This is a genomic window from Pseudomonas sp. NY15463, assembly GCF_048068415.1.
GTDB classification, from domain to species: Bacteria; Pseudomonadota; Gammaproteobacteria; order Pseudomonadales; family Pseudomonadaceae; genus Aquipseudomonas; species Aquipseudomonas mosselii_C.
On record NZ_JBLUQD010000007.1, the window covers coordinates 56,739 to 284,931 of the forward strand.

Annotated in this window: 195 protein-coding genes, 1 tRNA gene, 1 other RNA gene and 2 pseudogenes (2 of these 199 only partly in view); 87 read left to right on the top strand and 112 right to left on the bottom strand. The window is 62.5% G+C overall.

Annotated features, from left to right (window positions below; all coding sequences use genetic code 11):
- On the bottom strand, positions 1 to 1,042 hold the 5' portion of the coding sequence (gene kdpA / locus ACNFIC_RS18170) for a potassium-transporting ATPase subunit KdpA (protein WP_416781561.1). Its footprint begins 653 nt before the window's first position; 1,042 of the gene's 1,695 nt are visible here — the first part of the coding sequence; its start codon is at positions 1,040 to 1,042; its stop codon lies beyond the left edge, outside the window.
- A 9-nt stretch (positions 1,043 to 1,051) separates the two neighbouring features.
- Positions 1,052 to 1,141 (bottom strand): K(+)-transporting ATPase subunit F, encoded by a 90-nt coding sequence (gene kdpF, locus ACNFIC_RS18175; RefSeq protein WP_138220114.1) that lies wholly within the window; start codon positions 1,139 to 1,141, stop codon positions 1,052 to 1,054.
- Positions 1,142 to 1,587: 446 nt separating this feature from the next.
- Here kdpF and ACNFIC_RS18180 point away from each other — a divergent pair, with 446 nt between their 5' ends.
- The 6 genes from ACNFIC_RS18180 to ACNFIC_RS18205 all read left to right on the top strand — a co-directional run bounded on the left by ACNFIC_RS18180 (position 1,588) and on the right by ACNFIC_RS18205 (position 4,634).
- Positions 1,588 to 1,830: a hypothetical protein gene (locus ACNFIC_RS18180; protein WP_416781562.1), complete on the top strand. Its 243-nt coding sequence runs from the start codon at positions 1,588 to 1,590 to the stop codon at positions 1,828 to 1,830.
- A 29-nt stretch (positions 1,831 to 1,859) separates the two neighbouring features.
- Entirely contained in the window at positions 1,860 to 2,129 is a 270-nt protein-coding gene (locus ACNFIC_RS18185; protein WP_416781563.1) for a DUF3077 domain-containing protein, read from the top strand.
- A 495-nt stretch (positions 2,130 to 2,624) separates the two neighbouring features.
- A complete protein-coding gene (locus ACNFIC_RS18190; RefSeq protein ID WP_416781564.1) occupies positions 2,625 to 2,867 on the top strand; it encodes a hypothetical protein in 243 nt (80 codons plus the stop codon).
- A 29-nt stretch (positions 2,868 to 2,896) separates the two neighbouring features.
- Positions 2,897 to 3,166 carry a DUF3077 domain-containing protein gene (locus ACNFIC_RS18195; protein ID WP_416781565.1) on the top strand — a complete coding sequence of 90 codons (270 nt, stop codon included), beginning with the start codon at positions 2,897 to 2,899 and terminating at the stop codon, positions 3,164 to 3,166.
- Between the two features lie 224 nt (positions 3,167 to 3,390).
- Complete coding sequence (locus ACNFIC_RS18200) at positions 3,391 to 3,783, top strand: hypothetical protein (RefSeq protein ID WP_416781566.1); 393 nt, start codon at positions 3,391 to 3,393, stop codon at positions 3,781 to 3,783.
- Positions 3,784 to 3,947: 164 nt separating this feature from the next.
- Positions 3,948 to 4,634, top strand: a complete 687-nt coding sequence (locus tag ACNFIC_RS18205; RefSeq protein ID WP_416781567.1) for a hypothetical protein — start codon at positions 3,948 to 3,950, stop codon at positions 4,632 to 4,634.
- Between the two features lie 259 nt (positions 4,635 to 4,893).
- Here the strand turns inward: ACNFIC_RS18205 and umuC are convergent.
- Together umuC and ACNFIC_RS18215 are read right to left on the bottom strand one after the other, a co-directional pair.
- A pseudogene (umuC, locus tag ACNFIC_RS18210) lies at positions 4,894 to 6,172 on the bottom strand (translesion error-prone DNA polymerase V subunit UmuC).
- Positions 6,162 to 6,590 carry a LexA family protein gene (locus ACNFIC_RS18215; RefSeq protein WP_416781568.1) on the bottom strand — a complete coding sequence of 143 codons (429 nt, stop codon included), beginning with the start codon at positions 6,588 to 6,590 and terminating at the stop codon, positions 6,162 to 6,164. Before ACNFIC_RS18215 ends, umuC begins: the two are co-directional and overlap by 11 nt.
- Before the next feature lie 105 nt (positions 6,591 to 6,695).
- Between ACNFIC_RS18215 and ACNFIC_RS18220 the strand changes: the two genes are divergently transcribed.
- From ACNFIC_RS18220 to ACNFIC_RS18230, 3 genes are all read left to right on the top strand, one after another.
- Positions 6,696 to 7,388 (top strand): SOS response-associated peptidase family protein, encoded by a 693-nt coding sequence (locus ACNFIC_RS18220; RefSeq protein WP_416781681.1) that lies wholly within the window; start codon positions 6,696 to 6,698, stop codon positions 7,386 to 7,388.
- A 345-nt stretch (positions 7,389 to 7,733) separates the two neighbouring features.
- Positions 7,734 to 8,243 carry a hypothetical protein gene (locus ACNFIC_RS18225; protein WP_416781569.1) on the top strand — a complete coding sequence of 170 codons (510 nt, stop codon included), beginning with the start codon at positions 7,734 to 7,736 and terminating at the stop codon, positions 8,241 to 8,243.
- Positions 8,244 to 8,513: 270 nt separating this feature from the next.
- Positions 8,514 to 9,053 (top strand): hypothetical protein, encoded by a 540-nt coding sequence (locus ACNFIC_RS18230; RefSeq protein ID WP_416781570.1) that lies wholly within the window; start codon positions 8,514 to 8,516, stop codon positions 9,051 to 9,053.
- Between the two features lie 155 nt (positions 9,054 to 9,208).
- Here the strand turns inward: ACNFIC_RS18230 and ACNFIC_RS18235 are convergent, their stop codons facing one another.
- Positions 9,209 to 9,724, bottom strand: coding sequence for a hypothetical protein (locus ACNFIC_RS18235; RefSeq protein ID WP_416781571.1), 516 nt, complete (start codon positions 9,722 to 9,724; stop codon positions 9,209 to 9,211).
- Between the two features lie 564 nt (positions 9,725 to 10,288).
- Between ACNFIC_RS18235 and dusA the strand changes: the two genes are divergently transcribed.
- From dusA to ACNFIC_RS18250, 3 genes are all read left to right on the top strand, one after another.
- Positions 10,289 to 11,299, top strand: coding sequence for a tRNA dihydrouridine(20/20a) synthase DusA (gene dusA / locus ACNFIC_RS18240; RefSeq protein WP_416781572.1), 1,011 nt, complete (start codon positions 10,289 to 10,291; stop codon positions 11,297 to 11,299).
- A 149-nt stretch (positions 11,300 to 11,448) separates the two neighbouring features.
- Positions 11,449 to 12,375 carry a transaldolase gene (gene tal, locus ACNFIC_RS18245; protein WP_138220123.1) on the top strand — a complete coding sequence of 309 codons (927 nt, stop codon included), beginning with the start codon at positions 11,449 to 11,451 and terminating at the stop codon, positions 12,373 to 12,375.
- A 173-nt stretch (positions 12,376 to 12,548) separates the two neighbouring features.
- Positions 12,549 to 14,411, top strand: coding sequence for an alkaline phosphatase D family protein (locus tag ACNFIC_RS18250; protein WP_416781573.1), 1,863 nt, complete (start codon positions 12,549 to 12,551; stop codon positions 14,409 to 14,411).
- 110 nt (positions 14,412 to 14,521) lie between these two features.
- Here ACNFIC_RS18250 and rssC read toward each other — a convergent pair whose 3' ends face one another.
- On the bottom strand, positions 14,522 to 15,004 hold the full coding sequence (gene rssC / locus ACNFIC_RS18255; protein ID WP_138220125.1) for an anti-sigma factor antagonist RssC: 483 nt from the start codon (positions 15,002 to 15,004) through the stop codon (positions 14,522 to 14,524).
- Positions 15,001 to 16,185 carry a two-component system response regulator RssB gene (gene rssB / locus ACNFIC_RS18260; protein ID WP_416781682.1) on the bottom strand — a complete coding sequence of 395 codons (1,185 nt, stop codon included), beginning with the start codon at positions 16,183 to 16,185 and terminating at the stop codon, positions 15,001 to 15,003. Before rssB ends, rssC begins: the two co-directional genes overlap by 4 nt.
- 270 nt (positions 16,186 to 16,455) lie before the next feature.
- Between rssB and ACNFIC_RS18265 the strand changes: the two genes are divergently transcribed.
- Positions 16,456 to 16,749, top strand: coding sequence for a PilZ domain-containing protein (locus ACNFIC_RS18265; protein ID WP_138220126.1), 294 nt, complete (start codon positions 16,456 to 16,458; stop codon positions 16,747 to 16,749).
- A gap of 115 nt (positions 16,750 to 16,864) precedes the next feature.
- Here the strand turns inward: ACNFIC_RS18265 and ACNFIC_RS18270 are convergent, their stop codons facing one another.
- Positions 16,865 to 17,572, bottom strand: coding sequence for a VacJ family lipoprotein (locus ACNFIC_RS18270; RefSeq protein ID WP_138220127.1), 708 nt, complete (start codon positions 17,570 to 17,572; stop codon positions 16,865 to 16,867).
- A gap of 188 nt (positions 17,573 to 17,760) precedes the next feature.
- On the opposite strand from ACNFIC_RS18270, the gene ACNFIC_RS18275 reads away from it, so the two are divergent.
- Both ACNFIC_RS18275 and ACNFIC_RS18280 read left to right on the top strand, forming a co-directional pair.
- Positions 17,761 to 18,288, top strand: a complete 528-nt coding sequence (locus tag ACNFIC_RS18275) for a phosphonoacetaldehyde phosphonohydrolase-related protein (protein WP_416781574.1) — start codon at positions 17,761 to 17,763, stop codon at positions 18,286 to 18,288.
- Positions 18,289 to 18,413: 125 nt separating this feature from the next.
- Positions 18,414 to 18,677 carry a DUF4404 family protein gene (locus tag ACNFIC_RS18280; RefSeq protein WP_138220129.1) on the top strand — a complete coding sequence of 88 codons (264 nt, stop codon included), beginning with the start codon at positions 18,414 to 18,416 and terminating at the stop codon, positions 18,675 to 18,677.
- A 44-nt stretch (positions 18,678 to 18,721) separates the two neighbouring features.
- On the opposite strand, the gene queF is transcribed toward ACNFIC_RS18280, so the two are convergent.
- Entirely contained in the window at positions 18,722 to 19,552 is an 831-nt protein-coding gene (gene queF, locus ACNFIC_RS18285; protein WP_138220130.1) for an NADPH-dependent 7-cyano-7-deazaguanine reductase QueF, read from the bottom strand.
- A 68-nt stretch (positions 19,553 to 19,620) separates the two neighbouring features.
- Entirely contained in the window at positions 19,621 to 20,133 is a 513-nt protein-coding gene (locus ACNFIC_RS18290; RefSeq protein WP_138220131.1) for a cupredoxin domain-containing protein, read from the bottom strand.
- Between the two features lie 164 nt (positions 20,134 to 20,297).
- Here ACNFIC_RS18290 and ACNFIC_RS18295 point away from each other — a divergent pair, with 164 nt between their 5' ends.
- Positions 20,298 to 20,978, top strand: coding sequence for a heavy metal response regulator transcription factor (locus ACNFIC_RS18295; RefSeq protein ID WP_138220132.1), 681 nt, complete (start codon positions 20,298 to 20,300; stop codon positions 20,976 to 20,978).
- A complete protein-coding gene (locus ACNFIC_RS18300) occupies positions 20,975 to 22,309 on the top strand; it encodes a heavy metal sensor histidine kinase (RefSeq protein ID WP_416781683.1) in 1,335 nt (444 codons plus the stop codon). The genes ACNFIC_RS18295 and ACNFIC_RS18300 overlap by 4 nt, the downstream gene beginning before the upstream one ends.
- A gap of 73 nt (positions 22,310 to 22,382) precedes the next feature.
- Here the strand turns inward: ACNFIC_RS18300 and ACNFIC_RS18305 are convergent, their stop codons facing one another.
- The 3 genes from ACNFIC_RS18305 to ACNFIC_RS18315 all read right to left on the bottom strand — a co-directional run bounded on the left by ACNFIC_RS18305 (position 22,383) and on the right by ACNFIC_RS18315 (position 25,631).
- Positions 22,383 to 23,627: a lipoprotein-releasing ABC transporter permease subunit gene (locus tag ACNFIC_RS18305; RefSeq protein WP_138220133.1), complete on the bottom strand. Its 1,245-nt coding sequence runs from the start codon at positions 23,625 to 23,627 to the stop codon at positions 22,383 to 22,385.
- Between the two features lie 62 nt (positions 23,628 to 23,689).
- Positions 23,690 to 24,373, bottom strand: a complete 684-nt coding sequence (gene lolD / locus ACNFIC_RS18310) for a lipoprotein-releasing ABC transporter ATP-binding protein LolD (protein ID WP_171030965.1) — start codon at positions 24,371 to 24,373, stop codon at positions 23,690 to 23,692.
- A 7-nt stretch (positions 24,374 to 24,380) separates the two neighbouring features.
- The gene (locus tag ACNFIC_RS18315) at positions 24,381 to 25,631 is read right to left on the bottom strand and encodes a lipoprotein-releasing ABC transporter permease subunit (protein WP_416781575.1); all 1,251 of its coding nucleotides are present in this window, start codon (positions 25,629 to 25,631) and stop codon (positions 24,381 to 24,383) included.
- Between the two features lie 93 nt (positions 25,632 to 25,724).
- On the opposite strand from ACNFIC_RS18315, the gene ACNFIC_RS18320 reads away from it, so the two are divergent.
- Positions 25,725 to 26,309, top strand: coding sequence for a PilZ domain-containing protein (locus ACNFIC_RS18320; RefSeq protein ID WP_416781576.1), 585 nt, complete (start codon positions 25,725 to 25,727; stop codon positions 26,307 to 26,309).
- A gap of 30 nt (positions 26,310 to 26,339) precedes the next feature.
- Positions 26,340 to 27,056, top strand: a complete 717-nt coding sequence (locus ACNFIC_RS18325) for a glycerophosphodiester phosphodiesterase (RefSeq protein ID WP_138220137.1) — start codon at positions 26,340 to 26,342, stop codon at positions 27,054 to 27,056.
- A gap of 48 nt (positions 27,057 to 27,104) precedes the next feature.
- Here the strand turns inward: ACNFIC_RS18325 and sthA are convergent, their stop codons facing one another.
- Together sthA and ACNFIC_RS18335 are read right to left on the bottom strand one after the other, a co-directional pair.
- Positions 27,105 to 28,499, bottom strand: a complete 1,395-nt coding sequence (gene sthA / locus ACNFIC_RS18330; protein ID WP_138220138.1) for a Si-specific NAD(P)(+) transhydrogenase — start codon at positions 28,497 to 28,499, stop codon at positions 27,105 to 27,107.
- Between the two features lie 477 nt (positions 28,500 to 28,976).
- Positions 28,977 to 30,440: a glyceraldehyde-3-phosphate dehydrogenase gene (locus ACNFIC_RS18335; RefSeq protein WP_138220139.1), complete on the bottom strand. Its 1,464-nt coding sequence runs from the start codon at positions 30,438 to 30,440 to the stop codon at positions 28,977 to 28,979.
- Between the two features lie 167 nt (positions 30,441 to 30,607).
- Here ACNFIC_RS18335 and mfd point away from each other — a divergent pair, with 167 nt between their 5' ends.
- From mfd to ACNFIC_RS18350, 3 genes are read left to right on the top strand one after another with little or no spacing between them, the layout of a single operon-like run.
- Entirely contained in the window at positions 30,608 to 34,057 is a 3,450-nt protein-coding gene (mfd, locus tag ACNFIC_RS18340) for a transcription-repair coupling factor (protein WP_416781577.1), read from the top strand.
- 9 nt (positions 34,058 to 34,066) lie between these two features.
- Positions 34,067 to 34,639 (top strand): CsiV family protein, encoded by a 573-nt coding sequence (locus tag ACNFIC_RS18345; protein ID WP_138220141.1) that lies wholly within the window; start codon positions 34,067 to 34,069, stop codon positions 34,637 to 34,639.
- A gap of 1 nt (position 34,640) precedes the next feature.
- Positions 34,641 to 37,949, top strand: coding sequence for an SNF2-related protein (locus ACNFIC_RS18350; protein WP_416781578.1), 3,309 nt, complete (start codon positions 34,641 to 34,643; stop codon positions 37,947 to 37,949).
- Positions 37,950 to 37,982: 33 nt separating this feature from the next.
- Here the strand turns inward: ACNFIC_RS18350 and ACNFIC_RS18355 are convergent, their stop codons facing one another.
- The 3 genes from ACNFIC_RS18355 to ACNFIC_RS18365 all read right to left on the bottom strand — a co-directional run bounded on the left by ACNFIC_RS18355 (position 37,983) and on the right by ACNFIC_RS18365 (position 41,753).
- A complete protein-coding gene (locus ACNFIC_RS18355; protein ID WP_138220143.1) occupies positions 37,983 to 39,623 on the bottom strand; it encodes a methyl-accepting chemotaxis protein in 1,641 nt (546 codons plus the stop codon).
- A gap of 166 nt (positions 39,624 to 39,789) precedes the next feature.
- Positions 39,790 to 40,788, bottom strand: coding sequence for a beta-N-acetylhexosaminidase (gene nagZ / locus ACNFIC_RS18360; RefSeq protein ID WP_416781685.1), 999 nt, complete (start codon positions 40,786 to 40,788; stop codon positions 39,790 to 39,792).
- Between the two features lie 260 nt (positions 40,789 to 41,048).
- Positions 41,049 to 41,753: a TetR/AcrR family transcriptional regulator gene (locus ACNFIC_RS18365; RefSeq protein WP_138220145.1), complete on the bottom strand. Its 705-nt coding sequence runs from the start codon at positions 41,751 to 41,753 to the stop codon at positions 41,049 to 41,051.
- Between the two features lie 265 nt (positions 41,754 to 42,018).
- On the opposite strand from ACNFIC_RS18365, the gene lexA reads away from it, so the two are divergent.
- Positions 42,019 to 42,627, top strand: coding sequence for a transcriptional repressor LexA (gene lexA / locus ACNFIC_RS18370; protein ID WP_416781579.1), 609 nt, complete (start codon positions 42,019 to 42,021; stop codon positions 42,625 to 42,627).
- 13 nt (positions 42,628 to 42,640) lie between these two features.
- The gene (gene sulA, locus ACNFIC_RS18375; RefSeq protein WP_138220147.1) at positions 42,641 to 43,117 is read left to right on the top strand and encodes an SOS-induced cell division inhibitor SulA; all 477 of its coding nucleotides are present in this window, start codon (positions 42,641 to 42,643) and stop codon (positions 43,115 to 43,117) included.
- Between the two features lie 47 nt (positions 43,118 to 43,164).
- Here sulA and ACNFIC_RS18380 read toward each other — a convergent pair whose 3' ends face one another.
- From ACNFIC_RS18380 to ACNFIC_RS18410, 7 genes are all read right to left on the bottom strand, one after another.
- A complete protein-coding gene (locus ACNFIC_RS18380; protein ID WP_138220148.1) occupies positions 43,165 to 43,398 on the bottom strand; it encodes a hypothetical protein in 234 nt (77 codons plus the stop codon).
- A 51-nt stretch (positions 43,399 to 43,449) separates the two neighbouring features.
- Complete coding sequence (locus ACNFIC_RS18385; RefSeq protein WP_416781580.1) at positions 43,450 to 43,971, bottom strand: DUF6586 family protein; 522 nt, start codon at positions 43,969 to 43,971, stop codon at positions 43,450 to 43,452.
- Between the two features lie 127 nt (positions 43,972 to 44,098).
- Entirely contained in the window at positions 44,099 to 46,708 is a 2,610-nt protein-coding gene (gene topA, locus ACNFIC_RS18390; RefSeq protein WP_138220150.1) for a type I DNA topoisomerase, read from the bottom strand.
- 100 nt (positions 46,709 to 46,808) lie between these two features.
- A complete protein-coding gene (locus ACNFIC_RS18395) occupies positions 46,809 to 47,060 on the bottom strand; it encodes a DUF1653 domain-containing protein (RefSeq protein WP_138220151.1) in 252 nt (83 codons plus the stop codon).
- Between the two features lie 79 nt (positions 47,061 to 47,139).
- Positions 47,140 to 48,315, bottom strand: a complete 1,176-nt coding sequence (gene fadA / locus ACNFIC_RS18400) for an acetyl-CoA C-acyltransferase FadA (RefSeq protein WP_138220152.1) — start codon at positions 48,313 to 48,315, stop codon at positions 47,140 to 47,142.
- A 31-nt stretch (positions 48,316 to 48,346) separates the two neighbouring features.
- Positions 48,347 to 50,494, bottom strand: coding sequence for a fatty acid oxidation complex subunit alpha FadB (gene fadB, locus ACNFIC_RS18405; protein ID WP_138220153.1), 2,148 nt, complete (start codon positions 50,492 to 50,494; stop codon positions 48,347 to 48,349).
- A 564-nt stretch (positions 50,495 to 51,058) separates the two neighbouring features.
- Complete coding sequence (locus ACNFIC_RS18410; RefSeq protein WP_138220154.1) at positions 51,059 to 51,496, bottom strand: hypothetical protein; 438 nt, start codon at positions 51,494 to 51,496, stop codon at positions 51,059 to 51,061.
- Between the two features lie 109 nt (positions 51,497 to 51,605).
- Between ACNFIC_RS18410 and ACNFIC_RS18415 the strand changes: the two genes are divergently transcribed.
- On the top strand, positions 51,606 to 52,046 hold the full coding sequence (locus tag ACNFIC_RS18415) for a universal stress protein (protein ID WP_138220155.1): 441 nt from the start codon (positions 51,606 to 51,608) through the stop codon (positions 52,044 to 52,046).
- Positions 52,047 to 52,165: 119 nt separating this feature from the next.
- Here the strand turns inward: ACNFIC_RS18415 and ACNFIC_RS18420 are convergent, their stop codons facing one another.
- Positions 52,166 to 54,097 carry an ATP-binding cassette domain-containing protein gene (locus tag ACNFIC_RS18420; RefSeq protein ID WP_138220156.1) on the bottom strand — a complete coding sequence of 644 codons (1,932 nt, stop codon included), beginning with the start codon at positions 54,095 to 54,097 and terminating at the stop codon, positions 52,166 to 52,168.
- Between the two features lie 204 nt (positions 54,098 to 54,301).
- Here ACNFIC_RS18420 and ACNFIC_RS18425 point away from each other — a divergent pair, with 204 nt between their 5' ends.
- Positions 54,302 to 56,230: a transglycosylase SLT domain-containing protein gene (locus ACNFIC_RS18425; protein WP_138220157.1), complete on the top strand. Its 1,929-nt coding sequence runs from the start codon at positions 54,302 to 54,304 to the stop codon at positions 56,228 to 56,230.
- A 54-nt stretch (positions 56,231 to 56,284) separates the two neighbouring features.
- Here ACNFIC_RS18425 and ACNFIC_RS18430 read toward each other — a convergent pair whose 3' ends face one another.
- The gene (locus ACNFIC_RS18430; protein WP_138220158.1) at positions 56,285 to 57,088 is read right to left on the bottom strand and encodes an MOSC domain-containing protein; all 804 of its coding nucleotides are present in this window, start codon (positions 57,086 to 57,088) and stop codon (positions 56,285 to 56,287) included.
- A gap of 57 nt (positions 57,089 to 57,145) precedes the next feature.
- Positions 57,146 to 58,081, bottom strand: coding sequence for a chemotaxis protein CheV (locus ACNFIC_RS18435; RefSeq protein ID WP_138220159.1), 936 nt, complete (start codon positions 58,079 to 58,081; stop codon positions 57,146 to 57,148).
- Between the two features lie 350 nt (positions 58,082 to 58,431).
- On the opposite strand from ACNFIC_RS18435, the gene ACNFIC_RS18440 reads away from it, so the two are divergent.
- From ACNFIC_RS18440 to ACNFIC_RS18450, 3 genes are all read left to right on the top strand, one after another.
- Positions 58,432 to 58,938: a histidine kinase gene (locus ACNFIC_RS18440; protein WP_205884551.1), complete on the top strand. Its 507-nt coding sequence runs from the start codon at positions 58,432 to 58,434 to the stop codon at positions 58,936 to 58,938.
- Between the two features lie 361 nt (positions 58,939 to 59,299).
- A complete protein-coding gene (locus tag ACNFIC_RS18445) occupies positions 59,300 to 60,196 on the top strand; it encodes a sensor histidine kinase (RefSeq protein ID WP_138220160.1) in 897 nt (298 codons plus the stop codon).
- Complete coding sequence (locus ACNFIC_RS18450; protein ID WP_138220161.1) at positions 60,186 to 60,845, top strand: response regulator; 660 nt, start codon at positions 60,186 to 60,188, stop codon at positions 60,843 to 60,845. Before ACNFIC_RS18445 ends, ACNFIC_RS18450 begins: the two co-directional genes overlap by 11 nt.
- Here ACNFIC_RS18450 and yegS read toward each other — a convergent pair.
- Positions 60,829 to 61,716, bottom strand: a complete 888-nt coding sequence (gene yegS / locus ACNFIC_RS18455) for a lipid kinase YegS (RefSeq protein WP_138220162.1) — start codon at positions 61,714 to 61,716, stop codon at positions 60,829 to 60,831. The two genes, ACNFIC_RS18450 and yegS, sit on opposite strands and share 17 nt — an antisense overlap.
- A gap of 270 nt (positions 61,717 to 61,986) precedes the next feature.
- Between yegS and ACNFIC_RS18460 the strand changes: the two genes are divergently transcribed.
- Positions 61,987 to 63,222, top strand: coding sequence for a glycosyltransferase family 4 protein (locus tag ACNFIC_RS18460; protein ID WP_138220163.1), 1,236 nt, complete (start codon positions 61,987 to 61,989; stop codon positions 63,220 to 63,222).
- On the opposite strand, the gene glp is transcribed toward ACNFIC_RS18460, so the two are convergent.
- A complete protein-coding gene (gene glp, locus ACNFIC_RS18465) occupies positions 63,211 to 64,398 on the bottom strand; it encodes a gephyrin-like molybdotransferase Glp (RefSeq protein ID WP_416781686.1) in 1,188 nt (395 codons plus the stop codon). The two genes, ACNFIC_RS18460 and glp, sit on opposite strands and share 12 nt — an antisense overlap.
- 22 nt (positions 64,399 to 64,420) lie before the next feature.
- Complete coding sequence (gene moaB / locus ACNFIC_RS18470; RefSeq protein WP_138220165.1) at positions 64,421 to 64,960, bottom strand: molybdenum cofactor biosynthesis protein B; 540 nt, start codon at positions 64,958 to 64,960, stop codon at positions 64,421 to 64,423.
- Positions 64,961 to 65,139: 179 nt separating this feature from the next.
- Here moaB and ACNFIC_RS18475 point away from each other — a divergent pair, with 179 nt between their 5' ends.
- Positions 65,140 to 65,361 carry a YgdI/YgdR family lipoprotein gene (locus ACNFIC_RS18475; RefSeq protein ID WP_138220166.1) on the top strand — a complete coding sequence of 74 codons (222 nt, stop codon included), beginning with the start codon at positions 65,140 to 65,142 and terminating at the stop codon, positions 65,359 to 65,361.
- Positions 65,362 to 65,443: 82 nt separating this feature from the next.
- Positions 65,444 to 65,520: transfer RNA gene (locus ACNFIC_RS18480), tRNA-Pro, on the top strand.
- A 236-nt stretch (positions 65,521 to 65,756) separates the two neighbouring features.
- On the opposite strand, the gene ACNFIC_RS18485 is transcribed toward ACNFIC_RS18480, so the two are convergent.
- The 8 genes from ACNFIC_RS18485 to ACNFIC_RS18520 form a co-directional block, all read right to left on the bottom strand.
- Complete coding sequence (locus ACNFIC_RS18485) at positions 65,757 to 66,809, bottom strand: AI-2E family transporter (RefSeq protein ID WP_416781581.1); 1,053 nt, start codon at positions 66,807 to 66,809, stop codon at positions 65,757 to 65,759.
- An 11-nt stretch (positions 66,810 to 66,820) separates the two neighbouring features.
- Complete coding sequence (locus ACNFIC_RS18490; RefSeq protein ID WP_138220168.1) at positions 66,821 to 67,612, bottom strand: DUF4892 domain-containing protein; 792 nt, start codon at positions 67,610 to 67,612, stop codon at positions 66,821 to 66,823.
- Positions 67,613 to 67,713: 101 nt separating this feature from the next.
- Complete coding sequence (locus ACNFIC_RS18495) at positions 67,714 to 68,568, bottom strand: alpha/beta hydrolase (RefSeq protein ID WP_138220169.1); 855 nt, start codon at positions 68,566 to 68,568, stop codon at positions 67,714 to 67,716.
- A complete protein-coding gene (locus ACNFIC_RS18500; protein WP_138220170.1) occupies positions 68,565 to 69,353 on the bottom strand; it encodes an alpha/beta fold hydrolase in 789 nt (262 codons plus the stop codon). The genes ACNFIC_RS18495 and ACNFIC_RS18500 overlap by 4 nt, the downstream gene beginning before the upstream one ends.
- A 93-nt stretch (positions 69,354 to 69,446) precedes the next feature.
- Positions 69,447 to 69,824, bottom strand: a complete 378-nt coding sequence (locus ACNFIC_RS18505; RefSeq protein WP_138220171.1) for a hypothetical protein — start codon at positions 69,822 to 69,824, stop codon at positions 69,447 to 69,449.
- 97 nt (positions 69,825 to 69,921) lie between these two features.
- Entirely contained in the window at positions 69,922 to 70,380 is a 459-nt protein-coding gene (gene sixA, locus ACNFIC_RS18510) for a phosphohistidine phosphatase SixA (RefSeq protein ID WP_416781582.1), read from the bottom strand.
- Positions 70,377 to 70,724 carry a DUF4389 domain-containing protein gene (locus tag ACNFIC_RS18515; RefSeq protein WP_138220173.1) on the bottom strand — a complete coding sequence of 116 codons (348 nt, stop codon included), beginning with the start codon at positions 70,722 to 70,724 and terminating at the stop codon, positions 70,377 to 70,379. The genes sixA and ACNFIC_RS18515 overlap by 4 nt, the downstream gene beginning before the upstream one ends.
- 16 nt (positions 70,725 to 70,740) lie before the next feature.
- A complete protein-coding gene (locus ACNFIC_RS18520; protein ID WP_138220174.1) occupies positions 70,741 to 71,766 on the bottom strand; it encodes an NAD(P)H-dependent glycerol-3-phosphate dehydrogenase in 1,026 nt (341 codons plus the stop codon).
- Positions 71,767 to 71,921: 155 nt separating this feature from the next.
- Here ACNFIC_RS18520 and ACNFIC_RS18525 point away from each other — a divergent pair, with 155 nt between their 5' ends.
- From ACNFIC_RS18525 to fabB, 5 genes are all read left to right on the top strand, one after another.
- Complete coding sequence (locus tag ACNFIC_RS18525; protein ID WP_416781583.1) at positions 71,922 to 74,075, top strand: TonB-dependent receptor plug domain-containing protein; 2,154 nt, start codon at positions 71,922 to 71,924, stop codon at positions 74,073 to 74,075.
- Positions 74,075 to 74,965, top strand: coding sequence for an ABC transporter substrate-binding protein (locus ACNFIC_RS18530; protein ID WP_416781584.1), 891 nt, complete (start codon positions 74,075 to 74,077; stop codon positions 74,963 to 74,965). The genes ACNFIC_RS18525 and ACNFIC_RS18530 overlap by 1 nt, the downstream gene beginning before the upstream one ends.
- The gene (locus ACNFIC_RS18535; RefSeq protein ID WP_138220176.1) at positions 74,962 to 76,887 is read left to right on the top strand and encodes an ATP-binding protein; all 1,926 of its coding nucleotides are present in this window, start codon (positions 74,962 to 74,964) and stop codon (positions 76,885 to 76,887) included. Before ACNFIC_RS18530 ends, ACNFIC_RS18535 begins: the two co-directional genes overlap by 4 nt.
- 206 nt (positions 76,888 to 77,093) lie before the next feature.
- Positions 77,094 to 77,609, top strand: coding sequence for a 3-hydroxyacyl-[acyl-carrier-protein] dehydratase FabA (fabA, locus tag ACNFIC_RS18540; protein WP_138220177.1), 516 nt, complete (start codon positions 77,094 to 77,096; stop codon positions 77,607 to 77,609).
- Between the two features lie 11 nt (positions 77,610 to 77,620).
- Positions 77,621 to 78,841 carry a beta-ketoacyl-ACP synthase I gene (fabB, locus tag ACNFIC_RS18545; protein ID WP_138220178.1) on the top strand — a complete coding sequence of 407 codons (1,221 nt, stop codon included), beginning with the start codon at positions 77,621 to 77,623 and terminating at the stop codon, positions 78,839 to 78,841.
- A gap of 87 nt (positions 78,842 to 78,928) precedes the next feature.
- On the opposite strand, the gene ACNFIC_RS18550 is transcribed toward fabB, so the two are convergent.
- The 3 genes and pseudogenes from ACNFIC_RS18550 to ACNFIC_RS18560 form a co-directional block, all read right to left on the bottom strand.
- Positions 78,929 to 79,792: a methyl-accepting chemotaxis protein gene (locus ACNFIC_RS18550; protein WP_416781687.1), complete on the bottom strand. Its 864-nt coding sequence runs from the start codon at positions 79,790 to 79,792 to the stop codon at positions 78,929 to 78,931.
- Positions 79,784 to 80,590: pseudogene (locus ACNFIC_RS18555) on the bottom strand (MCP four helix bundle domain-containing protein); the annotation flags it as partial. The gene ACNFIC_RS18550 and the pseudogene ACNFIC_RS18555, both read right to left, overlap by 9 nt.
- 57 nt (positions 80,591 to 80,647) lie before the next feature.
- Positions 80,648 to 81,664, bottom strand: coding sequence for an amidohydrolase family protein (locus ACNFIC_RS18560; protein ID WP_416781688.1), 1,017 nt, complete (start codon positions 81,662 to 81,664; stop codon positions 80,648 to 80,650).
- A gap of 114 nt (positions 81,665 to 81,778) precedes the next feature.
- On the opposite strand from ACNFIC_RS18560, the gene ACNFIC_RS18565 reads away from it, so the two are divergent.
- Positions 81,779 to 82,642: a pirin family protein gene (locus ACNFIC_RS18565; RefSeq protein ID WP_416781585.1), complete on the top strand. Its 864-nt coding sequence runs from the start codon at positions 81,779 to 81,781 to the stop codon at positions 82,640 to 82,642.
- A 77-nt stretch (positions 82,643 to 82,719) separates the two neighbouring features.
- On the opposite strand, the gene ACNFIC_RS18570 is transcribed toward ACNFIC_RS18565, so the two are convergent.
- The 4 genes from ACNFIC_RS18570 to ACNFIC_RS18585 form a co-directional block, all read right to left on the bottom strand.
- Positions 82,720 to 83,445: a dienelactone hydrolase family protein gene (locus tag ACNFIC_RS18570; RefSeq protein ID WP_138220181.1), complete on the bottom strand. Its 726-nt coding sequence runs from the start codon at positions 83,443 to 83,445 to the stop codon at positions 82,720 to 82,722.
- 62 nt (positions 83,446 to 83,507) lie between these two features.
- Positions 83,508 to 85,412 (bottom strand): molecular chaperone HtpG, encoded by a 1,905-nt coding sequence (gene htpG, locus ACNFIC_RS18575; RefSeq protein ID WP_138220182.1) that lies wholly within the window; start codon positions 85,410 to 85,412, stop codon positions 83,508 to 83,510.
- 94 nt (positions 85,413 to 85,506) lie between these two features.
- Positions 85,507 to 85,965 carry a PaaI family thioesterase gene (locus ACNFIC_RS18580; protein WP_138220183.1) on the bottom strand — a complete coding sequence of 153 codons (459 nt, stop codon included), beginning with the start codon at positions 85,963 to 85,965 and terminating at the stop codon, positions 85,507 to 85,509.
- On the bottom strand, positions 85,962 to 86,438 hold the full coding sequence (locus ACNFIC_RS18585; RefSeq protein ID WP_138220184.1) for a PaaI family thioesterase: 477 nt from the start codon (positions 86,436 to 86,438) through the stop codon (positions 85,962 to 85,964). Before ACNFIC_RS18585 ends, ACNFIC_RS18580 begins: the two co-directional genes overlap by 4 nt.
- Positions 86,439 to 86,576: 138 nt before the next feature.
- Here ACNFIC_RS18585 and ACNFIC_RS18590 point away from each other — a divergent pair, with 138 nt between their 5' ends.
- Complete coding sequence (locus tag ACNFIC_RS18590; RefSeq protein ID WP_138220185.1) at positions 86,577 to 86,861, top strand: hypothetical protein; 285 nt, start codon at positions 86,577 to 86,579, stop codon at positions 86,859 to 86,861.
- A gap of 67 nt (positions 86,862 to 86,928) precedes the next feature.
- Here ACNFIC_RS18590 and ACNFIC_RS18595 read toward each other — a convergent pair whose 3' ends face one another.
- The 11 genes from ACNFIC_RS18595 to sdhC form a co-directional block, all read right to left on the bottom strand.
- Positions 86,929 to 87,678 (bottom strand): DUF599 domain-containing protein, encoded by a 750-nt coding sequence (locus ACNFIC_RS18595; RefSeq protein ID WP_416781586.1) that lies wholly within the window; start codon positions 87,676 to 87,678, stop codon positions 86,929 to 86,931.
- Positions 87,679 to 87,892: 214 nt separating this feature from the next.
- On the bottom strand, positions 87,893 to 89,206 hold the full coding sequence (brnQ, locus tag ACNFIC_RS18600) for a branched-chain amino acid transport system II carrier protein (protein ID WP_138220187.1): 1,314 nt from the start codon (positions 89,204 to 89,206) through the stop codon (positions 87,893 to 87,895).
- Positions 89,207 to 89,584: 378 nt separating this feature from the next.
- On the bottom strand, positions 89,585 to 90,469 hold the full coding sequence (sucD, locus tag ACNFIC_RS18605) for a succinate--CoA ligase subunit alpha (protein WP_016393102.1): 885 nt from the start codon (positions 90,467 to 90,469) through the stop codon (positions 89,585 to 89,587).
- A complete protein-coding gene (sucC, locus tag ACNFIC_RS18610) occupies positions 90,469 to 91,635 on the bottom strand; it encodes an ADP-forming succinate--CoA ligase subunit beta (RefSeq protein ID WP_011534748.1) in 1,167 nt (388 codons plus the stop codon). The genes sucD and sucC overlap by 1 nt, the downstream gene beginning before the upstream one ends.
- A gap of 172 nt (positions 91,636 to 91,807) precedes the next feature.
- Complete coding sequence (lpdA, locus tag ACNFIC_RS18615) at positions 91,808 to 93,244, bottom strand: dihydrolipoyl dehydrogenase (protein WP_012273351.1); 1,437 nt, start codon at positions 93,242 to 93,244, stop codon at positions 91,808 to 91,810.
- A gap of 95 nt (positions 93,245 to 93,339) precedes the next feature.
- Entirely contained in the window at positions 93,340 to 94,560 is a 1,221-nt protein-coding gene (gene odhB / locus ACNFIC_RS18620) for a 2-oxoglutarate dehydrogenase complex dihydrolipoyllysine-residue succinyltransferase (RefSeq protein WP_138220188.1), read from the bottom strand.
- A 42-nt stretch (positions 94,561 to 94,602) separates the two neighbouring features.
- Complete coding sequence (locus ACNFIC_RS18625) at positions 94,603 to 97,434, bottom strand: 2-oxoglutarate dehydrogenase E1 component (RefSeq protein ID WP_138220189.1); 2,832 nt, start codon at positions 97,432 to 97,434, stop codon at positions 94,603 to 94,605.
- A 244-nt stretch (positions 97,435 to 97,678) separates the two neighbouring features.
- A complete protein-coding gene (locus ACNFIC_RS18630) occupies positions 97,679 to 98,383 on the bottom strand; it encodes a succinate dehydrogenase iron-sulfur subunit (protein WP_138220190.1) in 705 nt (234 codons plus the stop codon).
- Positions 98,384 to 98,394: 11 nt separating this feature from the next.
- Positions 98,395 to 100,167: a succinate dehydrogenase flavoprotein subunit gene (gene sdhA / locus ACNFIC_RS18635; RefSeq protein ID WP_138220191.1), complete on the bottom strand. Its 1,773-nt coding sequence runs from the start codon at positions 100,165 to 100,167 to the stop codon at positions 98,395 to 98,397.
- Positions 100,168 to 100,170: 3 nt separating this feature from the next.
- Entirely contained in the window at positions 100,171 to 100,539 is a 369-nt protein-coding gene (gene sdhD / locus ACNFIC_RS18640) for a succinate dehydrogenase, hydrophobic membrane anchor protein (protein WP_138220192.1), read from the bottom strand.
- Positions 100,533 to 100,907 carry a succinate dehydrogenase, cytochrome b556 subunit gene (gene sdhC / locus ACNFIC_RS18645; protein ID WP_138220317.1) on the bottom strand — a complete coding sequence of 125 codons (375 nt, stop codon included), beginning with the start codon at positions 100,905 to 100,907 and terminating at the stop codon, positions 100,533 to 100,535. Before sdhC ends, sdhD begins: the two co-directional genes overlap by 7 nt.
- Before the next feature lie 363 nt (positions 100,908 to 101,270).
- On the opposite strand from sdhC, the gene gltA reads away from it, so the two are divergent.
- Entirely contained in the window at positions 101,271 to 102,560 is a 1,290-nt protein-coding gene (gene gltA, locus ACNFIC_RS18650; RefSeq protein WP_416781587.1) for a citrate synthase, read from the top strand.
- A 104-nt stretch (positions 102,561 to 102,664) separates the two neighbouring features.
- Here the strand turns inward: gltA and ACNFIC_RS18655 are convergent, their stop codons facing one another.
- The 13 genes from ACNFIC_RS18655 to ACNFIC_RS18715 form a co-directional block, all read right to left on the bottom strand.
- Entirely contained in the window at positions 102,665 to 104,239 is a 1,575-nt protein-coding gene (locus ACNFIC_RS18655) for a (2,3-dihydroxybenzoyl)adenylate synthase (RefSeq protein WP_416781588.1), read from the bottom strand.
- Complete coding sequence (locus tag ACNFIC_RS18660) at positions 104,236 to 105,501, bottom strand: hypothetical protein (protein WP_416781589.1); 1,266 nt, start codon at positions 105,499 to 105,501, stop codon at positions 104,236 to 104,238. The genes ACNFIC_RS18655 and ACNFIC_RS18660 overlap by 4 nt, the downstream gene beginning before the upstream one ends.
- On the bottom strand, positions 105,498 to 106,694 hold the full coding sequence (locus ACNFIC_RS18665; protein ID WP_416781590.1) for a beta-ketoacyl-[acyl-carrier-protein] synthase family protein: 1,197 nt from the start codon (positions 106,692 to 106,694) through the stop codon (positions 105,498 to 105,500). The genes ACNFIC_RS18660 and ACNFIC_RS18665 overlap by 4 nt, the downstream gene beginning before the upstream one ends.
- Positions 106,695 to 106,707: 13 nt before the next feature.
- Positions 106,708 to 108,498 carry a non-ribosomal peptide synthetase gene (locus ACNFIC_RS18670; protein WP_416781591.1) on the bottom strand — a complete coding sequence of 597 codons (1,791 nt, stop codon included), beginning with the start codon at positions 108,496 to 108,498 and terminating at the stop codon, positions 106,708 to 106,710.
- 26 nt (positions 108,499 to 108,524) lie between these two features.
- Positions 108,525 to 109,370 carry a metal-dependent hydrolase gene (locus ACNFIC_RS18675; RefSeq protein ID WP_416781592.1) on the bottom strand — a complete coding sequence of 282 codons (846 nt, stop codon included), beginning with the start codon at positions 109,368 to 109,370 and terminating at the stop codon, positions 108,525 to 108,527.
- A gap of 34 nt (positions 109,371 to 109,404) precedes the next feature.
- Positions 109,405 to 110,814, bottom strand: a complete 1,410-nt coding sequence (locus ACNFIC_RS18680) for an isochorismate synthase (RefSeq protein WP_416781593.1) — start codon at positions 110,812 to 110,814, stop codon at positions 109,405 to 109,407.
- On the bottom strand, positions 110,811 to 111,119 hold the full coding sequence (locus ACNFIC_RS18685; RefSeq protein ID WP_167272854.1) for an isochorismate lyase: 309 nt from the start codon (positions 111,117 to 111,119) through the stop codon (positions 110,811 to 110,813). Before ACNFIC_RS18685 ends, ACNFIC_RS18680 begins: the two co-directional genes overlap by 4 nt.
- Positions 111,120 to 111,185: 66 nt before the next feature.
- Positions 111,186 to 112,178, bottom strand: coding sequence for a Rieske 2Fe-2S domain-containing protein (locus tag ACNFIC_RS18690; RefSeq protein ID WP_416781594.1), 993 nt, complete (start codon positions 112,176 to 112,178; stop codon positions 111,186 to 111,188).
- 7 nt (positions 112,179 to 112,185) lie between these two features.
- Positions 112,186 to 113,169, bottom strand: a complete 984-nt coding sequence (locus ACNFIC_RS18695; RefSeq protein WP_416781595.1) for a beta-ketoacyl synthase N-terminal-like domain-containing protein — start codon at positions 113,167 to 113,169, stop codon at positions 112,186 to 112,188.
- Positions 113,166 to 113,618, bottom strand: a complete 453-nt coding sequence (locus ACNFIC_RS18700) for a 3-hydroxyacyl-ACP dehydratase FabZ family protein (protein WP_416781596.1) — start codon at positions 113,616 to 113,618, stop codon at positions 113,166 to 113,168. The genes ACNFIC_RS18695 and ACNFIC_RS18700 overlap by 4 nt, the downstream gene beginning before the upstream one ends.
- Positions 113,615 to 113,917: a phosphopantetheine-binding protein gene (locus ACNFIC_RS18705; protein WP_416781597.1), complete on the bottom strand. Its 303-nt coding sequence runs from the start codon at positions 113,915 to 113,917 to the stop codon at positions 113,615 to 113,617. Before ACNFIC_RS18705 ends, ACNFIC_RS18700 begins: the two co-directional genes overlap by 4 nt.
- Before the next feature lie 21 nt (positions 113,918 to 113,938).
- The gene (locus ACNFIC_RS18710; protein WP_416781598.1) at positions 113,939 to 114,706 is read right to left on the bottom strand and encodes an alpha/beta hydrolase; all 768 of its coding nucleotides are present in this window, start codon (positions 114,704 to 114,706) and stop codon (positions 113,939 to 113,941) included.
- Complete coding sequence (locus ACNFIC_RS18715; protein WP_416781599.1) at positions 114,699 to 114,947, bottom strand: acyl carrier protein; 249 nt, start codon at positions 114,945 to 114,947, stop codon at positions 114,699 to 114,701. Before ACNFIC_RS18715 ends, ACNFIC_RS18710 begins: the two co-directional genes overlap by 8 nt.
- Before the next feature lie 545 nt (positions 114,948 to 115,492).
- Here ACNFIC_RS18715 and ACNFIC_RS18720 point away from each other — a divergent pair.
- Both ACNFIC_RS18720 and asnB read left to right on the top strand, forming a co-directional pair.
- On the top strand, positions 115,493 to 116,491 hold the full coding sequence (locus ACNFIC_RS18720; protein WP_416781600.1) for a Rieske 2Fe-2S domain-containing protein: 999 nt from the start codon (positions 115,493 to 115,495) through the stop codon (positions 116,489 to 116,491).
- Between the two features lie 43 nt (positions 116,492 to 116,534).
- Entirely contained in the window at positions 116,535 to 118,523 is a 1,989-nt protein-coding gene (asnB, locus tag ACNFIC_RS18725) for an asparagine synthase (glutamine-hydrolyzing) (RefSeq protein ID WP_416781601.1), read from the top strand.
- Positions 118,524 to 118,541: 18 nt separating this feature from the next.
- On the opposite strand, the gene ACNFIC_RS18730 is transcribed toward asnB, so the two are convergent.
- From ACNFIC_RS18730 to ACNFIC_RS18770, 9 genes are all read right to left on the bottom strand, one after another.
- Positions 118,542 to 119,147 carry an START domain-containing protein gene (locus tag ACNFIC_RS18730; RefSeq protein ID WP_416781602.1) on the bottom strand — a complete coding sequence of 202 codons (606 nt, stop codon included), beginning with the start codon at positions 119,145 to 119,147 and terminating at the stop codon, positions 118,542 to 118,544.
- 33 nt (positions 119,148 to 119,180) lie between these two features.
- Entirely contained in the window at positions 119,181 to 119,435 is a 255-nt protein-coding gene (locus tag ACNFIC_RS18735; protein WP_138220194.1) for a YkgJ family cysteine cluster protein, read from the bottom strand.
- Between the two features lie 107 nt (positions 119,436 to 119,542).
- Entirely contained in the window at positions 119,543 to 120,016 is a 474-nt protein-coding gene (locus ACNFIC_RS18740) for a hypothetical protein (RefSeq protein WP_416781603.1), read from the bottom strand.
- A 61-nt stretch (positions 120,017 to 120,077) separates the two neighbouring features.
- A complete protein-coding gene (locus ACNFIC_RS18745; RefSeq protein ID WP_138220196.1) occupies positions 120,078 to 121,520 on the bottom strand; it encodes a PLP-dependent aminotransferase family protein in 1,443 nt (480 codons plus the stop codon).
- 209 nt (positions 121,521 to 121,729) lie between these two features.
- Positions 121,730 to 122,539 (bottom strand): OmpA family protein, encoded by an 810-nt coding sequence (locus ACNFIC_RS18750; protein WP_138220197.1) that lies wholly within the window; start codon positions 122,537 to 122,539, stop codon positions 121,730 to 121,732.
- Positions 122,536 to 122,856: a DUF4398 domain-containing protein gene (locus ACNFIC_RS18755; protein WP_138220319.1), complete on the bottom strand. Its 321-nt coding sequence runs from the start codon at positions 122,854 to 122,856 to the stop codon at positions 122,536 to 122,538. The genes ACNFIC_RS18750 and ACNFIC_RS18755 overlap by 4 nt, the downstream gene beginning before the upstream one ends.
- A gap of 518 nt (positions 122,857 to 123,374) precedes the next feature.
- A complete protein-coding gene (locus tag ACNFIC_RS18760) occupies positions 123,375 to 124,184 on the bottom strand; it encodes a substrate-binding periplasmic protein (protein WP_138220198.1) in 810 nt (269 codons plus the stop codon).
- 88 nt (positions 124,185 to 124,272) lie between these two features.
- Positions 124,273 to 125,202: an electron transfer flavoprotein subunit alpha/FixB family protein gene (locus ACNFIC_RS18765; RefSeq protein ID WP_138220199.1), complete on the bottom strand. Its 930-nt coding sequence runs from the start codon at positions 125,200 to 125,202 to the stop codon at positions 124,273 to 124,275.
- On the bottom strand, positions 125,203 to 125,952 hold the full coding sequence (locus tag ACNFIC_RS18770; RefSeq protein WP_416781604.1) for an electron transfer flavoprotein subunit beta/FixA family protein: 750 nt from the start codon (positions 125,950 to 125,952) through the stop codon (positions 125,203 to 125,205).
- A gap of 529 nt (positions 125,953 to 126,481) precedes the next feature.
- On the opposite strand from ACNFIC_RS18770, the gene ACNFIC_RS18775 reads away from it, so the two are divergent.
- A complete protein-coding gene (locus ACNFIC_RS18775) occupies positions 126,482 to 128,164 on the top strand; it encodes an electron transfer flavoprotein-ubiquinone oxidoreductase (RefSeq protein WP_138220201.1) in 1,683 nt (560 codons plus the stop codon).
- A gap of 134 nt (positions 128,165 to 128,298) precedes the next feature.
- Here ACNFIC_RS18775 and ACNFIC_RS18780 read toward each other — a convergent pair whose 3' ends face one another.
- The 3 genes from ACNFIC_RS18780 to ACNFIC_RS18790 form a co-directional block, all read right to left on the bottom strand.
- Positions 128,299 to 129,624, bottom strand: coding sequence for an MFS transporter (locus ACNFIC_RS18780; protein ID WP_138220202.1), 1,326 nt, complete (start codon positions 129,622 to 129,624; stop codon positions 128,299 to 128,301).
- A gap of 67 nt (positions 129,625 to 129,691) precedes the next feature.
- The gene (locus ACNFIC_RS18785; protein ID WP_138220203.1) at positions 129,692 to 130,177 is read right to left on the bottom strand and encodes a histidine kinase; all 486 of its coding nucleotides are present in this window, start codon (positions 130,175 to 130,177) and stop codon (positions 129,692 to 129,694) included.
- Positions 130,178 to 130,343: 166 nt separating this feature from the next.
- Positions 130,344 to 130,820 carry a sigma-70 family RNA polymerase sigma factor gene (locus tag ACNFIC_RS18790; protein WP_138220204.1) on the bottom strand — a complete coding sequence of 159 codons (477 nt, stop codon included), beginning with the start codon at positions 130,818 to 130,820 and terminating at the stop codon, positions 130,344 to 130,346.
- Positions 130,821 to 131,035: 215 nt separating this feature from the next.
- Here ACNFIC_RS18790 and ACNFIC_RS18795 point away from each other — a divergent pair, with 215 nt between their 5' ends.
- Genes ACNFIC_RS18795 through ACNFIC_RS18805 form a run of 3 tightly spaced genes read left to right on the top strand, consistent with a single transcriptional unit; the run spans position 131,036 to position 135,602 of the window.
- The gene (locus tag ACNFIC_RS18795; protein WP_416781605.1) at positions 131,036 to 132,214 is read left to right on the top strand and encodes an efflux RND transporter periplasmic adaptor subunit; all 1,179 of its coding nucleotides are present in this window, start codon (positions 131,036 to 131,038) and stop codon (positions 132,212 to 132,214) included.
- A gap of 1 nt (position 132,215) precedes the next feature.
- A complete protein-coding gene (locus ACNFIC_RS18800; RefSeq protein WP_416781606.1) occupies positions 132,216 to 134,180 on the top strand; it encodes a MacB family efflux pump subunit in 1,965 nt (654 codons plus the stop codon).
- Between the two features lie 3 nt (positions 134,181 to 134,183).
- On the top strand, positions 134,184 to 135,602 hold the full coding sequence (locus ACNFIC_RS18805; protein WP_416781607.1) for an efflux transporter outer membrane subunit: 1,419 nt from the start codon (positions 134,184 to 134,186) through the stop codon (positions 135,600 to 135,602).
- A gap of 316 nt (positions 135,603 to 135,918) precedes the next feature.
- Here the strand turns inward: ACNFIC_RS18805 and ACNFIC_RS18810 are convergent, their stop codons facing one another.
- Positions 135,919 to 137,541, bottom strand: coding sequence for a twin-arginine translocation signal domain-containing protein (locus ACNFIC_RS18810; RefSeq protein ID WP_416781608.1), 1,623 nt, complete (start codon positions 137,539 to 137,541; stop codon positions 135,919 to 135,921).
- A gap of 146 nt (positions 137,542 to 137,687) precedes the next feature.
- Between ACNFIC_RS18810 and ACNFIC_RS18815 the strand changes: the two genes are divergently transcribed.
- On the top strand, positions 137,688 to 138,626 hold the full coding sequence (locus ACNFIC_RS18815) for a siderophore-interacting protein (RefSeq protein ID WP_416781609.1): 939 nt from the start codon (positions 137,688 to 137,690) through the stop codon (positions 138,624 to 138,626).
- 43 nt (positions 138,627 to 138,669) lie between these two features.
- Here the strand turns inward: ACNFIC_RS18815 and ACNFIC_RS18820 are convergent, their stop codons facing one another.
- From ACNFIC_RS18820 to ACNFIC_RS18830, 3 genes are all read right to left on the bottom strand, one after another.
- The gene (locus ACNFIC_RS18820; protein WP_416781610.1) at positions 138,670 to 140,073 is read right to left on the bottom strand and encodes an aspartate aminotransferase family protein; all 1,404 of its coding nucleotides are present in this window, start codon (positions 140,071 to 140,073) and stop codon (positions 138,670 to 138,672) included.
- A gap of 167 nt (positions 140,074 to 140,240) precedes the next feature.
- The gene (locus ACNFIC_RS18825; protein WP_138220211.1) at positions 140,241 to 141,563 is read right to left on the bottom strand and encodes an ATP-binding protein; all 1,323 of its coding nucleotides are present in this window, start codon (positions 141,561 to 141,563) and stop codon (positions 140,241 to 140,243) included.
- Positions 141,560 to 142,240 (bottom strand): response regulator, encoded by a 681-nt coding sequence (locus ACNFIC_RS18830; protein ID WP_416781611.1) that lies wholly within the window; start codon positions 142,238 to 142,240, stop codon positions 141,560 to 141,562. Before ACNFIC_RS18830 ends, ACNFIC_RS18825 begins: the two co-directional genes overlap by 4 nt.
- Positions 142,241 to 142,413: 173 nt before the next feature.
- Here ACNFIC_RS18830 and dsbD point away from each other — a divergent pair, with 173 nt between their 5' ends.
- From dsbD to dsbG, 3 genes are read left to right on the top strand one after another with little or no spacing between them, the layout of a single operon-like run.
- On the top strand, positions 142,414 to 144,120 hold the full coding sequence (gene dsbD / locus ACNFIC_RS18835; RefSeq protein ID WP_416781612.1) for a protein-disulfide reductase DsbD: 1,707 nt from the start codon (positions 142,414 to 142,416) through the stop codon (positions 144,118 to 144,120).
- Positions 144,120 to 144,950, top strand: coding sequence for a prolipoprotein diacylglyceryl transferase family protein (locus ACNFIC_RS18840; RefSeq protein WP_416781613.1), 831 nt, complete (start codon positions 144,120 to 144,122; stop codon positions 144,948 to 144,950). The genes dsbD and ACNFIC_RS18840 overlap by 1 nt, the downstream gene beginning before the upstream one ends.
- A gap of 1 nt (position 144,951) precedes the next feature.
- Positions 144,952 to 145,710, top strand: coding sequence for a thiol:disulfide interchange protein DsbG (gene dsbG, locus ACNFIC_RS18845; protein ID WP_416781614.1), 759 nt, complete (start codon positions 144,952 to 144,954; stop codon positions 145,708 to 145,710).
- Between the two features lie 10 nt (positions 145,711 to 145,720).
- On the opposite strand, the gene ACNFIC_RS18850 is transcribed toward dsbG, so the two are convergent.
- The 5 genes from ACNFIC_RS18850 to ACNFIC_RS18870 form a co-directional block, all read right to left on the bottom strand.
- Positions 145,721 to 145,888 (bottom strand): hypothetical protein, encoded by a 168-nt coding sequence (locus tag ACNFIC_RS18850; protein ID WP_416781615.1) that lies wholly within the window; start codon positions 145,886 to 145,888, stop codon positions 145,721 to 145,723.
- Positions 145,889 to 145,906: 18 nt separating this feature from the next.
- Complete coding sequence (locus tag ACNFIC_RS18855) at positions 145,907 to 146,095, bottom strand: hypothetical protein (protein WP_416781616.1); 189 nt, start codon at positions 146,093 to 146,095, stop codon at positions 145,907 to 145,909.
- A 207-nt stretch (positions 146,096 to 146,302) separates the two neighbouring features.
- Positions 146,303 to 146,635, bottom strand: a complete 333-nt coding sequence (locus ACNFIC_RS18860; RefSeq protein WP_416781617.1) for a hypothetical protein — start codon at positions 146,633 to 146,635, stop codon at positions 146,303 to 146,305.
- A complete protein-coding gene (locus ACNFIC_RS18865; protein WP_416781618.1) occupies positions 146,632 to 151,218 on the bottom strand; it encodes an RHS repeat-associated core domain-containing protein in 4,587 nt (1,528 codons plus the stop codon). The genes ACNFIC_RS18860 and ACNFIC_RS18865 overlap by 4 nt, the downstream gene beginning before the upstream one ends.
- Positions 151,219 to 151,552: 334 nt before the next feature.
- Positions 151,553 to 164,500 carry a non-ribosomal peptide synthetase gene (locus ACNFIC_RS18870; RefSeq protein ID WP_416781619.1) on the bottom strand — a complete coding sequence of 4,316 codons (12,948 nt, stop codon included), beginning with the start codon at positions 164,498 to 164,500 and terminating at the stop codon, positions 151,553 to 151,555.
- A gap of 317 nt (positions 164,501 to 164,817) precedes the next feature.
- Here ACNFIC_RS18870 and ACNFIC_RS18875 point away from each other — a divergent pair, with 317 nt between their 5' ends.
- Positions 164,818 to 165,348: an RNA polymerase factor sigma-70 gene (locus ACNFIC_RS18875; protein ID WP_138220220.1), complete on the top strand. Its 531-nt coding sequence runs from the start codon at positions 164,818 to 164,820 to the stop codon at positions 165,346 to 165,348.
- 112 nt (positions 165,349 to 165,460) lie between these two features.
- Here ACNFIC_RS18875 and ACNFIC_RS18880 read toward each other — a convergent pair whose 3' ends face one another.
- Both ACNFIC_RS18880 and ACNFIC_RS18885 read right to left on the bottom strand, forming a co-directional pair.
- Entirely contained in the window at positions 165,461 to 166,474 is a 1,014-nt protein-coding gene (locus tag ACNFIC_RS18880; protein WP_138220221.1) for a GNAT family N-acetyltransferase, read from the bottom strand.
- Between the two features lie 65 nt (positions 166,475 to 166,539).
- The gene (locus ACNFIC_RS18885) at positions 166,540 to 167,316 is read right to left on the bottom strand and encodes a substrate-binding periplasmic protein (RefSeq protein WP_138220320.1); all 777 of its coding nucleotides are present in this window, start codon (positions 167,314 to 167,316) and stop codon (positions 166,540 to 166,542) included.
- A gap of 201 nt (positions 167,317 to 167,517) precedes the next feature.
- Between ACNFIC_RS18885 and ACNFIC_RS18890 the strand changes: the two genes are divergently transcribed.
- The gene (locus tag ACNFIC_RS18890; protein WP_138220222.1) at positions 167,518 to 168,069 is read left to right on the top strand and encodes an exonuclease domain-containing protein; all 552 of its coding nucleotides are present in this window, start codon (positions 167,518 to 167,520) and stop codon (positions 168,067 to 168,069) included.
- Positions 168,070 to 168,141: 72 nt separating this feature from the next.
- Complete coding sequence (locus tag ACNFIC_RS18895) at positions 168,142 to 168,426, top strand: pyrimidine/purine nucleoside phosphorylase (RefSeq protein ID WP_138220223.1); 285 nt, start codon at positions 168,142 to 168,144, stop codon at positions 168,424 to 168,426.
- A 199-nt stretch (positions 168,427 to 168,625) separates the two neighbouring features.
- Here the strand turns inward: ACNFIC_RS18895 and ACNFIC_RS18900 are convergent, their stop codons facing one another.
- Positions 168,626 to 169,318 carry an alpha/beta family hydrolase gene (locus ACNFIC_RS18900; RefSeq protein WP_138220224.1) on the bottom strand — a complete coding sequence of 231 codons (693 nt, stop codon included), beginning with the start codon at positions 169,316 to 169,318 and terminating at the stop codon, positions 168,626 to 168,628.
- A gap of 49 nt (positions 169,319 to 169,367) precedes the next feature.
- Between ACNFIC_RS18900 and ccoN (ACNFIC_RS18905) the strand changes: the two genes are divergently transcribed.
- The 16 genes from ccoN (ACNFIC_RS18905) to ACNFIC_RS18980 all read left to right on the top strand — a co-directional run bounded on the left by ccoN (ACNFIC_RS18905) (position 169,368) and on the right by ACNFIC_RS18980 (position 184,963).
- Positions 169,368 to 170,792 (top strand): cytochrome-c oxidase, cbb3-type subunit I, encoded by a 1,425-nt coding sequence (gene ccoN / locus ACNFIC_RS18905; protein WP_138220225.1) that lies wholly within the window; start codon positions 169,368 to 169,370, stop codon positions 170,790 to 170,792.
- 12 nt (positions 170,793 to 170,804) lie between these two features.
- On the top strand, positions 170,805 to 171,413 hold the full coding sequence (gene ccoO, locus ACNFIC_RS18910; protein ID WP_138220226.1) for a cytochrome-c oxidase, cbb3-type subunit II: 609 nt from the start codon (positions 170,805 to 170,807) through the stop codon (positions 171,411 to 171,413).
- Between the two features lie 5 nt (positions 171,414 to 171,418).
- Positions 171,419 to 171,610 carry a cbb3-type cytochrome oxidase subunit 3 gene (locus tag ACNFIC_RS18915; RefSeq protein WP_138220227.1) on the top strand — a complete coding sequence of 64 codons (192 nt, stop codon included), beginning with the start codon at positions 171,419 to 171,421 and terminating at the stop codon, positions 171,608 to 171,610.
- Complete coding sequence (gene ccoP, locus ACNFIC_RS18920; protein ID WP_138220228.1) at positions 171,607 to 172,548, top strand: cytochrome-c oxidase, cbb3-type subunit III; 942 nt, start codon at positions 171,607 to 171,609, stop codon at positions 172,546 to 172,548. Before ACNFIC_RS18915 ends, ccoP (ACNFIC_RS18920) begins: the two co-directional genes overlap by 4 nt.
- 397 nt (positions 172,549 to 172,945) lie before the next feature.
- On the top strand, positions 172,946 to 174,388 hold the full coding sequence (gene ccoN / locus ACNFIC_RS18925) for a cytochrome-c oxidase, cbb3-type subunit I (RefSeq protein ID WP_138220229.1): 1,443 nt from the start codon (positions 172,946 to 172,948) through the stop codon (positions 174,386 to 174,388).
- The gene (gene ccoO / locus ACNFIC_RS18930) at positions 174,388 to 174,996 is read left to right on the top strand and encodes a cytochrome-c oxidase, cbb3-type subunit II (RefSeq protein WP_138220230.1); all 609 of its coding nucleotides are present in this window, start codon (positions 174,388 to 174,390) and stop codon (positions 174,994 to 174,996) included. Before ccoN (ACNFIC_RS18925) ends, ccoO (ACNFIC_RS18930) begins: the two co-directional genes overlap by 1 nt.
- Positions 174,997 to 175,001: 5 nt before the next feature.
- Positions 175,002 to 175,196 (top strand): cbb3-type cytochrome oxidase subunit 3, encoded by a 195-nt coding sequence (locus tag ACNFIC_RS18935; RefSeq protein ID WP_138220231.1) that lies wholly within the window; start codon positions 175,002 to 175,004, stop codon positions 175,194 to 175,196.
- The gene (gene ccoP, locus ACNFIC_RS18940; protein ID WP_138220232.1) at positions 175,193 to 176,173 is read left to right on the top strand and encodes a cytochrome-c oxidase, cbb3-type subunit III; all 981 of its coding nucleotides are present in this window, start codon (positions 175,193 to 175,195) and stop codon (positions 176,171 to 176,173) included. The genes ACNFIC_RS18935 and ccoP (ACNFIC_RS18940) overlap by 4 nt, the downstream gene beginning before the upstream one ends.
- A gap of 320 nt (positions 176,174 to 176,493) precedes the next feature.
- Positions 176,494 to 177,909: a cytochrome c oxidase accessory protein CcoG gene (gene ccoG, locus ACNFIC_RS18945; protein WP_416781620.1), complete on the top strand. Its 1,416-nt coding sequence runs from the start codon at positions 176,494 to 176,496 to the stop codon at positions 177,907 to 177,909.
- A gap of 17 nt (positions 177,910 to 177,926) precedes the next feature.
- Positions 177,927 to 178,454 carry a FixH family protein gene (locus ACNFIC_RS18950; RefSeq protein WP_138220234.1) on the top strand — a complete coding sequence of 176 codons (528 nt, stop codon included), beginning with the start codon at positions 177,927 to 177,929 and terminating at the stop codon, positions 178,452 to 178,454.
- A 103-nt stretch (positions 178,455 to 178,557) separates the two neighbouring features.
- Positions 178,558 to 181,029, top strand: coding sequence for a heavy metal translocating P-type ATPase (locus ACNFIC_RS18955; protein WP_416781621.1), 2,472 nt, complete (start codon positions 178,558 to 178,560; stop codon positions 181,027 to 181,029).
- A complete protein-coding gene (gene ccoS / locus ACNFIC_RS18960; protein ID WP_138220236.1) occupies positions 181,011 to 181,223 on the top strand; it encodes a cbb3-type cytochrome oxidase assembly protein CcoS in 213 nt (70 codons plus the stop codon). Before ACNFIC_RS18955 ends, ccoS begins: the two co-directional genes overlap by 19 nt.
- Positions 181,216 to 181,899 carry a sulfite exporter TauE/SafE family protein gene (locus ACNFIC_RS18965; RefSeq protein ID WP_138220237.1) on the top strand — a complete coding sequence of 228 codons (684 nt, stop codon included), beginning with the start codon at positions 181,216 to 181,218 and terminating at the stop codon, positions 181,897 to 181,899. Before ccoS ends, ACNFIC_RS18965 begins: the two co-directional genes overlap by 8 nt.
- A gap of 158 nt (positions 181,900 to 182,057) precedes the next feature.
- Positions 182,058 to 183,440: an oxygen-independent coproporphyrinogen III oxidase gene (gene hemN / locus ACNFIC_RS18970; protein WP_138220238.1), complete on the top strand. Its 1,383-nt coding sequence runs from the start codon at positions 182,058 to 182,060 to the stop codon at positions 183,438 to 183,440.
- A gap of 186 nt (positions 183,441 to 183,626) precedes the next feature.
- Positions 183,627 to 184,361: a Crp/Fnr family transcriptional regulator FnrA gene (fnrA, locus tag ACNFIC_RS18975; RefSeq protein ID WP_138220239.1), complete on the top strand. Its 735-nt coding sequence runs from the start codon at positions 183,627 to 183,629 to the stop codon at positions 184,359 to 184,361.
- 53 nt (positions 184,362 to 184,414) lie between these two features.
- Positions 184,415 to 184,963, top strand: coding sequence for an adenine phosphoribosyltransferase (locus tag ACNFIC_RS18980; RefSeq protein ID WP_038705708.1), 549 nt, complete (start codon positions 184,415 to 184,417; stop codon positions 184,961 to 184,963).
- 87 nt (positions 184,964 to 185,050) lie between these two features.
- Here ACNFIC_RS18980 and recR read toward each other — a convergent pair whose 3' ends face one another.
- The 3 genes from recR to dnaX all read right to left on the bottom strand — a co-directional run bounded on the left by recR (position 185,051) and on the right by dnaX (position 188,331).
- Positions 185,051 to 185,653: a recombination mediator RecR gene (gene recR / locus ACNFIC_RS18985; RefSeq protein WP_138220240.1), complete on the bottom strand. Its 603-nt coding sequence runs from the start codon at positions 185,651 to 185,653 to the stop codon at positions 185,051 to 185,053.
- A gap of 219 nt (positions 185,654 to 185,872) precedes the next feature.
- Positions 185,873 to 186,208, bottom strand: coding sequence for a YbaB/EbfC family nucleoid-associated protein (locus ACNFIC_RS18990; protein ID WP_016488349.1), 336 nt, complete (start codon positions 186,206 to 186,208; stop codon positions 185,873 to 185,875).
- Positions 186,209 to 186,273: 65 nt separating this feature from the next.
- Positions 186,274 to 188,331 (bottom strand): DNA polymerase III subunit gamma/tau, encoded by a 2,058-nt coding sequence (gene dnaX, locus ACNFIC_RS18995; protein WP_416781622.1) that lies wholly within the window; start codon positions 188,329 to 188,331, stop codon positions 186,274 to 186,276.
- A 132-nt stretch (positions 188,332 to 188,463) separates the two neighbouring features.
- On the opposite strand from dnaX, the gene ACNFIC_RS19000 reads away from it, so the two are divergent.
- Entirely contained in the window at positions 188,464 to 189,201 is a 738-nt protein-coding gene (locus ACNFIC_RS19000; RefSeq protein WP_416781623.1) for a substrate-binding periplasmic protein, read from the top strand.
- 268 nt (positions 189,202 to 189,469) lie between these two features.
- On the opposite strand, the gene ACNFIC_RS19005 is transcribed toward ACNFIC_RS19000, so the two are convergent.
- The 9 genes from ACNFIC_RS19005 to ACNFIC_RS19045 all read right to left on the bottom strand — a co-directional run bounded on the left by ACNFIC_RS19005 (position 189,470) and on the right by ACNFIC_RS19045 (position 202,155).
- On the bottom strand, positions 189,470 to 191,413 hold the full coding sequence (locus ACNFIC_RS19005) for a hypothetical protein (protein WP_416781624.1): 1,944 nt from the start codon (positions 191,411 to 191,413) through the stop codon (positions 189,470 to 189,472).
- A gap of 21 nt (positions 191,414 to 191,434) precedes the next feature.
- Complete coding sequence (locus ACNFIC_RS19010) at positions 191,435 to 191,857, bottom strand: hypothetical protein (protein WP_240791757.1); 423 nt, start codon at positions 191,855 to 191,857, stop codon at positions 191,435 to 191,437.
- 119 nt (positions 191,858 to 191,976) lie between these two features.
- Positions 191,977 to 192,570 carry a hypothetical protein gene (locus ACNFIC_RS19015; RefSeq protein WP_416781690.1) on the bottom strand — a complete coding sequence of 198 codons (594 nt, stop codon included), beginning with the start codon at positions 192,568 to 192,570 and terminating at the stop codon, positions 191,977 to 191,979.
- Positions 192,571 to 192,583: 13 nt separating this feature from the next.
- Complete coding sequence (locus ACNFIC_RS19020; protein ID WP_416781625.1) at positions 192,584 to 193,630, bottom strand: N-acetylmuramidase family protein; 1,047 nt, start codon at positions 193,628 to 193,630, stop codon at positions 192,584 to 192,586.
- A gap of 258 nt (positions 193,631 to 193,888) precedes the next feature.
- Positions 193,889 to 193,985, bottom strand: an RNA gene (gene ffs, locus ACNFIC_RS19025) — signal recognition particle sRNA small type.
- Between the two features lie 320 nt (positions 193,986 to 194,305).
- Positions 194,306 to 196,660, bottom strand: coding sequence for an NAD-dependent DNA ligase LigA (gene ligA / locus ACNFIC_RS19030; RefSeq protein WP_416781626.1), 2,355 nt, complete (start codon positions 196,658 to 196,660; stop codon positions 194,306 to 194,308).
- Between the two features lie 268 nt (positions 196,661 to 196,928).
- Positions 196,929 to 197,810 (bottom strand): cell division protein ZipA, encoded by an 882-nt coding sequence (zipA, locus tag ACNFIC_RS19035; RefSeq protein ID WP_416781627.1) that lies wholly within the window; start codon positions 197,808 to 197,810, stop codon positions 196,929 to 196,931.
- 193 nt (positions 197,811 to 198,003) lie between these two features.
- The gene (gene smc, locus ACNFIC_RS19040; RefSeq protein ID WP_416781628.1) at positions 198,004 to 201,492 is read right to left on the bottom strand and encodes a chromosome segregation protein SMC; all 3,489 of its coding nucleotides are present in this window, start codon (positions 201,490 to 201,492) and stop codon (positions 198,004 to 198,006) included.
- Positions 201,493 to 201,495: 3 nt separating this feature from the next.
- Entirely contained in the window at positions 201,496 to 202,155 is a 660-nt protein-coding gene (locus ACNFIC_RS19045; protein ID WP_138220252.1) for a GntR family transcriptional regulator, read from the bottom strand.
- A gap of 259 nt (positions 202,156 to 202,414) precedes the next feature.
- Between ACNFIC_RS19045 and xdhA the strand changes: the two genes are divergently transcribed.
- The 4 genes from xdhA to guaD all read left to right on the top strand — a co-directional run bounded on the left by xdhA (position 202,415) and on the right by guaD (position 208,551).
- Positions 202,415 to 203,869 carry a xanthine dehydrogenase small subunit gene (xdhA, locus tag ACNFIC_RS19050; RefSeq protein ID WP_138220253.1) on the top strand — a complete coding sequence of 485 codons (1,455 nt, stop codon included), beginning with the start codon at positions 202,415 to 202,417 and terminating at the stop codon, positions 203,867 to 203,869.
- Entirely contained in the window at positions 203,862 to 206,261 is a 2,400-nt protein-coding gene (gene xdhB, locus ACNFIC_RS19055) for a xanthine dehydrogenase molybdopterin binding subunit (protein ID WP_138220254.1), read from the top strand. The genes xdhA and xdhB overlap by 8 nt, the downstream gene beginning before the upstream one ends.
- 129 nt (positions 206,262 to 206,390) lie before the next feature.
- Positions 206,391 to 207,236 carry a xanthine dehydrogenase accessory protein XdhC gene (gene xdhC / locus ACNFIC_RS19060; protein ID WP_416781629.1) on the top strand — a complete coding sequence of 282 codons (846 nt, stop codon included), beginning with the start codon at positions 206,391 to 206,393 and terminating at the stop codon, positions 207,234 to 207,236.
- 10 nt (positions 207,237 to 207,246) lie between these two features.
- Entirely contained in the window at positions 207,247 to 208,551 is a 1,305-nt protein-coding gene (gene guaD / locus ACNFIC_RS19065; protein ID WP_138220256.1) for a guanine deaminase, read from the top strand.
- A gap of 51 nt (positions 208,552 to 208,602) precedes the next feature.
- Here guaD and ACNFIC_RS19070 read toward each other — a convergent pair whose 3' ends face one another.
- Positions 208,603 to 209,358 (bottom strand): GntR family transcriptional regulator, encoded by a 756-nt coding sequence (locus ACNFIC_RS19070; RefSeq protein WP_138220257.1) that lies wholly within the window; start codon positions 209,356 to 209,358, stop codon positions 208,603 to 208,605.
- Between the two features lie 354 nt (positions 209,359 to 209,712).
- On the opposite strand from ACNFIC_RS19070, the gene ACNFIC_RS19075 reads away from it, so the two are divergent.
- Positions 209,713 to 211,062: an NCS2 family permease gene (locus ACNFIC_RS19075; protein ID WP_138220258.1), complete on the top strand. Its 1,350-nt coding sequence runs from the start codon at positions 209,713 to 209,715 to the stop codon at positions 211,060 to 211,062.
- A 112-nt stretch (positions 211,063 to 211,174) separates the two neighbouring features.
- Here ACNFIC_RS19075 and ACNFIC_RS19080 read toward each other — a convergent pair whose 3' ends face one another.
- Positions 211,175 to 211,942: an RHS repeat-associated core domain-containing protein gene (locus ACNFIC_RS19080; protein ID WP_416781630.1), complete on the bottom strand. Its 768-nt coding sequence runs from the start codon at positions 211,940 to 211,942 to the stop codon at positions 211,175 to 211,177.
- 181 nt (positions 211,943 to 212,123) lie between these two features.
- Positions 212,124 to 212,477, bottom strand: coding sequence for a hydroxyisourate hydrolase (gene uraH / locus ACNFIC_RS19085; protein WP_138220260.1), 354 nt, complete (start codon positions 212,475 to 212,477; stop codon positions 212,124 to 212,126).
- 386 nt (positions 212,478 to 212,863) lie between these two features.
- Between uraH and puuE the strand changes: the two genes are divergently transcribed.
- From puuE to ACNFIC_RS19120, 7 genes are all read left to right on the top strand, one after another.
- The gene (gene puuE, locus ACNFIC_RS19090; protein ID WP_138220261.1) at positions 212,864 to 213,790 is read left to right on the top strand and encodes an allantoinase PuuE; all 927 of its coding nucleotides are present in this window, start codon (positions 212,864 to 212,866) and stop codon (positions 213,788 to 213,790) included.
- On the top strand, positions 213,790 to 214,305 hold the full coding sequence (gene uraD / locus ACNFIC_RS19095) for a 2-oxo-4-hydroxy-4-carboxy-5-ureidoimidazoline decarboxylase (protein WP_416781631.1): 516 nt from the start codon (positions 213,790 to 213,792) through the stop codon (positions 214,303 to 214,305). The genes puuE and uraD overlap by 1 nt, the downstream gene beginning before the upstream one ends.
- 107 nt (positions 214,306 to 214,412) lie before the next feature.
- Positions 214,413 to 214,916: an ureidoglycolate lyase gene (locus ACNFIC_RS19100; protein ID WP_138220263.1), complete on the top strand. Its 504-nt coding sequence runs from the start codon at positions 214,413 to 214,415 to the stop codon at positions 214,914 to 214,916.
- Between the two features lie 188 nt (positions 214,917 to 215,104).
- Positions 215,105 to 216,433 (top strand): urate hydroxylase PuuD, encoded by a 1,329-nt coding sequence (locus tag ACNFIC_RS19105; RefSeq protein ID WP_416781632.1) that lies wholly within the window; start codon positions 215,105 to 215,107, stop codon positions 216,431 to 216,433.
- Between the two features lie 150 nt (positions 216,434 to 216,583).
- The gene (locus ACNFIC_RS19110) at positions 216,584 to 217,939 is read left to right on the top strand and encodes a nucleobase:cation symporter-2 family protein (protein ID WP_138220265.1); all 1,356 of its coding nucleotides are present in this window, start codon (positions 216,584 to 216,586) and stop codon (positions 217,937 to 217,939) included.
- A gap of 134 nt (positions 217,940 to 218,073) precedes the next feature.
- Positions 218,074 to 218,859, top strand: a complete 786-nt coding sequence (locus tag ACNFIC_RS19115; protein WP_138220266.1) for an outer membrane protein OmpK — start codon at positions 218,074 to 218,076, stop codon at positions 218,857 to 218,859.
- 351 nt (positions 218,860 to 219,210) lie between these two features.
- Positions 219,211 to 219,993, top strand: a complete 783-nt coding sequence (locus ACNFIC_RS19120) for an outer membrane protein OmpK (protein WP_416781633.1) — start codon at positions 219,211 to 219,213, stop codon at positions 219,991 to 219,993.
- A gap of 65 nt (positions 219,994 to 220,058) precedes the next feature.
- Here the strand turns inward: ACNFIC_RS19120 and ACNFIC_RS19125 are convergent, their stop codons facing one another.
- Positions 220,059 to 220,349, bottom strand: a complete 291-nt coding sequence (locus ACNFIC_RS19125) for a hypothetical protein (RefSeq protein WP_416781634.1) — start codon at positions 220,347 to 220,349, stop codon at positions 220,059 to 220,061.
- Positions 220,350 to 220,522: 173 nt separating this feature from the next.
- Between ACNFIC_RS19125 and ACNFIC_RS19130 the strand changes: the two genes are divergently transcribed.
- Complete coding sequence (locus ACNFIC_RS19130) at positions 220,523 to 222,466, top strand: LTA synthase family protein (protein ID WP_416781635.1); 1,944 nt, start codon at positions 220,523 to 220,525, stop codon at positions 222,464 to 222,466.
- A 33-nt stretch (positions 222,467 to 222,499) separates the two neighbouring features.
- Here the strand turns inward: ACNFIC_RS19130 and ACNFIC_RS19135 are convergent, their stop codons facing one another.
- The gene (locus tag ACNFIC_RS19135; RefSeq protein ID WP_416781636.1) at positions 222,500 to 223,414 is read right to left on the bottom strand and encodes a DUF808 domain-containing protein; all 915 of its coding nucleotides are present in this window, start codon (positions 223,412 to 223,414) and stop codon (positions 222,500 to 222,502) included.
- A gap of 133 nt (positions 223,415 to 223,547) precedes the next feature.
- On the opposite strand from ACNFIC_RS19135, the gene ACNFIC_RS19140 reads away from it, so the two are divergent.
- Positions 223,548 to 224,159, top strand: coding sequence for a TetR/AcrR family transcriptional regulator (locus tag ACNFIC_RS19140; protein WP_138220270.1), 612 nt, complete (start codon positions 223,548 to 223,550; stop codon positions 224,157 to 224,159).
- An 87-nt stretch (positions 224,160 to 224,246) separates the two neighbouring features.
- Here the strand turns inward: ACNFIC_RS19140 and ACNFIC_RS19145 are convergent, their stop codons facing one another.
- Positions 224,247 to 224,687, bottom strand: coding sequence for a GlcG/HbpS family heme-binding protein (locus tag ACNFIC_RS19145; protein ID WP_138220271.1), 441 nt, complete (start codon positions 224,685 to 224,687; stop codon positions 224,247 to 224,249).
- Positions 224,688 to 224,943: 256 nt separating this feature from the next.
- Here ACNFIC_RS19145 and gcl point away from each other — a divergent pair, with 256 nt between their 5' ends.
- The 3 genes from gcl to ACNFIC_RS19160 form a co-directional block, all read left to right on the top strand.
- Positions 224,944 to 226,719: a glyoxylate carboligase gene (gene gcl / locus ACNFIC_RS19150; RefSeq protein WP_138220272.1), complete on the top strand. Its 1,776-nt coding sequence runs from the start codon at positions 224,944 to 224,946 to the stop codon at positions 226,717 to 226,719.
- 53 nt (positions 226,720 to 226,772) lie between these two features.
- Complete coding sequence (gene hyi, locus ACNFIC_RS19155) at positions 226,773 to 227,555, top strand: hydroxypyruvate isomerase (RefSeq protein WP_138220273.1); 783 nt, start codon at positions 226,773 to 226,775, stop codon at positions 227,553 to 227,555.
- Positions 227,556 to 227,739: 184 nt separating this feature from the next.
- On the top strand, positions 227,740 to 228,193 hold the 5' portion of the coding sequence (locus ACNFIC_RS19160) for a 2-hydroxy-3-oxopropionate reductase (RefSeq protein WP_138220274.1). 440 nt of this gene lie beyond the right edge of the window; the window shows 454 of its 894 coding nt (coding positions 1-454); its start codon is at positions 227,740 to 227,742; its stop codon lies off the right edge, out of view.

The following is a 228,193-nucleotide window of genomic DNA, read 5'->3' on the forward strand; positions in this document are numbered from 1 at the left end:
TGGAGGCCGCCGTGGTGGTCACCGTCCAGAGCACCGAAGCGGTGGTGCCGAAGCGGCTTTCCTTGCCTTCGAGAGGTGCTTCATGCTGCACCTGGGCGCCGTCAAGCATCGGGTTGGGCTGGTATTCCGACCACAGCGCGACGCTACCGCCGATCACGAACAGCGCCAGCATGCAGGCGATGATCGCGCGGCTCTGGCGCAAATCCTTGACGTAGTGGCCGAAGGTGAACACCAGAGCCACCGGGATCAGGATGATCGAGACCACTTCGAACAGGTTGCTCCAGGCCGTTGGGTTTTCGAACGGGTGCGCCGAGTTGACGCCGAAGAAACCACCGCCATTGGTGCCGAGCTGCTTGATGGCGATCTGGCTGGCGGCTGGGCCCAGGGGGATGGTCTGCTCGGTGCCTTGCAGGGTGACCGCGTGGGCGTAGTCGCTGAAGGTCTGCGGCACGCCCTGCCACACCAGCAGCAGTGCCAGCAGCAGGCACAGCGGCAGCAGGCCATAAAGGGTGGCGCGCGTCAGGTCGACCCAGAAGTTGCCAAGGTTGCTGGTCGAGCGCCGGGTGATGCCCCGGCACAGCGCCACCAGCACCGCCAAGCCAGTGGCCGCGCTGACGAAGTTCTGCACGGTCAGCCCGAGCATCTGGCTCAGGTAGCTCAGCGAGGCTTCGCCGCTGTAGGCCTGCCAGTTGGTGTTGGTCACGAAGCTGACAGCGGTGTTGAGCGCCAGCGACCATTCCTGGCCCGGCAGGTGTTGCGGGTTGAGCGGCAGGCTGCCTTGCAGCAACAGCACGGCGAACAGCAGCCCGAAACCGGCCAAGTTGAAGGCCAGCAGCGCCAGGGCGTATTGCTTCCAGTTGTGTTGCCGGTCAGCGCGCACACCCGCCACGCGGTAGCAGGTGCGCTCTACCGGGCCAAGGACCGGCGACAGCCAGGTGCGCTGGCCCTCCATCACCTTGTAGTAGAAACGCCCAAGCCACGGCGCTGGCAACAGCACGAGTGCGAAGAACGCCAGCAGCAACAGGTAGTCGTAACTGTGCATGGCGGCCCCTTAGCTGCGATCGGCGCGCAGCAGCGCGACCAGCAGGTAAATCGCCAATGCCACGGCCAACAGCAGTGACAGTTCGTCGAGCATGTACATGAGGAAGTCTCCCGTAATGCGGCTTGCTGGCCGCTTTGGGAGGATTGTCCGAGGGGTGGGCGTAAAGGGGCGAGATCAGGGCGGTGGGTGGGGGATAAAGAAAGCGTAAAGATTCAGGCGGGGGTGTTTGGGTAGTGAGGTGCGGCAACAATCAGATTTAAGCCCTTTCTTGTAGTCCGTTTCCCAAATATCCTCCTACCGCCGTTTTTCCGTTGCAGCCGCCTGGGTCGGTATCTAGTCTCGGCGTGTCGTTGCATATCAACGACACAGCTTTGACAGGCTGCGACGAAAAAATCGTATACGGCTCACCTCTATGGCGGCTGTACGTGCGGGCACGCTTGCGTGCGCCGGAATTTTACGATTTTCGCCGGTCTGTCAACCCACGTACAGCTGCCACCCTTCTGTTTGACAGCAGGCAGGTGGCGGCGCTAAGGAGGAAAATCGTGATGTTGAAGATCGTCCCCGACCCACCGCATGACTGCCACTCTCTGGAAGATACCCTCATCCAGGCCACAGAGTACGCCATGTGCGCACAAGCCGTGGTACATCAGGCTGTCCAGATCGCCCCCAAGTCTCCCGCTACGGCGCTGATGCTGACCTCGGCCGATGAGCTAGGTGCGCTGCGCTCATTGCTTGAGTCGGCGCTGATTCAGTTGCAGTTCTTCAAGGCACCGCAGACGCAGCATTGAGGCATCGAACCGTTCAGGGAGATTGGACAATGACCACTGATGACACCACACCGAACACCACGGTCGGCAAGACAAAGTTTTACCAGGGCGAAGGCCATAGCGAGCCACTGTTCTGCATCGAGCCGGGGATTCCTTGCAAGCATGCGCGCGAGCAAGCCTCCGAGTTGATGGGGTGCGTACGCGAGATGACGTTGGCCGGGGTGCTGGATAAGAACGAGCAACTGGTTTGGGCTGCGCATTATTTGACGGCGATGGCTAAGGCGTTGATGGATGATGCGGAGCTGGGGATGCGGCGTTGAGGGGTTGGCTGGCGGTGTTTGACGCTTTGCAGGCTTGATCAGCAGCCAACTGATTTACAACGGACCGTGGGAGCGGGCTTGCCCGTTCCCACGCACCATGATCTATCTGACAGGGACGTAACTTGAATAGGGGGACCCGAGCCGGTCTGAGGCCAAGAAGGTTTCCAATTCATTCATGATGGATTGGGGTGTGCCAACAATCAGACTTAAGCCCTTCCTTGTAGTCCATTTCCCAAATATCCTCCTACCGCCGTTTTTCCGTTGCAGCCGCCTGGGTCGGTATCTAGTCTCGGCGTGTCGTTGCATATCAACGACACAGCTTTGACAGGCTGCGACGGTAATCACGGGTACGGTTCGCCTTCATGGTGGCTGTACGTGTGGGCACGCTTGCGTGCGCCGGAACTTGTGTGATTCCGCCGGTCTGTCAACCCACGTACAGCCGCCACCCTTCTGTTTGACAGCAGGCGGGGGGCAGCATCATTCAGGAATCATACGATGCTCAAGATCGTCCCCGACCCGCCCCATGACTGCCACTCCCTGGAAGACACCCTCATCCAGGCCACCGAGTACGCCATGTGTGCGCAAGCCGTGGTGCATCAGGCTGTCCAGATCGGCCCCAAGTCTCCCGCCACGGCACTGATGCTGACCTCGAGCCATGAACTAGGTGCGCTGCGTTCATTGCTTGAGTCAGCGCTGATTCAGTTGCAGTTCTTCAAGGCGCCGCAGACGCGACATTGAGGCTTCGAGCCGTTCAGGGAGATTGGACAATGACCACCGATGACACCACACCGAACACCACCGTCGGCAAGACCAAGTTTTACCAGGGCGAAGGTCATAGCGAACCACTGTTCTGCATTGAGCCGGGTATTCCTTGCCAACATGCGCGCGAGCAAGCTTCTGAGTTGATGGGGTGCGTACGCGAGATGACGTTGGCCGGGGTGCTGGATAAGAACGAGCAGCTGGTTTGGGCTGCGCATTATCTGACGGCGATGGCTAAGGCGTTGATGGATGATGCGGAGCTGGGGATGCGGCGTTGAGGGCTTACTCGACGGCATTTTCGGCATTGCAGGTTTGGTCAGCGCCATAGCCCAAGCCTGATTCGCAAGGGACTGGGGAGCGGGCTTGCACGCGATAGATGGCACCGGCTGCGCCGGTATCGCGGGCAAGCCCGCTCCCACGCACCATGCCACTGACAATCCACGTACCAATTTTGTACCGAACAACCTCTAACGCATGCGTGCCTGCGAACCGCGAGCCCTTCATGAAATGGCGGCTAAGTGATATCGTCGACCAATCTCATTTTGGGAGCACAGAAGTGGCCGGCGAAGTGAAGGTACTTAAAAAGCTTTTCGAGGTTGGTTACCTTGATGACGAGGATGCCAAAGTGCGTGGGATTGCCAAGCGGGCGATCGCGCACGGCTACAACACCCTGACCGAACCGCAGAAGCATGTCCTAAGCTCGTGGCTCACCAGGCAGTGCGATGGACATACGGACCCAGCGGGCGAGCTTCATGAATGCCACGTGATTCTCGAGGGCGAGGCGCTCGCAAACGCGCTTGAAAACGAAGGCTATTATGGTCGTGGTATGTGCCAAAGCTGCATTGACGAAGTTGAAGAATACGATCGTCAGTGGGACAAGATGAATGATGAATAACGCGACTAGGGCTGCCTTAGTGCAACCGATGTCGACACTCCACCTTGGCCCAGATTCACCTTAACGGAAGGCAGTACAAGCTCAAGCTTCGACTGATGCACTTTCATACGCGTCTTGAGCTCCCCTCCGAGTCGCCCATCTAATGTGAATATACAAGGACCGACATGGCAGCGCATTTAGACGAAGCTGAAAAACAGATTCTTGGAGCCCTTCTCGTTGACTTCTCTGAGCGTGGATTTGACTCATCAGTGTTTCGCAGGAGCTACGAAGGCCCTAAAATCTCAGATCTGATTAACGCAATCTGCACTAGCGACGATATTTCTACAGTAGACTTTGACCTCGCACTGAAAGATCTTGAAAAAAAGAGACTAATAAGAACTGGCCCTTACAAGGCATATGAGAATAGGCCGGGCAGCGGAGTCATGGTTGTCGGCGGCTACAGCCTCAGGGAGTATGCTGGGCTTACTGAGCAAGGCTACAGGGCAGCCAAACAGTCGCCGAATCGCCCGAACAAGTCTCAGCGAATCGTTAACAACGTTCATATCTCGGGCGGAAACTTCAACAACATGCAACTTGCTGCCGGAGAAGTAATATCCCAGAAATTAGAAACCAACTCGCTAACTGAATCTGGCACCCTACACGAACTCATAAAAATCCTTGAAACACATGGCACAGTTGTGACACGAGAGCAACAAGCAGATCTTGAATCCGTGATAATTCATGCCAATGACGGGGATGGTAAAACTGCAAAATCATTACTTGAAAAAGTATGCGGCCCAGCATGGCAGGGGCTGCAACCAGTAATGTGGCCTATTGTGGGCGATCTCATTAAAAAAAGCCTGGGCATTTAGCAAAAACCACTAAGAAAATCAAGCCAAAACTTCTTAGCGACTGGTCTAAATACACCCTAACTAAGCGCAGGCAGAGCCCAACAACCTCCGTGGCACACCCCGATTGTGCTGGAATATCAACGACAAAAGGCCCTCAAACCCCTGATATAAGGGCTTGAGGGCCTTTTAGCATCACGATAGCACTTGATCAAAATGGCATTGGTTGGCATGGAATGGCATACGGTTTGCCCCATTTTTGCCCCACCCTAGCACCTGCCCATTACCGCGAACTGACCTTCCACAGCTGATCAATCCGCGTCGTATACGACTGGCTCATCATGTCGCGCCGCATCCCCCAATCGGGGGTGCGGGGGGACGCTGCCCGCCCTCACCGTTCCCCTGCCATACCTGTCATTGATCTGATCCAGCATCGACATCAACCGGTCCGACGCCGCTTGCTGCGAAGCGGCGAACAGGTCGTCAGTGAACTCACCAGGCTGGCGAAGATCAAGCAACAACACCTCGGCCTTGCTGTAACGGTAGCCAGCCTCGAAAACCCGCTCGACCGCCTCAGTCGCTGCCCGAGTGAGTAACAGCGTGTCGTTGGTTGGATACGGCAACTCCAATAGCGCCCCCTGGGCGTGATGCAACTCGTTGGGGTTGAACATGCCCGTGCGGATACTCACCCGTATACGCTTGCAGACCGCCCCTTGGGCACGCAGCTTTTCCGCCGCTCGCCCCGCGTACGTGGCCACCGCCTGCTTGATCGGCGTCAGTTCCGTCAGGCGCCTGCCAAACATGCGGCTACAGCAGATCTCCTGCTTGGGCGGATCAGGCTCGTCCAGTTCAAGACACGGCGTGCCGGCGAGCTCTCGAGCGGTCTTCTCGATCACCACACTGAACTTGTCGCGCAGCATGCGCGGATCAGCCTTCGCCAGGTCCATGGCCGTTTTGATGCCCATACTCTCTAGGTGGGCGGTCATCTTCCGGCCAATCCCCCAGACCTCTTTGACCTCGGTGTTGCGCAACACCCAGTCGCGCTCGAACGGCCGGGTAATATCCACGACCCCACCAGTGACCTGTTGCAAGCGCTTGGCCGTGTGGTTGGCCAGCTTCGCCAAGGTTTTGGTGCGTGCGATACCTACACCCACCGGGATGCCTGTGCAGCGCAGCACCCTGGCGCGAAGGTCGCGGCCGAATTGGGTCAAATTCTCCCTCACGCCTGTGAGCTCAGCGAAACATTCGTCAATCGAATAGACCTCGCTGGCGGGCACCATCGACTCGATCAGCGACATGACCCGCTGGCTCATGTCGCCGTACAGCGCGTAATTGGACGAGAACGCGACGACGCCATGCCGCTGCAGCTTCTCCCGGGCCTGAAAGTAGGGTTCACCCATCTTCACGTAGGGCTTGGCATCGTAAGAGCGGGCGATCACACAGCCGCCGTTCTTGCTCAACACCACGATGGGGGTCTTGGCCAGGTCGGGGCGAAACACGCGCTCGCAGCTGGCGTAGAACGCATTGCAGTCGATCAACGCGAACACCGGCTCATTGGGCATGATCGCGCACGCTGTAGCGGACCACACCCCAGATGACCAAGTCGTCGCCTTCCATAATATGACGCGGCGGATACGCAGGATTCTCCGATTGCAGGATCACCATCCCGTTACGCCGGTACAGCCGTTTGCAGACCGGTTCGGCGTTGATTGCCGCGATCACGATATCGCCATGCTCCGCCTCGTTGCTGCGGTCAACGATGAGCAGATCGCCGGAAAAAATACCGGCACCTTGCATACTGTCGCCGTCCACCTGCACCAGATACACATGCGGCGCACGCAGCTCAAACAGCTCGTCAAGCGAGATGTGGCGCTCCAAATGATCCGCAGCAGGCGAAGGGAACCCAGCAGGCACGCGGAACGAATAGACGGGCATTAGCGCGGGACCGCCGATCGGCTTACCTAAAACGGTGATGGTCATATCAGATAAATCCGAACGAAACTGTATATAAATACAGTAAGCCGTCAGACGATTCCTACATCAACGGGCGGCCACCCGATACCCGACAAACGAGCGACATGAATGATGTGTGGACGGTATTCGATCTACGAGAGCATGGACCACTACCTGAGGCAACTGGCCTTGGATTTGGTGGTGATCAATGGGTATGACCATGAGCGGATCAACCGCTACAACGTCGCCCCCTCTACCCGCGTGGAAGTGATACGCCCCGTGCCGGGAGGATTGAGCGTTGATCGAGTGAAGTGGGGATGGGCGCCAGCGTGGGCCAAAGGCAAGCGACCCGACCCAATCAATGCGCGGGCCGAGACACTGATGACAGGCAAGTTCTTCAAAGCGCTTTGGCCGAATGGCCGGGTCTTGGCGCCGGCGAATGGCTGGTTTGAGTGGATCCCCGATCCTGAAGATCCAAAGCGCAAACAGCCCTACTACATTCACGCCACGGATCACGCCCCGTTGTTTTTCGCAGCGCTGACCGAGGTCCACCTGGGTCTGGAGCCAAACACGCGCGATGGTTTCGTGATCATTACCGCAGCAGCTGACCAAGGACTGATCGATATTCACGATCGCAAGCCTTTGGTACTCAGCCCCGCACGGGCACGGGAATGGATCAACCCGCAAACCTCGGTCGCGCGAGCCGCAGAAATCGTTGAAACCGGTTGTCGGCCGGCTAGCGACTTCAAGTGGCACGCGGTGAGCAAAAAGGTAGGGGATGTGCGTAACCAAGGCGAAGACTTGGTGCGTCCGCGGGATGAGTAATGGGCTATCGCACTTTGCAGTAGAAGCACCGGCTGCGCCCGTATCGCTGGCGAGCCCGCTCCCACGCACCATTTGCTGCTCGAAAGGAGCGCAACCCGAATCGGGGTATGTGAGCAGGCCTAAGACTCAGAAGGTTCGTGGTGTACCCATGATGAGTTGGACCAATCTTCACAGACACCCTTATTTTCAAGGCCTTCAGCATGATAAGCGCGGCTTTATATCAGTACTGCCAACGGAAAGTCACTCTGCTCATTTGAAATTTGCCTCGATGCTGGCTTATTGCTATGGTCTGCGCCTTCCTGGGCTAGCAAGACGATCTAGCCCGTGCCTGACATGGAAATCAGTATGCTCAACCTAACTTCAGTCATTGTATATCTGTGGATCCACTTCTTCAAAATTCGCCCAAAGACCACAGTGCTTGCCACCATCGCCCTTTTTGCAGTAATTACAGTCATCATCATTACTGCATTACGCATTGACGAAGAGAAGAGAAATCAAAAACTAATGGGGAGCGACAACTATCAAACCCAGATCAACCAGTTGAATGCCACCGAAAAGAACATTCAAGATCTTCTAGCCTTTGTTAAGTCACAGAAAAATTCGCTTCGCGAAACGGAAGAGACGTTATTGACACTAAAGTCCGAGCAAGAGAAACTCAGACCTCTAGTCGAAACAGATCGAGCAACAGTGGAAGCGGTGCTAAGAGCTCAAGAAGAGCGAGCCGGCACTAATATCTGGAAGGAGCGGCTGATTGGTTTTTTGTTAGGAGTATTTGGCTCTATTGTTGCATCCATCATCTGGATGATCGCACTAATACTCCTCAAGAAGCACACGAAACTTTTTAAATCAGATTGATTTGAGAGGCGCTCCTCTTTCCCCACCGGGGCAACCTAGGTGCGCATGAAGTGAAACACGGCGCCTCCAGCGACGACTTAAATCTAGCGCTCATGAGATGGAAATTGGGCCAAAGCGCTCGGCTAAGTGACGCTTGCCCCATCTTCGGAAATATCAGAGCGCTCATAACTCGCAAGCCTTTACCGCATGAGAAACCAAGTGCTAGGCATCCACTCGGCCTGCCTCTTCAACGCACTAGATGATAAAAAACAGAAAGGAATGATTTAGCACATGAGAGCCAGAAAATTTAAACAGGACACGTTAAAATTTCTGACAACGCTCCCAACAGAATTACTTCTAGGTATATTCATGGGCACAATTCCAATTTTGTGGTTTAGCAATAGCCCGGAAACGTTGCGCGAGATGGTCTCCGGGCTATTGGCTATCGAGCAACTAGTTCACTACTACTCTTGCGCCGCCATAATCTACTTAATGGCAACGGTGATCAAGTACTACACCCGCTTCAGATCCGACGAAAACACCCGAAGAATAAATTACACATACGTAATCGTTTCTGACGTTGGGCTCGGCATTCAGTCAATACTGCGGGCTGGCGGAGGCGTGGCGCTTGGCATAATCGCATCACCCCAAGATATAACCTTCACCACCACCCTAACCAACCTAACGCTCTTACAGATCGCCGCGTCTGCCTTGCTAGTGAGCGGTGCGATCTCCATGTCTAGAAATGAAGTAGCCAAACGTTCTGAGCGAGGAACTTACGACAATCCTTTAAAAATGGATATCAGATACCCTAAAATCACTAGCCTGTAGCAGCTAAACGCTTGAGCCAGGCGGTGACTGAGTACATTTTACAGGAGCCGCGATCCACGCACCAATATAGAACCATGACAAGTGAATTGCGCCAAGACAAGCCGTCAGGCTCAGTCTGGCGCAAGAATCGTAGCAATAAACGCGCATGAAAAAACTTACTGTTTGGAGAGCAATTCTGACGGACAACTCCAGCTTCTAACGTTTCTCTCTTCGCCCAACGAGATTACCTCCAGACAGCCACTGAAGGGTGGTTCTTTATCCTTAGGGGTTTCCAGATAAGTGACTGGCGCCGGAGCATTGTCGATTTGCTCCTGGCATTTTTGTGCATCGGCAAGATACGCATTAAAAGCCTCTTCTGGTTTTTGCGTGCGGATATTACCTGCCACGACAGACCAGTATTGCCCGGCGCTGTAGCCTACATTACGGCAATGAGACAGCGGAGAGACCACGCTACCAAATACATCACCTTCCGCTCTAAGCTCCGACATCTTTTTAAACTGCGCGACCAGACCTGAACCTACCGGCAGAGATTTTAGGCTCTTGATTTCGCCAACATAACCGGTGGTTTTCAAAAGGAAGGCTATAGCATCCCCTCGCTGCGCCTGATACTGGCTGATTTCCTTGGCGTTGTCACCGGCTACCTTGTAAGCGTGGCCGTCACAAGCAGCCAAGAGCTAAGCCACCAGCAATGCAGATGCAGCCGAACAAACAACGTGTTTAAACTCTCTCATATTCCATTCCATTTTTTGTAATCCCTAACTACAACTTCAACACATTTGACGCGCGCATCGTACAGTACTCAAACGGCAAACCAAATAGCACCGGCTGCGCCCATATTGCGGGCAAGCCCACTCTCACAGATAAAATTTTAACTAATTGGCTCATAAGGAGATTCGTGGAAGCGGGCTTGCCCGCGAACACCGGCAAAGCCGGTGCCACCCACCGCGCCGCCTGATTCGCGGGAAAGCCCGCTCCCACAGGGTGTGCGCGCACCTGCAGGATCAGTTCTCTGCGCGACAGGGAGCGCGGTTCGAACTGGCACACGTGAGCCGGCAGGTGCCTTTCCTGATAAACTACTGCCCTTTTCATGGCCTGGCTCAACCGACCTCATGTGCGGGAGCCGGGCCATCGTATTCATGGCTGTGCTACACGACCACCCGCGCTGCTGATTTGTAGCAACACCCTCGACACATACGCAAAATCAGCAGCCAGCAGCACCCAACGAGAGACTCGAAATGCAACCGATCCAGGCAGAAAACCCCAAGAACTTCGGCGATAACGTAGTCAGGAGGTTTTCCGTTGCACCTATGATGGACTGGACCGATCGTCATTGTCGCTTCTTCCTGCGCCTGCTCTCAAAAAACGCCCTGCTCTACACCGAAATGGTCACCACCGGTGCCCTGCTGCACAACGACGCCAACCGTTTCCTGCGTCACGACATATCCGAGCACCCGCTGGCCCTGCAACTGGGCGGCAGTGTGCCGGCGGACCTGGCGGCCTGCGCCAAGCTGGCCGAGCAGGCGGGCTATGACGAGGTCAACCTCAATGTCGGCTGCCCCAGTGACCGGGTGCAGAACAACATGATCGGCGCTTGCCTGATGGGCCATCCGGCGCTGGTGGCCGATTGCGTCAAGGCCATGCAGGATGCGGTGAGCATTCCGGTGACGGTCAAGCACCGCATCGGCATCAATGGCCGCGACAGCTATGCCGAGCTGTGCGATTTCGTCGGTCAGGTGCGCGACGCGGGGTGCCGCAGCTTCACCGTGCATGCGCGCATCGCCATCCTCGAAGGGTTGTCGCCCAAGGAAAACCGCGAGATTCCGCCGCTGCGCTACGACATAGCCGCGCAGCTCAAGGCCGATTTCCCGGCGCTGGAACTGGTGCTCAACGGCGGGATCAAGACCCTCGAAGAATGCCACACCCACCTGCAAACCTTCGACGGGGTGATGCTGGGGCGCGAGGCGTACCACAACCCGTACCTGCTGGCGCAGGTGGACCAGCAGCTGTTCGGCAGCCAGGCGCCGGTGGTGAGCCGCAGCGAAGCGATGGAAAAACTGCGTCCGTATATCGTTGCGCACATGCAGAGCGGGGGCGCGATCCATCACATCACCCGGCATATCCTGGGCCTTGGCCAAGGCTTCCCGGGCGCGCGCAAATTCCGCCAGTTGCTCTCGGCCGACATTCACAAGACCGACGCGCCGCTGGCGGTGCTGGACCAGGCCGCCGAGCTGCTGCAAGGGCGCTGAGGGAACCTGCGCCAGGGTTGCGACTCGAAGGCTTGTCGTGCAGTGGCCCCGGCGTCCGGGGCGGCTGCGCAACCCGGCACCAGGCCGGCCCTTGAGTGGCCGCCGGGGCTCGGGTAATGTCGAGCCATTGCACAGGACAGAGCACGCCCATGACCTCCAAGCTGGAACAACTCAAACAGTTCACCACCGTGGTCGCCGACACCGGGGACCTGGACGCCATCACCCGGCTCAAGCCGGTGGACGCCACCACCAACCCGTCGCTGCTGCTCAAGGCTGCCGCCATCCCCGGTTACGCCGATTTGCTCAAGCAGGTCAAAAGCGATGCCAAGGGCAATATCGACCTGGCCTGCGACAAGTTCGCGGTGGCCGTGGGGGCGGGCATTCTCAAGGTGATTCCAGGGCGTATCTCCACCGAAGTGGATGCCCGGTTGTCGTTCGATGAGCCGGCGCTGCTGAAAAAGGCCCAACAGCTGATTGCGCTGTACGAAGCGGCGGGCATACAGCGCGATCGCGTACTGATCAAGCTGGCCTCCACCTGGGAAGGCATCCGCGCCGCCGAGAAACTCGAAAAGCAAGGCATCCAGACCAACCTGACCCTGCTGTTCTCCTTCGCCCAGGCCCAGGCCTGCGCCGATGCCGGGGTGTTCCTGATCTCGCCGTTCGTAGGGCGCATCTACGACTGGTACAAGAAAAGCACCGGCAAAGAGTATGTCGGCGCCGAGGATCCGGGCGTGCAGTCGGTGACCCGCATCTACGACTACTACAAGACCAACGGTTACGACACCGTGGTCATGGGCGCGAGTTTCCGCAACATCGGCCAGATCGAGCAACTGGCCGGCTGCGACCGCCTGACCATCAGCCCTGAGCTGCTGCAACAACTGTCCGACGATCAGGGCGAGCTGCCGCGTATCCTCAAGCCAGGCAATACTGGCGAAGCCAAGCAGCACCTGAGCGAGAGCCAGTTCCGCTGGGCGATGAACGAGGATGCCATGGGCACCGAGAAACTGGCCGAAGGTATCCGCCAATTCGCGCGCGACCAGGAAAAACTGGAGAATCTGATGGCTGACAAGGCCTGAAACATATTCCGGTTGATCGACGGGTGGGGAATGCCGAGCATTCTTCGCCCGTTTTTCGTTGGGGTGGCGAGTAACGCGGATCGCGGGGCACACCCGCCCCTACGGCTCAACCGCTGTGAATGCGGGCCTGCCCCGCGATAACGCTTTCGACCTTCCCCCAAGCCGAGCCTTAGATGTCCCCTGCCGCCCCACTCCCCCTCGTCCTCGCAGGCCCGGTCCTGCGCCGCCTCGAACCCCAGCGCCTAGCAATCTGGCTGGTTGGCTCGCAGCCCTTGCAGCCCGCGTTTTGGCTCGACTGCCCCGGCATCACGCCGCGCCTTTCTTGCGACACCATCGCCGTGGGCGAGCAAGCCTTCGTGCACTTGCTGGACATCCGCTTCGACCACCCACTGCCCTGCGATGTGGCGCTGAGCTACGACGTGCTCCTGGGCAATGGCCAGAGTATCGCCGACTGGGCGCCGCACCTGCTTTACCCAGGCGCCAGCCGGCCCAACCTGGTGCTGCGCACACAGATGGACCAGTTGCTCCACGGCTCCTGCCGCAAGCCACACCACCCGGTAGCGGACGGGCTGCTCTGCGCCGACCGCCTGCTGGCGGCCAACCCATTGCCAGCAGAGCGGCCTGCGGTGTTGCTGATGACCGGCGATCAGGTCTACGCCGACGATGTCGCCGGCCCCATGCTGCGGGCCATCCACACCCTGATCGCGCGCCTGGGCTTGTTCGACGAGGCGTTGGACGGCGCCCTGGTGGACAGTGCCAAGGCGCTGTACCGCCACCCGGCCTGCTATTACCGCCGCCCCGACCTGCTGCCGGCACAAGAGGCCAACGCGTCGCTGCGCGAGCGCTTCTTCGGTGGCAAGCGCAAGCCGATCTTCTCGTCCAGCAACGCCGACAATCATTTGGTGACGTTCGCCGAGGTCATGGCCATGTACCTGCTGGCATGGTCGCCGCTGCCGTGGACATTGGTGGACATGGACATGCCTGCTGGGCTCGCAGCCGAGCACCAAGCCCGCTACCTACGCGAGCTGCCGCTGATCGAGGCGTTTCGCGACGGCCTCGGCCAGGTGGCCCGAGCGATGGCCCACCTGCCCTGCCTGATGATTTTCGACGACCACGACATCACCGACGACTGGAACCTGTCGGCACAGTGGGAGCAGACCGCCTACGGCCATCCGTTCTCACGGCGGATCATCGGCAATGCGCTGTTGGGGTATCTGCTGTGCCAAGGGTGGGGCAACGATCCTGACGCCTGCGCCCCACTGATCGGGCAGTGCCACGACCTGCAACAGGGCAACGCCCAGGATGCCCTGATCGGCGAACTGCTGCGCTTTCAGGGCTGGCAGTACCAACTGCCAAGCAATCCGCCGCTATTGGTGCTGGACACCCGCACTCGCCGCTGGCGTAGCGAGCGCAGCCTGGACAAGCCCTCCGGGCTGCTGGATTGGGAGGCGCTGTGCGAGCTGCAACAGGCTCTGCTCGACCACCCTTCGGCGATCATCGTGTCACCGGCGCCGATTTTCGGGGTCAAGTTGATTGAGGCGGTGCAGCGGGTGTTCAGTGCGCTGGGCTACCCGCTGCTGGTGGACGCCGAGAACTGGATGGCCCACCGCGGCGCCGCCCAGGTGGTGCTGAACATATTCCGCCACTCGCGTACACCGGGGCACTATGTTGTGCTGTCGGGCGATGTGCACTATTCGTTCGTCTACGAAGTGCTGATCCGCCACCGCCAGCACAGCCCGCACCTGTGGCAGGTGACCAGCAGCGGCATCAAGAACGAATTTCCACGGCGCCTGCTGGATGTGCTGGACCGCCTCAACCGCTGGCTCTACTCGCCGCGCTCGCCGCTCAACTGGTTCACCCAGCGCCGGCAAATGGAGGTGGTCCCGCGCGTCCCCAGCCACAGCAAGGCGGGCGAGCGGTTATGGAACAGCGCAGGGTTGGGGCAAGTGTTCTTCGATGCGCAGGGACGACCGGAGCGGGTGTTGCAGCTCAATGCCGATGGAGAACCGGCGACGGAATTCGTCAGACGGGCGTGAGTAGACGCTTGATAGCGTGCTGGCTGCTTCGCGGGTAAATCGGGGCGCCGAACCGCCGCTCCCACAGGCTATGCGGTGCCTGGGAGCAGGCAACCAGCACAGGGATTAAATCAGGAGCGTTCTAGCGCGCTGACCAGGTCATGGAAGGCTTCGCGGTTGGAGTCGTTCAAGCCCATGAGGATCTTGTGCGCCTCCAGCACCTTGGAGCGCACCACGCTCTCGTCCTGGTCCTGCGACGGCAAGTCGGTCAGGCACTCGGGGCAAGGCACAGGGCGATCGACGATGTTGAACACCTGATCGAAGCCCATCGATTGCAGCAGGCGCGAGATGTCCGGGTTGGTGGTCACCACGGTTGGCAACAAGCCGACTTTCTGCCGCGACAGGATCGACAGCTTCGCCAGCAGGCCCAAGGTAGTGCTGTCGATGCTTTCGGTCTCGGTCAGATCGATGACGATGGCCGAGAAGTTCAGCGCTGTGAAGATTTTCTCGATCGTCGCATCCAGCGCCGAGCACAGGGTCAGGCGCACTTCACCGACAAATTTCAGAACGAAGGTGCCGCTCTGTTCGGCGAACTGGATTCTACCGGTAGTCATTCAAGGTTCCTGCTCAACACCAATAGGGCGATATCATCCGGCATCTCCCCAAGCGTAGCCAATTCGAATCGTTGGCGCAGCCCCTCCAGGCTACCCCCCGCCGCCTTGACGATCTCCGGCAAGGCAGCTTCCTTATCTTTGAGTGTGGGCCCCGGCAAAAGGTCCAAGATGCCATCAGACATCAGGGTAAGGCTGAACTGCGGCGGCAGCTCCAGCACCTGATCCTGATAACTGGCCTCATCGAACAACCCCACCGGCAGGCCACGACCTTCAAGGTAGCGCATGCCGTTCGGGGTATACAGCACCGGCAATGGCAAGTGGCCACCAACACTATAGGTGAGCAGGCCGGTGTCTTCGTCGATGACGCCGCCGACCATGGTCACATGCTTGCCCAGCTTGCAGTTGATCAGCCCACGGTTGATGTGCCCGAGCACTTCCGAGGGCTTGAAGTCGCGCATCTTGCCGCTGCGCTTGAATTCGAACAACAGCCGCGTGGTCATGAACTTGAGCAGCACGGTGACGAATGCCGACGACGCGCCATGCCCGGATACGTCCGCCAGGTAAAAGGCGATGCGCCGCTCATCGACCCGGAAGTAATCGGCAAAATCACCCGACAGATACAGCGACGGGATGATCTGGTGCTCGAAGGCGAACTCCCCGGCCACCCACGGGCTCTCCGGGAGCATGTTCATTTGCACCTGGCGCCCGGCGTTCTGGTCTTCCTGTAGCAGGTGCAGGCTGGCTTCGAGTTCGCGGTTGGCCGCCTCGAGCTTGTCGCGGTAGCGCTGGTTTTCCAGGACCAGGTGCGAGCGATCCAAGGCACGCCGTACCGAATGCTCGAGCACCGCCAGGTCTTCCAGGGGTTTGATCAGGTAATCGGCAGCGCCCAGGCGCAAGGCCTCGACCGCGTCGCTCATGACCCCGGCACCCGACACCACGATCACCGGCAACTGCGGCGCGCGCTCGCTGATGCGACGGATCAATTCGAGGCCACCCATCTGCGGCATGCGCAGATCGCAGATCACGAGGTCGGGCTGGTGTTCTTCGAAGACCTGGAGCCCCTGCTGGCCATTGCCGGCCTGGAGGACGCTGAAGCCGCTGTCTTCCAGATAGGCGGCGAGGCTGGCACGTACCACGTCGTCGTCATCGATAATCAGCAGCGTTGCACTGGTTTTCTGCATGTGGGCGAACGGCGCCAGATTTGGTTGGCGTAGCGACTGCGGGCGGGCCGACAGACGGCTACTGGAAATGCTCTCTAGCCACTCTCTATTTGAGTTGTAGGACATGAAGACGGGTCCGGCAAATAGGGAGGTGCCCTGTAAGGCGCTGACGGTACTCCCATCCGCCTGGCGTTTCAAGCACGAGAAGGTAGACTTCCCTGCACTTTACAGGGCAAATCACACAGCGTTATAACAAAGCCGACCAGCGCGACCTGAGGAAAGGATACCGGCATGTCCCAACGTGACTACAGCGAAAAGCGCGATTTCATCCGCATGCGCATCGATACCGAGATCAACCTGGTGCATGCCGGCCAGGTGATCAGCGCCACCTGCATCGACCTCTCAAGCAGCGGCATGCAGGTCAGTGCACCACAGCGCTTTCAGGTGGGTGATCAGCTCGATGTGCACATCAGCTCCGACATCCAGGCCTTGAGCGGCCTGCACGCCAGCACCGAGGTGGTGTGGATCGCCGATCAGCCGGACGGTGCGCAGAAGTTCGGCCTGCGCATCCTGGCGATGCACTGAGCGCCACGCAGACGAAAGGGTTAGTGCCAGCCTGTTAAGCCAATGGGGCCGCTGCGCGACCCCAACTACAGCAACAAAGACTTAACCGACAGGCCCCTGTGCATGAGCGCAACGCTTAGAAGTCGTCTTCGACCTCGCCATCCTTGACCTTGAACTCGCGGTTCTGCAAGTAGGCGTTGCGGATGAAGATGTACTTGTCACCCTGCATCAGCTTCTCGGCCGAGAGCAGGCTGGCACGCGTGTCGATCACGTCCAGGGCGAAGATCGAGTTGCGCGTAGGCACGTGATCGATGTAGCGGTAGGGTTCGGTGTAGCTGTCTGGGTACTTGGCCAGGCCGTCACGCACGGTGCTTGGCCCGAGCAGCGGAATGACCACGTAAGGGCCACTGGGCACGCCCCAGTAACCGAGGGTCTGGCCGAAGTCCTCGTCATTGCGCTGCAGGCCCATCTTGGTGCCCACATCGAAGAAACCGCCCAGGCCGAACGTGGTGTTGACGATCAGCCGCGCGGTGTCGATACCTGCCGCGCGTGGCTTGAGTTGCAACACGTCGTTGGCGAGGTTGGTGACATCGCCGAGGTTGCGGAAGATGTTGTGGATGCCATCTTCGAGAAACTGCGGTGTGACAGCCTGGTAGCCTTGGGCCAACGGCTTGAGGGCATAGGTGTCCACGGTATCGTTGAACCTGAAGATCGGACGGTTCACCGCCTCCCAAGGGTCGTCTTCAGTGGCCGCCTGGGTCGCGGTCATCGGGGCCAGCAGCAGGCTGGCGCAGACACAGGCCTGGGTGATTCGATCGATCACGCCGGCGCCGATCCTACGCATAGATGTCTCTCCATCGGGATTCACGTGTGCAGCGGCCTTTCGCTACTGCAGGTCAAGCCGCCAGTATAATGGCTTGCTCGCCGTTTGATAGCTTCCCACAGCGTTGCTCAACATTTTGTGAACGACCGTTGCGTCATCGCCCAGTCACAATCCCTGGCTAGCCTGGGATGTATTTCAGGGAAGTGACCATGCACGACGCACCCGCCTTCACCGCTGTGTTATTCAGCCTGCGCGGCTGCTTGGTCCACGCCACGCATGGCAACCCGCTGCCCGGCCCCTTGGCATCGCTGGCCAGCCTGCGCGCGCGCCAGGTGCCCTGCATATGGCTCGACGACCTCAGCCCGGCCCAAGGCAAACGCCTGGCCCGAGTACTGCCCGACTGGTTGCCCGGCCAAAGCGCCCCTGCCGGGCCCGCCCCGAATGCCTGCTGGCACGCGCTGATGACCCTGGGCAGCCCACGCGTGGCAGGCAGTGTACTGGTCAGTGGCGATCCTTTGCTGTTGCAATCAGCCCTGAATGCCGGGCTGTGGACGGTGGGCCTGGCGGCCTGCACCCCAGCGCAAGCCATGACGGCACAGGCACAGGAGCTTGCGCGCGGCAAAGCCACCCTGGCGCTGTACAGCCTCGGTGTGCATTCGGTTATCGACCATCTGGAGGCACTCGACAGTTGCCTGGCGGACATCGCCCTACGTTGGCACAAAGGCGAAAAACCCTGATACAGGGGGCATTGATACCGGTCATGCAAAGCCGCGGCAGGTGGATTACGCTACAAGACAGGCAAGAACCTTTACCGCTTCGCTGAGGTCCATGCCTTGCCAAGCCATTGATGGAGTAAGAACAAATGCCTGCCCGCGAACTGCAAGAACGCCTCAACAGCCTGCGCGAGCAACTGGACCGCAACGTGCCGCTGACGGACGCGGAGCTGGCCAGCCTGCACGAAGAAGCCCGGCAGATAGAGGCCCAGCTCAAGCTCGAAGAAGCCACGCCAGATAACAACCTGGTGGATGGCGTCAACCTGGCCATCGAACGCTTCGAGGCCGATCACCCCGACCTCACCGCCACCTTGCGCAGCATCGCCAACTCGCTGCACAGCATGGGGATCTGACCTACCGACCTCACAGGGGGCCGCACGCGCCCCCACCCTTCTATTTACTGACGCACCAGACGCAGGTTCTGCGGACTGATCGGCGCGGTGCTGCGGTACGGGTTGATGTCCAAGCCACCGCGGCGCACATACCGCGCATACACCGTCAGGTGCTCCGGTTGCAGCAGGTTCTTCAAGTCCAGGTAGATGCGCTCGACGCACTGCTCGTGAAAATCGGCATGCTGGCGGAAGCTGATCAGGTAGGTCAGCAAGCTAGCATGCTCAAGTGCCCGTCCCTTGTACTCGACCACCACGCTGCCCCAGTCCGGTTGGCCGGTGACCGGGCAGTTGGACTTGAGCAGGTGGCTGTGAACGGTTTCCTCCACCAGCCGATCGGGAGCACAGCGCAGTAGCTCCGGTTGCGGGTGGGTATAGTTGCTGATGCTCACATCCAACGCATCGATGCACAGGCCGGGCAAGGCCGTTACACCCTGGGCCTGGACCTCGGCCAGGCTGCTGAGCTTGACCGCCACCGCCTTGCCCGCCGCCTTGGACAGATCTTCGACAAGGCATGCCTGGAGCGCGTCGACGGTGGCGAACACCGTCTGGTTCAGCGAATTGAGGTAGAGCTTGAACGACTTCGACTCGATGATATTCGGCGAATCGCAGGGAATGGCGAACTCACCGATGGCCACCACGGGCTTACCCGAGGGCAACAGCCAAGACAGCTCGAAGCAGTTCCAGAAATCCACACCCTGCCACGGCAGCGCATCACCGCTGACACCCAATTCCGCCCACTTGGCCAGGCGCGGGATGGGGAACAGCAGTTCGGGGGAGTAGGTAGCGATGTATTCGCTGGACTTGCCCAGCGGGGAATGTTCGGCGGCGGGATGCATGGAAACTGACCTGAAGGTTCGAAATAACCCCTAGTCTACCGGTTTTGCGCCCCGCCTTGGAGCGCTGCTCACTCGATGCTCAGTGGCCCGACCATGCCGGCTTGGTAATGTCCGGGCACATTGCAGGCGAACTCGATGGGCGCGGACTTGCGGAAGGTCCAGGTCAGCTCTGCACGCTGGCCGGGCTGCACCAGCACGGTATTGCCAGCACCATGAGCATGCCCATCGCCCGCTTTCATCTGGCCATGGTCCATAGTGCCGTGGTCCATGCCCTCATGGTTCATACCAGCACTGAACACTTTGCCCTGCATGGCCAGCATCTCTTTCTGATGTTCGGCATGCATGGCCTTGTCACCCAGGTTGAACTCATGCGGCAACTGGCCTTGGTTGATCAGCACGAAGCGTACGGTTTCACCCGCCTTCACCGTCAGCGCCTTGGGCTCGAAGGCGATATCCTTGAGCACCACCTCGACGGTGCGGGTAGCCTTGGCCGCAGGCGCAGGCTCGCCGAAGGCGAAGGTGTCGGCCAGGCTCGGCAGGCTGACCAGCGCGAGGGCGGTAGTGAAGAACAGGTGTTTCATCGCAGGCTCCGAATCATGCAGGGAATACCGCCATTTTCACGGGGGCTGGCTGGCAACTGGCTGACAGGTAGATTACAACGTTGTCAGCTTGGCTGAGCAGGCAGATCGTCGCGTATCATCCCTGGCACGATGCGCTCGCGCAGGCTGGCACCGTTGGAGCCCTGATGAAACTACTGATCGTCGAAGACCAGGCCAAGACCGGCCAGTACCTTGCCCAAGGCCTGAGCGAAGCAGGTTTTGCCATCGAACTTGCCGCCGACGGCGACACCGGCCAGCACCTGGCGCTGACCGGCGACCATGACTTGCTGATACTCGATGTGATGCTGCCAGGGCGCGACGGCTGGCAGATCCTGCAAGCCGTGCGCCAGGCCGGACGAGGCACCCCGGTGCTATTTCTCACTGCCCGCGACGCCATCGAAGACCGCGTCCACGGCCTGGAGCTGGGCGCCGACGACTACTTGGTCAAACCCTTTGCCTTCGCCGAGTTGCTGGCCCGGGTACGCACCTTGCTACGGCGCGGCGCCAGCAACACCCAGGACAGTTGCCTGAGCCTGGCAGACCTGCGCCTGGACCTGATCCGCCGCCGTGCCGAACGCAACGGCACGCGCATCGACCTGACCGCCAAGGAATTCGCCTTGCTCGAACTGCTGCTGCGCCGTCAGGGCGAGGTGCTGCCCAAGTCGCTGATTGCCTCGCAGGTGTGGGACATGAACTTCGACAGCGACACCAATGTGATCGAAGTGGCTATCCGCCGCCTACGCCTCAAGATCGACGATCCGCACCCGCTCAAGCTCATCCACACCGTACGCGGCATGGGCTATGTCCTCGAAGAGCGCCAGGACTGATGCCGCGCCTGTCGCTCGCCAGCCGCCTGGCCCTGTTGTTCGCAGCCTGCACCGCCACGGTGTCGCTGGGTGCCGGCTTGCTGTTCAGCCATGCCAGCGCCCAACACTTCATCGAACTCGATCAACAGTTGCTCAGTGCACGCCTGTCAGTGATGCGCAGCCTGCTCGACGGTGTCCACACCCCATCGCAGTTGTCCGCCCGCCTGCCAGCAGTGCTGGGCGAGCTGAGCCATCAGTCCGACCTGGCGCTGCAAGTGCGCGGCAGCGATGGCACGCTATGGTTCGCCAGCCGCCCCGGCCTGCCCGACGCGCCCAACCCCACGGGCCTTGCCACGCTGCATGCGCTCGACACCGACTACCGCAGCCTGAGCCAACCCGGCATACCGCAGTTGACCTTGTTGCTCGACATCACCCATCACCAGCATTTCTTACAGGGCATGCAGCGCCTGATCTGGCTGACAGTCGGGCTGTCTGCCCTGGCCACCGCCTTGCTCGGGGCCTGGGCCGCACGTCGCGGACTCAAGCCGCTGCGCCAGATGGGCAAGGTAGCGGCCAGCGTCAACGCCCGCTCGCTGACCACACGCCTGCCGCAGGCACAAATGCCCGAAGAACTCGCGGCATTGGCAGGCACGGTGAATGCCATGCTGCAACGCCTGGACGACGCCTTCCAGCGCCTATCGGCGTTCAGCGCCGATATCGCCCATGAGCTGCGTACACCGTTGTCCAACCTGCTCACCCACACCCAGGTCACCCTCACTCGCCCGCGCAGCCTGGAAGATTACCGCGAAGCCCTGCACAGTAACCTCGAAGAGCTGCAATGGATGGCGCAACTGGTCAACGACATGCTCTACCTGGCCAAGGCCGACCACGGACTGCTCACCCCTACCCGCCAGCCGCTGGACCTGGCGAGCGAGGCCGATGCGCTGTTGGAGTTCTACGCGCCGCTGGCAGAGGAGGCCGCGGTGCGGCTGCGCCGCGAAGGTACGGCGCACGTGCAAGGCGACCGTCATATGCTGCGCCGCGCGCTGTCCAACCTGCTGGACAATGCCCTGCGTTTCACCCCCGAGGGTGGCGAGATCCGCGTGACACTGGACGATGGGGTGCGCATCTGCGTAGCCAACATCGGGCCGGCCATCGAGCCTGCGCTGCTGGAGCGCCTGTTCGACCGTTTCTACCGGGTAGACCCGTCGCGCCAGGTGAGCAACAGCGAGCATGCAGGATTGGGGCTGGCGATCACCCGCTCGATCGTGCAGGCGCACGGAGGGAGCATTCGCGCGACGTGTGCACACGGGTGGACGCGGTTCGTGATCGAACTACCTGGAGCCGTATGACCAGGGCTGCTTTGCAGCCCTTCGCCGTGCTCCAATATTCCGGCAAGCCCGCGCCTACAGGGACGTGAGCGGGTTACTCGTAACGCAACGCCATCGCCGGCTCGATCTGCGAAGCACGGTAGGCGGGGTAAATCGTCGCCAGGAAGCTCATGATCAGACCGGCCGTGCAAATCAGCAGTACATCGCCCACTTGCAGGTCCGACGGCAAGCTGCTGATGAAGTAGAGGTCGGAGGTAAAGATGTGCCGGCCACTGACCCGCTCCAGCCAGCCGACCACCTCGCTCACATTGATTGCCAACAGCACCCCCAGCACTCCACCGATCAACGTACCGACAATGCCGATCAGACTGCCTTGTACCATGAACGTGCCCATGATCTGCGCCGGCGTGGCACCGAGGGTACGCAGGATCGCAATGTCCGCGCCCTTGTCGTTCACTACCATCACCAAGGTGGCGATGATGTTGAACGCGGCGACCGCGATGATCATCAGCAGCAACAGGCCGATCATGGTTTTTTCCATTTTCATCGCGCTGAACAGGCTGCCTTGGGTATGCGACCAGTCATCGGCGCGGTAGCCCTCGCCCAACCCAGCGGCAATCGCCTTGGACACCTGTGGCGCGGCGTACAGGTCCTGTAGCTTCAGGCGCACACCTTGCACCTGGCCCGCTGCCCAGCGCTGCATCGCCGCGGCATCGGCGATATGGATGTAGGCTTGCGAGCCATCGAGTTCCGCACCGACCTTGAAGATGCCCGCCACCGTAAGGCGCTGCATGCGCGGGGTGATGCCGCCCGGCTCGCTGCTGAGTTCGGGTACGATCAGGGTCAGCTTGTCGCCGGTATTCAAGCGAAAGCGCCGTGCAGTCAACTCGCCGATCACCACCCCGTACTCGCCTGCCACCAGGTTCTGCAGGCTGCCCTGGACGATGTGCTGAGCGACGATGGACACCTTGGGCTCTTCGCTGGGATCGATGCCAGCCACCTGGATCGGCTGCATCGCCCCCCTGTAGGAAAGCATGCCTTCCATTTCGGTGATGGGCGCGGTGGCGATCACCGCCGGATTGGCCTCGGCGGCGGCAGCCACCTTGCGCCAGTCATCCAGCGGCTGCACGCCGAGGATCGCAGCGTGCGGCACCAACCCCAGCACCCGTGAACTCATCTCGCGCTGGAAGCCGTTCATCACCGACAGCACCGTGATCATCGCCACGACGCCGAGCGACAGGCCGATCATCGAGGTCAAGGAGATGAACGAGATGAAGTGGTTGCGGCGCCTGGCACGGGTGTAGCGAGCACCGATGAACAAGGGCAAGGGTCTGAACATGAACAGGAACACCCAATGAAATAGTGAAACGGGGCGCGCTCAGCGCACCCCGCGCAAGCGGCTCAGATCGCGATCAGGCGACCGTCTTCCAGGCGCAGCACGCGGTCCATCTGGCGCGCCAGGTTGAGGTCGTGGGTCACCACCAGGAAAGCGGTCTGCGAACGATTCGACAGTTCCTGCATCAGTTCCTGGATGCCCTGGGCGGTGTGATGGTCAAGGTTGCCGGTGGGTTCGTCGAGCATCACCAGGCCCGGACGATTGACCAGGGCACGGGCGATGGCCACGCGCTGGCGCTCACCGCCCGACAGCTCGGCTGGTTTATGGTGCAAGCGGTGCCCGAGCCCCACACGCTTGAGCAGTCCCTCGGCACGTTCGCGCGCCTCGCTGATCGACGTCTTGCCGATCAGCAGCGGCATGCAGGCGTTCTCCAGGGCGGTGAACTCAGGCAACAAGTGGTGGAACTGGTAGACGAAGCCCAACGCTCGGTTGCGCAGCAGGCCACGGGCACGTTCGCCCAGCGCCGACAGCTCTTCACCGGCCAGCCAGACACTGCCGGTACTCGGGGTGTCCAGCCCGCCCAGCAGGTTGAGCAAGGTGCTTTTGCCCGACCCCGAACTGCCGACGATAGCGACCCGCTCACCGGGATGCAGCTCAAGGTTCAGGCCAGACAGCACCTGCACCGACTCCGGGCCTTCGTCGTAGCTCTTGCCCAGGTTGCGGCAGCTCAACACGGCTTTATCACTCATGCGCGACTCACTCATAACGTAGCGCCTCCGCAGGCTGGGTGCGCGAAGCGCGCCAGGCCGGGTAGAGGGTTGCGAAGAAACTCAGGGCAAATGCCGCCCCACAGATCATGTACACGTCCTGGGCCTGAAGCTGCGACGGCAGGTAATCGATGAAGTACACATCGGCATTGAGGAACTTGTGCCCGATCAGGGTCTCGATACCGGCAATCGCGGCGCTGACGTTCAGTGCGCCGAGAATGCCCAGCACCGCGCCGATGGCCGTGCCGACCACGCCGATCACCGTGCCCTGAACCATGAAGATGGCCATGATCTGCCGCGGAGTCGCACCCAGGGTGCGCAGGATGGCGATGTCGCCACGCTTGTCGTTGACCACCATGACCAGGGTGGAAATGATGTTGAACGCGGCAACGGCCACGATCATCAGCAGCAACAGGGCGATCATGGATTTTTCCATGCGAATGGCCTGGTACAAGTTGCCTTGGGTGCGGGTCCAGTCACGTGGGTAGAACTGCTGCTCGCCCAACTGCTGGGCGATCGCATAGGCCACACGCGGGGCTTCGAACAGGTCCTCGAACTTCAGGCGCAGGCCCTGCACCTGGTCGGGCTTCCAGCGGTGCAGGCGGGACAGGTCGGAGATATTGGTCAAGCCCAGGAAGCCATCGATTTCACCGGCCCCGACATGGAACAGACCGACCACGGTAAAGCGCTTCATGCGCGGGAAGATCCCGGCCGGAGTGACGCTCACCTCGGGGGCGATGAAGGTCAGTTTGTCGCCCACGGTCACGCCCAGCTTCTGCGCCGCCTTGTCGCCAATCATGATGCCCCACTCGCCCGGCGCCAGCGCCTCGAGCCCGCCCTTGAGCACGAAGTTGTCGATGATCGACACATCGCGCTCACGTACAGGATCGACACCATTGAGCAGCACCTTCTGCACCTTGCCATCGTGCGTGAGCAGGCCCTGCATCTGGGTGAACGGCGCCACCGCCAGCACCTGCTGATTCTGCTTTACTTGAGAGGCAAGGGATTGCCAGTCGTCGATCGGCTGGCCGGTCTCCAACGTGGCGTGAGGGACCATGCCCAGCACGCGGGTACGCAGTTCGTGGTCGAAGCCGTTCATCACCGACAGCACCACGATCATCACCACCACGCCCAAGGCGAGGCCGATCATCGAGGTGAGCGAAATGAACGATACGAAATGGTTGCGACGCTTGGCACGGGTGTAACGCGTACCAATGAATACGAAAAGAGGTCTGAACATGTCGGGGCTTGTTCGGATGAAAGGGAACGTCCTTGTGGCGAGGCGCTTACGGCGGCTTTACACTCGGACCACCGCCGTAACCTAGGGTTCGCCATGACGACATTAGACGAAGAAGATCGCCGCGAATACTACCGCATCGAAGATCGGATCGCACTTCAAATCAGCCCTCTGAGCGCGGCCGAAGCCCTTGAAACAGAACTGTTGCAGGATGATTCCCCGCTGTTCAACCTGCTCAGCGAGCTGCACCTGTCGGACTTCGAATCGCAGCACCTGTTGCGCCAGCTGAGCGAAAAAGACCGCACCCTGGCCGCCTTCCTGCGCGCTCAGAACAAACGCCTCGACCTGCTCAGCTCGGTAGTGGCCCACACGCTGATCGGCGAGATCGGCGCACCGGTGCCGGTGATCATCTCCGAAGGTGGCATCGAATTCGCCCAGACGCGCTCGATCGCCCCCGGCACCCGAGTCAAAGTAAAGATGGTACTGATGCCTCGGGCACACGGCCTGTTGCTGCGCGGCAAGGTCACGCACTGCGACGCGCGCGCCGACGGACGTTTCGAGGTGGGCACCGAATTCATCGACATGACCGACGCCCAGCGCCAGTTGCTGGCCCGCTACATCCTCCAGCGCCAGCAGCAACAGCGACGCCAGGCCCTGGAACAGAACGACCCGGCCCCCTGAGCCTCATTACCTGAACTTGAAGGAACGAACGTGACCCTGATCTACGGCCACCGCGGCGCCAAGGGCGAAGCCCCCGAGAACACCCTGACCAGCTTCCGCCAGTGCCTCGCCCATGGCGTGACCCGCTGCGAACTGGACCTGCACCTGTCAGCCGACAACGAGCTGATGGTGATCCACGACCCGACCCTCAAGCGCACCACCGGACGACGCGGCAAGGTGGTCGAGCACACCGCCGCCGACCTGGCCAGCTATGACGCGCGCAAAGGCGGGCCGGGGCATGTCCAACCCTGCCCGATTCCACGGCTGGAAGAACTGTTCGAAAAATGCCCCTTCGAGCACTGGCAACTGGAAGTCAAGAGCGCCTCACGCACACGCGCGGCCAGCACAGTGCTGGCGATTCGTGAACTGGCCCAGCAGCATGGCCTGCTCGACAAGATCACCATCACCTCCAGCTCCCGCGAGGTGCTGGGTGCCGCGCTCGAACTGGTGCCGGATGTGAAACGTGGACTGGTGGCTGAATACGCCTGGCTCGACCCACTGAAGGTCGCGCAGAACTATCAGTGCGAAATGCTGGCACTGAACTGGACGCTGTGTACCCCCGAACGCCTGATCAAGGCACAGAAACAGGGGTTGCACGTGTCGGTGTGGACGGTCAACGAACCGGCACTGATGCGCCGGCTCGCTGATTTTGGCGTGGACAGCCTGATTACAGACTTTCCCGGTTTGGCCAAGACCACCCTCGGGTAGGGCTGAAATCGGTCTCCCCGACCGGCTCAGGCCACCGGCCGGAGCCGCTCAAAAAAGCCGGTTCAGACCGTCATAGGCAGCTACCCGATAGGCTTCGGCCATGGTCGGGTAGTTGAAGGTGGTGTTGACGAAGTACTTCAGGTTATTCAGCTCGCCCGGCTGATTCATGATCGCCTGACCAATGTGCACGATCTCCGATGCCTGGTAGCCGAAGCAGTGCACGCCGAGGATCTGCAAGGTCTCGCGGTGGAACAGAATCTTCAGCATGCCTTGCGGCTCGCCGGCGATCTGCGCCCGGGCCATGCTCTTGAAGAACGCCTTGCCGACTTCGTACGGCACTTTGGCCTGGGTCAGCTCCTGCTCGTTCTTGCCGATCGAGCTGATTTCCGGGATGGTGTAGATCCCCGTCGGCACGTCATCGACGAAGCGCCAGCTGCCGTTGTCGACGATGCTGCCGGCCGCCGAACGGCCCTGGTCGTGGGCAGCACTGGCCAGGCTCGGCCAGCCGATCACATCGCCGGCACCGTAGATGTTCGGCACGCTGGTACGGTAGGCCTCGTCCACTTCGATCTGGCCACGGCTGTTGACCTTGATGCCGATGTTCTCCAGACCCAGCTTGTCGGTATTTCCGGTACGGCCGTTGCACCACAGCAAGGCGTCGGCCTTGATCTTCTTGCCCGATTTCAGGTGCAAGATCACGCCATTGTCCAGGCCTTCGACCCGCTCGTAATCTTCGTTGTGGCGAACGGTGATGTTGTTGTTGCTGAAGTGATAGCTCAGGGCCTGGGAAATTTCCGAGTCCAGGAAGCTCAGCAACTGGCCACGGTTGTCCACCAGTTCCACCAACACGCCCAGGCCACTGAAGATCGAGGCGTATTCGCAACCGATCACTCCAGCGCCGTAGACAATCAGCTTGCGCGGGGTGTGGCTCAGGCTGAGGATGGTGTCGCTGTCATAGACACGCGGGTGGTTGAAGTCGATGTCGGCCGGGCGGTAAGGGCGCGAACCGGTCGCGATGATGATGTGCTTGGCATTGAGCTTTTCCACCACCCCGTTGGAGCAGACCACTTCGACGGTCTGCTCGTCGGCGAAGCTGCCAGTGCCAACGAACACATCGACGCGGTTGCGGGCGTAGTAACCGGTCCGCGAGGCAACCTGCTTGCTGATCACCTTCTCGGCGCTCTTGAGCACGTCCGGGAAGGAGAACCAGCGCGGCTCGCCGATGGCTCGGAACATCGGATTGGTGTTGAACTGCATGATCTGCCGCACGGAGTGACGCAGCGCCTTGGACGGAATGGTGCCAAGGTGGGTGCAGTTGCCGCCGACCTGGCGACGGCTGTCGACCATCGCCACCTTGCGCCCTGCTTTGGCGGCGTTCATTGCCGCGCCTTCTCCGGCCGGGCCGGAACCCAGCACCACTACGTCGTAGTTATAGACAGCCATGCGTACTCCTTCAGAACTGGCCCGCGAGTCACGGTGGCTCGCGGTGCGCGATCATGCCGCCGGGGCGCCATGAAAAAATTCGGGTGCAGTCTAATCAAGCGTGAACGCCGCGCACATTAACCCTTGGTCGCGTCGTAGGCCAATGTTGCCTGCACTACATATGGTTCCACCGATTCCCTGGCGGCGATCATCCGTGGGTTGCCTTTCACTCGCCTTTCACCGCCCGTTCGAATGCAGGCGTGCTACGGGAGACGAAGCCACCCCCGCTGCGGGTCACCCCTGCCACAACAATCCGTCAGGCTCCGACGGCGCAAGAAAAGCGCCGGCCATTGTCCTTGAAATACTGCCGATAGTCATCCGAGGTCGACACCCGCCAGCGGCTGCAATCAATAACAGCAGGCACCGACGTCACAGCGGTGCGCGCAAAAAAAAACGGGAACCCGAAGGTTCCCGTTTGCTCAACGCATCAGCAGCGGATCAGCGTGGAAACGCTGGTGGGTTCACACCCGCCATGTCTTCCATCACGCGCACGACCTGGCAGCTGTAGCCGAACTCGTTGTCGTACCAGACATAGAGCACAACACGGTTGTCGTTGCAGATGGTCGCCTCGGCGTCCACCACACCGGCGTGGCGCGAGCCGACGAAGTCGGTGGAGACGACTTCCTGGGAGCTTACGTAGTCGATCTGCTTGTGCAGGTCCGAGTGCATGGCGGTCTGGCGCAGGTACTCGTTCAGCTCTTCGCGGTTGGTGGCCTTTTCCAGGTTCAGGTTCAGGATGGCCATCGACACGTTCGGCGTTGGAACACGGATCGCGTTACCGGTCAGCTTGCCCTTGAGCACTGGCAGCGCCTTGGCAGCGGCGGTGGCAGCACCGGTCTCGGTGATGACCATGTTCAGCGGCGCGGCGCGGCCACGACGGCTGCCCTTGTGGAAGTTGTCGATCAGGTTCTGGTCGTTGGTGAACGAGTGAACGGTTTCGACGTGGCCGTTGATGATGCCGTACTGGTCGTTGATCGCCTTGAGCACCGGCACGATGGCGTTGGTGGTGCAGGACGCCGCCGAGATGATCTTGTCATCGGCAGTGATGTCGCCGTGGTTGATGCCGTGCACGATGTTCTTCAGCGCGCCCTTGCCAGGTGCGGTGAGGATCACGCGGGCAGCGCCCGGGCAGGCCAGGTGCTGGCCCAGGCCGTCGGCGTCACGCCATACACCGGTGTTGTCGACGATCAGGGCATCGTTGATACCGTACTGGGTGTAGTCGACTTCGCTCGGGCTCTTGGCGTAGATGACCTGGATCAGGTTGCCGTTGGCGGTGATGGTGTTGTTGGCTTCGTCGATGACGATGGTGCCATCGAACGGACCGTGTACCGAGTCGCGGCGCAGCAGGCTGGCGCGCTTGGTCAGGTCGTTCTCGGCGCCCTTGCGCACGACGATGGCGCGCAGGCGCAGGCCGTCGCCACCACCGGTTTTTTCGATCAGGATGCGCGCCAGCAGGCGGCCGATGCGGCCGAAGCCGTACAGCACGACGTCGGTGCCCTTGCGTGCGGAAACGTTTTGCTGACCCACGACATCGACCAGCTCGTCACGCACGAACTGCTCGGCGCTGCGGCCATTGCCTTCGGCCTTGAACTTGTTGGCCAACTTGCCCAGGTCGACCGAAGCGGCGCCCAGTTTCAGCTCGCTCATGGCCTTGAGCAGCGGGAATGTCTCGTGGACGGACAGTTCGGTTTCGTCAGCCTGACGGTGACGGGCAAAGCGGTGCGCTTTGAGGATCGAGATAACCGAACGGTTGATCAGGCTGCGGCCATAGATCGAGCTCACCACGTTATTGTTGCGGTAGAGCTGACCGATAAGCGGGATCATCGCTTCAGCCAGGGCTTCACGATCGATCCACTCACCAAGACACTGGTCGGGCTTCTGAGTCACGGTAACCTTCCACATGTAGGGGAACAAAAAAGGGGCTACATTATGACGCCCCGCGGCGTATCGGGCAATGAGCGCCTGTCGTCGGCCACAACCCCCGCCATCAGGCCCTTTCTAGCCTGACAGCGCGCGCCGTCACCGGTACAATCGGTCTCTTTGCCGCAACGCTTGGAGTCCAATCTCCCGTGTCAGTTCTGCGCCTACCGCAAATGTCGGCCACGGCCGGCAAACAAACCTGGGGCAACCTGCCTGGGGCCGCCTTGAGCCTGGCCATCGCCGAGGCCGCCAACAGCGCCGGGCGTTTCACCCTGCTGCTGACGGCCGACAGTCAGTCCGCCGATCGCCTGGAACAGGAGCTGCGCTTCTTCGCACCCGAGCTTCCGGTGCTGCCCTTCCCCGACTGGGAAACCCTGCCCTACGACTTGTTCTCGCCGCACCAGGACATCATCTCGCAGCGCATCGCCAGCCTTTACCGGCTGCCGGAACTGGACCACGGCATTCTCGTGGTGCCGGTGACCACCGCCCTGCACCGCCTGGCCCCGACGCGCTTCCTGCTGGGCAGTAGCCTGGTACTGGACGTTGGCCAGAAAATCGACGTCGAACAGATGCGCACGCGCCTGGAAGCCAGCGGCTATCGCTGCGTCGATACGGTCTACGAGCATGGCGAGTTCGCCGTGCGCGGGGCGCTGATCGACCTGTTCCCGATGGGCAGCAAGGCCCCCTACCGCATCGATCTGTTCGACGACGAGATCGAGACCCTGCGCACCTTCGACCCGGAAACTCAACGTTCGATCGACAAAGTCGACTCGGTACGCCTGCTGCCGGCGCGCGAGTTCCCGATGCACAAGGACGAAGTGACGCGCTTCAAGGCGCGTTTTCGCGAACGCTTCGACGTCGACTTCCGCCGCAGCGCGATCTTCCAGGACCTGACCAGCGGCATCATCCCTGCCGGCATCGAGTACTACCTGCCGCTGTTCTTCGAAGAAACCGCCACCTTGTTCGACTACCTGCCCGCCGACACCCAGGTGTTTTCGCTGCCAGGCGTCGAGCAAGCCGCCGAGCACTTCTGGAACGACGTGCGCGGGCGCTACGAGGAGCGCCGTGGCGACCTCAGCCGCCCCCTGCTGCCACCGGCAGAGTTGTTCATGCCGGTCGAGGACTGTTTTGCCCGCCTCAAGCAGTGGCCGCGTGTGGTGGTCAGTGCCGAAGACCTCGAGCCTGGCGCGGGGCGCGAGCGTTTTCCGGCGCGCGCCTTGCCGAACCTGGCGATCGAGGCCAAGGCCAACCAACCGCTGGCAGAGCTGTCGAGTTTCCTCGATCAGTTCGGCGGCCGAGTGCTGTTCACCGCAGAATCCGCTGGCCGTCGCGAGGTGCTGCTGGAGTTGCTCGAACGCCTCAAGCTGCGCCCGAAAAGCGTCGACAGCTGGGCCGACTTCATCACCGGCAAGGAGCGCCTGGCGATCACCATCGCGCCATTGGACGACGGCCTGCTGCTGGACGATCCGGCCCTCGCACTGATCGCCGAAAGCCCGCTGTTCGGCCAACGCGTGATGCAGCGCCGACGCCGCGAGAAGCGCGGCGAGGCGGCCAACGATGCGGTCATCAAGAACCTCACCGAACTGCGCGAAGGCGCGCCGGTGGTGCACATCGACCACGGCGTGGGCCGCTACCTGGGCCTGGCCACACTGGAAATCGACAGCCAGGTCGCCGAGTTCCTCACCCTGGAATACGCCGAGGGCGCCAAGCTCTACGTGCCGGTGGCCAACCTGCACCTGATCGCGCGCTACACCGGCAGCGACGATGCCCTGGCACCGCTGCACCGACTGGGCTCTGAAACCTGGCAGAAGGCTAAACGCAAAGCCGCCGAACAGGTGCGCGACGTCGCTGCCGAACTGCTCGACATCTATGCCCGCCGCGCCGCACGCAAAGGCTATGCGTTCGCCGATCCGGCCGCCGACTACGCCACCTTCAGCGCCGGCTTCCCGTTCGAAGAAACCCCCGACCAGCAGGCCGCCATCGAGGCGGTCCGGCTCGACATGCTGGCGGCCAAGCCAATGGATCGCCTGGTGTGCGGCGATGTCGGCTTCGGCAAGACCGAAGTGGCCATGCGCGCAGCCTTCATTGCCGTACACAGCGGCCGCCAGGTGGCGGTACTGGTGCCCACCACGCTGCTCGCGCAGCAGCACTACAACAGCTTCCGCGACCGCTTCGCCGAGTGGCCGGTCAAGGTCGAGGTGATGAGCCGCTTCAAGTCCGCCAAGGAGGTCGCCAATGCCGCCGCCGAGCTGGCCGAAGGCAAGATCGATATCCTTATCGGCACCCACAAGCTGCTGCAGGACGATGTGCGCTTCAAGGACCTGGGCCTGGCGATCATCGACGAAGAGCACCGTTTTGGTGTGCGTCAGAAAGAGCAGCTCAAGGCCCTGCGCAGCGAGGTGGACATCCTCACCCTGACCGCAACGCCGATCCCGCGCACACTGAATATGGCCGTCGCAGGCATGCGCGACCTGTCGATCATCGCCACCCCGCCGGCCCGCCGCCTGTCGGTGCGCACCTTCGTCATGGAGCAGAACAAGAGCACCATCAAGGAAGCGCTGCTGCGCGAACTGCTGCGCGGCGGCCAGGTGTACTACCTGCACAACGACGTCAAGACCATCGAGAAATGCGCCGCCGACCTGGCCGAACTGGTCCCCGAAGCGCGCATCGGCATCGGCCACGGGCAGATGCGCGAGCGTGAACTCGAACAGGTCATGAGCGACTTCTACCACAAGCGCTTCAACGTGCTGATCGCCTCGACCATCATCGAGACCGGCATCGATGTTCCCAGCGCCAATACCATCGTCATCGAGCGCGCCGACAAGTTCGGCCTGGCCCAACTGCACCAGCTGCGTGGCCGTGTCGGGCGCAGCCACCACCAGGCCTACGCCTACCTGCTGACGCCACCGCGCCAACAGATCAGCAGCGACGCCGAGAAACGCCTGGAGGCCATCGCCAACACCCAGGACCTCGGCGCAGGCTTCGTGCTGGCGACCAACGACCTGGAGATCCGGGGCGCCGGCGAGTTGCTCGGCGAAGGCCAGAGCGGGCAGATCCAGGCCGTGGGCTTCACACTGTACATGGAAATGCTCGAACGCGCGGTCAAGGCAATCCGCAAGGGCACCCAGCCCAACCTGGAGCAGCCGCTGGGTGGCGGCCCGGAGATCAACCTGCGCCTGCCGGCGTTGATCCCCGAAGACTACCTGCCCGATGTGCATGCGCGACTGATCCTGTACAAGCGCATCGCCTCAGCCAACGACGAAGAAGGCCTCAAGGACCTGCAAGTGGAGATGATCGACCGCTTCGGCCTGCTGCCTGAGCCGTCCAAGAACCTGATGCGCCTGACGCAGCTCAAGCTGCAAGCAGAAAAGCTCGGCATCAAGAAGGTCGATGCCGGCCCCAACGGCGGCAAGCTGGAGTTCGAAGCCGAGACCCCGGTCGATCCACTGACCCTGATCAAGCTGATCCAGGGCCAACCCAAACGCTACAAGTTCGAAGGCGCGACCCAGTTCCGTTTCCTGGTGCCGATGGAACGCCCCGAAGAACGCTTCAATACTCTGGAGGCGCTGTTCGAGCGCCTGACCCCCCAAACGAACTAAGGAAGCTGCATGCGTGCCATCCGTAATCTGACCCTGTTGCTGGCGCTTTTCGCGCCAGCCGCCTTCGCCGAGGGCCCGTATCAGGTGGAAATGATCCTGGTCCGGCAGAACGCCGTGCAGGCCGTCACCAGCCCGTTCGCACCGGAAAACTGGAGCGCAGGCGCGCCGCGCCTGGAAAAGGCCGCCGAGCGCCCGCCGATGCTGGACGATGAAATCACCCGCCTGCAGGCCACGCCCAGCTACACCGTACTGCTGCACAAGGCCTGGCAGCAGCAGGTCGGCAGCGAGCCAAGCCGCATCGCCCTAGGCAGCGGCGAGGAACAGTTCGGCCACTTCCCGATCGAAGGTAACCTGAGCATTACCGAAGGCCGCTTCATCAGCGTCGAAGCCAATTTCTGGGTCAACCAGCTCGACGGCAACGGCAGCGTGCTGCAAAGCGAGCAGTTCAGGCAGAGCAACAGCAACATGAAGGCCGGGCAACTGACCTTCCTCGACGGTGGCCACTTGGCCGTGTTGCTCAAGGTAACCCCTGCCGGCATGCGCAAGGTGCCGGTAATGGACCCGGAGATGATGGAGCAGTGAAGTGAGTCAGGCCGAGGTGCATAAGCTGCTGGGCGAGCATCCTGGCTGGACCCGTTCGTTCGCCGGGCCCGCCCTGGAACGCGGCGAGCGTTACGCGCAGCAGGACCGCGTCGAACTGAACGCCTGCGGTGTCACCCATATCGAAGCGCACTGCCGTGGCAGCGAAGGCCAGCACTACCAGCAGCACATCGAGTTACGCATTCAGGGGCGCCACTGCCAGGTCAACGGGCGTTGCAGTTGTCCGGTTGGCTACAACTGCAAGCATTGTGCGGCGGTGCTCTATTGCCTGAGCGCAGGCGCGACGCCCGAGGCCAGCCAAGGCGACGCCCTTCCGGCTGACCTGCAGCGCTGGCTCAACGGCCTCGAACAACCGGCAGCGCCGCCGAGCGGGCGCGAAGAAAAACGCGGACGTATGGTCTGCTACCAGCTGTGCTTCACCGACGACGGCTACGCCCTGCGTGTGCGCAAGGGCACCCAGCAAGAAGACCGCATACGCTACAGTCGCGTGCAGTCGCTCTACGAACTGCTCTACGAACCGCCACGTTTCGTACAGGAAGAAGACACCCGCATCTTGCGCCTGCTATCGGCGCTCAACCTGCCCAGCGGCGCCGAGCGCGGCTACCCGCTCAAGGGCCAGGAAGGCGGTGAGCTGCTGCAACGCGCACTGGATACCGGACGCCTGTTCTTCGACGAAGACCTGCCACTGATACGCCAGGGTGCGCTACGCGCGGCCGACTTTCGCTGGGTGCGTCTGGATAACGGCAGCTACCGGGGCCTCTGGTACAGCGCAAAAGAGCCGTTGCCCTGCGTACTGGCGTTGCTGCCGCTGTACTACTTCGACGTGCTCACCAACGAAGTGGGCAAGGTCGGCCACGACCTCGACCCGCACATCGCCCAGCAACTGACCTTGGCGCCGGTTGTTCCCGAACACCTGATCGTGCCCCTCAGCCACAAGCTCAATGCTTTGAATCACCACCTCCCGACCCCGACCACCCTGGACGAGCAGTTCATCGACGACGTCCAGCCTGTTGCCCACCTCACCCTGGGTAGCCTCGAATTCAGCGCCTACATGCCCAAGACCGGGCGCATGCAACGGCAGATGCAGCATCGAGCCGCGCTGGCGTTCGATTACGACGGCCTGCGCGCCAGCAGCAACGACGACAAGCCCTTGACCCGTTTGGCAGGCAGTACCAGCCAGCGCATCCGCCGCCAGCCCCAGGCCGAACAGGCGCTGCGCAAGGTACTGCGCGAACACGGCTTCAAGCCTGCCACTCGCCAGAGCAAGGCATTGCCCGACAGCGCCGGCGAGATGCACCAGTTGCCCGATGACGAGGCCTGGCTGCGCTTTGCCCGTGAAGGTCTGCCTGCCCTGCGCGAGGCCGGCTGGGTGGTGGAGGTGCACCGCGACTTCGCGTTCAACCTGCACGAGGTAGACGACTGGTACGCCAACGTCACCGAGGCTCCCAGCCACGAATGGTTCGACCTGGAACTGGGCATCGTGGTTGAAGGCCAGCGCCACAGCCTGTTGCCCATCGTGCTGCAACTGCTGCGTACCAGCCCCGAGCTGCTGCGACCCAGCGAGCTGGCCCGGCGCAGTGACGACGAACACCTGCTGCTGGATCTGAACCGCACCCGCCACGAGGCCCCGGCGCTACGCGTCGCCCTGCCCTATGGCCGCATCAAGGCGGTGATGGGCACCCTTGGCGAGCTGTACCTGCACGAAGACGCCGTGGGCCCGAGCCTGCGCCTGGAACGCGCCGACGCGGCACGCCTGAACGAAATCGACGGCCTGCCGCTGCTCTGGGAAGGCGGCGCCCACGTGCGCGACCTGGGCCGACGCCTGCGCGATGCCCGCGATATACAGGTGACGCCGCCCAAAGGCCTGAATGCCACCCTGCGCCCCTACCAGCAGCAGGGCCTGAACTGGTTGCAGGCCCTGCGCGAAATGGGCACTGGCGGCATCCTCGGCGACGACATGGGCCTGGGCAAGACACTGCAAACCCTCGCCCACCTGCTGCTGGAAAAAGAAGCCGGCCGTCTCACCCATCCGGCACTGGCGGTGATGCCCACGAGCCTGGTGCCCAACTGGCTCGACGAGGCCCAGCGCTTCGCCCCTGACCTGCGCGTGCTGGCCCTGCACGGCCCAGGCCGCAGCAAGCATTTCGCAAGGCTAGCCGAATACGATCTGGTGCTGACCACCTACGCACTGGCCCCACGCGATCTGGATCACCTCAAGGCCCAGCCCTGGCACCTGCTGGTGCTGGACGAGGCGCAGAACATCAAGAGCGCTACCAGCAAGGCGGCCACGGCCCTGCGCGCGCTTGAAGCGCACCAACGGCTGTGTCTGACCGGCACCCCCATGGAGAACAACCTGGGCGAGCTGTGGTCGATCTTCCACTTCCTCATGCCCGGCTGGCTGGGCGACAGCAAGCGGTTCAGCCAGGACTACCGCACCCCGATCGAACGCCACGGCGACAGCGAGCGTCTTCAGCACCTGGCCAGCCGCATCCGCCCCTTCCTGCTGCGCCGCACCAAAGAGCAAGTCGCCACCGAGCTACCGGCCAAGACCGAGATGATTCACTGGGTCGAACTCAGTGATGCCCAGCGTGACACCTACGAAGCGGTAAGGGTGGCGATGGACAAGAAAGTCCGCGACGAGATCGCTCGCAATGGCGCCTCGCGCAGCCAGATCGTGATCCTCGACGCACTGCTCAAGCTGCGCCAGGTGTGCTGCGATCTACGTCTGGTCAAAGGCGAAGAGACCAAGGGCAATTTCGCTGACAAGGGCAAACTTGCCAGCCTGTTGGAGATGCTCGACGAACTGCTCAGCGAACGACGCAAGGTGCTGTTGTTCTCGCAGTTCACGTCGATGCTGGCGTTGATCGAGGCAGAGCTGATCAAGCGCGGCATTCGCTACAGCCTGCTGACCGGCGACACCCGCGACCGCCGCGCGCCCGTGCAGCAGTTCCAGCACGGTGACAGCCAGGTATTTCTGATCAGCCTCAAGGCCGGCGGCACCGGCCTGAACCTCACCGCCGCCGACACCGTGATCCACTATGATCCGTGGTGGAACCCGGCCAGCGAAAACCAGGCGACCGACCGCGCCTACCGCATCGGCCAGGACAAGCCGGTATTCGTCTTCAAACTGATTACCCGGGGCACGGTAGAAGAGAAGATCCAGCAGCTGCAACAGGAAAAGGCAGCCCTGGCGGCCGGCCTGCTCGATGGCGGACAGGCCGGGCAATGGCGCTTGGGGGATGAGGAAATCGAGGCATTGTTCGCCCCGCTGCCGGGCAAGCGGGCGCGCTGAGGTCGACGTACGCCCAAGCGCGCCATGCCGACTTCAGGTACGGAACACGCTCAGCCTGCCTTTCAACGCGCGGGCCGTGGTCCCCAGTGCCGTGGCCGAGGTGTGGATCTGCGCAATGCCTTGGTGGGTGTGCTCGAAGGTTTCGTGCATACCCCCGAGGCGCCCGGAAATATCCGTCACCGCATGCTGGATCTCTTCACTGCTGGCCAGCGCACGGTCCATGGTCGCGCTGAGCTGCCCCATCTGCACGACCAAGGTATTGATCACGCCCAAAGTGCCATCGGAGTCTTGCGCAAGTTTGCGTGACTGTTCAGCGCTGCCCCCCATGCGCTGGGCAATCTGACCGATGCCTTCGGTCACGCCATGCAGCACCTGATTGGCCTCGGCCAACACCCCCTGGGTTTGCGCCGCTAGCTGGCGCACTTCATCAGCCACTACCGCAAAGCCGCGCCCTGCCTCACCAGCGCGCGCCGCCTCGATGGCCGCGTTGAGTGCCAGCAGGTTGGTCTGGTCGGAAATCCCCGCGACCATCTTCATGACCTGGCCAATCTGCTCTGCCTCGCCACTCAATCGCCCCAGATCACGTGCCAACTCGATACTCACCGAAGTGCTGGCATGCACATCGCTGATCAGGCTGCGCAACTGATCGTGGGTCCGGCTGAGCGCGCCAACGGCGCACTGCAAGTCACCACGTACCTCGCCCGCCAACCCGGAGGCTTGTTCCGCAGACAAGCGGATGGTCTGGCCATGTTGATTGATATCCGCCAACTGCCCGCCTGCCCGCTCAATGCGCTGGGTAGTGTCGTCGGCCAGTTGCAGGAACGTGTCGGCCAACTGCTGGTTGCTGTCGGCCATGCCGGAGGCGTTGCCAAGGGTCTGGCGCAGGTCCTGAAGCAGGCTGGCAAGGTGTCGCCCCATTTGCCCCATCTCATCCTCGGTGACCACAGTCACGGTGGTGGACAGGTCGCGCTGCTCGGAAATACGGCTCAGTTGCCCGGTGAGGTGATGAATGCCGAACACCAACATGCGGGCAGCCAGCCACGACAACAGCAAGCCCACGGCGAATGTAGCCGCCCCGATCAGCAGCAAGCTTTTCAGGCTGGCGCTGATGGCCTGCTCCAGTGATTCGAGGGTGACATCCACACCCACGACGTAACGCTGACCATCGGCACCGCGCAGCGGCACGAAGATCGAGCGAAAGGTGCCATAACTGTCGGTGTATTCGTCGAACTGCACCTGCGCGCTGCGGGCGGCTTCGAGCACGGCAGGGCTTGCGTCGGCATAATGCTCCAGGTGCTTGGAGTAGTTGCCTGAGGCGATGTCCTGGGCACTGGCACCATCAGCCAGGTAGCTGACCTGCCCATTACCATCGACCTGCATGACATACGCGTACTTGAGCTGAACGTCCCGCGCGTATTCGCCCAAGTTACGCAACTGCGCCTGGTACTCGCCGTCCTTCAGGCCGTCGGCGCGGGGCGCGCGCGCCAGGTAATCCTCCCCGAGCAAACGCGGTATCGCATAAGCGGCAGTGCTCAGGCGATTGTCGATCTGCTGGCGGATATCCTGTGCCTTGGCGTACTGAGCGTACGCGATGAACGACCCGATGCTGATCAGGTTGACCACGGTCAGGGCGAGCAGCAACTTGCTTTGCAAACGAAAACTGGAGAAGAACATGGGGCAGCAGTCCATTAGTGCCTGGCGGTCCAAGCTGAGGGGTTCCTAAGTTATCGAACGCGTCAGCAAAAACGTTAATGGCCTTTTAGTAGCAACTGCAATTACCCCACTGCTCACACGCCGGCAACTGCGCGACCGGCTGGCCGCCTCAGATTGCCGCAAGCCCTCAATCGACCAACTGCGCGTCCTTTAGCGCACCCAGCGCGGCCAGCCAACGCGGCTGCTGGCGGTAGTCTGTGCGCGCGAAGCCTTGCCCGCGCATCCGTGCGATGCGCGGCGAAGGCTTGACCCGCATGCGCTGCGCTGCGCTCAGGGCCAGTTCCGCCGCAGCCCGGTCGTTGCACACCAGGCCCATGTCACAACCGGCGCTAAGCGCCGCTTCGATGCGGCTGGCGGCATCGCCGACCACGTGCGCCCCGGCCATCGACAGGTCGTCACTGAAGATCACGCCATCAAAGCCCAGCTCGCCACGCAGGATCTCCTGCAACCAGCGACGCGAGAAGCCGGCAGGCTGGTTGTCGATCTGCGGATAGATGACATGCGCCGGCATTACTGCCGCCAGTTGACCGCTCAGGCGGGTGAACGGCACAAGGTCCGCCGCGCGCAGTTGCTCCAGGCTGCGCTCGTCCACCGGTATGGCGACATGCGAGTCGGCTTCGGCCCAGCCGTGCCCTGGGAAGTGCTTGCCGCAAGCCGCCATGCCGGCCGCATTCATGCCGCGGATGAACGCACCGGCCAGTTGCGTGGCGCGCTCAGGATGGCCTTCGAAGGCGCGGCTGCCGACCACGGCACTGCGCTGATGATCCAGGTCGAGTACGGGCGCGAAACTCAAGTCCAGGCCAACCGCGAGCACTTCGGTAGCCATCAGCCAACCGCACTGCTCGGCCAGGTATTCGGCATTCGGATTGTCGGCAATCGCGCGCATGGCCGGCAGGCGCACAAAACCCTGGCGCAAGCGCTGGACGCGCCCCCCTTCCTGGTCCACGGCCAGGATCAGGTCCGGGCGAATGGCACGGATCGCGGTGCACAGCTCGCGTACCTGGCGCGGGCTGTCGATGTTACGGGCGAAGATGATCAGGCCAGCCACTTCGGGCTGGCGCAGCAGATGGCGGTCCTCGGCAGTCAGCCATTGGCCGGCGATATCCACCATCAGGGAGCCTTGCAGGCTGGCGGTCATAGTGAATCCTTCATTGAATGTGCGAGAAAGCCCAGCGCGGGCAGGCAGCGTAGTCACCCCGTACCGGGCAATGCGCAGGTACGCGACCAAGCAGCCACCGCAGGTCGTCGTTGCGTACGGCGGACGCCGGCACGCACCTCATCCCTGGGTTAAGCCCAGAGAGGCATGGAGCGACGAAGGGGACGTGCAGGCAATCGAGGTCGGGCATGAGCGCTACTTTAGCGGATGCGCCCCACCCCGGACAGTGCTCAGGCCTTGGCGGTCGCGCTGCTCTTGCTGCGCGGACGCAACTGCGCGGCAGCCATGGCGACGTCGGTGACGCCACTGTCGGCGCGCATGCCAGCGGCCAGGAACGGCACCATAAGACGCATCACCTGCTCGATGGACGTGTTGATGCCAAAGTCGGTTTCAGCGATGGCGCGCAGGGCCTTGATGCCCGACATGCTAAAGGCGGCGGCACCCAGCATGAAGTGCACGCGCCAGAACAGCTCCAGCGGCGGAATGCGTGGAGCGGCCTCGTTGACCAGCATCATGTAGCGGCGGAACACCTTGCCGTACATATCTTCGAGGTAGCGGCGCAGGTGGCCCTGGCTCTGGCTGAAGGCCAGGCCCAACAGGCGCATGAAGATCGACAGGTCGTTGTTGCTGCGCGGCTGCACCGCCAGCGCCTGTTCGACCAGCATTTCCAGCAGTTCTTCAAGTGAAGCTTTCTGCTCGGGGCGCCCCTGGCGGCGCTCCAACTCGCGTTCGAGGCTGGCGCAGAATGGGCCCAGGAAGCGTGAGAACACCGCCTGGATCAGGGCCTTTTTCGAACCGAAGTGATAGTTCACCGCCGCCAGGTTGACCCCGGCCTTGCTGGTGATCAGCCGCAACGAGGTTTCCGCGAATCCGCGTTCCGCGAACAGCTGCTCCGCCGCATCGAGGATGCGTTCAACGGTTTCCGATTGGGCCATGACTACTCCGCCTGACAAACAGTTGTTTGAAACATACGTTTCAGCCCTGCGTCTGTCAAGGCTCCATGACCGGGCGGTCGACATTTAAAAGCCGCACGCGACAAGCTGCAAGCGGCAAGATGTGCGTCACTGCGAACCTCCACCGCGCTGCGTTTGCCCTCCCGATTTCGGGGGGCCGGACGCTTTTCTTGACGCATGTCGCTTGCAGCTTGTCAGCCACTGTATATAATCCCAGTCACTGTATAAAAAGACAGAGCCCTCGCCCATGCTGAAACTGACGCCACGCCAAGCCGAGATTCTGGCTTTCATCAAACGCTGCCTCGAAGAGAACGGTTTCCCGCCGACCCGCGCCGAAATCGCACAGGAACTGGGCTTCAAGTCGCCCAACGCAGCTGAAGAACATCTCAAGGCCCTGGCTCGCAAGGGCGCTATCGAGATGACCCCCGGCGCCTCGCGCGGCATCCGTATCCCGGGCCTTGAAGCCAAGGCCGACGACAGCGGCCTGCCGATCATCGGCCGGGTCGCAGCCGGTGCACCAATCCTCGCCGAACAGCACATTGAGGAATCCTGCAACATCAACCCCGCCTTCTTCCATCCGCGCGCCGACTACTTGCTGCGCGTGGACGGCATGAGCATGAAGGACATCGGCATCTTCGACGGCGACCTGCTCGCCGTGCACACCACCCGCGAAGCCCGCAATGGCCAAGTGGTGGTGGCCCGCATCGGCGATGAAGTGACCGTCAAGCGCTTCAAGCGCGAAGGCAACAAGGTCTGGCTGATCGCCGAAAACCCAGAATTCGCCCCCATCGAAGTCGACCTGAAGGAACAGGAACTGGTGATCGAGGGCTTGAGCGTCGGCGTTCTTCGCCGCTGAATCAGGAGGCGCCATGCAGCCGTTCATCCATGCTCCCCAGCAAACCCAGCTTCCGCTGTTCGAGGCCTTCCTCGCCCAGCCGGTGCTGCCTGGCCTCAAGGCCAAGGAAGCTACCCGCAAGAACACCCAGCCCGAACTGTTCAGCGAGCTTTCCCTACGGGGTGCCCCAGGGCATTGCCAGAGCTTGCTGGCGCCGATTCTGCGCGAACTGAGCGAGGAAGACGACAACCGTTGGCTGACGCTCATTGCCCCACCGGGCAGCCTTACGCAAGCCTGGCTGCGTGAGGCCGGCCTGAACCGTGAGCGTATCCTGCTGCTGCACCCTGGAGTCAACCAGAGTGCACTGCAACTGGCCTGTGAGGCACTTCGTCTGGGCCGCAGCCATACCGTGGTCAGTTGGCTGGGCAGCGTCAATCAAAGTACACGCCAGCAACTACAACGTGCGGCTGCCACCGGAAACGCACAAAGCCTGAACATCCGCCTCGGCTGATGTTCAGGCTTTGCCTGTCAAACCGCCTGATGCCCCTGGGCCGGCGCTTAGTGAAGGACTCGCGGCCCTTCTTCACGCTCGAAATCACCCTCGACTAGCTTACCTGCCATCTGCACGCCCACGCTGAGCATTGCCTTGGCCACTTCAACGTGCTGCCCTTGCAGGAACGCCTTGGCGTCCTCGGAGAAATCCAGGGTCACCAGTGACCCTTCATCCTCGGCACGGCGCAGCTCTATTCGGCCATCCGGCAACTCGACAATTTCTAGAAAGGACGTTGACATATAGGGCCTGCTTTTCACGAAAGGCCACTAGTGTACCAGCCATGAATGCTGTCAGCACTCACTCAACGCGTCACGGAATCGTCTCACCAAACCTTTCAGATTGTTCCGCCATTGCTCGAGCGATTCGCGTGACAGCTCTAGCGGCTCGACTTCATCAAGATTGACCGCCTGAATCAGTGGCTGGGTGACATCGGTCTTGGCCACTTTGCGGGCGACCGGTGGCAGGAATAAATCGTTATAAGCCTTGAGCAACTGCGCAAGCCAGGTTTCCGGCTGACGCGCAAGCTCGAGCATCTCGGCCATTTCCGGGATGGCAACGCTTTTGAGCACCTCATCGTTGAGCAGCAGTTCCGCGCGTGGCGCCGAGGCTTGCGGCAGGCGATAGAAGCCCCCGATCTCGTGGCACAGCCCCAGCAGTGCACCGTACAAGTGGAACAACGCCGACTCGCGCTCAGCCTGGATCAGGCCCTGTGCATTCATGGCGCCACTGGTGGTTGCCTTGGCCATGGACTCCAACGCAAGGCCTGCGAAGAACAGTTTCTGGTTGGTGCGGGTATACAGTTCCTGGGCCATGTCGAATGCCCTCCATTAGGCTACGAAGCGGATGGCTGCATCATAAATGATTGGGGCCGCTTTGCACCCGTTCGCGAACACGTCAGCGAACGGGCGCGCAGCGGCCCCGCACGATAGCGCCAATCAATCAGCGCTTGTCTTCAACCTTCCACTTACCACCGTCGTAGAACGCCTTCCAGCCCGTCGGCTTACCATCGACCTCAGACTGCACGTACTGCTCCTTGGTTTTGCGGCTATAGCGGATCACCGCTGGACGGCCCTCCGGGTCCTTCGGCGGCGCATCGCACAGGAAGTGGTACTTCGGATCGATCTCGTGCTTGTGCGGCAGAATTTCCAGCACCAGCGGTGCACGGGTCTCACGGTTTTTCGGGAACTGGCTGGCAGCCAGGAACAGCCCCGAGGCACCGTCACGCAGCACGTAGGTGTCATCGACCTTTTCGCACTTAAGCTCGGGCATGTCCACCTTGTCCATTTTCGGAGGGGCAGCTTCACCACTCTTGAGCAGCTTGCGGGTGTTCTTGCACGCAGGGTTGGTGCACCCGAAGAACTTACCGAAACGCCCTGTCTTGAGCTGCATCTCGCTACCGCACTTGTCGCACTCAAGGCTCGGCCCTTCGTAGCCTTTGATGCGGTAGCTGCCCTCTTCGATCTCGTAGCCGGCGCAATCTGGGTTGTTACCACAGATGTGCAGCTTGTGCTTCTCGTCCAGCAGGTAAGCGTCCATCGCAGTTGCGCAGATCGGGCAACGGTGTTTGCCGCGCAGCACCAGCGACTCGGATTCACCCTCGTCGTCCGCGGCAATCTCATCGCCCGGCACCAGATTCACGGTCGCTTTGCAGCGCTCTTTCGGTGGCAGGCTGTAACCCGAGCAACCCAGGAACACACCGGTGGAGGCGGTGCGGATCATCATCGGACGACCACACTCCTTGCACGCGATATTGGTCAGGGTCGGCTGGTTGGCGCGCATGCCGTTTTCGGCAGATTCGGCCGTCAGCAGTTTTTTGCTGAAGTCGCCGTAGAACTCGTCGAGCACGTTCTTCCAGTCACGCTCGCCCTGGGCGACGTCGTCGAGGTTCTCCTCCATGCCGGCGGTGAAGCCATAGTCCATGAGGTTGGCGAAGCTCTCCGACAGGCGCTCGGTGACGATGTCGCCCATTTTCTCGGAGTAGAATCTGCGGTTGTGCAGGGTGACGTAGCCGCGATCCTGGATAGTGGAAATAATCGCCGCATAGGTGGACGGACGGCCAATGCCACGCTTTTCCATCTCCTTGACCAGGCTCGCCTCGGTGAAACGTGCCGGCGGCTTGGTGAAGTGCTGGCTCGGATCGAGCTGGATCAGCTTGAGCACCTCGCCCTGGGCCATGTCCGGGAGCACGTCGTCCTCGCCCGGCTTGCTCTGCTGCGCCAGGACGCGGGTGTAACCGTCGAACTTGAGGATGCGGCCCTTGGCGCGCAGCTCGTAGTTACCGGCCACCACGGTAACGCTGGTGGACAGGTACTGTGCTGGCGGCATCTGGCAGGCCAGGAACTGGCGCCAGATCAGCTCGTACAGGCGCTCGGCATCACGTTCCATGCCGCTGAGCTTGGTCGGGTGCGTGTTGACGTCGGAGGGACGAATCGCCTCGTGCGCCTCCTGGGCCCCCTCTTTGCTGCCGTACACGATGGGCGCCGCAGGCAAGTACTGCTTGCCGAACTCCTTCTCGATGTAGCTGCGCGCCATTTCCACGGCATCTTGCGACAGGTTGGTCGAGTCAGTACGCATGTAGGTGATGTAGCCCGCTTCGTACAAGCGCTGAGCCATCATCATGGTCTTCTTCACACCGAAGCCCAGGCGGTTGCTCGCAGCCTGCTGCAGCGTCGAGGTGATGAACGGCGCCGACGGCTTGCTGCTGGTCGGCCGGTCCTCACGCTTGCTCACGCTGTAGCTGGACGACTTGAGCTGCTCCAGGGCCGCCATGGCCTGGGCCTGATTGAGCGGCTTGAATGCCTCGCCATTCTCGCGCGCCACTTCGAAACGCACCTTGGCGTTCTTGGCGGTGCCCAGGTCGGCGTGGACTTCCCAGTATTCTTCGGGGTTGAACGCACGGATCTCGCGCTCACGCTCGACCACCAGCTTCACCGCCACCGATTGCACACGGCCCGCCGACAGGCCACGGGCGATCTTGGCCCACAGCAGCGGCGAAACCATGTAGCCAACCACCCGGTCGAGGAAGCGACGCGCCTGCTGGGCGTTGACTCGGTCGATATCCAGCTCACCAGGCTGGGAAAACGCTTCCTGGATGGCTTTTTTGGTGATTTCGTTGAACACAACACGTTTGTAGCGGCTGTCGTCACCGCCGATGGCTTCGCGCAGGTGCCAGGCAATGGCTTCCCCTTCGCGGTCCAAGTCGGTTGCGAGATAGATGGTGTCGGCATCCTTGGCCAGGCGGCGCAGCTCATCGATCACCTTCTCCTTGCCGGGAAGGATCTCGTACTTGGCTTTCCAGCCTGCCTCAGGGTCGACACCCATGCGCGCCACCAGGGTGCGACGGGCCTTTTCCTTGGGCGTCAGGGCCGGAGCCTCGGCCGCGGTCTTGCCGCGCTTGGCCGCCGGTTCCTTGCCCGCGCTGGCCGAACCGCTGGTGGGAAGGTCTCGGATATGGCCGATACTCGACTTCACCACGTACTGGCTGCCCAAGTACTTGTTGATGGTCTTGGCCTTGGCCGGGGATTCCACAATGACCAGCGATTTGCCCATGGATCGGAGTATTCCTGAATCTGAAGATGAAAAACGCGTCAGGTGCCGGACGCGGCACCGCTATATATAGTGGCAACAGGGTGAGGTCAAGCGCGGTCGCTCAGTCGTGCGCCTTGTCATGCCGCTCAGACAAGCCTTCCTCGGCCTTGACCAAAGCAAAGCGTGGCACCTGCTCGCCGTCAACCTCGACAGACTCCTGGAACATCGACAACGGCCTAACCCAAAAGCTGTAATCACCATACAGGCATTGGTAGAAGACCATCCACTCTTCGCTCTCGGAATGCCGCGCGGCACTGAAGACACGGTACTCAGGCCCTTTGTAGTGCCGGTATACGCCTGGCTGTATCTGCATGTCGCTGACCCTCTTGAAACAAAACCTGTAAAAAACAAAAACCGGGGCACTGGGCCCCGGCTACTGCCTAGCAACGCGATCAGACGCGTTCGAAGACCGTGGTGATGCCTTGGCCCAGGCCGACGCACATGGTCGCCACGCCCAGCGTGCCGCCATTTTGCTTCATGACGTTGAGCAGAGTGCCGGAAATCCGTGCACCGGAGCAACCGAACGGGTGGCCCAAAGCGATAGCACCGCCGTGCAGGTTAACCTTCTCATCCATCTTGTCGAGCACTTTCAGATCTTTGAGCACCGGCAGGGCCTGCGCAGCGAAGGCTTCGTTAAGCTCGAAGAAGTCGATATCGGCAATGCTCAGACCCGCGCGCTTGAGGGCTTTCTGGGTCGATGGCACCGGGCCGTAGCCCATGATCGCCGGATCCACCCCCGCCACGGCCATGGAACGGATCACCGCCAAGGGCTGGATGCCCAGGTCCATGGCGCGCTGGCCGGACATGACAATCATGCACGAGGCGCCGTCGGTGATCTGCGACGAAGTACCGGCAGTCACGGTGCCACCTTTGGGGTTGAACGCAGGCTTGAGCGAGGCCAGGCCTTCCAGGGTGGTTTCCGGGCGAATGGTTTCGTCGTAGTCGAAGACCTTGAGGAAGCCGTTCTCGTCATAACCCTGCATCGGGATGATCTCGTCCTTGAACTTGCCTTCGACCGTCGCCTTGTGGGCGAGCTGGTGCGAACGCAGGCCGAACAGATCCTGCTGCTCACGGGTGATGCCGTGCATCTTGCCAAGCATTTCGGCAGTCAGGCCCATCATGCCCGAGGCCTTGGCCGCATGTAGCGACAGGTGTGGGTTGGGGTCGACGCCGTGCATCATGCTGACGTGCCCCATGTGCTCGACACCACCGACCACGAACACATCACCGTTACCAGTCATGATCGCCTGGGCAGCAGTGTGCAGCGCGCTCATCGACGAACCGCACAGGCGGCTGACGGTCTGGGCGGCCGAAGTGTGCGGGATCTGGGTCATCAGCGACGCCATACGGGCGATGTTCCAGCCCTGCTCCAGGGTCTGGTTGACGCAGCCCCAGATCACGTCTTCGACTTCTTTCGGGTCGACCTTGTCGTTGCGCTCCAGCAGTTTGCTGATCAGGTGCGCCGACATGTCTTCAGCGCGGGTGTTGCGGTGCATGCCACCCTTGGAGCGGCCCATCGGCGTGCGACCGAAGTCGACAATCACCACGTCTCTTGGATTCAGGCTCATATCAATATTCTCGCTCTAGCTCGTTGGGCGCTCAGTTGAAGAAGCGCTGGCCGTTCTTGGCCATCTCGCGCAGCTTCGCAGTGGGGTGGTACAGCGGCCCCAGGTCGGCGTACTGGTCGGCCAGTGCGACGAATTCAGCGACCCCGATCGAATCGATGTAGCGCAGCGCGCCACCGCGGAAGGGAGGGAAACCAATGCCATAGACCAGGCCCATGTCCGCTTCGGCGGCGGTTTCGACGATGCCGTCCTCCAGGCAGCGCACGGTCTCCAGGCACAGTGGGACCATCATCCAGTTGATGATGTCTTCATCGCTCACTTCACGCTGCTCGAACACAATCGGCTTGAGCACGTCGAGCACGCTGGCGTCGGCGACTTTCTTCGGCTTGCCGCGCTTGTCGGTTTCATAGGCGTAGAAGCCCTTGCCGTTCTTCTGGCCCAGGCGGTTGGCCTCGTAGAGGGCGTCGACGGCGGAGCGGCGTTCGTCTTTCATACGGTCCGGGAAGCCCTCGGCCATGACGTCGCGCCCATGGTGACCGGTGTCGATGCCGACCACGTCCATCAGGTACGCCGGGCCCATCGGCCAGCCGAATTTCTCCATGACCTTGTCGATACGCACGAAGTCCACACCGGCGCTAACCAGCTTGGCGAAGCCGCCGAAGTACGGGAACAGCACGCGGTTGACCAGGAAGCCCGGGCAGTCGTTGACCACGATCGGGTTCTTGCCCATCTTCTTGGCGTAGGCCACGGTGGTGGCGACGGCCACATCGCTGGACTTCTCGCCACGGATCACTTCCACCAGCGGCATCATGTGCACGGGGTTGAAGAAGTGCATGCCGACGAAGTTCTCGGGGCGCTTTAGGGCCTTGGCCAACAGGTTGATGGAGATGGTCGAAGTGTTGGAAGCGAGGATCGCATCTTCCTTGACCTGGCCTTCCACCTCCGCCAGCACCGCTTGCTTGACCTTCGGGTTTTCGACCACGGCCTCGACGACGATGTCGACGTTGGCGAAATCGCCATAGGACAGGGTCGGGCGAATCGCGTTGAGCGCCTCGGCCATTTTCGCCGGGGTCAGGCGGCCTTTCTCGACACGATTGCCCAGCAGCTTGGAGGCCTCGTTCAGGCCCAGCTGGATGGCTTCCTCGCGGATGTCCTTCATCAGGATCGGAGTGCCCTTGACGGCCGACTGGTAGGCGATGCCACCGCCCATGATGCCGGCGCCGAGCACGGCGGCCTGCTTGACGTCGTGGGCGATCTCGTCGTGGGCCTTGGCTTTGCGCTTGAGCTCCTGATCGTTCAGGAACAGCCCCACCAGGCTTTCGGCCACGGAGGTACGTGCAAGTTTGGCGAAGCCTGCGGCCTCGACTTCCAGGGCTTTGTCACGACCGAAGTTGGCCGCTTTCTGGATGGTCTTGATGGCTTCGACCGGCGCTGGGTAGTTCGGCCCGGCCTGGCCTGCGACGAAGCCCTTGGCAGTCTCGAAGGCCATCATCTGCTCGATGGCGTTGAGCTTGAGTTTTTCAAGCTTGGGCTGGCGCTTGGCCTTGAAGTCCAGCTCGCCGCTGATGGCGCGCTTGATCAGGTCCAGGGCACCGGCCTGGAGCAACTCAGGGGCCACCACGGCATCGACAGCGCCGACTTTCAGCGCGTCTTCGGCACGGTTTTCCTTGCCCGAGGCAATCCACTCGATGGCGTTGTCCGAGCCGATCAGGCGTGGCAGGCGCACGGTCCCGCCGAAACCTGGGTAGATACCCAGCTTGACCTCAGGCAGGCCAATCTTGGCGTTGCTGGACATGATGCGGTAGTCAGCGGCCAGGCACATCTCCAGGCCACCGCCCAGGGCAATTCCGTTGATGGCCGCGACAGTCGGCACTTCAAGGTCTTCGAAGGCGCTGAAGATACGGTTGGCTTCCAGGTTGCCGGCAACCAGTTCGGCTTCGGGCAGCTTGAAGTTGTCGACGAACTCGGTGATGTCGGCGCCGACGATGAACACGTCCTTGCCGCTGCTGACGATCACGCCCTTGACCGAAGCGTCGGCCTGGATGGCAGCGACGGCTTCACGCAGTTCGTTGAGCGTGAGGCGGTTGAACTTGTTGACGGACTCACCCTTGAGGTCGAACTTCAGTTCGACGATGCCGCTTTCAAGAGCCTTAACCGTGATGGCTTTACCTTCGTAAATCATCAACTGATCTCCACGATATGGAAGCTGAACTGTACACGCCGATCGCTGGCGCAAGCACCGGACTGCCGGTCGCTTGCCGCAGGCACACCCGTCGGCGGGCTAGTCGGGATTCTGTAAGAGCGGTCTGACATACAAACGCTCAATTCATACGCCCGTTTGATTTGGGTGTGCACACATTCTCCGAAAAGAACGGCGTTGTCAAATGCTCGCGAATACCCTGAAAACGCGACTTTCCAGTCATGTTGTACGCCTTGAGTATGAAAACCGATGACAGTGATTGCCGATCATTCATGTGAGCGATTGGCCACGCCCTTTGCACAGGGCGCTGCATGTGTTCAAACACGACCGCCAGCACCGACTACACTGACATTCATTGAATGCGATTTCCGGCCTGCCTGGCCTTTTCTGCGCCGCAGAACGACACAGCGGCGCGCAGGAGCTTTAGGGCTCTTGCGCGCCGCTGTGTCGTTGTGGGGTTGGTGTTGCGCGTCAGTTGCGCAAGGCTCGGCGTGAGCGCCGCACCCGCGGGGAGTTACCCGCGAAGGACGACGCCGGACTCAACACTCAGGCGAGGGCCTCCAAGGCGTAGGCAATATCCTGCAACACGGCCACTTCACCCCGTTCGCTCCAGTACAGGGCGATCATACGGGTGTCGGCCTCGACCTTGTGGACACTCTCGGGCAGGCGCGCGAATACCTCGCTCAAGCGTTGCTCGGTGCACGGCTCACGCCATTGGTTGCACCACACACCCGGACTTACCTGCCAATAGCACCAGCTATCCTCATGCCCCTTGCGGCGGGCGCGATGGTACTGCGGGCAAGGGCTGGGCGGCTCTTTTTCCAGCCAGTGCGGCCACTGCTGGGGCGCCAGCTGCATGGCCAGGCCCCTGCGCCGCCCTTCCAGGCGTAGGTTCATCTGCTGGCTCTGCTTGCGCGAGGGGCGCAACCAGGCCAACGGGCTGAGAATCAGCGCAAGGATTGACACCACCAGCCATACCGTCATATCTGTAGACCTTATAAAGCGTTGCACATGAGCGGGTTACTCGGTTTCACGCCAAGCCCGAGCGAAAGCGACCATACTGCTACCATCGCGATTGTCAGGAGTACTGCACATGTCTTATGAACATCTTCTGGTCGCCGTCGACCTGACCGAAGAATGCGACCCGGTGATCAAGCGGGCCAAGGCAATCGCCTTGGGCACCGGCGCCAAAGTCTCCCTGGTGCATATCGTCGAGCCCATGGCCATGGCCTTTGGCGGCGACGTGCCGATGGACCTGTCGCAACTGCAACAGCAACAGTTCGACCAAGCCAGAGAACGCATGCAGCGGTTGTTCGACAAATACCCGGACATCAACAAAGGCGACTCACACCTGGTCTACGGCCAGCCGCGCCAGGAAATCCACCAACTGGCCAAGGATCAGCAGTGCGACCTGATCGTGGTCGGCAGCCACGGTCGTCACGGCCTTGCACTGCTGCTGGGTTCCACTGCCAATGACGTGCTGCACGGCGCACCGTGCGATGTACTGGCAGTGCGACTGCAAAAGAAAGAATGATTTAACCTGCCAGGCCCGGTTCGCGGGCAAGCCCACTCCCACAGGACTCCCACCGTTCTTGAGACCAGTGAGTTACCTGTGGGAGCGGGCTTGCCCGCGAAGAGGCCGGCGAGACCTTATCAGCCTTCGAGCTCAGCCCAGCGCTCCACCAGCGCATCCAGCTCGCCTTGCAGCTTCTCGATCTTGGCCAAGACGGCCGAGGTCTCGGCAATCGGCCGCTGGTAGAAGCCCGCAGCATTGACTTCTTCCTGCGCCTCGGCCATACGCTGCTCCAGCGCGTCGATCTGCCCAGGAAGCATCTCCAGCTCGCGTTGTAGCTTGTAGCTGAGTTTCTTCTTGCTCGCGTCAGCCTGCGGTGCAGCAGCGGCAACCGGTGCGGCCTCTTCGACCACTTTTTCTACCACGGCGCTGTTGAGCTCGGACTTGCCCCCCTTGCTCTCGGTAACGCCGAGCAGCTTCGGCGAGCCGCCCTGGCGAATCCAGTCCTCATAGCCACCGACGTACTCGCGCACGCGCCCCTCGCCCTCGAACACCAGGGTGCTGGTCACCACGTTGTCGAGGAAGGCCCGGTCGTGGCTGACCATCAGCACCGTGCCCTTGTAGTTCGACAGCACTTCTTCGAGCAGTTCGAGGGTTTCGACGTCTAGGTCGTTGGTCGGTTCGTCCAGCACCAGCAGGTTGGCCGGCTTGCTGAACAGCTTGGCCAGCAGCAGGCGCGCACGCTCGCCCCCGGACAACGCCTTGACCGGCGTACGCGCACGCTGCGGGCTGAACAGGAAATCACCCAGGTAGCTGAGTACGTGTCGGTTCTGCCCGTCGATCTCGATGAAGTCGCGGCCTTCGGCGAGGTTATCGATCACCGTTTTTTCGAGGTCGAGCTGGTGGCGCATCTGGTCGAAGTATGCGACTTCCAGCTTGGTGCCGCGCTCGACCTTGCCACTGGTTGGCTCCAGGTCGCCGAGCATCAGCTTGAGCAGCGTGGTCTTGCCGGTGCCGTTGGCCCCCAGCAGGCCAATGCGATCCTGACGCTGCAGCACCATCGAGAAGTCCTTGACCAGCTTGGGGCCACCGGCATGCGCAAAGCTTACGTCTTCGAGCACCATCACTTGCTTGCCGGACTTGTCAGCCACTTCGATCTGGATGTTGGCCTTGCCTTGGCGCTCGCGACGCTCACCGCGCTCAACCCGCAGCGCCTTGAGTGCACGCACGCGCCCTTCGTTGCGGGTACGCCGGGCCTTGATGCCCTGACGAATCCATACCTCCTCTTGCGCCAGACGTTTGTCGAACAGCGCGTTGGCGGTGGCCTCGGCAGCCAGTTCGGCTTCCTTGTGCACCAGGAAACTGGCGTAGTCGCCGTTCCAGTCGATCAGCCCGCCGCGGTCCAGTTCAAGGATGCGGGTCGCCAGGTTCTGCAAGAAGGAGCGGTCGTGGGTGATGAACAGCACTGCGCCACCAAAGCCCTTGAGCGCCTCTTCCAGCCAGGCGATGGCACCGATGTCCAGGTGGTTGGTCGGCTCATCCAGCAGCAGCAGATCAGGCTCGGACACCAATGCCTGGGCCAGCAGCACGCGACGGCGCCAGCCACCGGACAGCTCGGCCAGGGTCTTGTCGGCCGGCAGTTGCAGGCGACTCAGGGTGCTCTCGACCACCTGCTGCAGGCGCCAGCCGTCGCGGGCTTCCAGCTCGTGCTGCACGTGCATGAGCTTTTCCAGGTCTTCGTCACCCTGGATGTTCTGGCTCAGATGGTGGAACTGCGCCAGCAGTTCACCGACGCCATCCAGACCAGCGGCCACCACGTCGAACACGCTGCGCTCGTCAGCGACCGGCAACTCCTGCGGCAGTTCACCGATCTTGAGGCCCGGGGCGCGCCAGATATCGCCGTCGTCGGCCTTTTGCTCGCCCTTGACCAGACGTAGCATGCTCGACTTACCGGTGCCATTGCGGCCGATGATGCACACCCGCTCGCCACGGGCGATCTGCCAGGAAACCTTGTCCAGCAGCGGCATGGCGCCGAATGCGAGGGACACATCGCTGAATTTGAGCAGGGTCATGATCGTCTCCAAAAACTGGGCGCGCATTCTACCTGACTTGTACGCCCACGGCATCCGCAGAGCGCCCGGGCGCAGGCGACGACTCACACCTCGATACAAGCACAGTGCTTTCAACGGTCCCCGGCAAACGGCTAAGCTAGGCAGTAACACCCAACAGTGCTGGCTTCGCCGTCACTCTCAATGGTTCAACTGCCCGGACGTATCATGCGCAGCCGCCTGTTACAACTTGCTTCCTGCCTGCTACTCACCGCCACTGCCGCGAGTGCGGCACAGGCCGTCGACATCAACCAGCAACGCCAATATTACGATGAGGCCAAGCGCGCCCTGGCCAAGGGCGACAAGGGCCCATACCTGCGCTATGCCCAGGCGCTGCGCGACTATCCGCTGACGCCCTACCTCACCTACGACGAGCTGACCGCGCGACTGAAAAGCGCCAGCAACGAAGAAATCGAAGGTTTTCTCGCCGCCCACGGCGACCTGCCCCAGGCCAACTGGATGAAACTGCGCTGGCTGCGCTGGCTGGCCGAGCGCGGCGAATGGAACACCTTCGTCAAGTACTACGACCCCAAGCTCAACTTTACCGAACTGGACTGCCTCAACGGTCAATACCAACTGACCCACGGCCTGCGCGCCGAAGGCTTCGCCACCGCGCAGAAGCTGTGGAATGTCGGTAAATCGCAACCAACGGCATGCGATACGCTGTTCGCCCTGTGGGCCGCTGAGGGCCAGCTCACCGAGGCCAAGCGCTGGGAGCGTGCCAAGCTGGCGGCCCAGGCACGCAACTACGGCCTGGCCGGCAATCTGGTTAACACCCTCACTACGCTTGCCCCGCAGGGCAAGCTGCTGCTGGATGTGGCGCAAAAGCCCGAACTGCTCAACCAGCCGTCGCGCTTCACCCCGGCCAGCGAGGCGATGTCCGATGTGGTCAGCCTCGGCTTGCGCCGCCTGGCGCGTCAGGACCCGGACCAAGCCATGGCGCTGCTCGACGACTACGCCCAGCGCATGCACTTCTCGCGGGACGAGAAGGTCGCCATCGCCCGTGAAATTGGCCTGACCCTGGCACGCCGCTACGATCCTCGCGCCCTCGACCTGATGACCCGCTACGACCCTGAGCTGCGCGACAACACCGTCAGCGAGTGGCGCATGCGCCTGCTACTGCGCCTGGGCCGCTGGCAAGAGGCCTACGACCTGAGCAAGCGCTTGCCTCAGGACCTGGCCGGTAGCAGCCGCTGGAAGTACTGGCAGGCCCGCTCCCTGGAGCTGGCCCAGCCGAGCAACCCGCAAATTCCGCTGCTGTACAAGAATGTCGCCCGCGAGCGCGACTTCTATGGCTTCCTCGCCGCCGACCGGGCGCAGACGCCTTACCAGCTCAACAACAAGCCGCTGCCGTTGAGCCAGGCACTGATCAACAAGGTGCGCAACACCCCAGGCGTACGCCGGGCCCTGGAATTCCATGCCCGCGGCCAGATCGTCGAGGGCCGCCGCGAGTGGTACCACGTCAGCCGCCATTTCACCCGCGACGAGATGGTCGCCCAGGCACGCCTGGCCTACGAAATGCGCTGGTACTTCCCTGCCATCCGCACCATCAGCCAGGCCCAGTACTGGGACGATCTGGATATCCGTTTCCCCATGGCCCACCGCGACACCCTGGTGCGCGAAGCCAAGGTTCGCGGCCTGCACTCAAGCTGGGTGTTCGCCATCACCCGCCAGGAAAGCGCCTTCATGGAAGACGCCCGCTCCAGCGTCGGTGCCAGCGGCCTGATGCAGCTGATGCCGGCCACCGCCAAGGAGACCGCGCGCAAGTTCAGCATCCCACTGGCCTCGCCCGCGCAGGTGCTCAACCCGGACAAGAACATCCAGCTCGGCGCCGCCTACCTGAGCCAGGTGCACAGTCAGTTCAACGGCAACCGGGTCCTGGCCTCAGCGGCGTATAACGCCGGCCCCGGCCGCGTGCGCCAATGGCTCAAGGGCGCCAAGCACCTGAGCTTCGATGTCTGGGTCGAGTCGATCCCGTTCGATGAAACGCGCCAGTATGTGCAGAACGTGCTGTCGTACTCGGTGATCTACGGGCAAAAACTCAATGCGCCGCAGCCGCTGGTGGACTGGCACGAACGCTATTTCGACGACATGTAAGCTACACCAGCACGGGGCAGGCCAGGAGGCCTGAACCCGCCCCGCGCTGGCGCTTCATTCAAGCACTTGTACATCCATTCCCACGCGCAACTCCCCTTCACCGTCCACCGCCAGGTTCTGACCGAACAGCACGTCTCCCTCGCGCTCACGGAAGGTCTTGAGGGTCGTCAGCGGCTCACGGTCCAGGCTGCGCTCACCCGTGACAGGATCCAAGGTAGTGAGAATGCAGCGCACGCTAGGTTTGAGTACACGCAACGTGGTATCGCCGATGCGGATACGTCTCCAGCTATCCTCGGCGAACGCAGGGGCGCCTTCGACCACCAAGTTGGGGCGAAAGCGCAACATCTCCATCGAGCGCCCAACGCGGCGGCTCAGCTCATCCAGCGACGCCTGTCCGATCAGCAGCAACGGGAAACCGTCCGAGAACGCTGCGCGGTCGCTGGCGAGCCCATAGCCACTGGGCAAAAAACGCGCCCGGGGTTCCGGGCAGTACACCAGCCGCACCGGCTTGCCCAGCAACGCACTGAGCCAGTCGGCTGCGCGCTCGCCGGCATCGGGTGCACGCAAGCTGTCACGCCAGATCGTCACGCCACGCAGGGCGTCATCGTCACCTGGAACAGCCACTGGCAAAGCCTCGAACCCGGCCGCTTCCAGTATCAGCGAACCGTCCGGCTGGTGGTGCGCGTGGATCAACCCCAGTTGGGGCCAGGCACGCTGGGTGAGAAAGCGGCCAGTATCTTGCTCCACCACCATCCAGCGCCGATCACCCGCCAACCCAAGATTGCCTACCGCCGAAGCCTCCAGGCTTTGCGCCTGGCCGGACTTCACCGGGTAACGATACAACGCACTCAGGATCATCTCTGCCACCCTACCCCGTTAAAGCCCAAGCTTATACCGGGATCAGGCTGTCAGGAATCAGGCTGACGCGAGATCAAGACTCAGGCGCTGGCGCACCACATCCACCAGCCGGTCAGGCTGGAACTTGGAGAGGAAGTTGTCGCAACCGACCTTCTTGACCATCGATTCGTTGAAACTGCCCGAAAGCGATGTGTGCAACACCACGTACAGCCCACGCAGGCGCGGGTCATTGCGAATCTCGGTGGTCAGCCGGTAACCGTCCATCTCAGGCATTTCGGCATCAGTGAACACCATCAACAGCTTCTCGCAGACATCTTCACCGGCATCGGCCCAGCCCTTGAGCATGCGCAGCGCCTTGAGGCCATCGCTGGCCACGTGCAGCTTCACGCCCAATTGCGAGAGGGTGTCACGCAGCTGAGCCAGCGCCACGGTGGAGTCGTCCACCAGCAGCACCTCGCGTCCGCGAGCGCGCGCCAGCACCGGATCTTCGAGCTTGTCGCGAGAAACCTTGGCGTTGTAAGGCACGATTTCGGCCAGCACCTTCTCGACGTCGATGATCTCGACCAACTTCTCGTCGACCTTGGTAATCGCCGTGAGGTAATGCTGGCGACCCGCGCTGGTCGGCGGCGGCATGATGGCTTCCCAATTCATGTTGACGATACGGTCCACGCCGCCGACCAGGAAGGCCTGCACGGATCGGTTGTACTCGGTGACGATGATCGTGCTGTCCGGTCCCGGTTGCAGCGCACGCATGCCGATCGCCTGGGACAGGTCAATCACGGGCAAGGTCTGACCGCGCAGGTTGACCACACCGCATACGTAGGAGTGACGCTGCGGCATCAAGGTCAGCTTGGGCAGTTGCAGCACCTCTTGGACCTTGAACACGTTGATCGCGAACAGCTGTCGACCTGCCAGGCGGAACATGAGGATTTCCAGGCGGTTCTCACCCACCAGTTGCGTGCGTTGGTCTACCGTATCGAGAATACCGGCCATTAGGTCAACCCCCAGGCTTTAGTCGGAAAATGGATTGCATCCCCCTTGTATCGGCGGATACTTGTGCAGCTTGACCCCTGATGGAAAAAGCTTTCCGCAGCGATTGATATCACTTTACCATCATGCTTTACTGCTGCCACATCCCCCGCTCGCCCTGCTCCAGGAACCAACGCGACCCCGAATGCCATCAGGGAAACCCCTAGAGGCAATCAGGCGCAACCTGATGTTCGCAATATCCATTAGCCATTAATGTGACGCCATTCTCAATGCATGAATGGAGTCAGGCTTTTGTCAGTGATCGCCTCGGTGCGCCGCACCCCTGCTCCGGCTCTGCACGTTGGAGCGACATGATGGACAGCACGCCCGTGCCCAACGGCCACCTTCAGGATTTCCTGCTGGATGCACAGGTCCTGCTCAGCGGGGCCCACGAATGCTTGCAGCACTTGGAGCTGATCGGTAACGATCCCGATGCGTACCTGTGCCTTGACGAAACCCTCGACACGCTGGCCCAGCGTTCCAACACACTTGGCCTGAACGAGGTTGCGCACTTCAGCCGCACCTTGCAGCAGTTGTTAGCACCGGCGTGCAACCGCCAGCATCTGGACGGCGTCGCGCTGCCGGCACTGGGGGCCTGCCTGACCTTGCTGGCCTGGCAACTGGAATTGCTCGACCCATATACCGGGCGTCTGGGCATGGACACCGACGAACAACAGCAGTTACTGGATGAGCTTGCCAGCCTGTTGGATCAACCGAGTGCGCAAACGTGTGCGCAAGGCGTGCAACTCGACACCGATGGCCATCAGGCGATAAGGGCCGACGCGCAAAGGCCTGCACCATCGCCCGGCAACGGGAACTAACGCTCAAGGCTGGGTTACTTCAAACTAAGTCTTGTTAGAACTTGTAAAGTTGGACAACTTTTTACATACCTGTTTCTCAAGTTGCAACGACCTGAAATTAGTCACCCAAGCTAATGGCACAGTGCTATTTATCACCGTCACCCGCTGGCTCCGCGAAACCTAGGAAAATCCGATGTTTCAAGCAGTTATACTGCCGCGACCAAACCAGTGCGAAGTGTTAAGATGCGCCCCATTCGAACTTACGCACCGTAAATGATGCAGGTGATTGGCTATCCGTCCGTTGGAGTTCATACGGCGCGAAAAGGCCCCTCTAATCGTGTGCCTTGCCTTCAATAGCAACCCTTCAGTGGCTCCACTATCTATGCTCGCACGCTTGAAGATTCTCCAGCGTTGCCTCTCCAGAGCAGCGCTGCTCCGTTGGGCAGCCTTGCTGTTGAGCATGGCTTCAATGGCAGCCAACCTGATGCTCTACCTGAACACCCAGCCGCTGTCGACCAGCCTGTTGCTCTTGCAACTGGCAGCCCTGCTCTGCGTGGTCTGGCACCTGCGCCACCGGGCGCGTTCGATCAACCTGCACCCAGCCGAACTGGCCCATCGCATGCTCAAGGTGCAAGAGAGCGAGCGCCAGCATCTGAGCCGTGAGCTGCACGACGACATCGGGCAGCTCTTGACCGCCGCCAAACTCCAACTCGACTGGCTGCAACGCCGCGTCCCCCCAGAGCTACAGGCCCAGTGCAGCAACCTGCGCAGTACCTTGGAGCATACGCTGGGCAGCGTACGTGACGTGTCGGCCCTGCTTAACCCACGACAGCTGGCCAGTTTGGGGCTCGAGGCGAGCTTGCGCGCGCACCTGCTGCGCACGTTCGAGAACAGCGATATTCTGTGGAGCCTGGAATGCAAGCAACGCCTGGGGGGCATCAGCGAAGAAGTCGCCATGGCAGCCTTTCGTATCACTCAGGAAGCCGTCACCAACGTGCTGCGCCATGCTCAAGCCAGCAACGTACTGGTCCGCCTGCAACGCACCTCGGCTGGCCTTGCACTGACGATCCACGACGACGGTCGTGGCTTCACCCCCGCCCACTCCCCGGCCGAGGCCGGCCAGAGAGGCATGGCAGGCATGCACGAACGCGCCACTGCACTGCAAGGCTGGCTGACCGTGGTCAGCCAGCCTGGGCAAGGCACCCAGATCGACGCCCTATTCCCATGGCCGCCTCGCAGCCAGGAACGCGCCAGGACCCTCTCACCCTATGACATGTAGATTGTTGCTGGTTGACGACCACTCCCTGATACGCGCAGGCGTCAAGGCATTGGTATCGGACATCCCCGGATACACCGTGGTTGGCGAAGCAGAAGACGGCGCCCAACTGCTTGAGCAGGTCACACGCCTGGCCCCGGACATTGTCCTGCTGGATATCTCCATGCGCTCGACCAGCGGCCTGGACGCACTGACGCAACTACGGGCGAACGGCTTTACCTGCAAAGTTCTGATGCTGTCCATGCACTCCGACCCAGAGCTGATCATGCGCGCCCTGGAAGGCGGCGCTCATGGTTACCTGCTCAAGGACACCACCGCCACCGAGCTGGAACAGGCCCTGAGCGCCCTGCGCAATGACGAGCGCTACCTGAGCCCGGCAATCGCCCATACCGTGATCAATCAGGCCTTGCAGCGCGCACAGCGCACCAAGGCGCAACCCGACGAACGACATAACCTGACCGCTCGCCAGCTGGAAATCTTGCGCTTGATCGTGCGCGGCAAGTCCACCCGCGAAATCGCCAATGGGCTGGGCCTGTCGGTCAAGACCATCGAAACCCATCGTTCGCAGATCATGAAACGCCTGCAAATCTACGATGTGGCCGGCTTGGTGCTGTTCGCAGTCCGCGAAAAAATCATCAGTCTGGACGACTGAGCAACGCCGAGTCGACAGGCAGATGTACACGCAGTGCCTGAGGCACGGCCTCGAAGCGCAAGCTTTCGGCTCGCAGCGGCTCGCCATCGAGGTTGATGTCGAGCCCTTGCGAACCCTTGATCTCCACCCACGGCAGACGCGCCCGCACGAACAGCTCGTCACCGGCCAATAGGTCGCGCAGCGCCCCCACCACCTCCTGCGGCGCGGGCAGGATGCCGATGTCCAACAGGCCGTCGTCTGCCTTGGCATCGGGACACAGGACATGCCCCCCTCCGGCCTGCCGGCCATTGCCGATGCCCAGTGCCAGCAAGTCGCCCTGCCAGTGAAAATCTGGCCCCTGTAGCGTCACCGAAGCGCTTTGCAGTTCGCTGAAGCGCGATAGCCCGGTAAACAGATAGGCCGCCGCGCCCAAGACCTTCTTGAGGTCTTCGGAGGTATTGGCGGTGACTTGGCTGCCAAAGCCGCCCGTGGCCATGTTGAGGAACAACTGATCCCCCACCCGCCCCAGGTCGATCAGCCGCGCGGGCTGTTCCAGCAGCGCCAGGGCCGCCGCGGGCTCCAGTGGTACGCCGGCAGCACGGGCGAAGTCGTTGGCAGTACCCAACGGCAGCAAGGCCAGACCGGTGTCGGTACGTGCCAGCCCCATCGCCTCAGCCACATCGCGCAAGGTGCCATCCCCACCCCCAGCCACGATATGACGATAACCGGCTGCCAGCGCCTCGCCCACCATCCGTTTCGCGTCACCGCCCTCCCAGGTCACGCGCACATCCAGTTGCCAGCCACGCTCGCGCAGTTCGCCCACGGCGGCGCGCACCTCATCGTTAGCGGCCTGCTTGCCATGCAGGATCAGCAGCGCAGTGCGTTCAGCCATCGTCGTTCTCCCTGAATGAACCTATTGCAATCTCGACCATCTCGATGAAAGAAATGCTCCCGCCCTCGCAATAAATCGCTAGCGGCGCCCCAGACACCAGACGCCCGAGCAGTGACAACTATTTGGCCAACGTGCGCTCCCCTGAAGGTAGAAGTCATTTTGTTGACCACCTGTCGCGCAAACCGCCTCTGTGCCCAACCCGCAATCAAGACCACCTACGCTGTATTGATACCTAACCTGCTACCCAGCCGACGACGAGGCTTCGGATTCATGCGCATCCTCTGGACCCTGCCTTATCTGCCTTGGCCCACCACCAGTGGCTGCAAGACCCGGCAATACCACCTGCTACGCGCACTGGCCGCACGTGGCCATCGCATCACACTGCTGGTGCAGTCCAAGGTGCCGCTGTCGGAGACTGCGCAGCAAGCACTGCAACCGCTACTCGAACGCTTGATCGTGCTGCCTCGCAGGGCCGTCCACAGTCCTCTGAACCTGCTGGCCTCTCCGATCATCGACTATCCCATGCGCGCGATCATCAATGGCTTGGCGCCGTGCCTGCGGCATCGCTTCGAGCAATTGCTGGATGAGCCATGGGATGTGATCCAGATCGAACACAGCTACAGCTTTCAGCCCTTCGAGAAAGCCCTGCAGGCGCGTGGCCTACCGTACATGCTCAGCGAACATACCCTCGAATCGGTGATGGGCAGCGCTGTACACGACCGCCTGCCACTGTGGCTGCGCCCACTCAACGCCTTCGACCGCTGGCGCTATCGGCGCTGGGAACAACGCGTGCTGCGCCAACCCAGCGAAGTGGTGGCCGTGAGCGGCCACGACGCCGATCTGATCGGGCAGATCAGCGGGCGCTTGGTGAGTGTGGTGGTCAATGGCGTCGACTCCCAGCACTACCAGGACGTGCGCCCCGCCCTGCACAGCCAGCGGCTGCTGTTCGTTGGCAACTTCGAGTACGGTGCCAACCTGGAGGCCATCGAGTGGGCGCTCGAAGAGATCCTGCCTCAGGTGTGGATGAGCAATCCGGCGGTGCGCCTGGCGATTGCCGGACACGCCCTGCCCGCCAGCTGGAAGCTGCACTGGAATGATCCGCGTATCGAGTGGGTGGGCTATCGACCCGACCTGCGCGAGCTGCAACGGCGCTCGGCGCTGTTCTTCGCACCGCTGCGCTACGCCGGAGGCTCCAAAGTGAAAATCCTCGAAGCCATGGCTGCCGGCCTGCCGGTTATTACCACCGGCAAGGGCGTTTCCGGCCTTGCGGGCAATCCGGGTGAACACTATATGAGCTGCGACGACAGCGACCAGTTGGCCCTGATGATCACCCAACTGCTCAATCAACCGCTGCGCATGGCGCAACTGGGCGAGGCCGGACGCCAGTTCGCCCGTCAACGTCACGACTGGAGCGTGGCCGCCCAGCAGTTGGAAAACGTGCACATGCGCTTGTCGCAACTGGCACCGGCCAGCGCCGTACCGCTGCGTAGCGTGCTAGCCAAGTAGCTCGCTGAACGGAATGAACGGCACCAGCTCACCCTGGCCTGGCATGCTGCCCTCGCGCACTTCCACCAAGCCCTCGGCCCAGGCTGCACTGCGCAGTACGCCCGAGCTTTGGTTCTTGTAGATGCGCACCCGACCGTCTTCGATCCGCGCGCGCAGGTATTCACGTCGATTGCCCGCCTTGGGCCAGTCGAACCCGGCAGGCACCTGGAAACGCAGCGGTGTGACGTCGGTCACGCCCTGGCGACGCAGCAGGTAAGGCCGGGCAAGCAGTCCGAAGGTGACCAGGGTCGAGGCTGGATTACCCGGCAAGCCAATGACCGGCACCCCTTGGTAGTGCCCGAATGTCAGTGGCTTGCCCGGTTTGATCGCCAGCTTCCACAGGGCCAGCTCGCCCGCCTCGCGCAAGGCCAGTCCCAGGTAGTCGGCCTCACCGACCGAAACGCCGCCAGTGGACAGAATCAGGTCGACATCGCCCAGCCCTGCCAGGCATTGGCGGGTCAGCGCAAGATCATCGGCCAGGATACCGGCATCGATCACCTCGCAACCCAAGCGCTGCAACCAACTGACCAACAGACGTCGGTTGCTGTTGTAGATCTGCCCAGGCCCAAGCGCCCGCCCAGGCTCGACCAGCTCGTCGCCGGTCGACAGCACCGCTACGCGTGGCCGACGCACCACCTCCAGCTCGGCGACGCCCAGCGTGGCTGCCAGCCCCAACTCGATAGGCCCTAACCGCGTGCCGGCGTGCATCACCACCTCGCCAGTACGGGTTTCCTGGCCCTTGGGGCGCACGTTGGCGCCCAAAGCCAACGGTTCGAGCAAGCGCACCCGGCCATCTTCGAGCACCTCGGTGTTTTCCTGCATCTCGACGCAGTCGGCGCCTTCGGGCAACGGAGCACCGGTGAAGATCCGGGCGCAGGTGCCAGCTTGCAGAGGCTGCGGCGCATGCCCTGCGAAGATGCGCTGGCTGACCGGCAACGGCTCGCCGTGACAATCAGCCAGGCGCAAGGCATAGCCGTCCATGGCACTGTTGGGCCAAGGCGGCAGATCGAGTGCGGCCACCAGCTCACGGGCCAGCACCCGACCTTCGGCATCGGCCAGCGCGATGCTTTCGGCGCCTCTGATCGGCGTCGCCTCGGCCAGCGCCAGCAGGCGTTCCAGAGCTTCTTCCACCGGCATCAACGACCGGCCCGGCACGGCCTCAGCCACGGCTTTCACAGGCCGCTGCCTGCTTCAGGTGCGGCACGAAATTGCACGGACGATGACGGCTGTCCAACTGCTCGGCAAGGATCCCGTCCCAACCCGTACGTACCGCATTGGTCGACCCCGGCAGGCAGCACACCAACGTTCCGTTGGCCAAGCCAGCCAAGGCCCGGGATTGCACGGTGGAGGTGCCGATGTCGGCCACCGAGATCTGTCGGAACAGCTCGCCGAAACCCTCGACTTGCTTGTCCAGCAGGCAGGTCACCGCTTCTGGGGTGCTGTCACGGCCAGTAAAGCCGGTACCACCGGTGATCAACACAACTTGTACCTGCTCGTCGGCGATCCAGTTGGCAACCTGTGCGCGGATCTTGTACAGGTCGTCCTTGAGCAGCACCCGAGCTGCAAGCTGATGGCCGGCAGCGGTGAGGCGGTCGACGAACAACTGGCCAGAGGTGTCGGTATCGAAAGTACGGGTGTCGCTGACCGTAAGCACGGCGATGTTCAGCGCTACGAAGGGAGTGTCTGCCTTGGCTTTCATGGGGTCCGTCGCAGGATGTCTTGAAGTGACGGCTTTTATATCACAGGCCACCTGCCCCGACCCGGCCGTTGTTGCGGGTCAATGTCGCAACTGAAGGTCTATGCTGCACTGGGCAAGGAACTTGCGTGGACGCACTGCGTCTTACCAGTCATACAGCACCCCCGTAATGGAGAATCACGATGATCCCACGTCCCCTTTGCGCCTTCCTGCTCGCCCTGGGCCTTGGCACGCTCGCCGGCTGCGCCTCGCCTGCCGTCATCACCCTGAACGATGGCCGCGAGATCCAGGCGGTGGATACCCCAAGCTACGACGAAGACTCCGGCTTCTACGAATTCGAACAGCTCGACGGCAAGCGTACGCGCATCAACAAGGACCAGATTCGTACCGTCAAAGAGCTGTAATCCAGACCCTGCATTTGAGCGCAACTCCTTTTTGCAACAAGGGGTTGCGTTGAAAAAAACGATGCAGTAGCATTTTGCACATCGGAGTGTAGCGCAGCCAGGTAGCGCGTCTCGTTCGGGACGAGAAGGCCGCAGGTTCGAATCCTGTCTCTCCGACCAAACATTCAAAAAAGCCCGCCTTGCGCGGGCTTTTTTGTGTCTGAACGAAAACCTCTTGCGCCAGTTAAGTCGACATACCGACAGCGCCAGTACCCAGATTACCCTTTCTCAAACTGCACATGCTTGGCCACTGCCTCGGGCCAAGCTCGGCAGAGGCGCTCAGGAAGCATGCCTACGTGCTGAGATGATTCTTGCCAGTGCCTCCAGCAAATCAGGTCACGACAGGACCCTGCGGGTCAGCGCTGCGCCGCGTCCTGCCCGGAATGCCGGCTCCAGTCCAGCAGCAGGCTGTAGCCCACCGCCAGCAGCGTCGGCCCGATGAACAACCCGATGAAGCCGAAGGCGAGCAGACCGCCGAACACTCCCAGCAATACGATCACCAGCGGCAGGTTGCCGCCACGGCTGATCAGGTAGGGTTTGAGCACGTTGTCTACCCCGCTGATGATGAACGTGCCCCAGATCCCCAGGAAAACCGCCATGCCGTAGTCGCCCTTCCACACCAGCCAGCCGGTGGCAGGTATCCAGGCCAGCGGCGGGCCCATCGGAATCAGGCTGAGCATGAAAGTCACCAGGCCCAGCACTATGGCGCCAGGCACTCCAGCGATCAGAAAGCCGATCAGCGCCAACAGTCCCTGGGCAGCGGCGGTGCCGATCACACCGTTGACCACACGCTGTACGGTGCCGGCCACCAATTCCACGTAGTACTCCGCGCGCTCGCCCACCAGCCGTTGCAGCAGGCGTTGCACGAACGCGGCCAGACGCGGGCCGTCGCGGTAGAAGAAGAACACGAACACCAGACTCAGGGTCAGCTCCAGCACGCCGCTGCCGATCTGTGCGCTACGCGCCAGTAACCAGTTGCCAACCTGCCCAAAATAAGGCTTGGCCGACGCCAGTATCGCCGCGCCCTGCTGGTCAAGGGACTGCCACCAGCCCACCACGCGGTCACCGACAAAGGGAATGCCGGCGACCCAGGCCGGTGCATCTGGCAGGCCGTCGACTTGTATGTCACGCACGAAAACGGTGGCATCGCGAATATGGTCAGCCAGGTTGAACCCCAGCCACACCAGCGGCAGAGCCACGATCAGGATCCAGGCCATGGTCAGCAGGCTGGCCGCGAGGGTCTCGCGCCCTCCCAGCCAACGCGTGAGCAAACGCATCAGCGGCCAACTGGCAAACGCCAGGATAGCCCCCCACAGCAAGGCCGAAATGAACGGTGCCATCACCCACAGGGCAGCCCCCAACAGCGTCAACAGCAGAATCTGAACCAGCAGACGATCGTTGTTGAGCATAGGGCCCTCGTTCAACGGATCAACTCAACGTGCAGCCCATCGGTAGGCGCGGTACCCACCTCGAGCCGGGCGTTACGTACCCCGGCCTTGACCAGTTGCTCGCGCCAGGCCTCGGCACGCTCGCCGCTGAGGCTAGCGCGCAAGGTACTGTCGAGGTTCAGGCTGCGAGCCAGCAACGCCGCCCAGCTGTCCTGCGGCTCGGCAAGGTCCGGGTAATCCAGCTTGCCGGTGTCGCGCAATTCGCGCAGCACAGTTGCCGCGGTGGGCAGTATGTCGCCCAGTGGGCGTTCGGCAACGAACTCTTCCACATGCAGGTAGGCGCGGCGGTTGCCGCGCGTCACGCTGTATAACGCCACGAGGGTGTCAGCCTCGTCGGCGGAGCGGCGCAGCAGGATGAACGCCTGCTGCTCATCGCCGCCATTGAGGCGGGCATTGGCAAATACATCGTTGGCCCACAGGCTGGCTTCGCCGCAGTCGCGGCCCTGGCACCAGAACAGCGGGTAGCCGCCGTCCTTCTGCAACGCTTCACGGGCGCTGGTAAAGGCTTCGCGGGCGCTGCGCTCTACTGGTAACTCATAGGTGATCGAACTGACTTGGCCTCGGCTCTCGACCTTATCCTCGACACGCAGGCGGCCACTGATCTTGCGCAGTGGGCCAAGGGGGTAGACCCGCTCCTGCGCCACGGCCGGACGTTGATCGACAACCTTGGCATCTTGCGGAACGGGTAACGCTGAGGCCGACAGCAGTGGGCTGGCCAAGGCCAGGCAGACGGCGGCGCTACGGATGAAAAACAATGTGCTCATCGGCAGCCCTCATGGCTGCGGGACGGGGTGTGGTGGCGGTCTGGCATGTACATGGCTGTCTCCTTTCAAGCCGCCAAGCCTCGACACTTGCCCGGAGCAAGTCAAGGAAAGCCAAAGAAGCGATTGAAACAGTCTGCAACAAGGGACGCCCCCTGAAGGTCGTTCAGGTGCAGGTGATGGCCCCCTGGAAGCAGCACCTGCTCGAAGGGTAGCTGCTCCAGCAACTGCGCGTGGCGCGCCAGCATGCCATCGGCCGCCACCACCAGGCAGCTCGGGCAGCTCACGCGGCGCACGAAGGCCATGGCCTGGGCCTGACTCAGACGCTGCGGCGATGGCAAGGTCAGGCGGCTGTCGCTGCGCCAGCTGTAGCCTCCGGGCACCGGCATGAGACCGCGCTGAGCCAACAACTCGGCCGCCTCGCGACTGACCGCCACCATGCCCTTCATGCGCGCCTGCACGCCATCCTGCAACGAGGCGTATACCGTCTTGCGCTTACCCTCCAGGCGCATCTGCGCCTGCAAGGCCATGCCCAGGCGTTCGGCGGCGTCCTGCTCGGTGCCGGTGGGCGGCACCACGCCGTCGATCAATGCCAGGTGGCTTACCCGATCAGGCAAGGCACCGGCCAACTGCACCGAGATGATCGCACCCAGCGAGTGACCAAGCAGGCCGAAGCGCGCCCAGCCCATCTGCTCGGCTACCCGCAGGACATCGTGAGCATAATCGGCCAGGGCGTAGCCCGCGCCCGCAGGACGATGCTCGGAGTAGCCATGCCCGGCCAGGTCCAGGGCAACAATGCGTAGGCCTTTGAGCTGCGGCGCTAGGCGCGCGAAGCTGTTGGCATTGTCCAACCAGCCGTGCAGGGCGATCACTGGCAAGCCATCGGCAGGCCCGAACAGGTGCGCGGCCAGCTCGATGTGGCCCAATGACAGGCGGACCTCCTCCACGTTCGGGATCATGCCTGCCCCCAGCGGTCGAACAGGCCCTTGATAAGGCTCGCGGTATCGACGGGGCGCTCCAGCGGAAACATGTGCCCGCCCGGCAGACTGTGGTATTCGCCACGGTCAATGCCGCGCACGCTCAGGGCATGGTGACGACGGATCACCCGACTCTGAGCGCCACGTACCACGGCAAGAGGCACCTGCAACTGACGCGGCGGCACGGGACTGACATGCGGGATGCTGCGGTAGATACTGATTTCGATGGCCGGATCGAAACGCAGGCGCAATCCACCGTCGGCCTCCTCCAGTCCGTGTTGCAGGTAGGCCTCCAGGCATTCTGGGTCGAAGTGACGAAACAGCGTCTTGCCGGCGAAATAACGCCGCGCGCTGTCACGATCGGGAAATGCCTCGCGCCGACCCAAGGTGCGTCCGGCCGGTGTGATACGGTCGATGAAGCCCCAGCGCTTGGCCGCCTGGATCAGCCATTGGTCGACACGGGTCAGCACAGGCGAGTCGAGCATGACTACACCTCGGTAGTACTGCGGGCAGCGCAATGCCGCATGCAGATGCAGCACACCCCCCAGCGAGTGACCGACACCCCATACCGGCGCGTCCTGCTGGGCCAGGTGATGCAGCAGTTCATCCACCAGGTTCTGCCAATTGTCGTTCACCGGAAAGCGTGGGTCATGGGCGTGCTGCCCCAGGTGCCGCACCGCGTAGTCCGGCGCCAGGGCATCGAACAGTTTGCCGTAGGTCGCCGAGGGGAAACCGTTGGCATGGGCGAAGAAGATCTGCTGCGACATGGCCGCCTGCTATGTACGAAAATGATGACCCATTTTCGGCAATGGCAAGGGAGGCGACAACGTCCGGAAAGGTCATCGCCAAGGGCGTTCAGGTCATGAGAAGCTGTTCATGGAGCGGTGCAGGCAAGCCTGGATATACGCCAGTTGGTGCTCCAGCGCCTCACGTGCCAGGCGCTGGTCGTTGTACTCCAGGTTAAGCCGGCGCAGCGCCAGGCAACTGCTCTGCAACAGATGCGCCATGCGCACGCTGGCTTCCTGCAGGTGACGCAGCTCCTGCTCGCCATCGAACTGCGCACCTTGGGCGGTGCCATCACGCCGACGCACCGTTCCCATCAATTGGTACAGCTTGGCCTCGGCGGATTCACGCAACAGGCTGTACTCGGCAAAGTCGAGCATCTGCGCGCCTTGCACCTTTACAAGGGTCGGCTGCAAGTCAACCGAACACATCAGATCCACCCATCGGCCACTCATGCCGGTCTCCGTCAGCTCGCTACGCACACCTGTACTGGTGAAACGCTATCAAGCTGACGGACGGCGCTACAACTGACAAAAATACCAGTTGCCAGGCTCATTCTGGATGATGAAGCGCACGCAAGGTCATCAAACCCGCCAGCGGCCAATCGCCTTCGAGTTCAGCAAGGCTGGCGGTACTCAACGGCGCCGGATGCTGGGAATGGCCGTGCGCCAGCAGGCAAACCAGGGAACCGACCAAGGGTTGGTGGCTGACCAGCAGTACGTGCGAAAGCCCCAGGTGCCCGAGTTCAGTGCACACCTGCTGTGGATCGCTCTCGGGCGTGAGCCACGGCACCGTGTATACCGGCTCGGCAAGCCCGAGCGTGGCGTGTACCAACGCGGCAGTCTGTTGAGCGCGTATGTATGGGCTGGCGACGATGGCCTGCAACGGTTGACCCAGCAGACGCGCTGCACTGTGCAGAACTTGTTCGCGGCCGTGGGCGGTCAGCTTGCGCTCGGCGTCAGTGTTGGCGCGCGGCTGCGCCTCACCGTGGCGCAACACCCACAGTTTCACAGTTTTGGCTCCTCGTCGCGCACCGGATGTGGCGCTGGGGCGACGACATGGGGGGCCTCGCCTTCTGCGGCGCGGGGCGTCGGCCAGTCAGCGAACGGCCAGGGCTTCTGGTCGCTGTGGAAGCTGCCGAAACGACCGATCTGTGACAGGTACTGGCTGAGGCTGTCACCGAAATTCATCAGGCTGGCGCTGGGCGCCCCATAAACCAGACGGTAAATCAACTGCACCAGCACCAGCCCCCCCAGCAGCAATTCAGCGAGCTGCCAGACCACCAGGAACACCAGCATCCACAGCACCCGCAGGATGATCGACTCGCGCTGGGCGCGTTGCGGCGTATCGTTCATGTGTCACTCCTTAGGTTCAATTGAAACCGCTGGTAGAAATGAAATCGACGTCGGTCTTGGGCTCGGCACGCATGAGGTGTTCGATCACCTGGCCCAAGGTGCGACCCTCGAAGAGAATCGCATGCAGTCCGGCCACCAGCGGCATGTAGACGTTCACTTCCTGGGCCTTGGCCTTGAGTACCTTGAGGGTGTTGACTCCTTCGGCCACCTCGCCCAGGCGGTTGACGGCCTCCTCCAGCGACAGGCCCTGCCCCAGGGCATGCCCGACTTGATAGTTGCGGCTTTTGGGCGAGGAGCAGGTCACGATCAGGTCGCCCACCCCGGCCAGGCCCAGGAACGTCATGGGGTTGGCCCCTTGGCTCACGGCGAAACGGGTCATTTCGGCCAGGGCACGGGTTATCAGCATGCTCTTGGTGTTTTCCCCCATGTCCAGCGCCACCGCCATGCCCGAAATGATCGCGTAGACGTTCTTCAACGCGCCGCCCAGCTCGACACCAAAGCGGTCGGCACTGGCGTAGACGCGGAAGGTGCGCCCATGAAGCACGGCTTGCACCTGTTGGCACAGGGATTCGTCTTCGCTGGCGACCACGGTGGCGGTCAGGGCGTGCTCGGCGATCTCGCGGGCCAGGTTGGGGCCGGACAGCACGCCGATACGCGCCTTGGGGGCGATTTCTTCGAGGATTTGGCTCATCAGTTTGAAGCTGTGCGCCTCGATGCCTTTGGTGAGGCTCACCAGCCCCTTGCCCTCCAGCAGCTCGGCATGCGGCGCCAACACGCTACGCAGGGCGCTCGACGGCAGGGCGACGAACACCAGCTCGCTGCCTTGCAGGGTGCCCAGCAAGTCGTTGACCGGCTCGACCCGATCATGCAGGCGAATACCCTTGAGGTAGCGCGGATTCTCGCGGTGGTTACGCATCGCCTCGGCCTGAGCCGGGTCGCGCATCCACTGGCGCACGGCGTGGCCGTTTTCCGCCAGCAGGTTCGCCACGGCGGTGCCGAAGCTTCCGCCTCCAAGAACTGCAACAGGTTGCTGTTCGGTCATATCCAATCCGTTAACCAATAAGTAAGTGGCGACCGGCGCATTATAAAGGCAAGCCGCGAGCGTCAAGCTACAAGCGACAAGAAATCCGTACTTGAGCGCAGCTTTTGCTTGCAGCTTGACGCTTGTAGCTTGCAGCTTGAAGAAGGTCAGTTAACATGCCTGATTCATTTCTGAAACAAGGCCGTACCGTGTTCGCTGGCACGCCCCCTTTTCCGCGCCTGATGCTGCTCACCGCCCTGATCGGCGGCCCAGCCCTTGCCGACGACCTGTTCATCGACAATCAGGACTTGCCCCAGGTACTGACCGCCACGCGCCTCAAACAATCCCCAGCGGCCGTGCCAGGCAGCATGACCGTGCTCGACAGCGAGCTGATCCGTGCCAGCGGCGCGCGCGACATCCCCGAACTGCTGCGCCTGGTGCCAGGCATGATGATCGGCTACAGCGCCGGCAACCAGGCCACGGTCAACTACCACGGCAGCAACGTCAGTGACGCCCGACGCATGCAGGTCCTGATCGACGGCCGCTCGGTGTACCGCGCAGGCCTGGCCACGGTGGATTGGAGCGACATCCCGGTGGCACTGGAGGATATCGAGCGCATTGAGGTATTCCGCGGCCCCAACACCGTCAGTTATGGCGCCAACGCACTGATGGCTGTGGTCAACATCCTCACGCGCAACCCCGCCGACAGCCACGGAACGCGACTGAAGCTCACCCGTGGCCAGGATGGCATCAATGACTACTACATCAGCCAGGGGCTGGGCTGGGACAGCGGCGACCTGCGCCTGTCGGTCTCGGGCCAGCAGGACGACGGTTTCGACCACGACCAGGTCGGCGCCGACTATCGCGACAGCCGCCGACTCAACCGCATCAACCTCAGTGCCACCCATGCACTGACACCAGACCAGACCCTGGAGTGGCAACTGGCGGCCAAGGAAGGCAGCAACCAGCGCCCCTATACCTACCAGCCGGTGTTCGGCAAGTACCCGGGCGGCAGCGATGCCGACGTCAATGCCAAGGATTACGCAGGCTCGGTGCGCTGGAACATCGATTTCAACCCTGATCACAGCCTGTACGTACAGGGTTCGGCGCAGCACTTCGACCGCCAGGTGGTGTGGGGTGCATGCGATGCCGCGCTGGCCTTCAGCCCCGAACTCACCCGGCTCTGGCAGTTGAACCCCAACCTCGCCGAGCAAGTGGCGCGCAACGCAGGCGGCATCCATGTGGGCGGCAACCCTACCGAGCAGGCGCTGATCGATGCGATTGCCAGCCAGTGGAACCAGCCCGGCCCCGCCAACGGCAAGCAGATGGTCTGTGGCGATGTGGACCAGAGCACCCGCGAAACCCGCTACGACCTGGAAGTCCAGGACACCCTGAGCCTGACCGACAGCCTGCGCCTGGTCAGCGGCATGAACTATCGCTACGATCAAGCGGATTCGCAAACTTACTTCAACGGCCGATTGGACGACCAGACCTGGCGCCTGTTCGGCCAGCTCGAATGGCGCGCCGACGAACACTGGATCATTCAGGGCGGGGCCATGTACGAGCGCTCGCAGCTCTCTGGCAATTCACTCACCCCACGCGTGGCCGTGAACTACCTGATCACCCCGCGTCATGGCCTGCGCGCGGTGTATTCCGAAGCGATCCGCTCCCCGGACATGTTCGAGAACAACGTCAACTGGAGCTACACGGTCAAGAACCTGACGCCCAACCTGTACGGCCTGCAAAACGGCGAATACTTCGTCAAGACCCGTGGCCCCGGCAACCTTGACCAGGAGCGCATGCGCTCGCGCGAGCTGGGCTACAACGGCTATTTCAGCGACCTCGACCTGAGCGTGGACGTAAAACTGTTCTACGACGAGATCACCGGCATGATCAGCGAGCCGTTGAAGAACAACCAGTACATCGCCAGCAACACCAACAGGTCGCGCTTCAGCGGCAGCGAGACACAACTCGACTGGCGCGTTACCCGTCGTGATCGGCTGCGCTTTACCTATGCCTATGTCGATGCCTGGGCCAGCAACCCGGCCGACCGACGCCTGACCGCTCGTAACAGTGGCTCGGCAGGCTGGCTGCACGAGTGGGGTGACGGTTGGTCGAGCGCGCTTTTCTATTACGGCGACGATGCCCTCAATACCTATCGCTATGAGCGCATGGACCTGCGCCTGGCCAAGCGCTTCAAGCTGCATGGCAGCAATCTGGAACTGGCAGCCCTGTGGCAACAGCGGCTGGATGACGAGCCCATCACGCTCGTGCAGAACCGCTACGACAGCCGTCACCGCCTGAGCGTGAGTGCGGAGCTGGAGTTCTGATGGGCGCGCTGCTGCGCTTGCTGCTGCTCTGCCTGCTGCCATTGGGATCGCTGTCTGCCGGCGAAATCCTGCTGGTGGGCGCCGAGGAGCAACCCGGCATCCGCAGCTTCGTCAACGCGCTCGAACAACGCCGACCGCACGACAAGGTGCGTTTCGAGAACGTCACCCAACTGCCCCGGCCTGGACAGTTGAAAGCCGACACCCGCCTGATCCTGCTCGACACACCAGCGCTGGACTGGCGCCTTGGCGAAACACCCGGCCCGCCGGCGCTGGCCCTGCGGGTTAGCCGGGTACAAGCCCAACAGCGTCTTGGGAAGGAACGCCCGGCATTTCTCAGCCTGCTGTGGAGCGACCCGCCACTGGCCCGGCAACTGCGCCTGACCCGCTATCTACTGCCACAAGCGCGGCGAATCGGCGTGCTATACGCTGAACACAGCCGCTTTCTGCTCGACGAACTGCGCCAGGCTGCCAAGCCACTGGGGCTGGAAATCATTGCCCAGGACTGGCCGGACCTGCGCGACAGTCGCCCGTTGCAGCACCTGCTGGCCAATAGCGACGTGCTGCTGGGGCTCGATGACCCCGACCTGTACAACTCCAAGTCCGCCAAGAACGTGCTGCTGAGCAGCTATGGCCGGCAGATGGCACTGATCGGACCGAATGCCGGCTTCGTTCGCGCCGGCGCCCTGGCCAGCACCTACAGCGACCAGGAAGACTGGCTGGCGGTACTCGACCAGCTGCTCGACCAACCACCCGCACATTGGCCACGCAGTCTTTACCCCGCGCGCTTCAGCGTCAGCGGCAACCAGCAGGTTGCGCGCGCCCTGGGACTTGAAGCCATCGAGCCACAAGCCGCAGCCGCGGCCCTGGCCGCAGAGGAACCCACCCCATGAGCAAACGCCTGAGCTGGGACATCCATACCCGCACGCAGATCATCAGCCTGGGCCCTGCCCTGCTGCTCACGTTGTTGCTGATCAGCTTCTTCACCTTCGTGCGCATCCAGGACTTGCGTCAGGAACTCAATCACACCGGACAACTGATCGCCAACCAGTTGGCACCAGCCTCCGAATACGGCGTGATCTCAGGCAACAACGAAGTGCTCGACAGCCTGATGCGTGCCACCTTGAGCATCCCACACGTGCGCTTTCTCGAGGTTCAGGACAGCCGTAACCACATTCTGGTGTACGTCGAACAACCCGATGAGAGCCAAAGCCGCGCGCAGCGGGTCGAGGTGTTCCAGGCACCGATCCGCCTGCAACGGATCCGCCTGGATACCGATTTCCTGCAAGGCAAGCCGCAATTGCCAAGCATCGGTGACGATTACCTGGGACGGGTGATCGTGGGCATGTCCGACGATGCCTTCAGTCAGCGGCAGCAGGAGATCGTGATCAAGGCCGCGATCCTGGCCCTGTTCGCCTTGCTGTTCACCTTCCTGCTGGCCCGACGCCTGGCCATGAGCCTGTCCAAGCCGATCAGCGACATGGGCCATGCGGTCGAGGCGATCCAGCAGGGCGAATTCCATGCGCCGCTGCCGGTGGTCGATGACAGCGAGCTGGGCCACCTGGCACGCCATATCAACAACCTGGCCAGCGCGCTGGAACATGCTGCCCATGAACAGCAACAGGCCATGGGGCAGTTGATCCAGGCCCGTGAGGAAGCCGAGCAGGCCAACCGCGCCAAGTCGGACTTCCTGGCGATGATGAGCCACGAGCTGCGCACCCCCATGAACGGCGTGCTGGGCATGCTGCAACTGCTCGAAACCACCCGCCTGACCCGCGAGCAGGCCGAATACACCGCCGTGGCCAGCGAGTCCACCGGCCACCTGCTCAAGGTGATCAACGATATCCTCGACTTCTCGCGCATCGAGCGCACCACGCTTGAACTGGAGCACATCGACTTCAACCTCGGCGAGTTGATCAGCAGTAGCGTGCAGTCATTCCAGCACAGCGCCCAACAGCGCGGCCTGCAACTGACCCTGCAATTACCCGCCGACCTCGCGCCACCGCAGGTGATGGGCGACCCGACACGTATCCGCCAGATTCTGCTCAACCTGGTGGGCAACGCCCTGAAGTTCACCGAGCGCGGCGAGGTGGCCGTGGAAGCACGCTGGCAGGTGGTCGACCGCCAGGTGCTGTGGTTCACCTGCGCCGTGCGCGACACCGGCATCGGCATCGACAGCAATCGCCTGGAAATGATGTTCATGGCCTTCCAGCAGGCCGACAGCTCGATCTCGCGGCGTTACGGCGGTACCGGCCTTGGCCTGTCGATTGCACGCACCCTGGCCGAGCGCATGGGCGGCCAACTGCGTGGCGAAAGCCGCGAGGGCCTGGGCTCGACGTTCACCCTGGAAATGCCCCTGGCGCTGTCCAGCCAGCCGGCCCAGCGCCCGGGCGCAACGCCGAGCACGGGACTGGCCAGCAACGGTGAGCGAGTCCTGCTAGTAGAAGACAATCCCGTCAACCAAAGCGTCATCGAGGCCATGCTACGCAGCCTGGGCTTCGAAGTCGGCTTGGCCATGGATGGTGCCAAAGCGGTGGAACTGGTCAGCCAACAGTCATTCGCCGCGGTACTGATGGACTGCCGCCTGCCGCTGCTAGACGGCTACGAAGCTACCCGGCGCATCCGCCTGCTGCCGCAGTGCGCAGCGTTGCCGATCATCGCCCTGACCGCCAACGCGCTGGAGGGCGACCGCGAACGTTGCCTGGCCGCTGGCATGGACGATTACCTGAGCAAACCGTTCAAACGCATCGACCTGCAGCGCACATTGGGCCGCTGGTTACCCGGTCGGACAGTTGCGACTGGCGATAAATGCTAAAGTGCGGCAGTCTTAAAGACTGGACAGGACCTTCGTCGGCCCTGAAAATAACATTTCAGTGCACACCTGTACTTCATTTGCCAGGTGCGCTGTGACTTTCACCACAACGCAATAGTCTACCTGTAGGCTGCCGCCCCGTACGCAAAGCGAATCGGGCCGGCCGGGAAGATTCGTCCCCTGCCGCAGGGGGTTATTGAGGAGCTCGCATGACCAAACAAAACGCCTTTACCCGGGAAGACCTGCTGCGCTGCAGTCGCGGTGAGCTGTTCGGCCCCGGTAATGCGCAACTACCCGCCCCGAACATGCTAATGGTGGATCGCATCACGCATATCAGCGAAGAAGGCGGCAAGTTCGGCAAGGGTGAATTGGTCGCTGAGCTGGATATCACTCCAGACCTGTGGTTCTTCGCCTGCCACTTCGAAGGCGACCCCGTCATGCCAGGCTGCCTGGGCCTGGATGCGATGTGGCAGCTGGTTGGCTTCTTCCTCGGCTGGCAGGGCCTGCCAGGCCGTGGCCGCGCCCTGGGTTCGGGCGAAGTGAAATTCTTCGGCCAGGTCCTGCCGACCGCCAAGAAAGTCACCTACAACATTCACATCAAGCGCGTCCTGAAGGGCAAGCTGAACATGGCCATCGCCGATGGCTCGGTCAGCGTCGACGGCCGCGAGATCTACACCGCCGAAGGCCTGCGGGTCGGCGTGTTCACCTCCACTGACAATTTCTAAGGGTTATTCGCATGCGCCGCGTCGTGATCACTGGTCTGGGCATCGTTTCGTGCCTGGGCAATGACAAAGCTACTGTCACCGAAAACCTGCGCAACAGCCGTCCGGGCATTCGTTACAACCCGGAATACAAGGAAATGGGGCTGCGTAGCCAGGTTTCCGGCTCCATCGACCTGAACCTCGAAGAGCTGATCGACCGCAAGGTCTATCGCTTCGTGGGTCACGCCGCCGCCTACGCTTACCTGGCGATGCAGGATGCGATCAAGGACTCGGGCCTGACCGAAGAGCAAGTTTCCAACCCGCGCACCGGCCTGGTGGCAGGTTCCGGCGGCGCCTCGACGCTGAACCAGATGGAAGCCCTGGATACCCTGCGCGAAAAAGGCGTCAAGCGGGTTGGCCCGTACCGCGTCACCCGCACCATGGGCAGCACCGTGTCGGCGTGCCTGGCGACCCCATTCAAGATCAAGGGCATCAACTACTCGATCTCCTCGGCCTGTGCCACCTCCGCGCACTGCATTGGTACTGCCCTGGAGCAGATCCAGTGGGGCAAGCAGGACATCGTCTTCGCCGGTGGCGGTGAAGAAGAGCACTGGAGCCAATCGTTCCTGTTCGACGCCATGGGCGCGCTGTCGACCAAGCGCAACGAAACCCCTGAGCTGGCCTCGCGCGCCTACGACGCCGACCGTGACGGCTTCGTCATCGCCGGTGGTGGCGGCATGGTCGTGGTCGAGGAGCTGGAACACGCCCTGGCCCGTGGCGCCAAGATCTACGCCGAAATCGTCGGCTACGGCGCGACCTCCGACGGCTACGACATGGTCGCCCCAAGCGGCGAAGGCGCAATCCGCTGCATGCAGCAGGCGCTGTCCACCGTCGAAGGCCCGATCGATTACCTCAACACCCACGGTACCTCCACCCCAGTCGGCGACGTTGCCGAGATGAAGGGCGTGCGTGAAGTGTTCGGCGCCAACGCCCCGAAAATCAGCTCGACCAAGAGCCTGTCGGGTCACTCGCTGGGCGCCGCAGGTGTGCACGAGGCGATCTACTGCCTGCTGATGATGGAAAACAACTTCATCGCCGGCTCCGCCAACATCGACGAGCTGGACCCGGAAGTGGCCGACCTGCCGATCGTGCGCAAAACCGAAGAGAACGCCAAGCTCGACACCATCATGAGCAACAGCTTCGGCTTCGGCGGCACCAACGCCACCCTGGTGCTCAAGCGCTGGACTGGCAAGTGATCGCTTGACCTGCTGAACCAGAACGCCCCGGCCTAGGCCGGGGCGTTTTTCTTTGCCCCCTTGCGCGACACAAGGCCGTGCATCAGGCTAGACCGAGAACCGCTGCACCAAACCGTTGAGGTCCACTGCCAGTTGCGACAGCGCCTGGCTGGCCGCCGAAGTTTGCTCGGCGCCCGCCGACGATTGCTGCGCCAAATCGCGGATCGTGGTGAGGTTACGATCGACCTCCCGCGCCACCTGCGCCTGCTGCTCCGACGCGCTGGCGATCACCAGGTTACGCTCATTGATCTGACCGATGGCCGTGGCTATCGCCTCCAGCGCAGCCCCTGCGGCGTGAGCACCGTCAAGGGTCGCGCGGGCTCGCGAGTCGCTCAGTTGCATACCTTGCACCGCCCGCTCGGCGCCGCCCTGGATCGCGACGATCATCTGCTCGATCTCACGGGTGGAGGTCTGGGTGCGATGGGCCAATGCCCGCACTTCGTCCGCAACCACCGCGAAACCACGTCCGGCCTCACCGGCACGCGCCGCCTCGATCGCGGCATTGAGCGCCAGCAAGTTGGTCTGCTCGGCGATCGCACCGATCACATCCAGGACCTTGCTGATATCGCGCACCTGCTGCGCCAACTGCCCCACTTCCTCGGCGTTGCCGGCCACACCACTGGCCAGAGCCTGGATCGCTGTCACCGTGTCATGCACCTGTTCACGCCCCTGGCGAGCGATGCGATCAGACTCGCTCGAGGCCTCGGAGGTGGCCGCAGCGTTGCGCGCCACCTCCTCCACCGCTGCGGTCATCTGGTTGACCGCCGTGGCCGCCTGTTCGATCTCCAGGCTCTGCTGCTGCAAGCCACGGGTAGCGTCCTCGGTCACGGCACTGAGCTGCTCGGAGGCCGATGCCAACTGACCGGCCGAGTCGGAGATACGCCCGATGGTCTGGCGCAAGCTTTGCTGCATGCGCTTGAGCGCCGCCAGCAAGCGCGCCGGTTCGTCGCTGCCCTGTACGGTGATCTGCGGCGTGAGATCGCCGGTCGCGACCGTCTCGGCCACCTGCAACGATTGCCCCAACGGCCCCACGATGCTGCGCGTCAGAGCCAGGGCCAGCACCACGGTGAGCGCCAGCGCCACCACCAACAGCCCTATTACCCACACCCGCGCATTGCTGAAGACGCCCTCGGCCAGCAGCGTGGCCAGCCCGGCCTGGTGGTTGTTCAGTTCAATCAGCTGGTTGAGCGTAGCGGTCATCTGGTCGGCGATCTGGTTCATCTCGCCATTGACCACAGCAGCGGCCGCTGGAATCTGCCCTTGGGTGGCCAATTGCGTCACCTGCCCCTGTAGACCCATATACTGGCGCTCAAGCCCCTGATACTGATCGAACAGACGACGCTCTTCGGGCAGCACGATCAACCCTTCGTACTGCTCGCGCGCCTTGTCCAGGCCGGTTTTGACCTGCTCAATGCGGGCACTGTTCTGCTGCTGCGCGGCGGCATCGGTGTTGACGAGCAAGCGCAGCGTCAGCGCGCGGATGCGCAGCATGTCCTGAGCCATGCTGCCCACCGAGATGACGCTGGGCAACCAGTTGTTATCGACCTGCTCGGCTTGCTGACGCATGCTGGTCATCTGTACCAGTGCCATGCTACCCAGCACCACCACCAGCAAGCCCATCAGGCCGAAGCCCAAGCTTGCCCGAGGGGCGATATTCAAGCGTCTGAGGCTCATTCGGGTTCCCTCCCAAAAGTGATACGTCCATCGCATAAAAAAGGTATCGGGACATTCGAAATTTGCGTAAGACGAAAACGCGATATCAAAAAGCTACTTCACCGCATTTGCGGCCTTGGGCAGCACCGCAAGGAAATTGTCCCGCGCGACCTGCTGCGCAACCTGCGCCGGCAGTGCATCGAGAAACGGCACGAAACCCTGCAACTGCTCAGCGACACTGTCGAAACGGCCGACCACATCCGAACCCAGCATGAACCGCGTTGGAAAGCGCTCGACCAGCACCAGCCAGTCCTTGCGCGGACGGCCTTGTGCGTCCAACAGATAGGGGTGCAGCACGCTCCACGACAGGTCGACGTACAGGTTGGGGTAGTCCTCCAACAACCGCGTGAGCACCGGTAGCAGAAACTCCATGTGCGTCTGGTGCCGGTGGATTTCCGCGCTGCTGCCCGCATGCGCCCAGATGAAACGGGTGTGCGGATGGTTGCGCAGGGGCTCCTCGATCTCCGCCAGATACAACGGATTGCGTTCGCGCTTGGACGTGATGTTGGTGTGCAACAGCACCGGCAGGTCATGCTCGGCGGCCAGGTGATAAACGCGCGCCATCGCCTCATTGTTGGCCCGCGGCGTGTCACCACTGGTCAAGGCCGTCAGGTCGTCATGCCGGGTGAATACCTCGCCAATGCCTTGCCACAGCCCAGGGTAAAGCGCCAGCATCCGTTCGATGTGGCTCACGGCATTCTTGTCCACCGGATTGAAGCCGCTCAGAAAAGGATGAAAGCGCCGGCGCTGCTCAAGTGGCAATGACATCAACGCAGCCGCCACGTAGACGTCAGTGGCGCTGTACCAGTAGGCATCGGCATCGTCGCCAGCATAGTAGCGCGGGCGCTTGGGCTCATCTTCGTGCCATTTCTTGGCCACCGGAATACCCGAGATCATCGACTGCTCTACCCCAGCCGCATCCATGGCCTTGAGCAACGCCGGCATGCCTTCGGTTTCCTGGAAAAAGTCCACGTAATGCAGATGGGCGTCACTGTATTGATACTCGCGGGCCTGCGCCGCCGGATATAAGCAACTCCACAGCAGCAGGCCGGTCAGCGTCCGGGCGATCATCGCCAGCTCCTCGATCAGGTAGAGCAAGCATAGACCCGCCTCGCTTGGCCACGGTTCAGCCTCGTCGCGCGAAGCGTTATGCTGGGGCACTCAACGCCCGCCTGGAGCCCATCCATGAACACCCCGCTGGTCATCCGCCCGCGCGCCGAATCGGTGGAGGGTCAGCCGATCCTGCGCCCGCTGCCATCGGCCCAATGCCGAAGCGTCGGTCCATTCGTGTTCTTCGACCACCTGCTGGAAACCGACTATTTGGCCGGCCAAGGCATGGATATCCGCCAGCACCCGCATATCGGCCTGTCGACCCTTACCTACCTGTTCGAAGGCCAGATTCAGCACAAGGACAGCCTTGGCTCAGACCAGCGTGTAGGGCCCGGCGAAGTCAGCTGGATGACCGCAGGGGCGGGGGTCGCGCATATCGAGCGCACCCCGCTTGAAGCCCTCGACCAGGGCTCGCGGCTGCATGGATTGCAAGTCTGGCTGGCCTGCCCCAAAAGCGCCGAACAAGGCCCTGCCAGCTACAGTCACCATCCGGCGTCCAGCTTGCCGGTCAGTGACAGCCTGGGGGTGCGCATCTGCCTGATCGCCGGCAGCGGATTCTGCCTGACCTCACCCGTGCCGGTGCTCTCCCCTACCCTCTATGCCCATGTGCAGATGCAGGCCGCAACCACACTGGCGGTGCCCACCGAGCATGCCCAACGGGCACTGTACCTGCTCGATGGCGAGTTGCTGCTCAATGGCGAGCCGGTCGAGCCGTGCAGCCTGGTGGTGCTGCCAGAGGCCGAAGGGGTGGTGTTGTTTGCCGAGCATGCCTGCCAGCTGGTACTGATTGGCGGTGCCCCGCTGGATGGGCCGAGGCGGATGAATTGGAATTTCGTTGCCAGTGATCCGGCGCTGATAGAACGGGCGCGGGAACGATGGGCCGCAGGCGACTGGCCGCAGGTCCCCGGGGAACACTCCAGGATTGAACTGCCACGCTGAGGCCGATGCAGGGGCAGCCCACGCGATAGGGGCTGCCCTGGCGGGGCTCGCTGAGCCCGCGCCTCATGCCTGCACGGTCAGCCTCGGAACGCGTCCTTAAGGAGGTTGTGCATCGCGCGGAAGGCACGCTCGGAAGTACGCCGGTCGTACTGCATCTTGCCCGGTACGTTGGCGTTCGGATCGGTGAACGAATGCACGGCGCCGCCGTAGCTGAGCAACTGCCAATCCACCTTGGCGGCGTTCATCTCGTTTTCGAAAGCTGGCAGTTGCTCCTTGGGCACCAACGGATCCGAAGCACCATGCAGCACCAGCACCGAACCCTTGATCCGCTTGGCGTCTTCGGGGTTTGGCGTATCCAAGGTGCCATGGAACGACACCGTCGCCCGCAGGTCAGCCCCGCTGCGGGCCAGCTCCAGCGCACAGCAGCCACCGAAACAGAAACCGAAGGCGGCCACCTTGCCAGGCTCCAGCAATGCTTTGGACTGGCCCAGCAGTTGCGACAGCGCTTCCTGCATGCGCTTGCGTAGCTCGGTACGATCGTTTTTCAACGGCATCATCGCCGCCCCCGCCTCGTCAGCATTGGATGGGCGCAGCGACTGGCCATACAGGTCAGCGATCAACACCACATAACCCTGCTCGGCCACTTCCTTGGCGATGCGCTCGGCGCCTTCACTGATACCCATCCAGTTCGGAGCCATCACCAGGCCAGGTCGACCCAACGCCCCAGGCTCGTACACCAGCCGGCTTTCGTAGGTCTTGCCGGACAGGTGGTAGACCAGCGATTCGACGATTACCTTGCTCATCAAGCACTCCTTAGGCTCACCATGAAAAAAGCCCGCCGAAGCGGGCTTTGCATTGCATCAACTCAAGCAGACAGTTCGACCAGCAGCTTGTTCAGGCGACGAACGTAGGCCGCCGGATCTTTCAAGCTGTCACCCGCCGCCAGAGCAGCCTGGTCGAACAGGATGTGCGACAGTTCACCGAAGCGGTCCTCACTCTGTTCGTTGTCCAGCTTCTCGATCAGCGGGTGGGTCGGGTTGAATTCGAAGATCGGCTTGGAGTCCGGCACTTTCTGCCCACTGGCCTCGAGGATCTGGCGCATCTGCAAGCCCAGGTCCTGCTCACCGATAGCCAGGATTGCCGGAGAGTCAGTCAGGCGATGCGAAACGCGCACTTCGGCAACGCTATCACCCAGCGCGGCCTTCAGGCGCTCGACCAGACCCTCCTTGTCCTTGGCCACTTCTTCCTGGGCTTTCTTGTCTTCCTCGGAATCCAGCTTGCCCAGGTCCAGGTCGCCACGGGCGACGTCGACGAAAGCCTTGCCATCGAACTCGTTGAGGTAGCTCATCAGCCACTCGTCGATACGGTCGGTCAGCAGCAACACTTCGATACCCTTCTTGCGGAAGACTTCGAGGTGCGGGCTGTTCTTGACCTGGGCGTAGGATTCGCCAGTGAGGTAATAGATCTTGTCCTGGCCTTCCTTGGCGCGCGCCAGGTAGTCAGCCAGCGCAACGCTCTGCTCGCCGCTGTCGTCCTGGGTCGAGGCGAAGCGCAGCAGACCGGCGATCTTCTCTTTGTTGGCGAAGTCCTCGGCCGGACCTTCCTTGAGGACCTGGCCAAAGTTCTTCCAGAAGCTCTTGTACTGCTCAGGTTCGTTCTTGGCCAGTTTCTCCAGCATGTCCAGCACGCGCTTGGTCAGCGCAGTCTTCATCGAATCGATGATCGGATCTTTCTGCAGGATCTCGCGCGAGACGTTCAGCGACAGATCGTTGGAGTCCACCACACCTTTGATGAAGCGCAGGTACAGCGGCAGGAACGACTCGGCCTGGTCCATGATGAACACGCGCTGCACGTACAGTTTCAGGCCGCGCGGTGCTTCACGCTGGTACAGGTCGAACGGTGCACGAGCCGGCACGTACAGCAACGAGTTGTACTCGAGCTTGCCTTCGACCTTGTTATGGCTCCAGGCCAGCGGGTTCTCAAAATCGTGGCCGATGTGCTTGTAGAACTCCTGGTACTCCTCGTCCTTGACCTCGGTACGCGAGCGGGTCCACAGGGCGCTGGCGCGGTTGACAGTTTCCCATTCCTGCGCAGGCTGCTCCTCGCCTTCGGCGGCGGCCTGCTCCTTGGGCAATTCGATTGGCAGGGCGATATGGTCGGAGTACTTCTTGACGATGTTACGCAGGCGCCAGCCATCGGCGAATTCGTCTTCACCCGCCTTCAGGTGCAGGACGATACGGGTACCGCGCTGTGGCTTGTCGACGGTGGCGACTTCGAATTCGCCTTCGCCCTTGGATGACCAGTGCACACCTTCGGCGGCCGGCAAACCGGCACGACGGCTGTATACGTCGACCTTGTCGGCGACGATGAACGCCGAGTAGAAGCCCACCCCGAACTGACCGATAAGGTGCGAGTCCTTCTTCTGGTCGCCGGTGAGGTTCTTCATGAAGTCGGCGGTGCCGGACTTGGCGATGGTGCCCAGATGCGCAATGACGTCTTCCCGGCTCATGCCGATACCGTTGTCTTCCAACGTTACGGTATTGGCGGCCTTATCGAAGCTGACACGGATCTTCAGGTCGGCATCGCCTTCGAGCAACTCGGGCTTGGCCAGGGCCTCGAAACGCAGCTTATCGGCAGCGTCGGAGGCGTTGGAGATCAGCTCACGCAGGAAGATCTCCTTGTTGGAATACAGGGAATGAATCATGAGGTGCAGCAGTTGCTTGACCTCGGTCTGGAAGCCCAGGGTTTCTTTTTGAGTCTCCACACTCATCGTCTTCAAACTCCGATCTGTTGGTTGGCGGCGCCTGGCGACCCAATGGGCCGACTTATTGCGGCGGATGACCAGCAGATGGGGGCATGCCAGGCTATTTCAAGGGCATTTGCGGTTCTATCTTGAAATGCGCCCGTGCGGTGGCGATGGGCACGTCCCGATCACCCTGCCAGGCAGTGATGGCCACGTTGGTCACCCGACGGCCCTGGCGCCACAGTTGACACTGGGCGTAAGTGTCGCGGTCATGAGCGGCGCGCAGGTAGTCGATGGAGAAGTCGATGATCTTGGGAATGCTCACGCTGTCGCTGTAGATCAGCAGATAGAGCGCGGCAGATAGCTCCATGAAGCCGGCGATGACCCCGCCATGAATGGCCGGCAGCAAGGGGTTACCGATGTTCTGCGGGTTAGCCGGCAGGCAGAACAACAGATCATCGCCGTGGCGCTGGCACTCGATGCCGATCAGTTGCGCATAGGGGATCAGCGTCAAGAGCGGCGCATAGTCACCGCGGGCATGGGCTTCGTTCAACTGCTGGCGCACGTCGAGGGGGATCATGGGCGTGGCGCCTTGAGGCTGTTGCCGAAGTTCAGGCCACCCTTGATCTGCTGCCCCAGGCGCATGAACGTGCCCACGACTTGGCAAATCGGTTGCCCCGGATCGTCCTGGTAAGCCGAGCCGCGCGTGAAGATCACGTCGCGGGTGACCCTGTAGCACTGGGCATGCCCGTAGATGGGCAGATCAGCCCGCGTCGGGTGCATGTAGTCGATGCGCAGATCCAGGGTCGGGCACACCTCGAAACGCGGCAAGGCGCACAGCGTCGCCATGCCACAGGTGGTATCCAGCAAGGTGGTCAACGCACCGCCGTGCACTGCGCCAGTCTGCGGGTTACCGACGATGGCTGGCGACCAGGGCAACACCAGGGTCATGCCATCGGCATCGGCATGCACCACGCGCATCTGCAGTAGCTGGCAATGTTTCAGGGCAGAGAGAAAACGCTCGGCCATGGCCATCAATGACGTCTCGGACATTATCCCTCGCTGCATAAAATCGCAAAAAAGTCTATATAGGGCAGAGTCTTATATATCTGAAAAGTTTGTGGAACTTATCCCGCACCGGCGAACTCGAAGGTTACAAGTCAAGTTATTCCACCCAGGAGATACACCCCCATGCGTAAACCTTTTGCTTTTGCTCTGATGCTGGCCGCTACCATGGGCCTGGCCGCTTGCGACAAAGCGAGCGAAGACAAGGCCCAAGACGCACAGCAACACGCTGAGCAAGCCCAGGAAAAAATGGGCGAAGCTCAGGATAAGATGAACGAAGCCGCCAAGGAAAACGCCGAAGCCGCCAAAGATCAGGCCGAAGCGCAGCAGAAAGCCGCTGAAGAAGCCGCCCCTGCTACTCCGGCGCCCGAAACCGCTCCGGCTACGCCGAGCGAACCTGCCAAACAGTAATTTTCAGGCACAAAAAAACCCGACATTGTCGGGTTTTTTTGTGCCTGCAATTCAATACTGAAACGCTTCAGTTAGCAGCGACCGAAGTTTCCTTGCCGACCTCGCCCGTGGCCTGTGGCGTGGGTGTGAATACCATCACTTCCAATACATGGGAATGGAACTCACGGCGATACAGGATAAAGACCACCGCTACACTGGTGACCATGAACAACCAGGGGCTGATAAACCAAGTCAACATGGCCATGCCAAAGTAATACGAACGCAATCCCAGGTTGAACTGGTTAGCCGCCAGCGACAGCACCCGTGCGGCACGCGAAGCGAAGCCATTGCGTTCCTGCTCGTTGACCTGACGCTCGCCGATCATCGGCGCAGAGCCCACCAGCACAGCCGCGAAGTTGTACTGGCGCATGCACCAACTGAAGGTAAAGAAGGCATAGACAAAGACCATCGCCAGGCACAGCAGCTTGATCTCCGACATGCCCTGGGAAGCTTGCTGTACCAGCGGCAAATCAGCCAGCAACGACAGCGCACGGTCAGAAGCACCGAGCACGGTCAGAATGCCGGCCAGGATAATCAAGGTACTGGAAGCGAAGAACGAGGCGTTGCGCTCTAGATTACCGATCACGCTGGCATCGGCGATACGGTTGTCGCGCAGCAGCATGCGGCGCATCCAGTCTTCACGGTACAGGTGCAGCACACTGGCCAGGCAGGCGGTGTCACGCCCCTTCCAGATGGCATAGCGGGTATAGCCGCCCCAGCAGATGGCAAACCAGCACGCGGCGAGGATGTTGGCGAAGTTGTTTTGGATGAAGCTCATTCAAGTAACTCGCAAAAGAGAGACAGACCGGCTTTCGACGCCTGGACTCCATAAAAGACACGTAGGCTGATGCATTTGCTTTCCTGCACCGGCCTCCTCGCGGGCACAGCTATAAAAAAACCCCGCTCCTTCACGTAGAAGCGGGGTTCCGGTTTTCACCGTCGGCAGGGGCCATTTGGCTTGTGGCCAGCGCCTGCCCTCAGGCTTCAACGTCTCAGGCCAGCGCCTCGCGCGGCTTGCCGAGCATGCGATCGCAAGCCACGGCAACGGCCAGGGCGATTACCGAAGGCACCAACCAGGCCAGCCCCTGCTCGCTCAGCGGCAGGTGTGCAGCAGCGTCCGGCAGCAGATGGGCAAAGCTGGTGCCCTTGATCGCATCGACCAGACCGAACAGCAGTGACACCAGCATCACCGGGGCCAGGATACGCGTCGGGGAGTGCCACAGCTCTTTGACGAAGCTCAGTGCCACCACCACGATACACGGCGGGTAAATCGCCGTGAGCACCGGGATCGAGAAGGCGATCAACTTGGTCAGGCCCAGGTTCGACACCAGCAGCGAGAAGCCCGCCAGCAGCACCACCAGCACGCGGTACGACAGCGGCAGGATCTGGCTGAAGTATTCGGCGCAAGCGCAGGTCAGGCCAACCGCAGTGACCAGGCATGCCAGGGCGATCAGCACGGCGAGGAAGCCACTGCCGAGCGAGCCGAAGGTGTGCTGCACATAGGCATGCAGAACAGCGGCACCGTTAGTGGCGTCGGCGGCAATATCATGACTGCCCGCCCCCAGGCGGAACAGGCTGACATACACCAAGGCCAGCCCGACCCCGGCGATGAGGCCGGCAATGATGGCGTAGCGGGTGATCAGCTTCGGCGACTCCACACCGCGAGAACGGATGGCATTGACGATGACGATACCGAATACCAGCGCACCCAGAGTGTCCATGGTCAGGTAGCCGTTGATGAAGCCCTGCGAGAACGGCGCGGCCACGTACTGCGGCTGCGCCTGGCCAATGGTTCCGGCCGGCAGCGCGAACGCCGCGATACCGAGTACCGCCAGGGCAATGATCTTGAGCGGCGCGAGGAAGCGGCCGACGGTGTCGAGCAGCTTGCCCGGATACATCGAGACAGCCAGCACCACGGCGAAGTACACCAGGCTGTAGATGAACAACGCGGTCGGGCTCTCACCGGTCAACGGCGCCACGCCCACCTCGAACGAGACGGTCGCGGTACGCGGAGTGGCGAACAACGGGCCGACCGACAGGTAGCACACAGCCGCCAACAGGCCGCCGAAGAACTTGCCGATAGGGCTGCTCAACGCGTCCATGCCGCCACCGACCTTGGCCAGCGCCACAACGGTGATGACCGGAAGGCCAACCGCGGTAACCAGAAAGCCCAGGGCTGCCATCCACACGTGCGGACCGGATTGCAAGCCGACGATCGGTGGGAAGATGATGTTGCCGGCGCCGACAAAAAGCGCAAACGTCATGAAGCCAAGCGCCAGGATGTCCTGGCCTTTCAACACTTTCATTTAGGGTAGTACCACACTGCTGAAATCGGGATTCGAGAAGAGATTTCCCCATGAATGAGGGAAATGTTGCCCGGCTTGATGAGCCAGACCCGTTTAGCGTGTCGTTCCCTTTTGGGGTACGGGCACAAATGTGAGGGCGTAGATTAACCGTTTTACCGAACAAACGCACTGCAAGGGTGCAGTTTGTCCGATGTACGTATGTATTTGTCGTCTCGATGACGCTGTCGGGCGACCATTTATTGCGCAAATTCTGATTTGCCTGGTTGAAATCCCTGGTCATTCGGATCGACATTTCCGAACGCCGACAAATCGTCGCAGCCACAACGACAAAGGCCACCCGAAGGTGGCCTCTGTGCGCGTGGGGGTACTGCGTGTTACTTACTTCTTGGCTTCCCAGCCAGTCAGCTCGGCCAGGGCCTTGCCGATGTCTGCCAGGGAACGCACGGTTTTCACACCTGCGTCTTGCAGCGCAGCGAACTTCTCGTCCGCAGTGCCCTTGCCGCCGGAGATGATGGCGCCAGCGTGGCCCATACGCTTGCCCGCAGGAGCGGTCACACCAGCGATGTAGGAAACCACTGGCTTGGTCACGTTGGCCTTGATGTAGGCCGCAGCTTCTTCTTCAGCCGAACCGCCGATCTCACCGATCATGACGATCGCTTCGGTCTTCGGATCTTCCTGGAACAGCTTCAGGATATCGATGAAGTTGGAGCCTGGGATCGGGTCACCGCCGATGCCGACGCAGGTCGACTGGCCGAAGCCGGCGTCGGTGGTCTGCTTGACAGCTTCGTAGGTCAGGGTGCCGGAACGCGAAACGATGCCGACCTTGCCTGGCAGGTGAATGTGACCTGGCATGATGCCGATCTTGCACTCGCCCGGAGTGATCACGCCTGGGCAGTTAGGGCCGATCAGGGTCACGCCCAGCTCGTCGCACTTGACCTTGGCGTCCAGCATGTCGAGGGTAGGAATACCTTCGGTGATGCAGACGATCAGCTTGATGCCACCGAAGGCAGCTTCCAGGATGGAGTCCTTGCAGAAAGGCGCCGGAACGTAGATCACCGAAGCGTCAGCGCCGGTAGCTTCTACAGCTTCTTTCACGGTGTTGAACACCGGCAGGCCCAGGTGGGTGGTGCCACCCTTGCCTGGCGTCACGCCGCCGACCATCTTGGTGCCGTAGGCGATGGCTTGTTCGGAGTGGAAAGTACCCTGCGAGCCGGTGAAGCCTTGGCAGATGACTTTGGTGTCTTTATTGATCAGGACGCTCATTACTTGCCCTCCGCAGCTTTGACAACTTGTTGAGCAGCGTCGGTCAGGCTGGTTGCCGCAATGATGTTCAAACCGCTTTCTGCCAGTACTTTAGCGCCCAGTTCGGCGTTGTTGCCTTCGAGGCGAACGACGACCGGAACCTTGACGCCGACTTCTTTCACTGCACCGATGATGCCTTCGGCAATCATGTCGCAGCGAACGATGCCGCCGAAGATGTTGACCAGAACGGCCGCGACATTGCTGTCGGACAGAATGATCTTGAACGCTTCGGTAACGCGCTCTTTGGTAGCACCGCCGCCAACGTCGAGGAAGTTGGCCGGCTTGCCGCCGTGCAGGTTGACGATGTCCATGGTACCCATGGCCAGACCGGCACCGTTGACCATGCAGCCGATGTTGCCTTCGAGGGCAACGTAGTTCAGTTCGAACTTGGCAGCGTGGGCTTCACGAGCGTCGTCTTGCGACGGGTCGTGGAAGGTCTTCAGCTTAGGCTGACGGTACATGGCGTTGGCGTCGATGTTGATCTTGGCATCGAGGCAGTGCAGGTCGCCGTCGGCCTTGATCACCAGCGGGTTCACTTCCAGCAGGGCCAGATCGTGATCCTTGAACAGCTTGGCCAGACCCACGAAGATCTTGGCGAACTGTTGAACCTGCTTGCCTTCCAGACCCAGCTGGAACGCCAGCTCGCGGCCCTGGAACGGCTGAGCACCGACCAGCGGATCGATGGTGGCCTTGAGGATCTTCTCAGGAGTTTCGTGAGCGACTTTCTCGATGTCCACGCCACCTTCGGTGGAAGCCATGAACACGATGCGACGGCTCGAACGATCGACTACAGCGCCCAGATACAGCTCTTTGGCGATGTCAGTGCAGGACTCGACCAGGATCTTGGAGACTGGCTGACCATTGGCATCGGTCTGGTAGGTGACCAGGTTCTTGCCCAGCCACTGAGCAGCGAACGCCTTGGCGTCTTCCTTGCTGCGAACCAGCTTGACGCCGCCCGCTTTACCGCGACCACCAGCGTGGACCTGGGCCTTAACAACCCACTCGGAACCGCCGATCTTGTCGCAGGCTTCTGCAGCTTGCTCAGGGGTATCGACTGCGAAACCCTTGGAAACTGGCAGGCCGTACTCAGCGAACAGCTGCTTACCCTGATACTCGTGAAGATTCATGCTTTTTACCGTCTTCGTTAGGTACTGCGCTTCGGCGCTGCGCCATCACTGGCGCCGCACCACCTGTGACCGTTGACCCCGGGTTATCCCATGTGATCCGGTCCGGCGGACGTTCCGCGGTGAGTCTTGCACGCAAGACCCACGACGGGCAGCCCGCCGTGGTTTCTTATAATTAACGCTTCTTACGGTTGGCGACGTGAATGGCACCGCCATTCACTGCCAGCGCTGCTTCATGCAGCGCTTCGGACAGGGTCGGATGGCTGAAGACCATCATGCCCAGGTCCTCGGCACTGGTGCCGAATTCCATTGCGATTGCGCCCTGCTGTACCAGTTCGGCAGCCGACGGGCCGATAACGTGTACGCCCAGTACGCGGTCGGTCTTCGCGTCGGCGATGACCTTGACGAAGCCGCCGGTGTCGTTGGCAGCCATCGCACGGCCGCTGGCCGCGAACGGGAAGGTGCCCACGTTAACCTCAACGCCTTCGGCTTTCAACGCCTGTTCGGTCTTGCCGACCCATGCGATTTCCGGGTGGGTGTAGATGACCGATGGGATCAGGTCGTAGTTCATCTGGGCTTTGTGACCCTTGATGCGCTCGACGACCATGATGCCCTCTTCCGAGGCCTTGTGCGCCAGCATCATGCCACGTACCACGTCACCGATGGCGAACACGCCCGGAACGCTGGTAGCGCAGTGATCGTCGACGAAGATGTAGCCGCGCTCATCGATGGTCACACCGCTGTCGGCAGCCAGCAGGTCGGTGGTCACCGGACGACGGCCGACCGCGACGATCAGCTTGTCGAAGGTGATCTTCTGCTCGCCTTCGGCGTTGGTGTAGGTGACTTCGACTTCGTTGCCATTGACTTTCGAGCCGGTGACGCGAGCGCCCAGCTTGATGTCCAGGCCTTGCTTGGTCAGGGTCTTCTGGGCTTCTTTCGAGACGGCGGTGTCGGCAGCCATCAGGAAGGTGTCCAGGGCTTCGAGCACGGTGACTTCAGCACCCAGGCGAGCCCATACCGAGCCCAGCTCCAGGCCGATCACGCCGGCACCGATCACGCCCAGGCGCTTCGGTACGGTCTGGAATTCCAGGGCGCCGGTGGAGTCGACGATGACATTCTGGTCGACCGGGGCCGGCGGAATGTCGATCGGACGCGAGCCGGAAGCCAGGATCACGTTTTCAGCTTCGATGACTTCGGTAGTGCCGTCAGCCTTGGTGACTTCGACTTTCTTGCCAGCCAGCAGCTTGCCGTGGCCCTGGATCGAAGTGACGCCGTTGGCCTTGAACAGGGTGGCAACGCCACCGGTCAGGTTCTTGACGATGCCAGCCTTGCGGCCAACCATCGCGGCCACGTCCATCTTCACCTCACCGGTGGAGATGCCGTGTACGTTGAAGCTCTCTTTGGCTTCCTTGTACTTCCAGGAGCTGTCCAGCAGCGCCTTGGAGGGAATGCAGCCTACGTTCAGGCAGGTGCCGCCCAGGGCCAGTTTACCCTCAGCGTCGGTGTACTTCTCGATACAGGCAGTCTTCAGACCGAGTTGGGCGGCCTTGATGGCAGCCACATAGCCGCCAGGACCTGCACCAATCACCACTACGTCGAATTTCTGGGTCATAAAAGATTCCTTGTTAACGTCAAGCGGCAAGCTGCAAGCCGCAAGTCAGAGCGCTTCTACTAGAAGCTCGCCGCTCGCAGCTTACAGCTGCTCGATTAGATGTCCAGCAGCAGGCGAGACGGATCTTCCAGCAGGTTCTTGATGGTCACCAGGAAGGTTACCGCTTCCTTGCCGTCGATCAGGCGGTGATCGTACGACAGCGCCAGATACATCATCGGGCGAATCACCACTTGGCCATTCACGGCCATCGGGCGCTGGATGATGTTGTGCATGCCGAGAATAGCGGCCTGCGGCGGGTTGACGATCGGGGTCGACATCATCGAACCGAAGGTGCCACCGTTGGTGATGGTGAAAGTACCACCGGTCATTTCTTCGATCGACAGCTTACCGTCACGCGCCTTCTTGCCGAAGGTGGCGATGCCGTTCTCGATCTCGGCCAGCGACATCGATTCGGCGTTACGCAGCACTGGAACCACCAGGCCACGGTCGCTGGAAACAGCGACGCCGACGTCAGCATAGCCGTGGTAGACGATGTCGTTGCCGTCGATCGAGGCGTTGACAGCCGGGAAGCGCTTCAGGGCTTCGGTGGCGGCCTTGACGAAGAACGACATGAAGCCCAGACGTACGCCGTTGTGGGTCTTCTCGAACAGGTCCTTGTACTTCGAACGCAGGGCCATGACTTCAGTCATGTCGACTTCGTTGAAGGTGGTCAGCATGGCCATGCTCGACTGGGCTTCGACCAGACGCTCGGCGATCTTGGCACGCAGACGGGTCATCGGCACACGCTTCTCGGTGCGATCGCCAGCAGCGACGACCACCGCAGCAGCAGCGGCAGCAGGCTTGGCAGCCGGAGCCGCGGCAGGCGCCGACTTCTTATTGGCGACAGCAGCGACGACGTCTTCCTTGGTGATACGACCGCCTTTGCCAGTACCGGCAACGGTGGCCAGGTCGAGGCCGTTCTCTTCAGCCAGCTTGCGCGCAGCTGGAGCGGCGACCGGGTCGTCTTCGCCAGCGTCGGCAGCAGCGGCGGCGGCTGGTGCAGCGGCGGGTGCGGCAGCAGCCGGGGCGGCAGCAGCGCCGCCTTCAACGATCGAGCCCAGGACTTCGTCGGACAGGACGGTGTCGCCCTCGCCCTTGACGATGGCACCCAGCACGCCATCAGCGGTTGCCAGGACTTCCAGGACGACTTTGTCGGTTTCGATGTCGACAATCAGTTCGTCACGCTTGACGGCGTCACCTGGCTGCTTGTGCCAGGTGGCAACGGTGCCGTCGGCGACCGATTCCGGGAAGGTTGGGGCTTTGATCTCGATAGCCATTATTAGTGTTTCCTTAAATTCGGTTTCAGGTGCGCGAAGGCATTAGACAGTGAACGCGTCTTGCAGCAGTTTTTCCTGCTGCTCGGCGTGCTTCGATGCGTAACCACAGGCTGGCGCGGCAGAAGCGTCGCGACCGGCGTATTCCAGGACCAGCGCTTTGTTGTGGCGGCCCAGGATACGGCGCATGTGGTGCTGGCTGCTGTACCAGGCACCCTGGTTCATCGGCTCTTCCTGACACCACACTGCATGCTTGAGGTTGGTGTAAGGCGCCAGGATGTCGACCAGGTCGTCCTCTGGGAACGGATACAGCTGCTCGATACGCACGATGGCGATGTCTTCGCGGCCTTCGGCACGGCGTTTTTCCAGCAGGTCGTAGTACACCTTGCCACCGCACAGCACCAGGCGCTCGACCTTGGCCGGATCCAGGCTGTCGATTTCCGGGATGACGGTCTGGAACGAGCCTTCTGCCAGGTCTTCCAGGGTCGAGATGGCCAGCTTGTGGCGCAGCAGCGACTTGGGCGTCAGCACGATCAGCGGCTTGCGCAGCGGACGGATGACCTGACGACGCAGCAGGTGGTAGATCTGGGCTGGCGTGGTCGGTACGCAGACCTGGATGTTGTGCTCGGCGCACAGCTGCAGGTAACGCTCCAGACGCGCGGAGGAGTGCTCCGGGCCCTGCCCTTCATAGCCGTGCGGCAGCAGCATGGTCAGACCGCACAGACGGCCCCACTTGTGCTCGCCACTGGTGATGAACTGGTCGATCACCACTTGCGCACCGTTGGCGAAGTCGCCGAACTGGGCTTCCCAGATCACCAGCGCGTTCGGCGTGGTGGTCGAGTAACCGTATTCGAACGCCAGGACGGCTTCTTCGGACAGGAACGAGTCATACAGCTCGAAACGTGGCTGGCCTGGGAACAGGTTCTTCAGCGGTACGTAGGTGCTGGCGTCCTTCTGGTTGTGCAGCACCGCGTGGCGGTGCGAGAAGGTGCCACGGCCAATGTCCTGGCCGGTCATGCGGATCGGGTGACCTTCGAACTGCAGGGTGGCGTACGCCATGGTCTCTGCATAACCCCAGTTGATCGGCAAGCCACCGGCCTGCATCTTCTGACGGTCTTCGTAGATCTTCGCGACCTGACGCTGGACGACGAAACCTTCTGGCAGTTCCAGCAGCTTGGCCGACAGTTCCTGCAGGGTCTTGAGGTCGAAGCGGGTGTCGTGACGCGCAGTCCAGGCATGGCCCAGGTACGGACGCCAGTCGACGAACAGTTCGCGGTTCGGCTCCTTGACCAGGCTCTTGACCACGTGCAGACCGTTATCCAGCGCGTTGCGGTATTCGTCGATCTTGGCCTGAGCACGCTCAGCATCGATGCGACCGGCCTGGATCAGGGCCTCGGCGTACAGCTCACGGGTGGTGCGCTGCTTGCTGATCTGCTGGTACATCAGCGGCTGGGTGCCGTTCGGCTCGTCGGCCTCGTTGTGGCCGCGGCGACGGTAGCAGACCAGGTCGATGACCACGTCACGCTTGAACTGCATGCGATAGTCGATGGCCAGCTGAGTGACGAACAGCACGGCTTCCGGGTCATCGCCGTTCACGTGCAGGATCGGTGCCTGGATCATCTTGGCAACGTCGGTAGCGTACTCGGTGGAGCGCGCATCCAATGGGTTGCTGATGGTGAAGCCGACCTGGTTGTTGATCACGATATGCACAGTGCCGCCGGTCTTGAAACCGCGGGTCTGCGACATCTGGAAGGTTTCCATGACCACGCCCTGGCCGGCGAACGCTGCGTCGCCGTGGATCGAGATCGGCAGAACCTTGTCGCCAACGGTGTCGTTGCGGCGATCCTGACGGGCGCGAACCGAGCCTTCCACGACTGGCGAGACGATTTCCAGGTGGGAGGGGTTGAATGCCATGGCCAGGTGCACTTCGCCACCGGGCGTCATCACGTTGGACGAGAAGCCCTGGTGATATTTCACGTCACCGGAACCCAGCTCGTTCATCTTCTTGCCTTCGAACTCGTCGAACAACTCGCGCGGGTTCTTGCCGAAGGTGTTGACGAGCACGTTCAGGCGGCCACGGTGGGCCATGCCGATGACGACTTCCTTGGTGCCGTAGGAGCCGGAACGCTGAATCATTTCGTCCAGCATCGGAATCAGGCTTTCGCCGCCTTCCAGACCGAAGCGCTTGGTACCTGGGTACTTGGTGCCCAAGTACTTCTCCAGGCCCTCACCGGCGGTGACACGCTCAAGCAGGTGCGACTGCACGTCGGCGGAGAACTCAGGGCGGCCACGTACGCTTTCCAGGCGCTGCTGGAACCAGCTGCGCTGCTCGGAATCGACGATGTGGGTGAACTCGGCGCCAATGGTGCGACAATATGTCTTCTCGAGCGCCTCGAAAATTTCGCGTAGGCTCGCCTCCTCTTTGCCGATGAACAGGTCGCCGGCACGGAAGGTCGTATCAAGATCGGCATTGGTCAAGCCGTAGTGATTGATCGACAGGTCTACAGGCGCAGGGCGCTGCCACAACCCCAACGGGTCAAGCTTGGCAGCCTGATGGCCGCGCATACGATAGGCCTGGATCAGTCGCAGAACTTCAACCTGCTTCTTCTCGTGTTCTGTGCTCACGCTCCCGGCGGAAACCGGTTGGGCGCGGCGCTGGTTCTTTGCCAGCAGTACGAAATGATCGCGGATCGTCGAGTGCGATACGTCGGTAGCGGTGCTGCCGTCGGCGGGCAACTTCTGGAAGTAAGTGCGCCACTCTTCTGGCACAGCGTTAGGGTCGTGCAGGTAGAGCTCGTAGAGCTCTTCCACATATGCAGCGTTACCACCTGAAAGGTGGGCGCTTTCCCACATGCGCTGCATCACGCTTTCTTGCATGCTTGGTCACCCTCGGTTAGGGGACTGATCGGCGAGAGCCAAAGAAAACCTGGGAAAGTCCGAATACAGCGACTGAACCACGCCACCTGGATCCTGCTGATTTTCCGGGTACCAGCCCGGAAAGCCCCTGCTGGTCTCATATCTTCATAGGTATGGGCGCGGGCTTTGTGGGCCCTGCCCGAGTTTTACCTCAGTGCGGGCTCACCACCCGCACCTCGGCTTGCTGCAGTTACAACGCTTTGAATCAGGTGCCGCTTTGCAGCAGCATGTTACGTACGTGGCCAATCGCCTTGGTCGGGTTCAGACCCTTCGGACAAACGTTCACGCAGTTCATGATCCCGCGGCAGCGGAATACGCTGAACGGATCATCCAGGGACGCCAGGCGCTCCTGGGTCTTGGTGTCACGGCTGTCAGCCAGGAAGCGGTAGGCTTGCAACAGCGCGGCTGGGCCCAGGAACTTGTCCGGGTTCCACCAGAACGATGGGCAGGAGGTCGAGCAGCAGGCGCACAGGATGCACTCGTACAGACCGTCCAGCTTGTCGCGATCTTCCGGCGATTGCAGGCGCTCGATAGCAGGCGCCGGGGTGTCGTTCTGCAGGAACGGCTTCACCTTCTCGTACTGCTTGTAGAAGATGCTCATGTCGACGACCAAGTCACGAATGACCGGCAGACCTGGCAGCGGACGCAGAACCAGCTTGCCGTTCTTCACCACACCCGACAGCGGGGTGATGCAGGCCAGGCCGTTCTTGCCGTTCATGTTCATGCCATCGGAACCGCAGACACCTTCACGGCAGGAGCGACGGTACGAGAAACCCTCGTCCTTTTCCTTGATCAGTGCCAGGACGTCCAGCACCATCAGGTCCTTGCCACCGGTATCGATGTCGAACGACTCCATCTTGGGCGCCGAATCGGTATCCGGGTTGTAACGATAAACTTCGACTTTCAACATAGCAGCCACCCTTAGTAAGTCCGGACTTTTGGTTCGAAGGCAGGAACTGTCTTCGGCGCAAAGTTGACGCCACGCTTGGCAACGCGCTTCTCACCCGGGTAGTACAGGGTGTGGCACAGCCAGTTCTCGTCGTCACGGTCTTCGAAGTCTTCACGGGCGTGAGCGCCGCGCGACTCTTTACGGGCTTCGGCCGCGATGGCGGTCGCTTCGGCAACTTCCAGCAGGTTCTGCAGCTCCAGCGCTTCGATACGCGCGGTGTTGAAGGCCTGGGACTTGTCGTTGATCTTCACGTTGGCAATGCGGTCACGCAGGCCAGCGAGCTGCTCGATACCCTTCTGCATGTATTCGCCAGTACGGAATACACCGAAGTAGTTCTGCATGCAGCTTTGCAGTTCGCGCTTGAGGGTAGCAACGTCTTCGCCGGTGGTGCGCTCGTTGAGCTTGTTCAGGCGGTTCAGCGCGACGTCGACATCGGTGTCGCTGGCATCGCGGTACTCGACGCCTTCGCTCAGCGCTTTTTCCAGGTGCAGACCAGCCGCACGACCGAAGACCACCAGATCGAGCAGCGAGTTGCCGCCCAAGCGGTTGGCGCCGTGGACCGATACGCAAGCCACTTCGCCCACGGCGAACAGGCCCGGGATGATGTGGTCGTTGCCTTCGGCGTCCATGGTGATGGCCTGGCCATGAATGTTGGTGGCAACGCCACCCATCATGTAGTGGCAGGTCGGGATGACCGGCACCGGCGCGACCACAGGGTCGACGTGGGCGAAGGTCTTGGACAGCTCGCAGATGCCTGGCAGGCGGCTGTGCAGCACTTCCTCACCCAGGTGGTCCAGCTTCAGCAGTACGTGGTCCTTGTTCGGGCCCACGCCATTGCCGGCGATGATCTCTTTGACCATGGAACGGGCAACCACGTCGCGGCCAGCCAGGTCCTTGGCATTCGGCGCATAACGCTCCATGAAGCGCTCGCCGTGGGCGTTGATCAGGTAGCCACCCTCACCGCGGCAACCCTCGGTGACCAGTACACCGGCGCCAGCGATGCCGGTCGGGTGGAACTGCCACATTTCGATGTCCTGCACCGGCACGCCGGCACGCAGGGCCATGCCGACACCGTCACCGGTGTTGATCAGGGCGTTGGTGGTGGAGGCGTAGATACGACCGGCACCACCGGTAGCCAGAACAGTGGCCTTGGACTTGATGTACAGGGTTTCGCCAGTTTCGATGCAGATCGCGATCACACCGACGAACGCGCCGTCCTGGTTCTTCACCAGGTCAACGGCGTAGTACTCGTTGAGGAAGGTGGTGCCAGCCTTCAGGTTACCCTGGTAAAGGGTGTGCAGCAGCGCGTGACCGGTACGGTCGGACGCAGCGCAGGTACGGGCAGCCTGGCCACCTTTACCGAAGTCTTTGGACTGACCGCCGAACGGACGCTGGTAGATACGACCGGTTTCGGTACGCGAGAACGGCAGGCCCATGTGATCCAGCTCGAAGACCGCAGCCGGGCCTTCCTGACACATGTATTCGATAGCGTCCTGGTCACCGATGTAGTCGGAACCCTTGACGGTATCGTACATGTGCCAGCGCCAGTCGTCGTTCGGGTCAGCCGAAGCGATGGCGCAGGTGATGCCACCCTGGGCCGATACGGTGTGCGAACGGGTCGGGAAGACCTTGGTGACTACGGCAGTCTTGTGGCCGCCTTGAGCCAGTTGCAGGGCAGCACGCATGCCGGCGCCGCCGCCACCGATGATGATGGCGTCGAAGGAAATGGTTGGAATGCTAGCCATGGATCAGATACCCCAGAGAATCTGTACACCCCAGACGAAGTACGCAAACATCGCGACACCGCATACCGCCTGGAACAGGAAACGAATCGCCGTCGCCGACTTGCCGATCGCCATAGGCGTCAGGTAGTCAGTGGTGACGGTCCACATGCCGACCCAGGCGTGAGCACCCAGGGCAACGAAGGCAAGCAGACTGAAGACACGCATCGCATTGTTGGAGAACAGGGCATGCCACTGGGCGTAATCGATGCCAGGGTGCAGCGCAAGGTAGCCGATCAGGAAGATAAAATAAGCCGCGAGCACGACAGCCGAAACGCGCTGCGCCATCCAGTCATAAAGACCCGAACGGGAAAAGTTTGTGACGTTAGTTACCATATCCAGACTCCTGCCAAGACGAACGCCACCAGGGAAAGGGCGACGATGATTTTCGAGCCCAGTCGGCCGCCTTCAAGCGTTTCACCGACACCCATATCCATGATCAGGTGACGGACACCGGCGATCATGTGGTACAGCAAGGCAGACAGGAGGCCCCATGCTACGAACTTGGCCAGCGGGCTGGTCAGGTAATCCTTCACGTCGGCGAAGCCTTCCTCGGAGCCCAGCGACTTGCTCAGCGCAAACAGCATGATGCCCAGGCCAAGGAAGACGATGATGCCGGAGACGCGGTGAAGAAATGACGTAACAGCGGTAATTGGGACTTTGATGGTCCTTAGGTCTAGGTTTACAGGTCGTTGGCTTTTCACGGCTTTTTTCACACTGAAGAGCCCTAGCGAACAGGGCAAGGTTGTTGGTTAGTGTACTGGTCAGGTACCCACCACCCAGGAGAGCGACGACACCCAGCGGATCAGGCAAGAAAGCCTCTGGGAGTCGGCTGCCGAGTATAGACAGTTAGGCTGCTTATGACAACGCGACGGACTCGCCCGAATAGCGCATTGCCTTTAGTGCACAAAAGGCGTAAACGGGCGAGAATTTCTTGGAAAATCAGGCCTGAGTGGGCGTTTCAACCAGCCTTTAGGCAAATTGACATTCGAATTTATCCCTCTATAGTGGTGCGGGCCCTGCGTGGGGGGTCTGTCTGATGATTTCAAGCATTAATAGGAGGCCACATGGCTGACAAAAAAGCGCAGTTGGTCATCGAGGGCAATGCCCCCGTCGAGCTGCCCATTTTAACCGGCACCGTTGGTCCCGATGTTATCGACGTCCGCGGGTTGGGGGCATCCGGTCACTTCACCTTCGACCCCGGCTTCATGGCGACCGCCTCGTGCGAGTCGAAGATCACCTACATCGACGGCGACAAGGGCGTGCTGCTGCACCGCGGCTACCCAATCGAACAACTCGCCGAGCAATCGGACTACCTCGAAACCTGCTACCTGCTGCTCAACGGCGAACTGCCGAACGCCGAGCAGAAGGCCCAGTTCGTCAGCACCGTGAAGAACCACACCATGGTTCACGAACAGCTGAAGTCCTTCTTCAACGGTTTCCGCCGCGACGCTCACCCGATGGCGGTGATGTGCGGTGTGGTCGGTGCCCTGTCGGCGTTCTACCACGACTCGCTGGACATCAATAACCCGCAGCACCGCGAAATCTCCGCGGTCCGCCTGGTCGCGAAAATGCCGACCCTGGCAGCGATGGTCTACAAGTACTCCATGGGCCAACCCATGATGTACCCGCGCAACGACCTGTCGTACGCGGAGAACTTCCTGCACATGATGTTCAACACCCCGTGCGAGATCAAACCGATCAGCCCTACTCTGGCCAAGGCCATGGACCGGATTTTCATCCTCCATGCCGACCACGAGCAGAACGCCTCGACCTCCACCGTGCGCCTGGCGGGCTCCTCGGGCGCCAACCCGTTCGCCTGTATCGCAGCGGGTATCGCCGCACTCTGGGGCCCGGCTCACGGCGGCGCGAACGAAGCCGTGCTGACCATGCTCGATGAAATTGGCGACGTGTCGAACATCGACAAGTACATCGCCAAGGCCAAGGACAAGAACGATCCGTTCAAGCTCATGGGCTTCGGTCACCGCGTGTACAAGAACCGCGACCCGCGCGCCACCGTGATGAAGCAGACCTGCGACGAAGTCCTGGGCGAGCTGGGCATCAAGAACGATCCGCAGCTGGAACTGGCCATGCGCCTGGAAGAGATCGCCCTGACCGACCCGTACTTCATCGAGCGCTCGCTTTACCCGAACGTCGACTTCTACTCGGGCATCATCCTGAAGGCGATCGGCATTCCAACCAGCATGTTCACCGTGATCTTCGCCCTGGCACGTACCGTGGGCTGGATCTCGCACTGGAAAGAAATGCTCTCCGGCCCGTACAAGATCGGCCGTCCGCGCCAGCTGTACACCGGCGAACCGCAGCGCGACATCGTCGAGCTGAAAGAGCGCAAGTAACCCGCGCCGATAGAGCCAGCAAGCGCACCGCACGCGGCGCGCTTGCTACCAGGCAAAAAACAGGCTGCCCTAGGGCAGCCTGTTTTGCTCATGGCAATGCTTGCTCAGGCATGCTCCAGCGCCAAGCGCTTCTTGTCGATCTTGCCGACTGCGGTCAGAGGCAGTTGTTCCAGCAGTACCACCGCATCCGGGTATTTGAAGTCAGCCAGCCCCAGCTCTTTCAGGTACTCACAGACCTCCCGTCGCGATGGCCCAGGCCCGATCGGCCGAATGAAATAAACCACACGCTCACCCAGCTGGCGATCCTCTACCCCAACCACCGCGCACTCGCCAATCCGCGCCCAGTCGACCATCAGTTTTTCGATATCCGAGGGAGAGTACTTTTCTCCGGCGCGATTGATCTGCTCCTTGACACGCCCGACAACCGTGACATTCCCTGCTTCATCAACGCGCACCAGATCACCGGAATGATAGAAACCCTCAGCGTCGAACGCCGCCTCATTGATCTCGGGGCGCGCATGGTAGCCGCGAATGGTATAGGGGCCACGTACATGCAGCTCACCCACATCGCCCCGTGCCACCTGCTGGCCATCCTCCCCCACCACTCGGATCTCATCGAACGATGACAGCGGCCGGCCTTGGGTATCCACTTTCGCCTGTTCGGGATCTTCCGCTCGATTGAAGCACAGCAGGCCTTCGGCCATTCCATAGATGTGCTGGAGTTCACAGCCAAGCAATTGCTTCAGGCGTCTTGCCGACTCCTTGGAAAAACGCGCAGCTCCCACCTGAACAAGCTCCAACGCGCTGAATGACATACCGCTGAACTCCAGATACTCGATCAGCAGTTCGGCAATCGAAGGCACCAGCGATGTGACGGTGATGCGCTGCTCGTTCATTAACTCGCACAACCGCATGATGTCCGGCTGAGGCAACAGATGCACCAGCCCACCTGCCGACAACACTCCAAGCACACCCGGGCAGCCGAGCGCAAAGTTGTGGGCCGCCGGCACCACGCACAGGTACCGACTGTGTGCATGCAAGCCACAGGCCTCAGCCATGGCGGTAATGTTGTAGGTATAGTCGGCATGGGTACGGGGAATGAGCTTGGGCACTTGCGTCGTGCCACCCGACAGCAGCAGGAACGCGACATCGTCTGGTGCGGCTGGCCGCGCCGGTAGCTGGGGGCAAGCGTCCCAGGCATCATCGCCCAGTACGTCCAGGTAGACCACCCCATTGCGCGGCATGCCCTGGTCGACCAGCGCCTGTGCCAGCACCTCGTAACGAAAATCTGCTAGCTGGCTGCAAGTGATATACATCGTGGCCTGGGCGGCCTCCTGCAGCCCCAGCAGTTCGTATTGCCGATGCCCTGGCAGCGCTAGAATGGCTACGGCCTGCAGCTTCATCACAGCGAACAGGGCAATGAAGAAACCGCAGCCATTGGGTAGCTGCAGGATCACCTTGTCCTCGGCGCCAAGCCCTCGGGACTGCAGAAAACCGGCCAGCGCCGTCGAGCGCAGATCCAGTTGCCGATAGCTCAGCTCACCCTGGTCGTCTTGAAGTGCAAGCCGGTCGCCATACTCCCTGGCCCACTGAGCCAAGCAATCGAGCAGCGTGGTTGCCGGTAGCGCGCCGCATTTGAGGTACTGTTCGAAGGCGGCTGGGTCGATATGCGGTTTCATCCATGAAGCTCCTTGAAGAATGCCACCTGAAAGCGTTGCAGGTGATGCAGCTCGAGGTTGACCTTGATGGTCATGACGCCTGCGCCAGACAGGCAAGGGAAAAACTGTACGAAGCGCATCGGGTCATGCAGCGGTGCATCGACATGACAAGGCGCGCCCCTGCCCAGATCGAAGCGTTCGCAGGGCATGCCACACAAGTTGTTGAACAGCACGCCATGGCCGAAGAAGCTGTCATAAAGCGGCGCCAGCAAGTAACGCCCTGGCCGGGCAGCATCGACCATCGCGCAAATGGCCTGCAACTCAGCGTGCAGCGACTCGCAGTCCAGCACCCGCTCACCCGCAGCCTGGCGCACCAGTGCACCGATAGCCTGCAGGTTCATGTCACCGAGCGCAGCGGCCGTTGCCCTTACCGTGGGGTAACAGAGCAGGTTGCCCACTCTGGCAGCATTTACATCCATCAGCAGCCGCGCGTCATAAACCGGGTAGAGCGTCATCGCCTCATCAGCTTGCGCGGTGTCGGTCAGGGCGATTAGGCGCCAGATGCAGCCGATCAGCAGGTCGTCACGCATGAAGCGGTGGTAGTCGCAACTGGCCAACAACCGCTCGACATGGGCCTGCGTCAGGGTGAAGGCGGCCTCGGCGAAATGGGCCAACACCTGTTCATGCTCGGGGCGTTCCCAGCGATCGACCAACGCCCCGTCAGGCACTGTTCCCGGCGCTGCCTGCAGCGGTGTGAAATCCGCCGAATCGACCTGCTCACCCGTGCCGGTGGCAAAGCGGGAAATCTGTGCCAGAAACTCGAAAAAGGTCGTGCCGTCACTCAGCCCGTGCCAAACGCTGAAGCCTACTACCGTGGCATCGTCGAACAGGTTTAAACGAATCTGCAGCAACGGCTGGCGCAAGCTGGTGCGCGAAAGCCGATGCTGTTCGCGCCAGGCCCTGTCACAGAACGGATCAATCGAACCGTAGTCCCCGGTGAACACGGCCTCAGGCAGCCGTCCTGGGTGCCGGCAAACCTCCAGCCGCACGCCTTGATTATCACCGCTGACCACCAGCCCCTGGGCCGTTGTCTGCTTGCGCCCGGCAAAGTAGGGATTGACGTCCAGCGCGCGCGCCAGGTGCCCGGCAAACGCCTGCGGATCCACCGGGTAGTCATACACCAACACATAGTCAGCCCATGACTCGACCATTTTGTCGATTCCGCTCAGCGGCCAAGGTGGCAAGCGCCGTCGGCCGCTGACATCGATGACCTCAAGACTCATCGGCCACTCCCTTGCTCAGGTGCGGAGAACAGCAGGGCCACGTTTTGCCCACCAAAGCCGAATGAATTGGACAAGACATGGCGCAGCGCCACACCTTCCTGACACTGACCTGCAATACGTACGCCCTTGTCATCCAGGTTGCCATCGTACTGCAAGGTCGGCGTCACCACCTGGTGTGTCAGGCTGAGCACTGACACCACCGCCTCCACCGCCCCTGCCGCGTGCACCGTATGGCCCAGCATCGATTTGACCGATGTCACCCAAGGGTTGTGCGGGAACAGCTCACTGATTACCTGCGCCTCCATCCGGTCATTCTCCGGCGTGCTGGTGCCGTGCGCATTCACGCAGTCCACCTGGCACGGCTGCAGGCCGGCTGCCTCCACCGCGAGCCGCATGCAATCACGCATACCGGCTCCGTTAGGGTCACCCTTGGTACGGTGGTGGTTGTCCGTGGTGCTGGCGCAGCCACTGAAGTGCGCTAGCACGTCCCCCCCCCTCGCCTGGGCACTGGCAACACTCTCGAGCACCAGGCACGCTCCGGCTTCACCGATAACAAAGCCATCCCGGTCAGCACTGAAGGGGCGGCAGGCCGTTTGCGGTGAGTCGTTGCGGGTCGACAAGGCCGAGAGATTATTGAACTTGCTGACCGTTTCGTCGTAGATGGAGCTGTCCGCCGCAGCCACGATCACCCGCTCTGCCAAGCCATTGGCGATGGCCTCGTAGCCCAGCTGCAGCGCAGACGCCGAAGAGGCGCAAGCCGTCGCGACCACAGTCGGAAACTCGCGCAATCGGTAGGTACTGGCCAGCTCACTTGCCAACGACTCCTCTGATGACAACGCAAAAAAAGCATTGTCGGAGCGCGGTTGCGTAGCGTCACGCAAACGTTCGGCCCAGTAATACATGCCGCTGGGCAGGCTGTAGTACAGACGGTCGTAGGATTGGGCCGGGCAGCACGCAGTCGCTTCGGCAATCACCTCGCGCAGGTAGGTTTCAATGACTACACGCGGATTACGCTGCCCCTCGAAACGCTCATCGACTGCAGCGAAGCGGGTACGAATAGCGCCTGGCGCGAGCCGCGCCGACAGTTTGAAGTTCGAGCGCCCCGCGCACAGGGCGTGCCAATTGTGCTCAACGCCCTGCCCCAGGGACGTGCTCAAGCCCAACCCGGTTACAACCACTTGCTTCTTTTGCATCTGTGCCTCGGCGTTAAAGATAGTTGGCGATCCGTGCGATGGTCGGCTGCTGCAGGAACTCACTCATGTCCAACTGGACGCCCAACTCGCGCTCCACCAACTGGACGAAGCGTGTCGCCAGCAGCGAATTGCCACCGCTCTCGAAAAAGTTCATCTGCGGGCCAGTGACGCTGACCTTGAGCAAGCGAGCGAAGAGCGCGGCGACCTTTGACTGCGCCGGCGACAACTCGCCCTCCACAGCGCCCGACGCCTCGACGATTGCGGCCAGCGCACGCTGGTCGACCTTGCCATTGATGGTCAGCGGCAGCCGCTCGATGACATAGGCACGCTGCGGCCGCATGTACGCCGGCAAGGATTCGACCCACGGTGCCAGGCGCCCAAGCGCGTCCTCGGCACCGGCCACAGTGTCCGCGCCACCTTCGCGATAAAGCATGAACGCCACCAGCATTCGCCCATCCACACCCTCTGTCAGGGCATGCGCCAAGACGACGGCTTCACGCACATTCGGGTCCTTTTTCAGGCAGGCTTCGATTTCTGCCAATTCGACGCGATGGCCATTGACCTTGACCTGGGTATCCAGGCGTCCGTGGTATGTCAGCTCGCCCTGCGGCCCCCGCACAACCCGGTCGCCCGTTCGATACAGGCGTAACAGCTCACCCTGCGTCGAGCGCCAGGTCGGAAATCGCCTGGCGGTTTCTTCCTCTCGCTGGAAATACCCATTGGCCAGGCAAACCCCGGCCAGGCAGAGCTCCCCTTCCTCACCGTCGGCGACCGGGCGCAAATGTTCATCGAGGATGAATGTGCGAACGTTGGTAATCGGTTGGCCAATGGGCACGCGCACAGGCCACTGGCTTAGGGGCTGCTGGCTGGTATAGCTGGTCACGACATGGGTTTCGGTCGGCCCGTAATGGTTGACCAACTCACAGTCGCACGCCTGCAGCCACTCGATGATCTGGGGCGTCAGCTGCAAGGCCTCACCCGCCGACACCACCTGGCGCAAGCAGAGCGTCTCACCGCCCTGGCGCTCGTGCTCCATGGCGAGCGTTTGCAATACCGAATACGGCAGAAAACACCGCTCAATGCCCACCTCCCCTATGAAACGGTACAAGCGCGAGAGATCCTGGCGCACCTGTGGTTCCAGCACATGCATTTCGCTGCCACTGGCGACCGCGCTGAGCACTTCCTGAACTGAAACATCGAAACCTACCGACGCAAACAGCAGGGTTCTCAATGGCTGGACGAAGGCGCCCGCTGACTCCAACTGGTAATCAATCAGGTTCAGCAGCGCCCGCCGGGTCATTTCCACACCTTTAGGCTGACCGGTCGAACCGGACGTGTAGAGCAGGTAAGCGGGCGCATCGGCCGCCAACTGCGGAGCACTGGCAGGATCGAACGGTGCCGTCGACATCTGGTCGATGCGCCAGAAGCGTCGCACGCTAGATGCCAGAAGCGTGGCATCGGCATCGGCGTCGAGCAGCACGCAAGCCATCTGACTGTCTTCGATCATGAAGGCCCGCCGAGCAGTCGGCAGCGTGATGTCCAGCGGAATGTAGACCATCCCGGCCCGGATGACGGCAAGCATGCCTACCACCCCCAAGCCGCGGTCGCTCACTTGCACCCCCACACGACGCGCCCCTGTGCCAAGGATCGCTAAAAGTTCGGCTGCCAGCCGCTCTACGCGCAGGTCCAACTCGCTGTAGTTCAAGCGCCAGCTCGCGCTGACAAGTGCCAACGCACGGGGCGTACGCCGGGCCTGGACACGCAGGTAATCTGCCAGGTCACGGCCAGGTTCATAGCCATTCATAGGATACTTCCTTGTTCGGGCAGGCTTCAGGCAAAGGCCTGCTCCAAATGGTTCGAGACCAATTCGATCAGGTGATGGTTGTCGTGGTCCCACGGGTGGAAATCTGCGCGATAAAAGTCGTCGACATGCTTGACGATCGAGGCAAGCAACCCCTGCTCCCCGTTGAGGAACGGGCTGCTGTCGAGCCACTGGCGCACATCACGTGGCCGCCCCCCTTCCATCAGGTACATCTGGCAGGCGGTGAAACGAAGGTTTTGCGCCAATTGAACCACCGTGCGACGCATGACTTCGTCGAGGTAGCCTTTGTCGCCGATGACCTGGCGGTAGACATCGAAGGCCACGGCCTTGTGCTCGATCTCCTCCACGGAGTGCCATAACCAGAAATCCCGCACCACCGGTTCGGCATCGGCCAGCCAGGCAGGCTCGCTGATCAGCAGATGCGAGATGATCGCGGTAAGGTGCTCCATGCAGACCGTGGTCGCCAGCAACAGACGCGGTTCGCCGTGCTCGCACAGGTACTCGTTGTGGTCCTTGTACGGCGCCTCCACCTGAGCCAGGTCGTAACCACGGTGCTGGCATATCCAACGGTTGTACTTGACGTGCTCCTGGGTGTGGGTCGACTCCTGCTTGAAGAAGATCTTCACCTCTTCGCGCAGCAGCGGGTCCTGGATCTGATCCAGGTAATGGTGCAGCGCCCGGATGAACATACGCTCGCCACTGGGCAGCGGAATCGACAAGGCATTGGCGATGATGGTGCGCAAGCGATCGCCGCCAAACCAGTCCCCGCCAAGTGCGGCCTCCAGGTCGAATGGGTAGCGACGCACGACCATGGACGTCGCCCCAGACTGAGCATCCGTTGATGCTTCGCTCATGAACGTTTCCTCTTGACGGGGGTGCGCGCCAGCCTCAGACCGGCGCGACCTCGTGCCCAACCTGCAGGGCGTTGAACATGCCCGAAAGTTTCAGGCAGGTTTCCTGATATTCGTGTTCCGGGAGTGAGTCGGCAACGACTCCACAACCGGCGTACAGGTAGGCGTCTGCGCCCTGCACAAGCACCGAGCGCAAGGCGACGACGAAGTCGCCCTCCGCCTGCCCGTTCATCCAGCCGACCGGCCCGGCATACCAACCACGGTCCAAGCCTTCGTGCTGGCGAATGAATGCAAGTGCTTGGCCCAGCCCTGCGCCCGCTACTGCCGGGGTCGGGTGCAACTGCTCGATCACTTCGAGCACCCCCGTCTGCTGCCCGAGTTCAGCCTCGATCGGCGTGGATAGGTGCTGCAGGGTTGGAAGCCGGCGCAGTTCAGGTGCATCCGCTGCCTGCACGCTCGCTCCCAGGCGCTCCAGCCCCTGGCGAATGGAGCGCACCACAAGGTCATGCTCCTCACGCTCCTTGGCCGACGCCATGAGCGCCTGCCCCAACCTGCCGTCACTGGCCTCGTCCGCACCCCGCGCAGTGGTTCCGGCCAGGGCATGGGTGCTCACCACACCGCCTTGCAGGTGTGCCAGGCGCTCCGGGGTGGCCCCGAGAAAACAGCTCTGGCCACGGCGAATGGCAAACAGATGCGCACTGGGATTGCGTTTGCGTAACCGGCGCAGCAACGGCGCGACGGCAATGGGCGCTGAATGCCTGCGCAGCACGTGCCGGGCCAGCACTACCTTGTACAGTTCACCGCGTCGAATACATTGCACGGCTTCACCCACTGCAGCTTGCCACTGCGCGGCTGGCACCGACGGCTGATCGACGCCAACGGGCTCGGCGAACGCTTCGACAGTCGATGCGGGCTTACCCAGCAGGTCGAGCAGCGTTTGCTGCCGATCCAGCAGAGCCTCCACGTCGCAGTCGGCTGCGACCCAGGCTTGCAGCAACAGGCAACAGCCATCTGGCGCCTGCAGCCACTGCAGCGGATACAGCGTCATGACGGCACTGGGAAACTCGCCCCAATGCGAGTGCCGTGGCGATGCTGCGTCGAATCGCGCCCCGCCCATCAACAAAGGCCCGGACACACCTTCCTGAAGCGCCCCCACTTGCCATTGCCGCCAGCGCAACGACAGCCCTGACAGCGACGCCCCGTGCTCGCACAGCAGCTCACTGCCTGGCCCCACGCCGAGCAGAACGCGGTCAGGCTCCCGAGACTCAAGCAAGGCGTAGGGCAGCCCGTGCGCCTCAGCGGTCGCCACCTGCGTCAAGGCGTCGAAGGGTTCGCACGGTAGCGCCAGGCTCACCAGCACTTGCCCGCCCTCGCGGGCGGCGCGGCTGCACCCCTGGTCGAGCATGGCGCGCCAGCGCGCCCATTGCTCCTCGTCCGGGCGACTCATGGCGTATTGCCTTGGCGACTGGACCAGTAGTCCATCTGCTGCGCGATGTACCAGTCGATGATGCCGGCGAACAGCTGTTCGATGTAGTCGGCATCCAGGCCGGCCTGGCACGCCCATTCCCGGCGCACCGGCAACATACGTGCAACCCGGTCGGGCGCCGGAATACTCTGGAGACTGGGTTTGAACTGAGCAGCGGCCTTGACGTACTGCATGCGCAACCCCATGCACTCGATGATCCGCTGGTCGAGGCTATCGATGGCTTCGCGCACGTCTTCCAGGCCCGTGACCTCGTTGGGTTCTTTCATGAATTGGTTCTTCCTTGAAGACGACGCCGTTGTGGCGTCGACTGAAAATCGGCGTGGCTCAGCACTTCACGAATAGAGTTCGCTGGCCCATTTGCGGAAATGACGAATGGGCCCATCCACACGGCTCAGTGGCGGGCGTTCGATGTAGATCTTGTTTTCCCAGATGGCGAAATCCTTGGCCAGCTCGGCGGTCAGGCGTGGCACCAGGTAGCTCAGGACCATGCGGTCCTTGCGCCGGTCACCGGTTTCCTTGATGGAAACGGTCATGCGGATGTCGATTCGCCCGTCGGCGACCGGCGTCACGTAGAGGAAGCTGCGAAACTCCAGCTTGCCCTCATCGATACGCACCTGAACCTGATGCAAGCCCAAAGCGTTGAGGACCACGCTTGCCTCGGCGATCGAAGGCTTGCCAGCCAGATCGCTGGCACTGATCGAGGTCCAGCACGCATGCGCACCTTCGTAGCGAACGTCGAGCAGCTCACCAATGGCCTGGGAGCCATGTACCGTCGTGAAGTGCGCCACGTCGATACCGTTTTCCGCGATATCCTGCACATGGGCCCGCAGATTCCAGTAGCAATCGCCGCGATGCACCGGGGCGGTCCAACCTTGCTGTTCAACCTCCACCGGCGTCCACAGCGGGGGCTCGCCGTTCGGGTCTTGCCACGCCTGGAGCATACCGCCACGTACGACGGTGGGCCATTTGCGTAGCCCAACCTTCATCGGTGCGTCAACGAATGGGATCTTGCTGCAGCGCCCGCCGCCGTCGTACTCCCAGCCATGGAACGGGCAACGCAAATGCTCGCCTTCGACGACGCCACCATAGCCAAGGTGCGCCCCTAGATGCGGGCAATGCGCATCGTAGACCGCGACCTCGCCGGACTCAGTCCGTACCACGACGATGTCGCGGTCACACAAGCGGGCCGGCTTGACCGACGCCAATGCCAGGTCCTCGACCCAGGCAACCGCATACCAGCCCCGCGGCGAGGCGCTGAACGGAAAGCGCTCCCCCGCCCTGGTTGCCTGCAGGGCAGGCAAAGGGTTCTTGACTTGTGTATTCATCGGCGCCTCAGAAAACGTCCAGGACAAAGGTTTCGTATCGCTCGCGAGCGATCTGCGTCACCAGCAGGGCACGCCTGTGGCCTTCAGGTGCTTGCTCTCGCAGAGCCTGAGCAGCCAGGTAGACCTGCACCGGCAGGGTCGCTTCGTGCAGTTGGCCCATCATGCGCTGCACATCCAGCACCGGCACCTCAACGTCCAAGGCCGGCAGCCAGCTGTGGCCTGCGGTGAAACCATGCACCACAAGCATGTTGGCTTCGCACTGCTGCACACGCTCTGCCACTTGCCCTTGCGTGACAGGCCCACCGCGCCGCAAACCTGCCAGAGCGCCCTGCGACTCGGCGTCCAGCACCATGCAGCAGGCCGCCGTACCGAAAATCCCAAGCCGCTCGGCATCTGGCCCTGCCAGGTACTCGTCATGCATCGCCTGGTCGCCGTTGAACACACCACCGACCAGCATCTGCGATGTGCGCGCGCTACCCAGTTTCTCCAGCGCGTGGATAACCGCTTGCACAGAAGCTGCAGCTTCGCCGACGAAGGACAGACTCTCACCCTTGAGCCCCAACAGGATTGCGATGTTGGCGGCATACAGGTTTGGCAGTTCGGCCAGGAAGTGGGTTGGCCTGAGCCTGGCCAATTCCTGGTTGATATCAAGCACGCCATCAGCAGCAGCCGCGAAAATTGCAGCATCGACTGAATCATTGCGCTCACCGATCTTGGCCGACATGTACAAGTCACATGCGCTGCGGCTATCGCCGTTCACACCGGCCTCTTCCAGCGCTAGGCCCGCGGCACAGACCAGCATCTTCTGGCCAGCCCCCATGGCATTGATGTCACGTGCCTTGGTAACGAAGCGCTCCACCGGAAACGCCGGCAAAGGCACCTTGCCTTGTACTGCCGACACCACTGCCGCTGGCGCTTGCCCGTTTGCCAGTGCGCAAGCACCGGCACTGTGTACGATGCCCATGCCCTTGATATAGATCGTCTCGATCATCGGAGCCTCTCATGACAGCCCAAGACGGTGCGCTGCACCGCCTGGCGTAACACATCGTTGTCGAACGGCATCAGCCGCAGCATCCATTGCGCACGCGCCACCACTTCGGCTTGCCTGAGCGTGCCTTCGCACACCAGGTAGCTCTCGGCTCGATGAACAATGCGCACGTCAGCCTGAAGCCGATCGCCTGGCATCACGAAACCATTGAACTTGGCTTGTTTGATGTTGATCAGGAATGCCATCTTGGCGAAGTCCGACGACAACATATAAAGAAAGCCGCCCGCCTGCGCCATCGTCTCTACCATCAATACACCCGGTAGTATCGGATAACCCGGGAAATGCCCATCAAATACCGGAGCGTGCTCCGGCACCTGACTACTGCATTGAATTGAAACCCAGGGTTCAATGGCGTCAACGCGATCAATCAGTAGGTTTTTCTCGATATTCATGCACTGACAGGCACACCTTGGACAACTTGATATACCGCCGCCACGAAATCTTTCATCTTGTGCGTATTCTTTTCACCGTTCGGGCTACTGGCCGACCATTCTTCCAATGGAAATTGAATTTTATAGGCATCTTCAATTTCAAATACGATATCCAAAAAGTCGACACTGTCGATACCCAACTCTTGAGTCAGGCTCATTTCGCCTTCCACCCGCTCGATACCCAGGTCGGCCGTGTCGCAATATTGCAGAATGATTTTTTCCACGGTGTCGTGTACTTGCTGCAGGCTATGCTCGCTCATCATTATTCCTATCGTTTGTCGTTAAGGGTTGTCGCACTGAATAAATTCAATCACGCGCTCGATAAGTGCTGTATTTCGAAATACACCTGAATGCCCAAGGCCCCGCGTTTCAATGAACTGCGCACCGGCCCAGACTCCGCGTAATGCACGCGCACCGGCCTCGATCTCGATGACCGGATCTGCTTCGTCGTGATGGATGAGGGTCGGCAGCGAAAGCGTCTTGCACAACTCGATCGGCGAGTACGCCTGGCGCCACTCAGGACCAAAGGCCTGATCGATCGCTGCTGCCAGGTCGCCCATGGTCAAGCCCTGGGCTTGTTGCATTTGCAAGAACCGCTGGAAGACGTACTCCTGGGTCGCCGCTGGCGAAAGGCAAACCAGTCGCTGCGCCCCCAGGCCAGCGTTGAGCGCACGCATCACCCAACTGCAGGCCATCGAGTGCGCGACCACCGCAGCCGGCTGCGCATAACGCCGCGTCTGCAGCAGAGCCTCCCAGATGAATGTGGACGGAATGAACCGCCCCTGGGGATCGTGCGATGGAATGTCTACAGCGAGCACTCCACGCCCTGCCGCCAGCAGCCCATCGATGAGCGTGCCGAATTGCGCGGCATTGCCATTGGAGCCATGCACGCAAAGCACAGGCGCGCTACCCTCCCAATGATGGCAACGTACCTCCAGATCCCCCCATTCGAAGCTCTCGCAGCGCGCCTTGGCAAAGGTCGCCTGGTAACTGCGAGGAACGCGCAGGGGCTCTGGCCGTGCAATGGCCAGCGTCGAGAGATCAGGCATGCGGATCTCCCCGTTGCGCCGCCAGGATAAAGCGCGCCTGTTGCTCGATCGTTTGCAGTTGCGGGTATTGGCTGATCTCCAGCCTGACCCCGAATACCTTCACGCCTTGCATGAACAAACGCATCAAGGCCAATGAACTTCCCCCGGCCTCATGGAACCGAGTGGTGTCGTCAAACTGTTCGCCTGGCAATAAATATTGCCATAACGCCCGCAACTGGTTCCTTACGTTCTGCTCACTCAAAACCATCCCTCATTAGACTAAGGTCGAAGCACAACCAGATGAATGGATCACTACTCAAGCGGATGCATTCAAATGGAAGTTCTAACTTCTTTCTTATTCACAGACGAAGGGCTTCGCTGTCGGGCAACCCCGAGGGTGTGTGACTGCCGGCGGTATTAACCGCAATTTCGTCCGTGAACGGCATCGTGTAACTCCATTTAGCACAACAGACTCGCCGCAATGCTGTCAACCCAACAAATCTAAAAAAACATTAAATAGGTCAGGCTCTTTACGGGTGTTGCACCGCCTCGCCGTTTACTCTAGACTCGCCGCCCCTAGGCTCTGTATGAAAAGACTTGAGACGAAAGTCAGGCAAGGCGAAAACAGCCGAGGAAGCCGAGTTTACGGATTGTAAATGAGCATTCCGAGGCTGTTTTCAACGCAGCATTACCGAGTATCAAGGCTTTTCGTACAGAGCCGAAACATCATGAATCGTTTGAGCTTGGTTTTACGAATTTCCTGCAATACTCGCCCCTGGGCTCGAACTCAACAAGGAAGTGCACGCCATGGAGTTTGGCTGGAGCCGTATTTCGCGTTATTTTCACCCCGTACTGGCTGAGCAAGACGTACGCGAAAAGCCCGTCCAAGTGGAAGTAGGCGGCCTAAAAATCGTCCTGTTCCGCAACAAGGAACAGCAGATCGTCGCCATGCCCGACCGTTGCCCCCACCGATTCACGCCCTTGTCGATGGGCCGTGTCGATGAAAATGGCAACATCGAGTGCCCTTACCATGGCTGGAGCTTCGACGCCCAAGGCCAAGGGCATATACCGCACATGCCAACGTCGCGCTCCTGCCGCATCGAAGTACTGAAAACCATGATTCGCAACGGCGTGGTCTGGGTTGGCGGCATGGAAGCCGAGCCGCTGGAAGAGTTCGCCGACCCCGAATACACCTTTCTCGGGCAATTCCCAGTGGTGTTCGATTGCCCATTGCACGTGGCCTTGGACAACTTTTCCGAAGACGAACATTTCCCCTATGTGCATCAAACATTCGGCTGGGACCGTGAGGGTGCCAAGGATGTGCAGTACGAGTTCAGCCAGGACGAACACAGCACCCTGAACTACTACCGAGGTCCCATTCGGAAATTCCCCTTGATGTTCCTGACCGGGGTCAAACCTGGCGACATCTCGCACAATCGCTTCCACACCCTGTTCAACCCTGTGCGTAGCACCTACGAATCCTGGGTAACCTGCCAAACACGGCAGGTCAGCATTGGCGGGCACATCAAGACTACTATCTTCTTCGTTCCGAATGCCGATAACCGCACCACGCTCTACAGTTTCGTTCACTCACGTGCCAGTGACCGGAAATCTGCCTTCTTCCAGAGACATTTCCGCCCCTTCATCTTGCGCTTCATCAAGAAGGAGTTCGAAGCCGACGGCTCATTCTCCAGCCAACTGTCCCACCTGCCTTATGCCTTGAACGGCGCCCGCCTGGGCAAGTACGACAAGCCATTGGTCGTTCACCGCCGCATGCTCGAGCGTATCTACCTCGGCGAGCAATGAGCCGACCCTTTGGCTTTGCAGTTACTTTCAAAAGGAACACAGGATGTGTGGAATTTTTGCGTCGCTCGGCTATGCACCCGATAGTGTCGACTTGGACAGCGCACTGGCGGCGCTGAGCCATCGAGGGCCAGATGGCAATAACGGCTATCGCAATGTGCAAAAGCAGGTGGTACTCGGACATACCCGCCTGTCCATCATCGATATCGCCAGCGGGGGCCAGCCCTTATACAGCCAGGATCGTGAAAAAATCCTGATCTGCAACGGCGAGATCTATGACCATCAACGTCTTCGCACCGAGCTGATCGCTGACGGTTACCCAATCGCCACAGGCTCTGATTCGGAACTGATCCTGCACCTCTACGAACGTGATGGCCTGGACTTCACGCAGCATCTGCGTGGCGAATTTGCCTTCATACTGCTTGATTGCCGCCTGCAACGGCTCATCGTCTGCCGCGACCGCTTCGGCATCAAACCCCTGTTCATGCACCAGCACCCCGACCAGCCAGGCCAACTTCTGTTTGCCAGCGAAGCCAAGGCGCTGTTTGCCAGCGGCCTGGTCAAACCCGTGTTGGACCCCATCCGCCTACGCGACATGCTCAGTTTCGTGCCGATGGACAGTGTATTCGAGCACGTCACTGCGCTACCCCCTGGGCATCTTCTGCTGGTCGACCTAGGCACGCGCGAGCAGACCTTGACGCCCTACTGGCCCTTGGACCTGCTGCCCGAACCGCTACCCGCCGGCACCACAGAGGCAACCCTCTGCCAATCGCTGCGAGATCACCTTGAAGAGGCGGTCGCCCTGCGCCTGCAGGCAGACGTGCCGGTGGGGGTTTACCTGAGTGGGGGGTTGGATTCCACCGCCGTGGCCGCCGTAGCAGCAAAACTCAGTGCCAAGCCGATCGAAACATTCAGCATTTCCTTCAGTGACCATGCCGATTTCGACGAAGCCTTGATCGCCGAACGCACTGCACGGAGCTTGGGCGCTCGCTTTCACAAGGTCGTTTGCCAGCGCGATGACCTGCTGGCCCACCTCGAAGACAGCCTATGGTTTTCAGAAACCCCAGCAGTCAATTACAACGGGGTCGGCAAATTCCTGCTTTCCAGACTGGCCCGGCAGCATGTCACCTGTGTACTCACCGGCGAAGGCGCCGATGAGGGGCTTTTGGGATATGGTTATTTCAAGGCTAATGGGCAAGGGCTTTCCAGTCATGCATACGGGCGTGACCAGGCCGGCGCGAGTGCGGCCAGCGCTGCAGCAGCAGACACATTGAACGAAGCGGTGGGTTTCGTACCGCAACCGGAAATGGCCGAGTTGTTTACACCTGGCGCACAACGCATGCTGGCCCGCTTGTTCAACCGCAAGCATCGCCAGCGCTTGCAAGGAACATCGCCCCTCCAACGCCTGCGTCAACGTCTGGACCGCCGTGAACTCGACCGATTGCCATTGCTGAACAAACTGCAAACGTTCAGCATCCGCGGCCTGCTCAGCCCGTTCATCCTCGCCAACCTGGGCGACCGCCAGGAAATGGCCCATTCGATCGAAGGGCGAACACCGTTTCTCGATCACAAGCTGTTCCAATGGCTGGCAAAACTCCCCAACGAATGGAAGCTGCGCGGCGACGTTGAAAAGTACCTGCTGCGCGAAGCTGTCAAGGACATCATCCCCGAAGAGGTCTACTGCCGCCGCAAGTGGCCCTACATCACACCGCCGATGTGGGTGAGCAAGCGCTCTGGTACGGCGATGGCCCGGCTCATCGACACCTACCTGAGTCGCTCGGCGCTGTGCACGTCAGGTCTTTTCTCCAGCAACGCGGTGCGTTTGATGCTGCTGATAGTCGAGAAATCCTGGCTACCTGGGCGCTTGCGTGAAAAGCTCAACAACCTGCTGCTGTTCATGCTGACGGTGCAAATTATCGAAAAACAGTACGTTCAACAGTTCGACCAGCAACTGCACACGCAGCATCAACGCACACAAACGGCCTATAGCACACTCAAACGCAACACTCGCGAGCCCGAAGCACAGCCTGGGTAGGCTGTGCCAGCTCGATTTTCAGGGGCGCTCGGCAAGCGCCCGCAACCCCTTCAGGGTATTGAACGGCGCATCCACCACGAACTTGTTAGCCACCATGGCCGGCACACTCCCGCCAGGCTCGGTATGCACCTGGTAGGTCACCTCGGTGCTGTCGCCCTTGGGCACCAGCTTCCAGAAACCCTCCACCTTCGTCACTCGCACAAAGCCCTTTTCTTCTGGGATATAGCTCGGCTCTTCGACCAGGTTGCGCGTCAAGCTGCCATCCGCGCCTTTGAGCGTGGTCACGCGCAGCACCGAGTCACGGGGCGTCACCGGCCACGGCGTATTGAACTGTGTGTAGGTCCAGCTCTGGTCGCCTTCCTGCTTGAGCAGTTTCTGCGACCTGCACTCGTGAATCCACGTGCAAGCGCCGACTACGTCTTCCTGCAACGCCTGGATCCGGGCCAGCGGCGCCTTGATCAGGGTTACGCCTTGATAGGCCTTGTACTTGGAGCCCGGCACCTCGCTGAGCGACACCTTGATGCCGTCCTCGTCTTTGGCCACCTGCCAATTCTCGGCCCAGGCGCTTGGCGCCAGCACCACACTCAGGCCACACAGCAGAGCAATACGCTTGATCGATCTCATCATCTTGTTCCTTGTTGTCGAAGATCCAACCTGTCACGCCGCCGTCATCTGCTCCAGCCAACCGATGATGCGAATGGCCTCGTCCCGGTCATTGCCACACACCTCGACCTCAGCCTTGAAGCCACCGCAGACCTTGGGACGCTCAGGCTTGCCGAACAGTTCACACAGGTTGCGCGCATCAAGGTGCAGGCAGCGCTCGCCCGCCGGCTTGCCGTCAGGCATGCCCGGGATCGGCGAACTGATGGATGGGGCGATGCAGCAGGCACCACAGCCCTCGCGGCAATTCATGAAAACAGGACTCCCTGAAGCAAGACGAGACGAACGTCCCTGGATACTAACCGCTCAAACAGACGTTTGAAATTACCGGACAGATGAAATAACCGATGACTTAGCAGTCAGTTTCGGAATTGGAAGTCGATAGCCGCCCCATCCACTTCCCGGCGACTGTCATTGCGCAATTGCAGCTGCATTTCATTGCTGATCAAGCGCCCATTGAGCTGGAACGGGCTATCGTCGGACTCGGGCTTGGTAGGAAACATCGACGGCAACAGCGGCTTGCGCACCATTGGCGCATCACCCACCTCGTGCTCGAGGGTGTTGACCATGCTCTTGGGCAGGCTCAGGTCCAACTTGGCCGCAGGCAGCGGCTTGGCCACCGCCTTGCTGACCTTGGCCCTGGCTTTGGCATGGGGCTTGGACTGGGGCTTGGCCGGCGCCTTGGTGACAGGTTTGGCCGCAGGCTTGGTGACAGGCTTGGCAAGCACCTTGCCCTGGACCTTTACCGCAGGCTCTGTAGCCCAAGCCACCCCCAAATGGAGTCCGGGCAGCACGCAGCACAAGGCAAGGAGAAGAGGACGAAGCACTTTCATGGTAACCGTAGGCAGAATCTCAACGGATGTATGCTCCCCGTTCCCTGGCGTTCTGACAAGCCTATAAAAGTGCACCCGTCGACTCTCTGCACAATTGATGGGACAAAAGCCCGAGCGTAATCACGGCGCGCTCGGCCTCCTTGTTCCAGGGAATGCCGCAGTTCAGGCGGATACAGTGGTTGAACTGCTCGGTATTGCTGAATATCAGCCCTGGCGCAATGCTGATGCCCTGCTCCAACGCACGCACATGCAGTTCTTGGGTGTTTACCCGACCAGGCAGGCTGACCCACAGAATGAAACCGCCAGTCGGGCGGGTCATTTGAGTTCCTTCGGGGAAATGCTGCTGCACCGCCAGCTGGTAGGCACTGAGGTTCTTGCGGTACTCCTGGCGAATGAAACGCAGGTGGCGGTCGTACCCGCCATTCTCCAGATACGCCGCCACGCCCATCTGGGTGACGCTGCACGCAGAATGCGTGGTAAACGTCTGCAGGCGCTGGATCTCGTCCTGGTAGCGACCGGCAATCATCCAGCCGACCCGCACACCCGGCGACAGAGTCTTGGAGAAGCTCGAACAGTAGATCACCCGGTCCAACCGGTCGAAGGCCTTGAGCGCCTTGGTACGCCCCTGTTCGAACATCAGTTCGCCGTAAATATCGTCCTCGACGATCTGGATATCGTAGTCGGAGGCCAGGCGCAACAACTGCTTCTGACGGTCTTCGGGAATAGTGCCACCGAGCGGATTGCTCAAGCGCGAGGTGAGCACCAAAGCCTTGATCGACCATTGGTTGGCCGCCAGTTGCAGTGCTTCCAGACTGATCCCGGTGGACGGGTCGCTGGGGATCTCGATGACCTTGAGCCCCAGCAGATCGGCCAACTGCAACAACCCGTAGTAGGTCGGCGACTCGGCGGCAATCAGGTCGCCTGGGCGGGTGAGCACGCGCAGCGACATCTGCAGTGCATCCACACATCCGTGGGTGACCACCACTTCGCGCGGATCGACCAACACGCCGGCATCGCGCATGCGAATGGCGATCTGCCGGCGAAGCGGCTCGAACCCAGGGCTGAACATGTAACTGAAGGCGCGCGGGCTGTGGAAGCGGGTGACCTTGGCCAACTGTTGATGCAAGGCGCGCACCGGCAGGTAATCGACATGCGGCACTGCCGCACCAAAGGCAAATACACCGTCACGCCTGGCCTCGGTGAGCACCTGCTGGATGATGCTCGCGCGGGTGACCAGCCCTGGACGCTCGACACGGGCGATGTCCGGGGTCAATGCCGTCAGCGCCGGAGTCTGGTGCACGTAGTAACCCGACTGCGGGCGCGCACGAATCAGCCCCTGATCCTCGAGATTGGCGTAGGCCTGCAACACAGTGGCATGGCTGACATTGAGCTGCGCGCTCATCTTGCGTACCGAGGGCACGCGCTCGCCTGGCTGGTAGACACCTCGACGGATGTCATCGGCCAGTTGCTGGGCAATGCGCTGGTACAGCAGCAGGTTGGTCATGGCGTGTTCTCGAAGCGCGGACGGATCGTTGTTCTTGTGCGGCCTACAGCAGCGTCAGGATACCGTAACAGTTGCAAAGTGTACGGGGACAGATCGCAGATTAGCCAACAATAACGTTGCGTCACAGTCAAACGGTCAGCAACTGACCGACGCACTTGAACGCCGGGAGTGCACCGAGTTGCCCCGTGCGCCCCCACGCCCCCGCGAACTCAGCGCGCCGGAGAGAGCTTGCCCTTGTCATCGGAGAACACGATCTCGACCCGGCGATTCTGCGCGCGCCCCCGCTCGGAGGCATTCGCCTCCACCGGGTACTGGTCACCATAGCCGAGCACTTCGATGCGCTGCTCCTTGACGCCCAGGTCGACCAGCATGTCAGCCACCGACTGGGCGCGATCACGCGACAGACGCAGGTTGTCTTCCGGCGTACCAGTACTGTCGGTGTAACCCTCGATACGCACGATGCGCCGCGGGTTGAGCTGGAGGAACTGGACCAACTTGAGCACGGTGCGACTGGCTGAGTTCTTGAGGTCGGCTTGACCGGTGTCGAACAGCACATCGCCCAAGGTCATCACCAGGCCACGATCACTCTGCTCGGAAGCCAGCGCGGCAATCTGCGACTCGATGAACTTGCCCTGTTGCTGGACGCTGACGAGCTTGGCTTCACGCAGCGCCAATTGCAGGCGCTGGCGCTCCAGGTCGAGCTTGGCCAGGCGGTCCTGGTTGGCGGCAAGCTTGGCGTGTTCGGCTGCAATCTCGCTGTAGCGCTGACTCAGGTAGGCGTAGTGGCGCACATCGCTGCCGGTGCCGATATAGCCGGCCAGGCGCTCAGCACGACCAAGCGATTCGCCAGCACGAATCACATCGCGCGGCGCACTGCGCAGCACATCGGAATCGTCCTTGACCTTTTGAAACGCCAGGGTCGCATCCTCCAGCGCAGATTCACTGCGCTGGCTGGCGCACCCCTGCAACCCGACCACTGCCAGCAAGGTCAGCGCGGCCATTGGCTTGAAGCACTTCATGGCTGCACCTCCAGTTGCTTGCGCAGGCGCTTGATGCGCGACTGCAACACCTGCAACTGCTCCTCGCTCTTGTACGTCAGGACCCGAGCCTCGGCCAGACGCGCGTCAAGCTCGGCCTGCTCGGCACGCATGCGTGCATCGCGGTAGCTTTCACTGGCCATGTTGATCTTGGCCCGGGCAAGTTTGTCTTCGGACAACTTGAATTCCGGCACTTGCTCGGTGGCGCCGACCGCCTTGGCCTGATCCAGGGCCTGTTCGGACAGACGCATCTGTTCAAGGGGTGCCGGATCGCTGGCGCAGCCTGCCAGGCCCAGCATGGCCATGGCCAGCAGCACAGCGCGCGGGCCGTTCGCTGTAGGGGAACATGTATTCAAGCCGATTGAGCCTCTTACGCTTGATGACTGGGTGAGAGCCACGAACGCTCAGGACAGAGGGCTCGCGCGCAAAGCGGCAATAGTAACCTTGTTGGGTCGGATTTGAGTATCTGGGCGCAAGGGAAGTGTTTTCTTTGCCGACCCCATCGCAGGGCGCGCTCCCACGCAGCGCGGTTGTGGGAATGGGCTTAACCGCGATGAGGTCGGCGCAGAAGGTGCCGAACTCCGTCAGAACAGCAGCGGTGCAACTCGCTATACGAAGCCTCTATCCAGAGAATCAGCAACTCCGTGAGCAGATGATGCCCCGAACCAGCCCTCTTCGCCCGCCAGAACCTGACGCTGCATAGCCTGTGGAGGCATCGCAGCCAATGTCACGAGGCCCTGGCAACTGCCGCCGCAGACGTTTCTAGGCGGCCAGCCTGAGCTTGCGCGAATGGCGCGCCGGGGCCGAGTGAAGAAACCTAGCGCGCGACCGGCTGCATCTGCGCCTTCCAGCGCTCGACGTTGCGCTGCAATATCGCCTCCGGCGCCCCGGACATCGGCAGCTCGGCCAACTTCCTGGCCAACTGCCCGCGTAACCAACTGTCGTTGCACGCCGAGTTGTGCGAGACCGCCAGGTACAGCCCCGGCCGGTCTACCGGCAGGCCACGGGCGATCAGGTCATTACCTACCCCCAGGCTCTGGGTCAGGGCCATGCCGGAGTAACGGCCGGCCAGCACGTAATCCACCTGCCCAAGCACCAGTTTCTGAAACGCCTGGGTGAGGTTCTGCGCGGGTACAAGCTTGAGCTGGCTCTTGGCGAACGCCTCGAACGCTGGCGTCAGGCGGGCTTTCTCCGAGAGGCTGCCCTGGTAGTGGGCCAAGTCTGCCGGACCTTCGACGTTCAACGCCGCATCGTGGCGAGTCCACACCAGGTACTCGTTGAGTTGCAGCGGCGGGTGGATGTAGTCCAGCGCGGTCAGCTGGGCCACCTGCATGGGCGTGTCGAGCAGCAGGTCCATACGCCCACTGCGCACTTCTTCCAAAGCCTGCTCGCGCTTGCCCGCGTAGAGCACCTCGACCTTCACCCCCAGTTCCGCTGCCACCTGGCGAAACAGGTCGACGTTGGCGCCGATCAGGCGCTTGGGATCCTGCGGATCCTGCCAGGAGTACGGCGGCGCATCCGGGCTGCCGGTGACCACCAGGCGCTCGCACTTGCCCGCCGCCCCGACCTGGGTCGACAGCAGCGCCAGCGCGCAAGCCAGCCCCTTGATGCTCCATCCCGATGCCATGCAGTCCCTCCCCGCGTAAAAAGCCTAACCATAAAAAAACCCGGCTCGCCGAGGGCGAGCCGGGTTCTTTATAAGTGAAGCCGCTGGATCAGACCAGCTTTTCCAGCTCCGGTACGGCTTCGAACAGGTCGGCGACCAGGCCGTAGTCGGCGACCTGGAAGATCGGCGCCTCTTCATCCTTGTTGATCGCAACGATCACTTTGGAGTCCTTCATGCCCGCCAGATGCTGGATCGCGCCGGAAATACCGACGGCGATGTACAGCTGCGGCGCGACGATCTTGCCGGTCTGACCAACCTGCATGTCGTTAGGCACGAAGCCCGCGTCGACGGCGGCGCGCGAGGCACCGACGGCCGCACCGAGCTTATCGGCCAGGCTGTACAGGTGCTTGAAGTTATCCCCATTGCCCATGCCACGGCCGCCGGATACGACGATCTTGGCAGCGGTCAGTTCTGGGCGGTCGGACTTGGCCAGCTCTTCACCAACGAAGGCGGAGATACCGGCATTGTGTGCAGCGCCGACAGCCTCGACGGCAGCCGAGCCGCCTTCGGCGGCCACGGCATCAAAGCCGGTGGTACGCACGGTGATGACCTTGACCGCAGCGCTCGATTGCACGGTGGCAATGGCGTTACCGGCGTAGATCGGACGCTTGAAGGTGTCGGCCGACTCCACCGAGATGATCTCGGAAATCTGGTCGACATCCAGCAACGCCGCGACGCGTGGCAGGATGTTCTTGCCGTTGGTGGTGGCCGGGGCCAGCACGTGGCTGTAGCCGTTGGCCAGCTCGACGATCAGTGGCGCGAGGTTTTCCGGCAGCGCGTGGGCGTAAGCCGCGTTATCGGCGACCAGCACCTTGGCAACGCCAGCGATCTTGGCGGCGGATTCAGCGACACCGCCCACGTTCTGGCCTGCGACCAACACGTGAATATCACCACCAATCTTGGCGGCAGCGGCAACAGTGTTCAGGGTGGCCGGAGCTACGGCACCGTTCTCGTATTCAGCGACAACCAGGATAGTCATTTAGATTACCTTCGCTTCGTTCTTCAGCTTCTCGACCAGTTCGGCCACCGACTTGACCTTGATACCCGCGCTGCGCGCAGCAGGGGCTTCAACCTTGGTGGTCGTGTTGGTGGAGGCGAGCGATACGCCCAGCGCATCTGGAGTAACAGTCTCCAGCGGCTTCTTCTTGGCCTTCATGATGTTCGGCAGCGACGCGTAGCGCGGCTCGTTCAGGCGCAGGTCGGTGGTGACGATCGCCGGCAGGTTGAGCGCGACGGTCTGCAGGCCGCCGTCGATTTCACGGGTGACGTTGAGCGTGTCGCCAGCCAGTTCGACCTTAGAAGCGAAGGTGCCCTGGGCGTAGCCAGTCAACGCTGCAAGCATCTGGCCGGTCTGGTTGTTGTCGCTGTCGATGGCTTGCTTGCCAAGGATCACCAACTGCGGCTGCTCTTTGTCGACAACGGCCTTGAGCGCCTTGGCCACGGCCAGGGAGTTCAGTTCGTCAGCGGCTTCTACCAGAATGGCGCGGTCAGCGCCCAGCGCCAGGGCGGTACGCAGTTGCTCCTGGGCAGCGGTCGGGCCGATGCTGACGGCGACGATTTCGCTCGCCACACCCTTTTCCTTCAGGCGGACGGCTTCTTCCACGGCGATTTCGCAGAAGGGGTTCATGGACATCTTGACGTTTGCAAGGTCGACGCCGGAGTTGTCCGCCTTGACGCGAACCTTGACGTTGTAGTCGACCACTCGTTTGACAGCTACAAGAACCTTCATGGATTCCTCGTTACTCTCCGGTGAAAAGAAGATCGCCTGGGGACTGCCCGGCGAATGCGCGTGGGTACAAGGGCACCTCTGAAAACGTAGCGTCGCGGGGAATCTTCACATGACCGATCAGTCTTGTTTCGACCCATGCGGCCAAAACACGCGGGTCATTTTCTGTCGTGGCGTGTAGACTCCACTACAAAACCTGATTCGGCCCGTAAACCCTGCTCCACGCCTGGTCTTTAGGGGTGCACCTGCGCCCGACGGACAGCCTACGGCGAGCGTAAAAGCGCTCGTATCTTGACCGTAACACCCAATCCGGTCAATACGGCAAATTGGCCAGCCTCCAGCCGCACGCCTGTGATTTTACTGGGCTCCGGCAAATTCAAACAAACGTTTGTATTGGACCCACCAAGTGGTGTAGATATAATGCGCGGCCAAGACAAAACGGTGTAGTCCGTCATTCGTGCAGCTACAGCTCAGCCTGCCGCACCTGACCGTCCCCGCACCCTAAAAAGACAAAGCAACAGCACGAGCCTTGATGAGTAGGAGAGAACCAGTGGAACGCGAATACATGGAATTCGACGTGGTCATCGTCGGCGCAGGCCCGGCGGGCCTGTCGGCCGCCTGCCGCCTGAAGCAGAAGGCCGCCGAAGCCGGTAGCGAGATCAGCGTCTGCGTGGTCGAGAAAGGCTCCGAAGTCGGTGCCCACATCCTCTCCGGTGCCGTGTTCGAGCCGCGCGCCCTGAACGAACTGTTCCCCGACTGGAAAGAACTCGGCGCGCCGCTGAACACCGAGGTCAAGCGCGACGACATCTACGTGCTCAAGGACGCTGGCAGCTCGACCAAGGTGCCTGACCTGTTCGTGCCCAAGACCATGCACAACCACGGCAACTACATCATCTCGCTGGGTAACCTGTGCCGCTGGCTGGCCCAGCAGGCCGAGAACCTGGGCGTGGAGATCTACCCAGGCTTCGCAGCCCAGGAGGCGCTGTTCGACGAAAACGGCGTGGTCCGCGGCATCATCACCGGCGACCTGGGCGTCGACCGTGAAGGCAATCCGAAAGATGGCCTGTATACCCCGGGCATGGAGCTGCGCGCCAAATACACCCTGTTCGCCGAAGGCTGCCGTGGCCACATTGGCAAGCAACTGATCAAGCGCTTCGACCTGGACAACGCCTGCGACGTGCAGCACTACGGCATCGGCCTCAAGGAAATCTGGGAAATCGACCCGGCCAAGCACGAGCAAGGCCTGGTGGTGCATACCGCTGGCTGGCCGCTGGATGTGATGGCCAAGGACAACACCGGCGGCTCGTTCCTCTACCACCTGGAAAACAACCAGGTGGTGGTCGGCCTGATCGTCGACTTGTCCTACGCCAACCCGTACCTGTCGCCGTTCGACGAATTCCAACGCCTCAAGCACCACCCGGTAATGGCCCAGTACCTCGAAGGCGGTAAACGCATCAGCTACGGCGCACGCGCCCTGGCCAAGGGTGGTATCAACTCGCTGCCGAAGATGGTCTTCAAGGGTGGCGCCCTGATCGGTTGCGACCTGGGCACCATGAACGTGGCCAAGATCAAGGGCAGCCACACCGCCATGAAGTCCGGCATGCTCGCCGCCGAAGCGGTGGCCGACGCGCTGATCGCCGGCAGCGAAGGTGGCGACCTGCTCGACGGCTACGTCAGCGCGTTCAAGGCCAGCTGGCTGCATGAAGAGCTGTTCGCCAGCCGCAACTTCGGCCCGGCCATGCACAAGTTCGGCCCGATGCTCGGCGCTGCATTCAACTACATCGACCAGAACTGGTTCGGCGGCAAACTGCCGTTCACCCTGCACGACACCAAGCCAGACTACGCCTGCCTGAAGCTTGCCGCGGACTCGAAGAAAATCGACTACCCGAAACCGGACGGCAAGCTCAGCTTCGACAAGCTCAGCTCGGTATTCCTCTCCAGCACCAACCACGAAGAAGAACAACCTTGCCACCTGAAGCTGGCCGACCCGAACATCCCGATCGCCAGCAACCTGCCGCTGTACGACGAACCGGCGCAGCGTTACTGCCCGGCCGGGGTTTACGAAGTGGTGGCCCAGGAAGACGGCAGCAAACGCTTCCAGATCAACGCGCAAAACTGCGTGCACTGCAAGACCTGCGACATCAAGGACCCGGCCCAGAACATCACCTGGGTCACCCCTGAAGGTGCCGGTGGACCGACCTACCCGAACATGTAAGGCGTGCCCTGGCAGTAACCAAAAGCCCCCTGAGCGCAAGCTCAGGGGGCTTTTTCATGACCGCTGGTGCGGCCTGGTCGAGAATGCCGGTGCAAGACCTTCAACCGCCTTGGCAGCGGCCCGCTACCCACGCGTCATTTATCTCCACACAGCACCGGCACGGGCTCGGCAGTGAACGCCAGCGGCTCGCGACGTCCGAAATACAGCGCCGTCAGCAGCCCCAGCACCCCCATGATCAGACAAAAGCCGACACACACCCACGGGCTCCACGGCATCAGCGCAATCAATGCCAACGGCGTGGTGCTGGCCCACAACGCGTAAGCCACGTTGTAGGTGAAGGAGATCCCCGACACCCGGATCTGCGCCGGGAACAACCCGACCATCACCGATGGCACCACGCCCACCACACCACAGCACAAGCCTGCCAAGGCATAAGCCAGCCAAATTGCGCCCCACTGCCACACCAGGCTCGCGTAGAGCGCACCGATGCCCAGCGGCAGCAGCAGGCTGTAGAGCATCAGCGCGCGCCACGCCCCGATGCGGTCCACCAGCAACCCCGCCAGCACACAGCCAATGTTGAGGAAGACGATGCCCACACTGCTCAGGGCGAACGTGTGCCCAGCCGTCATGCCGAAGCGCTGCTGCATCACAGTCGGGGTGATCACGACCAGCACCACCACCGCCGATGTCAGCACGCATGTCAGCAGCGCCGCCGGGACCAGCGCCCGACGATGCTCGCCCAGCACACTGCGCAGCGGGAAACGCACCGGTGGGTCACGGCGCTCACGCAGGGCGAGGAACACCGGGGTCTCACTCAACCAGCGCCGCAACCACACACCGATGACGCCGAACACGCCGCCCAACAGGAACGGGTAACGCCAGGCGTAATCGAGGATCTCCTGGGGGCTGAACAGCTGCGCGAGCAACGTGGCGGTCAGTGCACCCAGCAGGTAGCCGAAGGTCAGCCCAGCCTGCAAAAAGCCCAGGGCATAGCCCCGTCGCCCGGCCGGTGCGTGCTCGGCGACGAAGGTCCAGGCACTCGGCACTTCACCGCCCACCGCGGCCCCTTGCAAGATGCGCAGGGCGAGCAAGATCAGCGGTGCGGCATAGCCAATATCGGCGTAGGTAGGCATCAGCCCGATCAACAGGCACGGCAGCGCCATCATCAGGATACTCAGGCTGAACACCCGCTTGCGCCCCAGGTGATCGGCAAAATGCGCCATCAGGATGCCGCCCAACGGGCGTGCCAGGTAACCGGTGACGAAGATCCCGAAGCTTTGCAGCAACCGCAGCCACTCGGGCATCTCAGGCGGGAAGAACAGCTGGCTCAGGGTCAGCGCGAAGAACACGAAGATGATGAAATCGTAGATTTCCAAAGCGCCGCCCAGCGCGGCCAGGCCCAAGGTCCGGTGGTCGCCACGGGTGAACCCAGGCGTGCGGTCGATTTCAGAGGCAGTCATGGCAGTTCCGCAGATCGGCAAAGGGGCAAGAGGATAGCAAATGCTGGCTGCCAGGGCCGGATGTGTATCAGGAACGACGGCTGAATACGGTGTGGCCGAAGTTCGCGCGGCGCAGGTGGTGCCCCGCTGCCGGGTAGAACGCCGCAGGCACCGCCAGCTGTCCCAGCACCACTGGCAGGTCGATGATCGCCATGAATGACTCTAACGCCTGGTGATCAGGCGCGCGTGGCAGACTGAGATTGACCGCCTGGCGCTCACCGGACGGCAATGTGGGCACCCGCAACGGCTTGGCGTGGTACAGCAAGGCGTGTTGGATTTGCCCGCAGCCCTGGCAGAAGCGCGCAAGATCCACGCCGGCGTGGCTGGCCAACTCGATATTGCCCAACAGCAGGTTGAACGGCTGCAAGGCACTCAGGACCAGGCGTTGCAGCTCGTCGAAGCTGTGCACCGGAGCGATTCGAAAATACCCCAGGCCATTGAGCAGCTTTTCCAGCAGCAGGCGCTGTTCGGGATGCTCGTCGGCGATCAGGATGCGCAGGGATTTGTTCGGCATCGTCCAGACCTGGGCAGTTGAGGTAAGGGCTCCATGACCATAACTGCGCCGGTACAGGCAAGCCTCAGGCAAACAGCCTGGGCGGGTCTTATTTGATAGTTGTCGGGAAACGGCAGGAAATCAAGTCGCCACCCCAGGAAATTTTCACACGCCCTTCACGCAACGTTCAGCCTTCCCACTGACGCATGCGCTGACGGCAGTGCTTCATGGCATTGACGATGTGTTTTTCCACCAGCGCGCGCGAGATTTCCAGGCGCTCGGCGATTTGCTGGTGCGACAGCCCCTCGAGCTTGCGCAGCAAGAAGCACTCGCGACAGGTGGCGCTCAGCTCGTCCAGGGCCTGGCGCATCAAGGCCAGGCGCTGGTCCAGCTGCATGCTCTGCGATGGCGCCGGGCTGTGCCAGCGCTCGTCGCTGTCGAGCACGTCCAGCGGCTCGGCCTGGCGTACCTGATGGCGACGGTGGCGGTCGACCACCAGGTTCAGCGCGGTACGGTAGAGGAACGCTCGCGGGTGCTCGATCTGCTGGCCCTCGGTGCGCTCCAGCACGCGCAGGTAAGCATCATGGGCAACGTCTTCGGCCGCCTGGCGATTACCCAGCCGGGCGCAAAGAAAACTCACCAATTCGCGATAGTAGTGTTCCACGACGGCACCTAGCGTCCCCCTGCACACACGCACACAGGCACGGGCAGCGGGTTGGATGATATCAACGTGCGATCTTACAAATTATAATTATTCTCAGCAACTCGAAGCAAAACTGCCTGCCAGCTAAATCGGCAACGGCGGCCTTCGTTTAACTGGGGCCTCCGAGCGCGCCGTCGAAGACCGCACGCCCCCCCTTTCTCTGGCTGGAAGCCCGCATGACTCGCACATCCACCCCCCGCCGTCGACTGCTGCTCACAGCCTTGGGCCTGCTTGGCCTGGGCAGCCTGCTGGCCTGGAAAACCCTGCCACTGAGCGGCGCGCCAGTCAGCACGGTGGCAGTGACGCGCAGCGATATCGAAAGCAGCGTCACCGCCCTCGGCACCCTGCAACCGCGCCGCTACGTGGACGTTGGCGCGCAGGCTTCCGGGCAGATCCGCAAGCTGCATGTGGAAGCCGGCGACCCCGTGCGCGAGGGCCAACTGCTGGTGGAAATCGACCCGTCCACACAACAGGCCAACCTCGATGCCGGGCGCTACTCGATCGAAAACCTCAAGGCTCAGTTGGCCGAGCAACGTGCCCAATACCAATTGGCCCGCCAGCAGTTCCAGCGCCAGCGTGAGCTGACCAGCAGCGGCGCCACCCGCCAGGAAGATCTGCAAAGCGCCGAAGCCCAGCTCAAGGTGACGCAAGCGCGCATCGCCATGTACCAGGCACAGATCAGCCAGGCCCAGGCCAGCTTACGCAGCGCCGAGGCTGAGCTGGGCTATACCCGCATCTATGCGCCGATGAGCGGCACCGTGGTGGCGGTGGACGCACGCGAAGGCCAGACCCTCAACGCCCAGCAGCAGACGCCGCTGATCCTGCGCATCGCCAAGCTGTCGCCAATGACCGTCTGGGCCCAGGTCTCCGAAGCCGACATCGGCAAGGTCAAGCCAGGCATGACCGCCTACTTCACCACACTGGCCGGCGGCAAGCGCCGCTGGACCAGCAGCGTGCGGCAAATTCTGCCGATCCCGCCCAAGCCGCTGGAACAAGCCAGCCAGGGCGGCGGCAGCCCAGCCAGCGCCAGCGCCGGCACCACCGGCAGCAAGGTGGTGCAATACACCGTGCTGCTGGACGTCGATAACCCTGACGGCGCCCTGATGGCGGAAATGACCACCCAGGTCTTCTTCGTCGCCGGCCAAGCCAGCCAAGTCCTCAGCGTGCCCCTGGCCGCACTGAACGAAACCCCCGAGGACAGCCTGCGCCTGGCGCACGTGCTCAACGCCGACGGCAAGATCGAGGCACGCCAGGTTCGCATCGGCCTGAGCGATCGCCTGCGCGTACAGGTGCTCGATGGCCTGCGCGAGGGCGAGCGCCTGGTGATCGGCGCACCTGCCGCCAGCGGGAGCTGACATGAGCACACCCCTGATTGAGCTGCGTGACATCCGCAAGGTCTATGGCGGCGTCGATTCACCTACTGTCGAGGTGCTGCGCGGGATCAGCCTGAGCATCCACCCGGGCGAATTCGTCGCCATCGTCGGCGCGTCTGGCTCGGGCAAGTCGACGTTGATGAACATCCTCGGCTGCCTCGACCGCCCCAGCTCGGGCAGCTATCGCTTCGCCGGCCGCGACGTAGCCGAACTGGACGGCGACGAGTTGGCCTGGCTGCGCCGCGAGGCCTTCGGTTTCGTGTTCCAGGGCTACCACCTGATTCCCTCAGGCTCAGCCCAGGAAAACGTCGAAATGCCAGCCATCTACGCAGGGATTGCACCTGCCGAGCGCCACGCTCGCGCCCGCGCCCTGCTCGAACGCCTGGGCTTGGGCAACCGTACCGGCAACCGTCCGCACCAGTTGTCCGGGGGCCAGCAGCAGCGTGTATCGATTGCCCGGGCATTGATGAACGGCGGCCACATCATTCTCGCCGACGAACCGACCGGCGCCCTGGACAGCCACAGCGGCACCGAAGTCATGGCCCTGCTCGACGAGCTGGCCAGCCAGGGCCATGTGATCATTCTCATCACCCACGACCGAGAGGTGGCCGCCCGCGCGCAACGGGTCATCGAAATCCGCGATGGCCAGATGGTCAGCGACTCGGCAGCCGAGCAGCCCGCCCCCACCCCCTCGAAACCGCTGCAGGCCGACGACCTGCGTCAGCGCCTGGACCGCGGCGCAACGCTCACCGGCGCCTGGAAAGGCGAGCTGATCGAAGCCCTGCAAGCCGCCTGGCGGGTGATGTGGATCAATCGCTTCCGCACCGCCCTGACCCTGCTCGGTATCGTCATCGGCGTGGCCTCGGTAGTGGTCATGCTGGCCGTGGGCGAAGGCAGCAAGCGCCAGGTGATGGCGCAGATGGCCGCGTTCGGCTCGAACATCCTCTACCTCAACGGCAAGCACGCCACCGAGCGTGAGCCGGCCGGCATCATCACCCTCGACGATGTCGCCGCCATCGCCGAACTGCCCCAGGTGATACAAGCCATGCCAGTGATCGGCGACAAGCTGATGGTGCGCCAGGGCAACAACAGCCAGGCGTTCTACGTCGGCGGCAACAACACCTGGTTTACGCAGATCTTCAACTGGCCGGTAGTAGAAGGCAGCTTCTACACCGAAGCCGACGAGGCCAGCGGCGCAGCAGTGGCCGTGATCGGGCAAAAGGTGCGTGACAAGATGTTCGGCGAAGGTAGCGACCCGCTCGGGCAATACCTGCTGATCGGTAACGTGCCGTTCCAGGTCATCGGCATTCTCCAGGGCAAGGGCGCCAGCTCCGGCAGCGAGAATGCCGACGAGCGCATCGCGGTGCCCTACTCTGCCGCCGCCATCCGCTTGTTCGGCAGCCGCGATCCCGAGTACATCGCCATCGCCGCGCAGGACTCGCGCCGCGTCGGCGAGACCGAGCAGGCCATCGACCGCCTGCTGCGCCAGCGCCACCAAGGTCGCCACGACTTCGAACTGACCAACGACGCTGCACTGATCCAGGCCGAGGCGCGCACCCAGAACAGCCTGTCGCTGATGCTCGGTGCGATTGCCGCGATCTCGCTGCTGGTGGGCGGCATCGGGGTGATGAACATCATGCTCATGACCGTACGCGAACGCACCCGCGAGATCGGCATCCGCATGGCCACTGGCGCGCGCCAGCGCGACATCCTGCGCCAATTCCTGACCGAGGCGGTGATGTTGTCGATGGTCGGCGGGCTGACCGGTATCGTCCTGGCCCTAGGCATCGGCGGGGGCTTGTTACTGGCCGGTATCGCCGTGGCCTTCGCCTTGCCTGCGATTATCGGCGCCTTCGCCTGCGCAGCCATCACCGGCGTGCTGTTCGGCTTCATGCCGGCCCGCAAGGCCGCCCGACTCGACCCGGTCAAAGCCCTTACCAGCGAATAGCCCATGCCAATTCCAAGCCGTATCAGTCTGTTGACCCTGAGCCTGTGCCTGGCCGCCTGTAGCACACCACCACCACCGGCCAGTGCGATCACGCCACCGCAAGCCTGGCAAGGCCCCACCGACAGCACGCGCGCCGTGCCGGACCAGCAGTGGTGGCAGACCTTCGCCAGTGCCGAACTGGACCGCCTGATCGAACGCGCCCGCAGCAACAGCCACGACCTGGCCGCCGCCGCCGCACGCGTACGCCAGGCCCAGGCCAGCGCGGTGATCGCAGGCGCCCCGCTGCTGCCGGCGCTGCAACTGGGAGTCGACGGCAGCCGTCAGAGCCTGTTGCGTGGCGAGGGCAACGACCAGCTCGACGCCAGCAGCAGCGAGCGCACCAGCACTTCATTCGGTGCACAGTTGAGCGCCAGCTACGAAATCGACTTCTGGGGCGGGCTGCGGGCCACGCGTGACAGCGCCCTGAGCAGCCTCGACGCCAGCCGCTTCGACCGCCAAACCGTGGAGCTGACCCTGCTCAGCGCCGTGGCCGACAGTTACCTGCAAGGCCTGGCGCTGGAGGAGCAACTGCGTATTGCCCGCCTCAACCTGAACAACGCCCGCGATGTACTCGGCCTGGTCGAAGCCCGCGAGCGCTCGGGCTCAGCGACGCGCCTGGAACTGGCCCAGCAACGCCGCGTGGTGGCCGCTCAAGAGCGCCAACTGCCGCTGCTGGAGCAACGCCGCCAAGACAACCGCGTAACCCTGGCGACCTTGCTCGGCGAACCGGTACAACAACTGCCAAGCAGCACCGAAACCCTCGATGGCCTGCGCTGGCCCGGTATCGGCAGCGGCCTGCCGAGCGAACTGCTCGGGCGCCGCCCGGATATCGCCGCCGCCGAGGCGCGCCTGGCGGCAGCCAGCGCCAACGTGCAGGTCGCACGCGCCGCGATGCTTCCACGCCTGATCCTGGGGGCGGATCTGGGCAGTGGCGCACGCACTTTCGCCAACGTGCTCGACAGCCCCTATTACACCCTCACCGCCGGCCTGACCGCGCCGATCTTCAACAACGGTCGACTACGCGCCGAACGCGACCTGGCCCGTGCCGAACAGCAAGAGCTGCTGGCCGACTACCGCGCCAGCATCGTCAACGGCTTTGCCGATGTCGAGAAAGCGCTCAATGCGATCAGTGGCGTGGACCGCCAGCGCCAGTGGCAGGACGAGGAAGTGGCCCAGGCGCGCATCGCCTTCAACCTTGCCCAGCAGCGCTACGCCGCCGGCGCCGAGACCCTGCTCAACGTGCTGGAAACCCAGCGCACCCTGTACCTGGCCGAAGATGAGCAGGCGCAACTACGCCTGGCGCGCTTGCAGGCCAGCGTGGCGCTGTACAAGGCATTGGGTGGGGGGTGGCAGGTGCAGCAGATAACGGCGAACCTGCCCTGAGGGCAGTCGGGGGGCTTTGCGCCCTTCGGACTGCACTATCACGCAAAGGACTACGACTTCGCAAACGCCGCATACCCTGTGGGAGCGGCTTCAGCCGCGAAGCAGACAACGCGGTGCATGGCACCGGCTTCGCCGGTGTTCGCGGCTAAAGCCGCCTCCCACAGGGTACGCGGCGCATTCGCCAAATCAGTTCTCTGCGCGACAGCGCAGCCCCAAGGGCTGGGTGATCTCCCACAGGGACGGTGCCACATCAACCAATTGTGATCTGTTGCAAATAGCTGCGGGCCTTCCTGAGAAAGTCTCCCAGGCGCCCCGCTCAAGACACGATGTTCTTCATCGACAGGTGGCGTGCATACCACGGCCGCTGTGGCACCTTGCGCAGGAAGCCGTCGATCTTGTCGTCCTCACCGAAGGTGATGCGCAACGCCAGCTTCATCACCTCCACATCCATCTCTACCGACTTGCCCGGCCGCATGCCCGGCTCGGTGCTGCAACCGTGGGTGTCCGGCCCCAACCAAGGGTCATCGACCTCCACCCAGCGCCCCGGTGCGAACCACGGCACACCATTGACCACCTGGCGCCGTACCTGGCCAGGATGATGCCGCTCATGGGCCCGGAACCAGTCGTCGATACGGTCGTCGATCCAACCGTGGAAGCCCCAGAACACCGGGTTGACGTGGGAGGAAAACGGATCGCCAAGAAAATCGTTCTCGCGCGCGAACCAGCGTGCGGCAAAGTCAGATGGATCACGGGCGAACGGTACCGGCGCGCCATTGCTCGGGTCGCGAGGCACCGTTGCCCAGCACATGTGCAACCAGTCGTGCAGGTTCATCTCCAGCTCCGAACCGAACGCCCCCAGCGACAACCTCGACAGGTACACCGGGTCCTGGTACTGCGACTCCCACACCTGGAAGTTGCTGCAGAAGGTCTCACCAGCCTTGATCGCCCCCACCCACTGCCCGTAGGCCTGATCGCCGGGCGCCTGCCAGGCTGGCGGCACACGGTAGCCGTCATGGTTGTCGTGATAACGGGCAAAGCCTTGGCGGTCGGCCTCGACGCTTGGCTGGGGCAGCGGAAAGCGTTGCCAGGACGGTAACGGCTGCAAGGTCCGGGCCTGTATCAGCATGTGCCGGTGCATGTAGAGGAAATCCACCCCCGAGCCGTTGCGGTGCTTGCGCGGCCCGCGTGCATCGCGCTCACGCTCGCGTGGGCCAGGCTGCCAGCCCAGGCCACGCAACGCGTTCTGTTTGGTCGGCGCCAAGGTATGCCATTTATCGCGGGTCGCATGCCAGAGCTGGTGAAACAAGCGGTGTTCAGGGGCGATCACCCAAGCCTGCATCTGCGCCGTGTAAGGCAGGCGCTCGCGGGCTTCGGGGAAGCGGCGCTTGACGGCCACCAGGCGGTTGTCCTGCACGGGCAACATCAACGGCCGGTCCAAGCGCTGGATTCGCACGCTCAAGGTGCCGCTGCCAGCATTGGCAAACTCGCCCCAGACTTCATCGAGACTGGCCACGCACTCGTAGCTCGGCCCTGTATCACGTGCCATCAGGCGCCAGCGCACCTCACCGGTGCTGGCGCCTACCAGATCACCCAACACCCGGTAGGCCGGTTGCGCGTCCCCACGCAAAGCCGCGCCGGTGTCGACGAAGCCACGCAGGCCACGGCCCTTGGTGGCCACGTCCAGGAACATCTCCAGGCCATCGCGCGCCAGCCCGTCCAGGCCAGCTTCAGCACCTTCGAAACGGATATCCCAGACCCCGCGCAGCAGGTCTGCCAGCACTTGCCCGCGATAGTCGGCCAACTCCACGCTCGCCTCACCAGGGGTGACGATGTCGTCCTCGGAGTCGTGGGTCAGCTCCTTGTGCGCGTAGTAAGCCGCGCTGCCCGCAGCGCCGGCCACTGCCAGGCCTGCGATGAATCCTCGTCGAGAAATTGTCATTGCGCCTCAATCCGTCTCCGCGTGCTGCGGCTGCTATCCAAGCTAGGACGTACGCTGGAGAAGGAAATTTAGCGCGGCGCGCGCCTTGGCTAATTCACCGGGCAAGGTGCTCGTCTGTCAGGTATTCCCATTGCCAGAGGTAGCCCATGACCTCCCTGATTTCGCGCCTGATCCGCACCTCCAAGCCCACCGCCTACCGGTTGTTCGACGTCCAGCTCAAGGCCATTGAGCACCTCAGTCCATCGCTATGCCGCTGCGTCTTCGGCGGCGAGGACGTCGCGCAGATGACCACCCTGGCGCCCGACCAGCGCATCAAGCTGTGCTTCCCGACACCGGCCGGGGCCGCGCCAACGCTGCCCAAGGATGGCCAGTGGCAGCTGGCCCGTCGGGGGCTCGCAGCGCAGCACACGCCGCCGATGCGCACCTACACCCTCCGCGCCCTGCGCCGCGAGGCGCAGGAAGTGGACGTAGACGTAGACTTCGTGCTGCACGGCGTCAACGGCCCTGCCTCAGCCTGGGCGACCCACGCGCAAGTGGGTGATCGCTTGCAGATGGTCGCGCCCAACCTGGCCTACCGTGACGACCCAGGCGGCTATGAATGGAAGCCGCCAAGCAGCGCCCGGAATATCCTGCTGGTGGGTGACGAAACGGCTCTACCGGCCATCGCCGGGATTCTCGAGCAACTGGCCGAGCAGGCGCCGGAACAGGCGGTGCAAGCGTTCATCGAAGTCCCCCACGAAAGCGACTGCCTGCCACTTCGGCATAGTCCCGCTACCCGCCTGCACTGGCTGCCCCGGGACGTACTGCGCTGCGATCACGGCCAAGGCATGCTGCATGCCGTGCATGAGCTGGCGCGCTTGCCCGGTCTCCAGGTTGGCAAATCCGTGGAGCTTGAAGACGTCGACATCGACGCAAGCCTCCTGTGGGAACTAGCCAGCGACGCCAAGGGCGAGTTCTACGCCTGGATCGCTGGTGAGTCCGGCACGGTGATGGAGATTCGCCGTTACCTGATCAAGGAACGCGGGCTGTCCCGCGCCAGCCTGACCCTGATGGGGTACTGGCGGGCGGGACGCGCGCTCGACTGAATTCAGCGCCTTGCACCAGGGCCGCTACGCGGCCCCGGTCGTCTCAGGCGCCCGCCCCGACAGCGGCGCGCAGCGCCTCGGCAAAACGCCCGGCCACCTCATCGATTTGCTCGGCACTGATGATCAGCGGAGGCAGGAAACGCACCACCGCGCCATGACGACCACCCAGTTCGAGGATCAGCCCACGGCGCAGGCACTCACGCTGCACCTTCGGAGCCAGACGCGAACAGGCCGGCGGATGCCCCAGGGCATCGAGCTGCCCCGCAGGGTCGACCAGCTCGACCCCGAGCATCAGGCCACGCCCGCGAATATCGCCCAGTTGCGGGTAATCCTGCTGCAGGCGCTGCAAGTGCCCACGCAAGCGCTGCCCCATGGCCTCGGCGTGTTCGCACAGGCGATGCTCGACCAGGTAGCGCATCACCGCCGAGCCTGTCGCCATGGCCATCTGATTACCCCGGAAGGTCCCGGCGTGTGCGCCGGGCGACCACTGGTCGAGCCAGTCGCGGTAGACCATCACCGCCAACGGCAGGCTGCCGCCGATGGCCTTGGACAGGGTCACCACATCCGGCACGATACCGGCATGCTCAAAGGCGAACATCTTGCCGGTACGGCCAAAGCCACTCTGGATCTCGTCGACGATCAGCGCCACGCCAGCCTGCTCGGTGATGCGACGCAGGCCACGCAACCACTCGATGTCAGCCGGAATCACCCCGCCTTCACCCTGCACCACTTCGACGATCACTGCCGCAGGCAGCGCAACGCCGGCTTCCGGGTCGTTCAGCAGGTTTTCCAGGTAGTGCAGGTTGGCGCGCACCCCAGCCTCACCGCCAAGGCCAAATGGGCAGCGGTAGTCATAGGGGTATGGCAGGAACTGTACGCCACTGCTCAGCAGGGCCCCGAGGGGCTTTTTCGGCCCCAGGCTGCCCATCAGGCTCAGGGCGCCCTGGCTCATGCCGTGGTAGCCGCCCTGGAACGCCAGCACAGTACTGCGCCCGGTGGCCGTGCGCACCAGCTTGAGCGCCGCTTCCACCGCGTCGGTGCCGGTCGGGCCGCAGAACTGGATCTTCGCCTCAAGGCGCAGCGCCTCAGGCAGCAGGCCGAACAGGTCCTGGACGAACTGGTCCTTGACCGGCGTGGTCAGGTCCAAGGTGTGCAACGGCAGCTCATCGGCCAGCACACGCTGGATCGCCTCGACCACCACCGGATGGTTATGCCCCAAGGCCAGGGTGCCAGCGCCGGCCAGGCAGTCGATGAATTGACGCCCTTCGACATCTTCCACGTAAAGCCCACGGGCGCGCTTGAGCGCCAGCGGGATGCGCCGTGGGTAGCTGCGGGCGTTGGACTCCTGTTGCTGCTGGCGCAGCAGCAGCGGCGAGTCCTTGAATTCATACAGGGCCTGGGGCTCATTGGCCGGCAGGGCCCGGACAAGGCTGGAAGCGGTCGACATCGGAAAAACCCTCGCAAGCAAGCGGATGTGCCCGCCACGCTTCCTGTAAGCGGATGTGTGTCGGGTAGTTGTCGCTTGAAAAACGCTTGGGTGCGCCCAGGATTTAGAGGTCGATGCAGGATTTACGGGCGCAATAGCCTGATCGCCGGGCCTGCCCCGCGATCAGCTCAACCTGCCGGGCGCGCCGGCACTTGCAGGCTCACCCGCAAGCCATCGCCCTGATTGTCAAAGCGCAGGCTACCGGCGCAGCGCTGCACGATGGCCTGGACGATGGCCAGGCCCAAGCCACAACCACCGCTCTGACCGTTGCGCCAGAAACGTTCGGTCAGGTGTGCCAAGTCTTCCTGCGCAATGCCAGGCCCGTGGTCGCGCACCACGAAGTCCACCTGCCCCTCCACAGCCAGCACGTCCAGCTCCACCGCGGCCTCCCCACCATGGCGCAGGGCGTTGTCCAGCAGATTGCGCAAGGCCGCTACCGCCAGTGGTGCCGGCATGCCCAGGTAAACCTTGGCCGCCTCCTCGGGCAGGCGCAGCAGAATACGCCGGTTATCGCCGCCACCGGCATCCTGGACCGCCTGCAATGCCACCTGCTCGGCGCTGCATTGCACGCCGTCGTCGAATGACAAGCTGCCCTCGACCCGCGCCAGCATGAGCAATTGCTCCAGGGTCCGGTGCATGCGGTCGGTGCCTTGTTCGGCGTGCTCCAGGGCCTGCTCGCGCACAGCCCCTTCGGTCATGCGCGCTACCTGCAAGTGGGTCTTGATCGCCGTGAGTGGGCTGCGCAGTTCGTGGGCAGCATCGTCGGTCAGTCGGCGCTCGCGCTCGATGGTCTGGGCAATGCGCAGAAACAACTGGTTCTGCGTGTCGAGCAGCGGCTGTAACTCGCTGGGCAGATTATCCACCTGCAAGGGCTCGACGCTGTCGGCACGCCGCTTTCGCAGGGCATCACGCATGCGGTTGAGCGGCGCCAAGCCCTTGCCCAAGCCGATCCACAACAGCCCGAGGCTACCGAGCAAGGCCATCAGCACTGGCGCCGAGGCGGCCAGCAGAATCGACTGGTTGAGCGCCTCGCGCTCCAGGTGCCGGTCGGCGGTGGTGATACGGATATCACCATGGCTGTAGGTGAAGGTACGCCAAGAGGCGCCGTCGATGGTCTGGTCGCGGAAACCGCTACGCTGGTCATCCATCGCGCCATCGTGCTTGTGATTGCTGGCGAGGATCTCGCCACGCAGCGAACTGACCTGGCACGCCATGCCATCCGGCACGCTGAGTTGATCAGCTGAGAAATGCGCATCCTCGCCCTTGGCTGCCAGCGGTTGCGGCAATTGGTCGACCAACCCGGCAACCATGCGCGCCGACGCCACCAGGCGCTGGTCGAGGGAGAACATCATCTGCTGGCGCAGGTCGCGCAGCATCCAGGCCGCAGCCAAGGCCCAGATCACGATGAACGCGCTGCCGAGGATCAGCGACAGGCGTACCCGCAGGCTCATGGCGAAACCTCCGGGGCCTGTGCAGGCCCCAGGCGATAACCCAGCCCGCGCACGGTCTCGACGATGCCGTTGCCGAGCTTGCGCCGCAGGTGGTGAATATGCACGTTGAGGGCGTTGCTCTCAACTTCATCGCTGAAGCCGTAGACGCAATCTTTGAGCTGCTCGCTGGACAGCACCCGGCCGGGGTTCTGCAACAACGCTAGCAACAAGGCCTGCTCGCGCCGCGAAAGGTCCACTGGCTGGCCAGCCAGAGTGGCCGCGCAACTGCTCGGGTCGTAGCACAGCGGACCGTGCTCGATGACATTCACGGCACGCCCCGCCATCCGCCTCAACAAGGTGTGCAGGCGCGCGGCCAGTTCGCGCAGGTCGAACGGCTTGAGCAAGTAGTCGTCGGCGCCAGCCTGCAAGCCATCGACACGGTCGGTGACCGCATCGCGTGCGGTGAGCACCAACACCGGCAAGGTCTCGCCCTGCTGACGCAGGCGACGCAGCAGTTTCAAGCCATCTTCGTCAGGCAGGCCCAAGTCGAGGATCATCACGTCGAACTGCGCCGCCTGGAGCATTTGCCGGGCCTGCGAAGCACTGGCCACCCGGTCCACGGTCAGGCCCTGGGCGCACAGTCCGGCGCAGATGCCGCTGGCGATCAGGTCGTCATCCTCGCAGAGCAGAACGTGCATGGGGGCTTCCTCTGGGTTGGGAGGTGAGATTGCACAGGGCAGTGATTAAGGGGAGATTATGGGCCCAGTCAATCGCTGCGCATACCGCTCTCGCGCAGTAGCAACAGGGTTTAACCTTGAGTTAATAAGCCCCGGCCAGCATGGCCCCTATCAAGCTCTGCCAAGGCGTCGACATGCGTGTTCTCCTGATTCTGCTGACATTCCTGCTCGCCGGCCCACTCCAGGCCAACCCTTTCGCCGTCAAACCGGACTTCCTGCCGGTGGAGCAGGCCTTCGTGCTGACCCAGGACCGCCTGCCAGACGGCCAGTTGCGCCTGTATTTCCAAATCCAGGACGGCTACTACCTCTACCAGAAACGCCTGAAGTTCGATGGGCTGCCCACCGACCAGCACCCCACCCTGCCCCAGGGCGAGAACCACCACGACGAGTTCTTTGGCGACAGCACCGTGTATCGCCAGCAACTGGAACTGCTGATCCCGGCCAACGCCAGCGGCGAGTTGCGCCTGGGCTGGCAGGGCTGCGCCGACGCCGGCCTGTGCTACCCGCCGCAGACCACCCGCATCGCCCTTGGCGACGCCCAGGCGCCAAGCTCCGGGCAGGCCAGCGACCAGGCCTTGGCCCGCGACCTGCAACAGGCCAGCCTGGCCTGGAGCCTGCTGGCATTCTTTGGCCTGGGGCTGCTGCTGGCGTTTACCCCGTGTTCGCTGCCAATGCTGCCGATCCTCGCCGGCCTGGTACTGGGCAACGGCGCCAGCGCCCGCCGTGGCTGGCTGTTGGCCGGGGTCTACGTGCTGAGCATGGCCCTGGTGTATGCCGGTCTGGGCGTGGTCGCCGCGCTGCTGGGCGCAAGCCTTCAGGCCTGGCTGCAACAGCCCTGGCTGCTGGGCAGCCTGGCGGCGTTGTTCGTGCTGCTGGCCCTGCCGATGTTCGGCGCCTTCGAACTGCAACTGCCCAGCGCGCTGCGCGATCGCCTTGACCGCGCCGGCCAAGGCACGCGTGGTGGCAACCTGTATGGCGCGGCGTTGCTCGGCGCGCTGTCGGGGTTGCTGCTCGGGCCGTGCATGACCGCGCCACTGGCCGGCGCCCTGCTGTACATCGCGCAGAGCGGCGACGTGCTGCAAGGTGCGCTGGTACTGTTCAGCCTCGGGCTGGGCATGGGCGTGCCGCTGTTGTTGCTGGTGACCGTGGGCAATCGCTACCTGCCGCGCCCCGGCGCCTGGATGAACCGGGTCAAGGGGGTGTTCGGCTTCGTGTTCCTGGGCATGGCCTTGTACACCGTGCGCGGCCTGCTGCCCGCGCCCCTGCTGCTGGCCCTGGCCGGGGCTTGGCTGATCGCCCTGGGCTGGGCCGCCTGGCCAGCCCTGCAACGCTTGCCGGCGCTGCGCGCGGTGCCGCTGCTTGGCGCGCTGTGGGGCGGCCTGTTACTGGTGGGTGCCGCCGCTGGCGGCAACGACCTGTGGCAGCCGCTGCAACCGTTCACCGCCAAGGGCGACAGCGTCGCCACGGCGCATGACGCCTTCACTACCGTCAGCACCCCCGCCGAGCTGCAACGCCAGCTGGACACGGCCAAGGTGCGTGGCCAGTGGGTCCTGGTGGACTACTACGCCGACTGGTGCGTGGCCTGCAAGGTCATGGAAAAACAGGTGTTCGCCCGTCCCGACGTGCAAGCCAGCCTGCAAGACGTGCACCTGCTGCGCCTGGATGTGACTGCCGACACCCCAGCCAGTCGCGAGCTGCTGCAACGCTACCAGGTCCCAGGCCCGCCCAGCTTGGTGTGGATCGGCCCAGAGGGTGAAGAACGCCGCGCCCGCCGTATCACCGGCGAAATCGACGCCGCCGCCTTCCTGCAACACTGGGCGCAGACCAGGAGCCAAGGCTGATGCTGACCGTCACCCTCGGCCCCCTGACCATGGCCCTGAACCACCTGTTGCTGCTCGCTGCGCTGGGCATCGCCAGCCTGGTCGGCTGGCGCGTGGCCCGGCGCGGCGGCGAAAACCCCGAGTCGGCGCTGTTCAACCTGTTCCTGCTGGGCCTGCTGTGCGCCCGCCTGGGCTTCGTGCTGGCCTACTGGCCGATGTTCCGCGACGAGCCGCTGCAAATGATCGACATTCGCGACGGTGGCTTCCTGCTCAGCGGCGGCCTGTTCGGCGTAGTGCTAGGCACCCTCTGGCAAGGCTGGCGCCGCCCGGGCCTGCGCCGGCCACTGGGCTGGGCGCTGTGCAGCGGCGCGCTGTTCTGGGTGCTTGGCAGCTTCGCCAGCCACCTCTACAGCCAAGGCACGCAGCTGCCACAACTGAGCCTGCGCGACAATCGCGGCCAGGCCGTGGCGCTGCACGACTACAAGGGCAAACCTCTGGTCATCAACCTGTGGGCAACCTGGTGCCCGCCCTGCCGGCGCGAAATGCCGGTATTGCAACAGGCCCAGCACGACTACCCCGGTGTGACCTTCCTGTTCGTCAACCAGGGGGAAACCCCAGAGAACGTCAGTACCTTCATGGCCACCACCGGCCTGATGCTCTCCCATGTGCTGTTCGACGGCGCCGGTGAACTGGCCCGCCAAGTCGGCTCCATGGCGCTGCCCACCACGCTGTTCTACGACGCCGACGGCCGACTGGTCGGCAGCCACCTGGGCGAGCTGTCGCGGGCCAGCCTGCGCCATGCCCTGGAACCTTTCGACCCACTCGAAACACCTGCCCCACAAGGACACTGACATGCGCCTGAACGCCCTGCTGCCCCTCACCCTCGCGCTGCTCGCAAGCCCCGCGCTACACGCCGAGGATCTGCCCAAGGCGATCCAGCAATTGCAGGCCAAGGGCGCGGTGATCAAAGGCAGCTTCGACGCCCCCAACGGCTTGCGCGGCTACGCCGCCGAATACCAGAACAACGGCATCGCCCTGTACCTTACGCCCGATGGCAAGCATGTGCTGGTCGGCAGCCTGTTCGACGAGCAGGGCCAGGACCTGAGCGCCGAGCCTTTGCAGAAGCTGGTGTACGCCCCCATGACCAAGGCCATCTGGACGAAGATGGAAAACACCAACTGGATTGCCGACGGCAAGCCCGATGCACCGCGCATCGTGTACTTGTTCAGCGACCCCAATTGCCCGTACTGCTCGATGTTCTGGCAGCAGGCGCGGCCTTGGGTGGAATCGGGCAAGGTGCAGTTGCGTCATATCATGGTCGGCATCATCCGCGAGGACAGCCCAGGCAAATCCGCCGCGCTACTGGCGGCCAAGGACCCAGCCAAGGCCCTGCTGGAGCATGAGAAGGCCGGCAAGGCCAGCACCCTCAAGGCGCTGGACAAGATCCCGGAGGCGGTGCAGAACAAACTCGACGCCAACCTGGCCTTGATGGACGAACTGGGGCTGTCCGCCACGCCGGCGATCTTCTATCAGGACGAGCAGGGGCAGTTGCAGAGCCAGCAAGGTGCACCACGGCCGGAAATGCTGGGGAAGATTCTCGGTAAGCGTTGACACTCCAGACTCAGATCGGGCAACTGGCTTTGAACGCTTTGAATCTTGAAAGATCGGCGCCTCTGGCTTGTAGAAATGCTAAGGCGTCGACGAATGCGGTGTACACGATCTGCTCAGCCATATCGTAGTCTTCAATCACATCCATCCGCGCTTGCGGCACCGTGAACCAATTTTTCATTAACGGCCCTGCCATATATCAAGGCCTACCCATTGCTTCAAGAAACCCTCCAAAACCGGCTTTCAACTGGGAGATATCATCACATTCGACACGTTCATTAAGCACAAAACACTCAGTCTCCAAATTTATAACCTCGGCCACAAAGCTACCGTCTTCCCATACGGTAAATCTGGCTATGAATCGCTCGTCGGCAACCTCAACAACCATGCTGTTGGCACCTTGTTTCGAAAGCCGGACTGGACGATTGGCTAGAGAATCCAGGTAATGCTCGAACTCCACAAGCATAAAGGGCATCTCAATCCAGCCATGTTTTTAATCTGACTTGAACGTTCTAGCTGCATACATTCCTCTGAACAACTTCCAAAAGAAACACTACTTCGCACCCAAACGCAACTTACTTCCGACCATGTTCCCTCATGATGCATCAATACAGAAAGGGTGAAGGCAGTACGCCTTCACCAACTGCCTGACATCATCATCATAGACGCCACCGCTCTCTTTCTCAGAACTTTCAATTTTACGTTCCACCAACTGTTCATACGCTGCCGGCAATATCGCGAACACCTTACCCCAATCAGACTCATAGCCGTGCATAGCCACGAGTTTATCCAGAGAAGTATTGATCAACGGGCTGCCGGCATACAGCAATGACTCATGCTCACGACAGTCAAATTTCAAATACAAGATCGCTTTGATCAAGGCATTAGCCTCTTCCCTCGTCAACACCTCAACACGCCCCTCACTCATAGGTCACATCCTCTAGAAGCCACTTGGACATCAGTCATTTTCAGCCGTGTATCATAATCCAACCCGGAGAAGGTCGAATAGGGATTCTTGCCAGCAAACAAGACATCCTTCAACCGCAAATTTCCGGCATGTATATATTCAAACCTGCTCGACAGGCTAATATTGGTTTTCTGCACCGAGTCAACTTTAAAAACAATGGCATAGTCGCCCCGTCCTTTATGGATTGGATTGTTGATGAGGATATCCCGATAGACATCATCCGGCGTCATCAACAGATCGGTGACGTAGACTTTGCCGCTGGAGTTGGCCTTGAGCACCCCGCTGTTCATCACGCCCTCAAACCCTGCCTTGTTGGTGTAGTGGATGAAGATATCTTCCGCTGTAAGCCCAAGCGGATCGACCCAGGCCAGGGAATTAGGTCCGTAGAGATACGCGTTGATACCCCCGGCCAATCCGACCGGGTCAGCCTGCGTAAACCGCCCCACATCCGGATCATAAAACCGGAACGTGTTGTAATGCAGCCCCGTCTCCCGATCCAGGTACTGCCCCTGGAACCTCAGGTTCTGCTGCCGGTTCTGTCCCGGCGCGTGCCACTCTTCACGGCTGCTGCCCCACGCCTGGTAGTCGCTGTGCCAGACACTCAGCCCCTGCTCGTCGGTCAGTTGTTCGGGTAGCCCGGCGAGGTTGGTGTGGAAGTAATGCACAACTTCCTGCCCCGGCGCTCCATCAACACGCGCCAAGGGTTCATAGCTATCGGCGTCGACATACACATACAGGCTCTGCTTGCCGTCCTGCACCTCTTGCAGCAAGCGCAACCCTTGCCAGAAGAATTCAGTCTGACTCAGCGGCTGGTCATAGCCCTCGCGGTAAAGGCGTTTGTGCGTGCGTCGCCCAAGAGGGTCATAGCTGAACTCGACCCGCTCGCTGATCTGCCCCCGTTGTTGATGCACCCGCACCAGACGGTGTTCAGCGTCATATTCGAAGCGCTGGATCAGCCGGCTACCACTGCGCTTTTCACTCAAGCGCCCGAAGCGGTCGTAGCGATAGCGCTTGTCCTGGTACACCTTGACCCGGTTGTGCCTGACCGCACCACCCAGCCCGTGGCCGTCGAGCAGGTTGCCTGCCCTGTCGTAGCCATACTGCTCGACCACCTGCGCGCCCGGCATGTGTTGGGTCAGGCCATGGATGCGCTCGGTCGGGCCATGGTCATAGCGAATCCTGGCCTGCAAGCTGCCATCGCCTCGCGCGGCAGCCTGCAACCGGCCGATGACTTGCTCGGCATCACGACTTGCACCCCGCCCCGCACGCTGAGTCTGGGTCACGACTTCGCCGATCAAGTTGTCGGCGGCGTCATACTGGTAGTCCTTCTGTAGCAACGCCAGGGTCGCCAAGCTCGCGTCGTGGTACTGCAAGGCTTTTTGTACCAGGCGCCCGCTGCTGTCATAACGGGTTCGCGTGTGCAAGCGGCCTTGGGTACGCAGCACTTCGGCGTGCAGTTCATCACGCTCGAAATCGCAGATCAGCCGGCCGTCGAGGTTGATCTGGTGCAAGTGCCCACTGCCGTAGTGCAGGTAATTGAGGCGACGTTGGTCGGGCAGGGTCAGGGTTTGCAGGTTGCCCAACTCGTCATGCCCATAGCCAAGCGCCCCCGCCCCACAGGTTTCGCTGATTCTCTGGCCAAGCAGGTCGTAACGGAATGCAAGCCGCTGCTGCGCGCCCTGCGCGTCGGTAAAGCTGACCGACAACAGGTTGTCGGCCGTATCGTAGGCATACGCCGTGACGCCATCAGCGGTGCGTTTGCGGCACACACGACCCACCTGGTCATGCTCGAACCAGCGGGTCTGAATGTCGGCCTCAGGCTCTGCCGGGCTGCCGGCGAACGGCGCTTCAGCCTCGCTGGCGGGATACAGGTCTACGCGGATCTGGTTGCCGCTGGCGTCGTAGTGATAGCGTTGGCCACCGCCATCGAGGTTGCGCTGGGCGCTCAGCCGGTCGAGTGCGTCCCACTGGAAGCGGTAGTGCTCGCCGTTCTCGTTCTCCAGTTGCAACAAGCGGTCGTACGCATCCCAAGTGAAGCGCAGCGTCAGGCCCATGGCATCGGTGCGCTGGACCAGTCGTCCACGGGCGTCGTACTGCCAGCGGGTGACGTGCTGCGCAGGGTCGGCATAACGCAGCAACTGCCCGCCCGCATCGACCTCGTAGCGGTCCACCCGTCCATCCGGGCGTAGGCATTCCAGCAGGTGCCCACGGGCATCGAAGCGATAGCGCGTGCGCGCGCCCTTGGCATCGTGAAGCTCGCTCAGGTGCCCGCGCTCATCATAGAGATAACGGGTGCTGCGCTCGGAGCAGTCCTGATAGCGGCACAACTGGCCGCACGCGTTCCATTGCAGGCGCTTGACCTTGCCATGCGGGTCGATGATCGATTGCAGCCGGCCACGCTCATCGTAAGCCAGGTGCGTACTACGCCCGAGCGGGTCGGTATCGCGGGTCAAGTTGCCTTGGCGGTCGTAGGTGAGGCGCCGGGTGCGCCCGCCCAAGTCGGTGATGTGGATAGGCAAGGCCCAGTGCTCGGTATAGCGAATCAGTTCGCTGCGCCCTAGCGGATCCTGAACACTGACCAAGCGCCCGAGCGCGTCATAGCCATAGCGCCATTGCGCGCCCTGCGGATCAATGCTGGCCAGCAGTTGCCCGTTGACCACTTCCTCGCGCCAGTGCTGACCGAGCGGATCGACATGCAGCAGCACCTCATGCAGCGGTCCCCACTGGTAATGATTGCGCCGCCCCAGGCTGTCGACCACATCGGTATGTCCCAAGGCCAGGTCATAGCTGAAGCGGTAGTCCTCGCCGTCTTCACTCCAGTGCCGGACTACCCGCCATTCATGCTCGGGTTGCGGCTCCAGCAACGGCGGCAAGCCCGGAACAGGCCTTGGGCAGGCATCGAAACGCTGCCACTGGTAGTGGAACACCGCGCCATTGGCAAGCGTCTGGCTGGCCATAAGGCCGTCGTCGGTATAGCTGAAGCGGCGCAGTACCTCACCCCCAGGGCCGCGCACCTCGCGCAACTGCCCAGCCGGTGTGTGGGCGTAGCGAGCGAGTGTTTCGTGACGCAGTACCTCCAAGCCATCGCCAGGCCGCAGGTACAGCCGACGGACTTCGCTGACCCGACGCCGATGCTGCGCCGCGTAACACAATTCGACTCCGTTGCCGGCGAAGTGGTCAACCAGCCGCTGCAAGCGCCCCTCAGCGTCGTACAACACCTCCAGCCGGTTGAGGTTGCGGTCGCCCAATTGCACTAGGCGCGAACGCCGGCCATCGTGGGGATCGGGCCGGAACACCTGATACAGGCCGCTGTAGATGTCCTCGACCACGGTCACGTCATGGTCCTGATGAAAGAACGCCAGCCCGTCGAGGCTGCTGACGAAGGCGCTGCCGACCTGCAACCGGCCCAGCTCGATGCGGATGCCCTCCTCATCGACGTACACCCAGAGTTCCCCGCCTTCGGGATGGGCGACACGCTCCAGGCGCACCTCATAGGGCAGGCTCCAGCCCTTGCCGAACACCCCGTCATCGCGCAGGTCACTGCTGTCGTAGCGCCGCGCCCACTCGATGGGTAACAGGCCTGGCAGACTGAAGTCGAGATCGTCCGCGCCATCGAGCAGCTTGGCGCCACTGGACACCACCACGGGTCGCCCCACGCACTTGATGATCGTCGATTTCGGCTTCGGTGCCTTGCGTGGCTTGGGCCGAGCCTTACCGCCACGGCGAGTCAGCAGCATGCCGGCGATCAAGCCAATGATCTTCGCCGCTGCACTCTTGCCGTCATGGATGTCACGCACCGTGAGCGTGCCGCCGCCGATACGCACGTTGGGCGAGAACTGCATGCCGATGGGGCCGTCGCAGGTGGTCTTGTCGCCCACCCGAGCGGCGGGTTGGCCGTTGATGAAGACTTTGTCCGAGCCCTGGGCAACGAACTGTTCGGGGCTGGGCGGGTGCTTGCTGCACTTGGCCGTGTCCCCAGGCGCCTCCACCGAGCCCGGTGCTGCTGGCGTGGTCACTGGCGGGTTGAAGATGCCGTGGATTTCCTGGGCCAGGCCCACCACCGGCAGCACCATGCCTGCGGCGAGCATGGCATAGCTGCCGATGTTTTCCAGGATGGAGGGTTCTTCGGCCTGCGCAGTTTCAGCTTCGGGCACCCCTGGTATGCCTGCGGCGCGGGCCGCTGCGATGCCATTGATGTAGGTGTCAGGTGAGCCGCTGCTGATCTTGCCGTAGGGCTCGGGCGGGAACATCGAATTGCCGACCCAGTTGCTAAAGTCGCTGATGTGATCGCCAATGTTCTTGTCTTCGCCTGCCGGCAGCATGGCTGCGGCGCTGACCAGGGCCCCGGCGACCAACGGCGTGAGCACAGTAGCCGCGCCGCCGGTACCGACCACCGCCACCACCGCACCGCCGATGACAGCACCGACGGCAGCGACAGCAGCCGCATACACCGCTGCCTCCACCAGGCCACTGACCAGTTCGGCGGCCAATGGCGGATGCAGAATGAGATCGCCCTCACGGGCGGCGTGCAGGCTATCGTCCATGACAGCGGGAGTCCTTGCGCAGGGCGACTGTGAAGGAGCGCAGGGTAGCACTGTGGGCGAAAGCGTCACATGCTGGCGAAATGCCAATCTCGGATTGGCAAACGCACCACCGCCCTGTGGGAGCGGCGGTTCGGCGCCCCGACTTGCCCGCGAAGCAAGCGACTCGGTGGATGGCACCGGCTACGCCGGTGTTCGCGGGCAAGCCCGCTCCCACAGATCTCTGCTAAACCAACAAGTTATGTGAAGTTTTATGAGAGCGTCTTGCACCAAATGAAACGGCCTGCTTGCGGATAACACCGTAAGCAGGCCGTCTCAAGTAGCCAACCTAGGATCGTTACAGCGCCTCCAACTCCGCCATCAGATCACTCAACCGATCCACCTTGTCCTCATCCAGCGCACTGTCTTGCAGCCCGCGCACGTAGTCCGCCAGCGCCTCCACCGTGCTGCACTCGAACATCGCCCGCAGCGGCACGTTCAGTTGCAACGCCTTCTGCACCCGCGAGGCGATCTGCGTGGCCAGCAGCGAATGCCCGCCGAGTTCGAAGAAGTTGTCGCGTACCCCGACCCGCTCGCGCTTGAGCACATCGGCCCAGATACCGGCCAGGGTTTGCTCCAGCTCGTCACGCGGCGCCAGGTAGTCCTGGCTGTGCTGGCCACCGATGTCGATGGCTGGCAGGGCCTTGCGGTCAAGCTTGCCATTAGCGTTGTGCGGCAGGCTGTCGAACCAGCCCCAGTGCAGCGGCACCATGTACTCCGGTAGCTCGGCGCGCAGACGCTGCTTGAGCCGATCGAGCAGCGCAGCGTCGGCGGCAACGCCGTGATGCGCGACCAGGTAGCCGACCAGGTGCTTGCCGTTGGCGCCTTCCTGCACCCCGACCGCCGCATCGCGCAACTCAGGCTGCTCGTGCAGGCGGGCCTCGATCTCGCCCAGTTCGATGCGATAACCACGGATCTTCACTTGATGGTCGATACGCCCGACGTACTCCAACACCCCGTCCGTACGTCGGCGTGCCAGGTCGCCGGTGCGGTACAGACGTTCGCCCGGCGCGCCGAACGGGTGTGGGATGAACGCTTGCGCTGTGCGCAGCGGATCGCCCACATAGCCGCGGCCAACCCCCGTGCCGGCGACGCACAACTCACCAACCGCGCCCAGCGGCACCAGCGCCTGGTCTTCACCCAGCAGGTACAGGCGGTTGTTGTCGGTCGGCGTGCCGATCGGCAGGTAGCTGCCCTGGGTCGAGGCTGGATCGACGCGGAAGAAGGCCACGTCGTCGGAGCATTCTGCCGGGCCGTAGGCGTTGACCAGGCCGATTGCCGGGTAACGTTGCAGCCACTGCGCCGCCAGCTCAGGCGGCATCGCCTCGCCAGTCGGCAGCATCCAGCGCAGGCCGTCCAGCGCCTGGTGGTCGCCCGCCAGCATGCCCTGGATCAACGACGGCACGCTCTCCAGCACGCTGATGCCGGTTGCCTGCACATGCGCCAGCAGGCCTTGCGGATCATGCGCGATGGCGTTCGGTACGATCTCAACGGTGGCGCCGAACAACGGCGCGGCGAGGAACTGCCAGACCGAGATATCGAAGCTCTGCGACGCGGTCTGGGCGATCACGTCGCGCTCGCTCAGGGCCAGGTACGGCACCTTGCTCAGCTGATTGTTGAGCATGCCGCGCTGCTCGACCATCACGCCCTTGGGCAGGCCGGTGGAGCCGGAGGTGTAGATCACGTAGGCGAGGTTGTCCGCCGTGCTGTAGATGCCTGGATTGGTGCTGGCCACGTTGCTGGCCTGCACCTGCTCCCACACCAGCAGTTTCGGCCGCACCGCACCCGCCACTTCATCCAGCAACTGCCGCGCCTGTTCGGCGCAGGCCGCGCTGCACACCAGCACCGGCGTGCGGCTAAGCTCGACGATGCGTTGCAGGCGTGCCGCTGGCAAGCCAGGGTCAAGCGGCAGGTAGCCGGCGCCGGCCTTGAAGCTGCCGACGATCATGCCGAGCAGCGCCAGGCCACGCTCTGCCAGTAGCGCTACTGGCTGGTCGATGGCCACCCCTGCGGTCACCAAGGCATGCCCCAGGCGGTTGGCGGCCAGGTTCAGCCCGACGTAGTCGAACGAGGCGTCCAGGCAGCGCGCGACGGTACGTTCAGGGTGCGCGGCCACCTGCGCCTCGAACAGCTCGACGTAGCTGCTTTCAAGCGGATAGGCATGTTCGCTGCGGTTGCAGTCTTCGAGCAGAAAGCGCTGCTCGTCGGCGCCCAGCAGCGGCAAGGCATCCAGCTGCCCGTCGAAGCCTTCCACCAGCGCCAGCAGCAAGCGTTTGAATTCGCCGAGCAGACGCTCGACGGTCGGGTAGTCGAAGTAGCGTTGGTCGAACGACAGGTGCAGGCCCAGGTCATCGCCTGGGTAGCAGACGGCGGTCAGCGGGAAGTTGGTGTGGGTACGGCCCGAGTCGGAGCTGGCATTCAGGTGCTGGGCGTGGTCGAGCACGGCGGTTTCCACCGGGGCGTTCTCGAACACGAACAGGCTGTCGAACAACGGCTGGCCCTTGGGCAGCTCGCTGCATGCCTGGATCGCCACCAGCGGCAGGTATTCGTACTCGCGCAGCTGCATGTTGCGCTCCAGCAAGCCTTGCAGCCATTGGCGCACGCTGCTGCGCTCGCCCGGCTGCGGCAGTTGCACGCGCAAGGCGATACTGTTGATGAACAGGCCCACGGTACGCTGCATCTGCGGCAGGCTGACCGGGCGCCCGGCCACGGTTACGCCGAACACCACGTCGCGCTCGCCGCTGTAGCGCGCCAGGGTCAGGGCCCATGCCGCCTGGGCAAAGGTGTTGACGGTCAACTGGTGGGCCTGGGCCAGCTCGCGCAGACGGGCACCGTCGCGACTGTCCAGGCGGGTGTAGCAGTCCCCCACCCGCATCCCGTCGCCAGCGTGGTCATGGCGCAGCGGGCGGTCGCTTGGAATCGCCGTGGCCCGCTCGAAACCGGCGAGGTTGTCCTGCCACCACTGGCGCGCCTCGTTGAGGTCCTGGCGTTGCAGCCAGCCAATGTAGTCGCGGTAGCGCGGCGGCACCGGCAACTGGGCCTGACGCCCCTCGCCGAGAGCCTGGTAGATCTCGAAGAAGTCGTTCATCAGCAGCGAACGGCACCAGGCATCGATGAGGATGTGGTGGTTGCTCATCATGAACCAGTAGCGCGCCTCATCCACGCGCACCAGGCGCAGGTGGAACGGGGCTTCGCGCAGCAGCTCGAAGCCCGCCTCGCGCTCCTGCTTGTGCAGCGCTTGCAGGCGCGCTTCCTGGGCTGTCTCGTCGACGCCGCGCCAATCCTGGTAGTCCAGCGGCAAGTTGCCCGGCTTGTGGATGATCTGCAACATCGCTTCGCCCGCGTTCCAGCTGAACGACGCGCGCAAGGCCTCATGCCGCGCCACCACGGCCTGCCAGGCCTGGGCGAAGCGTTCAGGGTCGAGCGCGCTGTTGATCCGGTAGCGGTCCTGCATGTAGTACAGGCCGGTGCCGGGCTCGAGCAGCGTGTGCAGCAGCAGGCCCTCCTGCATCGGCGTCAGCGGGTAGACATCCTCGATCTGCGCAGCCGGTACTGGCAGCGCGTCGATCTGCTCCTGGGTCAGTTGGGCCAACGGGAAGTCCGATGGGGTGAAGCTGCCATTGCCCTCAACCAAGCAGTGCGCGACCAAGGCCAACAACTCTTGGCGATAAGCCTCGGCCAGCGCGGCGATGGTCGCTTCTTCATAGCGTTCGCGGCTGAAGCTCAAACGCAGTTGCAGGGCGCCGCGGTACACCTGGCCATCGACGCTGAGCCAGTTGGGTAACGGTGCATCCAGGTCGTGGGCCAGCCCCGACGCGACATCCAGCGGCTGGAACAGCGCTGCGCTGTCGAACTGTTGGTCGAACTGCCCCAGGTAGTTGAAGGTGATACGCGCCTGCGGCAGCGCCGCCATGCGCTCGCGCGCGGCCGCATCGGCCAGGTAGCGCAGCACGCCATAGCCCTGGCCTTTGTGCGGCACCTGGCGCAGCTGCTCCTTGATGCGCTTGATGGATGCTGCGCGGTCAGCGTCAGCATCGCCCATCTGCGGGCTCAGGCTCAGCGGATAGGCATTGGTGAACCAACCGACGCTGCGGGTCAGGTCCATGTCCTCGAACAGCCCATCGCGACCATGCCCTTCCAGCTGTACCAGGACCTGCTGATCCCCACTCCAGCGGCACAGGGTACGGGCCAGGGCGGTCAGCAGCAAATCGTTGACCTGAGTGTGGTAGGCCGCCGGAGCCTGTTGCAGCAACTGACGGGTCTGCTCCACATCAAGACCGATGGCCAGCGTGTGGGCATGCCGATGCAGGTTGCCACCTTGCGGGTGATCGCACGGCAGTTCGTGGCGCACGTGGCTCAGTTGCCCTTCCCACCAGCCCAGCTCGTCACGCAGCGAATCGCTGCCAGCATAGGTCGCCAGACGCGCGGCCCAATCGCCCATGGCGTGGGTCTTGGCGGCGAGCGTGTGGCCACGGTACAGGGCCTGCAAGTCTTCCAGCAGCACCCGCCACGACACACCGTCCACCACCAAATGGTGGATCACCAGCAACAGGCGCTGGGCGCCCTGTGCGTCGCTTACCAGCAACGCACGCAACAGCGGGCCTTCGGCAAGGTCGAGGCTGCGCTGCACATCGGTGTACAACGCCTGGCAGTCGTCGAAGTCGCTGACGTTGGCGCGCCACAACAACGCGTGCGGCAATGGCTGGGCATATTCGGCCTGCCAGTATCCCTGGGTCTGGCTGAAGCGCAGGCGCAGGCTGTCGTGATGTTGCACCAGCGCGCCCAACGCCTGTTCCAGTATGTCGGCATTCAGTGGCTGACGTACCTGTAACAGCACCGCCTGATTCCAGTGTTGCGGCTGCGGCACTTCGCTGTCGAAGAACCAATGCTGGATCGGTGTCAGCCCTGTGCGGCCCTGGCGCGCGCCCTGCTCGATCAGGCTCGGCGCCTCGCTGTGGGTGACCACCGCAGCCAGGGTCTGAATGGTCTGGTGCTGGAACAGATCGCGCGGAGTGAATTGCAGCCCCAGTTGGCGCGCGCGGCTGACCACCTGGATCGACAGGATCGAGTCGCCCCCGAGTTCGAAGAAGTTGTCCTGCACACCGATACGCGGCAGGTTGAGCACCTCGCGCCAGATCTGCGCCAGCTGCTCTTGCAGCACATTGGCCGGTGCCTGGTAATGCTGGCGCGCCTGGTCGAGGTCCGGCGCTGGCAACGCGCGGCGGTCGAGCTTGCCATTACCCATCAGCGGCAGGCGTTCGAGCAGCATCAGGTGCGCCGGCACCATGTAGTCCGGCAGGTGCTGGCGAGCCTCGGCCTTGACCGCCTCGCGCAGTGCGGCCTGGGCCTGGCTGTCGGCGCTGGCCTGTTGACACACCAGGTAACCCACCAGTTGCTTGCCGCCGGGCAGATCCAGGGCCAGCACCACGGCCTCCTCGACATCGGCATGCGCGTGCAGGCGGCTCTCGATCTCGCCCAACTCGATGCGGAAGCCGCGAATCTTCACCTGCTGGTCAGCACGGCCGATGTATTCCACCAAACCATCGGCGCGCAGCCGCACCAAGTCCCCGGTGCGGTACAGACGCCCGCCGTCGTGGCTGAATGGGTCGGCGACGAAGCGCTCGGCGCTCAGACCTGGACGGTCGTGATACCCCTGGGCCAGGCCCGCGCCGCCCACATACAACTCGCCAATGCCGCCCTGCGGCAGCAGCGCCAGGTCCTCGTCGAGGATGTAGCCGGTACGCGCACCGATCAGCCGGCCGATCGGCACGCTGCCGGCGTCGGCAGGTAGCTCGTCCGGCGCCAGGCACGCCAGCGGCATCACCACGGTTTCGGTGGGACCATAGGCATTGAAGAACTGCTGCGGGGCAAAGGCCTGGCGGATGCGTTGCAGGTGCTCGCCGGTCAGCGCCTCTCCCCCCGTGATCACCAAGCGCACCGGCAGTTGCGCGCCTTGGCCAGCTAGGTACTGGGCCAGCTGGCTGCCGTAGCTTGGGGTGAAGCCTAAGATGCTCACCTGCTGCTCGCGCACCAGCTCGCAGATCTCTTCGGCGCCCCATTGGCCCTGGGCACGCAGCACCACGCGGGCACCGCACAGCAGCGGCGTGAGCAGGCGTTCGCTGGCAGCGTCGAAGTTGATCGAATAGAAGTGCAGCTCACAATCGTCGCTGCGCATGCCGAACTCGGCGATCACCGCCTGGCAGTGCATGGCGATCTCGCCATGACTGACCACCACCCCTTTGGGCTTGCCGGTGGAACCGGAGGTGTAGATCAGATAAGCCTGGTGCTGCGGTACGTTGAGGTTGTCCAGCGGCGCATGGCTGTAAGCCGCAAGCGCAGCGGCATCGTCTTCCAGGCACCAGCGGGCGGTGCCTTCAGGCAATGCGCCAAGGGCATCGAGCAACCTGCGCTGGCCGATCAGCAGGCCCAGGCGGCTGTCCTCGATCATGTAGCGCAGGCGGTCCAGCGGGTACTCCGGGTCGAGCGGCACGTAGGCGCCACCGGCCTTGAGGATCGCCAGAAGGCCCACCACCATCTCCAGCGAACGTTCCAGCGCCAAGCCAACCCGCACCTGCGGGCAGACACCGCGCTCGCGCAGGGCACGGGCCAGGCGATTGGCCTGCTGGTCCAGCTCGGCGTAGCTCAAGTGGCGACCTGCGAAGGTCAGCGCCAAGGCCTGCGGGGTGCGTTCAACCTGGGCCGCGAACAGGCCATGCAGCGTCTGATCGAGGGCCAAATCCTGCTCGCCCTGCAACTGGCCGATCAGCACCTGCTGCTCGGCCGGGTCCAGCATCGGCAGTTCGCACAGACGCTGCTGCGGATCTTCCAGCAGCGCGACCAGCAACTGTTGCCAGTGTTCGGCCATGCGCGCGATGCGCGGCTCGTCGAACAGGTCGCGGCTGTAGGTGAAGCAGCAGCCCAGGCGCCCGTCGAGGTCGGTCACTTCCAGGTACAGGTCGAACTTGGTGGCACTGGCGTCGTTGACCAGGTAGTCCACCTGCATGCCCGCCAGTGTGCGGCTCTGCTGGAAGGCCCAGCGCTGTACGTTGCACATCACCTGGAACAGCGGGTTGTAGGCGCTGGAGCGTGGTGGCTGCAAGGCCTCGACCAGTTGATCGAACGGCAGGTCCTGGTGCGACTGAGCGTCGATGAGGGTCTGGCGTACCTGTTCGAGCAGCGCGCTGACGCGCATCTGCCCGTCCAACTCGCAACGCAGCACCTGGGTATTGAGGAAGGCCCCGATCAGCCCTTCGCTTTCCGGGCGGATACGCCCGGCCACCGGCGCTCCGATGCGCAGGTCGCGCTGGCCGCTGTAGCGGTGCAACAGCGCTGCCAGGGTGGCGGTCATGGTCATGAACAGGGTCAGGCCGCGCTGACTGTTGAAGGCGTGCACGCGCTTGACCAGCGCCGGATCCAGATCGAAACGATACAGTGCGCCACGGTGGCTCTGCACTGCCGGACGCGGACGGTCGGCCGGCAACGCCAACACCGGATGCTCATCGCCCAGGCGCTGTTTCCAGTAGGCCAACTGACGCTCGCCTTCCCCGCCTTCCAGCCACTGGCGTTGCCACACGCTGTAGTCCAGGTACTGCACCGGCAGCGGCGCCAGGGGCGACTCGCGCTCATCGACGAAGGCTTCGTAGAGTTCGCCCAGCTCGCGGGCGAAGATGTCCATGGCCCAGCCTTCGGTGACGATGTGGTGCAGGGTCAGCACGAAGTAGTGTTCGCGCTCATCGGCCTTGACCAGGCACGCACGCAGCAGCGGCCCGTGTTCCAGGTCGAACGGCTGGTGCGCCTGATCGTCGGCAAGCGCTTGCAGGCGCTGTTGCCGCACGGCGGCTGGGTCGGCGCTGAAATCGTGCCATTGCAGTTGCAGATGAGTGTCATCGGCCACGCACTGGTAAGGCTTGCCGCCGATGCTCGGGAACGTCGTGCGCAGGGTCTCGTGACGCACGATCAGCGCTTGCAGGGCGCGCTCGAACGCATCCACATGTAGCGCGCCGCGCAGCCGTGCCATGCCGCCGACGTTGTAGGCGGGGCTGTCAGGCTCCATTTGCCAGAGGAACCACATGCGCTGCTGGGAGTACGACAGCGGTACGGCCTGGCGGCGGTCGATGCGTGCGATCTGGCCTTGCAGGTTGCGCGCGCCGCTGCGTTGCAGGTGTTCGACTTCAGCGCAGAAGGCGCCCAGCACGCTGGCATCGAACAAGGCCTTGAGCGGCAATTCGACATCCAGCGCCTGCCGGGTGCGCGAGACGATCTGGGTGGCCAGCAGCGAGTGGCCACCCAAGGCGAAGAAGTCATCGTGCAGGCCGACCTGCGGCAGGTTCAGCACCTCGCACCAGATCGCCGCGACCTGTTGTTGCAGCGCGGTTTGCGGGGCGAGGTGCTCGCGCTGCTGCCAGACCGGCGCCGGCAGCGCCCTGCGCTCGACCTTGCCACTCGGGCCCAACGGCATCTGTGCGAGATGGATCAGCTGGGCCGGCACCATGTAGGCCGGCAGGCGCTCGGCCAGGGCCGCGAGCAGCGCGGCGGTCTGTTCGACACCGCTGTAATAGCCGACCAGCTGGGCGCCCACGGCGCTCTCGTGGATCAGCACCAGCGCCTGCTCGACGTTGGCCTGGGCCAGCAGCACGGCCTGTACCTCTTCTGGCTCGACGCGGAAACCGCGCACCTTGACCTGCTGGTCGAGGCGCCCGAGGTAATCCAGCGACCCGCTGCGCACATGCCAGCGGGCACGATCGCCGCTGCGGTACAGGCGCGTGCCGTCGCCGTCAGGCTGGGGCACGAAACGCTCGGCGGTCAGGCCTGGGCGGCCAAGGTAGCCACGCGCCAGGCCCGCCCCACCCAGGCACAGCTCACCGGGTACGCCTGGCGCGGTGAGTTCGAATTCATCGTCCAGCACCCGGCACAGCACGTTGCCCAGCGGCTGGCCAATGGGCGAGCGGGCGCCGTCGCTTACCTGGCAGTGCCAGTGGGTGACGTTGATGGCGGTTTCGGTCGGGCCATAGCGGTTGTGCAATTGCACTTGCGGCAGCAGTTGCAGCACCCGGTCACGCAGCGCGGCGCTCAGCGCCTCGCCCCCGGAGAACAGCCGGCGCAGGCTGGTGCAGGCGGCAGCCAATGGCTCCTGGGCGAACACCTGCAACAGCGGCGGTACGAAGTGCAGTGTGGTCACCTGATGCTGTTGCACCAGCTGAGCGATACGCTGCGGGTCGCGGTGCTCGCCGGGGCCGGCCAGCACCAGCTTGCAGCCGGTCAGCAGCGGCCAGAAGCACTCCCACACCGACACATCGAAACTGATCGGGGCCTTCTGCATCAGCACATCGCTGTCGTTCAGCGCGTAGGTCGCCTGCATCCACTGCAAGCGCTCGGCCAGGGCGGCGTGGGTGTTGCCGACCCCTTTAGGTTGGCCGGTGGATCCTGAGGTGTAGATCACATAGGCGAGGTTGTCGCCGTGCAGGTGCAGGCCTGGCGCCTGGCTTGGCCAGCTGTCCAAGTGCAGTTGATCGAGGGCGATGGCGCCAACCCCTTCGACCTGGGGCAATCCGTCGAGCAACGCGCTGTCGCTGAGCAACAGGCTCGCACGGCAGTCACTGAGCATGTAGGCCAGGCGCTCGGTCGGGTAGTCGACATCCAGCGGCACGTAGGCGCCGCCGGCCTTGAGGATCGCCAACAGGCCCACCAGCAGTTGCGGCGAGCGTTGCAGGGCGATGGCCACGCAAGTGTCCGGGCCGACGCCCTTGTCGCGCAGGTAGTGAGCCAGGCGGTTGGCCTGCTGGTGCAGGCTTGCGTAGTCGAGCTGTCCACCTTCCCACACCAGCGCGATGCGCTCGGGGGTCAGGCGCGCTTGTTCGTTGAGTTGCTCCACCAGCAGACGCGTCGGTGCCGGCGCAGGCGCCTGACCCCAGGCCAACAGTTGCGCCTGTTCCTGCGCCTCGAGCAAGCGTACTTGGCCCAGGGGCAATTGCGGTTGGGCGCAGACCTGCTCGAGCAATGCCAGCAGATGAGCGGCCAGGCGCTTGACGGTGCTGGCTTCGAACAGGCCGGCAGCGTAGTCGAAGGCCAGGGTCAGACGGCCTTGGTGATCTTCCTCGCTGTGCAGTTGCAGGTCGAACTTGGCTTCACGGCTGTGCCAGGGCAGCTCTTCGGCGAGCAGGCCGGGCAAGCGGCGCAGGGCCGAGAGGTCACGCTGCTGGTGGTTGAACATGACCTGGAACAGCCCCTGCTCCCGGGCCTGGGGCAACGCTTCGAGCAGTTGCTCGAATGGCAGGTCCTGATGCGCCTGGGCCTCGAGGGTGGTCTGGCGGACCTGCGCCAGCAACTGCTCGAACGGCAGCCGCCCGTCAAGCTCGGCACGCAGCACCTGGGTGTTGATGAAGAAACCGACCATGCCCTGGGTTTCCAGGCGCGGGCGGTTGGCGTTGGGTACGCCGACACGGATATCGCCCTGCCCGGTGTAGCGATGCAGCAGCGCCTGCCAGCCGGCCAACAGCACCATGAACAGTGTGGCCTGTTGGTCGCGGGCCAGGCCGTTGAGCGCCGTGCTCAGTGCACTCGGCACCCTGACGTGGTGACGCGCGGCGCGGGTGTGCTGCTGGCTGGCACGCGGCTGATCGGTGCACAGGTCGAGCACCGGCAACGTGTCACCGAGCTTGTCTTTCCAGTACGCGAGCTGGCGGGCGCTCTGGCCGTCGGCCAGCCACTGGCGCTGCCACTGACCATGGTCGGCGTAGCCCAACGGCAGTTCCGGCAGTTGTACAACCTGGCCTGGCGCGGCATACAGGCGGGCGAACTCGTCCAGCAGGATATTCAGCGACCAACCGTCAGCGATGATGTGGTGCAGGGTCACCCACAGTTGGTGTTCTTCATCGTCCAGGCGCACCAGGGTCACCCGCAACAGAGGGCCTTGACGCAGGTCGAACGGCTGCTGGGCTTCATCTTCCCGGCGTGCACTGACCTCGGCGGGCGAGTGGCCCTCGAGGTCCAGGTGACGCAGGCTGAACGACAGATTCGGCAGAATGCGCTGCACGGCCTGGCCGTCGATCTCGTCGAACAGCGTGCGCAGCGATTCGTGGCGCTCGACCAGAGCCTGGAAGCAGGCTTGCAGCGCCGCTTCGTCCAGCTCGCCGCGCAGGTGCAGGCCAGCTGGGATGTTGTAGGCAGCCGACTGTGGCTCCAGTTGCCACAGCAGCCACAGGCGGTTTTGTGCCAGCGACTGTGGCAAGGCCTGGTCACGCGCCTGATGCGCAATGACACCTACAGCGCTGCTGCCCTCGGCAAGAATGGCCGCAACGGCGGCGCTGTACTCGGCCAAGGTCGGGGCTTCGAACAGGGTGCGCAGGCTGAGCGGGATACCCAGCTCATCGGCCAGGCGCGCCGTTACCTGGGTGGCGACGATCGAGTTGCCGCCCAGCAGCAGGAAATGGTCATCGGCTGCCACCGCCTGGACCTTGAGCAGTTCACACCAGAGGCCGGCGATCCGCGCCTGCAACTGATCGCCCTGAGTGTGCTCGGCTTGCGCGACCGGCTTGGCCGCGAAGCGCGCATAGCAGTCCAGGCTGCCGTCATCCATACGCAGGCGGCACGCCGAGCGTTGCAGCTTGCCGCTGGAGGTCTTGGGCAAGGCGCCCGGGTTGAGCAACAGCACCACCGCCGGGGCCTGGCGGCAGGCGTCGGCGATCACCCGGCGCAGGGTGTCGATCAGCGCGTTGGGCGCATGCGCCTTCTGCACGTTGCGGCTGATCTCGACCGCAATACCAATGCCCTCCTCGCCTTGGTCATCGACCGCGAACACCGCCACCCGGCCCTTGCGTAGCAGATCCACTTCGCGCTCTAAGGTCTTTTCCAGGTCCTGCGGGTAGAGGTTCTGGCCACGCACGATCAGCATGTCCTTCAGGCGTCCGGTCACGAACACTTCGCCATCGCGCATGAAGCCCAGGTCGCCAGTGCGCAGCCAAGTCTGGCCGTCCATCTGGACGAACGTGCGTGCGCTGGCCTCGGGGTTGCGCCAGTAGCCGCGCGCCACACTCGGGCCTGCGGACCAGATCTCGCCCACCTGATTGTCGCCCAGCACGACCAATTGCTGCGGCTCGACGATACGTACCGGGTGGTCCGGCTGCGGATAGCCGCAACTCATCAGCACACTGCCCTGGCCCGGTTCTGCGCGGTTGGCGGCGAACGCCGCGGCATCCAGTTCAAGCGCAGCAATGCCCTGGCCACGGCGGCTGCCACTGACGAACAAGGTGGCTTCGGCCAAGCCGTAGCTGGCGAAGAAGCTGCCGGCATCGAAGCCACAGGCGGCGAATTTGTCGGCGAAGGTGTCAAGGCTGTCCTGGCGAATCGGCTCGGAGCCTGAGTACGCCACGCGCCAGTGGCTGAGGTCGAGCCCGGCCATGGCCGCCTCGCTGACCCGCTCGCTGCAAAGGCGATAGGCGAAGTCCGGGCCGCCGCTGATCGTGCCGCGGTAATCGCTGATGGCCTGCAACCAACGCTGCGGGCGGGCGAGGAAGTAGCCCGGCGACATCAGCACGCACGGCACGCCGCTGAAGATGGGTTGCAAGAGGCCGCCGATCAGGCCCATGTCATGGTACAGCGGCAGCCAGCTGACGATGACATCGTCCGGGTTCAGATCGATGCCGAAGCCGTGGCGAATCAGTTGCTCGTTGGCCACCAGGTTGCCGTGACTGACCTGCACGCCCTTGGGCAACGCCGTGGACCCGGAGGTGTACTGCAAGAAGGCGATGTCATCGCCAGTCAAGGTGGGTGCCTGCCACTGCTCGGCCAGCGCTGGCTCCAGGCGGTCCACCGCCAGCAGTGCCGGGGCGTCGTCGCCGGCCAGGGCGTCGAGCCCCTGCAAGGTTTCGCGCAGCGCCTCCACCGTCAGCAACAGCCGCGGTTCGGCGTCATCGATGATCGACAGCAGACGCTGCTGATGGTGCTGACGAGCAGACTCCGGTGGATAGGCCGGCACCGCGATCACCCCGGCATACAGGCAACCGAAGAACGCTGCGACGTAGTCGGGCCCGCTGGGGAACAGCAGCACGGCACGCTCACCGAAGCCGGCGCAGGCCTGCAACGCGGCAGCGATGGTGCGCGCCCGCAGGTCCAGGTCCCGGTAGCTGAGCACGGCCTGCTCGCCAGGCGCATCCGCCAGAAAGCGCAAAGCGATGCGCTCCGGGGTGCGCGCGGCGCGCTGCGCCAAGGCCTGGACCAGCGAGTGCGGGAGTTCGAAGGCGTCCGTCATGGAATGTTCCTGCCAGTGTCTGGGTGAGTCGTGCCAAGGCTGTGCTTCGCCGTTGCGGCGGACAGCGTTCGGCAGCCGGATGTACACAAGGGAACGGATGGCGCGGGGAAGAAATTAGACCCGCCGGGCAGGTCAAACGCGGGACCTGGACAGCGCAATTGCGAGGGTCCCGGCGTTTCGGCGGCAAACAAACAAATGAAGAATCATTAACTTCTGCATTTGACAATCATTATCATCTTGAATAGTTTGTCGCACGTCGCAGGCAGCCTTCCTCCGGGACGCGCTCCCTTTCTTCTCCGAGACCAGGTGAAATTTCCATGGCGGAACAACTGACCACAAGTAAGTGCGATTCACCATTGCTCCAGGCCTTCGTCGACAATCGCAGCATTCTGGTGAAGATCGCCGCGCGCATCACGGGCTGCCGCTCCCGCGCCGAGGACGTAGTGCAGGATGCGTTCTTCCGGCTCAGCGGCGCCCCGCAGATCACGTCCTCGTTCAAGGCCCAGCTCAGCTACCTGTTCCAGATCGTGCGTAACCTGGCCATCGATCACTACCGCAAGCAGGCCATGGAGTTGAAGTACTCCGGCAGCGAGGAGGAAGGTTTGAACGTGGTCATCCAGAACGCGTCGCCGGAAGCCACGCATATCAACCTGGCCACCCTCGAAGGCATTGCCGAGGCCCTCAACGAACTGCCCCAGCGCACCCGCTACGCCTTCGAGATGTACCGCCTGCATGGCGTGCCGCAGAAGGATATCGCCAAGGAACTGGGGGTCTCGCCCACGCTGGTCAACTTCATGATCCGCGATGCGCTGATTCACTGCCGCAAGAGCAGCCTCAGAAGCAGCTGAAAGCTGCGAGCTGCAAGCTGCAAGCTGCAAGCTGCAAGAAGAAGCCGAACGCCGACCTGCTCTTTTCTTGCAGCTTGAAGCTTGAGCCGCAGGCGGCTTGCAGCTCAAGCCGCTAGGCCAGCCCGCAACGATCGAAAAAGCGCTCGCGCCCCAGAATCATCAGCGCCGCACGCTTGTGCGGAAAATCGAACTCTTTCTCGCAGTGGAAGCACTGGTCCTGCATGTAGCCGATCATCCTGGCATTGTCGGCGCGCGGCTCGGCCACCACGCGCTGGGTGCGCGGATCGTCGAGGAACAGATAGTGCACCAGCGCCGACATCCAGCTGGCAACCTTGTGCGGACCACGGTGCGCCTGCTCACCCACCAACATATGGATGCCACGGTCGTAGTCGTCGGCCGGGTAGAACGGCGCGATGCGATCTTCCTTGGCCCAGTACGCCTCGAAGTAGGCGAACGGCTCGTCGTCGAAGCAGCCGATCAGGGTCAGCGTATGCGGGTCGGCTTCAAGCTTGTCGAGGTATTCGCGATGCTGCGCCAGACTCCCGGTCTCCTGCCAGAACTGCGCCACCCGCGGATTGTTCTGCCAGCGATTGAAACGCTCCAGGTCTTGCTCGATCTCCAGCGTACGCAGCGACACCCAGGCCCCCAGACGTGCGTCGAAACGCCGGTACACCTCACCACGCGGCTTGGGCGCTCGGCGCGGATGGCGCTTGCCATCACGGATCTGCAAATGCTGCGGGTAGGCACCACTTGGCGTCTCGCCCAGCCACGGCTGGGGCAACTGCCAGAACATCGCACGCTCGCACAGGTACTGTCCGGGCTCGTCAGCGGGCACCAGCAGGCCGCTGGCCAGTGCACCCAGCACCGGTTGCGGCATGTGCCAGGCCAGGCGCTGACAGGCCGCGTCACGCGACAGCAACCAGTAGCAAGCGGCCCACAGCGCCTGCTCCGGCTGCTCGGCGCAGAGCTGCTCAAGGTGCACAGCCAATGGCTCGGCCGCTACCAGGCGGACCGTGATCAACGGGCGACCCTCCAGGGTCAGGCTCAGGCGGCAACCGCCCTCATCAGCCTGCAAACTGCGCCAGCGGGGCGTGTAATGGGGCGGCGAAGCGACATCGAACGGCATGCTCAGTGCTCACGAAATGAAAAAGAAATGGCTCACTTCGCAATACGTGACCGGCACCGCGGAATTTAGTCGCGCGGTGCCTGGACCGTGATCTGATAGGGCTGGAAGATACGCACCAGCTCGCCACCTTCGCGCAACTGGCGCATCAGTGCGGCAAAAGCCTCGGCGCTGATCGGTGCCCCAGGACGCAGCAACGCGTAATGGTGATAGACCTGGTCGACCCGTGCCGAGGCCATCAACTGTGGTGCGCTGCCAGGGTTACGCTTGAGAAAGTCGCTCAGGTACGAGCGAGTGACCAGCGCGATATCGGCACGACCACGCTCGACCATGTTCAGGTTGCTGTCGTGGGAATAGGTAAGCGTCGCCCGGTAACGCTTCCTGAGGTAGGCAGGGTCGGGATTGAACTCGGCGAAGGCGTAATGGTAGCCGTTGAACAACGCCAGGCGCTTGCCGTCCAGGTCGTCGAAATAGTGCTGGTCGCGCCCGGGCTGGGGGCGTGCGACGAACACCTCGGCATCCTCAAGGCCCATGTCCACCGCCCGGTGCGGGATCTGCTGCCACCCCCACAGGGGATTCTCGAAGATCGCCATGTCGGTGCGCCCCTGCTGAAAATCGCCGAACCGGCGCGGAATGGAGGTGGGCACCAGGGTGAAATGGTATTGCGACTGGATCTGGTTGAGGGCCTCGGCCAACTGCGGCAACAAGCCGGTATCGGCGCCCTGCTCGGGTCGCACCGTGTAGGGTGGGAAGTGCGCCGCGCCGATCTTCACTTCGACCGCGGCCTGCGCCCCTGGCATGATCGTGGCCACCAAGACGGTCAACAGCAAGGAGGGCGACAGCATAGCGCTGGACAGTGGGCTCAAGACAAGACACTCATCACGGGTAATAGCCTGGGTACGCTTAAGCTAGGCGTTTTCCCACGGTCGCACAACCGACGGATATGCCAAAGTGCCATGGGATGCCGCACGCCGCGACATTGGCTACGCTCTACGGGCTGCGCGGTCGAGCAACCGCACACCCGGTATTTTGAGAGGGAGCCTGGCATGGGCCACTGGTTGGTGATCGACCTGGAAGCCACCACCGATGACGGCGGCTGGCCAGTCGCGGAGATGGAAATCATAGAAATCGGCGCAAGCCTGGTCACCCGCGAAGGCCGTGAGGTCGACCATTTCCAGCGCTTCGTTCGGCCCCGCTTGCGGCCGCAATTGACGCCGTTCTGCCGGGAGCTGACGCACATCAGCCAGGCCTGTGTCGACAGCGCAGAGCCGTTCACCGAGGTCTGGACGCAGTTCGAGCGCTGGCTGGAGCACCACCAGGCGCAATTGCAGGCCTGGGTCAGCTGGGGCGACTACGACCGCCAGCAGTTGCTGCAGGAGTGGCAGCGGCATCATAGGCGCAGCCTGCTGGAACAACTGCGCCACATCAATCTCAAGCAGCGCTTCGCCAAGGCCCGTCACCTGCCACGCCCCACCGGCCTGAACAGCGCCCTGCACCTAGCCGGTCTGCAGTTTAGCGGCCAGCAGCACCGGGCCTTGGAAGATGCGCGCAACACCGCGCGCCTGCTGCCTTTCAGCCTGCCGCCGGGGAGCACCTGAAACAGATGACGCAGGGGTTGGCCTTGGGCATACTGGCCAGCCTTTTTTCCAGCCTTTTTTCAGGAGTCGCGCATGTTCAAGGTCAACGAATACTTCGATGGCACGGTCAAGTCGATCGCTTTCAACAGCCCGGAAGGTCCGGCCACGGTCGGCGTCATGGCCCCGGGCGAATACGAGTTCGGCACCGCCAAGCGCGAGATCATGCACGTGGTATCCGGTGCCCTGACCGTCAAGCTGCCGGGTAGCGACAACTGGGAAACCTTCAACGCCGGCAGCAAGTTCAACGTCGCCGCCGACAGCAAGTTCCAGCTCAAGGTCGCCGTAGACACCGCCTACCTGTGCGAGTACCGCGACTAAGCGTTCCCCTGCACCGGCCCCTTCGCGGGCAAGTCGGGGCGCCGAACCGCCGCTCCCACAGGGTACGCGGCACGCTTGCGAAATCAGCTCTCTGCGCGACAGCGCAGCCCAAAGGGCTGGGTAATCCCTACAGGTGCACCGCTGTTTCATGACCTGCGGTGCTCCTGTGGGAGCGGGCTTGCCCGCGAAGAAGCGCACATCAGTTCAACAAGAACCCCGCCACCTTCTGCGCAGCCGCCTGCAAGTGCTGCTCATGGCTGAACCCCGACGCCTTAAGCGGTTTCAAGTCATGGTCCCCCGCCACCAGCCAGCTGATCTCTATCGCCGGCGCTAACGCATACCCCTCCACCGCCTGCCGATTGCCCAGGGCATCCCGCTCGCCTTGCACGATCAACGTCGGCGTTCGCAAATCCGCCAGATGCTCGACCCGGGGCTTCTCCGGCTTACCTGCGGCATAGAACGGATACCCCAGGCACACCAGTGCATCGGCCCCCAGTTCGTCCGCCAACAAACTGGCCATGCGCCCGCCCATGGACTTGCCCCCCATCGCCAACCTGCCCGCGACCAATGGTCGCACCTGGGCAAAGACCTCGCGCCAGGTATGCAGCAACACCTGCTGCACATTCGGCGGGCGCTTGCCGCCGTCAAGCCTGCGCTGGGCCATGTAGGGAAACTCGAAGCGAACCACCCCAACCCCAAGCGCTGCGAGCTTTTGCGCCATGTCCTGCATGAACTCGCTGTCCATCGGCGCGCCCGCGCCATGCGCCAGGATCAGGCATGCGCCATCCCCCTGCGCTGCGTCGACTCGAGGCCGATCGCAGCGCAAGCCTGGGATATTTCCGATCTTGGCCCATTGATCCCCGTCAATACCGGCACATTGCCCATTAATCATGCTTGCCTCGCTGTATAGCCTGCCAATAACCGTGGATGGGAACCCATACATGAACACAACCAGCAGTACCGCCTACAACTACAAGGTGGTCCGCCAATTCGCCATCATGACGGTGGTGTGGGGCATCGTCGGGATGGGGCTCGGCGTCTTCATCGCCGCCCAGCTCGCCTGGCCCTCACTGAACTTCGACCTGCCGTGGACCAGCTTCGGCCGTCTGCGCCCCCTGCACACCAACGCCGTGATCTTCGCCTTCGGTGGCTGTGCCCTGTTCGCCACCTCTTATTATTCGGTGCAACGCACCTGCCAGACCACCCTGTTCGCACCGGGCCTGGCCGCGTTCACGTTCTGGGGCTGGCAACTGGTGATCCTGCTCGCAGCCATCACCCTGCCGCTGGGCTACACCAGTTCCAAGGAATACGCCGAACTCGAATGGCCGATTGACATCCTGATCACCATCGTCTGGGTGGCCTACGCGGTGGTGTTCTTCGGCACGCTGATCAAGCGCACCACTAAGCATATCTACGTAGGCAACTGGTTCTTCGGCGGCTTCATCCTGACCGTGGCACTGTTGCACATCGTCAACAACCTCGAGCTGCCGGTCAGCCTGACCAAGTCGTACTCGGTCTACGCCGGCGCCACCGATGCCATGGTGCAGTGGTGGTACGGGCATAACGCGGTGGGCTTCTTCCTGACTGCGGGCTTCCTGGGGATGATGTACTACTACGTGCCCAAGCAGGCCGAGCGTCCGGTGTACTCCTATCGCCTGTCGATCGTGCACTTCTGGGCGCTGATCACCCTGTACATCTGGGCAGGTCCTCACCACCTGCACTACACCGCCCTGCCCGACTGGGCCCAGTCGCTGGGCATGGTGATGTCGCTGATCCTCCTGGCACCGAGCTGGGGCGGCATGATCAACGGCATGATGACCCTCTCGGGCGCCTGGCATAAGCTGCGCAGCGACCCGATCCTGCGTTTCTTGGTGGTCTCGCTGGCGTTCTACGGCATGTCCACCTTCGAAGGCCCGATGATGGCCATCAAGACCGTCAACGCCCTCTCCCACTACACCGACTGGACCATCGGCCACGTGCATGCCGGCGCCCTCGGCTGGGTGGCGATGATCTCCATCGGCGCCCTGTACCACACCATTCCGAAAGTGTTCGGCAAGGAGCGCATGTACAGCCTGGGGCTGATCAACGCGCACTTCTGGCTGGCCACCATCGGTACCGTGCTGTACATCGCCTCGATGTGGGTCAACGGCATCGCCCAGGGCCTGATGTGGCGCGCGGTCAACAGCGACGGCACGCTCACCTACTCGTTCGTGGAGACCCTGGTGGCCAGCCACCCAGGCTTCGTGGTGCGCTTCGTCGGCGGTGCGATCTTCCTCAGCGGGATGTTCCTGATGGCCTGGAATACCTGGCGCACCGTGCGTTCGCCGGCACTCGAAGCCACCCCCGCGAACGCCCAGCTGGCTTGAGGAGACTGCCCGATGAAACATGAAGTCATTGAGAAAAACGTCGGCCTGCTGGCCCTGCTGATGGTGTTCGCCGTGAGCATCGGCGGGCTGACGCAGATCGTCCCGCTGTTCTTCCAGGACGTCACCAACAAGCCGGTCGAAGGCATGAAGCCCTACACCGCGCTGCAACTGGAAGGCCGCGACATCTACATCCGCGAAGGCTGCGTGGGCTGCCACTCGCAGATGATCCGCCCGTTCCGTGCCGAAACCGAGCGCTACGGCCACTACTCGGTGGCTGGCGAGAGCGTCTGGGACCATCCGTTCCTGTGGGGCTCCAAGCGTACCGGCCCGGACCTAGCCCGGGTCGGTGGACGCTACTCCGACGACTGGCACCGCGCGCACCTGTACAACCCGCGCAACGTAGTGCCTGAGTCGAAGATGCCGGCCTACCCGTGGCTGGTCGCAGCGGCAGTGGACAACAGCCACACCGACACCAAGATGCGCACCCTGCGCACCCTCGGCGTGCCTTACACCGACGACGACATCGCCGGTGCCCGCGACGCGGTCAAGGGCAAGACCGAGATGGACGCTTTGGTGGCGTACCTGCAGGTGCTCGGCACCGCCATCAAGAACAAACGGTGAACGGCATGGAAATGGATATCGGCATGATCCGTGGCCTGGGCACCCTGGTGGTGATGATCGCCTTCATCGGCCTCTCGCTCTGGGTCTTCAACCGTCGCCGCGACCGTGATTTCGCCGAAGCGCGCCTGCTGCCCTTCGACGACGACCGCCTGCCCCCGAGCGGGCAGGAACCTGCCATTAGGAGTAACGGGCAATGACCACCTTCTGGAGTACGTACATCAGCGTACTGACCCTCGGCAGCCTGATCGGCCTGACCTGGCTGCTGCTTGGCACCCGCAAGGGCCAGAGCAGCAACACCACCGACCAGACCATGGGCCATAGCTTCGACGGCATCGAGGAGTACGACAACCCACTGCCTAAATGGTGGTTCTGGCTGTTCGTCGGCACCCTGGCGTTCGGCGTTGGCTACCTGATTCTCTATCCGGGCCTGGGCAACTGGAAAGGCATCCTGCCTGGCTACGAGAACGGCTGGACCCAGGTCAACGAATGGCAGCGCGAAATGGACAAGGCCGACGCCAAGTTCGGACCGATCTTCGCCAAGTACGCGGCCATGCCGGTCGAAGAAGTGGCCAAGGATCCTCAGGCGCTGAAGATGGGTAGCCGGCTGTTCGCCTCGAACTGTTCGGTGTGCCACGGCTCCGATGCCAAGGGCGCCTACGGCTTCCCGAACCTGACCGACAAGGACTGGCGCTGGGGTGGCGAGCCCGAGACCATCAAGGCCAGCATCATGAACGGCCGTCATGGCGTGATGCCGGGTTGGGCCACGGTGATCGGTGAACAGGGCGTGGCGGATGTGGCCGCGTTCGTGCTGACCGGCCTCGATGGCCGTAGCCTGCCCGAAGGCGCCAAGGCCGACCCAGCCAAGGGCAAGGAGATCTTCGCCAGCAACTGCGTGGCCTGCCACGGCCCCGAAGGCAAGGGCACCCCAGCGATGGGCGCGCCTAACCTGACGCACCCGCAGGCGTTCATCTACGGTTCGAGCTTCGCCCAGTTGCAGCAGACCATCCGCTATGGTCGCCAGGGGCAGATGCCGGCCCAGGCCGAGATCCAAGGCAATGACAAGGTGCACCTGCTGGCAGCGTACGTGTACAGCTTGTCGCAGGATCAGACGCCCGAAACCGTGACAGCCAAGTAACACCCTCCAGGGGGCGGTGGCGCCAGCCAACGCCGAACCGCCCCCGATTGGGCCCAGAAGCAGCCCGCGCACTACCCCCCTCCCTTGCACCCCCTCCGAACACAACTAAGCTTGTTGCCACAGCGGCTGCGCTATGTCGAGCGCGCGGCCACATGGCGCACAGCCTGACGCCATGCACAAAAAAAGCTTGACCAAACGATCAGAAAAAGACGAAAAACGGTACACATAACAAATATTTATTTGTGTACAATCGTTCAGCCCAATGCGCCCGAGACGGGGTTGTAGAGGGCCTGGACACGGGTCGGCGCAGTATTGCGTGCGTTGTCGTAACCCCAGAGGTTATCGATACTGCGCCGATTTCAACCAACAAGAATGACCCAAACCGTGGAACCTTAGCATGAGCACAGCAATCAGCCCGACTGCTTATAACTATAAGGTCGTCCGCCAGTTCGCCATCATGACGGTGGTCTGGGGGATCCTTGGCATGGGGCTCGGCGTCTTCATCGCCTCGCAACTGGTCTGGCCCCAGCTCAACCTGGACCTGCCCTGGACGAGCTTCGGTCGCCTGCGCCCGCTGCACACCAACCTGGTGATCTTCGCCTTCGGTGGCTGCGCCCTGTTCGGCACCAGCTACTACGTGGTGCAGCGCACCTGCCAGACACGCTTGATCTCCGACGGTATGGCCGCCTTCACCTTCTGGGGCTGGCAGGCGGTGATCCTCGGCGCGCTGATCACCTTGCCGATGGGCTACACCACCACCAAGGAATACGCCGAACTCGAATGGCCGCTGGCGATTCTGCTGGCCATCGTCTGGATCACCTATGGCCTGGTGTTCTTCGGCACCATCGTCAAGCGCAAGACCAAGCACATCTATGTCGGTAACTGGTTCTACGGCGCCTTCATCGTGGTCACCGCGATGCTGCACATCGTCAATCACATGTCGCTGCCGGTCAGCCTGTTCAAGTCCTATTCGGCCTATTCCGGCGCCACCGACGCGATGATCCAGTGGTGGTACGGCCACAACGCCGTGGGCTTCTTCCTGACCACGGGCTTCCTGGGGATGATGTACTACTTCGTACCCAAGCAGGCCGAGCGGCCAATCTACTCCTATCGCCTGTCGATCGTGCATTTCTGGGCGTTGATCACACTGTACATCTGGGCAGGCCCCCACCACCTGCACTACACCGCCCTGCCCGACTGGGCCCAGTCGCTGGGCATGGTGATGTCGATCATCCTCCTGGCCCCCAGCTGGGGAGGCATGATCAACGGCATGATGACCCTCTCGGGTGCCTGGCATAAGTTGCGCACCGACCCGATCCTGCGCTTTTTGGTGGTGTCGCTGGCGTTCTACGGCATGTCCACCTTCGAAGGCCCGATGATGGCCATCAAGACGGTCAACTCGCTGTCGCATTACACCGACTGGACCATCGGCCACGTGCATGCCGGCGCCCTCGGCTGGGTGGCGATGATCTCGATCGGCGCGGTGTACCACATGATCCCGAAACTCTATGGCCGCGAGCAGATGCACAGCATCGGCCTGATCAACGCGCACTTCTGGCTGGCGACCATCGGCACCGTGCTGTACATCGCCTCGATGTGGGTCAATGGCATCACCCAGGGCCTGATGTGGCGCGCCATCAACGACGACGGCACCCTTACCTACTCGTTCGTCGAAGCGCTGCAAGCCAGCCATCCGGGCTACATCGTTCGCGCCCTGGGCGGCGCGTTCTTCGCTTCGGGCATGCTGCTGATGGCCTACAACGTGCTGCGCACGGTGCGCGCCGCTAACCCGGCAGAGGCTGAGCAAGCCGCCAAGATCGTCGTCGTGGGAGCGCACTGATGAAGCATGAAGCCGTCGAAAAGAACATTGGCCTGCTGGCTTTCTTCATGGTCATCGCGGTGAGCGTGGGTGGCCTGACGCAGATCGTCCCGCTGTTCTTCCAGGACGTCACCAACAAACCGGTCGAGGGCATGAAGCCACGCACCGCGCTGGAGGTGGAAGGCCGCGACATCTACATCCGCGAAGGTTGCGTGGGCTGCCACTCGCAGATGATCCGCCCGTTCCGTGCCGAAACCGAGCGCTACGGCCACTACTCGGTGGCTGGCGAGAGCGTCTGGGACCATCCGTTCCTGTGGGGCTCCAAGCGTACCGGCCCTGACCTGGCCCGGGTCGGTGGACGCTACTCCGACGACTGGCACCGCGCGCACCTGTACAACCCGCGCAACGTGGTGCCTGAGTCGAAGATGCCGGCCTACCCGTGGCTGGTCGAGAACACCCTCGATGGCAAGGACACTGCCAAGAAGCTCGAAGTGCTGCGCACCCTCGGCACGCCCTACACCGACGAAGACATCGCCGGAGCGCGTGACGCGGTCAAGGGCAAGACCGAAATGGACGCCCTGGTGGCGTACCTGCAAGGCCTTGGCACCATCATCAAGAGCAAACGGTGACGTCGATGGATATCGGGATGATTCGCGGCCTGGGCACCGTGGTGGTGCTGGTGGCTTTCGTGGGCCTGGCGCTGTGGGTGTTCAGCCCACGGCGCAAGCAGGACTTCGATGAGGCGACGCAACTGCCGTTCGCGGACGACCCCGAGGCCATCCGCCACGTCGAGCACGCGAAAAACGCTTCTGGGAGCAAACAACAATGACAACCTTCTGGAGTCTGTACGTCACCGTACTCACCCTGGGCACGATCTTCTCGCTGACCTGGCTGCTGCTGTCGACCCGCAGGGGCCAGCGCGAGGAGATCACCGAGCAGACCGTGGGCCACGCCTTCGACGGCATCGAGGAATACGACAACCCACTGCCCAAGTGGTGGTTCTGGCTGTTCGTCGGCACCATCGTATTTGCCTTGGGCTACCTGGTGCTTTACCCCGGCCTGGGTAACTGGAAAGGCGTGCTGCCGGGCTATAGCTACCTGGACAACGACAAGCAGACCGAGTTTTCCAACGGCCAGTCGGGCTGGACCGGCGTGCATGAATGGGAAAAGGAAATGGCCAAGGCCGATGCCCGCTTCGGGCCGATCTTCGCCAAGTTCGCGGCCATGCCCCTGGAGGAGGTGGCCAAGGACCCGCAGGCTCTGAAAATGGGCGCACGGCTGTTTGCCTCCAACTGCTCGGTGTGCCACGGCTCCGACGCCAAGGGCGCCTATGGATTCCCCAATCTCACCGACAACGACTGGCGTTGGGGCGGCGAGCCAGAAACCATCAAGACCACCATCATGGGTGGGCGTCACGGTGTAATGCCGGCGTGGGGCACAGTGATCGGCGAGCAGGGTGTGGCAGATGTGGCTGCTTTCGTATTGACCAACCTGGATGGGCGCAAACTGCCCGAAAATGCCAAGGCCGACCCGGTCAAAGGCCAGCAGATCTTCGCCACCAACTGCGTGGCCTGCCACGGACCTGAAGGCAAGGGCACCCCGGCCATGGGCGCGCCGAACCTGACGCACCCGCAAGCGTTCATCTACGGTTCCAGCTTCGCCCAGTTGCAGCAGACCATCCGCTATGGCCGTCAAGGCCAGATGCCGGCGCAGGAGCAACTGCAAGGCAACGACAAGGTGCACCTGCTGGCAGCCTATGTGTACAGCCTGTCGCATCAGCCGGAGGCGGCTGAGAAAACCGAGTAAGTAGGCCTGGCCTTTTCGCGGGCAAGCCCGCTCCCACAGGGATCGCACAGATCCCTAGGCAATCGGAAAACTTGTGGGAGCGGGCTTGCCCGCGAAGAGGCCGGCGCAGGTACCGCCTATCTCGAGGTCAGATGACCTGGATCAATTGACACTCGCTATATCACGATTCATACCACCAACCCAACGCGACTAAGTGTCGCAGCAAGGCCCCACCACGCTATCACCGGCGTATCATGGGTCACAGAGCGCCAGCAGCACGCGCCAGACCACGGCCGGCAAGCACTGGCCGCGGCGTTTCTCCACTGCCGTGGGACTTGATGATGAGCAAGCATATTCCGGTACATGACGTCACCCCGCCTGCCAGCAAAGGGAAGGATTCCGTCGACCTCTACGCCTCGCGCGAAAAAATCTATACCCGTGCCTTTACCGGCCTGTTCCGCCGCCTGCGGATGGTCGGCGGCGCGCTACTGTTTTTGCTGTACTTCGGCACCGTATGGTTGAACTGGGGCGGCCGCCAGGCCGTCTGGTGGGACCTGCCGGAGCGCAAGTTCTATATCTTCGGCGCCACCATCTGGCCGCAGGACTTCATCCTGCTGTCAGGCATCCTGATCGTCGCCGCCTTCGGCCTGTTCTTCATCACCGTGTATGCCGGCCGGGTGTGGTGCGGCTACACCTGCCCGCAAAGCGTCTGGACCTGGGTGTTCATGTGGTGCGAGAAAGTCACCGAGGGTGATCGCAACCAACGCATGAAGCTGGACAAGGCGCCGATGAGTGCCAACAAGTTCCTGCGCAAGCTCGCCAAGCACAGCCTGTGGCTACTGATCGGCTTCGTCACCGGCATGACCTTCGTCGGCTACTTCACCCCGGTGCGCGAGCTGATCATCGAGTTTTTCACCGGCCAGTCCGACGGCTGGGCCTACTTCTGGGTCGGCTTCTTCACCCTGGCCACCTATGGCAACGCCGGCTGGCTGCGCGAGCAGGTGTGCGTGTACATGTGCCCGTACGCACGTTTCCAGAGCGTGATGTTCGACAAGGATACCCTGATCGTCTCCTACGACCCGCGTCGCGGCGAGACCCGCGGGCCGCGCAAGAAAGACACCGACTACAAGGCCAAGGGCCTGGGCGACTGCATCGACTGTACGATGTGCGTGCAGGTCTGCCCGACCGGCATCGACATCCGCGACGGCCTACAGATCGAGTGCATCGGCTGCGCCGCGTGCATCGACGCCTGCGACAGCATCATGGACAAGATGAATTACCCCAAAGGCCTGATCAGCTACACCACCGAGCACAACCTGTCCGGCCAGAAGACCCACATGCTGCGCCCGCGCCTGATCGGCTACGCCCTGGTCCTGCTGGTGATGATCGGCGCCCTGGCCACGGCATTCGCGACCCGCTCGCTGGTCGGCTTCGACGTAGCCAAGGACCGCGTGCTGTACCGCGAAAACGCCCAGGGGCGGATCGAGAACGTCTACAGCCTGAAAGTCATGAACAAGGACCAGCGTGACCACGTCTATGTGCTCGACGCCGCTGGCCTGCCCGACCTCAAGCTTGAAGGCCAACGCGAAATCCATGTGAGCGCCGGCGACATCGTCAGCCTGCCGGTGCAGCTGTCGGTGGCCCCGGAAAAGCTGCCCTCGACCACCAACGAAATCACCTTCATCCTCAAGGACGCCGATGACGGCGCCAGCCAGGTCGAAGCCAAGAGCCGCTTCATCGGCCCACAGATCCGCTGACAGAGAGAATCGAACGCATGCCAGCCACCGCCGCCAGCCCTTGGTACAAGCACCTCTGGCCCTGGATCATCATCGGCATCCTGACCACCTCGGTATGCCTGAGCCTGACCATGGTCAGCATTGCCGTGCGCAACCCGGACAACCTGGTCAACGATAACTATTACGAGGCGGGCAAGGGCATCAACCGCTCGTTGGACCGCGAGCTACTGGCCCAGACCCTCAACCTCAAGGCCAGCATCCACCTCGACGAGCTGACCGGCGAGGTGGACGTGCGCCTGAGCGGCAACAGCAACCCGCAAACCCTCGAACTGAACCTGATTTCGCCGACCCAGCCGGACCGCGACCGTAAGGTGCAACTGGCACGCAGCGAACCGGGCCGCTATGTCGGTCAGTTGGAGGACAAGGTCGAAGGGCGGCGTTTCGTCGAGTTGCTGGGCAGCCAGGATGAACATGTGTGGCGGTTGTTCGAGGAAGAAAAGGTCGAGCATGGCGTAGCCTTGCAGCTGGGCGACGAGGCGCTACAAGGTGCCGAGCACCAGCAATGATTCGCGACACATGGCCGCTCGGGCATTCCTGTAAGAGCGGCCTTGTGCCGCGAAAGGGGTGCAAAGCACCCCCGGCAATCCCAAGCCAAAAGACAGACTCAAGATGACCCAACCCACCCCCTGCTACCACTGCGCCCTGCCCGTACCCAACGGCAGCCGCTTCACCACCGTGGTCCTCGACCAGCCGCGGGCCTTCTGCTGCCCAGGCTGCCGGGCGGTGGCAGAATCCATCGTCGCAGGCGGCCTTGAGCACTACTACCAGCACCGCAGCGACAGCAGCGCCAACCCCGAAACCCTGCCTCGGCAACTGCAAGACGAACTGGCGCTGTTCGACCGCGACGACGTGCAGCGCAACTTCGTGCGCCACGCAGGCGAACTGGCCGAAGCCACCCTGTTGGTCGAAGGCATCAGTTGCGCTGCCTGCGGCTGGCTGATCGAAAAGCACCTGCGCAGCCTGCCTGGGGTCAGCGAAGCACGTCTGAACCTGTCCAACCACCGCCTGCTGGTCAGTTGGTCGGACGCGGCGCTACCGCTCTCGACATTACTCGCCGAATTGCGCCATATCGGCTATGCCGCCCACCCCTATCAACCCGACCAGGCCGCCGAACGACTGGCCCAGGAAAACCGTAGCGCACTGCGCCGTCTCGGCGTGGCTGGGCTGCTGTGGTTCCAGGCCATGATGGCAACCATGGCCACCTGGCCGGAATTCAACATCGACCTGTCGCCTGAACTGCACGCCATCCTGCGCTGGGTCGCACTGTTTCTCACCATCCCCATCGTGTTCTACAGCTGCGCGCCGTTCTTCAAGGGCGCTGCCCGCGACCTGCGCACCCGCCACCTGACCATGGACGTATCAGTGTCGCTGGCCATCAGCCTGGCTTTCGGCGCGGGCATCTGGACCGCCATCAGCGGTAGCGGCGAGCTGTATTTCGACACCGTGGGCATGTTCGCGCTGTTCCTGCTCACCGGCCGCTACCTCGAACGTCGCGCCCGCGAGCGTACGGCGGCCGCCACCGCACAGTTGGTCAACCTGCTGCCGGCCTCATGCCTGCGGCTGGGCGTCGACGGCCAGGCCGAACGTATCCTGCTGGGCGAACTGCAACCCGGCGACCATGTGCAGGTGCTGCCTGGCGCGGTGATCCCAGCGGACGGGCGCATCGTCGACGGGCGCTCCAGCATCGACGAGTCGCTGCTCACTGGCGAGTACCTGCCGCAACCCCGGCGCCAGGGCGACCCTGTCACAGGTGGCACCCTCAACGTCGAAAGCGCCCTCACCGTCGAGGTCCAGGCGGTAGGCCAGGACTCACGCCTGTCGGCCATCGTGCGGCTGCTGGAGCGTGCCCAGTCGGAAAAACCCCGACTGGCCGAAATCGCCGACCGTGCCTCGCAATGGTTCCTGCTGTTCACCCTGCTGGCTGCTGTGGCCATCGGCCTGGTTTGGTGGCAACTGGATGCCGGGCGGGCGTTCTGGATCGTCCTGGCGATGTTGGTGGCCACCTGCCCTTGCGCGCTGTCGCTGGCCACCCCGACGGCTCTGACCGCCGCCACCGGTACATTGCACAAGCTCGGCCTGCTGGTGACCCGCGGCCATGTGCTGGAAGGCCTGAACCAAATCGACACGGTGATTTTCGACAAGACCGGCACACTCACCGAGGGCCGCCTGGCGCTGCGCAGCATCCGCCCGCTCGGGCCGCGCGACGCCGACCAGTGCCTGGCCCTGGCCGCCGCCCTGGAAAACCAATCCGAGCACCCCATCGCCCGCGCGTTCGGCCGCGCCACGCGCACAGCGGACGCCGTCAACGCCGTGCCAGGGCTGGGCCTTGAAGGCGAACTGGACGGCCAGCGCCTGCGCATCGGCCAAGCCACCTTCGTCTGTGCGCTGAGCGGCGCCGAAGTCCCTGGCGTGCCCGAACCCCGCGGCCAATGGCTGCTGCTGGGCGATCGCCAAGGACCACTGGCCTGGTTCGGCCTGGACGACCGCCTGCGCGACACCGCCGCCGACCTGGTGTCTGCCTGCAAGGCCCGCGGCTGGCAGACCCTGCTGCTGTCCGGCGACAGCTCGCCGATGGTCGGCGAAGTGGCCGCGCAACTGGGTATCGACCAGGCCGTCGGCGGGCTGCGCCCGGACGACAAGCTGGCGTGCTTGAAGCAGTTGCAAGCGGCAGGACGCAAAGTTCTGATGCTCGGCGACGGGGTCAACGACGTGCCGGTGCTGGCGGCTGCCGACATCAGCATCGCCATGGGCAGCGCCACGGACCTTGCCAAGACCAGTGCCGACGCGGTGCTGCTGTCGAACAACCTGCACGCGCTGGTGCAGGCCTTCAGCCTCGCCCGGCGTACGCGCCGCAACATCGTCGAGAACCTGCTCTGGGCGACCCTGTACAATGGCCTCATGTTGCCGTTCGCCGCACTGGGCTGGGTCACGCCAGCGTGGGCTGCGGTCGGCATGTCGCTCAGCTCGCTGATCGTCGTGCTCAATGCGCTGCGCCTGACCCGCCAACCCAGCGCGCTGACCCCACCGCCCCCCGCGTCCGTCGCGCTGGGAAGGAAGACCCTATGCCCGCCCTCTACGTGATGATTCCCGCCGCCCTGCTGCTGGTCGGCGTTGCCGTGTACATCTTTTTCTGGGCGGTGGACAGCGGCCAGTACGACGACCTAGAAGGCCCGGCCCACAGCATCCTGTTCGACGACCAGGATCCACGCCATCAGGCCGCCGCCAGGCCCGAGGCACAAGCGCCCGAAGACAAGGACCCGAGCCCGCGTGCCTGACCTGATTCCCCTGCTAGGCTCGGCGCTGGTGCTTGGCCTGCTCGGTGGCGGCCATTGCCTGGGAATGTGCGGCGGCCTGATGGGCGCCCTGACCCTGGCCATCCCCCCCGAACAACGCGGCCGCCGCCTGCGCCTGCTGCTGGCCTACAACCTGGGGCGCGTGCTTAGCTACGCGATTGCCGGCCTGCTGCTGGGTCTGGCTGGCGTGGCCTTGGCCAGTAGCCCGCTGGCGACCGGGCTACGGGTGATCGCTGCACTGCTGCTGATTGCCATGGGCCTATACCTGGCCGGCTGGTGGAGCGGGCTGACGCGTGTCGAGGCACTGGGCCGTGGCCTGTGGCGCCATGTACAACCTCTGGCCACGCGGCTGTTGCCAGTGTCCAGCCTGCCGCGCGCCTTGCTGCTCGGCGCTCTGTGGGGCTGGCTGCCATGCGGGCTGGTATACAGCACCCTGCTATGGGCTGCGAGCCAGGGGGATGCACTGCACAGTGCGGCGCTGATGCTGGCGTTCGGCGTGGGCACCTGGCCGGTGCTGCTGGCCACGGGGCTGGCGGCGCAGCAGGTAGGTAAGCTGCTGCGCAATCGCGGGATACGCACGGCTGGCGGGCTGCTGGTGATCCTGTTCGGGCTGTGGACACTGCCCGGCCCCCATCAGCATTGGTTGATGGGGCATTGAAGCAGCGGCGAGCTGCAAGAGAGAGCGGGAGGGGTGTACCGAACTTGCTTCTTCTTGCAGCTTGAAGCTCGCCGCTTGCAGCTTGATACAAATCAACATACAAACTTACAACCCCCCCTAGACTCCGGGCACTGCAGTGCTATCCGGGGATTACCCACATGCTCGACGACCTACGCTGGGACGCCGCCCTGATCCGTCGCTATGACCTGGCCGGGCCTCGCTACACCTCTTACCCGACCGCCATGCAGCTGCATGCCGAAGTGGGTTCGTTCGACCTGCTCCACGCCCTGCGCGAGAGCCGCCGTGCCGTGCGCCCGCTGTCGCTATACCTGCATGTGCCGTTCTGCGCCAACATTTGCTACTACTGCGCGTGCAACAAGGTCATTACCAAGGACCGCGCTCGCGCCGCACCCTACCTGCAACGCCTGGAACAGGAGATCCAACTGATCGCCTGCCACCTGGACCCCAGGCAGAAAGTCGAGCAACTGCACTTCGGCGGCGGTACGCCGACCTTCCTCAGCCACGTTGAACTGCGCCAACTCATGGCCAGCCTGCGCCAGCATTTCAACCTACTGGACGATGACTCCGGCGACTACGGCATCGAGCTGGACCCACGCGAGGCCGACTGGTCGACCATGGGCCTGCTGCGCGAACTGGGCTTCAACCGGGTCAGCCTCGGCGTGCAGGACCTGGACCCAGCCGTGCAGCGCGCTGTCAATCGCCTGCAAAGCCTGGAGCAGACCCGTACGCTGATCGAGGCCGCGCGCACGCTGCAATTTCGCTCGGTCAACCTCGACCTGATCTACGGCCTGCCGCGCCAGACCCCGGAAGGCTTCGCGCGTACCGTCGAGGAAGTGATCCGCCTGCAACCCGACCGCCTGTCGGTGTTCAACTACGCCCATCTGCCTGAGCGCTTCATGCCCCAGCGGCGCATCGATACCAGCGAGCTACCTACCCCTTCAGCCAAGCTCGACATGCTCCAGGCCACCATCGAGCAACTGACCGCCGCCGGCTACCGCTACATCGGCATGGACCACTTCGCCCTGCCCGATGACGAGCTGGCGATTGCCCAGGAAGAAGGCACCTTACAGCGCAACTTCCAGGGCTACACCACCCACGGCCATTGCGACCTGATCGGCCTGGGAGTATCGGCAATCAGCCAGATCGGCGACTTGTACTGCCAGAACAGCAGTGACCTGAACACTTACCAGAACGCCCTCTCCGACGCCCAGCTGGCGACTCAGCGTGGCCTGTTGTGCAACCCGGACGACCGCGTGCGCCGGGCAGTGATCCAACAGCTCATCTGCCATTTCGAGCTGGATTTCGACGCGATCGAGCGAGCCTTCGTGATCGACTTTCGCGGCTATTTCAACGATCAGTGGCCGGAACTGCTGGCCATGCAGCGCGATGGCCTGATCAGTCTCGACGCCAAGGGTATTCGCGTACTGCCCGCCGGGCGCCTGTTGGTGCGTTCGGTGTGCATGGTCTTCGACGCTTATCTCGCACAACAGAACCGCCAGCGGTTCTCGCGGGTCATTTGAGGCGCGCAATACGATTTAGCGCATGGACGGCCAGCCTTGTCAGGCACACTATGGACAGTGAGAGAGCCCCGGCGCAGGCGCGTCGGGGCAGCGCCAGCACGCACCAAGAATGCACACGCTGGCCTACAGCCCTCGCCGTGGGTTACCCTTACGACTTATGTGTGCTTTCCCACAAGGATCGAAGAAATGTCCGAGCCAGTAAAACTGCGCCCACACAACCAGGCCCACTGCAAGGATTGCAGCCTGGCCCCCCTGTGCCTGCCCCTGTCGCTCAACCTCGAGGACATGGACGCACTGGATGAAATCGTCAAGCGCGGACGCCCGCTGAAAAAAGGCGAGTTCCTGTTCCGCCAGGGTGACAATTTCGGCTCGGTCTACGCGGTACGTTCCGGCGCACTCAAGACCTTCAGCCTGAGTGACGGCGGCGAGGAGCAGATCACCGGCTTCCATCTGCCCAGTGAGCTGGTCGGCCTGTCAGGCATGGACACCGAGGCCTATCCGGTGTCGGCCCAGGCTCAGGAAACCACCTCGGTGTGCGAAATCCCCTTCGAGCGCCTGGACGAGCTGTCGGTGCAACTGCCGCAGCTGCGTCGACAGTTGATGCGGGTGATGAGCCGCGAGATCCGCGACGATCAGCAGATGATGCTGCTGCTGTCCAAGAAAACTGCCGACGAGCGCATCGCCACCTTCCTGGTCAACCTCTCGGCGCGCTTCCGCGCCCGTGGCTACTCGGCCAACCAGTTCCGCCTGAGCATGTCGCGCAACGAGATCGGCAACTACTTGGGCCTGGCGGTGGAAACCGTGTCGCGGGTGTTCACGCGCTTTCAGCAGAACGGTCTGATCAAGGCCGAAGGCAAAGAGATCCACATCCTCGATCCGATCCAGCTGTGCGCGCTGGCCGGTGGTGCGATGGAATCCTGACCGCGGCGTTAACAGGGTATACTGCGGCCTTGGTTTTTCCAGGATACCGCCCCATGCACAGCGACACCTTCGACCTCAAAGCCCTGATCCGCCCGGTGGTAGATTTCCCCAAGCCGGGCGTGATCTTTCGCGATATCACCCCGCTGTTCCAGTCGCCGCGCGGGCTGCGCTACGTAGCCGACCAGTTCATCGAACGGTACGTCGAAGCCGAGTTCAGCCACATCGGCGCCATGGACGCGCGAGGCTTTTTGATCGGCTCGATCATCGCCCACCAGTTGAACAAGCCGCTGATCCTGTTCCGCAAACAGGGCAAGCTGCCGGCTGATGTGTTGTCGGAGGGCTACCAGACCGAGTACGGCGAGGCATTCCTTGAGGTGCATGCCGACAGCCTGTGCGACGGCGACTCGGTACTGATCTTCGATGATCTGATCGCCACCGGCGGCACACTGCTGGCGGCGGCTAACCTGGTGCGTCGCACCGGCGCCCAGGTGTTCGAAGCTGCGGCGATCATCGATCTGCCAGAGCTGGAAGGCTCGCGCCGCCTGCAAGCGGCAGGAGTACCGACGTTCTGCCTGACCGAGTTCTCGCTGAGCGAATATTGAAGGCAGCTATAAGCTGCAAGCTGCAAGCTGCAAGCTAACAGCAGGTTGGCGCAGAACCGCTTTTACTTGCAGCTCGCAGCTTGCCGCTCACAGAGAAATCGGCTTGCGCCCGGCAAAGGCATGCGCCAGCGTCCCGCCATCCACCAACTCCAGCTCGCCGCCCAATGGCACGCCATGGGCAATGCGCGTGGCGGCCAGGCCCTTCTCGGCCAATAGCTGGGCGATGTAATGGGCAGTCGCCTCCCCTTCCACCGTCGGGTTGGTGGCCAGGATCACCTCATTGAAAGTGCCCTGCTCGTCAATGCGCGCCATCAACTGCGGAATGCCAATGGCATCTGGGCCCAGGCCATCGAGCGGCGACAGATGCCCCTTGAGCACGAAGTAACGCCCGCGGTAGCCGGTCTGCTCCACCGCATACACATCCATCGGCCCCTCCACTACGCACAGCTGGGTATCGTCCCGGCGCGTGTCGGCGCATTGCGGGCACAGCACCTCCTCGGTCAGGGTGCGGCACTGGCGGCAGTGGCCAACACCTTCCATGGCCTGGCTCAGGGCCTGGGCCAGGCGGGTGCCGCCACTACGGTCGCGCTCGAGCAACTGCAAGGCCATGCGCTGGGCGGTTTTCTGGCCAACGCCAGGTAGGATGCGCAGGGCGTCGATCAGTTGGCGGATGAGGGGACTGAAGCTCATGGGAAAGGCCTGATAAATCGGTAAGACGCGGTTTATACCGGCGTGGGGTAGTGGCGTCAAATCCACCATCGCAGCGCTCGCATTACCTGCGCACCGCCTGCTTGGTAAATAACCCGCCCCCACAAGGAATGAAGCCCGCACTCAAAATGATGTGCGCCTAAAAGACAAAAAACCGCCGATGGTTACCCAACGGCGGTTTCCTTGAACAGGCTGGATGCCTTAGAACGGCATCTTGAAGCCCGGCGGCAGCTGCATACCAGCGGTCATGCCACCCATCTTCTCCTGGCTGCTCTGCTCGATCTTGCGCACGGCGTCGTTCAGCGCGGCGGCGATCAGGTCTTCCAGCACTTCCTTGTCGTCCTCGTCGGTCGACATCAGGCTCTGGTCGATGCTTACGCGCTTGACGTCATGGCGACCGGTCATCACCACGCTCACCAGGCCGCCACCGGACTGGCCGGTGACTTCGGCGTTGGCCAGCTCTTCCTGCATCTTCTGCATCTTTTCCTGCATTTGCTGGGCCTGCTTCATCAGGCCGGCCATGCCACCTTTCATCATGGGAAAGTACCTCGATCTGGGTCATGTGATGCAGCCAGGCTCACGCCGGCCACATGGTTATCCGTTCATTGCCCCTGGGTGGCCAGGGGCTCTACAGGCTCAATAGTATCGTGCCTGACCGTCGCGCCGAACTGCCGAATCATCTGCTGGATGAGCGGGTCCTGTTCGATGGAGACCACAGCCTCATGCTGACGTTCGGCGCGCTTGCGCGCAGCGGCCTGGGCTGGGGTTTCCTGCTCGGGGCGAATCAGCTCGATCTGTAGCCGGATTGCGCGCCCCAGGGCCTGGTTGAGCGCTTCGTTCAGCCGGCGCTGCTGGGTGGCGTTGAACAACGCGCCCTGCCCAGGGTCCAGGTGCAGCAGCCAATCGTCGCCGTTGGCGCTGATCAGCGTACAGTTCGCGGCGATGTTGCCCGTCATCCCGGAGACAGGCAACTGTGGGAACAATTCCAACCATTGCAGGGCCAGGCCAGTGGCGGGTTTGGCCGCAGGCAGCGGTTCGACAGGCTTGGCCACCACGTCTTCCTGCACGTGCTCGGCCAATTCGTCCAGGTAACTGAAGCTCGAGGCATCGCCCTCTGGCATGTAATAGTCGTCATCAGCCGGCGGCTCGTCGTCACGCTCCAGGCTGGCCGGACTGTACGCCGACGGGTCGAATGGCGGAGCGTCGTCATCTGGCGGACTGTAACTCGGCGCAGGTGCTGGCTGTGGCTGCGGCTGCGGCTGCGGCTGCACGGGGGCAGCAGGCTCGTCCCACGGCAGGTCGACGACTTCCTCCACCCGTTCTGGCTCTGGCGCACAAGCCTCAGGTTCAGGTTCAGGTTGCACCTCAGGCTCGGGCTCGATGGTCGCCACCGGCTCAGGTTCCGCCACCGGCTCTGCCTCAACAGCGGCCGCCTCAGGCTCGCTGACAGGCTCGACCGGGGCGACGTGTACGACCGGCGCGATGGGCGCCGCGGCTGCCACCGGTGTTGCCGGATCAGCTGTGGCCTGGCTGATCCCCGTTGTCTTTAGCACTGCCCGAGGGGCGTCGTCGCTGTCGGCCGGGCGAAACGCCAACATGCGCAGCAGGACCATCTCGAAGCCGCCGCGCGGATCCGGCGCCAGCGGCAAGTCGCGGCGGCCAATCAGCCCCATCTGGTAATAGAACTGCACATCTTCGGCCGGGAGGGCCTGGGCCAACGCCAACACCCGATCACGGTCGCCCTGGCCGTTGTCCACCGCCTCCGGCAGGGCCTGGGCGATGGCTACCCGGTGCAGCACGTTGAGCATCTCCGAGAGCACGCCGTTCCAGTCCGGCCCCTGCTCGGCAAGGTCGCGCACCGCTTCGAGCAACGCCCGCGCATCCCCCTCCAGCAATGCCTGGAGCACGCCGTACACCTGGCCATGATCGAGGGTGCCGAGCATTGCCCTTACATCGGCGGCCAACACCTTGCCTTCACCGAAGGCAATCGCCTGGTCGGTCAGGCTCATGGCGTCGCGCATCGAGCCATCGGCGGCGCGACCAAGCAGCCACAGGGCGTCGTCCTCGAAGGGCACGTTCTCGGCACCCAGCACGTGGCTCAGGTGCTCGACCACCCGCTCCGGGCTCATATTCTTCAGCGAGAACTGCAAGCACCGCGACAGGATCGTGGCCGGCAGCTTCTGCGGATCGGTGGTGGCGAGGATGAACTTGACGTAGGGCGGCGGCTCTTCGAGGGTCTTGAGCAAGGCGTTGAACGAGTGCGTCGAGAGCATGTGCACTTCGTCGATCAGGTAGACCTTGAAGCGTCCACGGCTCGGAGCATACTGCACGTTGTCCAGCAGCTCGCGGGTATCTTCCACCTTGGTGCGGCTGGCGGCGTCGATCTCGATCAGGTCGACGAAACGCCCCTCGTCGATCTCCCGGCACACCGAGCAGGTCCCACACGGGCTGGAAGTGATGCCGGTCTCGCAGTTCAGGCACTTGGCAATGATCCGCGCAATGGTAGTCTTACCTACCCCCCGAGTACCGGTAAACAGGTAGGCGTGGTGCAGGCGCTGGTTGTCCAGGGCGTTGATCAAAGCCTTGAGCACATGGGTTTGGCCGACCATTTCGCGGAACGAGCGCGGACGCCATTTACGTGCAAGAACCTGATAACTCATCAAAAAACCATCGTGACCGGAGCGGGCGGAAAGAGCGCTAATGCTAGCGGAGCGAGGGGGAAATTGCACCCCGGCGTTCTCGTCTAAGCTATCTAGCGCAAAGCCGTCAGACCAAACCAGGGAGGAGGTGACGTGCGGCGAGTCCTGGCCATCCTGTTACTCTGGAGCTGCCACAGCCTGGCCGAGCCTGCGGCAATGCGCTTCTCCATCGCCGAAAGCTGGAGCATGCCGTTGGTACGTATCGAGCACGAACAGCCCGTGGAGGGCATCGTGTTCGACCTGATCCAGGCCATCGCTCGGGAAACCGGCGTACAACCGCACTATCACGTCATGGCACGCCTACGCCTGGAAGAAGCCATGGCCAGCGGCGACATAGATGTCCGCTGCAACGTGTCCACCCAGTGGCTGACGGACCGTCCAGGCGACTATATCTGGAGCATCCCACTGTTCGAACAGCGCGACCTGCTGGTCGGCCGCGCCGGCCAGACCACCGTCAGCACGCCGCAAGCGCTGCCAGCGCAAGCGATCGGCACCGTCCTGGGGTACGTCTACCCTACCCTGGAGCCGCTATTCCAGCGCGGCCAGTTGCACCGCGAAGACAGCCGCAGCCAGTTGCTCGCCTTGCGCAAGCTGCAAGCCGGACGTTACCAGTATGCAGTCAGCAACCAGCTGTCATTGCAGTGGTTCAACCGTCAGTTGCCCGCCGAGCAGCGCTTGCCGGTCCAAGCCGTACTGCAAGAGCAAGCGCTTGGCTGCATGGTGCGCAACGACCCAGCCCTGCCGACCCAGGCGGTGCTCAGGGCACTGGTCAGGTTGAAGCAGTCAGGCGAGATCGAGCGGATTATCGGGCGGTATACGGATGCGCCGTAGTCCATACGAGCGAAGCGCTTGGCTTGTCGTGGCCGTTGCAGCAACTGTCTTGCTCAATAGCTAAAACCGACGCGCCCCCTGTGGGAATGGGCTTGCTGGAATGCCGAGCGTGCCGGAAAGGACTGCGCTTGATTCGGGTGTTGCGCCATCCTGTGGGAGCGGCTTTAGCCGCGAACACCGGCACAGCCGGTGCCATCCTCCGCGTCGCCTGCTTCGCGGCTAAAGCCGCTCCCACAGGGTACAGGGCGCGCATGCACAGCCTGCGCCCTCAGTAACCGTGCAGCTCGCGGAAGGACTGCCCCTTGTGGTAGTCGATCCACTCCTGCACGTCATACGGCAGGTACAACTGCCGACGCGCCCGCGACAGGGCGATGTATACCGCACAGATACGCTCGTCGAAGGCGTAGGCATCGCGAAACGGCTGGGTACTCATCAGCTCCGGGGTCAGCAGCACCTGGTCGAATTCAAGCCCCCCCGCATCCTGCGCCAGCATCAGCGTCAGGCTGGCGCGCTGGTCGCTGACCCGGGCATCGAGCGAGGTCAGGTCGGCAAACTTGTAGCCCGCCTCAAGACGCGCCTCAACCCATAGGAAGGAGGCGTCGAAGCGCTCGTTCTCGCGTACCTGGCGCCAATCCGGCAGGTGCGCGAAATACGGATGCGCACCCGCCGCATCCGGCCCTGCGGCATAGAAAGCGGCGCGAAACAGCCCCACGGCCGTGGCCATGAAACGGCGCAGCTCAGGCCAATCAGGGAACGCCAGCAGACAATTACACTCAGCCAGCTCCATGGCCCAGCGCATGCTGTCCCAACGCGAAGCGGTGAGCACCACGCATCCCTCGGGCGGCACGAAACCCTGGGGATAGTGCTCGATGCCCACATCGACACTGCGCGCGGCTTCGAACGCCACCTTGGATTTACGCGAATGCAGGCTGATCAGCGGGTTGATCAGGCGCTCGACCCGTGGCCCGGAACGCACGGCGAAAGTCATGTCCTTGTGCCGCACCTGGCGCTCGCGGCGAACCACTTCGCCGCTGGCCTTCTGATACTCATCGCCCAGGGTGATCAGCACCTGGCGGCCACGCTCGATGATCTGCAACAGCGCAGCGGGTACGTCCTGGCTTTCGTCGATGATCACGTGGCTGAAACGCCCCGGCACGCTGCAACCGGCCAGGCCCGCACGCTTGATCAGCAGCAGCGCCTCGAAACCGGTCTGCGCGCCCCATGCCGGGTTGGCCTCCAGGTAGCGCCACAGGCGGCTGGCGTACTCCAGCAGCGCCTGGGCATCGACCCCAGTCAGGGCCTGCCGGAAGAACGGCAGGTGGCGGCTAGACAGGCTGTAGTCGCGGGATTCGCAATAGCATTGCAACACCTCCAGGCAGATATCCAGGGTGTGCTCGGCATCGTACTGGCGCAGCCCGAGAATCCCCAGCTCTTCGGCGACCCGGCGCTTGCCCGGCAGCGCCTGGCGGCTGTTGGGCGCACGGGCATCCTTGAGCAGGGCACGGGCGAACTGGGCGAAGGTCGCGCCGACCTTGGCCTGCGGATCCAGCCCCATGCGCTGGCGCAACGCGCCGAGCTTGCCGGGGGTACGCGCCAGGGCCAGCACCCGACCGCCCGGCAGGCAGTCCATCAGCGCGCCGAGCAGGTAGCTCTTACCGATGCCGGCGTAGCCTTGCACATGGATGTCTTCGTCGAGGTTGGCGCGGATCACCTTGAGCAGCTTGTCCTGCTCGACCGTGAGCCAGCGCTCCTTGTCGAAGCCGGTGACCACTTGTTGGCTGAACGGGTTATCGCCGTGCTGACGGCGGATCCTGAACTCGAAATCCCACGTGCCGTTGGCCAGCAGGTACTCGCGCGCCTGGACGGTTTCTTCGTCCATCAGGCGCAGCTTGGAGGCCTTGATCACCTCCAGGCCAAAGTACAGCTTGCGCGCATCGAACAGCCGACGCGCCTCCGACAGCAGCCCAACACCCGGCGAATGAGCGCCCTCGACGGCCCAGGCCAGCAGCCGGCCGAGCACTTTTTCCGCCGCGCGCGCATCCACCTGGCCTGGGTTGTGCGCCAGGTTCTGGATCACCAGCAACGCCGCCAGCTCCGGCTCGCTCAGCGCCTCGAGCGCCGGCGCGCCTTCGGCCTGCAACAGCGCCTGGCATTGCTCGAAAGTGATCGGCAGATAGACCGGGCGGGAAAAATCGAAGTGTTCAGGCTGCATGGGGGCTCGGGGTACAGGGGTTCATTCAGGCGTTGCCGACGGCTCGCCCAGGGTCAGTTGCAGCTGGTAATCGCCCAGCGACCCGCTCATGTTGCCAGTATGGCCAGGGTTGGTCCCAGGCGCATCGAGCACGCTGTCGAGTTCGTGCAGGGCCAGTTCCAGCAACTTGCGCAGGTCGCGTCGATTGGACGCGGACACCTCAAGCCGTAGCGCAAAGGCCGCCGCAGGCGCCGGGGCCGGGGGCGTCGCTTCAGCAAGAATACGCTCGTGCTCCTCTTCCATCTGGTCGAGGACCTTGGACAGCTCAAGCACCCGCTCAGGCTCGTTGGCCATCTGGTCCTTGATCTCCAGGCGGCGCACTTGCCACTCACGGATTTTCTGACGGGTTAGCGCGTCGACGTGTTCCACGGTCGCTGTCTCCTGGCCGAACGGACGGGTGCGCATGATAAGGCGCCACGCGGCATCGTGCTGGAATTAAAACGCCGGGAGGATACGAGGGGAAGAGGCAGGTGGTATTCGAAGCAGCCCACGGGGCCAGCCTCGGGCCCCGCGAACTGGCAGGATCAGCTTTTCGGCGCGACCAAAGGGCTGTACTGATCGGCACGGATCCAGCCGGTGAAGGAGCGGTCATTGGCATTGACGTACTCGACCTTGGCCCAGCCATCCTTGTACTCAAGCACCCCGACCACATCGTTCTTGACGATGTACGGGCGCTTGGTGGCCTTGCTGCCCGGCGCCTTGAGCAGGTAGGCCTTGTCGCTGGAAACGCTCACCAGCCCGATCCATGCTCGGCTGTCGATACGCCCAAGCTCAAGCCCCGTGGCAATCTCCGGCGCCAGTACACTCATGCAGCCGGGGTGCTCACGCCCCTTCTGCACCGTCAGCGTCACGCCATCGGCCGTTGCCGCCACCTGGCCGGGATACGCCGCGCGGCTCCAGGTGGTGATCGAACCACCAGGCTGCCCCTTGAAGTAGAACGCGCAGCGCCGGCTCACGCCCTCGCCCAATTCCTCGGCATAGAAACCCTCGACCTGATGATCCGGAGTGACTGCGAGCATCAGCGCCTCGTAGCGCCCAGGCTCAAGCGTGGCCGTATCGGCCAGTAGCGGCGCGGCAAGGCCCAGCGACAGTACGCTGGCGGCCAGCAAACGGGTGATCCCTGTGTTCATTTCACTTCTTCCCTTCAAGTGCTTCAAAGGCTTTCTTGATACGCACATCGTAATCGCCGAAATCCTCGCCGTTATAACTGCGCGCCATGCCGGCATAGTCTTTGTTCTTCGCCGCCTTGATAAAGGCCGGGTTCTTCGCGCAAAACCCCAGAAACGCCTTGAGTTGCTGCCCCGCATTGATTTTCATCGCGGCGGCAAACTCGAATACGGTTTTATAGCCACACGAAGCAAAGTTGAAACCCATGATCTGAAACATGCCCCAGGAGGCCGACATCAACGCCGCTTCCTGATCCAGACCAAATGCCGTTGCCATGGTTTCCCAGGCCTTGGTCTGGTCCTTGTTATTGGTCTGCCACTGCGGGCCGGCCTTCTTCTTGTAGATATACGACAGCAGCGGGTGGGTCTGGTCGTACTTGTGCTTGGTATAGCGCCGGAAGATATGCCCTTCGAAGGCAATCACCGGCAATTTCGCCGGCCCAAACCCCGAGCGCCCGCCCGACTCCACCGTGGCGAACGCCTTGACCAGGTTGGCGCTAATACCATTGCCCAGCTGCGCGGCAGCGTTCTGGAAATCCGTATCGCTCAGGGTCATGCCACCGTCGCAGGTGGCCTGCAGGATCATATCGCGGTTGCGCCGCTCGGCCTCGATCATCGCCCGCGCCCGCGCCAGGTAGTGGTTGACCGTGGCCTGGACCATGTCGCCAGCGCTGTTGCCGAACACATTGGCGAAGGTCGGCAGGCGCAAGCTGGGGTTGAGCTTGACCGGCACCCGCACGGCCTGCTCGATCAGGCTGTTGAAGGTCCGCCCGGCCGGGTCTACCACGCCGTCAGGGTGGGCATACTTGAGCTGACGGAACTGATATTGGCTGATGCACTGCACTAACTGGCTGTCGCAGCGGCCATTTTCAGCCATCGGAAAACCCAACCTGGGATTGACCAAGTTGAACAAGTATTGAATACATTGAACATCGGCCGGCAAGTTGCGCGCTTTACCCGGCGTGCCTACCGAAGCCGTGATGAGACTGGGCAAACCTTGCAGGCTTTTCATTGTATACGTCCTTGTTCGTCAGCGAAGTTGATATCACTTTAATATCATTCCATTGCCACATTCATACTTTGAAACATGTGGCTGGCGGAAACTAACAAGGCGGTTTTGAGTTGTCCAGAGGGGACGTCGAGCAGTGTGATGTGATGCAAGGGTGTGGGGCGAAAATTCGGGATGTGCGCAGGGTGACAGGCACAGAGGCTGGCAATGGCTTTGAGTGGGATATTCAGGAGAGGTGAAGCAAGGGAGAGATGGAGGCAACCCCACCAGCCACACCCCGGCACTCGATGTTCCCGCTATGGCTGCTCCCTTCCGGGCCTGACCAGGTTGACGGGTAATCGATGCGGGGGGACCGGTGGGGCCACCATCACGCAGCTCGTCAGGCGACGAGCCGCGCCATTGTACCGTTCCGTGGCCAAGATACAACCGTTGCGAGAGAAAAAAGCATCGTTTCTCAAGGACTTGTGCAGACACTGGCTCTACAGGGAGTCTGTAGGAGCGACCTTGTGTCGCGATGGGCTGCGTAGCGGCCCCAGGATTTGAGCCTCATGCAAGATCGCCGGGGCTGCTGCGCAGCCCATCGCGGCACAAGGCCGCGCCTACAGGTGCAACGCTGGATTCAGGCGTTGCACAATCCTGTGCGGGCGGGTTTGAACCGGACGCGGCGCGCTTGCGAGATCAGAGGGTGATGCCCTGCCCCGCCATGAAGGCCACGAACTGCTCTTCATCCAGCACCTTCACCCCCAGCTCGTTGGCCTTGGTCAGCTTGGAGCCCGCACCGGGGCCGGCGACCACGCAATGGGTCTTGCCTGACACCGAGCCGGCCACTTTCGCACCCAGGCTTTCCAGCTTCTCCTTGGCCACATCCCGGCTCATGCGCTCAAGCGTGCCGGTCAGCACCCAGGTTTGCCCGGCCAGGGGCAGGCCTTCGGCGGATTGCTTCTCGCACGACCAGTGCATGCCGAATTCCAGCAACTGCGCCTCGATCGCACGGGCCAATTGCTGGTTGGCCTCGACCTTGAAGAACTCTCGCACGCCTTCTGCCTGCTTGGTATTGAGCGCCTGGCGCAGGTCGATGCCGTCGGCCGCGATGATCTTGTCCAGGGTGCCAAGCTTGTCCACCAGCTTCTCGGCCCCGGTCGGGCCGACCGAGGGAATGTCCAGCTTGGCGAGCAGGCCAGCCAGCGTGGTGCTGGCGGCGAACTCCGCGCCCAGCTCGCCTTCGTCCTGCAACTGCATACCGGCTGCCAGCAGCGCGTCGATGACCGCGCGGTTGTGTGCATCCTCGAAGAAGTTGTGGATTTCAAAGGCCACTTCCAGGCCGATGTCGGGCAGGTACGTGAGCACTTGCGGCAAGGCCACCTGTATCCGCGACAGACGGCCCAGCGAGCGCGCCAGCACCTTGGCGGTCTCCTCGCCCACATCGGGGATGCCCAGGGCATAGATGAAACGGGCTAGGGTCGGGCGCTTGCTGGCGTCGATGGCGGCCAGTAGCTTGTTGCTGGACACCTCGGCGAAACCTTCCAGGCCAACGATCTGCTCGAACTGCAAGCTGTACAGGTCGGCTGGCGAACGAATCAGCCCTTCGTCCACCAACTGCTCGACGCTCTTCTCGCCCAGGCCGTCGATGTCCATGGCGCGGCGCGACACGTAATGGATAATCGCCTGCTTGAGCTGCGCCGCGCAGCTCAGGCGGCCGACGCAGCGGTACACCGCGCCTTCGCTGGTGGTTGCCTTGCCCTTGCTGCGCTTGACCAGTTGGGTGCGTTCGACGTGCGAGCCGCACACCGGGCAGTGCGTCGGGACCTGCACCGGGCGGGCATCGTCCGGGCGCCGGTCGAGGACAACCTGCATCACCTGCGGAATCACATCACCGGCGCGGCGGATGATCACCGTATCGCCGATCCGCAGGCCCAGCCGGGCGATTTCGTCCATGTTGTGCAGGGTGGCGTTAGACACGGTCACGCCAGCGACCTTGACCGGCTTGAGCCGCGCGACCGGGGTCACCGCACCGGTACGCCCGACCTGGAACTCGACATCGAGCACTTCGGTGAGTTCTTCCATGGCCGGGAACTTGTGAGCAATCGCCCAACGCGGCTCGCGGGCCCGAAAGCCCAGCTCGCGCTGGGAGGCCAGGCTGTTGACCTTGAACACCACGCCGTCGATCTCGTAAGGCAGGTCGTTGCGGCGCGCGCCGATGTCACGGTAGTACTCAAGGCACTGCTCGATGCCCGCCGCATGGCGCAGCTCGCGGCTGATCGGCAGGCCCCAGGTCTTGAGCTTTTCGAGGATGCCGATATGGCTGTCACCGAATGCTTCGGACACCTGGCCCACACCGTAGCAGCAGAACTCCAGCGGACGGCTGGCGGTGATCTTTGAGTCCAGCTGGCGCAGGCTGCCGGCAGCCGCATTGCGCGGGTTAGCGAATGTCTTGCCGCCCGCCTCGGCCTGGGCGGCGTTGAGGCGCTCGAACCCGGCCTTGCTCATGTACACCTCGCCGCGCACTTCGAGCACCACCGGCCAGCCTTCGCCTTGCAGCTTGAGGGGGATGTTGCGCACGGTGCGCACGTTGGCGCTGATGTCCTCACCGGTGGTGCCGTCGCCACGGGTGGCGCCCTGCACCAACTGGCCGTCGCGGTACAGCAGGCTTACCGCCAGGCCGTCGAGCTTCGGTTCGCAGCTATAGTCCACCGCCGCGCCCGCACCGAACAGGTCACCTGCAGGCAGGTCCAGCCCCTCGACCACACGACGGTCGAAGTCGCGCAGATCGTCTTCCTCAAAGGCGTTGCCCAGGCTGAGCATGGGGATCTCGTGGCGAACCTGGCTGAACGCCGACAGCGCAGCGCCACCCACGCGCTGGGTAGGCGAATCAGGCGTGACCAGGTGCGGGTGCTCGGCCTCCAGGGCCTTGAGCTCATTGAACAGCCGGTCGTATTCGGCGTCCGGCACACTGGGCTCGTCGAGCACGTAGTAGCGATAGTTGTGCTGGTCGAGTTCGGCGCGCAATGCGTGGATTCGGGATTCGGCGGTCATTTTCGTGTTCTCTTGCAAGGCAGGCAGCCAGCGGCATTCAGGCTGAACACTCAAACAAGAGGGGCCGCGTTGCGCCCCTTCACAGGCAAGCCCGCCCCCATAGGGACCGCGCTCGCCATGACAGCTGCGCAAATCCTGTGGGAGCGGGCTTGCCCGCGAAGGGCTGCAAAGCAGCCCCAATCAAATGAGTAACCAGCACCAGCCCCGACAGCCCTCTAGCTTGAATCATCGCAGTACGAACCGAGGCTGGGCTCGCCTGCTCGGGTGTTCAGCGCTTCTGGGTCAGTGCGCGGCGCTCGAACTCGACGATGCGCTGGCGGTAGTGCTCGATGGTCTGGGCAGTCAACACGCTGCGTTGGTCGTCCTTGAGTTCACCGTTGAGTTCGTGGGCGAGCTTGCGCGCGGCAGCCACCATCACGTCGAAGGCCTGCTTGGGATGGCGCGGCCCCGGCAGACCGAGGAAGAAGCTCACCGCACGGGTGCTGAAGTGGTCGATGTCGTCCAGGTCGAACACGCCGGGCTTGACGGCGTTGGCCATGGAGAACAGCACTTCGCCGTGACCGGCCATGCTTTCATGGCGATGGAAGATGTCCATTTCGCCGAAGCGCAGGCCGCTTTCAAGGATGTTCTGCAGCAGCGCTGGGCCCTTGAAGCCGGCTTCGTCGCGGGAGATGACGCTGATCACCAGCACCTCTTCCACCGGCGGCAGCTCCTTGGCGGCGTTGCTGGAGGTGGCAAAGCCGCTGTTACGGCTGTTGTCGGCGGCCAGTTCCTCATCGCCTTCGTCGAACAAGTCAGGCTCACGCGGCTCGGCAGCCAGACTCAGGTCACCCTGCTGCACCTCGCTGTGCTGGCGCTTGCCACGCTTGGGCTTGCTCGGCCTTGGCTCACGCTCGCGCTCACGGGCCGGAGCACTCACCGACGGCAGATCGGTTTCGTCCAGTTCGGGCTCTTTTTGGGTTTCCAGCACACGGGCCGGGCCCAGTACCTCGGCGCTGCCCTCGTCGTCAGGGGCGTTGGCATAGCTGCGGTCCAGGCGGAACTTCAACTTGCCCTTGCCGCCGCGCATGCGGCGCCAGCCGTCGAAAAGAATACCGGCGATGACAATGATGCCGATGACGATCAGCCACTCGCGCAGACCGATTTCCATGTAATCCCGTGCCTCTATAAAAAATATGCTTGAAAACAAAGGCTTCAAAGGCCTTTAACACGTGGCGCCAACTCTATGTTCTGACAGGCGTTTTACCCACGCTAGAAACAAGTGCCATAAAGCTAGCACGACCAAAGGCAACTTTACACCGTCTGTCGCTCCTGCCAGGGGAAATACCCGCATGATCATGCCGTTAGGCGTCGACCATGGACATCGCTTGCTCCACATCAACTGCAACAAGGCGTGAACAACCAGGCTCGTGCATGGTCACGCCCATCAATTGATCGGCCATTTCCATGGCAATCTTGTTATGCGTGATGTAGATGAATTGAACGGTTTCACTCATTTCCTTGACCAGGCGGGCATACCGCCCGACGTTGGCGTCGTCCAACGGTGCATCGACTTCGTCGAGCATGCAGAACGGCGCGGGGTTCAACTTGAAGATGGCAAACACCAGCGCCAGGGCGGTCAGTGCTTTCTCGCCGCCAGACAGCAAATGGATCGTGCTGTTCTTCTTGCCGGGCGGGCGCGCCATGATTGTCACCCCTGTATCGAGTAGATCTTCGCCCGTCAGTTCCAGATAGGCGCTGCCGCCACCGAAAACTTTTGGGAAAAGTGCCTGTAATCCGGCATTTATCTGATCAAAGGTATCCTTGAAACGGTTACGGGTTTCCTTGTCGATCTTGCGAATGACGTTTTCCAGGGTCTCCAGCGCCTCTACCAGATCGGCGTCCTGGGCATCCAGGTAACGCTTGCGCTCGGACTGCTGCTCGTACTCCTCGATGGCCGCCAGGTTGATCGCACCCAGGCGCTGGATACGCGACTCGACCTGTTCCAGCTCCTGTTCGGTGCCCTGTTCACTGGCATCGGCCTCGAGCGTGGCCAACACGCCCTGAAGATCGTAGCCGTCTACCAGCAGTTGTTCCTGCAACGTTTTGCGCCGTACGTCCAGGCCTTGCGACTCCAGGCGCTGCTGTTCCAGTTGACCGCGCAGCACCTGAGCTTGCTGCTCAGCCTGGGTGCGCCGACGCTCGGCCTCGCGCAGCGCGCGGTCGGCTTCGTCCATATGCAGGCGAGCCTCGCGCATTTCTTCATCCACGCGCATGCGCCGCTCAAGCAGCTCTTCGAGCTTCAGACGCAGTTCTTCGAGCGGCGCCTGGCCTTCTTCGAGGTTCAGGTTCAGTTGTTCCTGGCGCTCGCTCAAGCGCGCGGCCTGTTGCTCGAGACGCTCCAGCGCCTGGCGGGTAGAGTCGTGCTGCGCCCGCAGCGAGCCCAGGCGCACGGCCAGTTGATGAGCGTGATCCTTGTGCTGGCGCGCCTCCTGGCGAACGCGGTCGAGGCCTTCGCGCAAGGTATCGCGGCGGGCCATCAACTGCTCGCGCTGCTCGGTGTGCTGGGCCATCAACTCCAGGGCCTCTTGCAGCAGCAGGCGGGCTTCACCCAGCTGTTCGTGCTCGATGGCGCGCTGTTCCTGCAACTCGGCCAGTTCTTCTTCAAGACGGCGATGGCGCAGCGCCAACTGTTCGGCACGGGCGCGGCCGGCCGACAGGCGCGCCTTGAGTTCAGCGTGCCGACGGCTTTCATCCTGGCTGCGGCGGCGCAATTGCTCGCGCTGTTGTTCCTGGTCGAGCTGTTGTTCACGCAGGCGCTGCAACTGCTCATCGCACTGTTCAAGCTGTGCCTGCTGTTCGGCTTGCGCATGGCCCAGGCGTTCGATTTCCTGGCCACGGGCGAGCACCCCGCCCTGGGCGTCACCGCCACGGCTGACCCGCAGAAAATGCTGGCCGACCCAGTAGCCGTCGCGACTCACCAGGCTCTGACCCTGGGCCAGCGACCCGCGCTGGGCCAGGGCTTGCTCGAGGGTTTCCACCGGCCGCACCTGGCCCAACCAGGGCGACAGGTCGGTGCGCCCCTGGACTTTATCCAGCAAGCTGCCAGGCACTGGCACGCCTTCACTGCCCTCCAGCAACAGGCGCAACTCGCCCTGCTCCAGGTCGTTGAAAGCGAGCCCGGCGAAGTTGTCGAGCAGCACCGCTTGCAGGTCCGCGCCTAGTACGGTTTCCACCGCCAGCTCCCACCCTGGCTCGACCCGCAGCCCTTCGGCCAGGCGTGGGCGGTGCTCGAGGCCCTGGCTGCGCAGCCAGTCAGCCGCGCCCGCACCAGGTTCCAGGGCAGCTTGCTGCAGCGCCTCTAGGGACGCCAGGCGCCCGCCCAGGCGTTGCAGCTCACCCTGCTGTTGCTGCTGAGCCTGCGCGGCTTGCTGCAACTGTTCGCGCACGCCTTCGAGCTGTTCGACGACCTGCTGCTCCTGCAACTGCAAGTCTTCCAGCAACAGCTCGCAGCTGGCCACCTGCTCGGATAACGCGTCAGTCTCAGCGTCCTGTGGATCCGCACCCAGTTGTGCGTGTTCTTCGCCCAACTTGCGCTGGCGTTCGGCCAGACGTTCAAGGCTGGCCTCCAACTGCGCCGCCCGCGCCTGTTGCACCTCGGCCTGACGGCGCGGCTCGGCGGAGCGGGTGTTGAAGCTGTCCCACTGCTCTTGCCAGCCGTGCATGCCCAGCTCGGCTTCTTCCAGGGTCGCGGCAGCTTCTTCGGCAGCGGCCAGGATCAATTCCTGCTCGGGTTCAAGCATGCCCAGCTCTTCACCCAGGGTGGCCAGCAAGGTGCGGTCGTGGCCCAAGTGGGATTCGGTTTCAAGACGCGTGCGCTCGGCTTCCTGGAGATCATCCTGCAACTGGCGCAGGCGCTGCTGGCCGTGCTGAATGCTCTGCTCGACACGGGCGATGTCGCCAGCCACCGAGTAGAACCGCCCTTGCACCTGGTTGAAACGCTCGGACAATTCGTGGTGGCCATCACGCAGGCGTTCGATGCTGGCGTCGGCGTTACGCTGCTCGGCCACCAGGGCCTCGAAGGCGATCTCCTGGTCACCAATCACCGTCTCGCGCTGGCGCACGCGTTCGTCCAGCTCGCGCCAGCGCAATGCCGACAGGCGCGCCTTGAGCTGCCGCTCCTGGGCCTTGTACTCGCGGTATTTTTCAGCGGCCTGGGCCTGACGATGCAGGCGTTCGAGCTGACGTTCGAGTTCGTCGCGCAGGTCAGTCAGGCGCGCGAGGTTTTCCTGGGTACGACGGATGCGGTTCTCGGTTTCGCGGCGGCGCTCCTTGTACTTGGAAATGCCAGCGGCTTCTTCGATGAAGTTACGCAATTCCTCGGGCTTGGCCTCGATCAACTTGCTGATCATGCCCTGCTCGATGATCGAGTAGCTGCGCGGGCCCAGGCCTGTGCCGAGGAAAATGTCAGTGATATCGCGGCGCCGGCACTTGGTCCCGTTGAGGTAGTAAGTGTTCTGCGCGTCGCGGGTGACCTTGCGGCGGATCGAGATCTCGGCGTAGGCGGCGTATTCACCGACCAAGGTGTTGTCGCTGTTGTCGAACACCAGTTCGATGCTGGCCTGGCTGACCGGTTTGCGGCTGGTGGAGCCGTTGAAGATGACATCGGTCATCGATTCGCCGCGCAGGTTCTTCGCCGAGCTTTCGCCCATCACCCAGCGCACCGCGTCGATGATATTGGACTTGCCGCAGCCGTTGGGGCCTACCACGGCCGCCATGTTGCTGGGGAAGTTGACCGTGGTGGGGTCGACGAACGACTTGAACCCGGCCAGGCGGATGCACTTGAGGCGCATCGGTCAGACCCGCGCCATGGCCGCCAGCACCAACTCGCAACTGCGCTGGCAATAGGCTGCCAGCACTTCGCGGATGGCCGGCAGGTCACGCGCAACCACTGCCTGCAACAGGCGCGCGAACAGGTCGAGGTAATCGGCCATGTTGGCCTGGCGCTGGTCCAGCGCCAGGAAGTAGGCGCGGCTCATGGCCGGGTGCAGGTTCTCGACGGTTTCTTGCAGGTACGGGTTGTTGGCGAACGGATACGCCGCGCGCATCACTGCGAAACTGTCGGCGACGAATGCCTCGATGTCCTGGCATGCGTGGGCCGCTTGCAGACGCTGCTGGATGTCCAGAAACGGGCGCAGGTCAGCCTCCAGGCGCCAATGTTGTGCAACCGCATTGCCCAGCAGGATGTACAGCTCGCCCATCAAGGTGCACAGGCTGCGGATGTTGTGTTCGTCCAATTCGGTCACATGCGCGCCACGGCGCGGCAGGATCGCCACCAAATGGCGCCGTTCGAGGATCAGCAACGCCTCACGCACCGAGCCTCGGCTGACGTTGAGGGCCTGGGTGACCTTCTGCTCCTGGATGCGCTCACCGGGCGCGAGTTCGCCGCGGATGATCCGCTCGGCCAGGTAGTGGGCAATTTGCTCGGAGAGGCTGTCCGGCGCCTTGAACGTCATGGTTTTCCTTCGTAATCGGGAGGCTGTGCACAAGCGCGCGATTGTAGCGCACTTGCATCCTGCGCGATGTGCTTTGTGTGACCGCCAGGTCAACTCTTCCGTGCGGCGCGAACTATGCTTGGGAAAACAGTGCATTGTCGCGATTCGGGTAGTGCTCGAGCAAAATCTTGACCTTTGAGTCAGAAAATCATTGACCTTGTGCTCAGCGGTTGCTTAGAGTCCGCCCGAACAACAATAAAACCATTGCGAGGCCTTCCCCGTGATCCAGTTTCTCGTCAACCAGGCGCTGCACAGCGAGCACGCCCTGGACCCGAACATGACGGTGCTGCAATACCTGCGCGAGCACCTGGGCAAAACCGGCACCAAGGAAGGCTGCGCCAGCGGCGACTGCGGGGCCTGCACCGTGGTGGTCGGCGAGCTGGTCGAAGACGACCAAGGCCGCGACAGCCTGCGCTACCGCAGCCTCAATTCCTGCCTGACATTCGTCTCGTCCCTGCATGGCAAGCAGTTGATCAGTGTCGAAGGCCTCAAGCACCAAGGCGAGCTGCATAGCGTGCAGAAAGCCATGGCTGATTGCCATGGTTCGCAATGCGGCTTCTGTACCCCAGGCTTCGTCATGTCGCTGTTCGCCCTGCAAAAGAACAGCACCGGTCACGACCTGCACCAGGCCCAGGAAGCACTGGCCGGCAATCTGTGCCGCTGCACCGGCTACCGGCCGATCCTCGCGGCCGCCGAACAGGCCTGCGCCCAGCCTTGTCGCGACCCGTTCGACGCCCAGCAGGCCCAGACCATCGCCCGCCTCAAGGCCATTGCCCCGCAGCAGACCGGCGAGCTCAACAGCGGCGACAAACGCTGCCTGGTGCCGCTGACCGTGGCTGACCTTGCCGAGCTGTACAGCTCGCACCCCGAAGCGCGCCTGCTGGCGGGCGGCACCGATCTTGCGCTGGAAGTCACCCAGTTCCATCGCAGCTTGCCGGTGATGATCTATGTCGGTCACGTCGCCGAACTCAAGCGCATTGAACGCAGCGCCACGCACCTGGAAATCGGCGCAGCCACCCCGTTGACCGACTGCTACGCGGCACTCAACGCGGAATATCCCGACTTCGGCGAGCTGCTGCACCGCTTCGCGTCACTGCAAATCCGCAATCAGGGCACCCTGGGCGGCAACATCGGCAATGCTTCACCGATTGGTGACTCACCGCCCCTGCTGATTGCATTGGATGCGCAGATCGTCCTGCGCCAGGGCGAACGCCAGCGCACCTTGGCGCTGGAAGACTACTTCATCGACTACCGCATCACCGCGCGCCAAGACAGCGAGTTCATCGAGAAGATCATCGTGCCGCGCGCCAGCAACGACTGGACGTTCCGCGCCTACAAAGTGTCCAAACGCCTGGACGATGATATTTCTGCGGTGTGTGCGGCGTTCAACCTGAGCCTGGAAAATGGCATGGTCAGCGGTGTGCGCATTGCCTTCGGCGGCATGGCCGCGATCCCCAAGCGCGCCCGCGCCTGTGAGGCCGCGCTACGCGGAAAAGCCTGGAACCCGGCCACGCTGGAGCGCGCCTGCCAGGCCCTGGCCGAGGACTTCACCCCGCTCAGCGATTTCCGCGCCAGCTGCGAATACCGCCTGTTGACAGCGCAAAACCTGCTGCGCAAGTACTTCATCGAACTGCAATCGCCGCACATCGAAACCCGGGTGACCGCCTATGTCTAACCATCATGCCGTCAAGAGCCAGGCCGAAATGGCCGCATTGTTCAGCCAGGACCTGACCACCGGGGTCGGCCGCAGCCTCAAGCACGAAAGCGCCGACAAGCACGTGGCCGGTGAAGCGGTGTACATCGACGACCGCCTGGAATTCCCCAATCAATTGCACGTGTTCGCGCGCACCGCAGACCGTGCCCACGCACGCATCCTGCGCATCGACACACGCCCCTGCTACCAGTTCGAGGGGGTGCGCATCGCCATCACCCATGAAGATATCCCGGGCCTCAAAGACATCGGACCGGTGGTGGCAGGCGACCCGCTGCTGGCCATCGACAAGGTCGAATTCTTCGGCCAGCCGGTGCTCGCGGTAGCGGCACGTGACTTGGATACCGCGCGCCGTGCGGCCATGGCGGCAATCATCGAATATGAAGACCTGGAGCCTGTGCTGGATGTAGTCCAGGCCCTGCGTAACAAGCACTTCGTACTCGACAGCCATACCCACCAGCGCGGCGACGCAGCGGCCGCCTTGGCCAGCGCGCCGCACCGTATCCAGGGCAGCCTGCATATCGGCGGCCAGGAGCACTTTTACCTGGAAACCCAGATCAGCTCGGTAATGCCTGGCGAAGACGGCGGCATGATCGTGTACTGCTCCACCCAGAACCCCACCGAGGTGCAGAAGCTGGTAGCCGAGGTCCTGGATGTGCCGATGCACAAGGTCGTGGTGGACATGCGCCGCATGGGCGGCGGTTTCGGCGGCAAGGAAACCCAGGCGGCCAGCCCGGCGTGCCTGTGCGCAGTGATCGCGCACCTGACTGGCCAGCCCACCAAGATGCGCCTGCCGCGTGTCGAAGACATGATGATGACCGGCAAGCGTCACCCGTTCTACGTCGAATACGACGTGGGCTTCGACGACAGCGGTCGCCTGCACGGGATCAACTTCGACCTGGCCGGTAACTGCGGCTACTCGCCAGACTTGTCCGGCTCGATCGTCGACCGCGCCATGTTCCACGCTGACAACGCCTACTACCTGGGCGACGCCACGGTGCACGGCCACCGCTGCAAGACCAACACCGCCTCCAACACCGCCTATCGCGGTTTCGGCGGCCCGCAGGGGATGGTCGCCATCGAGCAGGTGATGGACCACATCGCCCGCCACTTGGCGCTGGACCCACTGGCGGTGCGCAAGGCCAACTACTACGGCAAGACCGAGCGCAACGTCACCCACTACTACCAAACCGTCGAGCACAACATGCTCGAAGAGATGACGGCCGAACTCGAAGCCAGCAGCGACTATCCTGAGCGCCGCGAGTCGATCCGCCGCTTCAATGCCAACAGCCCGGTGCTGAAAAAAGGCCTGGCGCTGACCCCGGTGAAGTTCGGCATCTCGTTCACCGCCACCTTCCTCAACCAGGCTGGCGCCTTGATCCACATCTATACCGACGGCAGCATCCACCTCAACCACGGCGGTACCGAGATGGGCCAGGGCCTCAATACCAAGGTCGCGCAGGTGGTGGCCGAGGTGTTCCAAGTGGATATCAGCCGCATCCAGATCACCGCCACCAACACCGACAAGGTGCCCAACACCTCGCCGACCGCCGCATCCAGTGGCGCCGACCTGAACGGCAAGGCCGCGCAGAACGCCGCCGAAATCCTCAAGAAACGCCTGACCGAGTTCGCCGCCCGGCACTACAACGTGACCGAGGAAGACGTCGAGTTTCGCAACGGACATGTGCGCGTGCGCGACCAGATCGTCAGTTTCGAACAGCTGGTGCAGCTGGCGTACTTTGCCCAGGTGTCGCTGTCGACCACCGGTTTCTATCGCACGCCGAAAATCTTCTACGACCGTACCCAGGCCCGTGGCCGGCCGTTCTACTACTACGCCTTCGGCGCCGCCTGCGTGGAGGTGATCGTCGATACTTTGACCGGCGAGTACAAGATGCTGCGTGCCGACATCCTGCATGATGTGGGCGATTCGCTGAACCCGGCCATCGATATTGGCCAGGTGGAGGGCGGCTTCATCCAGGGCATGGGCTGGCTGACCACCGAGGAACTGGTCTGGAACGCCAAGGGCAAGCTGATGACCAACGGCCCGGCCAGCTACAAGATCCCGGCAGTGGCCGACATGCCGATCGACATGCGCGTGAAACTGGTGGAGAACCGCAAGAACCCTGAGGACACGGTGTTCCATTCCAAGGCCGTGGGCGAGCCGCCGTTCATGCTCGGCATCGCCGCTTGGTGCGCGATCAAGGATGCCGTGGCAAGCATCGCCGACTATCGCGTGCAGCCTAACATCGACGCCCCCTCGACCCCGGAGCGGGTGCTCTGGGGCTGCGAGCAGATGCGCAAGGCAGTGGCTGCCGCGCAACCTGCAGAGCAGCAACTGGAACCCGTCAATCACTGACACCGCTGGCCACTGTAGGAGCGGCCCCAAGGCCTGTGCAGTCATGACGATTAGAGCTGCTGTGCAGCCCTTTCGCGGCACGAGGCCGCTCCTACAAGGGACCGCGCCGCATTTGAGAGAGGCAGTATCATGCACCAATGGATCAACGCCCTCGCCGACCATCAATCGCGCGGCGAACCCTGCGTACTGGTGACCATCATCGAGGAGCGCGGCTCGACCCCGCGCAATGCCGGCTCGAAAATGGTGGTCAGCGCCAGCGCGCTGTACGACACCATCGGCGGCGGCCACCTGGAGTTCAAGGCGCTGCACATCGCCCGGCAGATGCTCGAAGAACACCGCATGACTCCGCACCTGGAGCGCTTCAGCCTGGGCGCGAGCCTTGGCCAGTGCTGCGGCGGCGCCACGGTGCTGCTGTTCGAGCCGATGACCGGCGTGCAGGCTGAGATCGCCGTGTTCGGCGCAGGCCATGTGGGCCGTGCTCTGGTACCCTTGCTCGCGGCCCTGCCCTGCCGGGTGCGCTGGATCGATTCGCGCGAGCAGGAATTCCCTGAACACATCCCCGCCGGTGTGACCCAGGTGGTGAGCGAGGAGCCGGTCGACGAAGTGGCCGAGCTGCCTGCGGGCTGCTACTGCATCGTCATGACCCACAACCATGCGCTCGACCTGGAACTGACCGCCGCCATCCTCAGGCGCAACGATTTTGCCTGGTTCGGCCTGATCGGCTCGAAGACCAAACGCGTCAAGTTCGAACACCGCTTGCGCGAACGCGGCTTCGACGACGCCCTGATGGCGCGCATGCGCTGCCCAATGGGCCTGGCCGAGGTCAAGGGCAAGCTGCCGATCGAGATCGCTGTGTCCATCGCCGCAGAAATCATTGCCACCTACAACGCCTGTTTCGGCCAGCACGACGCTAGCGCCAACTCAGGCCCGATTGCCCAACTGCTGCCCGCCTCGCGGCGCAGCCAAGCCGTTTGACGAGAGCCTTATGAGCGCAACCCGCAAAGCCTACCGAGCCGCCATCCTGCACAGCGTTGCCGACCCTGCCGAGGTCGGCCTGGAAGCGTCCTGCGAGTACTATGAAGACGGTCTGCTGGTGGTTGACGACGGTCGCATCAGCGCACTCGGCCATGCCAGTGAGCTGCTGCCGACGCTGGATGCCGACATCGAGGTGGTGCACCATCAGCACGCCCTGATCACCCCCGGCTTCATCGACACCCACATCCACTTTCCGCAGACCGGCATGATCGGCTCGTATGGCGAGCAACTGCTGGACTGGCTGAACACCTACACCTTCCCCTGCGAAAAGCAATTTGCCGACAAGGCGCATGCCGACCAGGTGGCGAAGATCTTCCTCAAGGAGCTGCTGCGCAACGGCACCACCACCGCGCTGGTGTTCGGTAGCGTACACCCCGAATCGGTCAATGCCCTGTTCGAGGAGGCCGAGCGCCTGGACCTGCGGATGATCGCCGGCAAGGTGATGATGGACCGCAACGCCCCTGACTACCTGACCGACACCCCCGAGTCGAGCTACCGCGACAGCAAGGCACTGATCCAGCGCTGGCACGGCAAGGGCCGCCTGCACTACGCCGTGACGCCACGTTTCGCGCCGACCAGCACCCCCGAGCAACTGCGCGCGGCCGGCCAGTTGCTCAAGGAGCACCCTGGCGTGTACCTGCACACCCACCTGTCGGAGAACCTCAAGGAGATCGACTGGGTAAAGGCACTGTTCCCCGAGCAGAATGGCTACCTGGACGTCTACGACCACTTCGAGCTGCTCGGCGAACGCTCGGTGTTCGCCCACGGGGTACACCTGTGCGACGAGGAGTGCCAGCGCCTGGCCGAGACCGGTTCGGCGGTGGCGTTCTGCCCTACCTCCAACCTGTTCCTGGGCAGTGGGCTGTTCAACCTGCCCCAGGCCGAGCGTTTCAAGGTCAATGTCGGCTTAGGTACCGACGTTGGCGCAGGCACCAGCTTCTCGCTGCTCAATACCCTGAACGAGGCCTACAAGGTGATGCAGCTGCAAGGCGCGCGCCTGCACCCGTACAAGTCACTGTACCTGGCCACCTTGGGGGGGGCCCGGGCACTGCGCCTGGACGAGCGTATCGGCAGCCTGCGTCCCGGCAACGACGCCGACTTCGTGGTGCTCGACTACCAGGCAACGCCGCTGCTGGACTACCGCATTCAGCAATCGAAGAGCATCGAGGAAACCTTGTTCGTGCTGACCACCCTGGGCGATGACCGCACGGTGCGCGAAACCTATGCCGCCGGTCGCTGCGTGCACCAGCGCTAAAAACGCGAAGGGGCCGCTATGCGGCCCCATTTCAGTCAACCAGGCAAACGATCAACCCTTGGCGGCAGCCTTGGGCTTCTTCAGCAGGTGCGAGAACACCGCGTGCAGGTCGTCCGAGGCGCTGTCTTCGTCCAGGTTCAACTTGCTGTCGATGTGGTCCATGTGGTGCATCATCAGGTTCACTGCCTGCTGCGCGTCGCGTGCCTCGATGGCATCGATCAGCTGCATATGCTCGTCATAGGAGCAGTGCGAGCGGTTGCCGCTTTCGTACTGGGCGATGATCAGCGAAGTCTGCGACACCAGGCTGCGCTGGAAGCTCACCAGCGGTGCATTGCCAGCGGCTTCAGCAAGTTTGAGATGGAACTCGCCGGACAGGCGAATGCCAGCGCCACGGTCGCCACGCGAGAAACTGTCGCGCTCCTCGCGCACCATCTGGCGCAGCTCGTTGAGTTGCTCGTGAGTGGCGTGCTGCACCGCAAGCTCGGTGATGGCGCGCTCGACCATACGTCGCGAGAAAAATACCTGGCGGGCCTCTTCGACCGTTGGGCTGGCCACCACCGCGCCGCGGTTGGGCCGCAGCAGCACCACGCTCTCGTGGGCCAGGCGCGACAGTGCGCGACGGATGATGGTGCGGCTGACACCGAAGATCTCACCCAGCGCTTCCTCGCTCAACTTGGTGCCCGGCGCGAGGCGCTGTTCGAGAATGGCCTCGAAGATGTGCGCGTAGACGATATCGTCCTGGGTACCGCTGCGGCCGGCCTTGCCGGTGCGCGCAGGTTTTTTCAGAGGTTGCAGCTGTTCGTTCATGGGCTCTCGAGCACGAAGGATCTGCCAGTCGAACCGTGACTGTAACGCCTGTCAGCGGGTATATGGCAAGTCCGGGAGTTGTTGGTAGGCCAAGGTATGGCGCCATTGTACACAGGCTGCCCCGTTTCTGCAGGTGGCCTTTTACCTATATAGCCGTTGTACGGCAGTTTCTGCGCAGGAAAGATAAAACATTATTTGCATTCTTTGTACACAAAAGCATAATCCTGCGAGCAACTTCCTGACCCATTAGTCAACAAAATGGTCGGACGTCTGCCACACCTCTCCCACGAAGCCCCCAAGTGCATCGCTCAGGATCCGGCTTCGAACAACAAGAAAGATTGAGGAGTACTCGCTGTGGAAAGCCGCAAATCCGAAGCACCTACGCTGGATCTCGCCCCACCGCTCGAAACGGGCTGGCTGGAACGGATTTTCAAACTCAAGCGACACGGCAGCACCGTGAAGACCGAACTGATCGCCGGGGTGACCACCTTCATCACCATGGCCTATATCATCTTCGTCAACCCCAACATCATGGCCGACGCTGGTATCGACCACGGCGCAGCGTTCGTCGCCACCTGCATCGCTGCCGCCCTGGGCTGCCTGCTGATGGGCCTGTACGCCAACTGGCCGGTAGGGCTGGCGCCGGGCATGGGGCTCAATGCGTTCTTCACCTACACCGTGGTCGGCACCATGGGCTACACCTGGCAGGCCGCGCTGGGGGCGGTGTTCATCTCGGGCGTGCTGTTCATGTTCCTGACCCTTTCGCGGGTGCGTGAATGGCTGCTCAACAGCATTCCGGTCAGCCTGCGCCACGCCATGGGCGCAGGCGTGGGGCTGTTTCTCGGGCTGATCGGCCTTAAGACCGCCGGTATCGTCGTCGACAGCCCGGCCACGCTGATCAAGCTCGGCTCGCTGCACGAGCCCGCGCCGCTGCTGGCGGCGCTGTGCTTCCTGATGATCGCGATCCTCAGCTACAAGCGGGTGTTCGGCGCCATTCTGATCAGCATCATCAGCGTGACCCTGGCCGGCTGGGGCCTGGGGCTGGTGCAGTTCGCAGGGGTGCTGTCGATGCCGCCAAGCCTGGCGCCGACCTGGATGGCCATGGACGTGGCCGGGGTGTTCAACGTGAGCATGATCAGCGTGGTGCTGGCGTTTCTCTTCGTGCACATGTTCGACACCGCCGGCACATTGATGGGCGTGGCCCAGCGCGCAGGGCTGGTGGCCGCGGATGGGCGCATCGAAAACCTGTCACGGGCGCTCAAGGCCGATAGCGCGTCGAGCGTGTTCGGCGCCGCGGTGGGCGTACCGCCGGTGACCAGCTATGTGGAAAGCGCTGCCGGTGTCGCGGCCGGTGGGCGTACCGGCCTGACGGCCGTGGTGGTCGGCCTGCTGTTCGTCGCGGCAATGTTCTTCGCCCCGCTGGCCGGAATGATTCCGGCCTATGCAACAGCAGGTGCGCTGATCTACGTGGCGATGCTGATGATGGGCAGCATGGCGCACATCCATTGGGACGAGGCCACCGACAGCATTCCGGCAATCGTCACGGTGATCATGATGCCGCTGACATTCTCGGTTGCCGACGGTATCGCGCTGGGCTTCATCAGCTACGTGGCGCTGAAGGCGGGCACGGGCAAGTACAAGGAAATCTCCGCCAGCCTGTGGGTGCTGTGCGTGATCTTCATTGCCAAGTTCGTGTTTCTCTGAGGCCCTCGCTTCAGCAAAGGGCGCTTGCGCGCCCCTTTGTCAACTGGCGCGTGCCTCCATTACAGGCAATGCGCGAGCCAGCTATTAAAACAGCCGGCGAATTCACTAAATATCAAGACCCGAAAGCTCGGATGTAATTGACCTCAACACCGATGCCCTCCAAGAAACCGCTTAATTTATATAGATTCTCGAAGGGGGGCTGAAAGTGACCAGAATGATTATTGAGGGATATCTTACCTCCATCACCGATAAAGACATACCCGGCGCTGATTACGCTCTCCCCAAGGCCTTTCGTGCCATAACCCAGCCCCGAAAATTCGGCAAGGCTGCCGTGGCTAGGCATCGTGGGATCATCCCGGCTGCTGAACACGACAAACTTTTCCTCTTGGGTGAATACAAACTTGTGATTCAGCCCTGGATCCAGTTGCTCAAAGCCGCTTTTGCTCGTGACCACCCTGTACTGGGTCGAGGCTTTTTTAACTTGTGCTTTCGCATGAGCCATCTCCTCGGCCATGTTCCAGTATTGATTATTCGTGAGCCCCCTGTCCTCGGTGAGCGACTTATAAAGACTGGCGACCCGCTGAACCAAACGACCCACTGGTCGGGCACCGTTCCTGAAAATGGGCCAATTGCCAGTGGGGTCCAGCCCATTGACAGGGTCATTCAGGCAGTAAGCGTAGGCATTGATCCCCCCCTTGAGAAACGGACTCAAAGCGTCTGGGCTGATGAACCGCATTAAACAAGGGCTGTACAGACGGCGCCCATTTCCGAGTGCGTGGCATTGCAGCACACCGTCAAGAAACTGGCCTGTGAAACCCAATACCGTGATCGGCGCTGGTTGAGTGCGCCTGTAACCATAGGGTGAATACGCAGTGTTCATTGGCCGTGCTCTTCACTTGCCACAGGAGACCCGATGATGACCAATGCACCCAAACGTGGCTACTGACAGAAATGTCAGTCACCTCGATGATGCCATTTGAAGTCGGAGAAACAGCAAACGAAAAAAAGCCCGCCAGTGTGAGAGCGGGCCAAGGACCTACGAAGATTCTTCTAGCGACCAACTAGCTTCCACGGTAGGTCGAGTAACTGTACGGCGAGATCAGCAGCGGCACGTGGTAGTGCTCCTGTTGCTGATCGATGCCAAAGCGCAGTACCACCACGTCGAGGAACGCGGTATCCGGCAGTTTCACACCGCGCGCGCGGTAGTAGTCACCGGCGCTGAACTGCAATTGGTAGACGCCCGTCCGGTAGTCGTCGCCCTGCAGTAGCGGCGCATCGACGCGGCCGTCGCTGTTGGTCAGGGCGGTGTGCACCAGTTCCAACTGCTGGCCTTCGACACGGTACAACTCGACCTTGATCGAGCTGCCCGGGCAGCCGTGCGCGGCATCCAGTACGTGTGTGGTCAAACGTCCCATGTGCTTGTCGCCTCTTGTCATATGCGTGGGCAGAAAATACACGCCAGCCAACCGGCGCCGAGCCTGCGGTGAGCGCGAATGCAGCCATTAAGACAGTTTATCAATAAATTGTACACAATTTTTTGAACCCTTCCGCGACGCTTCGCGCAGCCGCCCCAAAACGGGGCCAGCCATCGCTGAACAAGGCCCCATGCCGGTGCCAACAGCATTAACTGACCATTCAGGCAGGTTTCTTGCAGGGCTTTTCGGCACGACGGATGGGAAGAAATGCAGAAAAACAGGCTTACAAAAGATTTAAGAAGTTGTATACAATCATCCCATCTGGTGGTGCGACATCCCGACGCGGCGCACCCACCCCGCACTAACGCACAAGAAGGAAGACTGCAGTGAGCGCTGACTATCCTCGCGACCTGATCGGTTACGGCAACAATCCCCCCCATCCGCAATGGCCGGGGAATGCCCGCATTGCACTGTCCTTCGTGCTCAACTATGAAGAAGGTGGCGAACGCAACATCCTGCACGGCGACAAGGAATCCGAAGCCTTCCTCTCCGAAATGGTCGCTGCCCAGCCCTTGCAGGGCGTGCGTAACATGAGCATGGAATCGCTCTACGAATACGGCAGCCGCGCCGGCGTCTGGCGCCTGCTCAAGCTGTTCAAGGACAGCGGTGTGCCACTGACCATCTTCGCCGTAGCCATGGCCGCCCAGCGCCATCCTGATGTGATCCGCGCCATGGCCCAGGCCGGCCACGAGATCTGCAGCCACGGTTACCGCTGGATCGACTACCAGTACATGGACGAGGCGCAAGAGCGCGAGCACATGCTCGAAGCCATCCGCATCCTCACCGACCTCACCGGCGAACGCCCGCTGGGCTGGTACACCGGCCGCACCGGGCCGAACACCCGTCGCCTGGTGATGGAAGAAGGCGGTTTCCTGTACGACAGCGACACCTACGACGACGACCTGCCCTACTGGGAGCCGAACAACCCCACCGGCAAGCCGCATCTGGTGATCCCCTACACCCTGGATACCAACGACATGCGCTTCACCCAGGTACAGGGTTTCAACTGCGGCGAGCAGTTCTTCCAGTACCTCAAGGATGCCTTCGACGTGCTCTACGCCGAAGGTGCCGAGGCGCCGAAAATGCTCTCGATCGGCCTGCACTGCCGCCTGGTCGGCCGCCCCGCGCGCCTGGCCGCGCTCAAGCGCTTCGTCGACTATGCCAAGAGCCATGAACAGGTCTGGTTCGCCCGTCGCGTGGACATCGCACGCCACTGGCACGCCACCCACCCGTACAAGAAAGAGAACGCCTGATGACCGCCTTCAAGACCCTCAAGCCCTCCACCCTAAGCCGCGCGGCCTTCGTCGAGGCGTTCGCCGACATCTACGAGCATTCGCCGTGGGTCGCCGAAAAAGCCTATGACCTGGGCCAGCTGGCCGAGCTGGACGAGGTCGAGGCGCTGCACCAGCGCATGAGCGGTATCCTGCTCAGCGCCAGCCAAACCGAGCAACTGGCCTTGATCAATGCGCACCCGGACCTGGCCGGCAAAGCCGCCATCCAGGGCGAGTTGACCGAATCGAGCACCAACGAGCAAGCCGGTGCCGGCATCCACCAGTGCACCGCCGAAGAGTTTGCCCGTTTTACCGAACTCAACGACGCCTACAAGGCCAAGTTCCAGTTCCCGTTCATCATGGCTGTCAAGGGCAGCAACCGGCACCAGATCCTGGCCGCCTTCGAAAAGCGCATCCACAACGACCAGGATGCCGAGTTCAAGGAAGCCTTGGCGCAGATCAACCTGATCGCCCTGTTCCGCCTTTTGCAGCTTTGAGGACTCAAGGCAAGCCTGGCCCGAGTGCGTGACGCGAGCGCACCCAGGGCCTGGCTGGCCGGTCCACCCAACATCGATAAAAACGAACATACAGAAGAGATAACCGCATGCGCACCCTGATGATCGAGCCCCTGACCAAAGAAGCCTTCGCCCCGTTCGGTGACGTGATCGAAACCGATGGCAGCGACCACTTCATGATCAACAACGGCTCGACCATGCGCTTTCACAAGCTCGCCACGGTCGAAACCGCCGAGCCTGAAGACAAGGCGATCATCAGCATTTTCCGCGCCGACGCGCTGGACATGCCGCTGACCGTGCGCATGCTGGAACGCCATCCGCTGGGCAGCCAGGCTTTCATCCCGCTGCTCGGCAACCCCTTTCTGATCGTGGTCGCGCCGGTTGGCGATGCACCTGTATCAGGCTTGGTCCGAGCCTTCCGCAGTAATGGCAGGCAGGGCGTTAATTACCATCGCGGCGTCTGGCACCATCCGGTGCTGACGATCGAAAAGCGGGATGACTTCCTGGTGGTTGATCGCAGTGGTTCCGGTAACAACTGCGATGAGCATTACTTCCCCGAGGAACAGATGTTGATCCTCAATCCCCACCAATAAGAAAGGTCGGTCATCCAAGGGGCTGTACGACAGGCCTCGAGCCGCGATCGGGCAAGGCGAAAACACGCGAGAACGCGCCATTTGCAGGTTGCAGATGCGCATTCGACGCCGGTTTTCGACCTGGCTTGATCGCAGCATAGGCGTCGTCCGTGCAATCCCCGCGCGGTGACTGGCGAGAGGTACATACTGTGGAAGCACACCTTCACGAATGGCTGAACCTGAGCATTCGCTGGGTTCACATGATCACCGGTGTCGCCTGGATCGGCGCATCGTTCTACTTCGTCTGGCTTGAAAACAACCTGAACCGGAGCAATCCGCGCGACGGGCTGTCGGGTGACCTCTGGGCCATCCACGGCGGTGGTATCTACCACCTTGAAAAATACAAGCTGGCGCCGCCGAAGATGCCCGAGAACTTGCACTGGTTCAAATGGGAAGCCTACTTCACCTGGATGTCCGGGATCGCCCTGCTGTGCGTGGTGTTCTACTGGAACCCGACGCTCTACCTGCTGGCCCCTGGCAGCAGCCTGAGCGGTGCCGAAGGCGTGGCCATCGGTATTGGCTCGCTGGTCGCCGGCTGGTTCATCTACGACTTCCTGTGCGACTCGCCCCTGGGCAAGCAACCGGCCCTGCTCGGTGGCGTACTGTTCGTACTGATCATCGCGGCGTGCTTCGGCTTCAGCCTGGTGTTCAGCGGCCGCGGCGCCTACCTGCACACCGGTGCGATCATCGGCACCATCATGGTCGGCAACGTGTTCCGCATCATCATGCCGGCCCAGCGCCAGTTGGTAGCGGCAATCGCGAACAACACCACCCCCGATCCGGTCCTGCCGGCCAAGGGCCTGCTGCGTTCGCGCCATAACAACTACTTCACCTTGCCGGTGCTGTTCATCATGATCAGCAACCACTTCCCGAGCACCTACGGCAGCCAGTACAACTGGCTGATCCTGGCCGGGATCGCAGTGGCTGCGGTGCTGATCCGCCACTACTTCAACACCCGCCACGACAGCAACAAGTACGCCTGGACCCTACCGGTCGGCGCCCTGGCGATGATCTGCCTGGCCTACGTCACCGGCCCCAAGCCGCTGCCGACCGCCCCAGAGCAGGCCGCCGCGAAGATCGAGTACCAGCCACTGCCAGCCACCGCCGTGGGTGGCAAGAGCGCCGCCGAACTGCGCGCCGAGGAAGCTGCCAAGGCCGCCCAGGCCCCTGCCGCTACCGCCGAGGCACCTGCCCAGGCCAGCGCCCAGGCGTCGGGCACTGGTTTTGACAAGATCCACAACGTCATTCAGGAGCGTTGCACCGTATGCCACTCGGCCAAGCCGACCAGCCCACTGTTCAGCGCAGCGCCTGCCGGCGTGATGTTCGACACCCCGCAGCAGATCCAGGCCCAAGCCGCGCGCATCCAGGCGCAAGCGGTTGCCAGCCAGATCATGCCGCTGGGCAACATCACCCAGATGACCGCCGAGGAACGCAAGCTGGTCGGCGACTGGATCGCCAAGGGCGCCCAGGTCAATTGATCGAGCTGCAAGTCTCACGCTGCGAGTAGTCAGCAACAAGCAAGCATCGAGTGTCAGGCTCCAAGGCGGGAATCCAAGCTTTTTCCTGAAGCTTGCCGCTTGGGGCTTGCCGCTTGGCTCCGAGAATAAAAACAAAACTCGAGGTGCTGCATGTCCGAGTCACCCAAGGCGTACATTCCGGTTGCGCCGCCGCGACAGCCCCTGCCCCTGTTCCAGCTGATCCTGGTAGGTCTGCAACATGTTCTGCTGATGTACGGCGGCGCCATCGCCGTGCCGCTGATCATCGGCCAGGCAGCGGGCTTGTCCCGCGAGGAAATCGCCTTCCTGATCAACGCCGACCTGCTGGTCGCCGGCGTTGCCACGATCATTCAATCCTTCGGTATCGGCCCGGTCGGCATCCGCATGCCGGTAATGATGGGCGCCAGCTTCGCGGCGGTCGGTAGCATGGTGGCCATGGCCGGCATGCCCGGTGTCGGCTTGCAGGGGATCTTCGGCGCGACCATCGCCGCCGGGTTCTTCGGCATGCTGATCGCGCCGTTCATGTCCAAGGTCGTGCGTTTCTTCCCGCCTCTGGTGACCGGCACGGTCATCACTTCGATTGGCCTGTCGCTGTTCCCGGTGGCAGTCAACTGGGCCGGTGGCGGTCAACAGGCCGAGACCTTCGGCTCGCCAATCTACCTGATGGTCGCAGGCCTGGTGCTGGCAGTGATCCTGCTGATCAACCGTTTCATGCGCGGCTTCTGGGTCAACGTGTCGGTGCTGGTGGGCATGGGCCTGGGTTATGTGCTGGCCGGCTCCATCGGTATGGTCGACCTCTCGGGCCTGGACCAGACGCCATGGCTGCAAGTGGTCACGCCGCTGCACTTCGGCATGCCGACCTTTAGCCTGGCGCCGATTCTGTCGATGTGCCTGGTGGTGGTGATCATCTTCGTCGAGTCCACTGGCATGTTCCTGGCCCTGGGCAAGGTGACCCATCGCGAAGTGACCCCGGGGATGCTGCGGCGCGGCCTGCTGTGCGATGCCGGTGCGTCGTTCATCGCCGGGTTCTTCAACACCTTCACCCACTCCTCGTTCGCGCAGAACATCGGCCTGGTACAGATGACCGGGGTACGCTGCCGCTACGTCACGGTAATGGCCGGGGGACTGCTGATCCTGCTCAGCCTGCTGCCCAAGGCCGCCTTCCTGATCGCCTCGATTCCGCCTGCGGTACTGGGCGGTGCGTCCATCGCCATGTTCGGCATGGTCACCGCCACCGGGATCAAGATTCTCCAGGAAGCGGACATCAGCGATCGGCGCAACCAGTTGCTGGTCGCGGTCAGCGTCGGTTTCGGGCTGATCCCGGTGGTGCGCCCTGAGTTCTTCGCGCAGATGCCGCAATGGATGGAGCCCATCACCCACAGCGGCATCGCCATGGCCACCCTCAGCGCCTTGGTGTTGAACCTGCTGTTCAACATCCTTGGGGGAGCCGAGCGCGCCGTGCACAACGACGCCTGCCACCCGCATTGAGCCTGTAAGGGGCGACACCTGCCGCCCCGCTCAAGCCACGCAAACGACACCGTCGGCCCGCCGGAATGGGCCGCCCGGGGCGCCTGCGCGCCGAAAAAACCGCTAACAAAAACAATAAGTCCGGGAATCACCACATGAAGCGCATCACCACATCGCTGTTGCTGGGCAGCAGCCTGCTGGCCACTCTCCCCTCGCATGCAGGCGAATGGCTGCAGTGGCACGGCGAAAGCCTGACCTACCTGTACGGCAAGGACTTCAAGGTCAACCCCGATATCCAGCAGACCATCACCTTCGAACACGCCAACAAGTGGAAGTACGGCGACACGTTCCTGTTCATCGACAAGATCTTCTACAACGGCAAGGCCGACCCAGGCAAAGGCGTCACCACCTACTACGGCGAGTTCAGCCCACGCCTGTCGTTCGGCAAGATCCTCGACCGCAAGTTGGCCCTCGGCCCGGTCAAGGACGTGCTGCTGGCCATGACCTACGAGCGTGGCGAGGGCGACAACCAAGCCTACCTCATTGGCCCAGGCCTGGACCTCGACATCCCCGGCTTCAACTACTTCACCCTGAACTTCTACGTGCGCAACACCGAAGGGCCACGCCCCGGCGACAACGTGTGGCAGATCACCCCCGGCTGGTCCTACACCCTCCCGGTGGGCAAGTCCGACATCCTGATCGACGGCTACATGGACTGGGTACCGGACAACGACCAGAACAGCCGCGGCACCTACCATGCCAACCTGCACTTCAACCCACAGGTCAAGTACGACCTGGGCAAGGCCCTGAACATCGGCGCCAAGCAGCTCTACGTCGGCTTCGAATACAGCTACTGGAAGGACAAATACGGCATCGACAGCCGTGGCAACCTGCAAAGCAACCAAAGCGTGGCCAGCGCGCTGGTCAAGGTTCATTTTTAACAACCTGACCAGTCGCACAAGTTTGTAGCATGACGCTCCAGGAAGGAGCACTTGAGGACCGGCGCGCAAGCCAGTAATCTGCGCGCCCCCTCGATCGGGGCAGGACGGATCCTGCCCGCGTTTGCTGACCGCTCAGTCAATGAATTCGGGCGGTTGGCCAACGTGTTGCCAGCCTGAAACACCCATTTCATCCGTTCAGAAAGCCGTCGAGCAGGATGGTTGCGCCCAACCCGGAAAAGTTGGCGCAGCTCTTGCCAAACAGCTGTGGCCAATCGAAAAAAGCTGACTCAAAAGACAAAAACAGCGCCCGAGCGCTGACAACAGATCCACATCAAGGGAGCGACACACGCAATGCGCATCATCAATAGCCTGATCCTCGCCGGCGGCCTGCTGGCCTGCGGCGCCAGCCAAGCCGACGACCTGCTGCAGTGGCAGAACAACAGCCTCACCTACCTGTGGGGCAAGGGCTTCAAGGTCAACCCGCAGATCCAGCAGACCGTCACCTTCGAACACGCCGATGCGTGGAAGTACGGCGACAACTTCCTCTTCGTCGACAAGATCTTCTACCAAGGCAAGAAAGACGAGGGCAACGGCCCGAACACCTACTACGGCGAGATCAGCCCACGCCTTTCGTTCGGCAAGATCTTCGACCAGAAGCTGGAGTTCGGCCCGGTCAAGGACGTGCTGTTGGCCATGACCTACGAGTTCGGCGAGGGTGACACCGAATCCTACCTGATCGGCCCAGGCTTCGACCTGGACCTCCCAGGCTTCGACTACTTCCAGCTGAACTTCTATCAGCGCACCACCGACGGCAGCCGCGCCGGCGACAACGTCTGGCAGATCACCCCGGTGTGGTCCTACACCCTGCCGGTCGGCTCGTCCGATATCCTGATCGACGGCTTCATGGACTGGGTGGTGGACAACGACGAAAACCGCCACGGCACCTACCAGGCCAACCTGCACTTCAACCCGCAGGTCAAGTACGACCTGGGCAAGGCCCTGCACCTGGGCGAGAAGCAGTTGTATGTGGGTGTCGAGTACGACTACTGGAAAAACAAGTACGGGATCAAGGACAGTGACGGTTTCACCACCGACCAGAACACCATGAGTTTCCTGGTCAAAGTGCACTTCTGATCGGTCTAACGAAACAGCGCCTTTTTATGAAAGGCGCTGTTTCTTTCAATATCGTAAGAATTTACTTACAGCGAATTTAGACTTTTCTTACCCACAAGAACCCCCGCCCTGCCCATCAGCAATAACACGCCCGGCACCAGTCCCCCACCGATCAGCAACACACTCACGACTTGGCCGTGTTCCAACACCCGCTGAATATCCAGCAACAACATCACGCCGTTGAACAACAAGGCCACCCCGAACAGGTCACAGCAACGCAGCAGCGCCCCGCGCCCACTGCCGTGCAAGAGATGGCGCAGCCCCCAGGGCACCCCAACCCAGCGCCGACAGCACGTACAACGCCAGGTGATAGACATCGTAAGTCAATAAAGCACCGAACATGAGCAGCGCCTCTTCGCCACCCGAAAAATCCGGCACTATAAACAGGAACTTTCTGTCTGCCGACAGCAAAATTTTGACAAAATTTTTGCGAACTCGCCGTTATTCTGCTTGCCTTTTCTTACCCAAATAAGGACATAGGCGAATCTCAATGCGCGCACCTCTGCACGCCCCCTGGCGCTTTCTGCTGTTACTTTGCTCTGTCTGGTTCAGCATTTTCCTACTTACCCGTGGCGCGTTACTCATTGCCCACGCCGAAGAATTCAGCGGCAACTACTTGGCCGTGTTCTTTACCGGCGCCCTATATGACCTGACCTTCCTCGCCTATGCCGCCCTGCCACTTGGACTGTACTTGGCCTTGTGTCCAGCCTCGCTGTGGCACTCGCGCGTGCACCGTGCGCTGCTGCAAGGTGTGCTGACCGCGAGTCTGTTCCTGATGCTATTCGTCGCCGCGGCCGAATGGCTGTTCTGGGACGAGTTCGGCGTGCGCTTCAACTTCATCGCCGTGGACTACCTAGTGTATTCCAAGGAAGTGCTGGACAACATTCGCGAGTCCTATCCGCTGCCGACACTGCTCGGCGGCCTGGCCGTGGCCGCCGCACTGCTTAGCCTGTTGCTGCGCAAACCGCTGCTCAAGGCCCTGTCCGCGCCGCTCGCCACACCACGCCAGCGCCTGGCCGGGGCCAGCGCACTGGCTGCGCTGTGCGCCGTGCTGCTGGTACTGGTCGACCAACAGTTCCCACGCAGCACCGACGGCAATGCCTATCAGCGCGAACTGGCCAGCAATGGCCCGTACCAGTTCTTCGCCGCCTTCCGTAACAACGAGCTGGACTATGGCCAGTTCTACGCCACGCTCGGTGCCGAGGAGGTCGGCGCGCAGATGCAGCGCGAACTCGCCGCCGCCAACGCCCGCTTCGACCGCCGCGAGCCCCAGGACATCCGCCACCACATCAGCGCCAACGGCCCGCAACGCACGCCCAACATCATCCTGGTGACCATCGAGAGCTTCAGTGCCAAGTACATGGGCAGCAACGGCGGGCCAGGCAACCTCACCCCCAACCTCGACGCGCTGCGCCAGAAAAGCCTGTACTTCAACAACTTCTACGCCACCGGCACCCGCACCGACCGTGGCCTGGAGGCTATCACCCTGTCGATCCCGCCCACCCCTGGACGCTCGATCGTCAAACGCATCGGCCGTGAAAGCGGCTATGCGAGCCTCGGGCAGCAACTGGCGGCGGTGGGTTACGACCCGGTATTCGTGTATGGCGGGCGTGGCTACTTCGACAACATGAACGCGTTCTTCAGCGGCAATGGCTACCGCATCGTCGACCAGAGCAGCATCGACGAAAGCGAGATCAGCTTCAAGAACGCCTGGGGCATGGCCGACGAGGACCTGTACCGCCAGGCGCTCAAGCTGGCCGACCTCGATCATGCTGCCAGCAAGCCATTCTTCCTGCAGTTGATGACCACCTCCAACCACCGCCCCTACACCTACCCGGACGGACGCATCGACATCCCCTCTGGTGACGGTCGCGAGGGCGCGGTGAAATACACCGACTACGCCATCGCCCAGTTCCTGCAAGAGGCCAAGGACAAGCCGTGGTTCGACGACACCCTGTTCGTGTTCGTCGCCGACCACACCGCCGGCAGCGCCGGCAAGGAAGACCTGCCGGTGCGCAACTACCAGATTCCGCTGTGGATCTACGCACCGAAGCTGGTCGAGCCGGGCGAGAACCCGACCCTGGCCAGCCAGATCGACCTGGCCCCAACCCTGCTAGGCCTGCTGAACCTGAGCTACACCTCGACCTTCTTCGGCCGTGACCTGCTCAAGGGCGATAACCTGCCGCCACGGGTGCTGATCGGCAACTACCAGCATCTGGGGCTGTTCGACGGCAAGGACCTGGCCATCCTCAGCCCACGGGGCGAGCTGCGCGTGCATGAAGATGCGCTGGGCAACAGCCACGAGCGCAGTGTCGGGAACGATAATGCGCTGGTACGCCGGGCAATCGCTTATTACCAGAGTGCAGCCCACGGCTTCAGCCAGGGGCTGCTGGCGTGGAAGCCGCAGGATAAAGGGGTGGCACTCACCCCCTGAAGGCAGGCCAGTCGCCCCACGCGATTCGCCCGGTCACTGTGCCGGGCGAATCGCCTTCCACAGCTTGCCGACAACGCTGACCACTGCCAGCACCACGGCACCCGCGACCACGCCGGCCACCGCGTTGAGCAAGGCCCCCGTCAACGCGCCACCGCGCCCGTCGGCAAACACTTCGATGGCGTGGTGCAACGGCGCGATGCCATGTACCAGGATGCCGCCGCCGACCAGGAACATCGCTGCCGTGCCGATCACCGACAGGCTCTTCATCATGTACGGCGCCGCGCGCAGGATGCCATTGCCGATACGACGGCTGAGCTTCGACGCCTTCTGCGTCATCCACAACCCCAGATCGTCAAGTTTGACGATGCCCGCCACCAGGCCGTAGACCCCCAGGGTCATGACCACGGCGATACCCGAGAGTACGATGATTTGCTGGGTGAGCGGCGCATCGGCCACGGTGCCCAGGGTAATCGCGATGATCTCGGCGGACAGGATGAAGTCGGTGCGCACCGCGCCTTTGATCTTGTCTTTCTCGAACGCGACCAGATCGACGCTGGCATCGGCCAGGGCTTGCTTGCGCGCCGAGTGCTGGGCATCGTCGTCCTCCTTGCTGTGCAGGAACTTGTGCGCCAGCTTCTCGAAACCTTCGAAGCACAAGTAGGCGCCGCCCACCATCAGCAATGGGGTCACTGCCCAGGGAATGAACGCACTGATCAGCAGTGCGGCCGGAACCAGGATCGCCTTGTTCAACAGCGAGCCCTTGGCCACCGCCCACACCACCGGGATCTCCCGCTCGGCACGTACACCGGTGACCTGCTGGGCATTGAGGGCCAGGTCGTCGCCCAGCACGCCAGCGGTTTTCTTCGCCGCCACCTTGGTCATCAGCGAAACATCGTCGAGTAGCGTTGCGATATCGTCGATCAGTACCAGTAAGTTGCTGCCTGCCATGTCGAAATGTTTCCAGTGTGTTCGGATGGTCGCGATTCTAGCCCAAAGACCCTGCCTTGAGCGGCGATCAGGGCCGGTGCTACCATGCCAGACCCCGTTTGCAGGGGGCCAGACACGAGGAAGACCCCTGACAATGAGCACCATTCGCGAGCGCAACAAGGAGCTGATCCTGCGCGCGGCCAGTGAAGAATTCGCCGACAAGGGCTTCGCCGCCACCAAAACCAGCGACATCGCGGCCAAGGCGGGCCTGCCCAAGCCGAACGTGTATTACTACTTCAAGTCCAAGGACAACCTGTACCGCGAGGTGCTCGAAAGCATCATCGCGCCGATCATGCAGGCCTCCACGCCGTTCAACGCCGAAGGCGACCCCAAGGAAGTGCTGAGCGCTTACATCCGCTCCAAGGTACGGATCTCCCGCGACCTGCCGCACGCCTCGAAAGTCTTCGCCAGCGAAATCATGCACGGCGCCCCGCACCTTTCGCCAAGCCAAGTGGAGCAGCTCAACGCACAGGCACACCACAACATCGCCTGCATCCAGCGCTGGATCGAACGCGGGCAAATCGCGCCTGTGGACCCACACCACCTGATGTTCAGCATCTGGGCGGCGACCCAGACCTACGCTGATTTCGACTGGCAGATTTCGGTGATCACCGGCAAGGCCAAACTGGCCGACAGCGATTATGAAGCCGCTGCCGAAACCATCATTCGGCTGGTGTTGAAGGGCTGCGAACCTGAGGCGGCCTGACAGGACCAATAGGGCTGCGTTGCAGCCCATCGCGGCACGGGGCCGCTCCTACAGGGGTTTGCAATTGCCTTTAGAAGCGCGCAGGGCTTAGGCCGCTGCACCGGCATCCGCCGTCAGCCCTGCCTCCTCGATCGCACTGATCGCACACTGCTCGTCGATATCCGACGTATCCCCGCTGATCCCTACCGCTCCCAGCACCTTGCCCGCCTGATCGCGAATCAGCACCCCACCCGGCGCCGGCACCACCGGCCGCTCGCCCAATCCGTTCAACGCGGCGAAAAACGCCGGGCGCTGTTGCGCGTCCAGCGCCAGCAGGCGCGAACCCTTGCCCAGGGCCACCGCGCCCCAGGCCTTGCCGATGGCCACCTGCGGACGCAGCAGGCTGGCGCCATCCTCGCGCTGCAAGGCCAGCAAATGCCCACCAGCATCCAGTACCGCGACGGTCAACGGGGCAGCGTTGATCGTGCGACCGGCAGCCAGTGCAGCGTTCACCACAGCAACGGCGACATCAAGGGTCAATGCGTTCATGAAAAGGTCCTCTTCTTGTTGTGAGAAGCCCTGAGGGCAGTTGAAAACCGATCAACAAATAGAACACAACAAAACACATTCTTGTATACAATTTTTTAAATCAAACCCACCAACTGCGACGAAATGCCGCCCTTTAGGGGCGCGACTGCCCAGTCCAGCCCGCCGACGAAAATGGATTGACCTTTACCACAAAGCATGAATACACTCTGCCGCAACGAAAGTTGTATACAATTACAAAATCGATGAGGCACAAATCATGAGCAAAATGAGAGCAATCGATGCAGCCGTTCTGGTCATGCGCCGTGAAGGTGTAGAGACTGCGTTCGGCATTCCGGGCGCCGCCATCAACCCGCTGTACTCGGCCCTGAAAAAAGTCGGTGGCATCGATCACGTCCTCGCTCGCCACGTCGAAGGTGCCTCGCACATGGCCGAGGGGTACACCCGCGCCAATCCAGGCAATATCGGCGTGTGTATCGGCACCTCCGGCCCTGCCGGCACCGACATGGTCACAGGTCTGTACAGCGCCTCGGCCGACTCGATCCCGATCCTCTGCATCACCGGCCAGGCACCCCGTGCGCGCCTGCACAAAGAAGACTTCCAGGCCGTCGACATCACCAGCATCGTCAAGCCGGTGACCAAGTGGGCCACCACCGTACTGGAACCAGGCCAAGTGCCTTATGCGTTCCAGAAAGCCTTCTATGAAATGCGCAACGGTCGCCCAGGCCCTGTGCTGATCGACCTGCCGTTCGACGTGCAGATGGCCGAGATCGAGTTCGACATCGACGCCTACGCGCCACTGCCGGTGCACAAGCCGTCCGCCACCCGCGTGCAAGCCGAAAAGGCCCTGGCGCTGCTCAATGACGCCGAGCGCCCACTGCTGGTGGCCGGTGGCGGCATCATCAACGCCGACGCCAGCGATCAACTGGTCGAGTTCGCCGAGCTGACCGGCGTGCCGGTGATCCCGACCCTGATGGGCTGGGGCACCATCCCGGACGACCACGCGCAGATGGTCGGCATGGTCGGCTTGCAGACCTCGCACCGCTACGGTAACGCTACCCTGCTCAAGTCCGACCTGGTGTTCGGCATCGGCAACCGCTGGGCCAACCGCCATACCGGCTCCGTCGACGTCTACACCGAAGGCCGCAAGTTCGTGCACGTGGACATCGAGCCAACCCAGATCGGCCGTGTGTTCACCCCTGACCTGGGTATCGTTTCCGACGCTGGTAAGGCGCTGGAGGTGTTCCTTGAAGTGGCCCGCGAATGGAAGGCCGCAGGCAAGCTCAAGTGCCGCAAAGCCTGGCTGGAAGACTGCCAGCAGCGCAAAGCCACTTTGCAGCGCAAGACCCACTTCGACAACGTGCCGGTCAAGCCGCAGCGCGTGTACGAAGAAATGAACCAGGTGTTCGGCAAGGACACCTGCTACGTCAGCACCATTGGCCTTTCGCAGATCGCCGGTGCGCAATTCCTGCATGTGTACAAGCCCCGCCACTGGATCAACTGCGGCCAGGCCGGCCCACTGGGCTGGACCATCCCGGCAGCGCTGGGCGTGGTCAAGGCCGACCCGAAACGCAAGGTGGTCGCGCTGTCCGGTGACTACGATTTCCAGTTCATGATCGAAGAGTTGGCAGTGGGTGCGCAGTTCAACCTGCCGTACGTCCACGTGTTGGTGAACAACGCCTACCTGGGGCTTATCCGTCAGGCCCAGCGTGGCTTCGACATGGATTACTGTGTACAACTGGCGTTCGAGAACATCAACGCCACCGACGCGGCCACCTATGGCGTCGACCACGTCGCCGTGGTCGAAGGTCTGGGCTGCAAGGCCATCCGCGTGTTCGAACCCGCCGAGATCGGCCCTGCCCTGCTCAAGGCGCAGAAGATGGCCGAAGAGTTCCGCGTACCGGTGGTGGTCGAGGTGATTCTCGAGCGCGTCACCAACATTTCCATGGGCACCGAGATCAACGCAGTCAACGAGTTCGAAGACCTCGCCCTGGTCGGCAACGACGCGCCGACCGCTATCTCGCTGCTGGACTGATCGCCCGACGCCCCCGCACCTTGCGCGGGGGCCTTCAACGCAAGGAGACAAGCATGCCTCGCTTCGCTGCCAACCTGTCCATGCTGTTCACCGAACAGGATTTCCTGGCCCGCTTCAAAGCGGCCGCCGATGCTGGCTTCAGCGGCGTCGAATACCTCTTTCCCTACGATTTCAGCGCAACCGAAATCAAGCAGCAGCTCGACGCCCACGGCCTGACTCAGGTGCTGTTCAACCTGCCAGCAGGCGACTGGGCCAACGGTGAGCGCGGTATCACCTGCCACCCTGACCGCGTCGAAGAGTTCCGCGCCGGGGTCGACAAGGCCATCGAGTACGCCAAGGTGCTGGGCAACACCCAGGTCAACGCCCTGGCCGGCATCCGCCCGCAAGGCCCGGACTGCGCGAGCGTGCGCAAGACCTTCGTCGACAACCTGCGCTACGCCGCCGACAAGCTCAAGGGCGCAGGGATTCGCCTGGTCATGGAAATGATCAACACCCGCGACATTCCAGGCTTCTACCTGAACACCACAAAACAAGCACTGGACATCCAGGCCGAGGTGGGCAGCGACAACCTGTTCCTGCAGTACGACATCTACCACATGCAGATCATGGAAGGTGACCTGGCGCGCACCCTGGAAGCCAACCTGGCGCAGATCAACCACGTGCAACTGGCCGACAACCCGGGTCGCCACGAACCGGGCACCGGCGAGATCAACTACCGCTTCCTGTTCGAGCACCTTGACCGCATCGGCTACCAGGGCTGGGTGGGCGCGGAATACAAGCCCAAGACCACCACCGAGGCAGGTTTGGGCTGGCTGAAGACGCACAACGCAATCTAAGGGCTGAGCACAGGCCCCTATGGGATAACACAAGGCCCTGTGGGAGCGGGTTCACCCGCGAACGCGTCAGAGAAGCCACCATCGCATTCGCGGGTAAACCCGCTCCTCAGTGTTCCGCGTCCAACCAGAGGGCCTGCGTTGCCTGCTCCATCGAGATTCAACAAATACAACGAGGTAATCTCTCATGGCTAAAATCGGTTTCATCGGCACCGGCATCATGGGCAAGCCCATGGCTCAGAACCTGCAAAAAGCAGGTCACAGTCTCTTCGTCTCCACCCACCACGACGCAGCGCCAGCTGACCTGATCGCCGCCGGCGCGGTGGCCCTGGCCAACCCGAAAGAGGTGGCCCAGGAAGCTGAATTCATCATCGTCATGGTCCCCGATACCCCGCAGGTCGAGAGCGTCCTGTTCGGTGACAACGGCGTTGCCGAAGGCGTGGGCCCGAACAAGGTGGTGATCGACATGAGTTCGATCTCCCCCACCGCCACCAAAGCCTTCGCCGAGAAGATCAAGGCCACCGGCGCCGCCTACCTGGACGCCCCGGTATCCGGCGGTGAAGTCGGCGCCAAGGCCGGCACCCTGAGCATCATGGTCGGCGGCTGCCCGAAAGCCTTCGAGCGCGCGCTGCCGCTGTTCG

Excerpts from the sequence above, each read along its gene's own strand:
- ACNFIC_RS18225 (WP_416781569.1), top strand. The coding sequence starts at position 7,734 with ATGCTCAACCTAACTTCAGTCATTGTATATCTGTGGATCCACTTCTTC.
- ccoN (WP_138220225.1), top strand. The coding sequence starts at position 169,368 with ATGAACACAACCAGCAGTACCGCCTACAACTACAAGGTGGTCCGCCAA.
- ACNFIC_RS18745 (WP_138220196.1), bottom strand. The coding sequence starts at position 121,520 with ATGACCAACCTGCTGCTGTACCAGCGCATTGCCCAGCAACTGGCCGAT.
- recR (WP_138220240.1), bottom strand. The coding sequence starts at position 185,653 with ATGAGCTTCAGTCCCCTCATCCGCCAACTGATCGACGCCCTGCGCATC.
- ACNFIC_RS18320 (WP_416781576.1), top strand. The coding sequence starts at position 25,725 with ATGACGACATTAGACGAAGAAGATCGCCGCGAATACTACCGCATCGAA.
- ACNFIC_RS18655 (WP_416781588.1), bottom strand. The coding sequence starts at position 104,239 with ATGAAACCGCATATCGACCCAGCCGCCTTCGAACAGTACCTCAAATGC.
- fnrA (WP_138220239.1), top strand. The coding sequence starts at position 183,627 with ATGTCCGAGCCAGTAAAACTGCGCCCACACAACCAGGCCCACTGCAAG.
- fabA (WP_138220177.1), top strand. The coding sequence starts at position 77,094 with ATGACCAAACAAAACGCCTTTACCCGGGAAGACCTGCTGCGCTGCAGT.
- dsbD (WP_416781612.1), top strand. The coding sequence starts at position 142,414 with ATGCGTGTTCTCCTGATTCTGCTGACATTCCTGCTCGCCGGCCCACTC.
- lexA (WP_416781579.1), top strand. The coding sequence starts at position 42,019 with ATGCTGAAACTGACGCCACGCCAAGCCGAGATTCTGGCTTTCATCAAA.
- dusA (WP_416781572.1), top strand. The coding sequence starts at position 10,289 with ATGCAACCGATCCAGGCAGAAAACCCCAAGAACTTCGGCGATAACGTA.
- kdpF (WP_138220114.1), bottom strand. The coding sequence starts at position 1,141 with ATGTACATGCTCGACGAACTGTCACTGCTGTTGGCCGTGGCATTGGCG.
- ACNFIC_RS18445 (WP_138220160.1), top strand. The coding sequence starts at position 59,300 with ATGCTCGCACGCTTGAAGATTCTCCAGCGTTGCCTCTCCAGAGCAGCG.
- ACNFIC_RS18685 (WP_167272854.1), bottom strand. The coding sequence starts at position 111,119 with ATGAAAGAACCCAACGAGGTCACGGGCCTGGAAGACGTGCGCGAAGCC.
- ACNFIC_RS18860 (WP_416781617.1), bottom strand. The coding sequence starts at position 146,635 with ATGAGTGAGGGGCGTGTTGAGGTGTTGACGAGGGAAGAGGCTAATGCC.
- ccoP (WP_138220228.1), top strand. The coding sequence starts at position 171,607 with ATGACCACCTTCTGGAGTACGTACATCAGCGTACTGACCCTCGGCAGC.
- ACNFIC_RS18800 (WP_416781606.1), top strand. The coding sequence starts at position 132,216 with ATGAGCACACCCCTGATTGAGCTGCGTGACATCCGCAAGGTCTATGGC.
- ACNFIC_RS18505 (WP_138220171.1), bottom strand. The coding sequence starts at position 69,824 with ATGAGTGGCCGATGGGTGGATCTGATGTGTTCGGTTGACTTGCAGCCG.
- ACNFIC_RS18335 (WP_138220139.1), bottom strand. The coding sequence starts at position 30,440 with ATGTGGAAGGTTACCGTGACTCAGAAGCCCGACCAGTGTCTTGGTGAG.
- ccoO (WP_138220230.1), top strand. The coding sequence starts at position 174,388 with ATGAAGCATGAAGCCGTCGAAAAGAACATTGGCCTGCTGGCTTTCTTC.
- ACNFIC_RS18450 (WP_138220161.1), top strand. The coding sequence starts at position 60,186 with ATGACATGTAGATTGTTGCTGGTTGACGACCACTCCCTGATACGCGCA.
- ACNFIC_RS18415 (WP_138220155.1), top strand. The coding sequence starts at position 51,606 with ATGTCTTATGAACATCTTCTGGTCGCCGTCGACCTGACCGAAGAATGC.
- ACNFIC_RS18885 (WP_138220320.1), bottom strand. The coding sequence starts at position 167,316 with ATGCTGTCGCCCTCCTTGCTGTTGACCGTCTTGGTGGCCACGATCATG.
- ACNFIC_RS19100 (WP_138220263.1), top strand. The coding sequence starts at position 214,413 with ATGCGCACCCTGATGATCGAGCCCCTGACCAAAGAAGCCTTCGCCCCG.
- sulA (WP_138220147.1), top strand. The coding sequence starts at position 42,641 with ATGCAGCCGTTCATCCATGCTCCCCAGCAAACCCAGCTTCCGCTGTTC.
- ACNFIC_RS19070 (WP_138220257.1), bottom strand. The coding sequence starts at position 209,358 with ATGAACGAACAGCTGCAACCTCTGAAAAAACCTGCGCGCACCGGCAAG.
- ACNFIC_RS18730 (WP_416781602.1), bottom strand. The coding sequence starts at position 119,147 with ATGAGATCGATCAAGCGTATTGCTCTGCTGTGTGGCCTGAGTGTGGTG.
- ACNFIC_RS18200 (WP_416781566.1), top strand. The coding sequence starts at position 3,391 with ATGAAATGGCGGCTAAGTGATATCGTCGACCAATCTCATTTTGGGAGC.
- ACNFIC_RS18355 (WP_138220143.1), bottom strand. The coding sequence starts at position 39,623 with ATGTTCTTCTCCAGTTTTCGTTTGCAAAGCAAGTTGCTGCTCGCCCTG.
- ACNFIC_RS18530 (WP_416781584.1), top strand. The coding sequence starts at position 74,075 with ATGGGCGCGCTGCTGCGCTTGCTGCTGCTCTGCCTGCTGCCATTGGGA.
- ACNFIC_RS18250 (WP_416781573.1), top strand. The coding sequence starts at position 12,549 with ATGTCCCCTGCCGCCCCACTCCCCCTCGTCCTCGCAGGCCCGGTCCTG.
- ACNFIC_RS18475 (WP_138220166.1), top strand. The coding sequence starts at position 65,140 with ATGATCCCACGTCCCCTTTGCGCCTTCCTGCTCGCCCTGGGCCTTGGC.
- dnaX (WP_416781622.1), bottom strand. The coding sequence starts at position 188,331 with ATGAGTTATCAGGTTCTTGCACGTAAATGGCGTCCGCGCTCGTTCCGC.
- ACNFIC_RS18190 (WP_416781564.1), top strand. The coding sequence starts at position 2,625 with ATGCTCAAGATCGTCCCCGACCCGCCCCATGACTGCCACTCCCTGGAA.
- ACNFIC_RS19145 (WP_138220271.1), bottom strand. The coding sequence starts at position 224,687 with ATGAACGCATTGACCCTTGATGTCGCCGTTGCTGTGGTGAACGCTGCA.
- ccoN (WP_138220229.1), top strand. The coding sequence starts at position 172,946 with ATGAGCACAGCAATCAGCCCGACTGCTTATAACTATAAGGTCGTCCGC.
- asnB (WP_416781601.1), top strand. The coding sequence starts at position 116,535 with ATGTGTGGAATTTTTGCGTCGCTCGGCTATGCACCCGATAGTGTCGAC.
- ACNFIC_RS18380 (WP_138220148.1), bottom strand. The coding sequence starts at position 43,398 with ATGTCAACGTCCTTTCTAGAAATTGTCGAGTTGCCGGATGGCCGAATA.
- ACNFIC_RS18690 (WP_416781594.1), bottom strand. The coding sequence starts at position 112,178 with ATGAATACACAAGTCAAGAACCCTTTGCCTGCCCTGCAGGCAACCAGG.
- rssC (WP_138220125.1), bottom strand. The coding sequence starts at position 15,004 with ATGACTACCGGTAGAATCCAGTTCGCCGAACAGAGCGGCACCTTCGTT.
- fabB (WP_138220178.1), top strand. The coding sequence starts at position 77,621 with ATGCGCCGCGTCGTGATCACTGGTCTGGGCATCGTTTCGTGCCTGGGC.
- ACNFIC_RS18490 (WP_138220168.1), bottom strand. The coding sequence starts at position 67,612 with ATGAGCACATTGTTTTTCATCCGTAGCGCCGCCGTCTGCCTGGCCTTG.
- ACNFIC_RS18810 (WP_416781608.1), bottom strand. The coding sequence starts at position 137,541 with ATGACAATTTCTCGACGAGGATTCATCGCAGGCCTGGCAGTGGCCGGC.
- ACNFIC_RS18770 (WP_416781604.1), bottom strand. The coding sequence starts at position 125,952 with ATGAAGGTTCTTGTAGCTGTCAAACGAGTGGTCGACTACAACGTCAAG.
- ACNFIC_RS18735 (WP_138220194.1), bottom strand. The coding sequence starts at position 119,435 with ATGAATTGCCGCGAGGGCTGTGGTGCCTGCTGCATCGCCCCATCCATC.
- ACNFIC_RS19110 (WP_138220265.1), top strand. The coding sequence starts at position 216,584 with ATGTCCGAGTCACCCAAGGCGTACATTCCGGTTGCGCCGCCGCGACAG.
- ACNFIC_RS18295 (WP_138220132.1), top strand. The coding sequence starts at position 20,298 with ATGAAACTACTGATCGTCGAAGACCAGGCCAAGACCGGCCAGTACCTT.
- fadA (WP_138220152.1), bottom strand. The coding sequence starts at position 48,315 with ATGAGCCTGAATCCAAGAGACGTGGTGATTGTCGACTTCGGTCGCACG.
- ACNFIC_RS18695 (WP_416781595.1), bottom strand. The coding sequence starts at position 113,169 with ATGATCGAGACGATCTATATCAAGGGCATGGGCATCGTACACAGTGCC.
- ACNFIC_RS18815 (WP_416781609.1), top strand. The coding sequence starts at position 137,688 with ATGACCTCCCTGATTTCGCGCCTGATCCGCACCTCCAAGCCCACCGCC.
- dsbG (WP_416781614.1), top strand. The coding sequence starts at position 144,952 with ATGCGCCTGAACGCCCTGCTGCCCCTCACCCTCGCGCTGCTCGCAAGC.
- ACNFIC_RS18795 (WP_416781605.1), top strand. The coding sequence starts at position 131,036 with ATGACTCGCACATCCACCCCCCGCCGTCGACTGCTGCTCACAGCCTTG.
- gltA (WP_416781587.1), top strand. The coding sequence starts at position 101,271 with ATGGCTGACAAAAAAGCGCAGTTGGTCATCGAGGGCAATGCCCCCGTC.
- ACNFIC_RS18705 (WP_416781597.1), bottom strand. The coding sequence starts at position 113,917 with ATGAGCGAGCATAGCCTGCAGCAAGTACACGACACCGTGGAAAAAATC.
- brnQ (WP_138220187.1), bottom strand. The coding sequence starts at position 89,206 with ATGAAAGTGTTGAAAGGCCAGGACATCCTGGCGCTTGGCTTCATGACG.
- ACNFIC_RS19130 (WP_416781635.1), top strand. The coding sequence starts at position 220,523 with ATGCGCGCACCTCTGCACGCCCCCTGGCGCTTTCTGCTGTTACTTTGC.
- queF (WP_138220130.1), bottom strand. The coding sequence starts at position 19,552 with ATGCATCCCGCCGCCGAACATTCCCCGCTGGGCAAGTCCAGCGAATAC.
- ACNFIC_RS18275 (WP_416781574.1), top strand. The coding sequence starts at position 17,761 with ATGCACGACGCACCCGCCTTCACCGCTGTGTTATTCAGCCTGCGCGGC.
- ACNFIC_RS18700 (WP_416781596.1), bottom strand. The coding sequence starts at position 113,618 with ATGAATATCGAGAAAAACCTACTGATTGATCGCGTTGACGCCATTGAA.
- ACNFIC_RS18670 (WP_416781591.1), bottom strand. The coding sequence starts at position 108,498 with ATGAATGGCTATGAACCTGGCCGTGACCTGGCAGATTACCTGCGTGTC.
- xdhB (WP_138220254.1), top strand. The coding sequence starts at position 203,862 with ATGTCTAACCATCATGCCGTCAAGAGCCAGGCCGAAATGGCCGCATTG.
- ACNFIC_RS19080 (WP_416781630.1), bottom strand. The coding sequence starts at position 211,942 with ATGAACACTGCGTATTCACCCTATGGTTACAGGCGCACTCAACCAGCG.
- ACNFIC_RS18880 (WP_138220221.1), bottom strand. The coding sequence starts at position 166,474 with ATGCCGTTCGATGTCGCTTCGCCGCCCCATTACACGCCCCGCTGGCGC.
- ACNFIC_RS18520 (WP_138220174.1), bottom strand. The coding sequence starts at position 71,766 with ATGACCGAACAGCAACCTGTTGCAGTTCTTGGAGGCGGAAGCTTCGGC.
- ACNFIC_RS19010 (WP_240791757.1), bottom strand. The coding sequence starts at position 191,857 with ATGCGCACCCGTCCGTTCGGCCAGGAGACAGCGACCGTGGAACACGTC.
- glp (WP_416781686.1), bottom strand. The coding sequence starts at position 64,398 with ATGCCGGTGGAAGAAGCTCTGGAACGCCTGCTGGCGCTGGCCGAGGCG.
- ACNFIC_RS18825 (WP_138220211.1), bottom strand. The coding sequence starts at position 141,563 with ATGAGCCTGCGGGTACGCCTGTCGCTGATCCTCGGCAGCGCGTTCATC.
- lpdA (WP_012273351.1), bottom strand. The coding sequence starts at position 93,244 with ATGACCCAGAAATTCGACGTAGTGGTGATTGGTGCAGGTCCTGGCGGC.
- ACNFIC_RS18495 (WP_138220169.1), bottom strand. The coding sequence starts at position 68,568 with ATGATCCCGAACGTGGAGGAGGTCCGCCTGTCATTGGGCCACATCGAG.
- ccoG (WP_416781620.1), top strand. The coding sequence starts at position 176,494 with ATGAGCAAGCATATTCCGGTACATGACGTCACCCCGCCTGCCAGCAAA.
- ACNFIC_RS18765 (WP_138220199.1), bottom strand. The coding sequence starts at position 125,202 with ATGACTATCCTGGTTGTCGCTGAATACGAGAACGGTGCCGTAGCTCCG.
- ACNFIC_RS19125 (WP_416781634.1), bottom strand. The coding sequence starts at position 220,349 with ATGTCTATCACCTGGCGTTGTACGTGCTGTCGGCGCTGGGTTGGGGTG.
- ACNFIC_RS18230 (WP_416781570.1), top strand. The coding sequence starts at position 8,514 with ATGAGAGCCAGAAAATTTAAACAGGACACGTTAAAATTTCTGACAACG.
- ACNFIC_RS18220 (WP_416781681.1), top strand. The coding sequence starts at position 6,696 with ATGTGTGGACGGTATTCGATCTACGAGAGCATGGACCACTACCTGAGG.
- htpG (WP_138220182.1), bottom strand. The coding sequence starts at position 85,412 with ATGAGTGTGGAGACTCAAAAAGAAACCCTGGGCTTCCAGACCGAGGTC.
- ACNFIC_RS18895 (WP_138220223.1), top strand. The coding sequence starts at position 168,142 with ATGTTCAAGGTCAACGAATACTTCGATGGCACGGTCAAGTCGATCGCT.
- ACNFIC_RS18525 (WP_416781583.1), top strand. The coding sequence starts at position 71,922 with ATGCCTGATTCATTTCTGAAACAAGGCCGTACCGTGTTCGCTGGCACG.
- ACNFIC_RS18485 (WP_416781581.1), bottom strand. The coding sequence starts at position 66,809 with ATGCTCAACAACGATCGTCTGCTGGTTCAGATTCTGCTGTTGACGCTG.
- ACNFIC_RS18625 (WP_138220189.1), bottom strand. The coding sequence starts at position 97,434 with ATGCAAGAAAGCGTGATGCAGCGCATGTGGGAAAGCGCCCACCTTTCA.
- ACNFIC_RS19005 (WP_416781624.1), bottom strand. The coding sequence starts at position 191,413 with ATGCAGCCTGAACACTTCGATTTTTCCCGCCCGGTCTATCTGCCGATC.
- ACNFIC_RS19115 (WP_138220266.1), top strand. The coding sequence starts at position 218,074 with ATGAAGCGCATCACCACATCGCTGTTGCTGGGCAGCAGCCTGCTGGCC.
- odhB (WP_138220188.1), bottom strand. The coding sequence starts at position 94,560 with ATGGCTATCGAGATCAAAGCCCCAACCTTCCCGGAATCGGTCGCCGAC.
- ACNFIC_RS18750 (WP_138220197.1), bottom strand. The coding sequence starts at position 122,539 with ATGAAGTGCTTCAAGCCAATGGCCGCGCTGACCTTGCTGGCAGTGGTC.
- ACNFIC_RS19140 (WP_138220270.1), top strand. The coding sequence starts at position 223,548 with ATGAGCACCATTCGCGAGCGCAACAAGGAGCTGATCCTGCGCGCGGCC.
- ACNFIC_RS18665 (WP_416781590.1), bottom strand. The coding sequence starts at position 106,694 with ATGCAAAAGAAGCAAGTGGTTGTAACCGGGTTGGGCTTGAGCACGTCC.
- ACNFIC_RS18830 (WP_416781611.1), bottom strand. The coding sequence starts at position 142,240 with ATGCACGTTCTGCTCTGCGAGGATGACGACCTGATCGCCAGCGGCATC.
- ACNFIC_RS18785 (WP_138220203.1), bottom strand. The coding sequence starts at position 130,177 with ATGCCGAACAAATCCCTGCGCATCCTGATCGCCGACGAGCATCCCGAA.
- hyi (WP_138220273.1), top strand. The coding sequence starts at position 226,773 with ATGCCTCGCTTCGCTGCCAACCTGTCCATGCTGTTCACCGAACAGGAT.
- ACNFIC_RS18760 (WP_138220198.1), bottom strand. The coding sequence starts at position 124,184 with ATGGCATCGGGATGGAGCATCAAGGGGCTGGCTTGCGCGCTGGCGCTG.
- ACNFIC_RS18805 (WP_416781607.1), top strand. The coding sequence starts at position 134,184 with ATGCCAATTCCAAGCCGTATCAGTCTGTTGACCCTGAGCCTGTGCCTG.
- ACNFIC_RS18870 (WP_416781619.1), bottom strand. The coding sequence starts at position 164,500 with ATGACGGACGCCTTCGAACTCCCGCACTCGCTGGTCCAGGCCTTGGCG.
- guaD (WP_138220256.1), top strand. The coding sequence starts at position 207,247 with ATGAGCGCAACCCGCAAAGCCTACCGAGCCGCCATCCTGCACAGCGTT.
- ACNFIC_RS18385 (WP_416781580.1), bottom strand. The coding sequence starts at position 43,971 with ATGGCCCAGGAACTGTATACCCGCACCAACCAGAAACTGTTCTTCGCA.
- ACNFIC_RS18630 (WP_138220190.1), bottom strand. The coding sequence starts at position 98,383 with ATGTTGAAAGTCGAAGTTTATCGTTACAACCCGGATACCGATTCGGCG.
- ACNFIC_RS18915 (WP_138220227.1), top strand. The coding sequence starts at position 171,419 with ATGGAAATGGATATCGGCATGATCCGTGGCCTGGGCACCCTGGTGGTG.
- yegS (WP_138220162.1), bottom strand. The coding sequence starts at position 61,716 with ATGGCTGAACGCACTGCGCTGCTGATCCTGCATGGCAAGCAGGCCGCT.
- ACNFIC_RS18425 (WP_138220157.1), top strand. The coding sequence starts at position 54,302 with ATGCGCAGCCGCCTGTTACAACTTGCTTCCTGCCTGCTACTCACCGCC.
- topA (WP_138220150.1), bottom strand. The coding sequence starts at position 46,708 with ATGGGCAAATCGCTGGTCATTGTGGAATCCCCGGCCAAGGCCAAGACC.
- ACNFIC_RS18980 (WP_038705708.1), top strand. The coding sequence starts at position 184,415 with ATGCACAGCGACACCTTCGACCTCAAAGCCCTGATCCGCCCGGTGGTA.
- ACNFIC_RS18740 (WP_416781603.1), bottom strand. The coding sequence starts at position 120,016 with ATGAAAGTGCTTCGTCCTCTTCTCCTTGCCTTGTGCTGCGTGCTGCCC.
- ACNFIC_RS18440 (WP_205884551.1), top strand. The coding sequence starts at position 58,432 with ATGGACAGCACGCCCGTGCCCAACGGCCACCTTCAGGATTTCCTGCTG.
- uraH (WP_138220260.1), bottom strand. The coding sequence starts at position 212,477 with ATGGGACGTTTGACCACACACGTACTGGATGCCGCGCACGGCTGCCCG.
- ACNFIC_RS18550 (WP_416781687.1), bottom strand. The coding sequence starts at position 79,792 with ATGCAGCAAAGCTTGCGCCAGACCATCGGGCGTATCTCCGACTCGGCC.
- zipA (WP_416781627.1), bottom strand. The coding sequence starts at position 197,810 with ATGGAAATCGGTCTGCGCGAGTGGCTGATCGTCATCGGCATCATTGTC.
- ACNFIC_RS18840 (WP_416781613.1), top strand. The coding sequence starts at position 144,120 with ATGCTGACCGTCACCCTCGGCCCCCTGACCATGGCCCTGAACCACCTG.
- ACNFIC_RS18595 (WP_416781586.1), bottom strand. The coding sequence starts at position 87,678 with ATGAGCTTCATCCAAAACAACTTCGCCAACATCCTCGCCGCGTGCTGG.
- ACNFIC_RS18270 (WP_138220127.1), bottom strand. The coding sequence starts at position 17,572 with ATGCGTAGGATCGGCGCCGGCGTGATCGATCGAATCACCCAGGCCTGT.
- ACNFIC_RS18195 (WP_416781565.1), top strand. The coding sequence starts at position 2,897 with ATGACCACCGATGACACCACACCGAACACCACCGTCGGCAAGACCAAG.
- ACNFIC_RS18280 (WP_138220129.1), top strand. The coding sequence starts at position 18,414 with ATGCCTGCCCGCGAACTGCAAGAACGCCTCAACAGCCTGCGCGAGCAA.
- ACNFIC_RS18365 (WP_138220145.1), bottom strand. The coding sequence starts at position 41,753 with ATGGCCCAATCGGAAACCGTTGAACGCATCCTCGATGCGGCGGAGCAG.
- ACNFIC_RS18570 (WP_138220181.1), bottom strand. The coding sequence starts at position 83,445 with ATGAGCAAGGTAATCGTCGAATCGCTGGTCTACCACCTGTCCGGCAAG.
- ACNFIC_RS18205 (WP_416781567.1), top strand. The coding sequence starts at position 3,948 with ATGGCAGCGCATTTAGACGAAGCTGAAAAACAGATTCTTGGAGCCCTT.
- ACNFIC_RS18990 (WP_016488349.1), bottom strand. The coding sequence starts at position 186,208 with ATGATGAAAGGTGGCATGGCCGGCCTGATGAAGCAGGCCCAGCAAATG.
- ACNFIC_RS18265 (WP_138220126.1), top strand. The coding sequence starts at position 16,456 with ATGTCCCAACGTGACTACAGCGAAAAGCGCGATTTCATCCGCATGCGC.
- ACNFIC_RS18675 (WP_416781592.1), bottom strand. The coding sequence starts at position 109,370 with ATGAGCGAAGCATCAACGGATGCTCAGTCTGGGGCGACGTCCATGGTC.
- ACNFIC_RS18900 (WP_138220224.1), bottom strand. The coding sequence starts at position 169,318 with ATGATTAATGGGCAATGTGCCGGTATTGACGGGGATCAATGGGCCAAG.
- ACNFIC_RS18180 (WP_416781562.1), top strand. The coding sequence starts at position 1,588 with ATGTTGAAGATCGTCCCCGACCCACCGCATGACTGCCACTCTCTGGAA.
- ACNFIC_RS18720 (WP_416781600.1), top strand. The coding sequence starts at position 115,493 with ATGGAGTTTGGCTGGAGCCGTATTTCGCGTTATTTTCACCCCGTACTG.
- ACNFIC_RS18560 (WP_416781688.1), bottom strand. The coding sequence starts at position 81,664 with ATGATCGCCCGGACGCTGACCGGCCTGCTGCTGTGGAGTTGCTTATAT.
- ccoP (WP_138220232.1), top strand. The coding sequence starts at position 175,193 with ATGACAACCTTCTGGAGTCTGTACGTCACCGTACTCACCCTGGGCACG.
- sthA (WP_138220138.1), bottom strand. The coding sequence starts at position 28,499 with ATGGCTGTCTATAACTACGACGTAGTGGTGCTGGGTTCCGGCCCGGCC.
- ccoS (WP_138220236.1), top strand. The coding sequence starts at position 181,011 with ATGCCCGCCCTCTACGTGATGATTCCCGCCGCCCTGCTGCTGGTCGGC.
- sucD (WP_016393102.1), bottom strand. The coding sequence starts at position 90,469 with ATGAGCGTCCTGATCAATAAAGACACCAAAGTCATCTGCCAAGGCTTC.
- xdhC (WP_416781629.1), top strand. The coding sequence starts at position 206,391 with ATGCACCAATGGATCAACGCCCTCGCCGACCATCAATCGCGCGGCGAA.
- ACNFIC_RS18565 (WP_416781585.1), top strand. The coding sequence starts at position 81,779 with ATGAACACCCCGCTGGTCATCCGCCCGCGCGCCGAATCGGTGGAGGGT.
- ACNFIC_RS18660 (WP_416781589.1), bottom strand. The coding sequence starts at position 105,501 with ATGAGTCTTGAGGTCATCGATGTCAGCGGCCGACGGCGCTTGCCACCT.
- ACNFIC_RS18430 (WP_138220158.1), bottom strand. The coding sequence starts at position 57,088 with ATGATCCTGAGTGCGTTGTATCGTTACCCGGTGAAGTCCGGCCAGGCG.
- rssB (WP_416781682.1), bottom strand. The coding sequence starts at position 16,185 with ATGCAGAAAACCAGTGCAACGCTGCTGATTATCGATGACGACGACGTG.
- ACNFIC_RS18585 (WP_138220184.1), bottom strand. The coding sequence starts at position 86,438 with ATGTCCGAGACGTCATTGATGGCCATGGCCGAGCGTTTTCTCTCTGCC.
- ACNFIC_RS18855 (WP_416781616.1), bottom strand. The coding sequence starts at position 146,095 with ATGGTTGTTGAGGTTGCCGACGAGCGATTCATAGCCAGATTTACCGTA.
- ACNFIC_RS18460 (WP_138220163.1), top strand. The coding sequence starts at position 61,987 with ATGCGCATCCTCTGGACCCTGCCTTATCTGCCTTGGCCCACCACCAGT.
- ACNFIC_RS18315 (WP_416781575.1), bottom strand. The coding sequence starts at position 25,631 with ATGTTCAGACCTCTTTTCGTATTCATTGGTACGCGTTACACCCGTGCC.
- ACNFIC_RS18420 (WP_138220156.1), bottom strand. The coding sequence starts at position 54,097 with ATGACCCTGCTCAAATTCAGCGATGTGTCCCTCGCATTCGGCGCCATG.
- ACNFIC_RS18890 (WP_138220222.1), top strand. The coding sequence starts at position 167,518 with ATGGGCCACTGGTTGGTGATCGACCTGGAAGCCACCACCGATGACGGC.
- ACNFIC_RS18410 (WP_138220154.1), bottom strand. The coding sequence starts at position 51,496 with ATGACGGTATGGCTGGTGGTGTCAATCCTTGCGCTGATTCTCAGCCCG.
- sdhA (WP_138220191.1), bottom strand. The coding sequence starts at position 100,167 with ATGGCTAGCATTCCAACCATTTCCTTCGACGCCATCATCATCGGTGGC.
- ACNFIC_RS19020 (WP_416781625.1), bottom strand. The coding sequence starts at position 193,630 with ATGAAAAGCCTGCAAGGTTTGCCCAGTCTCATCACGGCTTCGGTAGGC.
- ACNFIC_RS19045 (WP_138220252.1), bottom strand. The coding sequence starts at position 202,155 with ATGACGTTCAAGGCGCCGGACAGCCTCTCCGAGCAAATTGCCCACTAC.
- uraD (WP_416781631.1), top strand. The coding sequence starts at position 213,790 with ATGACCGCCTTCAAGACCCTCAAGCCCTCCACCCTAAGCCGCGCGGCC.
- ACNFIC_RS18955 (WP_416781621.1), top strand. The coding sequence starts at position 178,558 with ATGACCCAACCCACCCCCTGCTACCACTGCGCCCTGCCCGTACCCAAC.
- ACNFIC_RS18680 (WP_416781593.1), bottom strand. The coding sequence starts at position 110,814 with ATGAGTCGCCCGGACGAGGAGCAATGGGCGCGCTGGCGCGCCATGCTC.
- ACNFIC_RS18875 (WP_138220220.1), top strand. The coding sequence starts at position 164,818 with ATGGCGGAACAACTGACCACAAGTAAGTGCGATTCACCATTGCTCCAG.
- ACNFIC_RS18710 (WP_416781598.1), bottom strand. The coding sequence starts at position 114,706 with ATGCCTGATCTCTCGACGCTGGCCATTGCACGGCCAGAGCCCCTGCGC.
- ACNFIC_RS18850 (WP_416781615.1), bottom strand. The coding sequence starts at position 145,888 with ATGAAAAATTGGTTCACGGTGCCGCAAGCGCGGATGGATGTGATTGAA.
- ACNFIC_RS18435 (WP_138220159.1), bottom strand. The coding sequence starts at position 58,081 with ATGGCCGGTATTCTCGATACGGTAGACCAACGCACGCAACTGGTGGGT.
- tal (WP_138220123.1), top strand. The coding sequence starts at position 11,449 with ATGACCTCCAAGCTGGAACAACTCAAACAGTTCACCACCGTGGTCGCC.
- ACNFIC_RS18590 (WP_138220185.1), top strand. The coding sequence starts at position 86,577 with ATGCGTAAACCTTTTGCTTTTGCTCTGATGCTGGCCGCTACCATGGGC.
- ACNFIC_RS18345 (WP_138220141.1), top strand. The coding sequence starts at position 34,067 with ATGCGTGCCATCCGTAATCTGACCCTGTTGCTGGCGCTTTTCGCGCCA.
- ACNFIC_RS18950 (WP_138220234.1), top strand. The coding sequence starts at position 177,927 with ATGCCAGCCACCGCCGCCAGCCCTTGGTACAAGCACCTCTGGCCCTGG.
- ACNFIC_RS18395 (WP_138220151.1), bottom strand. The coding sequence starts at position 47,060 with ATGCAGATACAGCCAGGCGTATACCGGCACTACAAAGGGCCTGAGTAC.
- ACNFIC_RS18580 (WP_138220183.1), bottom strand. The coding sequence starts at position 85,965 with ATGATCCCCCTCGACGTGCGCCAGCAGTTGAACGAAGCCCATGCCCGC.
- ACNFIC_RS19135 (WP_416781636.1), bottom strand. The coding sequence starts at position 223,414 with ATGGCAGGCAGCAACTTACTGGTACTGATCGACGATATCGCAACGCTA.
- ACNFIC_RS18780 (WP_138220202.1), bottom strand. The coding sequence starts at position 129,624 with ATGACTGCCTCTGAAATCGACCGCACGCCTGGGTTCACCCGTGGCGAC.
- ACNFIC_RS18215 (WP_416781568.1), bottom strand. The coding sequence starts at position 6,590 with ATGACCATCACCGTTTTAGGTAAGCCGATCGGCGGTCCCGCGCTAATG.
- ACNFIC_RS18515 (WP_138220173.1), bottom strand. The coding sequence starts at position 70,724 with ATGAACGATACGCCGCAACGCGCCCAGCGCGAGTCGATCATCCTGCGG.
- ligA (WP_416781626.1), bottom strand. The coding sequence starts at position 196,660 with ATGACCGCCGAATCCCGAATCCACGCATTGCGCGCCGAACTCGACCAG.
- ACNFIC_RS19120 (WP_416781633.1), top strand. The coding sequence starts at position 219,211 with ATGCGCATCATCAATAGCCTGATCCTCGCCGGCGGCCTGCTGGCCTGC.
- ccoO (WP_138220226.1), top strand. The coding sequence starts at position 170,805 with ATGAAACATGAAGTCATTGAGAAAAACGTCGGCCTGCTGGCCCTGCTG.
- ACNFIC_RS18935 (WP_138220231.1), top strand. The coding sequence starts at position 175,002 with ATGGATATCGGGATGATTCGCGGCCTGGGCACCGTGGTGGTGCTGGTG.
- ACNFIC_RS18535 (WP_138220176.1), top strand. The coding sequence starts at position 74,962 with ATGAGCAAACGCCTGAGCTGGGACATCCATACCCGCACGCAGATCATC.
- sdhD (WP_138220192.1), bottom strand. The coding sequence starts at position 100,539 with ATGGTAACTAACGTCACAAACTTTTCCCGTTCGGGTCTTTATGACTGG.
- gcl (WP_138220272.1), top strand. The coding sequence starts at position 224,944 with ATGAGCAAAATGAGAGCAATCGATGCAGCCGTTCTGGTCATGCGCCGT.
- moaB (WP_138220165.1), bottom strand. The coding sequence starts at position 64,960 with ATGAAAGCCAAGGCAGACACTCCCTTCGTAGCGCTGAACATCGCCGTG.
- ACNFIC_RS18500 (WP_138220170.1), bottom strand. The coding sequence starts at position 69,353 with ATGTCGCAGCAGATCTTCTTCGCCCATGCCAACGGTTTCCCCTCGGCG.
- hemN (WP_138220238.1), top strand. The coding sequence starts at position 182,058 with ATGCTCGACGACCTACGCTGGGACGCCGCCCTGATCCGTCGCTATGAC.
- ACNFIC_RS18755 (WP_138220319.1), bottom strand. The coding sequence starts at position 122,856 with ATGCTGGGCCTGGCAGGCTGCGCCAGCGATCCGGCACCCCTTGAACAG.
- fadB (WP_138220153.1), bottom strand. The coding sequence starts at position 50,494 with ATGATTTACGAAGGTAAAGCCATCACGGTTAAGGCTCTTGAAAGCGGC.
- ACNFIC_RS18775 (WP_138220201.1), top strand. The coding sequence starts at position 126,482 with ATGAGTAGGAGAGAACCAGTGGAACGCGAATACATGGAATTCGACGTG.
- ACNFIC_RS18865 (WP_416781618.1), bottom strand. The coding sequence starts at position 151,218 with ATGGACGATAGCCTGCACGCCGCCCGTGAGGGCGATCTCATTCTGCAT.
- lolD (WP_171030965.1), bottom strand. The coding sequence starts at position 24,373 with ATGAGTGATAAAGCCGTGTTGAGCTGCCGCAACCTGGGCAAGAGCTAC.
- smc (WP_416781628.1), bottom strand. The coding sequence starts at position 201,492 with ATGCGCCTCAAGTGCATCCGCCTGGCCGGGTTCAAGTCGTTCGTCGAC.
- ACNFIC_RS18290 (WP_138220131.1), bottom strand. The coding sequence starts at position 20,133 with ATGAAACACCTGTTCTTCACTACCGCCCTCGCGCTGGTCAGCCTGCCG.
- ACNFIC_RS18185 (WP_416781563.1), top strand. The coding sequence starts at position 1,860 with ATGACCACTGATGACACCACACCGAACACCACGGTCGGCAAGACAAAG.
- ACNFIC_RS18305 (WP_138220133.1), bottom strand. The coding sequence starts at position 23,627 with ATGTTCAGACCCTTGCCCTTGTTCATCGGTGCTCGCTACACCCGTGCC.
- ACNFIC_RS18820 (WP_416781610.1), bottom strand. The coding sequence starts at position 140,073 with ATGTCGACCGCTTCCAGCCTTGTCCGGGCCCTGCCGGCCAATGAGCCC.
- sucC (WP_011534748.1), bottom strand. The coding sequence starts at position 91,635 with ATGAATCTTCACGAGTATCAGGGTAAGCAGCTGTTCGCTGAGTACGGC.